This is a genomic window from Hymenobacter qilianensis, assembly GCF_014638675.1.
GTDB classification, from domain to species: domain Bacteria; phylum Bacteroidota; class Bacteroidia; order Cytophagales; family Hymenobacteraceae; genus Hymenobacter; species Hymenobacter qilianensis.
In genome coordinates this window covers 114321-345006 of the sequence record NZ_BMFN01000002.1, presented here as the reverse complement: position 1 = coordinate 345006, position 230686 = coordinate 114321, and the positions used below count along the sequence as shown (strand labels likewise).

Annotated in this window: 202 protein-coding genes (2 of these 202 only partly in view); 97 read left to right on the top strand and 105 right to left on the bottom strand. The window is 54.8% G+C overall.

Features of this window, described 5'->3' with window-relative positions; all coding sequences use genetic code 11:
- From IEW06_RS09385 to IEW06_RS09370, 4 genes are all read left to right on the top strand, one after another.
- On the top strand, positions 1-648 hold the 3' portion of the coding sequence (locus tag IEW06_RS09385; RefSeq protein ID WP_187732305.1) for a chemotaxis protein CheA. 987 nt of this gene lie to the left of the window's left edge; only the last 648 of its 1635 coding nucleotides appear in the window; its start codon lies beyond the left edge, outside the window; the stop codon is at positions 646-648.
- A gap of 63 nt (positions 649-711) precedes the next feature.
- Positions 712-1350, top strand: a complete 639-nt coding sequence (locus IEW06_RS09380) for a chemotaxis protein CheC (RefSeq protein WP_223284581.1) — start codon at positions 712-714, stop codon at positions 1348-1350.
- Between the two features lie 189 nt (positions 1351-1539).
- Entirely contained in the window at positions 1540-2649 is a 1110-nt protein-coding gene (locus tag IEW06_RS09375) for an agmatinase family protein (protein WP_188548165.1), read from the top strand.
- An 89-nt stretch (positions 2650-2738) separates the two neighbouring features.
- Complete coding sequence (locus tag IEW06_RS09370) at positions 2739-3074, top strand: phage holin family protein (RefSeq protein WP_187732304.1); 336 nt, start codon at positions 2739-2741, stop codon at positions 3072-3074.
- A gap of 68 nt (positions 3075-3142) precedes the next feature.
- On the opposite strand, the gene murA is transcribed toward IEW06_RS09370, so the two are convergent.
- The 3 genes from murA to IEW06_RS09355 form a co-directional block, all read right to left on the bottom strand.
- On the bottom strand, positions 3143-4447 hold the full coding sequence (murA, locus tag IEW06_RS09365; RefSeq protein ID WP_187732303.1) for a UDP-N-acetylglucosamine 1-carboxyvinyltransferase: 1305 nt from the start codon (positions 4445-4447) through the stop codon (positions 3143-3145).
- A 109-nt stretch (positions 4448-4556) separates the two neighbouring features.
- Entirely contained in the window at positions 4557-5264 is a 708-nt protein-coding gene (locus IEW06_RS09360; RefSeq protein WP_187732302.1) for a DUF4290 domain-containing protein, read from the bottom strand.
- Between the two features lie 68 nt (positions 5265-5332).
- On the bottom strand, positions 5333-7582 hold the full coding sequence (locus tag IEW06_RS09355) for an ATP-dependent helicase (protein WP_187732301.1): 2250 nt from the start codon (positions 7580-7582) through the stop codon (positions 5333-5335).
- A 192-nt stretch (positions 7583-7774) separates the two neighbouring features.
- Here IEW06_RS09355 and IEW06_RS09350 point away from each other — a divergent pair, with 192 nt between their 5' ends.
- Positions 7775-8344 (top strand): DUF3109 family protein, encoded by a 570-nt coding sequence (locus IEW06_RS09350; RefSeq protein WP_187732300.1) that lies wholly within the window; start codon positions 7775-7777, stop codon positions 8342-8344.
- 70 nt (positions 8345-8414) lie between these two features.
- On the opposite strand, the gene accC is transcribed toward IEW06_RS09350, so the two are convergent.
- The 10 genes from accC to IEW06_RS09300 form a co-directional block, all read right to left on the bottom strand.
- The gene (gene accC / locus IEW06_RS09345) at positions 8415-9758 is read right to left on the bottom strand and encodes an acetyl-CoA carboxylase biotin carboxylase subunit (protein WP_187732299.1); all 1344 of its coding nucleotides are present in this window, start codon (positions 9756-9758) and stop codon (positions 8415-8417) included.
- A gap of 130 nt (positions 9759-9888) precedes the next feature.
- Positions 9889-10386, bottom strand: a complete 498-nt coding sequence (gene accB / locus IEW06_RS09340) for an acetyl-CoA carboxylase biotin carboxyl carrier protein (RefSeq protein ID WP_187734347.1) — start codon at positions 10384-10386, stop codon at positions 9889-9891.
- Between the two features lie 22 nt (positions 10387-10408).
- Complete coding sequence (gene efp / locus IEW06_RS09335) at positions 10409-10972, bottom strand: elongation factor P (RefSeq protein ID WP_133273208.1); 564 nt, start codon at positions 10970-10972, stop codon at positions 10409-10411.
- Between the two features lie 161 nt (positions 10973-11133).
- Complete coding sequence (locus IEW06_RS09330; protein WP_187732298.1) at positions 11134-12138, bottom strand: beta-ketoacyl-ACP synthase III; 1005 nt, start codon at positions 12136-12138, stop codon at positions 11134-11136.
- Between the two features lie 55 nt (positions 12139-12193).
- Positions 12194-13135 carry a phosphate acyltransferase PlsX gene (plsX, locus tag IEW06_RS09325; RefSeq protein ID WP_187732297.1) on the bottom strand — a complete coding sequence of 314 codons (942 nt, stop codon included), beginning with the start codon at positions 13133-13135 and terminating at the stop codon, positions 12194-12196.
- A gap of 72 nt (positions 13136-13207) precedes the next feature.
- Positions 13208-13432, bottom strand: coding sequence for a 50S ribosomal protein L32 (rpmF, locus tag IEW06_RS09320; protein ID WP_187732296.1), 225 nt, complete (start codon positions 13430-13432; stop codon positions 13208-13210).
- Positions 13433-13492: 60 nt separating this feature from the next.
- Positions 13493-14020 (bottom strand): YceD family protein, encoded by a 528-nt coding sequence (locus IEW06_RS09315; RefSeq protein ID WP_187732295.1) that lies wholly within the window; start codon positions 14018-14020, stop codon positions 13493-13495.
- Between the two features lie 75 nt (positions 14021-14095).
- Positions 14096-14464: a helix-turn-helix domain-containing protein gene (locus IEW06_RS09310; RefSeq protein WP_187732294.1), complete on the bottom strand. Its 369-nt coding sequence runs from the start codon at positions 14462-14464 to the stop codon at positions 14096-14098.
- Positions 14465-14682: 218 nt separating this feature from the next.
- Positions 14683-15705, bottom strand: a complete 1023-nt coding sequence (gene pdxA, locus IEW06_RS09305) for a 4-hydroxythreonine-4-phosphate dehydrogenase PdxA (protein ID WP_187732293.1) — start codon at positions 15703-15705, stop codon at positions 14683-14685.
- 68 nt (positions 15706-15773) lie between these two features.
- A complete protein-coding gene (locus IEW06_RS09300) occupies positions 15774-17228 on the bottom strand; it encodes a leucyl aminopeptidase family protein (protein ID WP_188548164.1) in 1455 nt (484 codons plus the stop codon).
- 208 nt (positions 17229-17436) lie between these two features.
- On the opposite strand from IEW06_RS09300, the gene rsmA reads away from it, so the two are divergent.
- From rsmA to IEW06_RS09275, 5 genes are all read left to right on the top strand, one after another.
- On the top strand, positions 17437-18249 hold the full coding sequence (gene rsmA, locus IEW06_RS09295) for a 16S rRNA (adenine(1518)-N(6)/adenine(1519)-N(6))-dimethyltransferase RsmA (protein ID WP_187732292.1): 813 nt from the start codon (positions 17437-17439) through the stop codon (positions 18247-18249).
- A 102-nt stretch (positions 18250-18351) separates the two neighbouring features.
- Positions 18352-19308 carry an NAD(P)-dependent oxidoreductase gene (locus tag IEW06_RS09290; RefSeq protein ID WP_187732291.1) on the top strand — a complete coding sequence of 319 codons (957 nt, stop codon included), beginning with the start codon at positions 18352-18354 and terminating at the stop codon, positions 19306-19308.
- Positions 19309-19410: 102 nt separating this feature from the next.
- The gene (gene greA, locus IEW06_RS09285) at positions 19411-19884 is read left to right on the top strand and encodes a transcription elongation factor GreA (RefSeq protein ID WP_133273200.1); all 474 of its coding nucleotides are present in this window, start codon (positions 19411-19413) and stop codon (positions 19882-19884) included.
- 254 nt (positions 19885-20138) lie between these two features.
- Positions 20139-21035: a nuclease A inhibitor family protein gene (locus IEW06_RS20910; RefSeq protein WP_188548163.1), complete on the top strand. Its 897-nt coding sequence runs from the start codon at positions 20139-20141 to the stop codon at positions 21033-21035.
- 36 nt (positions 21036-21071) lie between these two features.
- Entirely contained in the window at positions 21072-22727 is a 1656-nt protein-coding gene (locus tag IEW06_RS09275) for a M28 family peptidase (protein WP_229743084.1), read from the top strand.
- A 50-nt stretch (positions 22728-22777) separates the two neighbouring features.
- On the opposite strand, the gene IEW06_RS09270 is transcribed toward IEW06_RS09275, so the two are convergent.
- Both IEW06_RS09270 and IEW06_RS09265 read right to left on the bottom strand, forming a co-directional pair.
- Entirely contained in the window at positions 22778-23935 is a 1158-nt protein-coding gene (locus tag IEW06_RS09270; protein WP_187732290.1) for an MFS transporter, read from the bottom strand.
- Positions 23936-24434: 499 nt separating this feature from the next.
- A complete protein-coding gene (locus tag IEW06_RS09265; protein WP_188548162.1) occupies positions 24435-25853 on the bottom strand; it encodes a DNA/RNA non-specific endonuclease in 1419 nt (472 codons plus the stop codon).
- 132 nt (positions 25854-25985) lie between these two features.
- Here IEW06_RS09265 and IEW06_RS09260 point away from each other — a divergent pair, with 132 nt between their 5' ends.
- From IEW06_RS09260 to IEW06_RS09250, 3 genes are all read left to right on the top strand, one after another.
- The gene (locus tag IEW06_RS09260; RefSeq protein WP_187732288.1) at positions 25986-26435 is read left to right on the top strand and encodes a hypothetical protein; all 450 of its coding nucleotides are present in this window, start codon (positions 25986-25988) and stop codon (positions 26433-26435) included.
- 136 nt (positions 26436-26571) lie between these two features.
- Entirely contained in the window at positions 26572-28359 is a 1788-nt protein-coding gene (locus IEW06_RS09255) for a DUF885 domain-containing protein (RefSeq protein WP_188548161.1), read from the top strand.
- A gap of 122 nt (positions 28360-28481) precedes the next feature.
- A complete protein-coding gene (locus IEW06_RS09250) occupies positions 28482-28838 on the top strand; it encodes a thioredoxin family protein (RefSeq protein WP_187732287.1) in 357 nt (118 codons plus the stop codon).
- Between the two features lie 103 nt (positions 28839-28941).
- Here IEW06_RS09250 and IEW06_RS09245 read toward each other — a convergent pair whose 3' ends face one another.
- Positions 28942-30342: an NAD-dependent succinate-semialdehyde dehydrogenase gene (locus IEW06_RS09245; protein WP_187732286.1), complete on the bottom strand. Its 1401-nt coding sequence runs from the start codon at positions 30340-30342 to the stop codon at positions 28942-28944.
- Positions 30343-30517: 175 nt separating this feature from the next.
- On the opposite strand from IEW06_RS09245, the gene IEW06_RS09240 reads away from it, so the two are divergent.
- The 7 genes from IEW06_RS09240 to IEW06_RS09210 all read left to right on the top strand — a co-directional run bounded on the left by IEW06_RS09240 (position 30518) and on the right by IEW06_RS09210 (position 35940).
- On the top strand, positions 30518-31141 hold the full coding sequence (locus IEW06_RS09240; RefSeq protein WP_187732285.1) for an RNA polymerase sigma factor: 624 nt from the start codon (positions 30518-30520) through the stop codon (positions 31139-31141).
- A 2-nt stretch (positions 31142-31143) separates the two neighbouring features.
- Entirely contained in the window at positions 31144-32022 is an 879-nt protein-coding gene (locus tag IEW06_RS09235) for an anti-sigma factor (protein WP_188548160.1), read from the top strand.
- A 220-nt stretch (positions 32023-32242) separates the two neighbouring features.
- Complete coding sequence (locus IEW06_RS09230) at positions 32243-32581, top strand: arsenosugar biosynthesis-associated peroxidase-like protein (RefSeq protein ID WP_187732283.1); 339 nt, start codon at positions 32243-32245, stop codon at positions 32579-32581.
- Positions 32582-32689: 108 nt separating this feature from the next.
- Positions 32690-33739 (top strand): arsenosugar biosynthesis radical SAM (seleno)protein ArsS, encoded by a 1050-nt coding sequence (gene arsS, locus IEW06_RS09225; protein ID WP_188548159.1) that lies wholly within the window; start codon positions 32690-32692, stop codon positions 33737-33739.
- Positions 33740-33780: 41 nt separating this feature from the next.
- A complete protein-coding gene (locus IEW06_RS09220; protein WP_187732282.1) occupies positions 33781-34323 on the top strand; it encodes a rhodanese-like domain-containing protein in 543 nt (180 codons plus the stop codon).
- A gap of 15 nt (positions 34324-34338) precedes the next feature.
- The gene (locus IEW06_RS09215) at positions 34339-34974 is read left to right on the top strand and encodes a TIGR04282 family arsenosugar biosynthesis glycosyltransferase (protein WP_188548158.1); all 636 of its coding nucleotides are present in this window, start codon (positions 34339-34341) and stop codon (positions 34972-34974) included.
- 57 nt (positions 34975-35031) lie between these two features.
- Positions 35032-35940 carry a hypothetical protein gene (locus tag IEW06_RS09210; RefSeq protein ID WP_187732281.1) on the top strand — a complete coding sequence of 303 codons (909 nt, stop codon included), beginning with the start codon at positions 35032-35034 and terminating at the stop codon, positions 35938-35940.
- A gap of 18 nt (positions 35941-35958) precedes the next feature.
- Here IEW06_RS09210 and IEW06_RS09205 read toward each other — a convergent pair whose 3' ends face one another.
- From IEW06_RS09205 to IEW06_RS09190, 4 genes are all read right to left on the bottom strand, one after another.
- Complete coding sequence (locus tag IEW06_RS09205) at positions 35959-36390, bottom strand: hypothetical protein (protein ID WP_188548157.1); 432 nt, start codon at positions 36388-36390, stop codon at positions 35959-35961.
- Positions 36391-36616: 226 nt separating this feature from the next.
- Positions 36617-37972 (bottom strand): MptA/MptB family glycosyltransferase, encoded by a 1356-nt coding sequence (locus tag IEW06_RS09200; protein ID WP_188548155.1) that lies wholly within the window; start codon positions 37970-37972, stop codon positions 36617-36619.
- A gap of 24 nt (positions 37973-37996) precedes the next feature.
- Entirely contained in the window at positions 37997-39460 is a 1464-nt protein-coding gene (locus tag IEW06_RS09195; protein WP_187732277.1) for a cellulose synthase family protein, read from the bottom strand.
- Positions 39461-39564: 104 nt separating this feature from the next.
- A complete protein-coding gene (locus tag IEW06_RS09190; RefSeq protein WP_188548154.1) occupies positions 39565-40275 on the bottom strand; it encodes a glycosyltransferase family 2 protein in 711 nt (236 codons plus the stop codon).
- A gap of 24 nt (positions 40276-40299) precedes the next feature.
- On the opposite strand from IEW06_RS09190, the gene IEW06_RS09185 reads away from it, so the two are divergent.
- Entirely contained in the window at positions 40300-40809 is a 510-nt protein-coding gene (locus IEW06_RS09185; protein ID WP_229743083.1) for a peroxiredoxin, read from the top strand.
- A gap of 22 nt (positions 40810-40831) precedes the next feature.
- Positions 40832-41815, top strand: a complete 984-nt coding sequence (locus IEW06_RS09180) for an alpha/beta fold hydrolase (protein WP_187732274.1) — start codon at positions 40832-40834, stop codon at positions 41813-41815.
- A gap of 194 nt (positions 41816-42009) precedes the next feature.
- Here IEW06_RS09180 and IEW06_RS09175 read toward each other — a convergent pair whose 3' ends face one another.
- The 3 genes from IEW06_RS09175 to IEW06_RS09165 form a co-directional block, all read right to left on the bottom strand.
- Positions 42010-43362, bottom strand: coding sequence for a 4Fe-4S binding protein (locus IEW06_RS09175; RefSeq protein ID WP_188548152.1), 1353 nt, complete (start codon positions 43360-43362; stop codon positions 42010-42012).
- 156 nt (positions 43363-43518) lie between these two features.
- Positions 43519-43752, bottom strand: coding sequence for a hypothetical protein (locus IEW06_RS09170; protein WP_188548150.1), 234 nt, complete (start codon positions 43750-43752; stop codon positions 43519-43521).
- An 86-nt stretch (positions 43753-43838) separates the two neighbouring features.
- On the bottom strand, positions 43839-45131 hold the full coding sequence (locus IEW06_RS09165; protein ID WP_188548147.1) for an NAD(P)/FAD-dependent oxidoreductase: 1293 nt from the start codon (positions 45129-45131) through the stop codon (positions 43839-43841).
- A gap of 247 nt (positions 45132-45378) precedes the next feature.
- Here IEW06_RS09165 and IEW06_RS09160 point away from each other — a divergent pair, with 247 nt between their 5' ends.
- The 3 genes from IEW06_RS09160 to IEW06_RS09150 all read left to right on the top strand — a co-directional run bounded on the left by IEW06_RS09160 (position 45379) and on the right by IEW06_RS09150 (position 47553).
- Positions 45379-46137, top strand: coding sequence for a DUF547 domain-containing protein (locus IEW06_RS09160; protein WP_187732273.1), 759 nt, complete (start codon positions 45379-45381; stop codon positions 46135-46137).
- 105 nt (positions 46138-46242) lie between these two features.
- The gene (locus tag IEW06_RS09155; protein ID WP_223284571.1) at positions 46243-46659 is read left to right on the top strand and encodes a hypothetical protein; all 417 of its coding nucleotides are present in this window, start codon (positions 46243-46245) and stop codon (positions 46657-46659) included.
- Between the two features lie 438 nt (positions 46660-47097).
- Entirely contained in the window at positions 47098-47553 is a 456-nt protein-coding gene (locus IEW06_RS09150; RefSeq protein ID WP_187732272.1) for a carboxypeptidase-like regulatory domain-containing protein, read from the top strand.
- A 70-nt stretch (positions 47554-47623) separates the two neighbouring features.
- Here the strand turns inward: IEW06_RS09150 and IEW06_RS09145 are convergent, their stop codons facing one another.
- Positions 47624-49096 carry an APC family permease gene (locus tag IEW06_RS09145; protein WP_187732271.1) on the bottom strand — a complete coding sequence of 491 codons (1473 nt, stop codon included), beginning with the start codon at positions 49094-49096 and terminating at the stop codon, positions 47624-47626.
- Positions 49097-49209: 113 nt separating this feature from the next.
- Positions 49210-50082: a hypothetical protein gene (locus tag IEW06_RS09140; RefSeq protein ID WP_187732270.1), complete on the bottom strand. Its 873-nt coding sequence runs from the start codon at positions 50080-50082 to the stop codon at positions 49210-49212.
- 191 nt (positions 50083-50273) lie between these two features.
- Between IEW06_RS09140 and IEW06_RS09135 the strand changes: the two genes are divergently transcribed.
- From IEW06_RS09135 to IEW06_RS09125, 3 genes are all read left to right on the top strand, one after another.
- On the top strand, positions 50274-51146 hold the full coding sequence (locus IEW06_RS09135; protein WP_187732269.1) for a hypothetical protein: 873 nt from the start codon (positions 50274-50276) through the stop codon (positions 51144-51146).
- 99 nt (positions 51147-51245) lie between these two features.
- On the top strand, positions 51246-53987 hold the full coding sequence (locus IEW06_RS09130; RefSeq protein ID WP_188548145.1) for a hypothetical protein: 2742 nt from the start codon (positions 51246-51248) through the stop codon (positions 53985-53987).
- Positions 53988-54172: 185 nt separating this feature from the next.
- A complete protein-coding gene (locus tag IEW06_RS09125) occupies positions 54173-55483 on the top strand; it encodes a tol-pal system protein YbgF (protein ID WP_187732266.1) in 1311 nt (436 codons plus the stop codon).
- Between the two features lie 78 nt (positions 55484-55561).
- Here IEW06_RS09125 and corA read toward each other — a convergent pair whose 3' ends face one another.
- A complete protein-coding gene (gene corA, locus IEW06_RS09120; RefSeq protein WP_187732265.1) occupies positions 55562-56755 on the bottom strand; it encodes a magnesium/cobalt transporter CorA in 1194 nt (397 codons plus the stop codon).
- 159 nt (positions 56756-56914) lie between these two features.
- Here corA and IEW06_RS09115 point away from each other — a divergent pair, with 159 nt between their 5' ends.
- From IEW06_RS09115 to IEW06_RS09105, 3 genes are all read left to right on the top strand, one after another.
- Complete coding sequence (locus tag IEW06_RS09115) at positions 56915-57934, top strand: hypothetical protein (protein ID WP_188548143.1); 1020 nt, start codon at positions 56915-56917, stop codon at positions 57932-57934.
- Positions 57935-58073: 139 nt separating this feature from the next.
- Entirely contained in the window at positions 58074-59387 is a 1314-nt protein-coding gene (locus IEW06_RS09110; protein ID WP_188548141.1) for an MATE family efflux transporter, read from the top strand.
- Complete coding sequence (locus IEW06_RS09105; protein WP_188548139.1) at positions 59380-60330, top strand: glycosyltransferase family 2 protein; 951 nt, start codon at positions 59380-59382, stop codon at positions 60328-60330. Before IEW06_RS09110 ends, IEW06_RS09105 begins: the two co-directional genes overlap by 8 nt.
- A 54-nt stretch (positions 60331-60384) precedes the next feature.
- Here the strand turns inward: IEW06_RS09105 and IEW06_RS09100 are convergent, their stop codons facing one another.
- Entirely contained in the window at positions 60385-62031 is a 1647-nt protein-coding gene (locus tag IEW06_RS09100; protein ID WP_188548137.1) for a glycosyltransferase family 39 protein, read from the bottom strand.
- 166 nt (positions 62032-62197) lie between these two features.
- On the opposite strand from IEW06_RS09100, the gene IEW06_RS09095 reads away from it, so the two are divergent.
- Positions 62198-63007, top strand: a complete 810-nt coding sequence (locus IEW06_RS09095) for a phytanoyl-CoA dioxygenase family protein (protein ID WP_187732254.1) — start codon at positions 62198-62200, stop codon at positions 63005-63007.
- Positions 63008-63424: 417 nt separating this feature from the next.
- Here IEW06_RS09095 and IEW06_RS09090 read toward each other — a convergent pair whose 3' ends face one another.
- Positions 63425-65122, bottom strand: a complete 1698-nt coding sequence (locus IEW06_RS09090) for an ArnT family glycosyltransferase (protein ID WP_229743082.1) — start codon at positions 65120-65122, stop codon at positions 63425-63427.
- Between the two features lie 68 nt (positions 65123-65190).
- Here IEW06_RS09090 and IEW06_RS09085 point away from each other — a divergent pair, with 68 nt between their 5' ends.
- Positions 65191-66873, top strand: a complete 1683-nt coding sequence (locus IEW06_RS09085) for a hypothetical protein (protein ID WP_188548132.1) — start codon at positions 65191-65193, stop codon at positions 66871-66873.
- 66 nt (positions 66874-66939) lie between these two features.
- On the top strand, positions 66940-67917 hold the full coding sequence (locus IEW06_RS09080; RefSeq protein WP_187732249.1) for an acyl-ACP desaturase: 978 nt from the start codon (positions 66940-66942) through the stop codon (positions 67915-67917).
- A 68-nt stretch (positions 67918-67985) separates the two neighbouring features.
- Here the strand turns inward: IEW06_RS09080 and IEW06_RS09075 are convergent, their stop codons facing one another.
- The 3 genes from IEW06_RS09075 to IEW06_RS09065 form a co-directional block, all read right to left on the bottom strand.
- Positions 67986-68843 (bottom strand): bifunctional transcriptional activator/DNA repair enzyme AdaA, encoded by an 858-nt coding sequence (locus IEW06_RS09075; RefSeq protein WP_187732248.1) that lies wholly within the window; start codon positions 68841-68843, stop codon positions 67986-67988.
- 137 nt (positions 68844-68980) lie between these two features.
- Positions 68981-69616, bottom strand: coding sequence for a hypothetical protein (locus IEW06_RS09070; protein ID WP_188548130.1), 636 nt, complete (start codon positions 69614-69616; stop codon positions 68981-68983).
- A 104-nt stretch (positions 69617-69720) separates the two neighbouring features.
- Entirely contained in the window at positions 69721-70002 is a 282-nt protein-coding gene (locus tag IEW06_RS09065) for a DUF427 domain-containing protein (RefSeq protein WP_187732246.1), read from the bottom strand.
- Positions 70003-70214: 212 nt separating this feature from the next.
- Between IEW06_RS09065 and IEW06_RS09060 the strand changes: the two genes are divergently transcribed.
- Both IEW06_RS09060 and IEW06_RS09055 read left to right on the top strand, forming a co-directional pair.
- Positions 70215-71318, top strand: coding sequence for a vWA domain-containing protein (locus IEW06_RS09060; RefSeq protein ID WP_187732245.1), 1104 nt, complete (start codon positions 70215-70217; stop codon positions 71316-71318).
- 96 nt (positions 71319-71414) lie between these two features.
- Positions 71415-72962, top strand: a complete 1548-nt coding sequence (locus IEW06_RS09055) for a sigma 54-interacting transcriptional regulator (RefSeq protein ID WP_187732244.1) — start codon at positions 71415-71417, stop codon at positions 72960-72962.
- Positions 72963-73045: 83 nt separating this feature from the next.
- Here IEW06_RS09055 and IEW06_RS09050 read toward each other — a convergent pair whose 3' ends face one another.
- The 5 genes from IEW06_RS09050 to IEW06_RS09030 form a co-directional block, all read right to left on the bottom strand.
- Entirely contained in the window at positions 73046-73237 is a 192-nt protein-coding gene (locus IEW06_RS09050; protein WP_187732243.1) for a hypothetical protein, read from the bottom strand.
- 237 nt (positions 73238-73474) lie between these two features.
- Positions 73475-74635, bottom strand: coding sequence for an esterase-like activity of phytase family protein (locus IEW06_RS09045; RefSeq protein WP_188548128.1), 1161 nt, complete (start codon positions 74633-74635; stop codon positions 73475-73477).
- 232 nt (positions 74636-74867) lie between these two features.
- Complete coding sequence (locus tag IEW06_RS09040) at positions 74868-76115, bottom strand: radical SAM protein (protein WP_188548125.1); 1248 nt, start codon at positions 76113-76115, stop codon at positions 74868-74870.
- 5 nt (positions 76116-76120) lie between these two features.
- The gene (locus IEW06_RS09035) at positions 76121-77797 is read right to left on the bottom strand and encodes a hypothetical protein (protein ID WP_188548123.1); all 1677 of its coding nucleotides are present in this window, start codon (positions 77795-77797) and stop codon (positions 76121-76123) included.
- A 293-nt stretch (positions 77798-78090) separates the two neighbouring features.
- Positions 78091-78549 carry a peptidylprolyl isomerase gene (locus IEW06_RS09030; RefSeq protein ID WP_187732238.1) on the bottom strand — a complete coding sequence of 153 codons (459 nt, stop codon included), beginning with the start codon at positions 78547-78549 and terminating at the stop codon, positions 78091-78093.
- Between the two features lie 216 nt (positions 78550-78765).
- Here IEW06_RS09030 and IEW06_RS09025 point away from each other — a divergent pair, with 216 nt between their 5' ends.
- On the top strand, positions 78766-79371 hold the full coding sequence (locus IEW06_RS09025; RefSeq protein WP_187732237.1) for a fasciclin domain-containing protein: 606 nt from the start codon (positions 78766-78768) through the stop codon (positions 79369-79371).
- 76 nt (positions 79372-79447) lie between these two features.
- Here the strand turns inward: IEW06_RS09025 and IEW06_RS09020 are convergent, their stop codons facing one another.
- From IEW06_RS09020 to IEW06_RS08990, 7 genes are all read right to left on the bottom strand, one after another.
- Positions 79448-80149: an SDR family oxidoreductase gene (locus tag IEW06_RS09020; RefSeq protein ID WP_187732236.1), complete on the bottom strand. Its 702-nt coding sequence runs from the start codon at positions 80147-80149 to the stop codon at positions 79448-79450.
- Positions 80150-80356: 207 nt separating this feature from the next.
- Positions 80357-81283, bottom strand: coding sequence for a ribosome small subunit-dependent GTPase A (rsgA, locus tag IEW06_RS09015; protein ID WP_187732235.1), 927 nt, complete (start codon positions 81281-81283; stop codon positions 80357-80359).
- Positions 81284-81304: 21 nt separating this feature from the next.
- On the bottom strand, positions 81305-82516 hold the full coding sequence (locus tag IEW06_RS09010) for a 3-deoxy-D-manno-octulosonic acid transferase (protein WP_229743081.1): 1212 nt from the start codon (positions 82514-82516) through the stop codon (positions 81305-81307).
- A gap of 247 nt (positions 82517-82763) precedes the next feature.
- The gene (locus IEW06_RS09005; RefSeq protein WP_188548118.1) at positions 82764-83405 is read right to left on the bottom strand and encodes a peroxiredoxin; all 642 of its coding nucleotides are present in this window, start codon (positions 83403-83405) and stop codon (positions 82764-82766) included.
- Between the two features lie 126 nt (positions 83406-83531).
- Positions 83532-84014 carry a Fur family transcriptional regulator gene (locus IEW06_RS09000; RefSeq protein WP_187732234.1) on the bottom strand — a complete coding sequence of 161 codons (483 nt, stop codon included), beginning with the start codon at positions 84012-84014 and terminating at the stop codon, positions 83532-83534.
- Positions 84015-84166: 152 nt separating this feature from the next.
- Positions 84167-84940 carry an enoyl-CoA hydratase-related protein gene (locus IEW06_RS08995; RefSeq protein WP_187732233.1) on the bottom strand — a complete coding sequence of 258 codons (774 nt, stop codon included), beginning with the start codon at positions 84938-84940 and terminating at the stop codon, positions 84167-84169.
- 28 nt (positions 84941-84968) lie between these two features.
- The gene (locus IEW06_RS08990) at positions 84969-86270 is read right to left on the bottom strand and encodes an aspartate kinase (protein WP_188548116.1); all 1302 of its coding nucleotides are present in this window, start codon (positions 86268-86270) and stop codon (positions 84969-84971) included.
- Positions 86271-86406: 136 nt separating this feature from the next.
- On the opposite strand from IEW06_RS08990, the gene fbp reads away from it, so the two are divergent.
- Positions 86407-87438, top strand: a complete 1032-nt coding sequence (fbp, locus tag IEW06_RS08985) for a class 1 fructose-bisphosphatase (RefSeq protein ID WP_187734343.1) — start codon at positions 86407-86409, stop codon at positions 87436-87438.
- A 77-nt stretch (positions 87439-87515) separates the two neighbouring features.
- Here fbp and IEW06_RS08980 read toward each other — a convergent pair whose 3' ends face one another.
- The 3 genes from IEW06_RS08980 to yihA form a co-directional block, all read right to left on the bottom strand.
- Positions 87516-88145: a DUF5606 family protein gene (locus IEW06_RS08980; RefSeq protein ID WP_188548113.1), complete on the bottom strand. Its 630-nt coding sequence runs from the start codon at positions 88143-88145 to the stop codon at positions 87516-87518.
- A gap of 29 nt (positions 88146-88174) precedes the next feature.
- The gene (locus IEW06_RS08975) at positions 88175-88594 is read right to left on the bottom strand and encodes a TonB family protein (protein WP_187732231.1); all 420 of its coding nucleotides are present in this window, start codon (positions 88592-88594) and stop codon (positions 88175-88177) included.
- Positions 88595-88655: 61 nt separating this feature from the next.
- Complete coding sequence (gene yihA / locus IEW06_RS08970; RefSeq protein WP_187734342.1) at positions 88656-89273, bottom strand: ribosome biogenesis GTP-binding protein YihA/YsxC; 618 nt, start codon at positions 89271-89273, stop codon at positions 88656-88658.
- 474 nt (positions 89274-89747) lie between these two features.
- On the opposite strand from yihA, the gene IEW06_RS08965 reads away from it, so the two are divergent.
- The 4 genes from IEW06_RS08965 (at position 89748) to IEW06_RS08950 (ending at position 94470) form a co-directional block, all read left to right on the top strand.
- Entirely contained in the window at positions 89748-92045 is a 2298-nt protein-coding gene (locus IEW06_RS08965; protein WP_229743080.1) for an OmpA family protein, read from the top strand.
- A gap of 131 nt (positions 92046-92176) precedes the next feature.
- Complete coding sequence (ubiE, locus tag IEW06_RS08960; RefSeq protein ID WP_188548111.1) at positions 92177-92902, top strand: bifunctional demethylmenaquinone methyltransferase/2-methoxy-6-polyprenyl-1,4-benzoquinol methylase UbiE; 726 nt, start codon at positions 92177-92179, stop codon at positions 92900-92902.
- Positions 92903-92928: 26 nt separating this feature from the next.
- Positions 92929-93630, top strand: a complete 702-nt coding sequence (gene porT, locus IEW06_RS08955) for a type IX secretion/gliding motility protein PorT/SprT (RefSeq protein WP_187732229.1) — start codon at positions 92929-92931, stop codon at positions 93628-93630.
- Positions 93631-93720: 90 nt separating this feature from the next.
- Entirely contained in the window at positions 93721-94470 is a 750-nt protein-coding gene (locus tag IEW06_RS08950; RefSeq protein ID WP_187732228.1) for an SDR family NAD(P)-dependent oxidoreductase, read from the top strand.
- A 75-nt stretch (positions 94471-94545) separates the two neighbouring features.
- Here IEW06_RS08950 and IEW06_RS08945 read toward each other — a convergent pair whose 3' ends face one another.
- Positions 94546-95223: a response regulator gene (locus tag IEW06_RS08945; protein ID WP_187732227.1), complete on the bottom strand. Its 678-nt coding sequence runs from the start codon at positions 95221-95223 to the stop codon at positions 94546-94548.
- A gap of 55 nt (positions 95224-95278) precedes the next feature.
- Positions 95279-97219 (bottom strand): sensor histidine kinase, encoded by a 1941-nt coding sequence (locus tag IEW06_RS08940; RefSeq protein ID WP_188548109.1) that lies wholly within the window; start codon positions 97217-97219, stop codon positions 95279-95281.
- Positions 97220-97477: 258 nt separating this feature from the next.
- On the opposite strand from IEW06_RS08940, the gene IEW06_RS08935 reads away from it, so the two are divergent.
- Entirely contained in the window at positions 97478-98983 is a 1506-nt protein-coding gene (locus IEW06_RS08935) for a DUF5723 family protein (protein WP_188548107.1), read from the top strand.
- An 8-nt stretch (positions 98984-98991) separates the two neighbouring features.
- On the opposite strand, the gene IEW06_RS08930 is transcribed toward IEW06_RS08935, so the two are convergent.
- Positions 98992-99642 (bottom strand): alpha/beta hydrolase, encoded by a 651-nt coding sequence (locus tag IEW06_RS08930; RefSeq protein ID WP_187732222.1) that lies wholly within the window; start codon positions 99640-99642, stop codon positions 98992-98994.
- A gap of 26 nt (positions 99643-99668) precedes the next feature.
- A complete protein-coding gene (gene cdd, locus IEW06_RS08925) occupies positions 99669-100169 on the bottom strand; it encodes a cytidine deaminase (protein ID WP_187732221.1) in 501 nt (166 codons plus the stop codon).
- Between the two features lie 267 nt (positions 100170-100436).
- Between cdd and IEW06_RS08920 the strand changes: the two genes are divergently transcribed.
- Positions 100437-101792 carry a saccharopine dehydrogenase family protein gene (locus IEW06_RS08920; protein WP_187732220.1) on the top strand — a complete coding sequence of 452 codons (1356 nt, stop codon included), beginning with the start codon at positions 100437-100439 and terminating at the stop codon, positions 101790-101792.
- A gap of 86 nt (positions 101793-101878) precedes the next feature.
- On the opposite strand, the gene IEW06_RS08915 is transcribed toward IEW06_RS08920, so the two are convergent.
- The 6 genes from IEW06_RS08915 to aroQ form a co-directional block, all read right to left on the bottom strand.
- The gene (locus tag IEW06_RS08915; RefSeq protein ID WP_223284568.1) at positions 101879-102601 is read right to left on the bottom strand and encodes a tRNA1(Val) (adenine(37)-N6)-methyltransferase; all 723 of its coding nucleotides are present in this window, start codon (positions 102599-102601) and stop codon (positions 101879-101881) included.
- Positions 102541-103707 (bottom strand): acyltransferase family protein, encoded by a 1167-nt coding sequence (locus tag IEW06_RS08910; RefSeq protein WP_187732219.1) that lies wholly within the window; start codon positions 103705-103707, stop codon positions 102541-102543. Before IEW06_RS08910 ends, IEW06_RS08915 begins: the two co-directional genes overlap by 61 nt.
- Before the next feature lie 63 nt (positions 103708-103770).
- On the bottom strand, positions 103771-104235 hold the full coding sequence (gene rnhA / locus IEW06_RS08905; RefSeq protein WP_187732218.1) for a ribonuclease HI: 465 nt from the start codon (positions 104233-104235) through the stop codon (positions 103771-103773).
- 100 nt (positions 104236-104335) lie between these two features.
- Positions 104336-104896 carry a MarC family protein gene (locus tag IEW06_RS08900; RefSeq protein WP_187732217.1) on the bottom strand — a complete coding sequence of 187 codons (561 nt, stop codon included), beginning with the start codon at positions 104894-104896 and terminating at the stop codon, positions 104336-104338.
- A 131-nt stretch (positions 104897-105027) separates the two neighbouring features.
- Positions 105028-106089, bottom strand: a complete 1062-nt coding sequence (locus tag IEW06_RS08895) for an aminotransferase class V-fold PLP-dependent enzyme (protein WP_188548105.1) — start codon at positions 106087-106089, stop codon at positions 105028-105030.
- A gap of 151 nt (positions 106090-106240) precedes the next feature.
- Positions 106241-106687: a type II 3-dehydroquinate dehydratase gene (gene aroQ / locus IEW06_RS08890; protein WP_187732216.1), complete on the bottom strand. Its 447-nt coding sequence runs from the start codon at positions 106685-106687 to the stop codon at positions 106241-106243.
- Between the two features lie 211 nt (positions 106688-106898).
- On the opposite strand from aroQ, the gene xerD reads away from it, so the two are divergent.
- From xerD to trhO, 7 genes are all read left to right on the top strand, one after another.
- Positions 106899-107786, top strand: a complete 888-nt coding sequence (gene xerD, locus IEW06_RS08885; RefSeq protein WP_188548103.1) for a site-specific tyrosine recombinase XerD — start codon at positions 106899-106901, stop codon at positions 107784-107786.
- A gap of 278 nt (positions 107787-108064) precedes the next feature.
- A complete protein-coding gene (locus IEW06_RS20705) occupies positions 108065-111001 on the top strand; it encodes an FtsK/SpoIIIE family DNA translocase (RefSeq protein WP_229743079.1) in 2937 nt (978 codons plus the stop codon).
- Between the two features lie 126 nt (positions 111002-111127).
- Positions 111128-111772, top strand: coding sequence for an outer membrane lipoprotein periplasmic chaperone LolA1 (gene lolA1 / locus IEW06_RS08875; protein WP_187732214.1), 645 nt, complete (start codon positions 111128-111130; stop codon positions 111770-111772).
- 180 nt (positions 111773-111952) lie between these two features.
- Complete coding sequence (locus IEW06_RS08870; protein WP_188548101.1) at positions 111953-113257, top strand: DUF2851 family protein; 1305 nt, start codon at positions 111953-111955, stop codon at positions 113255-113257.
- Positions 113254-114543, top strand: a complete 1290-nt coding sequence (locus IEW06_RS08865; protein ID WP_187732212.1) for a hypothetical protein — start codon at positions 113254-113256, stop codon at positions 114541-114543. The genes IEW06_RS08870 and IEW06_RS08865 overlap by 4 nt, the downstream gene beginning before the upstream one ends.
- Before the next feature lie 102 nt (positions 114544-114645).
- A complete protein-coding gene (locus IEW06_RS08860) occupies positions 114646-115278 on the top strand; it encodes a NeuD/PglB/VioB family sugar acetyltransferase (RefSeq protein WP_187732211.1) in 633 nt (210 codons plus the stop codon).
- Between the two features lie 105 nt (positions 115279-115383).
- On the top strand, positions 115384-116337 hold the full coding sequence (gene trhO, locus IEW06_RS08855; protein ID WP_187732210.1) for an oxygen-dependent tRNA uridine(34) hydroxylase TrhO: 954 nt from the start codon (positions 115384-115386) through the stop codon (positions 116335-116337).
- Between the two features lie 85 nt (positions 116338-116422).
- On the opposite strand, the gene IEW06_RS08850 is transcribed toward trhO, so the two are convergent.
- Positions 116423-117847: a Glu/Leu/Phe/Val family dehydrogenase gene (locus IEW06_RS08850; RefSeq protein WP_188548097.1), complete on the bottom strand. Its 1425-nt coding sequence runs from the start codon at positions 117845-117847 to the stop codon at positions 116423-116425.
- 162 nt (positions 117848-118009) lie between these two features.
- On the opposite strand from IEW06_RS08850, the gene IEW06_RS08845 reads away from it, so the two are divergent.
- Positions 118010-118882, top strand: coding sequence for a nucleoside phosphorylase (locus IEW06_RS08845; RefSeq protein ID WP_187732209.1), 873 nt, complete (start codon positions 118010-118012; stop codon positions 118880-118882).
- A 51-nt stretch (positions 118883-118933) separates the two neighbouring features.
- Here IEW06_RS08845 and IEW06_RS08840 read toward each other — a convergent pair whose 3' ends face one another.
- Together IEW06_RS08840 and IEW06_RS08835 are read right to left on the bottom strand one after the other, a co-directional pair.
- Positions 118934-119233, bottom strand: coding sequence for a hypothetical protein (locus tag IEW06_RS08840; protein WP_187732208.1), 300 nt, complete (start codon positions 119231-119233; stop codon positions 118934-118936).
- Positions 119234-119346: 113 nt separating this feature from the next.
- Positions 119347-120360: an acyl-CoA reductase gene (locus IEW06_RS08835; RefSeq protein ID WP_188548095.1), complete on the bottom strand. Its 1014-nt coding sequence runs from the start codon at positions 120358-120360 to the stop codon at positions 119347-119349.
- 241 nt (positions 120361-120601) lie between these two features.
- Between IEW06_RS08835 and IEW06_RS08830 the strand changes: the two genes are divergently transcribed.
- On the top strand, positions 120602-120952 hold the full coding sequence (locus IEW06_RS08830; RefSeq protein ID WP_187732207.1) for a 4Fe-4S dicluster domain-containing protein: 351 nt from the start codon (positions 120602-120604) through the stop codon (positions 120950-120952).
- A 92-nt stretch (positions 120953-121044) separates the two neighbouring features.
- Here IEW06_RS08830 and IEW06_RS08825 read toward each other — a convergent pair whose 3' ends face one another.
- Together IEW06_RS08825 and IEW06_RS08820 are read right to left on the bottom strand one after the other, a co-directional pair.
- Positions 121045-122289 carry an N-acetyl sugar amidotransferase gene (locus IEW06_RS08825; protein ID WP_187732206.1) on the bottom strand — a complete coding sequence of 415 codons (1245 nt, stop codon included), beginning with the start codon at positions 122287-122289 and terminating at the stop codon, positions 121045-121047.
- An 84-nt stretch (positions 122290-122373) separates the two neighbouring features.
- Positions 122374-123291, bottom strand: a complete 918-nt coding sequence (locus IEW06_RS08820; protein WP_187732205.1) for a carbon-nitrogen hydrolase family protein — start codon at positions 123289-123291, stop codon at positions 122374-122376.
- Between the two features lie 223 nt (positions 123292-123514).
- Between IEW06_RS08820 and IEW06_RS08815 the strand changes: the two genes are divergently transcribed.
- A complete protein-coding gene (locus IEW06_RS08815) occupies positions 123515-126145 on the top strand; it encodes a valine--tRNA ligase (RefSeq protein ID WP_187732204.1) in 2631 nt (876 codons plus the stop codon).
- A 154-nt stretch (positions 126146-126299) separates the two neighbouring features.
- Positions 126300-128429 (top strand): S9 family peptidase, encoded by a 2130-nt coding sequence (locus IEW06_RS08810; RefSeq protein WP_373285348.1) that lies wholly within the window; start codon positions 126300-126302, stop codon positions 128427-128429.
- 71 nt (positions 128430-128500) lie between these two features.
- On the opposite strand, the gene IEW06_RS08805 is transcribed toward IEW06_RS08810, so the two are convergent.
- From IEW06_RS08805 to IEW06_RS08795, 3 genes are all read right to left on the bottom strand, one after another.
- Positions 128501-128689 carry a hypothetical protein gene (locus IEW06_RS08805; protein WP_187732203.1) on the bottom strand — a complete coding sequence of 63 codons (189 nt, stop codon included), beginning with the start codon at positions 128687-128689 and terminating at the stop codon, positions 128501-128503.
- 90 nt (positions 128690-128779) lie between these two features.
- Complete coding sequence (locus IEW06_RS08800; RefSeq protein ID WP_187732202.1) at positions 128780-130219, bottom strand: dihydrolipoamide acetyltransferase family protein; 1440 nt, start codon at positions 130217-130219, stop codon at positions 128780-128782.
- A 218-nt stretch (positions 130220-130437) separates the two neighbouring features.
- Positions 130438-131688, bottom strand: a complete 1251-nt coding sequence (locus IEW06_RS08795) for a competence/damage-inducible protein A (protein WP_188548093.1) — start codon at positions 131686-131688, stop codon at positions 130438-130440.
- 102 nt (positions 131689-131790) lie between these two features.
- Here IEW06_RS08795 and IEW06_RS08790 point away from each other — a divergent pair, with 102 nt between their 5' ends.
- Positions 131791-132546: a DUF4197 domain-containing protein gene (locus IEW06_RS08790; RefSeq protein WP_187732201.1), complete on the top strand. Its 756-nt coding sequence runs from the start codon at positions 131791-131793 to the stop codon at positions 132544-132546.
- 65 nt (positions 132547-132611) lie between these two features.
- On the opposite strand, the gene IEW06_RS08785 is transcribed toward IEW06_RS08790, so the two are convergent.
- The 6 genes from IEW06_RS08785 to IEW06_RS08760 all read right to left on the bottom strand — a co-directional run bounded on the left by IEW06_RS08785 (position 132612) and on the right by IEW06_RS08760 (position 138749).
- A complete protein-coding gene (locus IEW06_RS08785) occupies positions 132612-132962 on the bottom strand; it encodes a hypothetical protein (protein WP_187732200.1) in 351 nt (116 codons plus the stop codon).
- Between the two features lie 315 nt (positions 132963-133277).
- Complete coding sequence (locus IEW06_RS08780; protein WP_187732199.1) at positions 133278-133910, bottom strand: ABC transporter ATP-binding protein; 633 nt, start codon at positions 133908-133910, stop codon at positions 133278-133280.
- A gap of 3 nt (positions 133911-133913) precedes the next feature.
- A complete protein-coding gene (gene lpxA / locus IEW06_RS08775) occupies positions 133914-134717 on the bottom strand; it encodes an acyl-ACP--UDP-N-acetylglucosamine O-acyltransferase (protein ID WP_187732198.1) in 804 nt (267 codons plus the stop codon).
- 137 nt (positions 134718-134854) lie between these two features.
- Positions 134855-136249 (bottom strand): bifunctional UDP-3-O-[3-hydroxymyristoyl] N-acetylglucosamine deacetylase/3-hydroxyacyl-ACP dehydratase, encoded by a 1395-nt coding sequence (locus IEW06_RS08770; RefSeq protein ID WP_187732197.1) that lies wholly within the window; start codon positions 136247-136249, stop codon positions 134855-134857.
- Positions 136250-136364: 115 nt separating this feature from the next.
- Positions 136365-137405 (bottom strand): UDP-3-O-(3-hydroxymyristoyl)glucosamine N-acyltransferase, encoded by a 1041-nt coding sequence (lpxD, locus tag IEW06_RS08765; RefSeq protein WP_188548091.1) that lies wholly within the window; start codon positions 137403-137405, stop codon positions 136365-136367.
- 111 nt (positions 137406-137516) lie between these two features.
- Positions 137517-138749 carry an HD domain-containing protein gene (locus IEW06_RS08760; protein ID WP_188548089.1) on the bottom strand — a complete coding sequence of 411 codons (1233 nt, stop codon included), beginning with the start codon at positions 138747-138749 and terminating at the stop codon, positions 137517-137519.
- Positions 138750-139131: 382 nt separating this feature from the next.
- Between IEW06_RS08760 and porX the strand changes: the two genes are divergently transcribed.
- The gene (gene porX, locus IEW06_RS08755; protein WP_187732196.1) at positions 139132-140700 is read left to right on the top strand and encodes a T9SS response regulator signal transducer PorX; all 1569 of its coding nucleotides are present in this window, start codon (positions 139132-139134) and stop codon (positions 140698-140700) included.
- A gap of 89 nt (positions 140701-140789) precedes the next feature.
- On the opposite strand, the gene IEW06_RS08750 is transcribed toward porX, so the two are convergent.
- The 5 genes from IEW06_RS08750 to IEW06_RS08730 form a co-directional block, all read right to left on the bottom strand.
- Positions 140790-142463, bottom strand: a complete 1674-nt coding sequence (locus IEW06_RS08750) for a glycosyltransferase family 39 protein (protein ID WP_188548086.1) — start codon at positions 142461-142463, stop codon at positions 140790-140792.
- A 31-nt stretch (positions 142464-142494) separates the two neighbouring features.
- Positions 142495-143535: a UbiA prenyltransferase family protein gene (locus tag IEW06_RS08745; protein ID WP_188548084.1), complete on the bottom strand. Its 1041-nt coding sequence runs from the start codon at positions 143533-143535 to the stop codon at positions 142495-142497.
- A gap of 12 nt (positions 143536-143547) precedes the next feature.
- A complete protein-coding gene (locus tag IEW06_RS08740; RefSeq protein ID WP_187732193.1) occupies positions 143548-144243 on the bottom strand; it encodes an HAD family hydrolase in 696 nt (231 codons plus the stop codon).
- Between the two features lie 305 nt (positions 144244-144548).
- Positions 144549-147011 carry a TonB-dependent receptor domain-containing protein gene (locus IEW06_RS08735; protein ID WP_188548079.1) on the bottom strand — a complete coding sequence of 821 codons (2463 nt, stop codon included), beginning with the start codon at positions 147009-147011 and terminating at the stop codon, positions 144549-144551.
- A 329-nt stretch (positions 147012-147340) separates the two neighbouring features.
- Entirely contained in the window at positions 147341-148597 is a 1257-nt protein-coding gene (locus IEW06_RS08730; protein ID WP_188548077.1) for a pyridoxal phosphate-dependent aminotransferase, read from the bottom strand.
- Positions 148598-148788: 191 nt separating this feature from the next.
- Between IEW06_RS08730 and IEW06_RS08725 the strand changes: the two genes are divergently transcribed.
- The 5 genes from IEW06_RS08725 to IEW06_RS08705 all read left to right on the top strand — a co-directional run bounded on the left by IEW06_RS08725 (position 148789) and on the right by IEW06_RS08705 (position 153209).
- Entirely contained in the window at positions 148789-150396 is a 1608-nt protein-coding gene (locus IEW06_RS08725) for an ArnT family glycosyltransferase (protein WP_188548075.1), read from the top strand.
- A 19-nt stretch (positions 150397-150415) separates the two neighbouring features.
- Entirely contained in the window at positions 150416-150856 is a 441-nt protein-coding gene (gene tsaE / locus IEW06_RS08720) for a tRNA (adenosine(37)-N6)-threonylcarbamoyltransferase complex ATPase subunit type 1 TsaE (protein ID WP_187732188.1), read from the top strand.
- 101 nt (positions 150857-150957) lie between these two features.
- Entirely contained in the window at positions 150958-152184 is a 1227-nt protein-coding gene (locus IEW06_RS08715; RefSeq protein ID WP_188548073.1) for an alanine dehydrogenase, read from the top strand.
- A gap of 179 nt (positions 152185-152363) precedes the next feature.
- The gene (locus IEW06_RS08710; RefSeq protein ID WP_187732187.1) at positions 152364-152852 is read left to right on the top strand and encodes a GNAT family N-acetyltransferase; all 489 of its coding nucleotides are present in this window, start codon (positions 152364-152366) and stop codon (positions 152850-152852) included.
- A gap of 54 nt (positions 152853-152906) precedes the next feature.
- Positions 152907-153209, top strand: a complete 303-nt coding sequence (locus IEW06_RS08705) for a GNAT family N-acetyltransferase (RefSeq protein WP_187732186.1) — start codon at positions 152907-152909, stop codon at positions 153207-153209.
- A 14-nt stretch (positions 153210-153223) separates the two neighbouring features.
- Here IEW06_RS08705 and IEW06_RS08700 read toward each other — a convergent pair whose 3' ends face one another.
- Complete coding sequence (locus tag IEW06_RS08700) at positions 153224-154141, bottom strand: flavin reductase family protein (RefSeq protein WP_188548071.1); 918 nt, start codon at positions 154139-154141, stop codon at positions 153224-153226.
- A gap of 65 nt (positions 154142-154206) precedes the next feature.
- On the opposite strand from IEW06_RS08700, the gene IEW06_RS08695 reads away from it, so the two are divergent.
- Positions 154207-154758 carry an RNA 2'-phosphotransferase gene (locus IEW06_RS08695; protein ID WP_187732184.1) on the top strand — a complete coding sequence of 184 codons (552 nt, stop codon included), beginning with the start codon at positions 154207-154209 and terminating at the stop codon, positions 154756-154758.
- 22 nt (positions 154759-154780) lie between these two features.
- On the opposite strand, the gene IEW06_RS08690 is transcribed toward IEW06_RS08695, so the two are convergent.
- Positions 154781-155338 (bottom strand): hypothetical protein, encoded by a 558-nt coding sequence (locus IEW06_RS08690; protein WP_187732183.1) that lies wholly within the window; start codon positions 155336-155338, stop codon positions 154781-154783.
- Between the two features lie 34 nt (positions 155339-155372).
- On the opposite strand from IEW06_RS08690, the gene IEW06_RS08685 reads away from it, so the two are divergent.
- The 9 genes from IEW06_RS08685 (at position 155373) to acs (ending at position 168039) form a co-directional block, all read left to right on the top strand.
- Positions 155373-156299 carry a M28 family peptidase gene (locus IEW06_RS08685; RefSeq protein WP_187732182.1) on the top strand — a complete coding sequence of 309 codons (927 nt, stop codon included), beginning with the start codon at positions 155373-155375 and terminating at the stop codon, positions 156297-156299.
- A 160-nt stretch (positions 156300-156459) separates the two neighbouring features.
- Complete coding sequence (locus tag IEW06_RS08680; RefSeq protein WP_187311425.1) at positions 156460-156882, top strand: IS1/IS1595 family N-terminal zinc-binding domain-containing protein; 423 nt, start codon at positions 156460-156462, stop codon at positions 156880-156882.
- A 134-nt stretch (positions 156883-157016) separates the two neighbouring features.
- Positions 157017-158522 carry a hypothetical protein gene (locus IEW06_RS08675; RefSeq protein ID WP_223284562.1) on the top strand — a complete coding sequence of 502 codons (1506 nt, stop codon included), beginning with the start codon at positions 157017-157019 and terminating at the stop codon, positions 158520-158522.
- Positions 158523-158617: 95 nt separating this feature from the next.
- Positions 158618-160111, top strand: a complete 1494-nt coding sequence (locus tag IEW06_RS08670) for an MFS transporter (RefSeq protein ID WP_187732181.1) — start codon at positions 158618-158620, stop codon at positions 160109-160111.
- Between the two features lie 205 nt (positions 160112-160316).
- Complete coding sequence (locus tag IEW06_RS08665; RefSeq protein ID WP_229743078.1) at positions 160317-160538, top strand: hypothetical protein; 222 nt, start codon at positions 160317-160319, stop codon at positions 160536-160538.
- Between the two features lie 146 nt (positions 160539-160684).
- Positions 160685-163483 (top strand): sensor histidine kinase, encoded by a 2799-nt coding sequence (locus IEW06_RS08660; RefSeq protein ID WP_188548069.1) that lies wholly within the window; start codon positions 160685-160687, stop codon positions 163481-163483.
- Positions 163484-163570: 87 nt separating this feature from the next.
- Complete coding sequence (locus IEW06_RS08655) at positions 163571-163954, top strand: response regulator transcription factor (protein ID WP_187732180.1); 384 nt, start codon at positions 163571-163573, stop codon at positions 163952-163954.
- Positions 163955-164148: 194 nt separating this feature from the next.
- Positions 164149-166083, top strand: coding sequence for a propionyl-CoA synthetase (locus IEW06_RS08650; protein WP_188548067.1), 1935 nt, complete (start codon positions 164149-164151; stop codon positions 166081-166083).
- Between the two features lie 45 nt (positions 166084-166128).
- Positions 166129-168039: an acetate--CoA ligase gene (acs, locus tag IEW06_RS08645; protein WP_187732179.1), complete on the top strand. Its 1911-nt coding sequence runs from the start codon at positions 166129-166131 to the stop codon at positions 168037-168039.
- An 82-nt stretch (positions 168040-168121) separates the two neighbouring features.
- Here acs and IEW06_RS08640 read toward each other — a convergent pair whose 3' ends face one another.
- From IEW06_RS08640 to fahA, 3 genes are all read right to left on the bottom strand, one after another.
- On the bottom strand, positions 168122-168682 hold the full coding sequence (locus tag IEW06_RS08640; protein ID WP_223284561.1) for a hypothetical protein: 561 nt from the start codon (positions 168680-168682) through the stop codon (positions 168122-168124).
- A 12-nt stretch (positions 168683-168694) separates the two neighbouring features.
- A complete protein-coding gene (locus IEW06_RS08635; RefSeq protein ID WP_187732178.1) occupies positions 168695-169849 on the bottom strand; it encodes a zinc-dependent alcohol dehydrogenase in 1155 nt (384 codons plus the stop codon).
- Positions 169850-170123: 274 nt separating this feature from the next.
- A complete protein-coding gene (gene fahA, locus IEW06_RS08630; RefSeq protein ID WP_187734337.1) occupies positions 170124-171404 on the bottom strand; it encodes a fumarylacetoacetase in 1281 nt (426 codons plus the stop codon).
- Positions 171405-172316: 912 nt separating this feature from the next.
- Here fahA and IEW06_RS08625 point away from each other — a divergent pair.
- Together IEW06_RS08625 and IEW06_RS20700 are read left to right on the top strand one after the other, a co-directional pair.
- On the top strand, positions 172317-173303 hold the full coding sequence (locus tag IEW06_RS08625) for a bestrophin family protein (RefSeq protein ID WP_187732177.1): 987 nt from the start codon (positions 172317-172319) through the stop codon (positions 173301-173303).
- A 304-nt stretch (positions 173304-173607) separates the two neighbouring features.
- Positions 173608-173952 carry a hypothetical protein gene (locus IEW06_RS20700; protein WP_229743077.1) on the top strand — a complete coding sequence of 115 codons (345 nt, stop codon included), beginning with the start codon at positions 173608-173610 and terminating at the stop codon, positions 173950-173952.
- 153 nt (positions 173953-174105) lie between these two features.
- Here the strand turns inward: IEW06_RS20700 and IEW06_RS08620 are convergent, their stop codons facing one another.
- The 3 genes from IEW06_RS08620 to IEW06_RS08610 all read right to left on the bottom strand — a co-directional run bounded on the left by IEW06_RS08620 (position 174106) and on the right by IEW06_RS08610 (position 176502).
- A complete protein-coding gene (locus IEW06_RS08620) occupies positions 174106-174441 on the bottom strand; it encodes a NifU family protein (RefSeq protein WP_188548065.1) in 336 nt (111 codons plus the stop codon).
- A 172-nt stretch (positions 174442-174613) separates the two neighbouring features.
- A complete protein-coding gene (locus tag IEW06_RS08615) occupies positions 174614-175717 on the bottom strand; it encodes an Mrp/NBP35 family ATP-binding protein (RefSeq protein ID WP_187732175.1) in 1104 nt (367 codons plus the stop codon).
- A 164-nt stretch (positions 175718-175881) separates the two neighbouring features.
- Positions 175882-176502 (bottom strand): hypothetical protein, encoded by a 621-nt coding sequence (locus tag IEW06_RS08610; RefSeq protein WP_187732174.1) that lies wholly within the window; start codon positions 176500-176502, stop codon positions 175882-175884.
- A gap of 193 nt (positions 176503-176695) precedes the next feature.
- Here IEW06_RS08610 and dnaG point away from each other — a divergent pair, with 193 nt between their 5' ends.
- Complete coding sequence (gene dnaG, locus IEW06_RS08605; protein WP_187732173.1) at positions 176696-178753, top strand: DNA primase; 2058 nt, start codon at positions 176696-176698, stop codon at positions 178751-178753.
- A 92-nt stretch (positions 178754-178845) separates the two neighbouring features.
- On the opposite strand, the gene IEW06_RS08600 is transcribed toward dnaG, so the two are convergent.
- Together IEW06_RS08600 and bfi1 are read right to left on the bottom strand one after the other, a co-directional pair.
- On the bottom strand, positions 178846-180306 hold the full coding sequence (locus IEW06_RS08600; protein ID WP_187732172.1) for an IS1182 family transposase: 1461 nt from the start codon (positions 180304-180306) through the stop codon (positions 178846-178848).
- Positions 180307-180417: 111 nt separating this feature from the next.
- Positions 180418-180813: a Bfi1 family immunity protein gene (bfi1, locus tag IEW06_RS21095; RefSeq protein ID WP_505693274.1), complete on the bottom strand. Its 396-nt coding sequence runs from the start codon at positions 180811-180813 to the stop codon at positions 180418-180420.
- A gap of 469 nt (positions 180814-181282) precedes the next feature.
- On the opposite strand from bfi1, the gene IEW06_RS08595 reads away from it, so the two are divergent.
- The 6 genes from IEW06_RS08595 (at position 181283) to IEW06_RS08570 (ending at position 188009) form a co-directional block, all read left to right on the top strand.
- Positions 181283-182302 carry a potassium channel family protein gene (locus tag IEW06_RS08595; RefSeq protein WP_223284560.1) on the top strand — a complete coding sequence of 340 codons (1020 nt, stop codon included), beginning with the start codon at positions 181283-181285 and terminating at the stop codon, positions 182300-182302.
- A gap of 81 nt (positions 182303-182383) precedes the next feature.
- On the top strand, positions 182384-183595 hold the full coding sequence (locus IEW06_RS08590) for a glycosyltransferase family 4 protein (protein ID WP_188548063.1): 1212 nt from the start codon (positions 182384-182386) through the stop codon (positions 183593-183595).
- Positions 183596-183606: 11 nt separating this feature from the next.
- Positions 183607-184779, top strand: a complete 1173-nt coding sequence (locus tag IEW06_RS08585; protein ID WP_188548060.1) for a glycosyltransferase — start codon at positions 183607-183609, stop codon at positions 184777-184779.
- Positions 184780-184885: 106 nt separating this feature from the next.
- Positions 184886-185701, top strand: a complete 816-nt coding sequence (gene proC / locus IEW06_RS08580; RefSeq protein WP_187732167.1) for a pyrroline-5-carboxylate reductase — start codon at positions 184886-184888, stop codon at positions 185699-185701.
- 200 nt (positions 185702-185901) lie between these two features.
- Positions 185902-187146 (top strand): bifunctional 3,4-dihydroxy-2-butanone-4-phosphate synthase/GTP cyclohydrolase II, encoded by a 1245-nt coding sequence (locus IEW06_RS08575; protein WP_187732166.1) that lies wholly within the window; start codon positions 185902-185904, stop codon positions 187144-187146.
- A gap of 44 nt (positions 187147-187190) precedes the next feature.
- Positions 187191-188009 (top strand): hypothetical protein, encoded by an 819-nt coding sequence (locus IEW06_RS08570; protein ID WP_187732165.1) that lies wholly within the window; start codon positions 187191-187193, stop codon positions 188007-188009.
- A gap of 299 nt (positions 188010-188308) precedes the next feature.
- On the opposite strand, the gene IEW06_RS08565 is transcribed toward IEW06_RS08570, so the two are convergent.
- The 6 genes from IEW06_RS08565 to IEW06_RS08540 form a co-directional block, all read right to left on the bottom strand.
- Complete coding sequence (locus IEW06_RS08565; protein ID WP_188548058.1) at positions 188309-189076, bottom strand: ABC transporter permease; 768 nt, start codon at positions 189074-189076, stop codon at positions 188309-188311.
- Positions 189077-189129: 53 nt separating this feature from the next.
- Entirely contained in the window at positions 189130-190026 is an 897-nt protein-coding gene (locus IEW06_RS08560; RefSeq protein WP_188548057.1) for an ABC transporter ATP-binding protein, read from the bottom strand.
- A 218-nt stretch (positions 190027-190244) separates the two neighbouring features.
- Positions 190245-191987 carry a M14 family metallopeptidase gene (locus IEW06_RS08555; RefSeq protein WP_187732162.1) on the bottom strand — a complete coding sequence of 581 codons (1743 nt, stop codon included), beginning with the start codon at positions 191985-191987 and terminating at the stop codon, positions 190245-190247.
- A gap of 267 nt (positions 191988-192254) precedes the next feature.
- Positions 192255-193958, bottom strand: a complete 1704-nt coding sequence (locus IEW06_RS08550; protein WP_187732161.1) for a DUF4394 domain-containing protein — start codon at positions 193956-193958, stop codon at positions 192255-192257.
- 241 nt (positions 193959-194199) lie between these two features.
- Complete coding sequence (locus IEW06_RS08545; protein ID WP_187732160.1) at positions 194200-194637, bottom strand: DoxX family protein; 438 nt, start codon at positions 194635-194637, stop codon at positions 194200-194202.
- Positions 194638-194751: 114 nt separating this feature from the next.
- Positions 194752-195453, bottom strand: a complete 702-nt coding sequence (locus IEW06_RS08540; protein WP_187732159.1) for a hypothetical protein — start codon at positions 195451-195453, stop codon at positions 194752-194754.
- A gap of 140 nt (positions 195454-195593) precedes the next feature.
- Here IEW06_RS08540 and surE point away from each other — a divergent pair, with 140 nt between their 5' ends.
- Positions 195594-196448 (top strand): 5'/3'-nucleotidase SurE, encoded by an 855-nt coding sequence (surE, locus tag IEW06_RS08535; RefSeq protein WP_187734335.1) that lies wholly within the window; start codon positions 195594-195596, stop codon positions 196446-196448.
- Between the two features lie 90 nt (positions 196449-196538).
- Here the strand turns inward: surE and IEW06_RS08530 are convergent, their stop codons facing one another.
- From IEW06_RS08530 to IEW06_RS08515, 4 genes are all read right to left on the bottom strand, one after another.
- Positions 196539-198224 carry a DUF4394 domain-containing protein gene (locus IEW06_RS08530; protein ID WP_188548055.1) on the bottom strand — a complete coding sequence of 562 codons (1686 nt, stop codon included), beginning with the start codon at positions 198222-198224 and terminating at the stop codon, positions 196539-196541.
- A gap of 228 nt (positions 198225-198452) precedes the next feature.
- On the bottom strand, positions 198453-200039 hold the full coding sequence (locus IEW06_RS08525) for a DUF4394 domain-containing protein (RefSeq protein WP_187732157.1): 1587 nt from the start codon (positions 200037-200039) through the stop codon (positions 198453-198455).
- Positions 200040-200401: 362 nt separating this feature from the next.
- Complete coding sequence (locus IEW06_RS08520; protein WP_188548053.1) at positions 200402-201967, bottom strand: ABC transporter permease/substrate-binding protein; 1566 nt, start codon at positions 201965-201967, stop codon at positions 200402-200404.
- The gene (locus tag IEW06_RS08515) at positions 201955-203046 is read right to left on the bottom strand and encodes an ABC transporter ATP-binding protein (protein WP_229743076.1); all 1092 of its coding nucleotides are present in this window, start codon (positions 203044-203046) and stop codon (positions 201955-201957) included. Before IEW06_RS08515 ends, IEW06_RS08520 begins: the two co-directional genes overlap by 13 nt.
- 154 nt (positions 203047-203200) lie before the next feature.
- On the opposite strand from IEW06_RS08515, the gene IEW06_RS08510 reads away from it, so the two are divergent.
- The 4 genes from IEW06_RS08510 (at position 203201) to IEW06_RS08495 (ending at position 207133) form a co-directional block, all read left to right on the top strand.
- A complete protein-coding gene (locus IEW06_RS08510) occupies positions 203201-204166 on the top strand; it encodes a DUF1028 domain-containing protein (RefSeq protein WP_223284558.1) in 966 nt (321 codons plus the stop codon).
- A gap of 53 nt (positions 204167-204219) precedes the next feature.
- Positions 204220-204777, top strand: coding sequence for a histidine phosphatase family protein (locus tag IEW06_RS08505; protein WP_188548051.1), 558 nt, complete (start codon positions 204220-204222; stop codon positions 204775-204777).
- Between the two features lie 181 nt (positions 204778-204958).
- On the top strand, positions 204959-206356 hold the full coding sequence (locus IEW06_RS08500) for a M20/M25/M40 family metallo-hydrolase (RefSeq protein WP_188548049.1): 1398 nt from the start codon (positions 204959-204961) through the stop codon (positions 206354-206356).
- A 231-nt stretch (positions 206357-206587) separates the two neighbouring features.
- Complete coding sequence (locus IEW06_RS08495; RefSeq protein WP_187732155.1) at positions 206588-207133, top strand: 2'-5' RNA ligase family protein; 546 nt, start codon at positions 206588-206590, stop codon at positions 207131-207133.
- Between the two features lie 259 nt (positions 207134-207392).
- On the opposite strand, the gene IEW06_RS08490 is transcribed toward IEW06_RS08495, so the two are convergent.
- Positions 207393-208199, bottom strand: coding sequence for an OmpA/MotB family protein (locus IEW06_RS08490; protein ID WP_187732154.1), 807 nt, complete (start codon positions 208197-208199; stop codon positions 207393-207395).
- Positions 208200-208434: 235 nt separating this feature from the next.
- On the opposite strand from IEW06_RS08490, the gene IEW06_RS08485 reads away from it, so the two are divergent.
- The 3 genes from IEW06_RS08485 to IEW06_RS08475 all read left to right on the top strand — a co-directional run bounded on the left by IEW06_RS08485 (position 208435) and on the right by IEW06_RS08475 (position 211718).
- Positions 208435-210234: a S8 family serine peptidase gene (locus IEW06_RS08485; protein ID WP_188548048.1), complete on the top strand. Its 1800-nt coding sequence runs from the start codon at positions 208435-208437 to the stop codon at positions 210232-210234.
- A complete protein-coding gene (locus IEW06_RS08480) occupies positions 210231-210962 on the top strand; it encodes a hypothetical protein (protein ID WP_188548046.1) in 732 nt (243 codons plus the stop codon). The genes IEW06_RS08485 and IEW06_RS08480 overlap by 4 nt, the downstream gene beginning before the upstream one ends.
- A gap of 156 nt (positions 210963-211118) precedes the next feature.
- Positions 211119-211718: a hypothetical protein gene (locus IEW06_RS08475; RefSeq protein ID WP_187732151.1), complete on the top strand. Its 600-nt coding sequence runs from the start codon at positions 211119-211121 to the stop codon at positions 211716-211718.
- An 89-nt stretch (positions 211719-211807) separates the two neighbouring features.
- Here the strand turns inward: IEW06_RS08475 and IEW06_RS08470 are convergent, their stop codons facing one another.
- A complete protein-coding gene (locus IEW06_RS08470) occupies positions 211808-213142 on the bottom strand; it encodes a M23 family metallopeptidase (protein ID WP_223284557.1) in 1335 nt (444 codons plus the stop codon).
- 283 nt (positions 213143-213425) lie between these two features.
- Between IEW06_RS08470 and IEW06_RS08465 the strand changes: the two genes are divergently transcribed.
- Together IEW06_RS08465 and IEW06_RS08460 are read left to right on the top strand one after the other, a co-directional pair.
- A complete protein-coding gene (locus tag IEW06_RS08465; RefSeq protein WP_188548044.1) occupies positions 213426-214283 on the top strand; it encodes a hydroxymethylglutaryl-CoA lyase in 858 nt (285 codons plus the stop codon).
- Between the two features lie 136 nt (positions 214284-214419).
- The gene (locus IEW06_RS08460) at positions 214420-215154 is read left to right on the top strand and encodes a (Fe-S)-binding protein (protein ID WP_187732149.1); all 735 of its coding nucleotides are present in this window, start codon (positions 214420-214422) and stop codon (positions 215152-215154) included.
- Between the two features lie 79 nt (positions 215155-215233).
- Here IEW06_RS08460 and dapA read toward each other — a convergent pair whose 3' ends face one another.
- Positions 215234-216124 (bottom strand): 4-hydroxy-tetrahydrodipicolinate synthase, encoded by an 891-nt coding sequence (gene dapA, locus IEW06_RS08455; protein ID WP_187732148.1) that lies wholly within the window; start codon positions 216122-216124, stop codon positions 215234-215236.
- Positions 216125-216250: 126 nt separating this feature from the next.
- Here dapA and IEW06_RS08450 point away from each other — a divergent pair, with 126 nt between their 5' ends.
- Complete coding sequence (locus IEW06_RS08450; RefSeq protein WP_187732147.1) at positions 216251-217159, top strand: polysaccharide deacetylase family protein; 909 nt, start codon at positions 216251-216253, stop codon at positions 217157-217159.
- Positions 217160-217269: 110 nt separating this feature from the next.
- Here IEW06_RS08450 and IEW06_RS08445 read toward each other — a convergent pair whose 3' ends face one another.
- Positions 217270-219654, bottom strand: coding sequence for a glycosyltransferase (locus IEW06_RS08445; protein WP_223284556.1), 2385 nt, complete (start codon positions 219652-219654; stop codon positions 217270-217272).
- A 517-nt stretch (positions 219655-220171) separates the two neighbouring features.
- Between IEW06_RS08445 and IEW06_RS08440 the strand changes: the two genes are divergently transcribed.
- A complete protein-coding gene (locus tag IEW06_RS08440) occupies positions 220172-221353 on the top strand; it encodes a glycoside hydrolase family 2 TIM barrel-domain containing protein (RefSeq protein ID WP_188548042.1) in 1182 nt (393 codons plus the stop codon).
- A gap of 86 nt (positions 221354-221439) precedes the next feature.
- Here the strand turns inward: IEW06_RS08440 and IEW06_RS08435 are convergent, their stop codons facing one another.
- The 4 genes from IEW06_RS08435 to IEW06_RS08420 all read right to left on the bottom strand — a co-directional run bounded on the left by IEW06_RS08435 (position 221440) and on the right by IEW06_RS08420 (position 225710).
- Positions 221440-221850: a rhodanese-like domain-containing protein gene (locus IEW06_RS08435; protein WP_187732143.1), complete on the bottom strand. Its 411-nt coding sequence runs from the start codon at positions 221848-221850 to the stop codon at positions 221440-221442.
- 173 nt (positions 221851-222023) lie between these two features.
- Positions 222024-224189, bottom strand: a complete 2166-nt coding sequence (gene ligA, locus IEW06_RS08430; RefSeq protein WP_187732142.1) for an NAD-dependent DNA ligase LigA — start codon at positions 224187-224189, stop codon at positions 222024-222026.
- Positions 224190-224346: 157 nt separating this feature from the next.
- Positions 224347-224880 (bottom strand): DUF4920 domain-containing protein, encoded by a 534-nt coding sequence (locus tag IEW06_RS08425; protein WP_223284555.1) that lies wholly within the window; start codon positions 224878-224880, stop codon positions 224347-224349.
- A 44-nt stretch (positions 224881-224924) separates the two neighbouring features.
- Positions 224925-225710: a TapB family protein gene (locus IEW06_RS08420; protein WP_187732141.1), complete on the bottom strand. Its 786-nt coding sequence runs from the start codon at positions 225708-225710 to the stop codon at positions 224925-224927.
- A gap of 212 nt (positions 225711-225922) precedes the next feature.
- On the opposite strand from IEW06_RS08420, the gene IEW06_RS08415 reads away from it, so the two are divergent.
- The 4 genes from IEW06_RS08415 (at position 225923) to IEW06_RS08400 (ending at position 227903) form a co-directional block, all read left to right on the top strand.
- Positions 225923-226174 (top strand): hypothetical protein, encoded by a 252-nt coding sequence (locus tag IEW06_RS08415; RefSeq protein WP_187732140.1) that lies wholly within the window; start codon positions 225923-225925, stop codon positions 226172-226174.
- Complete coding sequence (locus IEW06_RS08410) at positions 226167-226499, top strand: hypothetical protein (RefSeq protein ID WP_187732139.1); 333 nt, start codon at positions 226167-226169, stop codon at positions 226497-226499. The genes IEW06_RS08415 and IEW06_RS08410 overlap by 8 nt, the downstream gene beginning before the upstream one ends.
- Positions 226500-226502: 3 nt before the next feature.
- A complete protein-coding gene (locus tag IEW06_RS08405; protein WP_187732138.1) occupies positions 226503-227027 on the top strand; it encodes a GNAT family N-acetyltransferase in 525 nt (174 codons plus the stop codon).
- A 231-nt stretch (positions 227028-227258) separates the two neighbouring features.
- Positions 227259-227903 carry a cytochrome c oxidase subunit 3 gene (locus IEW06_RS08400; protein ID WP_188548040.1) on the top strand — a complete coding sequence of 215 codons (645 nt, stop codon included), beginning with the start codon at positions 227259-227261 and terminating at the stop codon, positions 227901-227903.
- Positions 227904-227982: 79 nt separating this feature from the next.
- Here IEW06_RS08400 and IEW06_RS08395 read toward each other — a convergent pair whose 3' ends face one another.
- Both IEW06_RS08395 and IEW06_RS08390 read right to left on the bottom strand, forming a co-directional pair.
- Positions 227983-228393 (bottom strand): TonB family protein, encoded by a 411-nt coding sequence (locus tag IEW06_RS08395; RefSeq protein WP_187732137.1) that lies wholly within the window; start codon positions 228391-228393, stop codon positions 227983-227985.
- Positions 228394-228476: 83 nt separating this feature from the next.
- On the bottom strand, positions 228477-230686 hold the 3' portion of the coding sequence (locus IEW06_RS08390; RefSeq protein ID WP_188548038.1) for a T9SS type B sorting domain-containing protein. It continues 34 nt past the right edge of the window; the window shows 2210 of its 2244 coding nt (coding positions 35-2244); its start codon lies off the right edge, out of view; its stop codon occupies positions 228477-228479.

The following is a 230686-nucleotide window of genomic DNA, read 5'->3' as shown; positions in this document are numbered from 1 at the left end:
GTAGCTGCCAACCTCGACGCGAATGCGGTGCGGGCGTTCCTGTTTGAGCCGGGCTTTTCTATGGCCAAGGAGGTAACGGAAATATCGGGTCGGGGCGTGGGCTTAGATGTGGTGAAGCTGGCTATTGACTCGCTTGGGGGGCAATTGCGGGTCGAGTCAGAGCTAGGCCAGGGTACTGTTTTTACCTTGGTGCTGCCTACGTCTATTGCTGTAAAAGGAGCCCTGCTGTTTGAGTTGGAGGAGCGTAGCTATGCTATTCCGCTCATGCACACCGATTCGGTTGTGGCTATGGAGCCTGAGGAGCTACACGTAGTAGGAGGGACGCTGATGGCACGTATTCAGGAGGAAAACGTACCGATAGTAAACCTGAAAACCCTGCTTCATAGCGGCGATGGGCCTTTACCAGCCGCCATTCATGAAGAGTTGGTGGGGCGGCAGCGCATCATCATTGTGGATTATAATAACCGTAAGCTGGGGTTGATTGTCGATCGTTTTTTGCGTCAGCAAGACATTGTAATCAAGCCCGTGAGTAAACCGTTGGATACCATTGACTTATTCGGGGGCGTGACGCTGCTGGGCAGTGGGCATGTATGCCTTGTGCTCGATGTACCAGCATTAACTCGACTATTCTTGGCCAAACGACCTTAAAACACGTATTGCAGATTTCGAAACTGCCTATAGTGGCTTTTTCGTACCAACTGACTGAATTGTATGGATTTGCACATGACGGAACTGGAGCGAGACATTATTCGGGAAATACTGAATATTGGCTTGGCTCGCGCCGCCGATTCTTTTGCTTCTATTGCCCAGGAAACCGTGTTACTGGAGGTTCCCAGCCTCGACTTGGTACCTGGAACCAGTGTTCTGGAGCGCGTAAAAGTGTACGAGAAGGACCACGTTGTAATTCAGTCCGATATCAAGGGTGAATTCAATGGCTCAACGCTGATGTTCTTCTCGGGGCAGCATGTGCAGCGCCTGTCGCGGGTATGCTTGCGTCTGACTAAGCCTGAGTCGGTGGAAATAGATGAGTTGCAGGAGTCGCTATTACTGGAAATCAGTAACATTATCACGGGTGCTCTGGTAACACAGCTGGCTAATATCCTGAAGGCCAATATTTACGGCGCGCCGCCTATTGCTCCCAAAGGCCACCTCGATTCTTCCCTAACCCGGTTGGTGACGCAAAATCCGTTATTTCAGCCTATGGTTTTCTCGGTTATCACACAGTTCTCCGACAAAAACAACTCGGTTGAATTGCCGTTGATGCTGTTCTTCGACCGTGAGACTTTCGTCAAAATTTTGGATATTATTCGTACTTACGACTTTCTCAACGGTCAGCAAGCCGCGCGTTAACCAGCCCTCTAAGGCACAAAAGCTGTCATTTTTGGTAGATATCAACTGTCGCGGATTACGAATCGCGGCTGGTTGAACCACCCAAAATGACGGCTTTTTTATTGCGCAGTTCCGCGCTGAGTTTATAAAATAATACCGCTTTTTTGTAGCGCCGTCTTGGCGCTTATTTCCTTCTTTAATTCGTTTGTCATGTCGAATTATCATTCATCAAATCTTGAAAAGAAACTGGCCTCGTTCGATCCCAATGCGTTGGGAGACACCGCGGGGGGCATTTTTGGGTTGCCTTTCACCGTTGAAGAGGCGCAGGTAATTGTGGTGCCGGTGCCTTGGGAAGTGACGGTTTCATATCGGGCAGGCACAGCACTGGGCCCAGCCGCTATCCGCGAAGCCTCCTTACAAGTCGACCTCTACGATCCGGACATTGCGGATGCCTGGCGCCTCGGCCTAGCAATGGAAGAGGAAGATGAGAGCTGGGCCGCCGAAAGCCGCGAGCTGCGCGAGCAGACTTCCGGCTACATTCGGTGGCTGGAAGATGGTCAGCCGGCCGAAAAAGCCCCCCAGCATGCTACGGCTACTAGTCAGGCTACTGTTCGGGGCAAAGCACTGCTGGAGTGGCTCAAGCAAAAAGCCGGTGCTCACCTCGATGCCGGCAAGGCGGTAGCGGTATTGGGTGGTGACCACAGCACGCCTTTGGGTTACATTCACGCACTGGCGGAGCGCCACGAAGAGTTCGGTATTCTGCAGATCGATGCGCATTGTGATTTGCGCCCGGCCTACGAAGGCTTCGAGTATTCGCACGCGTCCATCATGTACAATGCGCTGCAACTGCCCCAGGTAAAAAAGCTGGTGCAGGTAGGAATCCGTGATTTTTGCCAGCAGGAAGCAGAGCTGGCTGAGCGCAGCAATGGCCGCATTATCATGTTTCCAGAGCGCTTTCTGCGGGAAGAGCTGTATGGGGGCAAATCGTGGCGGAAGGAGTGCAAGAAAATTATCGCGCAGCTACCCCAGAAAGTATATATAAGCTTTGATATCGACGGCCTCGATCCAAAGCTTTGCCCCGGCACCGGCACACCCGTGCCTGGCGGTTTGGAGTTCGAGGAAGCGCTTTATCTCATTCGGATGGTAGTGCGCTCTGGTCGTGAAATTATTGGCTGCGACTTGAATGAAGTAGCCCCCGGCGACACCGATTGGAATGGTATTGTGGGCGCCCGCCTGCTGTATCAGCTCTGCAACTGGATGGCCGTATCGCAAGGGCGCATTGCTGCCCGCGACATGAAGAAAGTAGAAGACGAAGAATAGGTTCTCAACGATATTTGCTTTTTTGCGTACCGTAATCCGACCCACGGTTGTGGGTCGGATTTTCTTTGTTCACTTATCAAGCTTCCTCAATGGGATTTTTACTTAAATTCATTCTCACGGCAATCGTCACCTATGCCCTGGCTTACTTTCTGCCCGGTGCTCACCTCGATGGCTTCGGGGATGCGCTGTTGTTGGTGCTGGTGCTGGCCATACTGAATGCGGTACTGAAGCCAATTCTTAAAATCCTAGGTTTCCCCATCACGGTTCTTACGCTGGGCCTGTTTCTACTGGTTATCAATGCCGTGATTGTATTGCTGGCCGATTATGTATTGCCCGGCTTCAAACTCGATGGCTTCTTGGCAGCCCTGCTTTTCAGCATTGTATTATCGTTGGTAACGAGCGTCATCGATATGGTCATTGACTAGTATCCTACCCCATAAAAAAGCCCCCCAGACATCGTCTGGGGGGCTTTTTTATGACTTGTAAATCTGAATTACAGCCGTTTGATCTGCGCGCCGAGCGCGTTCAGTCGTTTATCAATAAACTGATAGCCACGATCAATCTGCTCAACGTTGTCAATTACGCTGCGCCCGTCGGCGGAGAGGGCCGCGATGAGCAGCGCCACTCCCGCCCGGATGTCGGGTGAGGTCATGCTGATGCCATGTAAGCGGTTGCGCTGATCAAGGCCAATCACAGTAGCGCGGTGCGGGTCGCAGAGAATGATTTGCGCACCCATGTCGATGAGCTTGTCAACAAAGAACAACCGCGACTCAAACATCTTCTGGTGAATGAGAACCGTGCCTTTTGCCTGCGTTGCCACCACCAAGATAATGCTGAGCAGATCGGGCGTGAGCCCCGGCCACGTATGATCCGACACGGTTAGGATGCTACCATCCAGGTAAGTGGCAATCTGGTAATGATCCTGGGCAGGAATAAAGATGTCATCGCCCCTAAACTCCAGCTGAATACCCATTTTGCGGAAGGTGTCCGGAATGAGACCAAGCTCCTGAATCTGCGCGTCTTTGATAGTGATTTCGGAGCCGGTCATGGCCGCCAGACCAATGAACGAGCCGATTTCAATCATGTCGGGCAGCATACGGTGCTCCGTGCCGCCCAGGCTTTCCACGCCTTCAATAGTGAGCAGGTTAGAGCCGATACCGTTGATTTTGGCTCCCATACGCACCAGCATTTTGCATAGCTGCTGTAAGTAAGGCTCACAGGCGGCATTGTAAATGGTGGTAATGCCTTCGGCCAACACGGCAGCCATTACAATATTAGCTGTGCCTGTTACCGAAGCTTCATCGAGGAGCATGTAAGTGCCCTGCAGCTTGCCTTCCGTACGAATACGGTAAAAGTCGTTGCCCTCGAGGGTCAATTTGCCCCCCAGCTTCTGCAAGCCCAGAAAGTGCGTATCCAGTGGCCGCCGCCCAATTTTGTCGCCGCCTGGTCTGGGCAGTTGGCATTGACCAAAGCGTGCTAGCATGGGCCCCAAAATCATAACGGAACCGCGTAGGGCGCGGCCCTGGGCTACAAATTCTTCTGAGTCGAGGTAGTCTAGGTTTACGCTGTCAGCCTGAAAAACGTAGGTGTCGGTGGAGAGCTTGCCCACTTTGACGCCCATATCACGCAGCAGCTCGATGAGCTTGTTTACATCGCGGATATCGGGAATGTTGCTAATCGTAACTGGCTCACTGGTAAGCAGTACGGCGCATAATATCTGGAGCGCTTCGTTTTTTGCCCCCTGGGGTATAATCTCGCCTTTGAGCGGGTGTCCGCCAATTACTTCAAAAGAGGCCATTAAAAAAGAAGTTAGAATTCAGGAGCTAGGAGTTAGAAGTGGCGGAGATAGAATGGTTATTTCCCAGATTCCAGCTCCTGACTTGTAACCCCTGGCTCCCTGATAAAAATTACTGGGGCGGTTGCTGTGGTTCCTGGCGCTTTTTGCCACCACGGCGCTGCTTGTCGCGCCGATTGCCGCCACTGCCACTGCGCCGTGGGTCACGGTCGGAGCGGTCGTTGCGGGGCTGGGGTACGATAAAGGGCGCGGGCCGGCCGTTGGTCGCAAACTCAAATAGGTTCTGAGCATCTACCTGAGCCGGATCGAGCTCCAATTTGCCCCCCGACAGCTCTTTCAAATGCTTGAGTATAGTAATGTCCTTCGCATTCTCCTTGCTGTAAGAGCGGTACAGAAACTTCATCGTCCGCCCGATGGCGATGGTCGCCTGCTCGCGCTCCGCCGGGTCTTCCAGCGTCAGTGCCTTTTCAATCATGGCTTCCACGCTGCGGCCGTAGGGCTTCAGCTTGGGCGATTTGCTAGGGTAGGGCACCCGCTTCGGCTGCTGGTGCAGCTGGGCAAGGCTGGTAAGTGGGAATGGGCTGTCTACGTCTAGGTCCTCATCGGCCATTTCGTAGAGATGATTCCATACTTTCTGCTGAGCGTCCGGCTGGTCGCGCAAATTGGCGTTCAGACGAAAGATGAGCTGTACTATCTGATGAGCCCGGCGCGTGCGCTCAGCCTTATCTTCGATAGTACGCAGGGTTTGCACAAGTTGGAAGGTGCTCTGGCCGTATTCGCGCTGGAGCAGCTCGTGCTTATGAGGGGAGGGAAGAGACATGAGAAAAGTTAAAAACTATAAGATCCAGCGCTCCGAAAAGTGCTGGGATGGGCACTGAGTCAAGCCAATTAGCTCAGCACTCGCAATTTGGCAAAACTCAGCAATAACGTCTTCTCACCCACCTCTTCAAATTGAATAATTGCCTTGGTAGAGCCGGCCTGCGTTTCGAGCTTACTCACCGTGCCGAAGCCAAATTTAGGATGTTCTACTCGCTGCCCGGTAGCCAGATTAGAAGTGTCGGAAGGCTGAAAATCGGCCGAAGGCTTGTAGCTGGACGCTACCGTCTTACGCGGAGCGGGCGGAATTAGGTTACTGCGCCGCTCCAAAACGTGCCCAAATGGCGACTCGCCACTGCCCGGACCAGATGAGAACTTGAAATCTACGAATTGCGGATCAATTTCATCCAGAAAACGGCTTTTCTCACAGCTTCGCAGGTTACCCCACTGGTAGCGCGACGTGGCATAGCTAAGCGTAAGCTTTTTTTCTGCCCGCGTGATAGCAACGTAGAAAAGGCGCCGTTCCTCTTCCAGATCGGCCCGCGAGGTAATCATCATCTGGGACGGAAACAGGTTTTCCTCCAACCCCACTATATATACGTTACGGAACTCCAGGCCCTTGGCTGAGTGAATCGTCATCAGCGTTACGGCCTCACCATCCTGCTGCGCGTCTTTGGTATCGGCGTCAGTAACGAGGGCAATATCCTGTAGAAAAGAAGCCAGCGACTTATCATCCCGCTCTGGGTCTTCCGTGTAAGCCTTTATACCATTCAGCAGTTCCTGAATGTTCTCGTAGCGCGAAAGGCCCTCAATGCTTTTGTCGGCATAGAGTTCCTCAATCATACCGGAGTTTTTTGCGATAAACTTTGCCGCTTCAAACGCATCTTCTTTGCCAGCAATTACGGCGTAGCTTTTAATCTGCTCCGCAAACTGCGTGATGGCACCCGAAAGCCGTGCCCCCAAAAAGGAGGTCGCATTGGCTACTACTTCCCACAGCGTGTGGTTGGTTTCCTCGGCCGTGTTGATGAGCTTGCTCACCGTCGTGTCGCCGATGCCGCGCTTGGGGTAGTTGATAACGCGGCGTAGCGCCTGCTCGTCGTTCGGGTTCACCGTGAGGCGCAAGTAGGCCACCAGGTCCTTGATTTCTTTCCGTTGGTAGAAAGAAAGGCCCCCCACAATCTTGTACTTGATATTCAGCTTGCGCAGGGCTTCTTCCATTGCCCGGCTTTGGGCATTGGTGCGGTAGAGAATCGCGAAATGATCGTACGACAAGTGTAGATTCATCTTGTCCTCGAAGATGGAGTTGGCAATCAGCTTGCCTTCCTCATTATCTGAGGCCGCCTTGAGCACTTCGATCAGCGTGCCTTCCTCGTTCTCCGAGAAAACGTCTTTGCGCAGCTGCGCTTTGTTGTTCTTAATGACCGAGTTAGCCGCTTTTACAATGTTCTTGGTAGAGCGGTAGTTCTGCTCTAGCTTGAACACTTCCAGTTCGGGGTAATCCTTCTCGAAGTTGAGAATATTGGTAATATCTGCCCCCCGGAAAGCATAAATGCTCTGCGCATCATCGCCGACCACGCAAATGTTCCGCTCCTTGGCCGCCAGCTTGCGCGTAATCAGGTACTGCGAGTAGTTCGTGTCCTGATACTCGTCCACCATCACGTACCGGAATATATTCTGGTACTTGTTCAGCGCCTCCGGATGGTCTTTAAACAGCACGTTGGTATTGAACAGCAAGTCGTCGAAGTCCATGGCGCCGGCTTTAAAGCACCGCGACTGATATTGCTGATAAATCACGCCGATTTTAGGGCGCAAAGCAGCTTCATCGTCCTGCCTGATGACCGGGTCGTTAAGGTACTGCTGCACCGAAATCAGCTTGTTTTTGGCCGATGAGATGCGCCCCAGCACCATACTAGGCTTATAGAGCTTGTCGTCGAGGTCCAGCTCCTTTACAATCTGCGATACCAGCGTTTTGGAATCCTGGGTGTCGTAGATGGTAAAGTGACGCGGAAAGCCAATTTTTTCGGCTTCGGAGCGCAGAATGCGGGCAAAAATGCTGTGGAAGGTGCCCATCCACACATTCTTCGCCTCCGGACCTACTACTTTTTCAATGCGGGCGCGCATTTCCTTGGCTGCCTTATTAGTAAAAGTCAGGGCCAGGATGTTGAACGGGTCGACGCCTTTCTCCAGCAAATGCGCGATACGATACGTCAGTACGCGCGTTTTGCCGGAACCAGCACCGGCTATAATCATGCAGGGGCCTTCCGTTTGGAGCACGGCAGCAGCCTGCGAAGGATTCAGTAAGGTATGATAATCTAATGCCATTCTTTCAAGTAAACCGGCTCGTTGGCGAAGGAACAAAGGTAAGGTTTTGCCCCCCAGGAAACCAGAAAGCACCTGTTCGGGGTTATCTTTGTCCATTCATTTCTCTCGGGACTTTATTTGTGGCTGGCATCATCGCTCCACCCGTTAGGTGGAGTCAAAAAAGCCCCCCAGAAGGTTCTGCCTCGCATTCCCATGATTATTATACAGAACACTGTCATCTCCGATGACGTTCGCGACAATTTCTTTGTTTGCAATCTGGAAGTTTGCAAAGGCGCGTGCTGCGTGGAAGGCGACCTCGGCGCTCCTCTAGAAGAAGCTGAGCTAGCCATTCTGGAAGCCGAATACGCCAGCATCAAGCCTTTTCTTACTGAAGCCGGCCAGCAGGCAATCGAGCAACAAGGCCTTTACATCAAAGATTGGGAAGGTGATTTCAGCACCACCACCATCAATGACCGAGAGTGCGCCTATGCCCTCTATGATGAGCGTGGCATACTGAAGTGTGGCATTGAACAGGCCTATCTGGCCGGCGCCACCAGCTTCAAAAAACCTGTCAGCTGCCATTTGTACCCCATTCGTATCAGCAAGTACGACGGGTTCGAAGCCCTGAACTACGATCGGTGGGGCATCTGCAATCCTGCCTGCTCCTTCGGTGCCGAGCTGGGGGTACGGGTATATCAGTTTCTGAAGGAGCCCCTAATTCGCAAGTATGGCGAAGAATGGTACGATGAATTGGTGCACGAAATAGAGCAGCCTAGCGCATAACATAACCAAGAAAAAGCCCCCCAGAATAGTTCTGGGGGGCTTTTTCTTGGTTATGAACTAGAAATTCTGGCTAAACAGTCGAAAAGTCAAACGTATCCAGAAACGCAGTTGTGAAGTTGCCGTCCTTAAAGCTTTGGTTGTCCATCAAAGCCAGGTGAAACGGAATGGTGGTTTTCACGCCTTCCACTACAAACTCACTTAAGGCGCGCTTCATTTTTACAATGCATTCTTCCCGCGTCTGAGCAGTGGTGATAAGCTTGGCTATCATCGAATCGTAGTTCGGCGGAATGGTGTAGCCAGCGTACACATGCGTATCAACCCTAACGCCGTGGCCGCCCGGAATATGCAGCGTTGTAATCTTGCCAGGAGCAGGGCGGAAGTTATTACGCGGGTCTTCCGCATTGATGCGGCATTCCATGGCATGCATCTTAGGCTCGTAGTTATTGCCCGAGATAGGCACGCCCGCTGCAACCTTAATCTGCTCTTTAATCAGGTCATAGTTGATGATTTCCTCCGTTACAGGGTGCTCTACCTGAATGCGGGTATTCATCTCCATGAAATAGAAATCGCGGTTTTTATCAACTAAAAACTCGATCGTCCCTACTCCCTCGTAGCGAATAGATTTGGCGCCGGCTACGGCAGCATTGCCCATTTTCTTGCGTAGGTCCTTGGTCATGAAAGGAGAGGGAGCTTCTTCCACGAGCTTCTGGTGGCGTCGCTGAATGCTGCAATCACGCTCAGAAAGGTGAGCGGCACGGCCAAATTGGTCCCCAACGATCTGGATTTCGATATGGCGCGGCTCTTCTACAAACTTCTCAAGGTAGATACCATCGTTACCGAAAGCTGCTTTGGCCTCCGTGCGGGCATCGTGCCAACCTTTCTCCAACTCTTCGTCGGTGCGGGCCACGCGCATGCCGCGTCCGCCGCCTCCGGCCGTAGCTTTCAGAATAACCGGATACTTGATTTTGTGCGCAATTTTCAGCGCATCCTGTAAGGAATCAAGTAGGCCTTCCGAACCAGGAATGGTTGGCACTCCGGCTTTTTTCATGGTCGCTTTAGCCGAAGCCTTGTCGCCCATGCTATTGATCATTTCAGGCGATGCACCAATGAATTTGATACCGTTTTCCTGGCAGATACGGGAAAATTCCGCGTTTTCCGACAGAAAGCCATAGCCAGGGTGAATGGCATCAGCGTTGGTGATTTCTGCCGCAGCAATCAAAGTTGGGATATTCAGATACGACTGGGCGCTGGCAGGAGGACCAATGCACACTGCCTCATCAGCAAAGCGTACGTGAAGGCTTTCCTTATCAGCAGTGGAGTATACGGCTACCGTTTTGATACCCATTTCCTTGCACGTGCGGATAATGCGCAAGGCAATTTCACCCCGGTTAGCAATCAGTATTTTTTTAAACATGATGGTTAAGGTCTGGGAGCAACTAGATTGGGAGCTTGATTGAAAAGGAAAGGTCTTGGTAGCTTAAGATATTTGTGCAAGTCATCCGACTCGCCAAAACCTAAGCTACCAAGACCTCAAGGCCCAAAAATTACATTGGCTCGATCAGGAATAGGGGCTGATCGTATTCTACCGGAGAGGAGTTCTCTACCAATGCCTTTACAATACGGCCTGAAGCTTCTGCCTCAATCTCATTGAACAGCTTCATGGCTTCAATAATACAAATGACCTGACCTTTTTCGACCATGTCACCCACGTTCACAAAAGCAGGTGAATCGGGGCTGTTGGAACGATAGAAAGTGCCGATCATAGGGGCTTTCAGCGCCTGATAATTAGCCTCAGAAGGCTCACTAGCAGTAGTAGCAGGCGTAGTGGTGATGGGTGCGGGTGAAGAAACAGGAGCAGCTACTGGGGCCGGCGCCTGAGGCGCAGCCGCCGGGGCGGGCACAGCCATCGATGTGCTGATTACCGGCTTATAGCTGGGGTCGCGCTGTACTGAGATCTTGAATTCCTCAGTTTCGATGTTGACTTTGTTCAAACCCGATTTGGCGATGAAATCGAGCAATTCCTGTAGTTCTTTGGCTTTCATAGCAGGCTGCTTCTGCGGCGACTTATTTAACTCTTTCGACATAGGAGTAGTCGCGGGTATCCACGCGAATTTTTTCGTCCTGATTGATGAACAATGGTACCTGGATACGGGCACCTGTTTCCACCGTTGCGGGCTTAAGCGTATTTGTGGCTGTATCACCTCGCAAACCAGGCTCGGTATACGTTACCACCAGTTCTACTGTCGTTGGCAATTCAGCGGTAAGCGGCTGCTCTGTTTCAGCGTGAAACAAAATCGTGACTTCCTGCCCATCCTTTAGCAAATCGGCGAAGGGCACCATTGCTTCAGGCAATGTTACCTGCTCAAAATCTTCCTTATTCATGAAGTTGAAGCCGTACTCATCCTTGTACAGGAATTGGTGAGGACGTTGCTCCACCCGAGCGGTTTCTACCTTCACACCTGCATTAAAGGTGTTATCAATTACACGCCCGGTTTTAATGTTGCGCAATTTAGTGCGTACAAAGGCTGGGCCCTTTCCAGGCTTCACGTGTTGAAACTCGGTAATAACGTGCAACTCGTTGTTGTAATTCAGGACGAGGCCGTTACGGAAGTCTGCGGTGGTGGCCATTTTTTAGATACTGGTTATTGATGGTTAAAAGCTGAATGTGTCGCTGGATTGCTTAGATAAAGCCGTAGGCAGAATCTACTCAATCGTTAACGTACTAAGCTCAGCATTTCCGAAAGTGCAAGTATAGAGTTTTTCTGCGTGCAGTTGACTAATCAGACTATTTACTGGATAGTCTTAGTATCGTATGCCCATTTGAGGTATAATGACCCCCAGGTGAATCCTCCACCGAATGCGGCAATAATAAGGTTATCGCCTTTATGTAATTGGCTCTCGTAATCGGCTAGGCAAAGAGGAATGGTACCGTTAGTGGTGTTGCCATAGCGATGAATGTTAAGCATCACCTTTTCGGGGCCGACACCCATCCGATGAGCTGTTGCGTCAATTATACGCTTGTTGGCTTGGTGCGGCACCAGCCAGGCTACATCATTGGCCGTGAGCTGATTGCGCTCCATTACTTGAGCAGCTACTTCAGCCATGTTTTTCACGGCAAATTTGAACACCGTTCCTCCCTCTTGGTATACGAAGTGTTCCCGGCCTGCAACAGTTTCTGCCGACGGAGGACGACGGCTGCCGCCTGCCTTTTGATGCAAGAATGGCTCACCGTTGCCGTCAGAGCAAAGCTTCTGATCGAGTAACCCCAAACCATCAGTATTAGGCTCTAAAAGAACTGCACCCGCACCATCGCCGAAAATAATGCAGGTAGAACGGTCGGTATAGTCAATGATGCTCGACATCTTGTCGGCACCTACGATGATCACCTTTTTATAAGTGCCAGTCTGAATAAACTGGGCACCCGTAGCTAGAGCAAACATAAAGCCCGAGCAGGCAGCCTGCATATCGTAGCTGAACGCGTTTTTGGTCCCTACAGCCGCTGAGATGATATTAGCGGTAGCAGGAAATACTAAATCGGGGGTAGTAGTAGCGCAGATAATTAGGTCAATATCCTCGGCTTTGGTGCCTGTCTTTGCTAGCAATTGCTCAACGGCTTTTATCCCCATAACGGAGGTGCCTTGTCCTTCGCCTTTCAGGATGTGCCGCTCCTGTATGCCTGTGCGACTTAGAATCCACTCGTCGGTAGTATCCACCAGGGTTTCAAGCTCCTTGTTGGTGAGTACGTAGTCGGGTACATAGGCACCCACTCCGGTGATAGCGGCAGTTATTTTCATCGAGAAAGACGGACGTAGGCGGCAAAAAAAGTCCGGCCAGAGCCGGACTTAGTCACTAGGACTTAAAGGTGCTCTTTATTTGGTCTGAAATACCAGACTCGGCCATTTTGTAACCCTGTAAGAGCATATTACAAATAGCCAGCGGCGTACTCACTCCGTGCCCAATGATGGCGTTGTCATTTATGCCCAAAATAGGACTGCCACCAAAAGCCTCATAATTGAAGTTGTCGAAGAAGGGGTCGTGCATCTTCTTCTCATTCAGAATCTCATAAATGGATTCTGCCATCTTCAAGACTACGTTGCCTGTGTAGCCGTCGCAGATGATTACGTCGGCTTTGGAGTTGAAAAGGTCGCGCCCTTCAATATTGCCGATAAACTGCACGTGCGGATTTACCTTCAATAATTGATAAGCAGCCTGCGTCAAGGCTGTGCCTTTGCCCTCTTCCTCGCCTAGGTTCATCAAACCCACTTTAGGGGCTTCAATACCTAACACATAGTGCGCATAGAGAGAGCCCAGTTCGCCAAATTGCTCGAGCATTTCTGGTTTACACTCCGCATTGGCTCCCACATCTAACAAAATGCCTTGCCCACCTGCTAGCTTCGGAACAAAGTTCGCAATGGCTGGCCGCAATACGCCGGGTACAGCTTTTACGCTGAACATAGCGCCTACGAGCATGGCACCTGTGCTACCGGCTGAGCAGAATGCATCTAACTCGCCGGCATGCAACATTCGATAACCCACGGCAATACTGGAATCCTGCTTCTGCTGGTAGGCTTTGGCAGGATGCTCACCCATTGCAATTACTTGCGTGGCCGGGATAAAGATGAGGTCGGCAGCGGCGGCGCCGTGCTGTTGGAGCAAAGGGCGCACGGCCTCTTCCTGGCCGATGAGCACAATCTGAGCCGCACCGTTTAGCTGTTGGGCAGCCATTACGGCGCCATCGACGGCAGCCTGGGGGGCAAAATCGCCCCCCATTGCGTCCAGGGCTATCTTCATGTACAGGAAATCAAGGGGAGTACGGAGTCGAAATGGCGGGCTGGCAGGCAGACGCTACCAGCAAAGCGAGGCTTATTCTTCGTCCTCGGTTGGGGCAGCGGCAGCGGCGATAGGAGCGAAGTCCTTTACTGCTACTTTACCGTGCAGATATAAGTCGCCATCTACTACATACGCTTTGTGACGCAAGTGAGTCTCGCCAGTAGTCTGGCAGATAGAAATAGCCTTGGGAGTCAGCTTATCGTGGGTGCGACGCTTGTCGCGGCGGGCTTTGGAGGTTCGGCGCTTAGGATGTGCCATGGTAAATTATGAAAGTTGAATGTGAACTTAAAAGGGAGAAAATCGAATTGACGAGTAATCTTAATTCAGATTGCGGAGCGCATCCCAACGTGGGTCGGAATCGTCTTCGTCCTCATCGTCGGCCTGTCGGGTCGTGAAAATTAGCTTGGCGTCAGCGTCCGGATTATCGTCGGGCTCGTTCTGAAAACGTGGATGCAGCTTCTTCATCGGAATAGCTAACCCGATGTAGTCGAACAAGTGCTGCGCAATTGGGAGAGTTTGAGTATCGGGCGTGATTTGCAGCACGTCGTCGTCCAACTCCAGGTATTGATCCCCGAAGCGTACGCGCAATTGGTGGCGCACATCAATAGGTTGATCAAAATCTTCCAGGCTCCGGTCGCAAATAAGGCGGACAGTGCCCTTGATGTGAAAGTCGAGCGTCAGCAGCAAATCTGTTTTGGTCAGCTCCACATCAGCATGAAGTTGACCATCCTGAATCAGCTGTTGATCAAACTGCTCGAAAAACGCTTTGCCCAGCTCGAACGCAAAATGATGCGTTTTATGGGCCAGTTTAGCAATAGCTATGTCGTATTGCGAGTCCTTCTTCACGGTTGAGATTTATAGCAGGGGGCAAAAGTAGGAAGATTTTGCCGTTTTTTAAAGCAGGGAAGCAGTATGGAGCAGCTAAGCGTTTTTCAGAATGAAATCGGAAGGGATGCCGAGTCGCTCGTACAGGCGTTTGGCCAGATCGAGTGAAACGCGGCGCTTGCCACTCAGAATCTGGGAGAGACGTCCGGCGGGCACTTCCAGTAGTTGCGCCAAATCTTTCTGCTTGAGGCGCATCTGCTGGCGTTTGAGCTCAATCATCTCAGCCAGTGAGGTTGGCAGATTAGGAATGGGAAGCAGTCCTAACTTGCTTTCATAGGTGTCGATACTCATGATCAACTCCCGAAACTCGGCTTCTAGTGCGGCGTTGCCCTCTACTCCAGCGGTTGCCAGCGCGTCAAGGCGACGCAGGGCAATGCGGTAGTCGGTAGGGGTTTGAAGAACCATGAAAACGAGATAAAAGCAAAACGGAACCGAACCGGCTCCGCTCATTCCTGCTACAAAATTACGGCTGAATTTTAAAAGAACAAATTATATTTCGTTTATAGAAAGAAAGTTTCGCTTTCGTGCCAAGCTTTTAGCAGTAAGGCTGAACAGCCTCAGTAAGATATTCTATATAAAAAAAGCCCCCCAGAGCAATGCTGGGGGGCTTTTAGTGTTATCTGCTAACGACGTTTCTCTACTACTAGGCCTTGCCGTTGGCGAACTAAGTCGCAGGCTAGATAAAGTGCTTCCCGGAACGAGGTTTCATCCGCTTTGAATGTGCCCGCCAATCCGTAGGCTGTGCCATGGTCGGGAGAAGTGCGCACTATGGGTAAGCCGGCCGTAAAGTTGACTCCCCGCTCGAAAGCTAGCGTTTTGAATGGAATCAAACCCTGATCGTGGTACAACGCTAGCGTCGCATCGAATTGGTGGTATTGGCGAGTACCGAAGTAGCCGTCGGCAGGGAAGGGGCCATAAACCAAATGGCCTTCTTCCAGTAATTGCTGAATGACGGGCGTCACGATATCAGCTTCTTCAGTGCCTAGCAAGCCTTTCTCCCCAGCATGCGGGTTCAGGCCCAATACAGCTACACGAGGCTTCTGAATTCCAAAATCCTGACGCAGAGAAGTCAGCAAAATCCGCAGCTTCTTGGTTAAAAGCTCCTTTGTTACTCTGCCTGAAACGTCTTTCAATGGAATGTGACCCGTGACGGTGGCCACGCGTAAATCTTCACTTACCAAGAACATCAGGCTCTCGGGAGCCCCGAAAAAGCTGGTTAGGAACTCAGTATGACCGGGGTAGCGGAAGTCGTCGGCCTGGGTGTTCTCCTTACTAATGGGTGCCGTTACGATGCCATCCAGCAACCCTTCTTTCAAGTCGCGGCAAGCGGCCAACAACGATTGCCGGGCGGCGGCACCGCTCGCTGCGCTGGGCTGACCAGGCGTGAGCACAAAGTCTTCGTCCCAACAGGTAACGGCGTTGGGCTTGCCGGTGGCAATGTCGGCGGCGGCACGTACCTGGCGGAAGGTTAACGGCTCGGTGTGCTCTTCCGTGGGGAAATCGTCGAATAGCACCGTGGCCGTGCCGTAAACTACCGGCGTGCAGTATTTAAGCAAGCGCACATCGCGCAGGGTTTTGTAAATGATTTCGGGTCCGATACCGGCAAGGTCGCCGACAGAAATGCCGAGGCGTGGCAATTGGGACATGGAGAGGAGCTAGCGAATGTAGAGGAGTGAACTCCTCACTTTAAGAAGAAAACAAAGAGCGTGGGGCATTAATACGTGCTTTTCAAAAAGTCATATAGCAGCCGCACGCTGGTGCCTGTGCCGCCTTTGCCACGGTAGCTGTCGGGGGCAGTGAGGAAGGCTGGGCCGGCAATGTCCAAGTGAATCCAGGGCGTGCCTTCGATGAAGCGCTCCAGGAATTTGCCCGCTGAGATGGCTCCTGCTTCAGCTTTGCCTAAGTTGTTGATGTCGGCAATATCGGACTTGATATGCTCGGCGTACTCTTCCCACAGCGGCAGCTCCACGATGCGCTCGTGCGTGCGGTTGCCCGCTTGCTTAAGCTGAAGCATGCGCTCATCGCCAGCGGTGCCCATCGCTACTAGGCCTTCTTTACCAACAGCGCGAGCCGCGGAGCCGGTAAGGGTGGCAATGTCGAAAACCAGCTCCGGCTCATATTTGCGGGCGAAGCTGAGGGCATCGGCCAAAATCAGACGGCCTTCCGCGTCGGTATTGAGAACTTCAACCGTGAGGCCGCTGTGCATTTCGAGTACGTCGCCGGGCACGAAGGCCAAGCCACCAGGCCGGTTGTCGGTGGCGGGCACCAGGCCGATTACGTGCAGGGGTATTTTATTTTTGGCCAGCGCATACAGCACGCCCGTTACGGCCGCGCCGCCCGCCATATCGCACTTCATCATGTCCATGGAGCTGGGCGTAGGCTTCAGGCTGAGTCCACCCGTGTCGAACACTACGCCCTTGCCTACCAGCACGTAAGGCTTCGCGTTTTTGGCCCCCTCCGGCTTGTACTCCATTATAGTGAAGGTCGGCGGCTCGGGGCTGCCCAGATTTACGGCAATCAGTCCGCCCATGCGCAGTGCTTCGATACGGGCAAGGTCCAGAATGTCGGTATGAAAACCGGCTTCTTCACCCGCCGCCGCCATGCGCTCCGCAAATTGAACGGCATTGAGGCGGTTGAGCGGCTCATTAACAAGGTCACGGGCCAAAGACACGCCTTGCAGTACGCCTACTAGTTCCTGAACCGTTTCGGCCTGAAGGTTGGTGCCCACCAGATTTACTTTGGTCAGGGGGGCATTTTGCCGTGATTTCTCGTCTGTTTTATAGCCCCCAAACTGATAAGCAGTCAGGTAGATACCTTCAGCCAGTGGTAGCGCACCCGTGCCATCGGTGGTCAGATCCTGAATGAAAAGCTCCCCAACTTTATCCGCTTTAAGCGAAGCATGCAGCTTGTGGCCAGCCTTGCGCAAGTCTTCCGCTTCCAGCTCAGGAGTGGCTTTGGAGGCGGCTACTATAAAGTAGTGCCGATGGGAGAAGTGATTGACAGTGATAAGCTTATTGTCGGCGGCGAGTTGCTCGTGCACATAGTTCCGGGCCGCCTCAGGCAGGTCGGTGAGGGCGCTGGGGGGCAAATCGCGAGTACCGGCGGGTAGCACGAAAACAGTATCGGCACCAGCGGGCACCGTGGAGGCGTACGTGAGTTGAAGGGCCATAAACAGCAGAAGGGCGGAAGTGAAGGTCAGAAGCCCACCGACAGGCGTATCTTTGGGCGCCGCAAGGTAAGCAGAAGGAAGGAGCTAGGAGTCAGAAGTCAGAAGTTAGGATTACCCAAATTCCTTCTTCTCATTTCTTTACTTTTTATGCTTAACTCTTTCTTCCGGCTCCTTGCTTCTAGCTTCTGACTCCTAGCTCCTTCCTTCTGTGGACCACGTTAGCCCCAAAAAACACCTCGGTCAACACTTCCTGGCCGACCCCAATATTGCCCGCAATATCGTGGACGCTTTGCGTTTGCCCGATGGAGTGGCTCACGTGCTCGAAATTGGCCCCGGCATGGGCGTACTCACCGGGAATCTGTTGCAGAACCCTGCCTACGAAACGAGTGTAGTGGAAATTGACCGGGAGTCGGTGGCTTATCTGGAACGCAATTTCCCCTCGCTTGGGGGGCGAATTATCTCCGCCGACTTTCTGCGGCAGGATCTGAGCCAGCTATTTCCGGGTAAGCCGCTGAGCATCATTGGCAATTTTCCTTATAACATATCTACCCAGATTTACTTTCAGGTGCTGGCTCACCGGCAGCAGGTGCGGGAGGTGGTGGGCATGTTGCAAAAGGAAGTGGCTGAGCGCATTGCTGAGCCGCCGGGCTCTAAAGCATATGGAATTCTGAGTGTGCTGGTGCAGGCGTTTTATACCGTGGAAATGCTGTTCGCGGTGCCGCCCCACGTGTTTGTGCCGCCGCCCAAAGTGCAGTCGGCCGTCATTCGGCTTACCCGCAACACCACCGAGCATCTGGATTGCGATGAGAAGCTGTTTTTCCGGGTAGTAAAGCAGGCCTTTCAGACCCGCCGCAAGACGTTACGCAATGCGTTAAAGCCATTCGGTTTGCCCCCAGAGGCCACTGCTGATCCTATTTTTGATAAGCGTGCTGAGCAGTTAGGTGTAGCTGAGTTTGTGGGCCTGACAAAGCTGGTAGAACAGCATCAGCAGAATGAGGCCCAAGCTGCGGAGGAAGCATAGCTGGCTTTAATATTTTTATTCAATGCTTATCACCTATAAGGTGGGTAGGTATTCGCTCGGTAGTAGGGAGTATATCCTGAAAACGGTAAAAACCACTCAATCATGTCTCTTTGTCTCGTCGTCGACGACCTGCATCCTTCGTGGCAAAGCCTGTTTCAGGCAGCCAACATCACCACTCATTATCGCCCTGACCTGACGGCTGCTGAAGTGCCCACGGCGTTGGCGGCGCATGCGTATGAGGGCTTAGTGGTGCGTAGCAAGGTGCGCGTGACGGCCGAACTCTTAACCCACGGACCAACGCTCCGCTATGTAGCCCGGGCCGGCGCCGGCGTAGATAATATAGATGAAGCGGCAATGCAGGCCGCTGGCGTTACGCTCCTGAACGCGCCTGAAGGCAACCGCGACGCGGTGGGTGAGTTCGCTTTGGGCCTGTTGCTAGCGCTCCTGCGCAATATTCCGCGGGCCGATCAGGAAGTGCGCCAAAGTATCTGGCAGCGCGAAGCCAACCGAGGCGAGGAGCTGGGGGGCAAAGTGGTCGGAATAATTGGCTACGGACATATGGGGCGAGCCTTTGCCCAGCGACTCGCCAGTTTTGGCTGCACGGTGCTCGCCTACGACCACACCCCGGCCTGCATACCTGATCATCACGCGACGCTGGTGACGCTGAATGAATTGCAGCAGCGAGCCGAAGTATTGAGTCTGCATATTCCGTATTCGGCCTCTAACCACCATTTTGTGAATGAGACGATGCTGCTGGGTTTTCGCAACCCCATTTGGCTGCTGAATACGGCCCGGGGCGAAGTGCTTGATCAGGCGGCTTTGGTGCGCGGCCTGCAAAGCGGGCAGGTGCGGGGAGCAGCCCTGGATGTACTCGAAAATGAGAAGCTTACTACGCTCACACCAGCCCAGCAGGCAACGTTCGATTTTCTGAAAAAAGCCCCCCAGGTTATCCTTTCGCCCCATATTGGCGGCTGGACGCACCAATCATACCAACGCATCAATGAAGTGCTGGTCCAAAAAATTGAAGCCTTTCTGCGGGGCGCGGCGCCGCTCAGCTAGCGTAAGTTGGGCAGGATTCGTATATTTGTCCTAAACCTGTTGGGGAGAACGGTTGGCTTTGCCGACCGTTCTTCTTGTTTTTTAGCTTACCATCCCACCGTCATGGCCACTGTTAATTATTACACCCCCGAAGGCCTGCAAAAGCTCAAGGACGAGCTCCAGGACCTGAAAATCCGCGGCCGGGCCGAGGCTGCCGAGCAACTGCGCGACGCCCGCGACAAAGGCGACCTGAGCGAGAATGCGGAGTACGACGCCGCCAAGGACGCGCAAGGTCACCTGGAACTGAAAATCTCCAAGCTTGAAGAAGTTATTGGCAATGCCCGCGTGATTGATGAATCGAACATCGATGCGAGCAAAGCTTTGATAATGAGCAAAGTCAAGCTTAAAAACATGAAGAACAACATGGTGCTCGACTACATTCTGGTAGCCGAGGAAGAAGCCAACCTCGCCGCCGGTAAGATCTCCGTGAAGTCGCCGATTGGCAAAGGCTTGCTGGGCTTGTCCGTGGGCGACGTAGCCGAAATTACGGTGCCCGCTGGTAAGCTGCAGTTTCAGATTCTGGAGATTTCGCGTTAAGCGCGTCGGCGCACTGCGCACTTGAGAATAAAAACAAAGAGGCGAGACTTGAACAGTCTCGCCTCTTTGCGTTCCAACTTATTTCTACCTTACCGAGCGGTGCAGCACTAAGTTGAGCTTTTGCAGAGACGCGCACTGGCGTCTCGTGGTTGAACGACCGGAACTGCGCCAGCTAAACAATCTCAGCAACGATCAGACGCGAATTCGCGTCTCTACAGCCAATTGCGCTTCAAACTCCTACAAAACCATTCGCTATGCCTTCTATCTTTTCCCGCATCGTTTCGGGCGAGCTGCCAGCCTACAAAGTTGCTGAAGACGCTGATCATCTGGCCTTTCTGGATATTACGCCTTTGGTAGAAGGCCATACCTTGGTTATTCCGAAGCGCGAGGTCGATTATATCTTCGATTTGCCCCCCGCCGAGCTGGCGGCCCTGCATCAGTTTGCCCAGCGCGTGGCGCAGGCCGTGCGCGAGGCCGTGCCGTGCAAGCGCATTGGGGTGGCGGTTATTGGCTTGGAAGTGCCGCACGCACATATCCACCTGATTCCGATGAATCGGGTGTCGGATATGAATTTTGCGAATCCGAAAATCAAAGTGGCCGAAGCGCGCATGAAGGAGCTGGCCGCCGCCATCAGCGCCAAATTGCCCCCCGAGGCAGAAGCAAGCGCACAAGGCCAGGCCACCGAGCCAGCGCCTGATTCTAAAGCAGCTCGGGAATCCAGCAAGGCAAAAATGCCCTCCAGCGACGATGCCCCGGCCTCCGACGCCGTTATGGACCAGCTGCAAACGATGACCAAAGGGCTGTTCTATATGAGCGAGTCGGATGCGCCGCTGGAAGCAGTGAGCTACGCCGCTCCCGAGGGTGAGCTCACCGACGCCGCCCTGCTGAGACTGCTTGGGCAGCCCGACGGCACCCCAGTAGAAACGAAGGAGCTAACGGTGTTTTTGCGCAACCATACTGCTGATAACGGCGTGCTTAACAATGTAGAGCTAGCCAACCGCTTTAAAGCCCTGCAGATGTTTATGAAGCAGGAGCTGCAGGAAACCAAAGTTTATCGCATTGGCAAAGGGCCACAGATTCAGACGTTTGCACTAGGAAAAACCGAAGAAGGCAAGCTGGCCGGCTTCAAAACCGTGCTGACAGAAACCTAGAGCGTAACTCCTTGCAATTGAACACCTTCCTGCCTGATGAAATACTGTGTTTCTCTGCTTAGCGCTTTCCTGCTGTTCAGCGAAAGTAGCTGGGCCCAATCGGCTACCGCGCCTCCAAAATCTGTTCAGAAAGCGCTGAGCAAGGTAAGCGCCGACAATTACAAGGCCCACGTGCAGTACCTGGCCGATGACAAGCTGCAAGGCCGGCTGCCGGGTACGCCGGGCTATCAGATGGCCGTTGAGTACGTTGTAGATCAGCTTAAAAAGGCAGGGGTAGAGCCCGCCGGCGACAATGGCAGCTTCACCCAGCAGGTGCAGCTGCGGCGCGCTTTCACTGAGCCCGATGCTGCCTTGCAGCTGCAAAACACAGCAGGTCAGGCCACTGCACTGAAAGCGGGCGAAGAATTCATCTTGTATCCTAACCCTGAAGTGCCCCGCACGAGCGTGACGGCAGCTCCACTGGTATTTGCTGGATATGGCATCAGCGCCCCAGGTCTGGGCTACGACGACTACGCCGGCCTCGATGTGAAGGGCAAAGTAGTGGTAGTGACCCGGGAGGAGCCAAAGCAGTTTCCGGCCGCCGTACGCCTTTACAATATAGATGTCTTAACCATTCTGCAAACGGCCGCCCGGCATGGGGCCGTGGGCGTGCTTTTGGCTTTCCCGAAGCCTTCCTCCAAGCTGCCAAACTTCAGTCGGGGCGTTGTGAGCGTGCTGGGGCCTGATGGTAAGGTAAGTGTATCGCGCAGCTACGCTGGGGGGCAAATTCAGGTGTTAGGCGCCGTAAACGCGGCCACTTTAAACCAGCTGTTTGCCGGTGCTGCTACTGATACGGCCACTGCCTTCGCAACGCTGCGTGCTGGTCGGGCGGCTTCTGCACCCTTACTGCCGCGCGTAAGTGCCACCCAATCATCGCGCTACCAGGATATAGCCAGCTTCAACGTAGTAGGCAAAATACTGGGCTCCGATCCTCAGCTTCGGGCTGAATACGTGGTGCACAGCGCCCACCTCGACCACATGGGAATTGCCGCTCCGGTGCTGGGCGACTCGCTCTACAACGGCGCCCACGACAATGCAACGGGCGTGGCTAGTCTATTGGAAATTGCCAGTGCCTACAAGAAGCTAAAGCAAAAACCCCGGCGCTCGATTCTCATCGTTGCCGTGACCGGGGAGGAAATGGGGCTGCTGGGCTCGGCGTATTTTGCCCAAAACCCGACCGTGCCCAAAGCGCAGCTGGTGGCCAACATCAACACCGATATGCCCACCATCATCGCTCCTTTATTATCGGTGGTGGCGCTGGGGGCGGAGAATTCCTCCTTGGCCGTGCCTGTAGCCACGGCCAGCCAGATGATGGGCCTGACGGTAGAAGACGACCCCGAACCCACTCAAAATCGCTTTATTCGCTCCGATCAATATAGCTTTGTGGCTCAGGGAATTCCGGCCCTTCATATCAAGTACGGGAATAAGACTGCCGACGGTAAAAATAACTTAAGCGAGCAGGTGCAGGTATGGCGGGCCAAGTATTACCACAAGCCCCAAGACGATATAAATGGGGTGTTCGACTTTGAAGCGGGCAAGAAGTACGCGCAGCTAAATTTCCTTATCGGCTACCAGATTGCCAACCAGGTCCAACGCCCCACCTGGAACCCCGGCAACTTCTTTGGCCAGGCAAAAAAAGCCCCCCAGCCATAGCTCAGGGCATCATGCAATAGCAGCACTGAATGCCCCGCCGCAACCTGGGGCTACAGCTTCGCTTTGGCTGCCAGAAGGGCGATGCACAGTCCCATTACCGCAATAATTGAAAAAGAGATCCGCAGACTGGTAGCGCCCGCAACCAGCCCGATAAGTGGCGGGCCGATTAAAAAACCCAGAAAACCCACCGTGGATACCGCCGCCAGCGCCACGCCCGGCGACATGACAGTGGAGCGTCCGGCTGCTCCGTACACCAGCGGCACCACCGACGAAACCCCAAACCCGACAAGCAGAAAGCCTACGATTGCCGGCCAGAGCTGCGGCACCAGCACCGCCAGCAACAGCCCGGAAGCTGTCAGCAGGCCGCTGAGCTGTAAGGTTCGGGCGCGGCCAAAGTGACTCGTGAAACGGTCGGCTACGAAGCGACCTGCGGCCATAGTGCTCATAAACGCAGTGTAGCCAGCACCTACCCACGCTTTCTCGGCCTGTACAACCTTCCGAAAATACACCCCGCTCCAATCGAACATGGCGCCTTCGCAGATCATACAGCAAAAGGCAATAAGACCCAGGATAAGTAAGGATTTATCGGGTAAAACAAATATTGGCTGGTCGGTGGACGCGCTATTGGCGTCGGCAGGCAATATGTAGCGACCGGCCACCAGCACGCCCGCTATGATAAGACCGGTGATTAAGCCGAAGTGCGGCAGTGGACTGATGCCATACCCGATCATAATAGTGCCTACGGCCGCGCCCACAAAGCCCGCCAAGCTCCAAAGGCCATGAAACGACGCCATAATAGAACGGCTGTAAAGCGCTTCTACACCTACTGCCTGCGTGTTAATGGCGATATTGAGCATGTTGGCTGCCAGCCCGAAGAACACAAGGCAGCTTACCAGCTGCAATGGATTGGCAGCAAGCCCCAGCGTAAGCAAGGTAAAAGCGTACAAAAACGCCCCTGCCAGCGCCACCCAGCGGCTGCCGTGCCGGGCCACCAACCACCCCGACAGCGGCAAGGACAGCATCAGGCCCACGGGTAGCGCCAGCAGCACTAGCCCGAGTTGGGTGTCAGAGAAGCCCATCTGTTGTTGAATAGTAGGTATGCGCGATGCCCAGCTCGCAAAGCATAAGCCCTGCAAAAAGAAAATTGCACTGACAGCCACCCGATGCACGTGCGGCGAAGTAGCTGGAACAGAAGTTTGAGTAAGCATAAGCAGTATGAGGATAGCTCTGGCGAACGAGCATTGAGACAAAAAAAGCCCATGACGCGCCGATGGACGCATGATGGGCAGGATAGTGGGTGAGAGAAAAGGGAGCGGAACGAACTAACTCAAGAGGTAGCTCGGGGCAAAAATACGGCGAAGATCTTTACAAGTTGCCAAGCAGAACAGTCGCTGGGGGCAATCTGGCTGTCACGAGGTAGCGTACGCAAATATGAATTAGGAGCGTGCCACTAAATAATCACCTACTCCGTCATGCAGAGCAGCGCGAAGCATCTTGCGAGCTGAGGTTGCCACACTAACTGTCATGCTGAGCTTGCCGAAGCATCTCTCCCGCTTCGTTGAGCACCGATTGGAATTAGTCACCAGTAGAGATGCTTCGACTCCGCTCAGCATGACGTTCTTGGTTAGTAGAGTAGCATTCCAACGAAACACGCGAGATGCTTCGCGGCGCTCTACATGACGGGCTTTGTAAGTATTTATTGCCTTACTACCGCGTTGGCCCCGTATCCACTCGCGCTTCCAGGCGGTCTTGCGCTTCCAGGGGAATGTTGCTCAGCAAATCAAGGCCGGTAGCTTCTTCAATAGCATCGACCGATACGCGGTAGCGGCTCCAGTCGGGGCTGACGCTCTGATCGTTGGGTGTGTCTATGGCCAGCACACGGGCCTGACCAGCCGCAATGCGCTGGAGGTCGTTGGTGCCTTCGGGCAGGACAACCAGCACCTTCCAGATGCGGGCGGGCACCGTGATGCGGCCCTGATCGATGGTAGTGGCGCGGCCGTTGAGTCCCGTGCCGCCCTTGCCGTAGTTACCCATGATAATGTAGACCTCATTACCGGCATCAACCAGCCGCCGCCCATACTCTTCCAGCCCCGACCAGGTGCGTTGGTTGTTATTAGCGGCCTGAGGTATCATATTGGTCATGAGGAAGGTAGCAGAGTTGTCGTCCAGGTCGGTAGTGCGGTCGGCGGAGGGGCAGTTATGGCCCCGGTCGAAGCCCGAGCCGAGGTAGCTGCCGGTGGAAACCTGGTAGAAGCCGCGGGGCAGGGCAGGGTCGGGGCGGAAGTCGTCCTGGCGGGGGGCGCTGCCCATCCAGGCCCGATTCAGATGCCAGCTTACCCAGTTCGGAATGCCCCGGCCGGCGTTGTAGCTCATGGCGTACTGGTGCTTGCTGAGCAGGTAATTGTTGGGTGTGCTCAGGCTGCTGGTAGCGCCGCTGGGGTTGCCGAGGGCCATATTGTCGTCGCGGCTGACCACGACGGCAGTGCGGGCCGGCGAGCTGGGCGCGGGCACAGAAGCAGGTGCCACTGCCGGCGTAGCAGCGCCGGCCGCCGTAAGCAAAGCAATATCATCGAGGTTGAGGCGGGTGTTGCCGCCATCTGTTTTGCGGATCTCCAGCCGCAATTTGCCCCCCGGACTTACCCCGAAGGTGCTCAGGGTGAGGCGCGGCCCGCTGGTACGTACCGCCGCGCCGGCCCGCTGGTACTGGCGGCCACCGTCCTGACTTATCCATAGCTCCCAAGTGCTGGGCGCGTCGTCGCCGTAGGTAGCGCTGCTGATGCGCACCGACTTGATGCCAGCGGGCGCGTCGAAGTTCATGCGCAGGCGGCCCCGACCCCGGAGACGCACGGCGCGGGTGCCGTTTTTGTGGTCGGTAGGCGCGGAGCCGATCATGGCATCGGTGAAGTGCCAGGAACCGGAAGGCAAAATTTCATCGGCCTCCGCATAAGCGCCTTTGCTGCCCGTCTCGAAGGTTTCGAGCAAGGCCGGCGTTGCCGACTGCACTGGTATGGCGGACGGCCCGCCTGGCCGCGTAGACGAAGGCGTTTCGGGTGTTTGCTGAGAACAGGCCAGCGGCGCCAGGGCCAGCAAGAAACCAGTAAATAGGAGAGAGGCGGGCAGACGCATGGCTGGGGGGCTTTTTAGAGTTACAACAATACAAATAAGCAGTGTAGGTTGCTGCCCGCGTGCGGTCGCAACGCGTCTCTACCGCACGCGGCAGATATGTTTACCTATTCAAATAATTCTATACTTTGAGCCATGAAGAAACTACTTTTCCTCGGCCTGTTTTGCTTATGCATGCAGATAGCACAGGCCCAGACTGCGCCCACTGCGGTGGCAGCCAGCGCGGCGGCCAGCAAAGACGACGATACGATGGTGCTGGCTCTGAGCGGCACGTCGGCAGAAAGCTGGCGGCGGCTGGCTCAGGTGCTGGTGCAGCGCGGCTACAGCATCGCCCACAGCGATAATTCCCTGTTTACGGTTACCACAAATGGGCTGTTTAAGCGCAGTATTGGAGTGTTGAGTGTGGCGGGCACCGTGGTAGGCGAGACGTTGCAGGTGCGCCTATACTGGGGCAGTGCTTCGGACACCGGCGGCGGGCAGCCCTTGCTTACCCGCCGCAAGCAAAGCGAGCGGTGGGTAGAGCTAGTAGCCATTGGGCAGGCATATGGCGGGCCCGTAAGCTACACGACTTCCGTACCTGACTAGAAAGGCAGCCCCTTCGTGCCAAAAAGCCCCCCGGGGCTGGTTATGCAAGAGAAGGTGGGCTAGTGGGCGAGGCTCTGCCAAAACCCTAGCATTACCCGCCCCTGACCATTACCTTGCTACCTAAACTGCCCTTTCTATGGTCTCAACTACTACCCTAAAATCATTGCTGGCCGTCAGTACGTTAGCGGCTGCCTCACTTCTCGGTAGCTGCGGTAGCTCCGATACTACTGCCACCGCCGACCCCGCCGCTGAAGTCAATGAAAGCTTTGAGCGCTATAAGAATCAGTTTATCGATTCGCTCTGGTACTACAATCCACGGCTAGCCTCGGCAAAGGGCAATCATCGGTATGATTCACTGTTAGTTATCCCGACGGCGGCGCGGCGGGAAGTAGAGGCTGCTGCCCAGACCCGGATGCGCAAGAGCCTGACGGGTTTCAAGGTCAATGATTTGTCGGCGAATAACCAGACCGATTATCATCTGCTGCTTAACTATCTGGATAAGTCGCGCTTTTATAGCGATACCCTGCGCAGCTGGTCCTGGGACCCTTCCAGCTATAACCTGGGCGCGTCGGTTGCCGAAATCCTGAACGGCCGCTACTATCCGCTGGATCGGCGGCTGCGGGCAATTTCCATTAAGATCGACCACGCCCCTGATTACTACGAGGCGGCCCAGACCAACATCGAGCGTCCGACCCGTGAGCACACCGAGCTGGCCATCTTGCAGAATGAGGGCGGGTTGCAGGTGTTTGGGCCAGCGTTGCAGGACTCCATCAAACGCTCCGGCTTGGATGCGCGCGAGAAGAAAGAGCTGCAAGACCGCATTGCCACCACGCGCCTGGTAATAGAGAACTACCTGAAGTTTTTGCGCGGCGAAGTGCTGGCGGGAGGCAAATTTCGGAGCTTCCGCCTGGGTAAAGAGCTGTTCGACCGCAAGTTTGCTCTGGATATTCAGTCGGCTTACTCCGCCGATCAAGTGTACCAGAAAGCGCAGGATAACCGGGCTTACCTGCTGCGTGATATGGGCCGCCGCGCGGCCCGTCTGTGGCCCAAGTACTTTGCCGGTCAGCCCATGCCCACCGATTCGGTAGCCATGATTCAGCGCGTAATCAGCCGCTTATCGGAAAAGCACGCAACGAAGGAGGGTTTCGTGGAGGCTGTGAAAGCTCAGATTCCAGTGTTGATAAAATTTGTCAACGATAAGAAGCTGCTCACCCAGGACCCGAGCAAGCCGCTGGTCGTGCGCGAAACGCCGCTCTACATGCGCGGTAGCGGCGCGGGCGCCAGCATTTCGGCCCCCGGCCCTTACGATAAGGCCGCCAATACCTACTACAACGTAGAACCGCTGGACAACCTTACGCCAGCTCAGGCCGAGAGCTATCTGCGTGAGTACAACGACTATACCCTCCAGATTTTGAACATCCACGAGGCTATTCCGGGCCATTATACCCAACTCGTATATGCCAACCGCTCGCCCTCGCTGGTAAAAGCCATTTTTGGCAACGGCGCGATGGTGGAAGGCTGGGCCGTGTATGCTGAGCGCATGATGCTGGAGAGCGGCTACGGCCAGAACAGCGACGAAATCTGGCTGATGTGGGACAAATGGAACATGCGCGTGACCCTCAATACCATCCTCGACCACGAGGTGCACGTAGGAAATATCTCCCGCGAAGCGGCTCTGAAAATGCTTCAGCGCGACGGATTTCAGGAAGAAAGCGAAACGACTAACAAGTGGCGTCGGGCCACGCTCTCGCAGGTGCAGCTCAGCAGCTACTTCAGCGGCTACACCGCCATCTATGATCTGCGCGAAGAGCTGAAAAAAGAGCTGGGGGGCAAATTTGACCTCAAATCCTTTAACGAGCAGTTTCTGAGCTATGGCAGCGCGCCCGTCAAGTACATTCGGGCCATGATGCTGAAGGCAGTTTAAGTACCTAAAGTATAGCTATGTAATAAGGAGGCCGCGCCAAATGGGAATCTTTTGGGCGGCTTTCTTGTCTGCGGGCCGTGCGGTTGAGTTTGGGGTTGTCTTTGTTTGTGTTGGCTGCTACTATGAAAGATTCTACCCCTTTGGGCGTTTTGGATACCGATGATGAAGGCTTGCGCCGCCTCATTCATGAGCATCTTAAAGTGTTCGTTAAGTTTACTTCGCCCAACTGTAAGATCTGTGAGCAGCTTGCGCCGCATCTTGTCCAATTTGCTGATCAGGAGGTGTTTGCGTCCATCCGCTTCCTGCGTCTGAACTCCGACGAAAATCCGGTGGCTCAAAAGATGATGAAGGAAAAGGTGGCCCCCTTCTTTGTTTCGTATTGCCAGGGCCTTTTGCTGGAGTGCGACACGCTGTATGTTGAAGAAGAAGTACGAAATATGCTCACCCGACTACGGCATTTCATCCCTCAAAAAGCCTAGAACGCCTAAGCTTATGCAAGTGCTGCTACCCCGACCTACACCATTGATTAATTATTAGGCACAGGTTAGATGACAGGTGAGAGGAGCATAAAAGCTGGGCTTGCTACTCTGTTTTCTTCCCGTCCCTCAGCGGAACATCGCCGCCAATCCAGATACTTTTCTGGTTGACAAACTCCCGGATTCCCAGGTACGACAGCTCTCGCCCGTAGCCCGACTTCTTGACGCCGCCAAAGGGCATCTCGGGCGAAGATTTTACCATCGAGTTCACAAAAACGGCCCCCGCCTCCACCCGGCGGGCCAGCGCTTCGCCCCGCTTCGCATCGTGGGTCCAGATGGCGCCACCGAGGCCAAACGGCGAATCGTTGGCCAGCCGGACAGCATCGTCGGCGTCGTGGGCTTCCAGAACAAGCGCCACGGGCCCAAACAATTCCTCGTGGTAGGCTCGCTGACCGGGCTTCACGCGGGAAAGAATCATGGGCCGAAACAGGGCATTCCCCGCCTCAGATTGCCCCCCATACAGCTCTACTTTTGCCCCCTGACGCACGGAGTCTTCTACTTGCTCCGTGAGCTCGTCGGCCAGATCGGGGCGGGCTAGCGGGCCGTATTGCGTGGCTTCATCCAGTGGGTCGCCGGTGCGAAAAGCCAGCAGATGAGTCTTTAATTGGTTGATAAACTCCTTGATGACAGGTTTTTCCACAATAAACCGCTTGGCCGCAATGCAGCTCTGGCCCGCGTTGATCATGCGGGCCTGGGCAGCTGTTTTGGCGGCCAGCTCCAGGTCGGCGTCGGCCAGCACGATAAAGGCGTCGGAGCCCCCCAGCTCCAGCACGGTCTTTTTGATGTGAGCGCCCGCAGTAGCGGCCACTTTCGAGCCGGCCAGCTCGCTGCCCGTCAGCGTAACCGCCTTCAGCCGATCATCAGCGATGAGCTTTTCTACGAGGTCGCTGCCAATCAGCAGGGTCCGGAAGGTGGCAGCAGGGAAGCCAGCATCGTGGAAAATGGCCTCCAGGGCCAGCGCGCACTGAGGTACGTTGGAGGCGTGCTTGAGCAAACCCACATTACCAGCCATCAGGGCCGGCGCCGCGAAGCGGACCACCTGCCAGAAAGGGAAGTTCCAGGGCATTACGGCCAGTACAACACCCAGGGGCTCGTGGGAAATAAAGCTGCGCTGGGCGGGCGTCTTTATCAGCTCATCCTGCAGAAATTCTTCCGCGTGGTCGGCGTAGTAGTCGCAGGTGAGGGCGCATTTCTCCACTTCTGCCCGACCATCGGCCACGGGCTTGCCCATTTCTATAGCCATCAGGCGGGCTAGCTCATCCTGACGCGCGCGGAGCAGGGCAGCGGCACGGTGCATACGCTCTGCGCGGTGCGCAAAGCTGGTAGTGCGCCAGGTAAGCGCTTCGCGGGCGGCCTGTGCCAGAATGCGTTCTGTTTTAGCCCAAGAGAATGCCCGGAAACGTCGCACAACGCGACCGGTATAAGGGTTGAAGGATTCGATAGCCATGCGGAAAGTAATAGGACGAGTAGTGATTGATAGGGTACGCAACCTGTAGGGAGTTGGTAAAGGCAAGAACAAAAATGTGGTTTTGTGGTATATCCACGGAAACCCGGCAGTGTACGTAAGCACAACAGCTATTTCAACTGTATCAGCCACGTCGATTTAGCGGAATACAAGCATTATGCTTTACTTTCGTACGGCGGCCGCCTCTATTTGTAGCAAGCCCCATATTCTTCAGTCCGTTCCAGTGTCAGTCAACCACCCAGAATCGTTAATACCTGCGCCCGAGGAATTGCTGGTGCAACGACTGCGCGACCGCGACGAGGCGGCTATGACGGTCTTTTACGATAAATACTCGGCCGCCCTATACGGGGTGATTCTCCGAATTGTCAAAAAAGAGGAAATAGCCGAAGATGTCTTGCAGGAAAGTTTAGTGAAGATATGGCACTCTTTTGCCTCCTACGATGCTTCTAAGGGGCGTTTGTTTACGTGGGTGGTGAACGTATGCCGGAATTTAGCTATTGACAAAATCCGGTCTCGACAGTACCGCGTAGGTAGTCGTACACAGCCGCTGGAGGACAGCGCCGCGGTGCGTCAGGCGGCCCCTACAGGGTTTCAGCCCGACCATATCGGCCTGCAGGAGATAACGAAGAAACTCAACCCTGAGCAGAAACAAGTTATTGACCTGCTGTACTTTGGCGGATTTACTCAAAGTGAAGTGGCAGACGAATTAAACCTGCCCCTTGGCACGGTAAAAACCCGTGCCCGGGCGGCTATTAAAGTACTCGCAAAATTGGTTCGGTAATCGTGGATATTCAGGAATATATCGAATCAGGCATCCTCGAACAGTACGCCCTTGGCGAGCTGAGCGAGGCAGAGCGTGCGGCAGTGGAAGCACAGGCCGCAGCGCACCCCGAAATTGCACAAGAGCTCGATCAGGTACAGCAGGCCCTCGGCTTTTATGCCCAGGCTCACGCCGAAACGCCCCCCGCCGCGATGCGTGAGCGGGTGTTATCGGGTTGGCAGGCAGCTATCCGGACGGAAGCTCAAAAAGCCCCCCAGAACAATTCTACAGCCGCGCCCGCTGCACCTGCCGAACCAGTGGTTCGGCAGATGACTCCTTTGGAGCCCGAAACGGTCACTACTGCCTCAGGATCTGCTTTTCGCTGGATGCTGGCAGCTTCGGTAGCGCTGTTGCTGGCCAGCGGCTTCGCTAACTTTGTGCTGTACACCCGCTGGCGCGACGCGGCCGCTGATCTGGCTATTGCCCGCACCGAGCAGAGCCGTACAGCATCCGTCATGCAGGCTTCGGAGCGGATGTTGGCGGTGCGTCAGCAGGAGTTGGAAGTACTACGCAGCGACGAATTCCGGACGGTGGCATTGGCGGGTACGGCTGCGGCTCCTTCGGCCAGTGCCCGGGTGCTGTACAACCCCAAAACCAAGGCTGTATACCTCGATGTTCGCAAATTGCCTGTGCCTCCTTCGGGCAAACAGTATCAGCTGTGGGCTTTGGACAACGGCAAGCCGGTTGATGCAGGCGTACTAGCCGCCGCTACCACGGCCGGCGACAGCCTTCAGCAAATGAAAGATATTGCCAGCGCGCAAGCGTTTGCCATGACGGTAGAGCCAGTGGGCGGCAGCGTCAATCCTACGCTCTCTACTCTGACCGTAATTGGCAATATTTAAGAAATAAGCCGGCTTGGCATGGCAGCCAAAAAGTAGTTAGAAGGACCTATTTACCGAAAGCAGAAATTCCTGCCTCGATAAGTAGGTCCTTCTTGATATAGTCGATTGGGGGGCTTTTTAGTTAGCTTGACTGACTAGTTTACAAACTCCGAAAATGCTGCCCCCATCATGCATTTAAATTGTTATTCGTACGCTTACACCTTCCGTTTCCCTCACAACCATGGAAAAATCAACGTATTATAACCCCGCCGACTTAGCCAAATTTGGAAACGTTGCGGATTGGCAGCCCGAAATGGGCGCTAAATTCTTCGACTATTATGGCGAAGTTTTCAAAGAAGGCGCTTTATCGGAGCGTGAAAAGGCTCTCATAGCTTTGGCCGTGGCTCACGCCGTGCAATGCCCTTATTGCATTGATGCGTATACTGTGGATTCGCTCCAGAAAGGCGCCGACGAAGCGCAAATGATGGAGGCTGTACATGTAGCGGTGGCCATCAAAGGCGGCGCTGCCTTGGTGCACAGCGTACAGATGATGAACAAAGCCAAAGAACTGTCTATGTAATTGAATGGTTAAATGGCTGGATGGCTACATGGCTGGTCGTTTTCGTTTGTCAGTTGAACAATCATCCATTTTAACCTTCAGCTATTTAAGTATTTATCTATTCAGCCCATGAAATCACTGCACGCCCAACACCACGCCCTTGCCGATACCAGCTACCAGCTTACGGTGCTGAGTGAGGCAGAAGCGGCGGGTGCCCGGCTGCCGGCCTTTGCTCACAAGCTGCGCGAATCGGGTCTGCTGCCGCTGCGCCCCACTGAGCTGGCCGTGATGCAGGTGAACGTGGGCAAGATGTGCAACCAGACCTGCCGCCATTGCCACGTAGACGCCGGCCCCGACCGCACTGAGATAATGACGCGCGCTACCATGCAGCTTTGCCTCGATGCGTTGGCTCAAACTACTATTCCGGTAGTTGACCTGACAGGTGGCGCGCCGGAAATGAACCCCGATTTTCGCTGGTTCGTGGAGCAGATTTCGGCCCTGGGGCGGCAGGCTATCGTGCGCTGCAACCTGACGATTATTGTAGCCAACCCGAAATACCACGATTTGCCTGAATTCTTCGCCCGCCACCGCGTGCGGGTAGTGTCGTCGTTGCCGCACTTTTCGGCGGCCCGCACCGATGCCCAACGGGGCGAGGGAGTTTTTGGGCGCTCTATCCGGGCCCTGCGAATGCTGAACGCGGTGGGCTACGGCGTAGAAGGGTCCGGCCTGCTGCTCGACTTAGTGTATAATCCGTCGGGGGCCTTTTTGCCGGGCAATCAGGCGGGGCTGGAGCGGGAGTTCAAGCAGCGCTTGCTGCGGGAGCATGAAGTGGTGTTTAATAACTTGTTGGCTATCACCAATCTACCGATAAGCCGTTTTATGGAATACCTGCTGGAAAGCGGCAACTACGAAAGCTATATGGAAAAGCTGGTGGCCGCTTACAACCCCGTGGCGGCGGCCAATGTGATGTGCCGCAGCACGCTTTCCATCGGTTGGGACGGGCAGCTTTACGACTGCGACTTCAACCAGCAGCTTGATCTGAACGTGGCCCAAAATGCCCCCCAGCACATCCGTTCTTTCAACGCCGCCGCCTTGCAAGACCGGGCTATTGTAATTAATCAGCACTGCTACGGCTGCACCGCGGGCGCTGGCTCCAGCTGTGGCGGCGCCACGGCGTAGGTGAGATGATGAGTAGCGAAACAGTAAGTAACAGGCGCTTTATGTGGCTCAAGTGGCAACGGGCGGTAGTGCTGATAGCAGCCTTCGGGCTGCTGACGCTCCCAGCCTGCGGGCAAAATACGTCCGCGCCGGAAACGGTGAGTCCGGCGTACCGGCAGATGCTCAGGACGCTGTACCGCGAAACGGTGCCTACCATTCAGGCTGCTGCCCTGGCCGATCTGCTGCAAGACAAGCCCAAAAAGGTCTTGCTGCTCGACACCCGCGCGCCCGCTGAATACAAGGTAAGCCACTTGACGGGTGCCCGGTTCGTTGATTTTTCTTCTTTTAAAAAGAACGATTTTAAGAGCTTCCCCCGAGATCAAACGGTGGTTGTGTACTGCTCCGTGGGCTACCGTAGCGAGCGGGTAGGCGAGCGACTTAAAAATCTGGGCTTCCGTGATGTACGCAACCTGTATGGGGGCATTTTTCAGTGGGTGAATGAAGGGCGGCCCGTGTACAATGCTGCTGGTCCTACACGCCAGATTCATCCGTATTCGGCGCTATGGAGCGTGTGGCTGCGGCAAGGCGAGCAGGTGTATCAATAACGTAAACTACCCGGCGTGGCCACCAATAACTCCCAAAAGCATCTGCTCATTTTTGCCCGGTTGCCGGCGTTGGGCCAGGTAAAAACCCGGCTGGCGCAAAGCATCGGCGACGAGGCGGCTTTGGCTGTATACCGTGAGCTGCTAGCCTGCACCCGCGCCGCCGCCGATGGCTTTGGGGGGCAAAAAACGGTGTGGTTAACTCAGTCCCCCAGTTTGCCCTTAACGCCAGAGGCGGTAGCTGCTGAATGGCCCGCATACAACTGGCAACCGCAGCCGCCCGGCGACTTGGGGGGCAAAATGCAGCACGCATTTACGCAGGCGTTTGCAGTTGGCGCCACCTCGGTCGTAATCATCGGGACGGATTGCCCTGGCCTTACCACGGCGCTGTTGAGCCAGGCTTTCGAACGGCTGGCTACGCACGATGTGGTGGTAGGCCCCGCGGCTGATGGTGGTTATTATCTGTTGGGAATGAATACTTTACATCCGGCCTTATTCCAGCAGAAAGCCTGGAGCACTGCCTCCGTCCTGCACGATACTCTGGCTGATGCGGCTCGCCTGGGCCTGCAAGTTGCCCGCCTCCCTACCATGCACGATGTCGATACCGCCGACGATCTGGCCGTGTGGCGCGCGGCAGAAAATCAAGCGAAGTAGACACTACAGTAGTGTTTCGCCGTACTAGCACCATTCTACTTGATTAAGCTGGTTCGTATGCACGCTGTCTGTCGTTTTTTAATTGGTTTGGGATTCGTGGCCTTAGGCAATGGTCTTAACGCCTGCTCCACTTCTGAGGAGGAAGTAGTATCGGGGAGGAAGAGCAGGCCAGTGCTGGATGATAATGCTGCTTTGCTCAAACTAGCGCCTCACTTCAATCAGCAGTGGGCAATGGCCAAATGGTGGGAAGATGGACTGGCCGAAGTGGCTACCTACGAGGCTGAGCGGGTAGTTTACGACAAAGTGCGTCGTTTCGAATACACGCTTATCACTGTAAAAGAGGAGTTTACGCCGCAGTTCAACGTGAAAACCGACACTCTTCAGCGGCCCGACCTGTTTCCGGTGATGAAGGTGAATCAGTTTTGCCGCATTGAAACCGACCAGTATCCTTATCACTACCTCACGTCTCTGTTTTTCCGGCGCGATGAGCCTATGGCCCTGCACAAGATGACGACCTCGTCACAGGAGTGGTGCGGCAACACATTCAAGGCCATCACGGACGAAGGGCTACACTATCTTCAAACCTATAATTCGTACTGGGATGGGCAGGGTAGTGGGGAGCGGCAGCTTCGGCGCGATGTGCTTTTTGAGGATGCACTGCCTTACACCCTGCGCAGCCTCCGCTTTACCCGCAAACCTAGCTTTCGAGTGACCGTCGCGGAGTTGCAGCAAACCAGCAAAGCCTCCCGGCCTAGCTACTACACTGCGCAGGTGAAGGTAGAAGATGGTTTGGCTGCTGACACTCCCGAGCCCGCGTGGCGGGTAACGGTAGCGCTGGCCGATAACAAGCAGAATGTGTATTGGTTTGCCAAGAAATACCCCAACGTTCTGCTGCGTCAAACTACCTGGGATGGCCGCAATCTGCGCCTCAAATCGGTGCGGCGCTATGCTTACTGGAAAGCTTAAGAAGTGCTGCGGTAAGTGCTATTTAATCAGGTTGTTAACTTGATGATGCCGTACGCTTTCACGGAGCCAGGTATAGGCTGAGGCAACGTCCTCAAAGCTGACAATCATCGGCTTGCTGATGCAGGAAAGGGCATCATCAATGACACTCCGGCTGAGATAATTGGGGGAGTACACCCAAGCCAGATAATGCAGGCCCGCGTCAGCGAGCGTCTGGAAAAATGCTTCGTCCAGCCACTGGGAAGCCTCCTGCCAAGGGCCCTCCAAATTGGAGTTGTCATTCAGCATCTTCTGGCATTTGGTGCGCCGCAGCCACTCTACCAGTTGTTGGCGACCCACCCAAATAGATGACTCGTTTTGCTCGCCTTTCCAATCCACGTAGAGCCACTGGTTACAATGGTCGTGGGCAATGCAGATTGAGGGCGTATCCAGCAGTATTTCTAAGCCTGGCATTAACAGATTATTCCGGGAGCTCTTTCCCTGGTGAGGTACGTGGAGTGCGTATTAATACTAGTAAACAGCAGCTTTTGATGGGATAAACCTAAGTGTTTAACGTAGTAATAAAAACCAATCGGATTAAAATAATCTAAAATTCACACATAATATTATCTTATATTAGTATTTAAATAATTATATATTAATTATACAAGTATATGATATACAAAGTATTGCATAGGAGTTAATTGGTTCGGATATGATGGGCATCTGTAACCCAACCCATCGGTTTAAGTAAGACTACTTCCCATACAAGTACTCCTATCACCAGCCCGTACTCCAAGCTTACCAGTAATAGGTTTTCGGAGTAAACAGGGGTTTGATAGGCGGCGTAAGAAAGCCAAACCATCCCCGACCAGACGATGCTGTAGCGGTAAGGCGTGAAGCAAGCGAAGGCAATCAGCGGCGTCAGATACCAGGGATGCACCGTTGTAGCCAGCAGATAGTAGAGCGTGAGCGCCAGCAAAAGCGTTTGGCCCAGCGAGGCTACTGTGGGCTGATGCTCACGCCAAGCCAACAGCAACAGGAGCAGGCCGGCGGTCAGGGCCAGGCCGGTACCGATGGTGGCTATCAGGTTGTAGCCTACCAGCCAGTAGCCTGCCGCTCGGAGCAAGTAGTAGAAGCTGGCGTTGAACTCGAAGGTATGAAAATACAGGTCGAGGCTGCGGCCGAAGTTGCTGAACAAATCAAGGGACATGAACGGCGTAAAAAAGCCCCCCACAACCAAGCTCAGCACGGCAGCATAGCCTAAAAAAGCCCCCCAACCCAGGCGCCGGATCAGAAATGGAAGCACCAGCAGCGGCAGCAGTTTGGTGGCCACTGCCAGCCCCAGCGCCCCTGCCGACCACACCCACCGGCCCCGCGTCAAGGCCCACCAAGCTGCCAGCAGCCCGCAGATGAGCAATGCTTCAAAATGGAGGTTGCCCGTCAGCTCTACAATAACCAGCGGATTGAGCACGTACCATAAAGCTCGGTGCTTGGGTTGGCCGAAAGCGCGTAATAGGCTCATTAACAGCAGAGCAGTAATGCATTCCGCGCCTAGTAGTACGGCCCGCAGTAAGACAATAAAGCCTCGTTCGCTGTGCGGAAAAAGCCAGGCGGCCACCCCAAACACGGCTTGGCAAACCGGTGGGTAAACTGAGAAATAATGAGGGGAGTTGAGCTTAGGATACAGATCGGTGAGTTGTTGCTGCAACTGCACGTTGCCGGTGGGAGCAGGGGGCGCCAGCAGGTCGGTGGGGCGGTGCAGATAAGGATTTTGCCCCCCAGCCACCAGCAGGCCGTCCCAGCGGAAGCGGTGATAGTCGTCGGAGAGGGCGGGGGTAGCAGGCAGCCACAGCAGCCGAAACAGCAGCCCTGCAACCAAGGCTGCCCGCAACGGCAACTGGCTGCGCACAAGCCAGAAATAGGCGGCAAATGCCACGGCTATCAGGCCGAGCAGCTGCCCGAAATTTGCCCGTGGCGTGGCATAGGCTACCCCCGCATATGCCGCCGAACTGAGCATGAGAGCAATGAGCTGACGAGTAAATGGGCGAGGCATTGCGTTAGCCTTGAGCAGATTAGCTTATTTGGAGTGACGGACTGAGTAATAAAAAACCAAGCCATAGCCGACCACCAAAAGCAGGTGGAACGGCAACAGGCCATAGTCGCCGATGTACAAGCCGGCTCCGATGCCGAATAGGAAGTACAGCATCAGCAGCCCTTCCAGCACCGTAAGGCCGTCGAAGCGGCCGGTGCGGTAGCGGCGGCCCTGCCAGGTGCCTTGCCGCCTGACCAAGCCCATTTTGGGAGTGCGGATAAAAGCCGAGCGACGACCCATCAGCCCCAGCAGCACTGCCCTTGAGTTGTGCAGAGCCAAGCCCATCGATACAGCCAGGAATAGCAGGAATTTACGCAAAAAAGCCCCCCAGCCCGCCGCCGGATTATCGTAGCGCCATGCCGTGTAATAATAGTATACCAACGGCAGCAGGGTAAGCAAAAACACGCTGGCCAGCTGGAATACGGGTTCGAGCTCCGGTAATTGCTGGCGCACAAATACCAGCGGTACGCTTAGCACCGACAGGATAAGGATGGACAGGAAAACGGTGCTGTTGAGCAGGTGAAAGGTGGCGTGCAGCTTGGTGGAGAAGGGAAGACTTGACTTTAGCACGCTGCCTAAATGCTTGCGGGCAGTTTCGGCGCCGCCCTTGGTCCAGCGAAACTGCTGCGACTTCAGCGCATCCATTGCGGCCGGCAGCTCGGCGGGCGCCACAACTTGAGGCAGATACACAAATTCCCAATTGCGCAACTGGGCGCGATAACTCAGGTCGAGGTCTTCGGTGAGCGTATCGCTGTGCCAGCCTCCCGAATCTTCGATGCAGCCCCGCCGCCACACGCCGCCCGTACCGTTGAAGTTGATAAAATGCCCCCCGGCCAGCCGCCCTACTTGCTCTACATAAAAGTGTGCATTCAGGGCAAAGGCTTGCAGTTCCGTAAGCAACGAATATTCCTCGTTGAGATGGGCCCAACGCGTTTGCACCACACCCACTGCTGCATTGGAAAAGTAAGGAACGGTACGCAGCAGGAAGTCGGGTTCGGGCACGAAATCAGCATCAAAAATAGCGACAAGCTCCGCATCTGTACAATTTAAGGCGTGCTTTAATGCGCCTGCTTTAAACCCTTCACGATCAGACCGTATAATATGATCAATATTAATGCCTTGCGCCCGGTGCCAGGCTATCCGGGTGGCGGCCAGCGCAACGGTTTCGTCGGTGGAATCGTCGAGTACTTGTATGTGCAGTTTATCGCGTGGATAGGCGAGGGCAGCTGCCGCATCAATGATCCGCTCTACCACATACAGCTCATTGTATACGGGCAGTTGCACCGTTACCAAAGGCCACTCAGCAGGCGGAGTAGGGGCCGGCGGTGCCGGGATGCGGTAGGCGCGCCGGGCCAGCCGCGTGAGCTGCAGCTGACTGAGGCTAAAGCCCAGAATAAACGTGAGACACAACCCATAAAGAGCCAGAAGAATAATTTCCAGCTCTTTCATGAATGCAGTAAAAGGGGCATGAGAGGGAGCATTGCAAAAACGGCCGTGGAAAGTGTGCCTTCTCCTTCAACCCGTTCCATGAAGCCTTGTTGGGTGCGGTTTGCCTACAAATACTTAAAAATCGTCCACAGGATCTTGTAGCCCGCGCCCACTGTGCCCGCCACCGTGCCCGATACCTTCGATTTGCCGATACGGCGGCGGTAACGCACAGGCACTTCGGTGGTGCGCAGTTTGAGCTTAGCGGCTTTAAGCTGCATCTCAACTGTCCAGCCGTAGGTTTTGTCCTGCATGTTCAGTCGCTTCAACGCCGAGGTCCGGATAGCCCGAAAAGGGCCCAGATCAGTGTAGCGAGCGCCGTAGAAGGAGTGCAGCAACGTGGTAGCCAGCCAATTGCCAAATATCTGCTGGGGTAGCATGGAGCCTTTTTCCCGTTTGCCCAAGGCCCGGGAGCCAATTACCATGTCGGCCTCGCCGCGCAGAATAGGCGCCAGCACCTGGGGCATATCCTTGGGAAAGTCGGAGTAGTCGCCGTCGAGAAACACGATGATTTCGGGCTGCTCCTCCGCGGGGCGTGCAAAGCAGTGGGCCATCCCCCGCAGGCAAGCGTAGCCGTAGCCCGCCCGACGCTCCAACAGCACCGTAGAGCCGGATGCCCGGGCTATGAGCCCCGTATCATCCGTGGAGTTGTTATCGACCACTATTATCTCCCGCACCAGATTCTTCGGAATCTCTAGGATAACGTGCGAAATAGAATGCACCTCGTTGTAGGCGGGAATAATAACATCGATAATGGGGGTGGGGGGCAAATCGGACATACACAGGAGGCGAGTTGCACAAAGATGCCGATTCTTTTTCGCGCTATCTTTCCTGCTCACTTATACGCGGCTCACATGCTTCAGATTGGCGACCAAGCTCCCGACTTTACCCTGCGCACTACCACCGGCGCCACCTTTCGCCTCGCCGAACAGCGCGGCCAGCGCGCCATTGTACTTTATTTCTACCCTAAAGACGATACGCCCGGCTGCACGGCCGAAGCCTGCTCTTTCCGCGACCAGTACGAAGATTTTCAGGACCTGGGAGCTGAAGTAATCGGCGTCAGCTCCGACAGTGAGGCTTCCCACCAGAAATTCACCCAGAAGCACCGGCTGCCATTCCCGTTGCTGGCTGATGAAGGTGGGAAAGTGCGGAAGCTCTATGAAGTGCCTCGCTCGCTACTCGGCATTCTGCCGGGCCGCGTTACGTTCGTAATTGACAAGCAGGGCGTAATTCAATACATCTTCAACTCCATGCAGCGCGCCACCGACCACGTATCGAAGGCCAAGGAAGTGCTGGCGGGACTAGCCAGGTAAAATCGAATTCAACAACTTCCTCATGAAAAAGCCTCTCCTGCTGCTGCTCCTGCTGCCGCTTCAGCTTTTGGCCCAAATACCCCCCAGCCTCAACGCTACCCTCGACGGCTACGAGTATCCATACCCCGTTAAAACGTTGGTGTTGAAGCTGGAAGGCCAGGCCGCGCGCATGGCCTACATGGACGTGGCACCCACGGCCCGCGCCAACGGCCGCACCGTGGTGTTGCTGCACGGTAAGAACTTCTTTGCCGCCTACTGGCGCGAAACTATCAAGGCGCTGGCCCAAGCTGGCTTTCGGGTGGTCGCGCCTGATCAGGTGGGCTTTGGCAAGTCAGATAAGCCGGCGCTCTACTATTCGTTTCATCAGCTGGCCCGCAATACCAAGCATCTGCTCGACACGCTGGGCGTGCGTAAAGCCGTAATTGTGGGCCATAGCATGGGCGGAATGCTGGCCACCCGCTTTGCCCTGCTTTACCCCGAAAACACGGAAAGGCTGGTATTGGAAAACCCCATTGGGCTGGAGGATTACCGCGTCGGCGTGCCTTTTCAATCGGTGGATCAGTCGCTGGCAACGGAGCTGAAAACCACGGAAGCGAGCATCCGCAAGTATCACGCAACCTATTACCCCAATGGCTACCCCGCAGCCCACGATGAATGGGTGCGGCCGCTGGCCGCCCAAACAACTCACCCCGATTTCCCGAAGGTTGCCCTGGCCAGCGCGCTTACCTATCAGATGATTTATCAGCAGCCAGTGGCTTACGAGTTCAAACGCGTAGCCGTGCCCACGCTGCTCATCATTGGTCAGCAAGACCGTACGGTAGTAGGCAAAGGCTTAGTGAAAGATCCGAAAGTGCTGGCTACCATGGGCCAGTATCCGGCACTAGGCAAGCGCACCGCTGAGCAGATCCGGGGGGCAAAATTGGTGGCCTTGGAGAGGGTAGGCCACATTCCGCATCTGGAGGTGCCCAAGGAGTTTCAGGCGGCGCTGTTGGCTTTTCTGAAGTAAAAGCCTGGAGTAAATTGAACGTCATGCAGAGCGGAGCGAAGCATCTCGCTCGCAGTCGTTGTAATGCTAATCCAACGTCAGCACGCGAGATGCTTCGCTCCGCTCTGCATGACGGACGGGAGAAGTCGATAAAGCAAAAGGCCTCAAGACTGAAATATCTTGAGGCCTTTTGCTGTGCTACAAGGTAGCAAGCCTTAACTCAGTATCCGCAGCGAATCGGCGTGAATGAGTTGCGATGCTTGATACCGACCCTCTCGGGGGGCATTTTCTAGGTTGAGTACACCGCGCGGGCAGGCCGTTGAGCACATGCCACAGCCCACGCAGGAGGCGCGGATGATGGGCTCACCGCGCTGAGCGTACTGCTTGACATCGATGCCCATTTCGCAGACGTTGGAGCAGTTGCCGCAGCTAATGCATTGGCCGCCGTTGGTGGTGATGCGGAAGCGGGAAAAGTGCTTTTGCAGCAATCCTAGGTAAGCTGCCATGGGGCAGCCAAACCGACACCACACCCTGTTTCCCATGATAGGGTAGAAGCCCACGCCCACCACGCCCGAAAACACGGCTCCAATGGCAAAACCGTAGAACTTGTTGAGGCTATTGCCAATTTCTCCTAGGAAGCTGCCATACAGTTGGTTTACCCATAACAGCACCGTAATCAGCACGATCAGGGCGAGGATGGGGTATACAAGGCGCACTTCCCAGCGCCAGGCAGCGCGGCTTTTGTCTGAGAGGTGGCGGTAAGGGTCGCCGGCAGTTTCGGCCAGGCCGCCGCAGCCGCATACCCACGAGCAATACCAGCGCTTACCGTAAAAGTAGGTTAGGATGGGCGTGGCAACCAACGACATAATTGCCCCCCAGAACACCATAAACACGCCCAGACCGCCATTCTTTACCAGATCAGCCACTCCGCCCGGAAACAGGTAGTCATACTTTAGTGGCCAGAAGTAAGAGAAGTAGAACTCGGGCTGTTGAAAAAATAACAGCAGGCCCGGCAACAAAAACGCGAAGCCCAGCTGGAAAAACATCACCGATAGCGTGCGAATGAGCTGGTAGCGGGAGTGGCGATATTTCCACAGGGCCCGGCCGCCCATAAGCAGCACGGCCAGCGTGTAGAAGGTGCCGTACAAAAACCACTGGTCAGCGGCGCGGTTGCGCAAGGCCTGGCTGAATGGGTCGAGGGTGCGGATCAGGTTTTCGAGGTACTGCGGAAACCAATACAGCAGAACATAGAAGCCCGTGAGCACCAGCCCCGTAACCCAGGCAATAGCCCCACGGCTGGTGCTGGCGCGCAGCCACAGATTGTTCTGCTTTACGCCCGCCTCACCTTGCCCGAATTTATACCAGGCCCAGGCAAGCGTACCGCCACTAATGAGCCCAAGCGCAACATACATGCTCAGGCGAGCCCGCTCCCCATCGTCGTCGAAGGCTGCGCCCAGCAAAGCCAGTAACCCCAGCGCCACGGCCGCCAGCGTAGCTTTCTCCTTCGCATCGGTCACTGGTAAAGGTGCCTGGGCAAGGGCAAAGGAGTGATCGGAAGTGACTTCCATAGAAGCAGAGGGATGCTAAAACCGTTATGATATTACAATCGTCATGCAGAACGCAGTGAAGCATCTCGCTCGCGGTAGCAGGATTACTAACCTAAATGCGTGAGCGAGATGCTTCACTGCGTTCTGCATGACCGCCTACTGACGGAATTTGCTGGATTAATGATGGTGATGATGGTGGCCTTCGTCGGGCTTGCCGAAAAGGTTTATGAGGGAGCCGATAATGTAAACGCCCGTCCAGCACAGATACAGCCAGTTAAAGCCTTCTGGCATTTGTTGGGGGGCAAAAAAGTGAAGTATCAGGTGGGCGCCAATGCTCATGATCAGGCCGGTGATGGCAATGAACTGGTAGCTGTTGAGGGCGCTGGGGCGATAGAGTTTGGAAAGATCCACGGAGAATAGTTGAATGAGAAATACCTGACAATCAGGTGAAGGTGCTAAGAACGATAAATCAAGCCGACGCACATTTAATTCAGTTATCACCGTTTTACGGCCAAAATTTCAGCAAACTGCCGTTGAATAGCTGGCTCATGGCGGCGGTAAAACTCGGGGTCAAAGTTGGCGGTTTTTAGCCGCCCGATAACCGTATGGATGGGCGTTTGGGTCTTAATCCAGTTCTCGCATACGGCCTGGCGTAAGCGCAGGCCCATCGCGTTAAATCCAACTACAGCATCATGGGCGTGGGGGGCAAAATTGATGCGTAGCGCACAGTTGCCTGTGGGATGCTGCCAGTAAAAGCTCTCTATGTCAGTTGGCGTGCGCGCTGGCACCTGCCCATACGTTTGGTATTCAAGGTTGAAGAACTTTGCCGAGTTAAACCACACGCCGCGCCGATAGGGAGTTGGCCGGCCGCAGATGGTGTGGGCTACGGTTTCGCCTTGCATACGCCCAGTGTACCAAAGCTGCTCAATGGGCACCTCGCCCGCGCCGGGCTGGCGGTGCTGAGCACAGTCGCCGGCGGCGTACACATCTGGGAGGTTCGTTTGCAGCAGTTCATTTACCAGAATTCCCCGATCGGTTTCTACTGTTGAGCTTTGGGCCAGACTTAAATTCGGCGTGACGCCGATGCCTAAGCCAACCCACTGACACGGTAATTCCTCGCCCTGGCTGGTCACAATGGCGCGCACGCGGCCGTCGGTATCGCCCAATATTTCGCGTAGCTCCGTGCGGTAGCGCACGTCCACGTCGTGCTGACGAAACTGCTTGTCAACTAGTTCAGCTTCTTCGGGGGGCAAAACGGAGCCCCAATAATGCTGGTCGCGTACGAGCACGGTGGCGGCTATGCGGCGGGTGTGCAGCATTTCGGCCAGCTCCACGCCAATTAGGCCGCCGCCAACTACCACGCCCCGGCTGATACCCTGCGTATCTCGCTCCATCTGGGCCAAATCGGGGAGGCCATAAAGGCCTTGCACACCTAGCAGATCCTGGCCGGGCCAACCAGCGCGCCGCGACACTGAGCCGGTGGCTAGCAGCAAATTGTCATAGGAAATGGTTTGGCCGGTGCTTAGCTGAACTTGATGCTGATCGGCATCAAGGGCCGTAGCCGTCCCATGTACCAACTCGAGCCGATTTTCTTTCCAAAACCAGTCCTCATAAGGCTTTATATCCTGATAGCGCAGGTGGCCCATGTACACGTACATCAGAGCCGTGCGCGAGTAGTGGTGCTCACTCTCATCCGACACGAGCGTGATGCGCGCTGCAGGCTGGAGGCGCCGCACGGTTTGGGCCGCCGTCACGCCCGTAATGCCGTTACCGATGATAACCAGGTGCATGGATGGGATTTAGATGTTGGGTATGAAGCGTCTTCTCTTGACTGATTGTTATATAGATAGACCGTCATGCTTCGCTTTGCTCTGCATGACCGCCTATAATGACCGACCTTTGAAAGCATAACATATCAAAAAAGCCCCCCGGCTGAGCGTAGCTCGCAACTTGCAGAGCACAACATTGGTTAGTGGTGTCAGGTTTGCAAATCCACGGCGGATCAGTTGGCCGTATTCCCCCTAAACCTACTCATTTATGCGTCCTTCTGGATTTCTGACCTTTCGGCCCTTGCGCCTGTTGACTTTGCTCACAGCTCTCTGGCTACCACTGGGGGGCATTTTGGCAGCCCCCATTGCGCCATCTTTCACCGCTGCCACGTCGGCTTTCCTGCAGAAATACGTGAATGCCGATGGCAACGTAAACTACGCCGCTATCAAAAAGCAGCCTGCCGTGCTGAATAGTCTGCTTCAAACCGTGCAAAGTTTCGACACGAAAACCATGTCGGCGGCCGAGCGCAAAGCATTTTATCTCAACGCTTACAACCTCGTTGTGATTGGAGCAGTAGTGGAGCGCTTTCCCATTGCGTCGGTGATGAAGGTTCAGGGCTTTTTCGATAAGCTGCCTTTTACCATTGCCGGCGAAAAAATGACGCTGAACGAGTTGGAAACCAATAAGCTGCGAAAGCCTTACAACGACCCGCGCATTCATTTTGCCTTGGTCTGCGCGGCTAAAGGCTGCCCCCGACTCAGCCGCGAAGCCTTTGCCGCTCCCACACTCGATGCCCAGCTGTCAGCTCAAACCAAGCGCGTGCTCACCGATCCTACGTTTATTCGGCTGAATGCAACGGCTAAAAAAGTCCAGGTTTCGGAAATCTTTAAATGGTACGCCGCCGATTTTAACGCCTCGGGGCAGCCCCTTATTCCTTACCTCAATCAGTACCGGGCCGCGCAGCCCATCCCGGCTACCTATGCCATTGACTATTATCCTTACGATTGGTCGCTGAATACTTTATAAAGACCGGAGTAGGTGCCACAACCGAAAGCATAGCCATATAACTGTGCGTTGCCATCAGCCGTAAGCAAAAGAAACTCAGGCATTCCACCCAGAAAACATACGACGATGATTTTAGATAAACTTTTCGGCGACGACGATAATAACGAGAACGGCGACATTACCGAAGGCAAAGGCGTTTCCAAAAACGAGGAGTTCGAGGCCCATAAAAAGGTTCAGCAAACGGAAAGCAACGGTAAAGAGGCCAATGACCCATCGGCGCAGCGCAACACGGGCGCCAATGGCTACACCCAGCGCAGCGACCAGAAAGACCAGCTCGAAAATCTGCACATTGGTGGCGACGAAACCACTCCTCAAGGTGGCAACGACCATAAAAATGCCGGCGAGCAAGCTCAAGGCCCTGGTTTTGAAGCCGAAGGTACCTATGAGCTAGATCACAAAGTGCGTTCGGGAGAACAGGAGTTTGGCGAGAAGAAAGCCAGCACTTCCGGCGAGCCACCTAAGGATGGTACTATCTCACAATAAATAGTACACAGCTTTAGCTCCAAAACCCCACGCTCCCGGCGTGGGGTTTTTTGTGTGCATTCCGCTGAGGTTCATCTTAGCGTTAGTACCGGTCCTATAATTACTTGCTGCTTGCGTGAGCCACTGGAAGTGTCAGCCGGGCTTTATAAAGCGCATGTCTTAGGCTGATGTGCATCTCTATAAGTGTAGCTATTGATGGTTAGTATAGCAATTGATAAATATTTATGGTTGAGCCTCGAAAAAAAATATTTCTTGAAAAAGTGCTTTAGCTGTGTTAAAACAGCCTTAATCATGATTGTGTTACTTATTATGACTAAATATTTATAAAAACATTGTTTGATATGTGACGATTCATATATATTTACAACATGAAACTTAGGAACAGGAGTAATCCCCCTAATCTTTCATCCGCCCCTCTCACTACCTATTGCCGCTACAATGACCTCACTCGTTACCCTTAAGGCTCTTAATAGGCCAATGCTGGCTCTGATGATAGCAGGCAGCTGTTTGCTTTCCAATTTTGCTCACGCAAACGATCCTACCGCGAAGGATAAGAAGGGGAAGGTTGCTACCCCGGCAGCTCCGGTAGTTACTGAAGCGGCTCCGGTTTCTGTTAGTTCTACCGCTGCTACAGTGGTGCTCACTGGCCGCATTCGCAACGAAGAAGGTCAGCCCTTGGCTGGTGCCACCGTTTATTTGCAAGGCAGTGCAGTAGCCGTTACCACCGATGAGCAAGGTATCTTCTCCTTGGAAGTGCCTGCCGCCGGTAAGAAAACACTTCGCTATGGCTACGGTGGCTACCAAGACCGCGACGTGGTAGTGAGCAGCAGCGCACCATTCACCATGAGCCTGCACCCCAGCAACGAAACTGCCAAGCAGCGCAAAGACCAATAATATACCAGCACCGCCCACAAAAAAGCCCCCCAGCTTCGTAGCTGGGGGGCTTTTTTACAAGCTATAACTCTTAAGCCTTCACTTTTGACTCAGGACGAGACGCGAACCGCTTGCCAAAGAAGAAGTACACCGGCACCCCCACAGCTACCAGCAGCAGTCCCAAGCCAGAGTCGCGCGCCGTCTCGGGCGAGACGAGCAGAATAACGCAGAAGGCAGAGGCCAGAATAACGTAGAGCAGCGGAATAACCGGATAGCCTAGCGCCTTGTAAGGGCGGGGCGCATCGGGGCGCGTGCGGCGCAGAATGAAGATGCCTATGATGGTGATTACATAAAACAGAATCACCGAAAACATCACATAGTTAAGCAGTTGCCCATAAGAGCCCGTCAGGCACAACCCGCAGGCCCACAGGCATTGGGCCCACAGCGCCACACCAGGCACACCGGCTTTGTTGAGCCGCGCCATTCGGGGAAAAAACAAGCCGTCTTTGGCCATAGCGTAGTAAGCGCGCGCCCCACTCAGGATGATGCTGTTGTTGGCGCCAAACGTGCTGATCATGATAAGCACAGCCATGACGTAGGCGCCGGCCCGACCCAAAATGCTCTCCGCCACGGCCGTAGCTACCAAATCGCCCTTCGTGTACATGATGCCGCGCCCCAGAATATCGGTAGCGTCGGGGCTGCCTTTCAAGGGAAGCACCAGCAGATATACCAGGTTGATAAGCAGGTACAAGCCCGTAACGATGGCCGTCCCAATAGCCATGCTGAGCACTATGGTGCGCTCGGGCCGCACGATTTCGTCGCCGGAGAAGCCGATGTTATTCCAGGCGTCGGAGCTAAACAACGAGCCAGTCATCGCCAACCCAATGGCGCCAACCAACCCCCAGACACTCAGGGGCACCGCCTCGCCCGTAGGGGAGAAGCTTGCTGCCTGCCACATATCACTAAAGTTGACGGCGAGGGCTTCCTGGTTGATACCCAGCGCCAAGCCAAACATAATCAGGAGGGCTAGCGCTACCAGCTTGGTAGTACCAAATATGTTCGAAATAAGCTTGCCGCCGCGCACGCCTTGCGCATTTACCCACGTCAGGCCCACAAGCATAAGCACCGCCAGTAACATAACGGTGTTAAGCTTGAAGCCAAGAATGGAGAACAGAATATGGTCCTCGCTAAACCACGGCACCAGCACGCCCACAAACCGCGCAAAAGCCACCGCCACCGCCGCTATTACACCGGTTTGGATAACCAGAAATAGCGACCAGCCATACAGAAAGGCCACCAGCTTATTGTAGGCTTCGCGCAGATAAACGTATTGCCCGCCCACCTTCGGAAACATGGAGGCCAGCTCGCCATAGCTTACCGCCCCGGCCAGGGTAATAAATCCCGTAACCAGCCACACGACCAGCAGCCAGCCGGGCGAACCTACTTTCCGCGAGATATCAGCGGAGACAATGAAAATACCAGAACCGATCATGCTGCCCGTCACAATCATGATGGCATCGAAGAGCGTAATGGCGCGTTGAAACTGACCTTGTTTTTCAGGCATGAGAGAGGGTAGAAGTAGATTCAGGGGCGGAAGATAGAAAAGAAAAGCCCTGTCCAGTTCAATACAATAGAGCTGGGGGGCAAATTATAGCCGAAAAGATATAAACGGGAGTCTTACACCTCCAGCTTCGGCAGGCGCCAGTGGCGCCCCATGAGCTTGAGCATGGTGCGCCGCCAGCGGGGCAGGTTGCGGTAAGCCAGCTCCTCCTGATGCAGGCGCGGAATATCGAGGCGGGTGGCGCGCTCGTACAGCTCATCGGGGCCGCAATGCTGGTACTTCTGAAAAAGCTGGGCCATGGTTGGCCTGATCGATTTCAGATTCCAGTAGTGTAGCACGTACGGCGCCGCCTCGGCAATGGCCCCGTCAACCTGAAACCGCATACTGAAAGCCAGTTGCTCCATAATGTGCCTGTTATAGCTGGAGTACAGGGCCTCCGCCAACTCGCGCACATCTGGTAGCGCCTTTACTGCGGGGCTGGGAAGACCAATTACCCCCGAGTTATACAGTTGCGTAGTAGCATGTATATGAAGCGAATAGCTGCCAATATGCCATTGATGCCTGTTTAGGCGACGGTAGATTTTGCGGCTGAGTTCATTGCCATCAGCCATTGTGCCTTCACAAATGTGCATAAACCGCTGACCCCTTCCGATGGCTTGAAAGACAGGTGCCGGATCGCGTATCCAAATAGTGTCGGTGTCCACAAACAATAGATTGCCAGCATAATGCGCCGCAGCGTGTTCCAGCACCGCAATTTTGAGCAAGTACACCCGGCTGCCGTACCATGCTTGCCATTGCTCGGGCGAAATAGCCGGATATTTAACATCTGTCCGCTCTCCCAGCACCTTCTGAAACTCCTCCGGCCGATCCGTATAAACGCAAATATTGGCTGGCGACTCTTGGGCTACTTTGTTGTAAGACAGAATGCTATAAAGGGCTTCACTGCAAATGTCGTTGTAGCCGTAGGCTAAATAAAGTAAAGAGTTCATCCGCTGTAAGCCATTTGGGGTTAATACCTTATTGCCGAGCTACACCTGTCAGCGTCATGGCATCAGCGCCGCATTGGCGTCTGGTCATCAGCCCTACTTCATTGCGATAGTTAAAAAGTAGCGCAAAAAGATCTTAAGTCAAAGGAAAGCCGATTCGGAGCTGAATTGGGCCAGAAATCATACATTACGCCATGCAACTCCTTTTTCTGGTATTTGGTAACAACCTGCAAAATCACTTTCAGGCTCACTTTTCCATCCTATCCTTTTTGCGGCAGAAGAACAGTGGGTTGGCTGGGATTACCGTCGTTACCGACGCCCCCGATTTCTATCTGCATCTGGCACAGCACATAACCGTGCACACGCTCGACGCCCATACTTTACAGGAGTGGCAGGGAGAGTACAGGTTTTTCTGGCGGGCCAAGATTAAGGCCCTGGAGTACGCCGTTCGTCAGCACCCCGAAGCACCGCTGCTCTACCTCGATACCGACACGTTTCTACACGGCTCGTTAGCTAAACTAAGGCAGGAGTTATCCGATGGAGTAGCTTTTATGCATGAAGCAGAAGGCCCTCTAGCCAGCCTGACCAGTAAAACGGAGCGCCGAATGTGGCAGCAGGTAAAAGATCGGAGCTTTGGCGGCGTCGCTATGCATGAGCAGCTCCTCATGTGGAATGCTGGCGTGGTTGGTATTCCTGCTTCCAAGAATCTGGAGGCCGTCGGGTTGGCGCTTCGCATTTGCGACGAGCTATGCGAGCAGCAGGTTACGCCCCGCCTGATAGAGCAGTTTGCCTTGTCAGTGGCTTTGGCCGAAACCTATACCCTTCGGGCGGCGCGCGCGCACCTGGGGCACTACTGGAGCACCAAAGACGACTGGAATGCGAGTATCAGCGCTTTTTTCCTTGAGTCTCACCTCAAAAAACGTACGGTAGAGGCCGAATTGGCTGCTATGAGCACCTTCGATTATCAGAATCTGCCTATTAAACAGAAGGTGCGGAACACGCAGCGGCGGTTAGAAAACCTGGTGCAGCGGCTGTTTCCGCCCCAGCAGGTGAATTATATTGAGTAGCGAGGTTATTCGTCATGTGCAGTTCATCTGCGTACAACCTTCCGGGGCGCTTAGCCGAATAGCTACCTTTGCCCCCTTGTCACGCACCCCGGCCACCTAATGTCGCAGAAGCTTCTGGTGTTTTTGGTAGGACTGCTGCTGGTTTCGGCTCTCGGCTCTTACCTGTATTACCGCCGTTCGGTGGCCAGCACCCCCGTAGATCCCTGGGCGCTGGTGCCCGACGATGCCGCGTTGGTTATTGCTACCCGCGACCATCCTACGCTGGTGCGCCATCTGAAGGAAACCCAAATTTGGGACAACCTGACTGGGGTCCGCTACTTTCAGCAGATCGAGGAAAACTCGGCCCTGATTGACAGTGTGGCTGGTAGCCCGAGCGTGGTGATGGGCTTTTTGGGTACTAAGCTGGTTCTTACCTCCTTGCATGTCACAGGGCCTACCACTTTCGACCTCCTGTTTCAAGTGCCTATTGGCACCGTGCGGGAATACCGGCAGCTACGGGGCCTGATAAACGGCTTGGGCCAGGATGCGCGCTACCGCGTAACCACGCGAGAGTATCGGGGCCAGCAGATTACGGATTTGCGGCTACGGGGTACAGGCCATGGAATTACGTTCCTTAATTACCGCAACCAACTCATTATGAGTACTAATGCGGGCCTGGTGGAAACGGTGGTAAGACGGCTGGAGCAACCAGAGCTGCCTTCAATTGCTGCCGATTTTAAGAATACCGACTACCTCCAGCATAAAGATGTGGATGCGATGCTGCTGCTTAACTACCGGCAGTTTCCGCGCTTTCTGGGGGTGTTCTTTCGCCCTGAGCTGCGGCCCAGCCTGGAAAGCATAACGGGCCTGGGCCACAATGGACTGCTGGGAATGAAGCTTGTGGGCAACAAGATTTTATTCAACGGCTTCACCAATCCCGAAACCACCCGCGATGCTTTGCACCAGCGCCTGCGTGGCCAATCTGCCCAGCGCCTGCGTATGGCCGACGTGCTGCCGCTGCGCACCGCCTTGCTGCTGCACCTCGGCTTGCAAGACATGACCAGGCTTCCGGTGGCGCGGCGGTCAGCCCCGGTCGATACGCTCGCGGACCGCACCGGCTCTCTGCTCGATAGCCTGACGGCGTCCTTCAGCCGGGAGGCCGCTTTGTGCTATCTGGGCTCGTCATCGCCCCGCCAGATTCCGGCTAAGCTCGCGCTGGTTTATTGCCCCGACCCGCTCCGCACGGCTACGTTACTGGGCCAGCTGCGCCGCCTCACCGGCACGAGTCCTTCCTTTGAGCGGGTGGGGCCTTACCGGATATATCAGGGCGGTGTGCCCGAATTGCCTAGCCGCCTTCTGGGGGGCTTTTTTACGGGCTTCGATGAGGCTCCCGTGATAGCGCAGGTCGGTGATTATCTGGCGTTTGGAAAAGATGTTGCCACGCTGCGCACCTGGCTGGATGATGTGGTTGGGAAGGCCACCTGGAGCAGCTCGCCCGCGCAGGTGGCCTTCCTGCAAGAAACTCAACCGCTGGCGCGCGTAAGCCTGATAATGGATACCCGGAATAGCTGGAACGTGCTGCTGCGGGCTTTGGTAGAGGAACGCCGGGCGGGCCTGCTGCGCAATGAGGCTTTGTTTAAGCGCTTTCCCCAGTTGGCATTGCAGTTTGTGCCTCCCACCAATGAAGCCGATGAAGATGCCCAATACTACACCCAGCTGCTGCTGCGGCATCCGGCGGTAGGTCCGGCCGTGGCCGGCCTGCAAGGTGCCAATGCTACGGGTGGCTTACTCACCTTCAAAACGCCCTTATCTAGCTCACCTACCTTGGTAATCATAAAAGGAGCTAGGATACCCGGCGTGCTCGTGCAGGATAGGGCGCAAGTGCTGCACTACATAACCCCCGATAATGTGGTGGCCTGGTCTGATACGCTGCCGGGGCCGGTGGTTGGGCCTGTCAGCCGATTGCCGGTGGGGGGCAATTCGGGCTATCTGCTGGCCACGCCCACTCAGTTGCACCTGCTCGACATGCAGGGGCGTTTGGCGCCAAACTTCCCCCTGAACCTGCCCGATACGGTGCGCGCCAGCTCGCTTACCGCTGGCCCAGCCATCGGAAAAACGCCCCCCGGCTTACTGGTTGGGGGCGGCGGCGGCAATCTGTTTTTATTTAATACCAACGGTCGAGTATTCCCAGGCTGGCAACCCAAGCGACTGGATTTCAACCTGGCCGCGCCACCTCATTATCTGGTTGTTGGCGGACGTACGGTAATTGTGGCACTGCTGGAGAATGGCTATGTGTATGCCTATAATCAGCAAGGTAATCTGTATCCCGGCTTTCCCCTTAGTGTGGGCTCCCGACTCAACACGGGCGCTTTCGTGGAGGCCGGCACTACTTTGGGCCGCACCCGCCTGACGGTTGTAAACCAGCACGGGGAGAGAATTACCTTTAACCTAAGTGGCGACGTGGTCAGCCGCAGCCGGGTAGCTACCTGGAGCCGTAGCTCAGTGTTTCGCCTCGTGCCTGACCAAGCCCGCCGCGGCTACGTGGTAGCACGGGAGGAGGGAGGCAGAGTAAGTATCTTCGATCCATCGGGCCGGCAGCTTTTAACGCAGAATTTTCTGACCTCGGGCCGCAAGCCTATACAATACTTTGACTTTGGCGCTGGCCGGCGCGTGGTTGTCATCACGGAGCCGGCTCCTCAGCGGGCCTACGTTTACGACGCTCAGGGACGCCTGGTAGGAGGGCAGCCATTTGTGAGTACCGCCCCTGAAGTTGGGCTGCACTACGAGGCCGTGACTGGTACCTACTACTTATTTCGTACAGTAGAGGCCGAGCTTCGACGCACCGATTTGAAAATGAATTAGCGCCTTTATCAGAACCGTACTTCGGCTTAGGTACATTAATTGCTTGCATTACCCCGTTATCCGACGAAGATAACGGGGTTTATTTTTTATTATAATAATCGAAGATAAACAGCCAAAAATGCCGTTTTAGCTTGCAAGTTTCTAACTTCAGGTAATAAAAGGAAAGAAGGCTCCAAAGTTGTACTATGTATAGAAAACTTTTACTCTTATTTTTTGGCTTATTTCCTTTATTAACGCTGGCGCAAACCTCTGACAGCGTGCCGGCAGTGCCCGTCATGCCCGGTGTGGAGGTAGCTGATGTAGAGGTGCTTCCCGGCGCGGTAGATACGAAAGGCTGGCTGCTGCTCGATCAGGATATTCAGACAGAGCTGGAGGGTGCAGTAGACAATCTGTACAATTTCAAATTCGATAAAGCAGAAAAGCAGTTTCGGTCGCTGCGGCGGCGCTACCCCGAGCATCCGATGCCGTATTTCCTGCTTGGCCTGAGTACCTGGTGGAAGATTTTGCCGACCAATATGCAGGAGAAAAAGTATGATAAGCTGCTGTATGCTTATATGGATACGGCCATTACCCATGCCGAGAAGCTGTACGAGGCCGATAATAAGAACTACGAAGCCTGCTTTTTTCTTTCTGCTGCCTACGGCTTCGATGCTCGCCTGAACGCCGAGCGGTCTAACTGGCGCAAAGCCACCGTGAGCAGCAAGCGCGCCCTCGACTATTTAGCTAAAAGTAAGGAAGCCAATGGCTTGAGCCCAGACTTCCTGCTGGGGGAGGCGCTTATGAATTATTACGCCGTCTGGATTTCGGAAAACTATCCGTTGCTGCGTCCCGTGTTGCTGTTTTTCCCCAAGGGCAACCAAAAGCTGGGCCTGCAACAGCTGCGTACCGTGGCCGATAATGGCTTTTATACCGGCATGGAAGCGAAATTCTTCCTGATGAAAATCCTGCTGAATGAGGAGGATAATCCTGCCCAATGCCTTCCTGTAGCGCGCTATCTGGCCACTACCTACCCCGATAACGGCTACTTTCAGCGCATATACGCCCTTACTTGCTTTCGGGAGCAGCAAAACCAGGAATGCGAGCGGGTAAGCCGCGATATTCTGATAAAGATCAACCGGGGAATGCCTGGCTATGAGGGCGTAAGCGGTAAATATGCCACCTATATGCTGGGTTCTCTAATGCAGCTGCGCTACAAAGACCAGGCGAAGGCCAAGGACTATTATGAGCGCTGCATCGTGTTTGCTGAAGCGGCTGGCGAAACCACGGTTGGATTCTATGTATATGCCAACCAAAATCTGGCGCAAATGGCCGCTGCCCAGCGCGATGTGAAAACGGCGCTTCGGTACTACAGTGTGGTGCGCGACAAGGCCGACCGCAAATCAGAATCGTATCGGGAGGCTACTGCTTATTACAAAAAGCACAAAAACAACCAGCTCAACTCTGGTAGCTCACCCGCGCCGCGTGCCCCATCTACTTCCCTGCAAACCCGGCGCTAATATCACCTACAAAAAAGCCCCCCAGACGTCCTTATTCAGGGTCTGGAGGGCTTTTTTGTGGGCGAATTAGCTAGCTGCTCAGCGGCTGGTGAGCCAGCCTTTCCGGTAGAAGTAGATAAGCTGGCCCATCACAATAATGGCCAGAACCCCCAGCAATACGGGGTAGCCCCAGGGTTCGTAGAGTTCCGGCATATTCAGGTGATTAATGCGGCCATCAGGTGCTTCGCGCTGAAAGTTCATACCATACAGGCCTACCACAAAGCTGAGGGGAATGAAGATGCTGCTGATGATGGTCAGTACTTTCATCACCTCGTTCATCCGGTTATTCTGGTCTGACATAAACAGCTCAACGAGGCTGCTCACAGATTCACGGTAGCTCTCGGCCAGGTCAAGGCTTTGAATGGCGTGGTCGTAGCAGTCGCGGAAAAACAGCTTGATATCATCAGGTATCACGTCGTCGGGCTGACGGAGAATTTCCGCGATTTTCTCGCGCTCAGGGTACACTAAGCGCCGGAATCGGATAATATCTTTCTTGACGTGCAGAATACGGTTGAGCAGGCGTCGGTCGCCCCGCCGCCCGGTCAGAATCCGGTGTTCGAGGGTTTCGATATAGTCGCCGATGGCGGCCATAGTCGGATAGTAATGATCGAGCACCACATCGGTGAGGGCGTAGGCGAGGTAGAGAGAAGAGCGACTTTTTATCTGGCTAAAGCCTGAACGCAGCCGGTTACGGACTGCTTCCAAACAGTCTTCGTAGTCTTCCTGAAAGCTGAGGATATAGTTCGGGCCTGTGAAGATGGAAAGCTGGTCGTCGTCAATTTCCAGGAGCGGCGTAAACTCCGTCATGCGCGACACCAGAAACAACCGCCCATCATCGAGGATATCCACTTTGGCCCGCTGATAATCGCTGAGCACATCCTCCATCAGAAGCGGGTGAATATCGAAATCGGCCATCAGACGCTGCAACAGGTCCAGGTCATTGTAGCCGCGTACATCAATCCAGTGCCTGAGGTGCTGATTGGCCTGAAAGTACTGCATCAGCTCATCATAGCTGCCGTACTCTTTTTCCAGAAAGAAATCGTTGGTATACGAAATCATGAACAGGCGCGGGGCCAAAGCGTCGGCGCGAATGGTGAGCGTGCCCGGCCGCTGGCCCACAGATTGCTCCTTGGCCTGCCGCGTCGCGTCGCGGTCAGCTACGCCATTAGGATGCTCCGTCTCGAGGCTGTCGGGCGCAGGGCTAGCGGTAGGTTGCGATGAAGTGGGTTCCATGCAGCAAAAGGAAAAATGGGGCGTTTGCGGTATCTAAGGTAAGAAGGGTTAGGGTCAGATGGACCTTAGCCTGCCGATGGATCAGTTTGGTTTCGTGGCAGCATTGTTTGGTAAGTAAGGAGAACCGCGCGGTTTTACTCGTAATTTCGCGGTCTGAATTTGACGTTTCCCTTAGTGAACTTTACCACAGGCGCTGCCCAACTGCTTGCTTTCTCTACAGCTGAAGCCCAGTACGTGGTGCGGTGTGGACAAGGAATAGAACCCGCGCTGCCGCTGGCGTTTGCGTCTTTTCTGTATATGCAGCCGGCTCATCTTGGCCTGCAAAGGTCAGCGGGCCGGTATCTGGCGTTTTACCTGGAGGACCATGCCCGCGCCCAGACCGTAGCCCAGTTGCATATTTTTATCGGTGCCGATACGAGTGCGCTGGCTTACAGCCCGTACCAGGCGCCGTTTGGGGGAATACAAATGGCCCCCAGTGTAACAGCGGCGGCCCTGAAGTCTTTTATGCTGGCAGTGCACGCAACGCTTGCGGAAGCAGGAGTGCAGAAGCTGCGCATACGCGCCTACCCCTTTGCCTACGACCCGGCCGGCAGCGCACTGATGACGCAGGTATTGAGTCAGCTAGGCTATAAGGTGACACTGGCTGAACTGAATAATCACTTGCCACTAGAGCAGGACTTTGAGACGCGGCTGCACCCATCGGAGCGGCGGCGCCTGGCCAAGTGTCGGCGCCACGGCTTTCACTTTGAGCAGGAACCGCTGTTTTTTCTGCCCAAAGCCTACGAGTTTCTGCGGCGCTGCCGCGAAGAAAAGGGCCAGCACCTGTCGCTTAGCGAGGAAAGGCTAACGGAGCTGTTTCGGGTGTTCCCCAACAACTACTTCCTGTTCTCAGTGCGCGACCCGATAGGTGAGTGGGCCGCAATTACGGTTGCCATTCAGGTAAACGAGCGGGTGCTGTACAACTTTTACCCCGCCAGCCCCCTGACTTACAATGCGTTTAGCCCGGTAGTGTTGCTCAATGAAGGATTGCACGCTTTTGGCCGGGCCAGCAACTTGTCTCTGCTCGATCTGGGTACTTCCACGCTTCCTACTGGCTTAAATCAGTCGCTATTGCAATTCAAGCGGCATCTGGGGGGCGTTTTGAGTTTGAAGCTGACCCTGGAGTGGAAGGCCGCATAGCTGCTTTGGCAGGTTTGCTGATTTCAGAAAATTAATAGGGGTTCAGCGGGTAATATTGCACCCAGCTAACTACCAGCGCTTCTGTCATTCTCCTTCAGTGAAGCTCACGCTTTGAGTTGAAACTGTAAAACCTTGATTCGTGCGTTCCAAAATGCCCCCCGGCGCTGTCCAAAATGCCCCCCAGTCTGAAGCCACGGTGCTTGGGCGGTTTTTGCGCCGCTCATTGGGCTCAACGCTGGGCATTGGAGCCCGAACGGGTGGAGCCTTGCTTCTGAATAAAATGCTGGCGCTGTATGGCGGCCCCGGCGGCCTTACGCTGCTGGCGCATTTTCAGAATCTGCTAGCGCTGTTTACTACACTGCCCAATGATGGAGTGCACGTGGGCGTGGTCAAATATCTGGCGCCCTTGCGCGCCGGCTCCGGCCGCTACCGGGCTTGGTTTGGGGCCGGCATTATTCTGAATATGGTGGGCCTGCTGCTGGGCGGTCTGGCGCTGGTGCTGGCACCGGGGCCCTTGGTGGGCGTATTCCGGCTGACTACTGGCTGGTTTCTGTGGTTTGTTAAAGGCATCAGTATGCTCTCGGCGCATGCCCTGCTCGGCTCCGTATTGCTGGCCGCCGGACGTCTGCGGGCCTATGTCTGGCTGACGGTGATGCTGAGTTTTCTGAGCGTAGGCGGAGTTGGGGGAGCCTTAGCACTTGGCTGGCGCATTGAGCAAGTACTGCTCACGTATCTGCTGGCGCAGGGCCTTACGCTGCTGCCGACGATGGCCGTGTGTTGGCGGGCGGGCCTTTTGCCGCGAATCCGGGGCAGAGTAAGCCACGCTGCCCTGCGGGGACTGAGCCGCTTTCTGCTGATGGCGGGTAGTTTGCTTTTGTTTGGAACGGCCGTGAATTTTGCCCTGCGCGAAGTATTGATTGCACGCTTCGGCCTCGCCCAAACCGACCTCTGGCAAGCCGTAACAAAGGTTTCAGACAACTATACGATGGTATTTACGGGCTTGATGAGCAGCGTGTACTATCCTCGGCTGGCTGCGCTTAGCACCCAGCCAACCGCCCAGCGGGCATATGTGCGAACGGTGGTATTGTTGTTAGCGCCGGTGTTGGCTGTAGGGCTGGGTTTGATTTATCTGCTGCGCGACTGGCTGCTGCCTTTGCTTTTCGACGAGCGTTTTGCGGCGGCCAGCTACCTTTTTGCCCCCCAGCTTCTGGGCGACTGGCTTAAATTCCTTACCTGGCTTTTGCTGTTTCTGCTGACGGCCAAAGCGCAGGTGGGACGCTACGTGGCGGTGCAGGCGGGTTCGGCGATGCTGTATGTGACGTTGTTGCAGGGGTTGTTGCCTGCCTATGGTTTGCTGGGTGTGCCACTGGCGCACGCGGCTCGTTTTGGGGTGCTGCTGCTACTCAGTGCGGTGTACTTTCGGGCTTATCTACGGCGCAGCAACGATGGATGAGAAAAACAAAAAAGCCCCCCAGGAGGCCTTAAGCAACTCCTGTCCGCTGGTAACAATTGTTGCGCTGTGTCATAACCACGCGCCTTTCCTGCGGGAAGCGCTGGATTCCATTCTGGCCCAGACATATCCCGCGCTCGAAGTTTTTCTGGTCGATAATGGCAGCACCGACGCCAGCCCCCAGATTCTGCGCGAGTACGCGGCCGCCCATCCCGCCTGGAAGCTCACGCTGCATGCCCAAAATCTGGGTTTGTGCGCCGGCTTCAATCAGGCATTCCGGCAGTCGAGGGGGGCTTTTTTGATTGATTTTGCCACCGATGATGTGCTGCTGCCCCAGCGCGTGGCGCAGCAGGTTGCGGCTTTTCAGCGTCTGCCCGCTCACTATGGCGTGGTGTATTCTGATGCGGAGCTGATCGATGAGCAGTCGCGCTTTATGCGCCACCATTTTCGGCGTACCTCGAAAGGGCTAAAGCCGCACCCGGCCTCGGGCGACGTATTTGCCGATGTGTTGGCGCGCTACTTTATCAGCACGCCCACCATGATGATGCGCCGCGCCACTCTCGACGAGCTGGGGGGCTACGATGAGACGCTCTATTATGAAGACTTTGATTTCTGGGTTCGGGCGGCTCGCAACTGGCATTTCTACTTTCTGGACGAAGTAACCACCCGCAAGCGCAAGCATCCTCAGGCCATGTCGCGCACCGCCTACTTACCCTCAGACCCCCATCTGGATTCCACTATCCAGACTTGCCGTAAGGCGCTGACTTTGTGCAAAAACCCGAAGGAAATGGCTGCCCTAGCGGTGCGCCTGCGCTGGGAAATGCGTCAAACGGTGCGCTGGGGCAATTATACGCACGCACTGGCCTTTTATGCGTTGTTGCGCCAAACGAATAAGTCGCACTTCCTCGATTGGCTACTGGCCAACTGGAGCCGCCTGCGATGCTAACTAGCGCTCATTGATATCAGCTATTAAAATTCATTTGGGAATACCGTCTTCTGTTTAATTCGGCAACAGATACAGCTCTACGCCATTGTTTTGGGAATGAAGCTTACGGCGCGGAAAACGAGCCAGCACTTGCTCAGCTGAAGCTGTTATTACCTGCGGAATCAGCTCATCGTTGCTGAGGACAGGCCTGTTAATCAGCAGCCAGATTGGCCGGCTCGGTACCTTGCGAAGCGTGTCGTAGGCCGCATAATGCTGGAAACGTAAGTTATCCGGCACCCGAAATCCATACATAATCTCGCACTTATGCAGCGAGAAGTTATCCATTAATACAACGCCCCCAGCGGCCCAGCGCAGCTCCTGCTGCATCAGTTGCTGCTGGGCAAAGTAGCCGGAGTTGCTGGGCTTAGCCATAAAGTAAGCAGGCCGAATGGCCATAATCAAGCCTACTACAGACAGCGTAGCGCCTGCAAAAAATGCGGTGTCCGGACCAAATCGCGCCATCTTTCTGCGTACGATGCCCACGGATAATAGTCCGGCAGCAAAGGCAAAAAAGCCCCCCAGCAGCCCGTACACGATACTGATACTACTTCGCAGCCATGCCGCACAGCCTAATAAGCCCAAGGCTAGTAGCCAGCCGCCACGGCCGGTGCGCGCAAAATACTCTACCCCAAAGCCCGCTGCCAAACACAGCGGCGGCAGGAGAGGAGTGAGCATGCGTGGCAGCAGAGAATTAGGATTGTAGTAGCTGAGCGAGGTGCTGCCCAGCCAGTAAAAGGCCAATGAGCTGCCCGCCAACGCCAGCCAAAAGCGAGCGTCGTTGCTTAATCGGTTGCTCTTGATTGCCGCTACCAATACCAGCAGCAACACTACTCCCAGCCCTGTACCTATAAGTAGTTGAAGCGGCATATAGGTAAGGCGAGCCACAATATCGCCAGTAGAAGTGTTGCTTACTCTCCGCACCTCATTAACCGATTCAATAACGTGAAAGCGATACAGCAAATCGTGGGCAGCTGCCTGATAAACAAATAAATAGGTGACGAGCAAGAATGCTCCGGTGCTTAGTGCGCCTAGCCAGAACTTACCGTGGCGGCGATGCCATAAATCTAGCAGCAGGAGGCTCAGGTAGAAAGGAAGGTAGTAGACGATGGTTTCCTTGCTCAGTGAGGCTGCGAAGTTCAGCAGGGCAAAACCCAGTCCCCACCAAACCGGGTGCGCCTGCGCGGGGCGGCGGCCATACAGGAGCGCTGCCGCACTGTCCGCCGCAAAGAACATCAGTACATTATCGGGGTAGAGATAGATGCTGAGGTTGAGCGTGAAGTAATGCAGCCCCAGCAGTAGCATAGCCGCGCTGGCCACTACCGGATGTTGCTGACGATAAAGCAGATAGAAAATCAGGCTAGTGCCGAACGTGCAGAGCAGGGGCCAGAAGGTAGTCGTAAATATTCCGACGCCCAGCAACTTATAAAACAGCGCTACCGGCCCAAAAACCATGAGACGCTGGTGGAGCGGGGTATAGTCAAGATGGCCCGGTTCGGGAGTCAGGTCAAAAGTGCCCGTTGCGAGCTGGTGGGCGTACCGAGCATAATTGTAGTCGTCGTAATCATAAAGGCCTTCGTGCGCAAAAATGAAGAAGGCGATAGTGAAGAGACCAACAAACGCAAGCGTAAAGTGGGGCAGTAAACGAAAGGCAGGTGCAGACACGGGGGCAAGTTATCCAATGTTGGTGCGTTAACATAGGACCGGCAGAAGAATGAAATTTTGCGCCTAACTACCGCTTTGCCCTAATTTGCGCGACCATTTGGCGCCGTTGCCCTGAACCATTGCAGTATTTGTAGCGCTAACCTGATATCAAACCTTCCCCATTATTATGAAAGCTAGCATCAACGCACGCGAGGTGACTTACCAGATTGAGGGCGAAAGTGGCCAAGCCGAAGATAAAGTGCTTCTGGCTGACAGCATCGACCTTACCCGTGGTAACTCGTGGTCCGGCGCCGGCTATATGGTGGTGGAGTTTCTGCCGGCTCCCGAGCAGCAGCAGTTGCAGGCAGGCCTAGAAGCCTTGGTGCGTGAGGCGCTGGCGGCGGTGGGCCTGCCCGTAGCTGCCGATTTTCCGGTTGCCGATTACCATAAGTTGATTGGTGATGACCAACAGCGGCATCTGGCAGTTGTAAACCTGACAAAGGAGTACACGATGGAGCGGCTGCCCGTGCCGGCGGCTCTCCTGGAAGCACGGGTGTCAGAGCTGTGCGGCCACCGGGTGCAAGCCTATAATCCATGGGATCAGATGCGCCTGTTTCATCTGCGCCTGGTAAGGCCCGGCCGCTCCGATAATAATCCGCTTCACAGGGATGTGTGGCTGCCTGATTATGATGATTGCCTTAATATCTACATGCCGGTGACCGGCAGCACCGCCGACTCATCACTAAGCTTGGTTCCGGGTAGCCATTGGTGGCCCGAAAACCGCGTGGAACGCACCCAAAACGGGGCTGTGTACAATGGCGTTACCTACACGGTTCCGGCTGTCAAACATACAGTTGAGCCCTTACAGCTTATTCGTCCCAATCCCGGTCCGTCGGAGGTGTTGCTCTTTTCGCCTTATCTGCTACACGGCGGGGCCGTAAATCTTAACGCTGATGCTACCCGATTGTCCTTGGAAATGCGATTTTGGTCTGTTTAGACGACGATCAGCCCCCTAGACATGAGTCTGTTTACCGGATTGGAAGCCAACGTGTAAGAGTTGTCGCTTAGGCCGATTTCTTAATTTAATCTTATAGCTGAGCCGGAGTAGAAGCGTACAGTACAAGCTTCGGTTGCCTTCAAATACTTGTATTTTTTATTTGTAATTGCCTATTATTCAGTTGCTCTATATGTCACAAATGGCCTCCATTTTTCCTTGTTAAGCAACTGCTTTATCGGGAAATTTGGATATAGATTAAATACCAGTGACACGCTTATGAAAACATCTATCTACTACCGTCGCCAAACTTACATGGTCACTTTGTTGCTGGCTGTAAGCTGTCTGCTGATGCTATTCACAAATTAGAACGGACTGAGTCCGTTGAAGCGTAAACGCAGACAGGCCTACAAAGCATTCTTATTCGCTTCTACCTAACGTAGTTACTGGCGGAGCGGCTGCCGTTTCGCCCAAATCAAGCTTATACAAACTGACTTTGCCCACTTCGGCTACCAGCTGCCGACCTGGATAGCAGGCCAATACCTCGGCCTCCGAATAGCGGATAAGCTTTCTCGTCAATTCATCGTTGGTAAGTGTGCTGCGGTTCAGGAGCAGCCACGCCTGTTGGCCCGGTATCAGGCGAACGGAATCGCGGGCGGCATAGCGGCGGAAATGAATGCCGGGGGGCTTTTTATGCCCGTAATAATAGTCATAGTTGTCCACCAGATAGTCGTCGACAAATACTACACCTTGCGCCGGTGGTTGTAAGTGTTTTTTAATCAGCTTGTTCTGCTCAAAGTGAGATGATACGCTTGGCTTGGTCATGAAGTAGGCCGGCCTGACCGCTGTAGTCCCGGCCACCACCAGCAAGAGTAGCGCTGCAAAGGCATAAGTGCCGGGCCGCCGCCAGCCGGCGTGAGCAGTCGGACTGGCCAGGATTGCCATTAAACCAAAGTACAAGCTCAATCCGCCGTAAATCAGGGAAACAGAGCTGCGCGCCCAGCCTGCGTAAGCCAGCAATGCCAGCGCCAGCCAGTCGGCTCCGCGCCCCGAGCGGCTAAAGTCACGAAGCCCGAAGCCTGCTGCCAAACATAGCGGCGGCAGCAGGGGAGTAGTCATGCGCGGCAGTAATGTGATGGGGTTGTACTGGGTAAGCGAGGTGCTGCCAAACCAATAGAAAGCCAGCGTAGAACCCGCCAGCGCCAGCCAATATTTGGCATCGGAATCGGGCCAGCGGCGTTGATTTAGCAAGGCTGCACAGGCAAATAGCAAGGCGCCCCCAAGCCCCGTACCGATGAAAAAATCGAGCGGGGCAGTGGTAAGACGATAAAACAACGCCCCCCGTTTGCCGAGAATATAATTGCCTTCTTTCAAGAACTCATTGGTGCGTTCAATCAGGTGGATGCGATACAGCGCGTCGTCGGTATATACCTGATAAACGGCCAGATAACCCAGCAGTAGCACGGTGCCTACAGTGAAGGCTGTCAGCCAAAACTGTCGGTTGCGCTGGCGCCACCCATCGAGTAAAAGCACGCCCACATAAAATGGCAGATAGTATACAATCGTCTCCTTGCTGAGCAAGGCCGCGAAGTTGAGTACAGCAAAAAAAGCCCCCCACAGGCCTCCCGCAACCTGTCCCTCACGCCTTCCGATAAGTAGCGCAGATGCACAGCATATACACCAGATCATCAGTATATTATCTGGGTACAGGTAATTTGTGAGATTAAGGGTAAAGTAATGCAGTCCCAGCAGCACCATGGCACCCGCCGCTACTATAGGTTCGCGCTTTCCATACAAAAGCCAAAGCACTAGTGCGCACCCCAGCGTAGCCAGCAGCGGCCACAGAGTAGTCGTAATAATGTTGATGCCAAAGGCTTTGTACAGCAGGGCAACGGGCCCAAAAATCACGGGCCTTTCGCGTAGCGGATCAACGAGCAAACCCTCAGGATCGGGCGCTAGATGGAAGGTGCCCGTGGCTAGCTGTTGGGCATAGCGGGAATAGTAATAATCGTCGAGAGCATATAAGCCTTCGTGCGTCAGGAAAAAGTAGGCAACGGTAAACAGCCCCACAAACAGGAGCGTGAGGAAAGCCAGACGAACGAACGGACGAGTATTCACGGCCGCAAGGTAGGCAGCGCCGCGCATGACCTGCTAACTTAACTCTCGGCGCTGCCTACCTTGCAGGCATGAACACCGCTACCGTGGGGGGCTTTTTTCGGGTACTACTGCTGCCGCTGCTCTTGCTGGCACTGTCCATTGGCGGGCTGGGCGCCTACTACGAAACCAACGACGACCTCATTATCACGCAGTTGCTGCGTGGTGTTACGGCGGCTGCTCCCGTCACGGATCTGCACCTTTATTTCCACGGCTTTGCCCCGATATTGGCTGCCTTATATGCGCAGTTTCCGGCAGTGCCGTGGTATGGTTTGTCGCTTTACGCTTTGCTCTACACGGCTCTGGTTTTGCTTTTCGCAGTGCTTAACCGGCTTCTGGCTGCTTGCCTGACAGCGTGGCAAATAACCTCACTCCTGATCCTCTTTTTTTGCTTGGTATTCATTGAGAATAGTCTGTGGTTCAACTACATGCGCGTGCCGTTGCTGCTCGCCGGAGCCGGGGGGCTTTTTGCCGCCCAGCGCAACCACCGAAGCGGGGCTATAGCAGTCGGAATACTGGCTTTTGGATTAGCCTGGCTGATCCGGCCCAGCGCGGCCGTGCTGGGACTGCTGGTAGCGGTGCCGGGTGGGGTGTGGCTGGGCCAGCGCCGGGGGGCCTACGTGCTGGCTGCGGCGTTGCTGGTGGCAGGAGTGGGGGGCATTTTTCTCACGCTTACTCGCTCGCCTGAAGCCACACGCTTTCGCGTTCTGGATGTGCTAAAGTCCAACCTCAACGACTTTCAACTCTACCAGCCGCAGCCAAAAACCGTTCACGATACGCTTGGTGTGCAGGCCGTTAGCCACTGGATTCTTAGCGACTCCGCTCTGGTAAACGAAGCTTTTTTCCAGCGAACCGTTCCCCAAAACACTGACTACTTTCTGCGTGAATCGGCGCCGGCTAAGCTGGCTACTCTAGGAAGGCTGGTTGTGCGCGACTACTTCCCACTGCTCCTGCTGAATGCGCTCATTTATGCGAGTCTGTTGCGCAGTCCCCCGACTCGCGGCCGGCTTGCTTTCTGGCTGACTCAGCTTGGCTTTGGCTTGCTGATCCTTGGCATAGGAGTAGCGCTAAAGCTGCCGCCGCGTCTGGGGCTGCCGCTTTTCACGCTGTTCACCCTTGGCAATGTCGCTTATTGGCTGCGACTAACCATTGCTGCGCGAGTGCCATTTCCACGTTTGGCGGTGAGCATATTGGTTGTAGCAACAGGAGTTTACGGCTACAAAACACTTCACAGAAAGCAGCTGCTGGCCGCTGAGCGCTTCCACCACGAAGCTTACCTCGCCGCGCTGAACCGCGCCACGGCTGGGGGGCAAATGCTGGTGACGGCGAACCTGGAAGTGGCGTATAAGTCCTTGTCTCCCTTCCAGGTATATGAACTGCCGGGGCGGCAGCTGCCGCTTACGGGTTGGGCCACGCTTCACCCTTCGTTGCCTAGGCTTCGGCAAAAGCTTACTGGTACACGCGACTTCAGCGCCAGCTTATATCGGTTGGCCAATAAGCCCGGTGTGCAGTGGGTTTTAGCCCCCGAAGTCGTACCGTTTCTGCACCGATATTCTCAGCATTCCGGCCCGTCAGAGAGGCTTGGCCTGACGTTCACTCTCCTCAATAGGATAACGGCGGACTCTACCCTGCCCCAGCTTTACGAAGTGCGGCCCAGAATTATAGAAAAGCCGCAAAAGCCAAAATTTTGTAATAGCCCTAGAATAGCTATATAACGTATTTGAGAAATGGGAATGCCTACATTTGGCTTTCCGATCCCTTTTACTTACTACCCCTACGTCATGCTCGCAACCGTAACCTCCCGCGGGGAGGTGCTTCAGCATCTGGAATCCTTCTTACGGGAAAATATGGGCACCTTCCTCAAAAAAGTGGAAGACAGCTGGCAGCCCTCCGATTTCCTGCCCGACTCCCGCCTCGATACGTTTTTTGACGAAGTAAAGCTCATGCGTGAGCGCGCCAAAGAACTCAGCTACGACCTGTTGGCTGTGCTTATTGGTGATACCATTACGGAAGAAGCTCTCCCCAATTATGAAGCCTGGTTTCACCAGCTCGACGACCTCAACCGCGACCCCAACAACGGCTGGGCCCAGTGGATTCGGGGCTGGACAGCGGAAGAAAACCGCCACGGTGACTTGCTGAACCGTTACCTGTACTTATCTGGCCGCGTAAACATGCGTGAGTTTGAGGTAAGCACGCAGTATCTGATTGCCGACGGCTTTGACCTCGGCACCGCCCACGATCCTTATCGGGCCTTTATTTATACAAGCTACCAGGAAGCTGCCACCAACCTCTCGCACCGCCGTGTAGGTACGCTGGCCCGCAAGGCTGGTGATGATCAGCTCTCCAAGCTTTGTGGTATGATTGCCGGCGACGAATCGCGCCACGCCCGTGTGTATCAGACGTTTGTCGATAAGATTTTCGAAGTTGACCCATCCGAAATGATGCTGGCCTTCGAGGATATGATGCGCAAAAAGATTGTGATGCCGGCCCACTACATGCGTGAGATGGGCGTGGATATGGGGAAAACCTTCGGCCATTTCACCGACGCCGCCCAACGCCTCGGTGTATACACCAGCCAGGACTACACCGACATTCTGGAAGGCCTCATCACTACTTGGAAAATCGACCAGATTACCGGCCTTAATGGTCAGGCAGAAAAGGCCCGCGAGTATATCATGGCGCTGCCCAACCGCCTGCGCCGCGTAGCCGACCGCATGCCCGTCCCGAAGCTGGAATACAAGTTTAAGTGGATTGAGTAATCCGTAAGCACTACTAAAAAAGCCCGCCAGGAATGTTTCTGGGGGGCTTTTTTGTGATAATAAGTTTCTTAATGAAACAGCCCCGGCGAGGCTATCAACGCATTCGGGTGAACCCTTGCTGCTTCCCAACCTACTAATGCCACTTTGCGAGTCGCGCCCCAGCGGTATTGGCCCAGTTCGCCGGTCTGTCGAATGACGCGGTGGCAAGGGATAAGGTAGCTGATAGGATTGTCGCCTACAGCCGTACCCACGGCCCGCACGGCTCGCTCGTGGCCGGCTACGCGGGCAAGTTGGGAGTAGGTGGTAAGCTGGCCTTCCGGAATATGCAATAGCGCAGCCCACACTTTGAACTGAAAAGGCGTGCCTTTCAGGTGCATTGTAAAGCGCTCAGTGGGAGAGAAGGCGCCGTTGAAAAACCGTGCTACCTGCTCGTGAACACCCGTTGCCTGAGCAGCAAGTGTGGCTTGAGGCCACTCCTGACGCAGCTCAGCTACCGCCGCCTCATCGGTTTCGGGGAATACCAGCTTACAGATGCCTTTGGAGGTAGTTGCTACCAAGTAGCGGCCGAAAGGACTGTCGCCGAAGCTGTAGTCGATATGCAGATCGGCGCCGCCCTGGCGGTATTCACCGGGTGTCATAGCCTCCAGATTTACAAATAAATCGTGGAGCCGGCCGGGACCTGATAGGCCGGTTTCGTAGGCTGCGTCGGCCACGGAAAGCTGCTGCCGCAACAGCGTTTTGGCATGGTCGAGGCTAAGATATTGCAGAAACTTCTTCGGCGACACGCCGGCCCACTCCTGAAACTTGCGCTGAAAGTGAAACGGGCTCCAGTGCGCCTGTCGGGCCATTTCCTCCAGGTCGGGCTGAGCCTGAAAGTGAGTGCGGGCGTAAGCAATGGCCGCCGCGATGCGTTCGTAATCCGTCATCGGAAAGTAGCTGAGATGGTAGCCAAATGTACTACCATGCCCGCGTCGCTGCCACCCGAAACTTGCGGTCTTTCCAACAAAAAGCCCCCCACAAGCCAGCTAATAGCTCGTGGGGGGCTTTTTCTGAAATTCAGAACTTACTGTGCTTGCGCGGGCGCATCATTGAAACCAGCCACCGACAGCGCCATGCCGGGTTCCATGGTGTAAGTAACCGTCCGAATGCCACCGGAAGGCGTACTGTTCGGGTCATCGGGGCGATATACGGGGAAGGAGCGTAGCAGCTGTCTGCCTTCCACCCGAAACTCATCATGACCCATATAGCCCGCAGCGGCCGGGCCGCTCAGCTCTGGTAGATTTAGGGGCCTATGGCCTTGATTCATAAACTCGTAGCCTACCAAACGGCTATAAGAGCCGCTGCCCGCTCCGGCCACGAAGACGAACAGCTCAGGATACTTATCGTCGTTGAGATTGGTGGCTACCGCGTCGCTTACTTGGCCCTCAATCGGAACGGACGTCTTAAACAACTCGCGGTTATCCTTGGCGGCGGTCAGGGAAAGCGTGCGACTAGTGCCGGTGCCGGTTGTTTGCACGCTAAAGCGATAGTCGTCTTGGGCAACTTCTTTCTGAAAACTGATAGGCACCGTGGCCTCCGCACTAGGTGCGGTCGGATTAGCGCCTTCAGTGGCCGTGCGCTGACTGTCACAGCCACTGCCTGCAACAGCTACTCCCACTAAAAAGCCCCCCAGAAGACCCTGAAAAGAATACTGCTTCATAACGAATTCCGTTGATGACGTAATCTGCCAGCCTATCTCGGCTAACCTCATTTCTCAAACGGTCGGAAGCGGTCCAGGTTGCGCTGGGGGGATTTTTTGGGTAGTTAGGGCTGCACCTGCACGCCTTTCCAGAACGCTACCCGACCCTCAATCTGCTTGGCGGCGTCTTTGGGCTCGGGATAATACCAAGCAGCGTCTTTGTTCAGCTCCCCGTTTACGCGCACGGAATAATAGCTGGCGCGGCCCTTCCAGGGGCAGGTAGTATGGGCGATGCTATCCTCAAAAAACTCGCGCTTAATCGAATCGGCGGGGAAATAGTGGTTATTCTCAACAACAACCGTATCGTTGCTTTCGGCCAGGACGGTATTATTCCAGATGGCTTTCATAGGAAGTGAAATTGAGTAGAGATAGATCTGAAGATGTTTTTACGGGCGTCGCACGCTGATTGTGACGCCATTGCAATACAAACAAGCGCCAGCGTTGTTCAACACGCAAATGTGCAGCGCGGGGTGTTTCGGCAAAGCTGTAACTTGCTTGTGGCGCATCGGATGAACATTGCCGCCCGCGCCGTTGTTCTTAAGCCTCAATCCCCCTTCCTATGGCTGCTGGTTTTCGCTTCCGGGACTTCGTGCCCGATGAATCGCCTGAAAAAGGCTTCGATTCTTTATTCAAGTTATTTATGCAACTGGTCACTATCACGTCTGGCGACGTGGCAGAGGCCCTTTCCTGGCTTTCCCAACTCGACAAGCAATATGGCCTAACCGACGGCGAGTACGGCATCGGCAACTTCATTGATGACCTGAAAACAAAGGGCTACATCGATGAAAACGAGCAGGAGAGGGGTGCTTTTAAGATTACGCCCAAAACCGAGCAGGGCATTCGGAAGTCGGCGCTGGAAGAGATTTTCGGCAAGCTTAAAAAGAGCAACACTGGCAATCACCGCACGCCCCACACCGGCCAGGGTGACGAGCAGAGCACCGATATGCGCGAGTTCCGCTTCGGCGACTCACTCGATCAGATTTCGATGACCGAGAGCATCCGCAACGCCCAGCTAAATCACGGTCTCACCGATGATTTTATGCTGGCTGAGGGCGACTTAGAAGTGCGCGAGAATGAGCATAAGTCGCAGACTAGTACAGTGCTCATGATCGATATCTCGCACTCCATGATTCTGTATGGTGAGGACCGCATCACGCCCGCCAAAAAGGTGGCGATGGCTTTAGCCGAGCTGGTAAAACAGAAGTATCCCAAAGACTTCCTCGACGTTATCGTGTTCGGTAACGACGCCTGGGAAATTAAAGTGAAGGATTTGCCTTACCTCGAAGTCGGCCCTTATCACACCAACACCGTAGCTGGCCTAGAGTTGGCCATGGATCTGCTGCGCAAGCGAAAAACGGCTAACAAGCAGATCTTTATGATAACGGACGGTAAGCCTACCTGCCTGAAAGAAGGCAACGGCTACTACAAAAACAGCTTCGGCCTCGACCGCAAAGTCGTAAACAAAACCCTGAACCTTGCTGCCGCTGCCCGCCGCCTGAAAATTCCGATTACCACCTTCATGATTGCTTCTGACCCGTATTTGCAGCAATTCGTGAACGAGTTCACAGAAGTGAACCAAGGCAAAGCGTACTTCAGTGGCTTGAAAGGCCTTGGTCACCTGATTTTCGAAGACTACAAGAAGAACCGTCGTAAGTCGCTGTAGAGCGCCCGAACAACAAGCTCCATTCCTGAGTTGAGGAGGGAGTTACCAATTCTTCTTGTATCATAATTTTTATTCTCGCAATATCTTCCCCCTTATATGGCTTACGCCCAGCTTTCTTCTCCAGAACTTCAACAAATTACTACCCTCGGTGCCCTAAAAAAATCCGGCTATAAGTCGCGCTCGGTTAAGCAAGAGCTGCGCGATAACTTGATTACCAAACTGCAAAGTAAGGAAGAGGTGTTTCCCGGCATTTTTGGCTACGAGGAAACTGTGATTCCAGACTTGCAGCGGGCAATTCTGAGCATGCATCACATCAATCTGCTGGGATTGCGTGGTCAGGCCAAAACCCGCATTGCCCGCCTGATGGTGGACCTGCTCGACGAGTATATTCCGGTGGTAGAAGGCTCAGAGCTGAACGACGACCCGTTGCAGCCCTTGTCCATTTTTGCTAAAAATCTGATTGCCGAGAGAGGCGATGATACGCCCGTATCGTGGATGCATCGCTCGGACCGCTACACCGAGAAGCTGGCGACGCCGGACGTATCGGTAGCTGACCTTATCGGCGACGCCGACCCGATTAAAGCAGCCACGCTGAAGCTGCCGTACTCCGATGAGCGCGTGATTCATTTTGGCTTGATTCCGCGCTCACACCGTGGCATTTTCGTCATCAACGAATTGCCCGACTTGCAGGCTCGGATTCAGGTATCGCTCTTCAATATTTTGCAGGAAGGCGACATCCAGATTCGCGGCTTCAAAGTGCGCCTGCCGCTGGATATTCAATTTGTGTTTACGGCCAACCCTGAGGACTACACCAATCGCGGTTCCATCGTGACGCCGCTCAAGGACCGTATTGACTCCCAGATTATTACGCACTATCCGAAGTCGATTGAAATCGGCAAGCGTATTACCCGCCAGGAAGCCCGTATTAAGCCCGCGCAAGAAGGCTTGGTGACTACCAACGAGTTGGTGCGCGACCTTGTTGAGCAGGTGGCCGTTGAAGCTCGTGGTTCTGAGTTCGTGGATGCCAAGAGTGGTGTATCGGCTCGCCTGACTATTGCCGCCTACGAAAGCCTGATAAGCGCAGCGGAGCGCCGGGCGCTGATTAACGGCGAGAAGAAAACCTACGTACGCATCGCCGACTTCATGGCGGCTGTGCCCGCCCTAACCGGCAAAGTGGAACTGGTGTACGAAGGCGAGCAGGAGGGAGCCGGCCTGGTGGCTGAAAAGCTGATGGGCAAAGCCATCCGTACGTACTTCCTGAACTACTTCCCCGATCCGGACAAGCAAAAGAAAAAGAAGACCATTCCGAACCCGTACAAAACGGTGCAGGACTGGTTTGGCAGCGGCAACACCGTCGATGTACTCAACGATTCAGCTGATAAGGAATATCGGAAGTCGCTGGATGAGGTGCCTGGCTTGCGTGATATTGTGGCATTCCTGCATCCTAATGAGGACAAAGACACGACCTATTTTCTGATGGAGTTCTGTCTGCACGGCCTGGCTGAGCACAGCCTGATTTCGCGCAACCGCGTAACGGCCGGCACGCAGTTCAAGGACCTGCTCAGCTCCATGTTCACCATGCCTAGCTTCGGCGGCGATGAAGACGAGGACGAGGAAGAAGAGAAGCCGCGCCGTCGTCGGTAAGTCTATTTTGTATCGACTACTAAGTAAAAAAGCCCCCCAGACGACGTCTGGGGGGCTTTTTTTATGAATGGAAGCTAATTGAGTTACATGTTACGGGCCTTGGCCTCGTTTTTCGCTGCCTTCAGGCGCAGCTTACGAGCCTCCAGCTCCTGCTTCTCGCTTTTGGCGCGCAGCTCCGCTTCGTTCGCGATACGCTCTTGCTCTTCTACTCGGCGCTCCATCTCCTGCACCTGTGGGTCGGAGGAAGTGCCGCCGCTGATTAAAGTGCAGCTCATAGCCAAGGGTAATGAAAGAAGTAGTATGCCTCGTTGTATGTTGGTTCTGAACATCATAGTATAGGTATTTTATGTACTACTATGCTTACGGGCTAGCTTTATAAATTGTTCATAATACGCTTGTTACAGCGTGCTGCAAGTCTGCTTTTTGTAACCAATGCACTTAGCACGGTTAACCAAAAAAGGCAGCCTATGTAGAACATAAGCTGCCTTTTCAGACGCAATTCCTGTTATCGGTTATGGTTTAACTTCAAAAGCGAGGAATTGAGAAATCTGGGCATTGCTAAAGTTGTCATCGGATACCATAATCAGGGAACGGTTGCCATTGGGCAGTTTCGGACCGAAAGTCATTCCTTCCAGATTGTCGATCCGACGGATGCCGGTGGACGCTACGTCGAGCAGCAGGCGCTTGCGCACGGGCCTGTAGTTCGTCCCTTGCAGAGAATTGAGGCCTGAGATATTGGTGGCACCGGCCAGCTCAACCTCGTAGATCTTCACCGAATAATCGGGCGTTGCGCCCACGGCAAACGACCTTTCCATCACCAGCAATTTCTTGTCCGAGAGGGTAAGTACTTCCACTATTCCATTGAGGCGGAATTGGTTGGAGGGGTTGGGCGCCTGGTGTACTGCATCGAGCTGGTAGGCGTACTGGGCGATGGGCTGACGGGTGGCTTTGTTGTACTGCACGATGCGAGTAGGCGAATTGGCTACGCCCACGTCGGCGCGGGGACCGTCTTCGTACAGCGGCTCTTCCTGAGCTGCAAATAGGTAGCGGCCATCGGCCGTAAGGTCGAAGCCCTCGAAGCTGCCATTGGAGCGGGTACCATTTTCGGTGGCCTGAATGCGGAACAACGATGGGATGCTAAAGTCGGTCACATAGGAGCCATCAAGGTTGGCCTCGCGCAGGAAAGGCTGATTGAGCGTAGGGGGCGTGAGAGTCACGTTACGAATGCCCTCACTCGACCAGATAATGCGCATCGTGGTAGGGTCGTAACGGATACCCTCCGGGTCAATGGCGTTGTTGCGGTCGGCGGCGAGGCTGGGGAAATTGGTGCCGTCGGGCCGCTTCAGCGTAGTAACGCTCGTGAACGTGACACTGGAGAATTGATTCTGGTTGAAATTGAGATTGGCCGTGTAATACCGAACGGGCTGTAGCGCGGAGGCATCGTCGCACATAATGTAGTAGGAGCCATTATCCGGGCGGTAATCGATGCTGGAAAAGCCCCCCAGCGTAGTGCCATTAAAGGTTTGGCCAAAGGGTACAATCTGCTCCCCGATAAAGCGGAGCGACGTAACCTGAATAGGCTTGTTGATGACAAACGGGTTGCCGCTATCTTCGTTGCAGGCTGCCAGAAAGGCAAGCGAGCAGCAAGCGGCTATGCGCGTAAGATGTTTCATAGAGGAGTTTGGTTTAGTGGGTGAAGAGTAAAGAACGGCATTAACCAGCTTAGGTCAGTTATGGAAACGTTACATTTTTTCTTGGTTTGCTTCAGTTGATTCAAAAGCTGGATTTAGCAGCTCCATACCCTTCATTACCACACGGGTAATGGCAGCCTTCCGACTTGTATGAGCAAAGAAAAAGCGGGCCTGCAACCGAGCAGGCCCGCTTTCGCACCATGAAAACGTCAGCTCACATGGTGGATGCCGGAAACTGATGACACCCGCTTTGCCTGACTACTTGCAGCGCGTCATCAAATGAGGCTGAAAGCGCGCTGCCCGACTTCTTCTGGCAAAAAGGGCAGGCGTGCATGTCGCCGTCGGTGTCTACGTAGAGGAAGCGGTCGGCGGCGCCGCTACAGCCCATGCGCCGCTGGTGGTAGCCGTAGTAGTGCACGATAGGCCAGCCGTGGTAGTCGCCGCTGTAGTTGAGCTTCAGGTAAAATTCGTCCAGCAGCGCTGTTTGGGCCGGGGTCAAATCAACTTCCTGCTGAGCATAATGCCCTATCGCCCGCGGCTCTAGCACATGAATAAACGTGACCCCCAGTTGCTTCGCCATCGTTGCGTATGCCATCAGGTTGGCGGCGGTGGTGAACGACTGAGTGGCGCACAGCGTCAGGGCGACTACCAATCCGGCTTCCTTGGCGTTAACCACCGCCTGAATGGCTAGCTCATACGCATCAGCTACCCCCCGAAACGCATTGTGCCGTGCGGGCTCATGATGATCGAGACTGATGGAAACGCCCGTCAGGCCGGCTTGCCTGAGGTGCTGTGCATTAGCGGAAGTGAAGTTGAAGCCGGAGGTGAATACCCAGAAGTCGGTGCCGGAGCTGGCCGTGCGCAGCACCTCCAGCATGTCGTTGATGCGCACCATGGGCTCGCCGCCGCTGAAAAAAATCTGGGTGACGCCGCGGGTTTGAAAGTTGGCTACCATCGTGCGCAAATCGGCCAAAGACAGCTTCTCCCGCTGATTCAAGGCATTCCACTCAAAGCAATGCTCGCAGGCCAGGGGGCATTTTTTGGTGATGGCCAGAAACACCATCTGCACGGCGTTCTGCGTGGGGCGGAAAGGCACCAAGCGGTTGAGCGTGGTGGCTATGTAGCTGTTGAAAGCGGCCGATGGCCAGCCGGGCTTCTGGAATTCCTGGTAGTAGCGCCCGGCCACGTAGGCTACCTTCTGCACCTGATACTCACCGTAGTACGTTGTGCGCAGTAGCTGCACCTGTTTAGCTGCCCGAAGTATTCGGGCTGGCGTTCGCAAATACTGAAACACCAACTTTTTTTCCGCCAGACTAATCACGCCATTCAGCAAAGCCCGCCTGAGCGACGACGCAACCACCGTGGGGGGCAAATTTGGCAAGTCAACGGAAAGCGGCGCTGTGGCGGCCGGCGCGGGAACGGCATCCAGGAAGTTCAGCTCAGGAATAAGGGTTGATTCCATGGTACTTACGGATTGACTAAGGCCAGATTCATTTCCTGCTGCGACTCCTGATACTTTTCCTTCGAGAACTCAATAAAGCGACCCGGTCGGCGGAAAGCGTAGAGCTGGGGCAGGTTGGGCATGCCCTCGTACTGACGAATGTGCTCATAATAGCCACGCGTGTGCAAAAAAGCGGTGCTGCGCTGGCCCGCCGCGGTTGGCGTGGCTCGATACGTAAGCGTGACCTCCGTGCCGGGCTGGAGCTGGCGCAGATAGTCGTCATCTACTTTGGACAGAACCTGGCGCTGGTCGCGGCCGATTTCGTCGCGGGCCGTCGTTGGGGGGCTTTTTTCCAGGCGCACGGGCTGGTTTGGCGTAAAATCGACGGCGGCATAGTCCAGCTCCCAGAACATGAAGCCCGTTTCTATTTTCACTTGCAGCGGCCTTGAAGCCAACCCAGCCGGCACTGTAAAGGGAATGACCAGGTCGCGGGAGGCGAGGGGGCCAACTGTGGGAATGTTGTCAATCAGCTCCCAGCCATGCGCGGTTCTGACAGAGATTTTGAGCGGAATGCCTTGGTCTAATGACCACTGATTCAGTTCTTCGGCGGGAACATCTTTCTGCGTGCGAGCCCATTCGTTGAACGCGCTTCCAAATTTCTTGGTGAACTCGCCGTAGAGATAATCCAGCCACAGCGAGTTCTGGGCGTGCAGCACCAGCTTGCCCGTTTTGGCTTGCGTAGGGTTATCGAAGCTAAGCACCACACTGTTTTGGGTGGCGCCCGGCGCTGCTTCGTTGAAGAGAAACACGTTGTGGTCGGTGGCGGCAAGCTGAGTCGTGTAGTTGACGCCGCGCATGGATATGGCTTTGGTTGGCGCTTGCGGCTGGGTTATAGTGTGCACATTGCCGGTCTTGTCCAGCAGCACTTGCACGTTTTCGGCGTGGTGCGCCACCCACAGCTCGGCTACATTGGTATACTGGCGCTCCCGCAGCTCATTCGTGATTTTGACCTGAAATTGCTCCCCAGTGGCCTGGATGTGGGGCAGCGGCATGTAGTCGTCGCGCTCCGATGGCGCAAAAATGGCCCCGCCGTACGCTTCTCCCACAAATTGATACTGCTCGCCATTGTGCGCGTACACAAACGGACAGGAGCTTTTAGTGAGCATGATAATAACTCCTATGAGGAGGAAAATGCCGACCCCGATGCCCGTTGCGCCAAGGATATAGGAGAGAGTGGTTTTGCCGGAATCTGCTTCCACCACATCCAGTCGGTTCATGGCCTTTAGTGGAATGCTGACTTGATCCGCTTCACCTGCCCGGAAGTCGGAGATATAAATGTGAACCAGATTAAATACCTGTTCTCTATCCCTCGATTTGTAGCGGGGTGAGGCATAGGACGTAGGCCCAACATATGGAGACAAGCTGGGCTCTACGTTTGCTTTTTTGCCAATAAGCTCCTCGCCATTGAGCTGCGGATTGTTGAGCTGCCAAACCGTGGCGCCCTGATGAATTAGAAAAATCTTGGATTCGGCCAGCCGGGTAACTGTCGTTGGGGTAATTTCCTCAGGCTTCGTACGGTAGTAGTTGCAACCCGAAACCAGGAGTAAGTGGGCGGCCAGCGCTAGCCAGCTCAGCGTGGTTGCTACCAGCCGTTGGCGAAACAGCCGCACAGCAGCAAACGCAGGAGTAGAGGGAGGAGCCATACAAGGGGAGTGAAGCGAAGAATCTGCTGGCATGCGCCGCTGAAATGCGAAGCGCTTATGCTCACCTCCAAGTAGGACATTGTAAACAGTCAAGTCAAACCAATTGTGGCGTTTATTCGACTTTGTATATGCTTTAATCGGTTCTTTAATGATATGTAAATCAACACATTGTAACGTTATAATCAGACTTCGTAATGTTTGATGCTGATGGGCGGTACAAACTAGAAGCTCACCAAAAAAAGCCCCCCAGACTCAGTCCGGGGGGCTTTTTTGTGTAGTTGTTTGACAGTTGGCTAAGCCTCAGTCACCACAATTTTTTGGATCTCGTCGTTGGCCTTGATCTGGTCAATAACGTCCAGACCTTCTACCACTTTGCCGAATACGGTATGCACGCGGTCGAGGTGAGCGGTGTTTTCACGCGAGTGCACGATGAAAAACTGCGAGCCACCGGTGTCTTTGCCAGCGTGGGCCATGCTCAGGATACCACGGTCGTGGTACTGGTTGTCGCCGGAGGTTTCGCACTTGATTTTGTAGCCGGGACCACCGGTTCCGGGCATGCCTTTAGCGCCCTCGCGGGTGTTAGGGTCGCCGCCTTGCACCACAAAATTGGGGATAACACGGTGAAATTTCAGGCCGTCGTAGAAGCCTTTCTGGGCGAGGTCGGTGAAGTTCTTGACAGTCTGTGGAGCATCTTTTTCAAAGAACTCGACCTTCATTACACCTTTATTGGTGTGAATCTCAGCAGTTTTCATGCGGGTAGAAAATAAATTTTTAAACACAAAGTGCAAGTCGACACTTATTAAGCTCAACTAAGCGGCGCAAAGGTAGCCAAAACATAGGGCGCGGGCGCCCACCGTTCAGCTTGCTGCGTAAGCTTAGCCATGATTACCTGTTAATCTGCTTTTTCGTTTCCTGCTTTACCACCTTACTTTCTTTTTTTCTTCAACCAAAACCCTGATCTGCTTCTTATGAAAAAGACCCTGAGAAACACCTCGTTTACGTTGCTTACCGCCACCGCCTTTGCTTTTGGCATGACGAGCTGTGGTGACAACAAAACCGCCGAGACGACCACTACCGAAACCACCGACATGGCCATGACCGATACCACGGCCATGGACCCGGCAATGGCAATGAACGACTCTTCGCGCATGGATACCTCGGGTAAAAACCTGGCGGAAAACGCCATGGCTGTGTCGCAGATAAGCACACTCACCACGGCCCTCAAGGCTGCTGGCCTCGATGACGAAGCCGCCAGCGCAGGCCCGTTCACTGTATTTGCTCCTACCAACGCTGCTTTCGAGGCTCTGCCCAAAGGCGCCCTCGATGGCCTTCTGAAGCCCGAAAGCAAAGAGAAGCTGTCGGGTATATTAACCTATCACGTAGTAAAAGGCCGCCTGATGGCCGCTGATCTGAAGGATGGCCAGCAGTTGACCACTATCCAGGGTGAAAAGCTGACCGTTAGCACGGCGGGCGGCAAAGTGACCGTAAATGGCGCCAATGTAGTACAAGCTGATGTGCTGTCTAACAACGGCGTAGCCCACGTTATTGACCAGGTATTGATGCCTACGAAGTAAGCTGGGTTACTGCTTATAGTGCAAAAAGCCCCCCAGACTGAGTCTGGGGGCTTTTTCTTTTTTCAAACACTGCTTTTTAGAAGGGGTTGGTAGCCCACACGTTCAACTCAGTGATAAAGCCGCGGTCGTCCATTTCGAGGGCTCCTTTAATAGCGGAAGCAATTTCTTCGCCGCGTAGCTTGTTTGGTTGCTCAGGTCGTTCCTGTCGCTCTTTGCTGCCAAAAGCGGTGGTCACTTCGCTCGGATTTACCAGTATGACGCGCACATTATACTTGCGCAGCTCGCTTTGCCAGCATTGCGTCATGCCACGCAGGGCAAACTTAGAGGCTACATAGATAGAGCCGCCCTCGTAGCCTTTAGTGGCGGCCGAGGAGCCAATATTGATGATCGTGCCGGACTTTTGCTCCATAAACAGCTTGGCAGCTTGCTGGGCCATCAGCGCGGCACCCACAATATTGGTATCGTGCACCCGCTGAAAATCTTCGGGCGTAATGTCAACCAGCTTTTTGCTCGTGCCCACGCCCGCGTTGTTGATCAGACAATCTAAGCGGCCGAACTCTGCCAGAAACTCCTCATAGGTGCGCTGCACATCGGCGGGCTTACTGACATCAGCCGTGATACCGAGGGCGCCTAACTCGGTGGCGGCGCGCTTCACGGTAGCTGCCGTACGACCGGTAATAGCCACTTTAGCGCCATGCTGAACTAACATTTTGGCGGTAGCGTAGCCGATGCCCAGCGTACCGCCGGTAATAAGAAAGGTGGAGTTTTGGAGCTGCATAAGTTCTGTTTATAACAAACTGATAGTGAGGTTGAAGTGCGGTAAAGACGCAATAGTTGGAGTCTCGTCGTTGCAGTCATTACGCAAATGAGCAAGGTGTAAGCTGTTCAACGACGAGACTCCAACTGTTGCGTCTCTACCGCGTTATACGGCTCTTAAGCAGCTCTACGTAAACTTTCGACGTTTACTTGTAGCTGGTTTGTTATACTAATGCCGGTTGTCCTGCCCGGCCAGCATACTCAAGTAGCTATCGTAGCGCGGCAGCGCGATACGGCCTTTGTCGACGGCTTCGCGCACAACGCATCCGGGCTCGTGCACATGCTGGCAGTTGTGGTAGCGGCACTGATTCAGCAAAGCGCGCATTTCGGGGAAGAAGTGCGCCAGCTGAGCCGGCGGAATATCAACCAGGCCAAGCTCTTTGATCCCCGGCGTATCGATCAGGTAAGTGCCCTCGCGCACTTCCAGCATCTCGGCAAACGTGGTAGTGTGCACGCCTTTATCCGAGAACTCACTGATCTCGGCTGTCTTAAGGTCCAAATCAGGCACCAGCGCATTGATAAGCGTACTTTTGCCCACGCCCGAATGACCTGACAGCAGTGTTACTTTGCCATCAAGCAGGGCATCGACCGCCTCCAGGCCTTCGCCCGTTTCGGCGGAGCAGCGCAAACTGGGGTAGCCCGTGCGCTGGTACATATTCGAAATCTGATCCTGATAGCCCGACAGATCGTCGTCGTAGAGGTCGGTTTTATTGAAGATGAGCGTTACCGGAATGCTATAAGCCTCGGCGGTTACCAGAAACCGGTCAATGAAGCCAAACGAGGTAGCCGGCGACACCAGCGTAACAACTAGTAAAGCTTGGTCGAGGTTGGCGGCTACAATGTGGGCATGCTCCGTTTTATGCACCGAGCGGCGAATGATGTAGTTGCGACGCGGCTCAATGTGATGAATCACGCCGGCGCCTTCCGTTTGCTCTTCTACCGTAAACTCAACCTGGTCGCCTACGGCCAAGGGGTTGCTTACTTTCAGGCCTTTCTGCTTGAATTTGCCACGCAGCCGACAGCGGTGCAGCACCCCAGTGCCATGCTCGCGCACCAGATACCACGAGCCGGTTGATTTGATAACGGTGCCAGTCATGTGGGAGTGCTTGATTACGAATTAATTAACAACAGCTACCACGTGCATTTTAGCTAGCGCTGCCATGATCTTGGCAGTAGCTCCAGCCTGCTGGTGCACATACTCCAGGCTCATATCCTGCACGCGCAGCCGAACCTCATTCTGGTGCCATAGCAGGCCAAACGCCGTTTTCAGTTCATCCGCCGTATGCACGGGAAAAGCGGCGCCCATCTCTACCAGATCCACGGCTTCCTGAAACTTGGTATAGGTAGGCCCGAAAAACAGGGGCAAGCCAAAGGCCGCCGCTTCCAGCGTATTGTGTAGCCCTTTGCCAAAAGCCCCCCCGATATAGGCGTAGGTGCCAAAACGGTAGAGCTGGCTCAGCAAACCTACGTTGTCCATGAGCAGCACGCGTGCTTGGGCTACGGTAGCCGGCGTGGCCGTGGAGTAGCGCGCCACGCGGCCGGGCAGCGTCGCTTCCACCAAAGCCAGATTGGATTCGGTGATTTCGTGGGGGGCAAATATGAAGCGCATCTCCTCCTGATACTGGCGCAGCAGGGGTGTGAGGGCCGGCAAATCTTCGGGCCAGTTGCTGCCTGCAATGAACACCGGCGCGCCATCGGCCACGAAAGCTTCCACTAAAGGCAGGGGCTTGGGCGAAGCCAGCGCCGTGCGCACCACCGTATCGAAGCGGGTATCGCCGGCCACGCTGGCCTGCCGGATTCCGATAGTGCGCAGCAGCTCAACCGACGCCTCATTCTGGGTGAAGATGTGCGTGAAACGGCTGATGATTTTGCGGAAAAAAGCCCCCCAGGGTTTGAAAAACACTTGTTGAGGCCGAAAAATAGCCGACACACATACCACCGGCACCCGACGGCGCTGAAGCTGGGTCAGGAAGTGATACCAGAACTCGTACTTCACGAACACGGCTAGCTGTGGGCGCACCGCGTCGAGAAAGGCACGGGCGTTGGCGGCGGTATCGAGGGGCAGATAGAACACATAATGCGCGCCGGGCCACGATTTGCGCACGTTGTAGCCGGATGGCGAGAAGAACGTGAGCACAATTTTGAAGTGCGGGTGCTCTTGCGCAAACGCCTCCATAAGTGGTCGGCCCTGCTCAAATTCGCCCAGGGAAGCGCAGTGAAACCATACCAAGGGCGCCGTTTCGCCCTTCAGCGTCTGCTGAATATGAGGCAGCAAACCACGCCGCCCGCTCAGCCATTGCTCCGCCTTGGGCACAAATGATGCGACCAAGCGCAACAGCAAGGCATAGGTTTGGAGAGCAAGATTATATAGAAAAAGCAATGAATTAGTTATCAATGATGAAGAGAAGTATACGCTAAGCTGCTCAGGGTCAGCTTCTGTGCACTGCCTTTGGCTTATGCAGCCATGGGCCGGCTGCTAAGCGGGGGCAAAATTACAGCCTTCTGGTTAGGCATTTGCAAAAAAGCTCCGACCAAGTGGTCAGAGCTCATGCTGGTTATTAATAAGTACCTTAAAATTATTGGGTGACGCCCTGTTTGCTAAGATGGTCAAATACGTCGATGCGGGTTGCAAACACACCTTCCTGGCCTTCTGTCCAGTTGGCCGGACATTGTTCGCCCTTCACCTCATAATACTGTAGGGCACTTACCATGCGCAAGGCCTCATCAATGTTGCGCCCCAGCGGGCCATCATTGACAAGCTGATGGCGCACAATACCATCTTTATCAATCAGGAAAAGAGCCCGATACGCGACGGGTGAGCCAATAAAGGTCATTTCGCCGGTTTCGTTGTAGTCGTAGTGGCCGCCGAGCACGTCGTAATTGGCGGCGATGGTTTTGGTAACATCGGCAACCAGCGGATACGCGACGCCCTCGATTCCACCGTTTACGCGTGGCGTTTTGAGCCAGGCAAAGTGCGAAAAGTGCGTATCGGTGGAGCAGCCCACCAATGCTACGCCCTTCGACTCAAACTCAGCCAGTTTGTCCTGAAAGGCAAGGAGCTCAGTAGGACAAACGAAGGTGAAGTCAGCGGGATAAAAGAAAAAGACAACATGCTTTTTGCCCAGATACCGATCAAGGGAAAACTCTTCTTCGAATTCACCATCAATAACGGCCGTAGCCTTGAAAGAGGGGGCACGCTTGCCAACTAAAACTGCCATGGAAATGCTATTAAACGGGTGAAATAGGGTGAACGTAAAAGACTGGTACGTTGCCTAAAGTCGCATTTCGTCCTAACGTGCAGCTTTGGCAGCTTTGCTATACGCTAAGTTGAAGCTGGGGGGCAATTATTGTTGCTCGTTTGTCGGATCGGCCCGCTCGCCGGTAATGTGCAGAGAGAAGGAGCGAGGCCGAAAGTTCTGAAAGCCACGGGCTTCCAGGAATTCCCGAATTAGCGCATCCAGCTGCGGGTCGCAGTAGTCAATTATTTCCTGCGTGTTCGAGCAATACAAGTGGTGATGGGTCGAGCAGTCGGCATCGTAGCGGCGGCAAGCACCTTCAGCCGTGGGCACACGCTTGCAAAGCCCCACTGTTACGAAGCTGTCCAGGGCCTTGTACACGGTGCCCAGCGACACGGTAGCATCATGGGTAAGCACCTGACGGTGTACCTGTTCCGCTGTTGGGTGGCCCTTCGCTACTACCACTCTTTCCAGAATGAGCAGACGCTGACGCGTAGCCCGCAGGCCCGCCTTGGTTAGCCGGTCGCGCAGCCATTGGCGGGTAGGAGCCGTTGGCAATGAAGCATCAGTGGGTTCAGTCGAAGTGCTCACAGAAAGAATGGGTTCTTCTTAAGTGTTGCCTTAATAAGGTATGCAAGGGCAATATTGTTCGCTGGGGGGCAAAAATGTGAGGCTGATCTACGGCTGTGTAAGGTTGCAAGTAAAGCAGCGCCAAATGTCAGTTCTACTTACTGTATGCGCTACTAGCGCCCCTTAAAATCGGCCGGACGCTTTTCCACGAAGGCAGCCATTCCTTCTTTCTGATCTTCGGAAGCAAACGTCATATAGAAGTTTTTGCGCTCAAAGTGCAGGCCTTCATCCAGATGCGTCTCAAACGCCCGATTCACCGACTCCTTGGCAAGGCGCGCCGCTACCGGCGACATCTGCGCAATGCTGGCCGCCAACCGAAACGCTTCTTCCAAGTATTGCCCCACTGGCACCACCCGATTTACAAGGCCGTGGCGCTCGGCTTCCAGGGCCGAAATCGGCTGGCCGGTAAGCACCATTTCCATGGCCCGCGCCTTACCCAATGCCCGGGTAAGCCGTTGCGTGCCGCCCGCGCCCGGCATTGTACCGATCCGGATTTCGGGCTGCCCAAACTGCGCCGTTTCCGAAGCCACAATCATGTCGCAGGTCATGGCCAGCTCGCAGCCGCCGCCCAATGCAAAGCCCGAAACGGCCGCAATCAGCGGCTTATGCGTCTTCCGAATCTGGTCCCAGGTACTGAACTGGTCGATGGTGAGCATATCAATGGCCGTACGCCCTGCCATCTGCTTGATGTCGGCGCCGGCCGCGAAGGCTCGCTCGCTGCCAGTTAGCACAATAACGCGGACGGTATCGTCGGCGCACAGCTCTTTCAGGGCAGCAGCTACTTCCTGCATAAGCTGCAAATTCAGGGCATTGAGCTCTTTCGGGCGATTAAGCTGAATGAGGGCTACTTGCGGACGTGCGGCAGGCGTTACGGTTATGAATTCCATGTGGGGGGTGGGATGGGTTGGGGTAAAGTTATTTTATGAATTCATTCAAACCTCCCCGCGAGACAAACTGGAAAGTAAGGCGGGTACGCTGTTCCAGCAGCAGCTCGCGGCCGGTAGTGAGGCGTTGGATGCTGGCCGGGTCGTAGTTTTTGATGGTGTATAGCTCCAGCTCCGTGTTGTAGTGAATGGTAAACTGGTCGCGCAGGCGATCCAGCAGCTTGTCGAGACGGTAAGCGGAAAAGTCGGTGCAGACGGAGAAGGAAATGGCCGAGTTCTGCATCAGGTTAATCTTGAGCCGCACCTGAGCCAAGGCACCAAAAATCACCTCCAGGTTTTCCTCCGAAATAAAGGTGAGATCTTTCGATTCGAAGGAAATGAGGCACTGATTGGTTTTGCGAATAAAAGCTGGTGCCAAAGCCGCGTGTCGGCAGTCGCCAATGCGGGTTCCTTCGGCCATAGGGTCCACAAACGACTTCACATACAGCGGAATATGCTGCACCGCCAGCGGCTTGATAGTTTTGGGGTGAATAACGGAGGCGCCGTAGTACGCCATTTCAATAGTCTCCTGGTAGCTGATTTCCGGGTAGCGCACTGTATCAGCAAAGATTTTGGGGTCGGCATTGAGCAGGCCGGCCACGTCTTTCCAGATTGTAACGGACTCCGCGTGCAGGCAATACGCAAAAATAGCGGCCGTGTAGTCGGAGCCCTCGCGGCCGAGTGTGGTGGTAGCGCCACTAGCCGTTCCGCCCAGAAAACCTTGCGTCACGACGGGGCCAGTTAGCAGGAGGCGGGGTACTTCATCACGAATATTATATTCGGTGGTGGGCCAATCGAGACGGCCTTCGCGCCAGGTGTGGTCGGTGCGAATTAGGGGCCGGCAATCAAGCCAGTGCGCCCCCAGCGCCTGCGCCACGATGCTGGTGGCCAGTAGCTCGCCATAGCTCACAATCTGGTCGTATTGCCGGTCGTAGTCGGCGGGAGTGAGGGTGGTGAGCTGGGCGCTGAGCTGGGTCAGAAGGGTTTCCAGCTGACTCGCCTCCGCGTCATCAGTGCCAATTTGCCCCCCAGACTCCTGCCGTAGCTCCGTTGCCACGTTTTGGTGGTACTCGCGCAATACGGCGAGCGGAGTGTCATAATCCTGACCGGAGTGTGCCAGATGAAATATTTCCTCCAGAGCATTAGTCGTTTTGCCCATCGCCGATACCACAATCAGTAAATGACCTTGGGGGGCATTTGCGCTCACAATGTGCGCCAGATTGCGAATGGCTTCGGCATCGCGCACCGAGGCGCCGCCAAATTTGTAAACCTGCAAACGATGCTTTTCCTGCATGGGCCAAAAGTACGTACTCGGCTTTAGTGATGCGAATTGTGCCCGAAAAGGTACAATTGCTGCAACTCAGCGCTTCGTAAACAATTCAAATCGCTTAGTTTTGTACACCAGACCCACGGTTATCTATCCCACCCACATGGATCATAATAAACTCGCACTTCCGGTCGGCGCCACCCTCGACCGCTTCATTATGCGCAAGCAGGAAGACTTTCCCTATGCTACCGGGGAGCTTTCTCAGCTACTGCGCGACATTGCCCTGGCAGCTAAAATCGTGAACCGCGAAATCAATCGTTCGGGCCTCATTGATATTGCCGGCGCTTACGGTAACCGCAACGTGCAGGGCGAAGATCAGCAGAAGCTGGACGTGATTGCCAATATTCGCTTTATCCGGGCCCTGCGCAATGGCGGCGAGGTGTGCACCATCGTGTCGGAAGAGGATGATGAGATGATCCAAACCGGGAATACGCAAGGCAAGTACATCGTGGCCATCGACCCGCTGGATGGCTCTTCCAACATTGATGTAAATGTATCCATCGGGACCATTTTCAGCATCTACCGGCGTATGTCGCCCACTGGCACCGATGGTACGGAGCAGGATTGCCTGCAGCCTGGCACCCACCAGGTAGCAGCCGGCTACGTTATTTATGGCTCCAGCACCATGCTTGTATATACGACAGGCAATGGGGTAAACGGCTTCACGTATGAGCCGTCGTTAGGTGAGTTTTTCCTCTCGCACCCCAACATCGTTTCGCCTAAAACGGGCACTATCTACTCTATTAATGAAGGTAGCTCCGATTCTTTCTCTGAAGGAGTCGCCGAGTTTGTGACGTACTGCAAGCAGAATAACTTCTCAGCCCGCTACATCGGCTCACTGGTGGCCGACTTTCATCGCAACTTGCTTAAAGGCGGTATCTATATCTATCCTGCCACCAAAAAAGCCCCCCAAGGCAAATTGCGCTTATTATATGAGTGTAACACGTTGGCCTTTATTGTAGAGCAGGCCGGGGGCAAAGCCAGCAATGGCCGCCAGCGCACCATGGAAATCGAGCCCAGCAACCTGCACGAGCGCTGCCCCTTGTTTATCGGCTCTACGGAGCTGGTCGAGATGGCCGAAGCTTTTTTGGCTAAAGAGCAAGCTTCAACCAATGTTGTAATCAGCTCTCACTAAGTACTGCTTTGCACATAAAAAAGCCCCCCAGGTTCTTTCTGGGGGGCTTTTTTATGTGCAAAAATCGTGGGGAATTGCTAAGCTTTTTTCTTAGCCTTCTTGGTCGGCTGCGTGTCATCGCCCGCTTCGGGGTTGGCTGGCTCATTCGATTCGCCTTTGGCCGGGATAATACCCGCCGTGCTCAGCGCCTCGTCAGATGCCGCTTCTTCCTGCTGAGTGCCAGCCGTGTCTGCACCTTTCGATTTGGCCTGGGGGGCTTTTTTTGCGGGCTTCTCTGCTTCCTCCGTAGTGGCAGCTTCTTCTGTTGCAGGCACCTGATAGTCGAGGCGGCTGCTTACGGCATGATACCACGATACCAGCTTCTTAATATCAGACATATACACGCGCTGGCGGTCATAGTCTGGAATAATACCTTCCATGAAAGCCGTCAGGTCGCGGTCGTCAGCCTTACTGGTGAGGGCCAGGCTATTGCCGTGCTGCTGATAAATCCGGTCGAATACTTCCGTCAGGGGCACCGTCTGGTCGTAATCTTGGGTGTAAATGGAAATCTCCTGTAGGAGCGAAACCTTGTTGCGGGCTGAGGCTACCGAGCGGGCCGCCTTCTCGTCGAGCGACTCTACAATAACGCCGTTGCGGGTTGGACGCACCAAGCGGTAAAGACCCGGCATTCCGCTTATGGCGGCAATTTCCTTCAGGTCGTAGGGCATAAAAAAACAGTTGGGATGAAAAAGAAAAGTTATTCGGTGTTGCCAGCCGGCTTGTTAGCCGACAAGCGAAATACGATGGGCAAGCTAGTCAGAATCGCGTAATCGGGCTTGTTGAACTTGAGCAGGCGCACCACGCGCAGGGCCTCTTCGCCGAGGCCGCCGCCCACGCCTTTTACCAGCTTAATACCGGTCATGGTACCATCTGTATTCAGTGTAAAGCTCACAATACAAGTGCCTTGAATACGATTGCGACGGGCTAGTACTGGGTAGTTGATCTGCTTGTCGATGAAGGCATACATGGCTTCCTGACCACCTTCGTAATACTCAGCTACCGGAATAGCTTTGCCTACGCTGGTTTGGGCGGCTGGTTTAGCGGCCGGAGTTTGAGCAAAGCTCGGAACTGCACCGAATAATAAAGCCAGCAAAAAAACAAATGAGATTTTTTTCATGAAAAAAACAGATAATTACGTCGAAAAATAATATTCTCATATTGGCAATTACGAGGCCAATTTAAGAATTATCAGGGGCTTGAGCCAGTTGCTTATTTATCTCATTAATAAAACCAAGCACCTCGTCGCGGCCCGTCATATCCTCCGCCGACGTGATAAAATGACGCGGAAGCTCGTCCCAGGTTTCGCTCAGCTTACGGGTATAATCGACCACATTCTGCTGGGTACGCGAGCCCGATTGCTTATCGGCTTTGGTGAACACGAGCACAAAAGGAACGCCTTCCTTACCCAGCATCTCAATAAACTCGATATCAGGGGCGAGGGGAGGATGACGTGAGTCGATGAGCACAAACACGCAGGTCAGATTCTCGCGCTGCCGCATGTAATAGCTGATCATCTTGCTCCAGGTGGCCCGCGCCGTCTTGCTCACCTTGGCGTAGCCGTAGCCCGGCAAATCGACCAGGTACCACTCATTATTAATAAGAAAGTGATTTATTAGCTGCGTTTTGCCAGGAGAGGAGGAGGTTTTAGCTAGTCCTTTCTGATTGGTAAGCATATTAATCAGCGAGGATTTGCCCACGTTCGAGCGCCCGATAAAAGCGTATTCGGGCAGGGTGGCAGGCGGGCATTGGTCTGCACGTGAGTTACTTGTGATAAATTTTGCTTCGCGGATCAGCATGGTTTTCTCTACTCGGGTGATGCTGCAAAGGTAAGTGAAAGCCATGGCCGCACCGCTCCGTAGATTTTTGCGCTACCCTCAGAGCAATATATTACAGGTTGTAGCAGGGTTGCTTTTTTATGAAATCCAAAATATTTAGACTATTGATTTAATGCGTTTTAAAGCCGTGACAGGAATTTTTTTAATTAAATTGTATAGGATGAAGGTCGTATTATAAAATTTCTATCTTTGCCGCCAAGTACCTGCTTTTTGGATAGAAATATGCTGGTTTAATGAAACTGTTATTTGCACTTTTTTAAACGCAATGTTTAAAATGTGCATAATGCCCTCTAACCTTACAACTACATTCAAGTATAAGGGCCCATTTGACCGGAGTCATCTCCTCATAAGTAAGTGCCCTTTGCTACGTCATACTTCCTGCACTCTTTAGTATTAAACCCCCCTTCAACAATGGATAACTTAGTCAGAAGTTTATTGAAAGCTTCTTGCGCCTTCGCTCTTGCCGCTGCTGTAGCTCAGCCCGCAATGGCTCAGGGCACCCGCAAGCAACTCAAGACTGCGAATAAGTTCTTTTCTCAAGAGAACTACCGAGCTTCTATTCCTTTTTACGAGCAGGTACTAGCCGCAGAGCCAAACAATGCGCTTGCTCTGTTTCGGGCTGGTGTTTCATACATGTCGTTTGACAAGGAAAAGGCAAGCGACTACATTTATAAGGCGCAGCGCCTGAAGCCAAAGGTTTCTAAAGACGTTGAGTACTGGTTGGGCCGCGTAGATCACCTTAACTATAACTTCGACGAGGCCATTACGCACTACCAGACGTACAACGCTACGCTGAAGCAAAAAGACACGCGCAAAGCGGAACTGGCTCAGCTGATTCAGCACAGCAAAAACGCGAAGGTTCAGTTCAGCACCCCAAAGGACATCTTTGTCAAGAACCTAGGACCTACAATCAACACGATTCACTCCGAGCACAGCCCAGTTATTTCGGCCGATGATAAAGTACTACTTTTCACTTCCCGGGGCGAAAATGTAACCGGTGCCAGTTCTGGCAATAGCAAAAAAGGCGGCAATCTAGCGTCCGACGGCGAATACTTCGAGGACATCTTTGAAGCGAAGCGCATCAGCGACGACGAGTGGGAAAAGCCACGCTCGCTCAGCGGTGTTCTTAATGGTAAAGGCCACGACGCATCCATTCAGGTGTACGACAACGACACCAAGATGCTGATGTATCGTCAGGATGAGAATGGTGACCTTTTTTATTCCGAGAAAGCAGGAGGCGACTGGACTCCTCCTAAGAAGCTGAATGGTAACATCAATACCAGCGCTTTCGAGTCGGACGCTTATATCACGCCAGATGGTCAGACGATGTATTTCTCTACGGGGAAATACTCTGAGGATGGTACCCTTGATATCTACGTGTCTACTCGTTCTGGCAATGGAGATTGGGGTAAGCCTAAGCCGGTAACGGGCATCAACACCAAGTATGATGATGACAGCCCTTACCTGAGCAAGGACGGTAAAACAATGTATTTCAGCTCACGTGGCCTGAACACCATGGGTGGCTACGATATTTTCAAATCTACCTACGACTCAATCGGTCGTAAGTGGGGCCGGCCCGAGAACATGGGCTATCCTATCAACACGCCTGACGATGATACATACTACCGTTTGAGCCCAGATGGCACGTATGCTTACTTGTCGAGCTACCGCATTGGCGGCTACGGCGAGAAGGATATCTACACCATCAACTACATCAAGAATGCCACTATTCGTGGTAAAGTGTTCAGCTTGCGCGACAGCACCATTATTCCAGGTGTAGAGCTGGTATTCAGTGGCGCTCAGGCTGACCAAACCGCTCTTAGCTACCGCGATGTAACGAAGCCCGGAACAGGTGATTATCAGGTAAGCGTCCTGTCAGGCCGCCCTTATCAGGTTGCTGTATCGGTAGATGGTAAGAACATCATCACCGAGGAGTTCCAAGTACCAGTAGCCATCAACGACTCTACTATCGTTGAGAAGAACTTCTACGTGCCTTACGTGGATAGCTCCAATGTTTATGCTTTCAAGAAGATCTTCTTCGAAACCGATAAGTACGCTCTGCGTCCTGAATCTATCACGGAGCTGGACCGAATTGCCAGCATCCTGAAGGCTAACCCTGGCGTAAATATTTCGGTGGAAGGCCACTGCGACTCGCGCAATACGGACGAGTACAACATGACCCTCGGCGACAACCGCTCGACGGCTGCTTACAAGTACTTGCTGCGTAAAGGCATCTCTGATGCTCGTCTCGTAACAGCCAGCTATGGTGAGCGTCGTCCGGCTGCTCCAAACGATTCACCTGAGAACATGCAACTTAACCGTCGGGTTGAGTTCCGCGTAATTCAGCGTGAAGGCGAGCCTGCTCCTGCCTTGAACACAGGTAACAGCACTACCACGACAGACGCAGGCACTACGCCAACCAATTCTCAGTCTGTAGTCCCAGCAACTGCTGCACCAGCTGCTCCGACGACAACTGATTCTACAGCTACTACTACGACTACCGACACTTCTGCTACTGCTGCTCCTATGGGGACTGCGTTGCCAGATGGTAAAGCAAAGGTTAAAACTGCTGACGGCACCACGATCAAGACGAAAGTGGATGACGAGAAGGTGAAAATTAAGACGGAGTCACCCAATGGCGAAGAGTCGAAAACCAAAGCCAAAAACGGCGAAATCGACTCGAAAGTGAAAGACGCTGATGGCAAAACTAAAGTGAAGACCGACAACGACTAATCGGCTTTCCAGTACCCCTAAAAACGGGTCGGGCATTACGCTCGACCCGTTTTTTTTCAACATAATGCCCCCCAGCGCGTTATGTTTGAGCAATTTTGCCCCCCTTCCTTCGTTGTTCGCCCCAGAGCCCTATGACCGTTGTACCCTATAAAGATGATGCTGCCGGCAAGAAGTCGCAGGTAGCCCAGATGTTTAACAGCATCGCTGGTAAGTATGACTTCCTGAATCACTTCCTGAGCGCTGGCACCGATATCTACTGGCGGCGCAAGGCCGTGAATCAGTTGAAAGAGTTGCGCCCGACGCGCATTCTGGATATTGCCACGGGAACGGCCGACTTTGCTATTGAGAGCCTGCGTCTGTCGCCGGAAACACAGGTGACCGGCGTTGATATCTCGGAGGGCATGCTGGAGGTGGGGCGGCGCAAACTGGTTGACAAGGGCCTATCGCACCGTATTCAGCTCGAGCTAGGCGATTCGGAAAGCCTGCCTTTTCCAGATAATCACTTCGATGCGGTGACGGCTTCGTTTGGAGTGCGTAATTTTGAAAACCTTAAGCAAGGGCTCGCTGAAATGCAGCGGGTATTGCGGCCGGGGGGCAAAATGGTGATTCTGGAGTTCTCCAAACCAACTGCCTTTCCGCTTAAGCAAGCGTATAATTTCTATTTTCGGCGCGTACTGCCCGTTTTTGGTAAGCTCATTTCCAAAGACCGCGCTGCCTACACGTACCTGCCCGAATCGGTGCAGGCTTTTCCCGATGGTCCTGACTTCCTGTCTATTTTAACGCAGGTTGGTTTCAAAAATCCCGCATGGCAACCCCTCACGTTCGGCATAAGCTCCATTTACACAGCTCAAAAATAATTTGTCTGGCTCTCGTCGGGTTCGTTTTGCTGCTGCTGCCACTAAGTGCAGAGGCGCAGCGAAAGACCCGCGCCAAAATTGGTAAAAGGGGAAATATTAAGTCTATCACGGTTGATAACCTAGCAGATTACGACAACCGGTGGTTTCACCCTGGCTTTTACGTTGCCCCCAATTTTTCGAGCTACAGCATTGAGCAGTCGCAAGCGTATGTAGGCAGCCAAGCAGTAACGGCCAACTCTATTATTAGCCCCGGCTTTTCGGTTGGTTTCGTGGGTGATATACGCTTGGCCAACCATTTCAACTTGCGTTTTACGCCGGGAGTGAGCTTCATCACGCGTCGTGTGGAGTTTAAGCCCTTGCTCACCAGCGATTCCATCCAGACCCAGGAAATAGGAACCACGCAGCTGGAATTCCCGCTTTTGTTGAAGTTTCACTCGGACCGGCGGCGCAATACGCGGGTGTATGTGGTGGGAGGCGTGAAGCCGAGCTTTAACGTGGGCAACCGCCGCAAAGACCCTGAGCGCAACCTGCTCCGCACCGATGATAGCGACATTGCCATTGAGTATGGTGTCGGGCTCGATTTGTTTTACCCGCTGTTTAAGTTTGCGCCTGAGCTGCGCTTCTCCCACGGTTTGACAAACCTATTTCAGCCCGGCGACAACGTGTACAGCCGTAGCCTACAAAGCATGCGTGCTCACACAGTTACTCTATATCTCACTTTTGAATAAATCAATAGTCCAAAAAGCCCCCCAGTGCCTGTTTTCGTGCTCTGGGGGGCTTTTTTCTTGTTTCGGACTTCCATATTAGTACAGCTTAACATGAAAACTGCTTTTATCACGGGTGCTTCTTCGGGAATTGGTCGTGCGACGGCCGTAGCGCTGGCACAGGCTGGTTTCCAGCTCGTTGTGACGGGGCGCCGCCGGGAACGGCTAGAGGAATTGGCGCAGCAGCTGGCACCTACTCCTGTGCACCTGCTGCTCTTTGATGTGCGCGACCGTGCGGCCACCGATGCAGCCGTGTCTAGTCTACCTTCTGATTTCCGGCAAATAGATGTGCTCGTCAATAATGCCGGGGGTGCTCATGGCTTGGCGCCCATTCAGGATGGCGACCCCGACGATTGGGATCAGATGCTGGACAGCAATGTGAAAGGCTTGCTCAACGTGAGTCAGGCTATTTTGCCCAGCATGGTACAGCGCAAGCAGGGCCATATTATCAATATTGGCTCGATTGCCGGGAGCGAAACCTACGCCAATGGCAATGTGTATTGTGCCTCCAAAGCGGCCGTGGCAGCGCTTTCTAAAGGCATGCGCCTTGATTTGCTGCCCCACCACATTCGAGTAGCCGAGGTCAATCCGGGGGCGGTAGAAACTGAGTTTTCGACAGTTCGCTTCAAGGGAGATACAGACCGCGCCAGCAGCGTATACAAAGGCTACGAGCCCCTGCGGCCCGAAGATGTGGCGGATGTCATTCAGTTTATGGTAACGCGCCCACCCCACGTAAACATCGCGGAAGTTTTGCTTTTGCCAGCAGCCCAGGCAGCCGCTACTACTATGCGCAAAGAGTTGTAAGCTTCTGATTACATGAAAAAAACTGATAAAAAGCCCCCCAGAATCAGCATGAAGCTCTGGGGGGCTTTTTTGGCTTTATAAGCCGTGGTCGATGGCAAACTGCACCAACGAAGCCAGGTTCTGTAGCTCCAACTTGTACATAATATTTCGTCGGTGCGTAGCCACGGTCAGCTCCGACAGCGAAAGCTGATCAGCGATGACGCGCGAGGTAAGGCCGGTGCGGATAAGCCGAACAATCTCCCGCTCCCGCTTCGAGAGGCGCTGGAGGCGCAGCGACGGCTCCGCTGTAGCGCCAACCGTCAGCAACGTAGCCTGCTGAAGCCGGGGCGGAAAGGCCAGCTCGCCCCGTTGGATGGCCCGGATAGCCGTCAGCAGTATCTCAGCGTCTGCCGATTTGGAAACGAAACCACGTGCACCGGCAGTGGCTATCCGGTCAATAAGCTCAGTGCCTGCCGCAGCTGTACTTAAGATTAATATCTTCAGCTGGGGCCATTGCTGCCGCAGCTGGGGCAATAAAGTAAGGCCATCGGGAGGAGGCAGGTGCAGGTCGAGCAGAAGTACATCAGCGGGTGGGGTAGCTGCGACTGACAGCCAGGCCAGTAGATCGGTTCCCGACCGGAGCTGGCCTACTACCATCAGGTCGGGCTGCTCATTCAGCAACAAGGTCAGGCTTTGCATCAGCATCTGGTGGTCATCGACGATGAGGAGTCGGCAAGGCAAAGGTGGTGCGTCAGCAGATAAAACTTGATTCATGCGTGCGGTGGTTACTCAGAAATCATTGTGATCTTATAAACGAGACTGACTTAACTCAACACGGTAGCCAAACCATAATGCTAGTGCCATTACTGGAGCTATCAATATGGACCTGACCGCCCAGATAGTCGGCGCGGGCGCGTACGCCCCGCAAACCAATGCCATTACTTGCAGCATTCGACTCAAAGCCTTTCCCATTGTCTTCCACCAGAACCTCCAGGGAAGTGGGGTGCCGGAGCAGCTGCACTTTTACTTCGGAGGCACGCGCATGGCGAACTGCGTTGTTAAGTAGCTCAGCAGCAATGCGATACGCCGACATTTGTAGGGGCTGTGGAATGGTGTCGAGGCTGGTATCACAATAGGTGCGCACCACAGGATTGCCATAGAGATTTAGCAGTTCACCTAAGTGCGCAACCGAGTCACTCAAACTACCCAGGCCGGGCTCGGCAGGGAGCAATGCATGACTTAGCGTGCGCACCTCATCGCGCAGGTGGCGCAATAGAAGCTCGGTTTGGCGAGCGGCGGCAGCGGCTTCCGGAAAAGCGGCCAGCGCATCCCGAATGGCCTGCCCTTGCCAGGCCATGTGTAAGGCCATCAGGTTTGGCCCCAGAGCGTCGTGGAGCTCACGGGCAAGGTGTTCACGCTCTTCTTCCTGGGCAGCTATCAGACGGGCGCTCATGTCATTACGTTCGCGCAGCTGCCGGATACGCAGCTTGGCATTTTGGCGTAGTGTGTGGCGAAAACGCCCTGTGAGCAGGAAGCTCAGAACCAACAACTCCAGAAATAGCCCCCAAGCCAGGGCATTGGGCTCAACCAGATGCAGGGTAGTAAGCCCGACGTGGTTTAGCCAGAATAGCACAAATCCTCCGAAGAAAAAGAAGTAGGTGAGGGAATAATAGATGGCCAGGCGGCGTCGGCGAGGCGACCGGAAAACGGCTATCAGCGCAACCCAGCAGTACGTAAAAATGGAAACCAGCAATACCTCTCGCCCCCCGTTGAGCAGCGTAAGCCCCAGCGTACCTTCCTGAGCGCGAGCAGCCGGATAAAGCAGCGTATAAGCCAGCACAAAGACAGCGGCCGTAACAACCAGGCCAGTGCCTACACGGTGGAGAACCGGCCAGCCGTTGCGCAGCCGCAGAAACAACTGAAGAATGCAAAGCCCACAGGCGGCCGCCAGCAGCATAAAGTTAAACTGACCAATAGACCACAGCAGGCGGTACACACTGCCCGGGAAAGTCAAGGCATCCAGCCCATCCTCCATCAGCAGAAAAATAGTGGTAAAAACCACATACGCTACATACCAGAGGTGAATTCGGTCGCGCAGGAAACCGAACAAAACCAGGTTGAACACGGCACTGCCCAAATAAAACCCGATAAGCCAAATCCAGCGCTTATAAAAGACATAGTTCACTTCCCAAGCCAAAAAGTCCTCCGTTGTTGTCACGTCGGTGGGCATGTAAAGGGCTCCCGCATGATGATCGATGCGCAGATAAAGCTCGGCGTATTCGCCGGCCGCCAGTGTGAAGGGCAGACATAAGGCTCGCGCAGGAAATATGCGCTCGGCGGCCGGAACCTGGGAGGACGCGGCGGCTATCCGCGTGAACTGCTCATCGCCGCCCCCCCGGTAATACAGCGTAGCGCTATCGGTATAGTTATACAGACTCCAGATAAAACGGGTGCGCTGCGGTAAAGTATTCACAACTGCCAACCGCAGCCAAAGCCGCTGATGCACAAAGCCTAAGTTGAGCGTCCGGTGCCATGGGCCTGCGGTAAAAGCACCAGACCGAAAGAGGCTGTCAGCATGAGCAGGCGTGGGCGGGGCCGAAAAAGGCTCCGTAATGTAGAGGTAGGTTTCGGAGAGGTGGATGCCATTTGACTCGCGCAGGTAGAGCGTGTCAGAAAGCTTGGGGGGCAAATCGGGACCAGCTTGCGTAGCTGTCGGTATCAGAACCAAGCTCACCCAAAGCAGCAAAAAAACACCTAGATAGCTGGGCATGGCCGGGGGTAAAAGTAGAAATAAGACACACTAACCAAAGCTGACTTATAACAGGAAAACCCGGGATAAGTCAACTGATCGGTGCCTCTAAGTATATCAGTTTAGGAATCAAAATAACCTCTTGAATAAATGCGATTTTAAATCAGAAATTACTTAAATGTAGGTATTTCATAAAATAGTGCAAGGCTGTAAGCTTGTAGTTCTATTGCCTAATAATGTAATCATCTGCTGATCAATCACTAAACCATATATGCCTACATGAGAAAATCGATACTATTCTATGTTTGTGGCTCGCTACTTGTAGCGCTACCCAACTATGATGCAATCGCCCAGCAAATGTTCAATCCTTCGCACAGCAACTTTGCTGGGCTAGGGGGCGCAATCTGGAACCCAGCTACCATCGCCGACAATCGCTACAGCGTGCAGCTAGAACTGCTGGCCGTTGATGGGCACGCCACCAATACCGCCTACCGCTACACCGGTCCTTGGAGTTTGAAGAGCCCCAGCGAAGATTTTGAGCTGGAAAGCCGCTACCTCCAGCAACGCACAGGCGACCGGCCTAACCTGGTAAGTGTAGGCGTGAACGCCCGTGGCCCGGGCCTGTTGCTTCGCTTAAATTCCAAGCACAGCATTGCGGTCAGCACGCGGGTTCGGGCTGCGCTTCAGGGCAATAACGTTTCGCAGGAACTGATTCGAAATGCGGTGGATGAATTCGAGAATGGCGGCCGCTTCACCGATAACAAGCTTAATCTCAACATGAATGCCTTTGCTGAATGGAACCTGACTTATGGGCGGGTTGTGTTCGACGAAGGCCCGCACTTTCTCAAAACGGGCATCACGGTAAAGCGTCTGATGGGCGCCGGATCAGCGTATTTGCAAGCCAAAAGCATGGATCTGGAAGTAGCTGCGCCAAATGCGGCGAGTGATACTACCGTGCGAATCCGAAACCTTGATGGCGCCTTTGGCTATTCCAATCCTCGGGCATTCGACGACCTTGATACGGAGGAGGGCGGGCGCTGGCTCAGAGGGCAGAATACGCCCGGCAGCGGCTGGGGGGCAGATATTGGCTTCGTCTATGAGTACCGGCCCGACGGTGACCGCTACCGTTATCGGGATGCGAAAGGAGCAGAAAAGGTAGACCACGGCCGCAACAAGTACCGCTATCGGTTGGCCGTAGCCATCACCGATATTGGCGGCATTCGCTACCGCGACCAAACTGTGGCTTACAACGAAATCAAAACGGCTAACCTGGGCGTGAGCAACGACGAGGTGAACGGCATCGACCTGGATAACTTCGATGAGCGCATCGAGCGGATTCTACGGGCGCAGGACCTGAGTAAAGACACCAAGTTTGTGGCGGGCCTGGCCACGGCGCTCAATGTGGACTTTGATTACCATGTGGGGGGCAAAATTTACGCTAACGCAGCCGTAAGCCAGAGCTTGCGTGGGCGCTATGCCATCGGGATGCGCCAGCTTTCCTACGCTGCCTTTACGCCCCGCCTCGAAACGCGCTGGCTGGAAATTGCCGCTCCGGTTTCGCTGGTAAACAACTATCAGATGCTGGCCTATGGCCTGATGCTACGGCTTGGCCCTCTGACCGTTGGCTCCAATAACCTGCAGGCGCTTTTCGAGAAAAGCAATCTATACGGGGCCAATGCTTATGCCGAGCTTTCGTTATTTACCTGGGCCAACAAACGGTATAAGACCCCAAAAAAGGCCAAAACCCCAACTCAGAAGGTGAAAACTACTCAGAAAACTAGCTAGGCGACCAGCTACATCAATTGCCGCAGTGTGGCGGCGTTAAGCTCATGCTTGCCTGTAAAACGCAGAATGATAGGCTCTACGCCCAGCCGAACCAGAAAGTCGCGCTGCTTTTGCAGGTCAGCTTCCTTGATAAATTCGTCTTGGTCGCCGCACACCAGCACTACGGGCAGGCGCTGCAATAAGTGGGTGGCCACCGCAAAATCTATATCGTCAGGGAAAGCGCCGGCCCACAAAATGAGCCGGTCTGGCCGAAACGTTGCGCGGGCCAGCCACCGGCTAACTGTTGCTGCGCCCTGCGAGAAGCCAAACACAGTGATAGCTACATCTGGGGGGCTTTTTTGCAGCAGCGTTTCGGCCAGGTGGTTTAAATACGTCACATAATCGTCAATCTCAGCTAGCCGGTCTTCCCGTGTCATCCAACTCGCCCCAATGCGGCCTCCATTGCCCTGCAAGTAAAAGCGGGACAGGCTTTCTGGGGCTATTATGACGGTGTCGTTGACTTCGGTGAGAACAGCAAAATGCCGGATAAAATAGGCGGCCAGCTGCCCGTAACCATGGCACACAAACCAAATGTACCGGGTGCGCTCGGTTAGCTCACCCAACTGATAATAGCGTGCGGTACGCGCTACCGTAAGCCGATGTTCCTGAGCTGAAGCCACCTCTGATAAGTAGAATGTTGCCGCAACTACTCCGTGCGTTGCCCCGGCAGATTTTCGGCCGAAAACTGGAACGGCAGCAAATCGGATAGGGTGCGGAAGCGGTAGATGGTGCCATCGGGGCCGGGCAGAAGCAGCGGAATCTGTTGGCCCTGGCGGTTTTCGTATTCGGTCATTACCTGGCGGCAAGCTCCGCACGGCATGGCCAGCATGAAGTCGCCCTGGGCCGGGCGCGCGGCCACGGCCATCGCAACAATGCGGCGTTCGGGCTGACTTACCGCCAAGCCGAATAAGGCCGTACGCTCTGCGCACAAACCCGATGGATACGCCGCGTTCTCCTGATTAGAGCCCTTAAAAACAGAGCCATCGTCGAGGAGCAGCGCGGCACCTACGTTAAAGTGGGAATAAGGGGCGTAAGCGTGATCAGTGGCGGCGCGGGCCGCGTGCCAGATGGTGGCTTCGGATGGAGTGAGCTCCGCTTCGGAGGCCAGTACATCCACAGTAATAGTCAGTTGTAACGGGTGAGCCATTGGCAGGTCTAAGGGAATGCAGCGTTCCATCACCAACCAAGCGGCCCCGGTAGGAGAAGGGGCGGTGAATGTAAGACATTTATCCTTTTACCAGTGTATCAACATCAAAACAATCAGAAATTTGCCCCCCAAGTCCCTATTTCATCCGTGGCTAAGCCCTAAGAGCATTTAGGTATCTGGTCATTCACAACGAGCGCAATGACTTGTTGACGGGCGGCGGATTAGCGGTAGAGTTCGTAGACTTGTGCATCACTACGCACCCTTCTCTTGAAAAATATCCTGCTGCTCGGGGCCGGGCGTTCGGCATCTTCTCTGATTAACTACCTGTTGCGCTATGCGCCCATTGAGGGCTGGCACCTTACCGTAGCCGATGTGCAGCCTGCGCATTTGGTGCCTATACTGGTAGCCCACACCGAATACGCCCGCGCCGTACCATTTGATATTCAGAATGATGCGCTGCTGGAGGAGCTGGTAACTTCCGCCGACGTGGTGATTTCCATGCTGCCCGCGGCGTTTCATCCGGTAGTAGCCCGCGCTTGCCTGCGCCACGGCCGTCATCTGGCTACTGCCAGCTACGCCACCGACGAAATTCGCGCCTTGGATGCTGAAGCGCAGGCCGCTGGCGTGACGCTGCTGATGGAATGCGGCCTTGATCCCGGCCTCGATCATATGTCGGCTATGCAGGCAATAGGAGCCATTCGGGCGCGTGGGGGGCAATTAGTGTCCTTCAAATCGTACTGCGGCGGTCTGCTTACGCCCGAGTCGGAGGGGAATAATCCGTGGCGGTACAAGTTTACCTGGAACCCGCGGAACGTGGTGCTGGCCGGACAAAGCACCGCCAAATACCTGGAAAATGGCCGACCCCACTTTATTCCGTATCAGCAGCTCTTTCGCCGCTTAGAGGTTCTGGACGTTCCCGGCTACGGGCAGTTTGAGGGCTACGCCAACCGCGATTCGCTCAGCTACCGCGCACCCTACGGCCTCGATACTATCCCTACCATTTTGCGCGGCACCCTGCGCCGGCCGGGCTATTGCGCTGCCTGGAACGCCCTGGTTCGCCTCGGCCTCACCGACGACACCGTGCATCTGGGCAACACGGCCGACTGGACGTGGCCGCAGCTTATTGCCGCCTATTTGCCTCCCGCCGCTGCCGTGGGGGGCAATCTGGCAACTCAATTGGCTGACTATTTAGGGTTGAATCCGGATGGAGAAGAAATGCGACTACTTAGCTGGCTCGGGCTGTTCAAGCACACGGCCGTTGGCCTGCCCAACGCCACACCGGCCCAGCTGCTGGAACATTTACTGACCGAAAAATGGCGCCTCCAGCCCGGCGACCACGACCTGATTGTGATGCAGCATCTTTTTGAGTTTATGCTGCACGGCAAACGGTACCGGCGCACATCCTCGCTGGTGGTGCCTGGCGACGATGCCACGCACACCGCCATGGCCAAAACGGTGGGGCTGCCGCTTGGTATGGTCGTGCGCCGCCTGGCCCGTGGTCTGGTACCACAGCATGGCGTGGTTATTCCAACTCACGCCGACCTCTACGAGCCTGTTCTAGCTGAATTGGAGGCTGACTACGGAATTCAGTTTCAGGAAGAAGAAAGCGAGTTATCGAATTAATAATCAGCGATTAAACCTCGATAACCACCCGAATTATATCGTTGATTATCAAGGTGCCATGCTTTATTGAGAACAGCGGGAGTAACTCAGAAAGCCAGATAAAAATCGCGTAGCAGAGCCTTAAATTCCGGAGAATAGGTCGCCTCAGCTTCGGTATATATGGCCAGGCTACAGTTTTCGGTGGCCTCCGGCGTGCGGGTAAAAGTGGTAATATGTCGGTTGGCGCGGCTGCCCAGTCGATGATGCACTTGAAGGCGGATGCTGGGAAAAAAGCCCCCCAGAGCCGCTATCTGTTCAAAATGGCGCATTTCTGGCGGGGGCAACAGCACCGTAAGCTGCCCGGCAGGAGTGAGGTATTGGGCAGTGAAAGCTATCAGCTCCTCGAAGGATAAAGTATCAGCGGCCGTATGGCGGGCGGTTGTTCGTGCCGCGTCGGGTGAGCGCAGGGAGTGGCGGAAAAAAGGTGGATTACAGATAATATAATCGAAGGGCGCTGGCTGGGTACTGGCAAATGCTGCCAAACTCAACCCGTGAACCTTTATTCGCTCCGACCAAGGACTAGCAGCCACATTTTCAACGGCTTGCACAGCAGCCGATTCATCTAGTTCAACAGCTTCTATCTGAACCGCTGGGTTGCGCTGGGCCGCCATTAAAGCAAGCAGACCAGTGCCCGTGCCGATATCCAAAAGGCGAGCAGACTCGGAAAGATTGGCCGCAGCACCGAGCACACAGGCATCGGTGCACACCTTCATCGCACACTGGCCTTGCTCAACGCGGAATTGCTTGAACTGGAAGTAGGGGTTGGCCACTCGTGACGAGAAGTAAGTGATTTGATTTTTTTATTCACCGGCTCTTCAAAGAAGTAATACAGAGCTATAGATAATGCTACCAATACCAAATAAATGGCTACAGCCCCTAGCGTAGATTCCTCATTGAAGTAAGGCGATAGCAGTTCATGAATAAGCCCCATATGAATAAGATAAAAGGCATAAGAGCTTTTTCCAAGTACAGATAATGCCTTTGTAGATAAAAATGTAGAAACGAGAGTTTTTTCCCGAAGCAGGCCCATAAATATGGTAGCTATGCACAAAGGAAAATAAAGATTGTTTACCGCAGTGCCAATAGGTGGACTCACGCCGAAATTGGCCCCATACGCCACTTTTATTTTCATCAGAGCAAATATTCCCAGCGAAAATAATAGGATACCGCCGTATGTTAAAAAAGAAAAATCATGTTTGGTTTTCACTTTTTTTAGTAACAACGCCAAACCAGCGCCAATAAAGAACTCGGAAAAGCGACCAAAGAAAGTCGTGTACGCTACGAAGGGTACATTTTCGAAGAAGGGTAGATGCAGAAAGTTAAAGGCTTTAACCAGCAAAAACCCCGTAGTAGGCAGTAAAATGATAGCTGATATCCAGACGGCCGCTTTATTAAATCTGCGACTATTCAGGGCTGCAAAAAAGAATATTGCGAAAAAATAAAAGCATTCTTCAACGGTTAGCGACCAAGCCTGTGGCAGACCAGTGAACATATACTCTAAAGATAAGCTCTTAAGAAGCGTGATGTTCAGGATAAGCGCATATAAATAATATCTGGTAAAGCCAGCATTATAAAAGGCAATAAAGAAAACGGGAAGGGTTAGAACTATATACAATGGATATATTCTTGCAAACCTATTAATAATGTATATTTTTATATTTTTGATTGATAATAGTTCTGTGGTAAAATATCTCTCCGTAATAAGAAAACCACTAAGCGTGAAGAAAATAGTTACCCCAACGTGAAATTCGTGAAATACCGATTTTAAAAACGAACTTTCAAATATTAATTCCCCTGGATTATAATGGTGTAAATAAACCATAAACGCAGCTACTGCTCTCACACCAGTTAATGAAGAATAGTAGGGAAGTCGCATGCTTTATTTGATTATACCAGCGGTATAACTATTTTTTGCGATTGATATACTGAATAATAAAAGCTAGCGCTTGGCCTCAATAAGCTCGTAGCCTTCATCCACGAGTAATTTGCCTTGCGTGGCACTGAACACCGCCAGGCGGTCGCAGCGCTCATTTTCGGGGTGGCCGTTGTGGCCGCGCACCCAGCGGAAGTGCACGGTGCGCTGCTTGTACACTTTTAGAAAACGCCGCCAGAGGTCTTCATTGGCTTTTTTGCCAAAATCAGGCTTCATAGCCCACCCGAATACCCAGCGCTTTTCAACGGCATCAACCACATATTTGGAGTCGGTGACTACGGTGATGGGTATTTCGGGACGCGTGACGGCCTCTAAACCTACGATGACCGCTAGTAGCTCCATGCGGTTGTTGGTAGTGAGCCGAAAGCCTTCAGTCAACTCTTTTTCGTGTTGGCCGAAGCGTAGAATGGCTCCATAGCCACCCGGACCGGGGTTTCCGCGGGATGATCCGTCAGTAAAAAGATATATCATTCTGACTTATTGAATGGCAACATATCCGAATTGTCGGTTGCTTGAACGCCCATCTATTTGATGGATGAGTAGGTAGCCTACAATTCGGATAATCAGTTACTTAAAAGTTGGCTTTAAACAGCTTAATGGCAATTGCCAGCAGAATCACGCCGAAAACGCGGCGTAGAATGTCTTCGCCTGCCTTGCCGAGTTTACGCTCAATCCAAGCGCTGCTTTTGAGCACAGCGTACACAAAGACCAGATTTAAAACGATGCCTACCAGTACGTTGGGCAAGGAGTAAGCCGCTCGTAGGGATAGTAGGGTGGTCATAGTGCCGGCCCCGACGATGAGGGGGAAAGCCAACGGTACAATGGAGCCCGAAGCAGCCAGCGGATCGTTGCGAAATAGCTCAATGCCCAAGATCATCTCCATACCAATCAGGAAGATGATAATGGCACCGGCTAAAGCAAATGATTGAAAGTCAACGCCAAATAAAGATAGAATGCTCTGGCCCAGAAACAGGAAAACCACCATCAGCGCCCCCGCTACCAGTGTGGCTTTCTCGGAGTGCACCTTGCCCTCACGCTGCCGAATCTGGATAATAATAGGGATGGAGCCCAAAATGTCGATAACAGCAAACAAGGTAAGCGTGACGGAGAGGATTTCTTTTAATGAAAACATATTGTTGGCACCAACCTGAAGGTTGCGAAACGAACCTTGGGTTTGATGAGCAAGTCAATTACAATGACGGCGCACAGAGAAATAATGCGGCGCGGATGGTGGCTAAGCTGGAGCTTGGTGCTAGGCTGTTGTTAGGCGAAGTCTTTGGCAAAAAACTGCACCAGCTTCTCATAGGCCGCATCCGGAATAGCTGGGAAGTTGGCGATACGCAGGCTGTTGGCTTTCCAAGTGCCGTAGCCATTGCCTAGCTGCATACCCTGTGCCAGGGCGCTGCGCTTTACCTCATCAATCAGGGCTGGGGGGCCTTGCAAGCCAATAACGGTAGTGGAGCGCGTTTCAGGGTTTTGCACGAGCGGGCTGAGCTGAGTAGCGCTATCAAAGAAGTCGTAGAGCTTGGTAGCGCGGTCTTGGAGGTGCTGGTGCACGGCTTTGATTGGCGCCCGGTCCTGAAGTACGCGGCTGAGCAAGTAGATGCCCAGCACATTGGGTGTGTAGTTGGTTTGCCAGTTGAGCATTTTCTCATACTGGGCCGTCAGGCTGTTGTAGTGAGCGCGCTCGTTGAGGTGGCGGAAGCGGGCTACAGCGCGGGGCGAAAGCACCATCAGAGCCAAGCCAGCGGGCAAGCCAAAAGCTTTCTGAACCGAAGCAAACCAGATATCTGCCTTAATATACTTCAGCTGAATGCCCCCCAGCGACGAGGTAGCATCGATGGCCAGCAAGGCGTTGCCGAGGCGGTTGAAAACGTTTAGGATAAAACCATCGCGAAGCTGGGTCGCGTTAGAGGTTTCATTCTGAGTAAGGCAAACTAAGTCGGTGTCGTCGTTGAAGGGGAGCGTGTGCACATTGGGCAGCTCATCGAGCCCAAAAGCTTGGCCAGTAGAGGCGGGGCGCAGGGCGCGGGCATAGTCGAGCCACTTTTCCCCGAAGGCGCCGCTGTACAAGTGAAAGCTTTTGGTGGGCGTCAGGCTTTGCGTTAGGACTTCCCAGCACTCAGTAGCCGAACTAAGGAAGAAAACGGTGTAGTCCTGCGGAATATTAAGCTTAGCCCGAAGATCGGTAACGGTTTGACGCATCAGGCCCGTGAAACGCTCGCCACGGTGCGGAGCCGATAGCCAGCCTTCATCGAAGGCATCGGTGAGGTATTGGCGCACGGCCGGATACACAGCCGATGGTCCAGGATTGAAAGTATACATTCAGTTGGTGATTGCTAGTGGAGAAGACAAAGGTAGTAGGAGCGGGGTTTGGCCGACACCTTTCTTGGGGAGACTAACGTTTACCTCGGCCTGATTCATGTCCATTATTTAGGCATGGGCACAAAAAAGCCCCCCAGCAACCATCATTGCTTTACACCTTGAATCCAACGCGCTTCGGCCGTAATCCTTCAAAATAATGCAGGGCCAGCCGGTAGCTATCGAGCTTGAAACCGGTGATGGTGCCAATGCAATGTTTGCCAAGCAAACTTTTCTGCCGAAACTCTTCGCGGGCTGCCAGGTTAGACAGATGTACCTCTACTACAGGCGTGTTGATAGCGGCTACGGCATCGGCCAAGGCAACGCTAGTATGCGTGTAGCCGCCGGCGTTGAGCACAATGCCATGATAAGTGAAGCCTACTTCATGTATCTTATCAATTAGCTCGCCCTCGTGGCTCGACTGAAAGTACTCCAGCTTGATGGCGGGAAATGCCTCGTGCAAATCAGGCAAAAAGTCTTCGAAGGAGCGATTACCATAAATGCCCGGTTCGCGGCGACCCAATAAGTTGAGGTTGGGGCCGTTGATGATGATGATTTTCATGAAGCAAGAGTGAAGCGAAAAGGTAAAGGTCGGGGAACGTTGCTAAAACTAGTGTTTTCTAGATCGCGCTAAAAAGTACTACTTGCTGCTGCAAATATTTTCTGACCTGAATATTCCCAAAGATTCCTAGAAAAAAGCCCCCCATTCGGCACGACTCTTGGATTCTTCCTCACACCTCTCGCTTCTAAATTTACTACTATTGAATTGGTCCATGAGCCTCAAACAATTTGAGGGCTATTTACAACTCGAAAAATCGTTATCAGGCAATAGTGTGGAGGCGTATGTGCGGGATGTAGGCAAGTTGCGGCAGTACCTCGAGATATCGAAGCTACCCGCAAACCCGGAGCAGGTAACGACCCGGATTCTGCGCGATTTTCTGGCTTGGTTGGGCGAATTGGGGCTTGGCGCTACTTCACAAGCCCGCACGCTTTCCGGTATTAAGGCCTTCTACAGCTTCCTGATTATGGAAGATATGTTGCTGATAGATCCGACCGATACCCTGGAAGCTCCCAAAATCGGCCGTAAGCTGCCTGATACGCTGGCGTATGAGGAAATAACACAATTGCTGGACGCCGTGGACGTGAGCACCAACGAAGGTACCCGCAACCGCGCCATCCTGGAAGTACTGTACTCGTCAGGCCTGCGCGTATCGGAGCTGACGGAGCTGCGGCTATCCAATTTGTATGCCGATCAGGGCTTTGTGCGCGTCACGGGCAAAGGCAACAAGGAACGCCTCGTGCCCATCGGCCGCGACGCGCTGAAGCACCTCAACATCTACCTCACCGGCATACGCTGCCACCTCGACATTGAGCGCGGCCACGAGGATATCGTGTTTTTGAATCGTCGGGGGGCAAAATTGTCGCGGGTGATGATCTTTAACATCATCAAAGCCTTGGCCGATAAAGCAGGTATTCGCAAAACGGTGAGTCCGCATACGTTCCGGCACAGCTTTGCCACGCATCTTATTGAAGGCGGCGCCGACCTGCGCGCCGTGCAGGAGATGCTGGGCCACGAAAGCATCACCACCACCGAAATCTACACCCACCTCGACCGGGATTATCTGAAGCAAGTTATTACTGAGTTTCACCCGCGCAGCTAGTCGCCGGTTTGGGCATCGTCGCCTTGGGGGAAGCTCATCCACACCTTCGCCCAAGGCGACGTGTTCGTTTTTGCAGGGAGCTTTTTGACCTGTAATGGTTTTGGAACCAGGTTATTTAAGCAATGGAGCGGTCTGGGGGGCAAATTTTCGGTTAGGACTGCGGGCGGGCAAGTGTATCTTTACGAAGCGTGAGGTGTTGGCTGCCGGGATAAATCGTTCCTGAGAGAAGCTACACTGCCGCCTTGTAAGTTCTACATATAGCCTTTCGGTGCGTAAGCATGGCAAAGAATACATATAAACAATCTGATACTCCGCCGGCCCGCGGCAACGAGCCACGTCCGGCCGCCCGCCCCGCCACTCGCCCGGCGCCCGCCCCAGAGCCCGCCCCGGCTCTCCGCGAAAACAGTCGCCGTGCTGAGGCCAACTCAAAACCAGCGGCAGCCAAGCCTGCTGCCAAAGCCCAGAAGCCTCCGCGCCAATGGCCCAAGCTGCCTTCGTTGGGGGGCATTTTTGGCTTTCTGCACGACCGTCGCTTTCAGTTGTTCCTCGGATTTTTCTTCCTATTGGGGTCTATTTACCTCACTATTGCGTTCGTGTCGTTCCTGTTTACGGGTCACGCCGATCAGAGCGTAGTAGGCAGCTTGGCCACCACGCCTGCCAAAGAAGCGGGGCAGGAATCGGGCAACTGGCTGGGCTTATTAGGGGCAATGGCCGCGCAGGTGCTCATTTATAAAGGCTTTGGTGTAGCCGCGTTTGCGGTCATTCCTATCGTCTTCTTTTTGGGGTATAAAATCGTGTTTCGACGCGCCGGCGTAGGCGTGTCGCTCAGCTACGTCATCGCGTTATGCCTGTTTTCGATGCTGTGGCTGAGCGCTTTGCTTGGCTATGTTGTGCTTACCCTCCAGACTCCCGACGCCGACCCAAACCTAGCGCACACCCTCGATTTTTTGAGCGGTGGCATTGGGTATGAAGTTGCCTCCTGGCTCGATAGCCTTATTGGTTGGGGCACGGTGCTACTGCTGGCTTTTCTGCTGATTTCCTTCGTTGTCTTCTTCTTTAATGTGACCAGCCTAAGCATGGGAACAGCCGCCGAAGATGAGGCAGACGCCACCAGCGCCAATGCTAGCGCTGATGGTCAGGATCTGTATGGCCGCACAGGTCTAGGCGTAAATCACGGTGCCGACCCCACTGCTTCGCTCGATGCCGAAGAAGCGGAAATTGCCCCCCAGATGACATTGCGTAGCACAAAGCCAGTCGTCAGGAGAGAGCCGGAAGAAGAAATTGCCCCCCAGTTCACTTCAACGATAGGGGAGGATGAAGACGACGAATTGGAAGCAGAAAGCCCAGCCCCTACGGGGTCGGTTGCTTCTCCAGCTTTCAGCATTACGGCTCCTGCCGGCGCGGCCCTGCCATTGTCTGTTGCGCCTAGCGTGGCTACAGCGGGGGCAGCAGCATTAGCTGCTTCGGCTGCGAGCATGAGCGGACCTAGCTTCTCGGTTGAAATGCCCGTTGATGCCGAAGCTGCTCCCGTAACCAGCCGTGTGCCCACGCCGCTTTCCTTGGCTGATTTAGCCGATGGGACTACTGCTGCACCCACTTCGCCGCCTTTAACCGTAGCACCAGCAACTCCCGCCGAAACGCCCCCCATGGCCATCACAGTGGCCGATGACGACGACTTCTTTGCCGAAGGCACAGAGAACTACGACCCCACGCTCGACCTTTCGCGCTATCAATATCCAACCTTGGAATTGCTCAACGACTATGGTGCCGCCAAAGCCCAGGTAAGCAAGGAGGAACTGGAGGACAACAAAGACCGCATCGTTGAAACCTTAGGCCATTATGGCATCAACATCGCGAGCATCAAAGCTACCATCGGCCCGACGGTGACACTGTATGAGATTGTGCCTGATGCGGGCGTGCGTATCTCCAAGATCAAAAGTCTGGAGGATGATATTGCGCTGAGTCTGGCCGCGTTAGGTATTCGTATCATCGCGCCTATTCCGGGTAAAGGAACCATCGGTATTGAGGTGCCGAATACCAAGAAGGAAATGGTGAGCATCCGGTCGGTGCTAAGCCACGAGAAGTTTCGCACCAGCGAAATGGACCTGCCCATTGCCTTCGGCCGAACTATTACCAATGAAGTATTTGTGGCCGATCTGGCCAAAATGCCCCATTTGCTCATGGCCGGTGCCACAGGTCAGGGTAAGTCAGTGGGCTTGAACGTGATTCTGGCTTCACTACTTTATAAGCGGCATCCTTCGCAGTTGAAGTTTGTGCTCGTTGACCCTAAAAAGGTGGAATTGAGCATCTTCAACAAAATCGAGCGTCATTTCCTAGCTAAGCTGCCCGACACTGAGGAAGCCATCATCACCGACACCAAAAAGGTGGTGAACACGCTCAACTCCTTGTGTATGGAGATGGATCGGCGCTACGACCTACTGAAGGATGCTGGCTGCCGCAATCTGAAGGAGTACAACCGCAAGTTTGTGGAGCGCCGTCTCAGCCCCAAAAAAGGCCACCGCTTCATGCCGTTCATTGTGCTGGTTATTGATGAACTGGCCGATCTTATGATGACGGCGGGAAAGGAAGTAGAAACGCCGATTGCCCGTTTGGCTCAATTGGCGCGCGCTATTGGTATTCACCTGATTGTGGCTACTCAACGCCCTTCCGTGAACGTGATTACGGGTATCATCAAGGCCAACTTTCCCTGCCGCATTTCCTTCAAAGTGACCTCCAAGATTGACTCCCGCACTATCCTGGATACGGGTGGCGCGGATCAGTTGGTAGGACAAGGGGACATGCTGTTTTCGGCCGGCTCCGACCTGATTCGGGTGCAGTGTGCCTTCATTGATACGCCCGAAGTAGATCGTCTTTGCGACTTCGTGGGCGAGCAACAAGGCTATCCAGAGGCTTATTTGTTGCCGGAAGTGGCCGGTGCCGAAGGTGATACGGGCGGTAACAGCGAGGACTTTGATCCTGCCTCCCGCGACAGCATGTTTGAGGAAGCCGCCCGCGTAATTGTGACACATCAGCAGGGTAGTACCTCGTTGCTCCAACGCCGTTTGAAGCTGGGTTATAACCGAGCCGGACGTTTGATTGACCAACTCGAACACGCCGGCGTCGTAGGACCTTTTGAGGGCAGCAAAGCGCGAGAGGTATTAATTCCGGATGAGTACAGTTTGGAGCAATTATTGAATAACCTGAACAAAACCTAGAAATAAGTGCTTAAGGCTGGAAACTATAGCATAAAAACGAAGAACTGTTACCTCTGTTCTTATAGCTACAAATAAAGTTTCTGGTTCTGAGCCACCACTTTGCAACAGCAATTTCTCTCCCCACAAATGAAAAAATTCCTCGCTCTGCTGACGTTATCGGTTACACTGGTTGCAGCCGCACCCGCGCAGCAGGACCCCAAAGCTGGTAAGATTCTCGACCAGATGAGTGCCAAGTACCAGGCAATGAAAGCGTTTAAAGCCACTTTTACCCAAACCCTCGAAAACGACGCGGCTAAGGTAAAAGAGAATATGACCGGCGATATTACGGTGAGTGGCCAAAAGTTTCGGCTGAAGTTGAGCGGTCAGGAGATCATCAACAACGGCCAGACCATGTGGACTTACATGAAGGACGAGAATGAGGTGAATATCTCTGATTATGAGCCTGAAGAGGGCGAGATTTCGCCGGCCCAGATTTATACGCTCTATAAAAAAGGCTACAAGTACTCTTATGTGCAGGAAGCCAAAGAAGCTGGTGAGGCCGTCGACATCATCGAATTGGCGCCCGAAGACAAGAATAATCAGGTTTTTAAGGTGCGCTTATCAGTGAGTAAGGCTGATAAGTCGTTGAAAAGCTGGAAGATGTTTAAAAAGAACGGCAGCCGCACAACCGTAACCATCCGCAAGTTCCAGCCTAATCCACCGGTTGATGCTACTACCTTCAACTTTGATAAAGCGAAGTACAAGGGCGTAAAGGTGATTGACCTGCGTTAATCCTTCGCTAATGAATTTCGGCCCGCTTTCACTTCTGGTGGAGGCGGGCCGTTTTTTTGGTGGATAAACGCAAATAAGTGCTTGGTTTTTGTATGCGGCCTTTGGCCGAAAAAGGAGTTGACAATTGCCTTTATTCTCACCAGCACGGCTACTTACTTATATTGGAACACCTTATCACTTATGAAAGAAGAGCTACTTCACTATGTCTGGCAGCACCAGTATTTTGATAAAGCAGATTTGTTGACGGACCAGGGCGAAAAGCTGATTGTTTTGCGCCCCGGCCACCACAATACGGATGCCGGACCTGACTTCCTGAATGCTCGTCTTCAGATTGGCGAAGTAGAGTGGAATGGTGCCGTTGAAATCCATTTGCGCGCTTCCGACTGGCAGCGTCATCAGCACCAGACAGACCCCAAATACGACCAGGTAGTATTGCACGTGGTGTATGCCGCCGACCAGCCCGTGCAGCGCACCAATGGCTCCGTTATTTCTTCCCTGACCTTGGCGCCGCGATTAACACCCGCACTGCTGACCACTTATGCCGCGCTGGGGGGCAATTTGGATGCCGTATCGGTGCCGTGTGCGCCGTTTTTGCCATTGGTGCCGGGCATTACGCGCACCATGATGCTCGGGCGGGCATTACTGGAAAGAATGGAGCAAAAAGCTGATTTGATAGAAGCTCAGAATAAACACTTAGGCGGCGACTGGGAGGCCACGACTTATCATGCGCTGGCCACCGCTTTCGGGTTTAAGAAAAATAGTGAGCCGCTGGCTCGTTTGGCTAAAGCCGTGCCGCTGAGCGTTCTGCGGCGCCACCGCCACGATTCGCTCCAGACGGAGGCGTTGCTTTTTGGGCAGGCCGGCCTCTTGCCCACTGCCCCCGATTTGCCCCCCAGTGATGCTTACCTGGCCGGTCTGTGCCGGGAATATGAGTTTCTGCGTCATAAATATGAGCTAGGTGCGCTGGCCTTGCCTGCCCATGCCTGGAACTTCCTGCGCCTGCGGCCCGCCAACTTTCCGACGGTACGTATCGCTCAGCTTGCGGCTTTGCTTCATGCCCGGCCGGCCCTGTTCGATGCGCTGCTCACGGCCGGTAGCGTGGCAGCGTTGGAGCAGTTTTTTCGGGTGGCGGTATCTCCCTATTGGCAAGCCCATTACCGGCCAGGCAGCCCCAGCAAAGTCGCTGCTCTGGGCCGGAGCAGCATTCATTTATTGATAATCAATGTGGTGGTGCCTCTGCGGGTAGCCTACGCTCGCCACGTAGGTCAGCCTGAGCTGGTGGAGCAAGCCGTGGCCTTGCTGGAGCAGTTGCCCGCTGAGCATAATCATCTGACGGCTCCTTATGAGGCTCTGCACTTTGAGCACCGCACCGCCGCCGATTCGCAAGGGCTGCTGGCTATGCACCACGGCTATTGCCAGCCCCGCCGCTGCCTAAAGTGCGCGGTTGGCAGCCGGATTCTGCAGCATAATTTGCCCCCTAGGTGAAAATTATTGTCGCTATAGGGTTGAATATACTTTTGGTAGTAGCGCTGGCCTACTGGCTGCGGCGGCAGGCGCGTGCTTCTGCGTTGGGTAAGGTGCTGCTGCCTGCCTTGGTGCTGAGGCTCTTGGCTGGCGCTGCTGCCTGCCTCGCGCTCACCAGCGACGCTGCATATTTTCAGTTCTGGGGTAAGCTGCTCAACGCCCAGCTGTGGGATAACCCCGGCGCTTGGCTACAGACTTTGCTGGGAGAGGAATTTCATGGCTACGGAGAGAAACTGATATTTCACGGCTTTTCAAACACCTTCTTCATCATCAAGCTCCTGTCAGTATTGAATCTAGGGTCGTTGGGGAATACGCTGCTGAATGGGGCTTACCTGAGTCTGTTTAGCTTTATCGGCAGCTGGCAGCTGGTGCGGGCTGTAGAAATAGCGTTGCCGCGGGTGCCGGCAGGTGCGGCAGCGGTGGCATGGCTGGCGTGGCCGTCGGTTGTGTATTGGTCGTCGGGCATTACGAAAGAGAGTTTGCTGGTGGGGAGCGGAGCCTGGCTTACCGCTTTGGTTGTAGGGTGGCTGTATGGCGGTCAGCCCGTTCGACCAGTAGGAATAGCGGGTGCTTTGCTGCTGGCTTGGTTGCACTTCAAGATGCGCTTTTTCTTTGCTGGTTTGCTATTGGGTGGGTTGGCTAGTCTTGTAGTAGTGCATACGCTGCAACAGTTTTTTGGCCGCGCCCGGCACTGGCTGGTGCAGCTGGCCATTATCCTGGTAGTGCTGGCAGGAGGGATGCGGGTGGCCGCTGAGGTAATTCCGGTTCTTCGCCTGAATAAATTCACGAACCAGCTCAGCCACAACTATAATCAGCTGGTTAGAGCATCGCGCACTCGCCCGCATATTGAGTACGATAACCTGAAGCCGACAGTAGAAAGCATCCTGAGCCATACGCCCAAGGCCATTGTAAGCACCATTACTCGCCCCTGGCTCGGGGAAGACAAGCAGCTGCTATACATCGTTGCCGGCCTCGAAAACCTGGCTTTACTGCTGCTGATTGGTGTAGCTTTGGTGGCGCTGGCCCGGCGCCGACCCGGTTATCTGCCGTTCGCATTGGTGGTTGTTTTGGTGCTGTACTGCCTGGCCTTGGCTGCCTTGTTGGGGCTGAGTACGCCTAACCTGGGAACCCTGAACCGCTACCGGGCGGTTTTGCTGCCGTATCTAGTGTTTCTGCTGCTTCAAAATGACTATGCGGCCCGCTGGCTTCCCCGATTTAGAACCGAGCTGCCGCCAGCTGCCCGATAGCAAGCCCGCCTGCTGACTATTGCGCAATACTTGGCCCCACTCGCGGCAGGGTGTATCTTTGTGGTTTAGAAAAAATCGCCCCTGGGGGCATTTTCGCTTCGCATGGAAAATCCAGTTATCATTTTGGGCGCTCAAAGTCTGGGCGCAACGGCACTAGATGCCTTTCAAAGCAACGACGTGGTTGTGTATTGTCTGCTCGACGACGATGCTAAGCTGCAGAATACCGAGCTAAACAACGTGCCCGTGATGGGCAACACAGACGACCGCGAGCTGCTTAAGCTTCTGGGCAAAAAGTGCGAGGTGTTTGTGGCCACCGAGGATACGGCCAGCCGCCGCAGCCTCACCAATATGCTCCGCGATGAGTACGAAGTAGTGCCCGTGAATGCTATTCATGCCCGCGCCAGCGTTTCGGAGCAGGCGTGGCTGGGTCATGGCAACCTCATCGGGGCCGGGGCCGTCGTATCGAGCAACAGCAAAATGGGCAACAGCTGCCTCATTGGGGCCAACGCCGTAATTGACGTGCAGGTAGAGCTGGGCGACTTTGTGCAGGTGGGCGCGGGCGCCATCGTCAATGCGGGTGCCGTGCTGGCCGAGCAGGCATTCATCGGACCTGGCGCTATCATCGTTGGGGGCGTTAAGATCGGGGCCAAAGCCCGCGTTGGCGCCGGCTCGGTGGTAGTGGCTGATGTTGCGGCCAACCAAACGGTGTTTGGCAACCCGGCCGCTAAGGTTTAATTAGTAATTAAGAATGACGAATTAATAATGGGAGAAACTCCCTGCCGGAAACGCAGCATTAATTCGTCATTCTTAATTCTTAATTACTAATTCTTAATTACTAACATGGATTACCGCGTTCTGCTTTACTACTGCTATTCACCGATTGAGAATCCGGAGGCGTTTCGTGAGGAGCATCATCGGCTGTGTCTGCGTTTGAAGCTGTTGGGTCGCATCATTGTGGCGTCTGAAGGCCTCAATGGCACGGTGTCAGGATTGGCGGCCGACTGCGAGGAGTATATGCAGATAGTAAAAGCTGATCCTCGCTTTGCGGCCTTGGAGTTTAAGGTTGACGAAGCTCCTGCGCATACCTTTCAGAAGCTGCACGTACGCGTGAAGCCTGAAATTGTGCACAGCAGCCTCCGTCATGTGCGGCCTCACGAGCGCACCGGCCAACACCTCTCGCCCCAGGAGTTTAAGGCGCTTAAAGACCGCGACGATGTGGTAGTAGTCGATGTGCGCTCCGACTACGAGTACAATGTGGGTCGTTTTAAGAACGCCGTTACCCTGGACATGGAAAACTTCCGCGACTTCCCTGAGCGGGTAGAGCGACTAAAGGAGTTTAAGGACAAGAAAATCCTGACCTACTGCACGGGCGGCGTGAAGTGCGAAAAAGCTAGCGCCTACTTATTGGAGCAGGGTTTCGAGAACGTGTACCAGCTGCACGGGGGCATTATCAAGTATGGTATTGAAGAAGGTGGCGAAGATTTCGAGGGCAAATGCTACGTTTTCGATAACCGCGTGGCCGTCGATGTGAACAGCGTTAATCCTACCATTATTTCCTACTGCCACCACTGCCAGGCCCCTTCCGACAGACTCGTCAACTGCGCCAATCCGCACTGCAACGCTCACTTAGCGCTCTGCGAAAACTGTGGCCAGGAACTCGAGGGTGCGTGTTCAACCACCTGCCAGGCCCACCCCGATAAGCGGGCCTACGACGGAACGGGCACTTATTTTAAGCTGAGCAACAACTACCGCCCGGAGCAAGGCCTGCTATCTTATCGGGCTCCCACGTTGTAACTCCTGCGTTTGTTTTTATCAAAAAAAGCCCCCCAGAACAGTTCTGGGGGGCTTTTTAATGGCTGTCTAGAAAAAGGTGCGCAGGTTATGGGAAAATACCCAACGACTGGTAGCTGACACCCACTTTCTCAATGGCGCTGTAGAAGGCGGCCGTGCGCAAATCTTCAATGCCTTTTATTTGGTGCATTACCTCTCTGATCTCATGGTAAGCCACAATCATGGTGTCTTCCAGGCCAGAGCGCACGAGGCTGGTTTCGTCGGCGCCCTGAATGATCAACTCCCTTTCCTGGGCACTGATGCTCTTGCCGGTGGTTTGTTCGATGGTGGATACCAAGCGACGCAGGGAGGCTTCTTCCGCCCGTTTGCCCATGCGGCCAAAGCGTACGTTCGAGAGATTCTTCAGCCACTCGAAGTAGGAAACCGTAACGCCCCCCGCATTCAGGTATAGGTCGGGCAGGATGACAACACCGCGCTCTATCAGAATCTTTTCAGCATCCTTCGTGGTAGGGCCATTGGCTCCTTCAGCAATTATCCGGGCTTTGATACGAGCGGCATTACCCGCGTGAATCTGGTTTTCTAAGGCAGCGGGCAACAATACATCACACTCATACTCCAGCAGTTGGCTGGCTTCGGCTACGTTCTGTGCGCCAGGGTAATTCAGGATGGAGCCGCTCTCGGTGCGGTGCTTGAACACGGCGGCTACATCGAGGCCATCGGCGTTAAAAATGCCCCCCTCACGCTCGGCAATTCCTGTGATGATGGCGCCTTCCAGCTCGCAGAAGTGAGCCGCGTGGTAGCCTACATTGCCCAGGCCTTGCACTATGATGCGTTTGCCGGCCATACCACTGGTCATCCCGAGTTTCTTGAGAAGCTCCCCGTCGGCCAATAGCTCGCGCAAGCCGAAGAAAACGCCCAGCCCAGTGGCTTCCGTCCGGCCGCGGATACCGCCCTGGCCTACGGGCTTGCCGGTTACGCAGCCCAGCGCGTTGGTGTCGCCGAATTTGAACGCCAGATACGTGTCGGCAATCCAGGCCATTTCGCGGCTGCCGGTGCCGTAGTCGGGGGCAGGCACGTCCATGCCCGGCCCGATGAGATTTTTCTTGATCAGTTCGCTGGCATAGCGGCGCGTTACGCGCTCCAGCGTTTCCACGGAGCTGGTACGCGGGTTGATTTTGACGCCCCCCTTCGCCCCACCAAAGGGAACATCGACGAGGGCGCATTTAAAGGTCATAAGCGTGGCCAAAGCCATCACTTCCTCCTCATCTACATACACACTGTAGCGAATACCGCCTTTGCTGGGCAGCTTGTGGTGGCTGTGCTGCACCCGTATTCCCTCAAAAACCTGTACATGCCCATCGACCTCAACCGGGAAATTAACCTTGTAAATGCTGTTGCAGGCCTTAATCTGGGAAAGAATGCCCGGATCGAGTTTGGAAAACTGCGCGGCCTGATCATAGAACTGCAGTACGCTATTATAAAAGTCTTTTCCCTGAATTTGGGTGTTGCTCATGGGATGGGGCGTTGGTGGATGTATCTTAATTCCAACGAGTGAAGTCCGGAATCAGTTGTATCTCAACCGGAAGAGGACGAGCCCGCAAACTATGCCTGGGCCGCTGCGTAACAGTATATCACTAATTTGCCGCTTCCGCGTCACTTTCAAATTCCTCTTCCTATGCCTATTCTCGACTCCGAACTCATCCTGAATCGCGACGGCAGCGTGTATCACCTCAACCTGCTGCCCGATCATATTTCCGAAACTATTATCACCGTTGGCGACCCTGACCGGGTGGCACTGGTAAGTCAGCACTTCGACTCCATTGAAACGCAGGTAAACAAGCGCGAGTTTGTGACTCATGTGGGCTATTACAAGGGCAAGCGGATAGCGGTAATTTCTACCGGTATCGGCACCGATAACATTGATATCGTGCTTAATGAACTGGATGCGCTGGTAAATATTGACTTCGTAACCCGCGAGCCGCGGCCTCTGGAAGAGCGCATCACGCTGCGTATTATTCGGGTAGGCACCAGCGGCGCATTGCAGCCTGATATTCCATTGGGCGCGCACCTCGTGACCGAGCACGGCGTGGGCCTCGATGCCCTGATGCAGTTTTATCCGCTGGTAGAAACCGGCCTGGAGGTGGAAGTCGGCGCGGGCATACAAAAGGCCTTGCAGCTTGATTATCGGCCGTACTGCGTGCGTGGCCACGATCTTATTCGGGAGCAGATTGGGGCCGGCATGCTGACTGGCAACACGCTCACCTGCCCTGGCTTTTATGGTCCGCAGGGCCGCGTCCTCCGCCTCGATCTGCGTCAGCCCGACCTGATTAAGCAGTTCCAGAACTTCCGGTACGAAAGCGCCGAAGGCGAATTTCGCCTGACAAACTTCGAGATGGAAACTGCCGGCTATTACGCGTTGGGTCGCATGCTGGGCCACGAAATCGTGTCGCTGAATGCGATTGTGGCGAACCGTGCTACCGGCGAATTTGCCACCAACGCCGAGCAAACCATGAGCGATTTGATTGCCAAAACGCTGGATCGTTGCTGATAACTATTAACCAAAAAAGCCCCCCGGAGCATCTCTGGGGGGCTTTTTTGGTTAGTAAAAATCGAAGTGCAGGATGGCTCGCAGCGGAATGGTAGCTCCTGCTTTTAGCGTGATGTATTCTTCGTGGGCAGCCCACACGGTGGTTTGTACCCGCTTGGTGACGCCGTCAGCAGTTTGAAAATAGATATCCAGCTTGCCTTGGTACCCATTACCTAAGGTGGCAGCGCGCTCAGCATCACGGCGGCGCTTGCGCTGAGCTTCCGTATCAGGAAGCACATCCTCGTGGGGGAAGATTTGGCCGGAAATCGTTTCTTTTTCGATTGTCACAACATCGGTAAAGTCAGCGTTCATGGCACAAAGCGGTTAGGTGTTCAACGTGCTCGTAAACCAGCAGAAACAGCACCGTAAGACGGCAAAACGATTCAGCTCAAGTAAGCGCCCCAGGGCCTATGCATCTGTTTTATTTACGTCAAAGCCGTTAAAAAAGCCATCGTATCCACGCCATCGGCGTAGTCGCTCACGCTGGGGCACTGGGCCTGGCCAAAGGCGAAACTGCCCGGAAAAAGCCCCCCAGCCGACACCAGGCACTGCGTCTGCTCGGCTACTTGCGCTAGTTGCTGCTGAAGGTCGGCCTCGTCGCGGTAGGTGCCGTAGTGCACTACCGAAATCGGCGACACGAGCTGGGCGCTTTCCGTGAGCAGCACAAAGCCGTTGTCTAAGTGGGGCACGCGGTTTACCAGCAGAATGCTTTTGTTGTAGTCGTAGTTGTTCTGATAGCGATTCTGCTCCAGCACGCGCTCCCAGGGCTGAAGATTATCGAGCAGCTTATCAAAGCGGTAGTCCTTCGGCACCAATAGCTTGGATACGTTGCGGCAGCCCAAGCCGTAGTACTGAAAGATGTCGGCACCCAATGCAGCCAGCTCCTCCGGGGTTTCCTGGCCGGTCAGAATGCCCAGGCTGGTGCGGTTGCGGCGAATGAGGTTGGGCTTATGGCGGAAATAATACTCAAAGTAGCGGCCCGTGTTGTCGGAGCCGGTGGCAATGAACGCGTCGGCGGCATTCAGGCGCTCCACGAAGGTGATGCGCTCAGCCATACGCGGCTCAATCCGCGTCAGCTCATCCACAATCCAATGCATCAGAAACTTGTCATCGGAGCTGGGTTTTGCCAACAGATTGTGCCCGCTGAGCACCACGCACAGCAAATCATGAAAGCCCACCAGCGGAATATTGCCTGCCATTACAACGCCCACGGCGCGCGGCGTAGGAGGCTCGGCGGGGTAGCGATTTGCCCAGGTCCGGAAGCTGTCTTCTTCCAGCAAACGCGCAATTCCGTCTAGGGCCGAGGCTACGTTGGGCGCATCGAACCACGAATTATTGTTGCGGGCCCGACTAAAGAGGTCGGCTTTTTCATCCTCGGTCAGGTGGCGGAGGCGCTGGCCAAGGGCAATGAAAGAGGCTAAACGTTCGGTATGATTCATTTTTCAGTGTTCTGATACGAGAAGAGGAGGAGTGGTACTACTACTACTACTTTGGCGGTATACTACCACTGCGGAGTAAGGCTTGGGGGCATTTTTTTATTAATCAACCCTCAAAGCTGAACATTCAAAATTAAAACAAGGTTAGTTTCTACTTTTGCTGGTCCTAACAAACTTTTGAGGGGCATCTTTGCGTAAGCGTAAATGTTCCATAACTAGTACCCAAACCAAGACGACTGCGGCTATGGCCATAATGATAACCGACGAGTGCATCAACTGTGGTGCCTGCGAACCTGAATGCCCCAACAACGCGATTTATGAAGGTGGTGCTCAGTGGCGCTGGGCCGATGGCACTTCTTTGAAGCAAGTGGAAGTGGATGGTGGAGCCGTAGTATCAGCCACGGCACCCCAAACCCCGGTTTCAGACGAATACTACTACATCGTGTCTGATAAGTGCACCGAGTGCGTGGGCTTCCACGAAGAGCCTCAGTGCGCCGCCGTGTGCCCCGTAGACTGCTGTGTGGACGACCCCGATCTGCGCGAAACTCAGGATGAGCTGCTCAAAAAGAAGGAGTGGCTTCATCTTACTGCTTAGAACGGGCTTGATATTTAAGATTCAGCTTAAAAAAGCCCCCCAGAAACATTCTGGGGGGCTTTTTTGGTTGGTTTATTTTCTAAATCAAGGGTTTAGGATCCGCAGTTGAAATACTTGTCATACGCCGACTCCGGAATCAGATTCAGCTGACTGAGCACTTTAATGGGCCAGCGCAGACGCCGAATAAGCGAATAGTTGTTGGGGTAGTCGCGGAATGTTTTGGGCGGCGCGGCTACAATCTGGTCGAACTCCGCGCGAGTGAGGCCCAGGCGCTTGATGCAGAGGTCAATCACGCGCGGGTCTTCGATGGAATTTATACGGGAGGTGCGCTCCAGCGCTTCTTCGCGCGTCATCTGGCCCGAGCGGATCAAGGCTGAGTAGTTGAAAAGCCGCCGGTCGATGTTGAACTTGGTGCGGTTGAGGTAATAGATAACGCTCTGGTACAGGTCGTCGAAGTAGTGCGCGCCCGGATTCACCCAGTCCAGCTCACGGGCAATCAGCTCGTCTACGTCGGCGCGCACATAGTCCACATGATACAGCAAGGTCACGGTCTTGATGCGGCGCACGAAGGCATAGTAGAACATCTCCTTCAGATCCAGATTAAAGCCCGGATCAGCCGGCGACCAGGGCCGCAGCGGCACTGTACCGAAGCGCTTGTGCACGGCCTTCAGGTAGCGGCCATCCAGATAGTTCCACGACAGGGGGCAAATTCCTTCCGTCCGAAAGCTCTGCCCAATCACCACGCGCTGAATGCCTTCTTTGGCGGCCACGCCGTAGAGCGCCGTAGCGATGCCTAGGTCAGTGCCTTCCTCCATATCGGGAGTGGAAGCTTTGAGAAAAGCAATTTTGAGGTCCTTGGACTCGCGCCAGTCGGAGGTGATGGTGCGCAGTTCCACGCCCAGCTTGCGGCAAGCCTTCACCATGTTTTCGCCTGCCACGGGGTTGCCGAAGCCATCATTGAAATGCACCGCCAGCGGGCGCAGCTTCAGCTTCGTGACGCAATACCAGAGCGTAAAGGAACTGTCGCGGCCGCCGCTTACGCCCAGCACGCAGTCGTACTTCTTGCCTTTGCCGGTGCGCTTGATGTCATCAGCCAGCTTTTGCACTTGCAGGCGGCCGGCTTCGCCCAGCGGAAAGGCGTGGTCCAGCTTATCGTGCAGGGCGCAGAAGCTGCACTCGCCGCGGTTATCAAACGCAATACCAGGCACGGTACTATCCATAATACACCGGGTGCAGCGCTGGGCGGGCGCTTTCAGCTGAAAAGCGGGCACAGTGGCAGCAGTTGGCTCAGTTGAGGTGATGGGAGCGCTGGAAGAAGGGGGAAGAGGAGCGGACAAGCGGCAAAGGAAAAGTGAACGACTATGAAATTTGAAGCTTTGCTTAGTAAGATTTATAACGTGAATAAAGAGATAGGCGTTATTTTAAAGCAACTTATCAAACTGATAGCCTTTGCGTTGGAGCATTTCGCCAATGGCCGTTCCCTGCTCCGGACGAACAGGGCGCGGCAAATCGGCCACTACCAAATCACCCGCAAACTCATTAAAAGTACCCTGGGCGCGTACGCCGCTCGCATCGACCGCTAACGAGCAGCCCACGCTTTTTTTGCCTTCATACGGCCCTCCCACAATATAGCCCACTGATGTGGTGCCCACCACCACCACATTGTACAGCCGCGCCAGAATGGAAAAGGGATTTACCCACTTTTCGCGGTACGGATCATCTTCTTCCGTCAGCGAATAATCGACGGTCCAGGAGGAAGGGGAGATAATAAACTCGGCGCCCATGCGAGCCAGCGTATGGCCGATGGGCAAGCCATCTAGGTAGTTGTCGGCGCAGATATTAACCCCGATTTTACCCAGAGGCGTGTCCACCACGTTCAGGGTCTGGCCTACTGCATAGAACGGTAATTCTACGGACAGCAAGTTGATCTTGTGATATTTAACTATAATTTCGCCTTCCGGATTTATCAGAATAGCGGCGTTGTAGTTGCGACCATTCAGACGCTCGGTCAGGCCCGCGCACACATAAATCTTATACTTGATTGCCTGTTGGCAAAGCAAGTCGCTGAAAGGTCCTGGAATGGGCTGAGCCTCGGTCAGGGCACTGGGATGCGTCCAGGCAAAGTCCAGCGTTTCGGGCAATAAAACCAACTCGCAGCCTTGTTGTGCCGCCTCACCGATCATGCGGGCGGCGCGCTCCAGGTTGCGTGCCGGCTCGCCGCCTTCTACCAGCAGCTGCCCCATCCCGATACGGACGGAGGCAGTGGGGGGCAAAATTACCGGCTCAGGCGTACTGAGGGCAGCTTTTGGTGCTTTTCGGAAAGAGAATAAAGCGGCCATGCCGATAGAAAAACGGTGAACGAAGCACTAAAAATAAAGCAAAAAACAAACTCGGCTTATCCTGGCAGATCGGTCAAGTCATTTTCGGCATCAAAGGTAGGATCAGAAGATAAGAATTGACATTCCTTTTCGGTTTAGCCAAACTGATGCTCTGGGGGGCATTTGCCCGGTTGAAATGCCTACTTTTGTCTTTGTTTAGAACTGAATTTGCCCCCCAGCGCCCATGTCCATCGCCAAAACCTATACTCCCGCCGACGTAGAAGCCAAATGGTACACACGTTGGCAGGAGCAGGGCTTCTTCAAAGCCAAGCCCAACCCGCGCAAGCCTGCCTACTCTGTAGTAATTCCGCCGCCCAACGTGACGGGCGTGCTGCACATGGGCCACATGCTCAACAATACCATTCAGGATGTGCTGGTGCGCCGGGCTCGCATGCAGGGCAAAGAGGCCTGCTGGGTGCCCGGCACCGACCACGCTTCCATTGCCACCGAAGCTAAAGTAGTAGCGCTGCTCAAGGAAAAAGGCATTGATAAGCGCGAACTGACCCGCGAGGAGTTTCTGGCCCACGCCTGGGAATGGAAGGAAAAGTACGGCGGCATCATCCTGGAGCAGCTCAAGAAGCTCGGCGCTTCCTGCGACTGGGACCGCACCCGCTTCACCATGGAGCCGGAGCTGACCGACGCCGTATTGCGCGTATTCGTGGACTTGTACCAGAAAGGCCAGATTTACCGCGGCATTCGCATGGTAAACTGGGACCCGCAGGGCCGGACCGCCATTTCCGATGAGGAAGTAATTGCCAAGGACACTCAGGCCAAAATGTACCATCTGCGCTACCCGGTAGTAGGGCAGGAGGGCCAGTTTTTGACCGTAGCTACCTCGCGGCCCGAGACCATTATGGCCGACGTAGCCGTGGCCGTAAACCCGAACGATGAGCGCTACAAGCACCTGCACGGCCAGCAAGTAAGCATTCCGTTGTTGGGCCGCGCCGTTCCGATTATTCTGGATGACTATGTAGCCATCGATTTCGGCACGGGCGCACTGAAAGTAACGCCAGCCCACGATTTGAACGACTATGAGCTGGGCGTAAAGCACAATCTGCCCGTAATTGACATTCTCAACGATGACGGCTCGCTGAATGAAAAGGCTGTGCTTTATGTGGGCCAGGACCGCTTTGCCGCCCGCAAGCAGATAGCCAAGGACTTGCAGGCTGCCGGCTTGCTCGACAAAATCGAGGAGTACGCCAGCGTGCTGCAAACGTCGGAGCGCACCGGGGCCGTGATTGAGCCGCGCCTGAGCATGCAGTGGTTCTGCAAAATGGACCAGATGGCCGAGAAGGCGCTGGCCGTAGTTGAGAACGATGAAATAAAGCTGCACCCGCCCAAGTTCAAGAACATGTACCGGGTGTGGATGGAGAACGTGCGCGACTGGTGCATCTCGCGGCAGCTGTGGTGGGGGCAGCGCATCCCGGCATATTACCTGCCTGATGGCTCCTTTGTAGTTGCTCTTTCTGCGGAAGAAGCTCTTGAAGCAGCACGTGAGAAGAGTGCTAACGCTGCTTTGACAATCAGTGATTTACGTCAGGATGAGGATGTGCTGGATACGTGGTTCTCGTCGTGGCTGTGGCCGATTTCGGTGTTCGATGGATTCAAGGATCCTGACAACCCCGACATCAACTATTTCTATCCCACCGACGACCTTGTAACGGCCCCCGAAATCCTGTTCTTCTGGGTGGCCCGCATGATTATGGCTGGTCTGGAGTATCGCAAAGAGGTGCCGTTCCGTAACGTGTACCTCACCGGCATCGTGCGCGACGACCAGGGCCGCAAGATGAGCAAGCAGCTCGGCAACTCGCCCGATCCGCTGGACCTGATTGCCCAGTACGGCGCCGATGGCGTGCGAACGGGTATGCTGTTCTCGTCGCCGGCTGGCAATGACTTACTCTTCGATATTCGCCTCGTGGAGCAGGGCCGCAACTTCACCAACAAGCTCTGGAATGCCTTCCGCCTGACTCAGGGCTGGGAAGTCAATCAGGAGCTGCCGTTTGCCAATGAAAAGGCCGTTGAGTGGTTCGCGGCTAAGCTGCAAAGCGCGCAGACGGAGCTGGATGAGCATTTCGCCAAGTTCCGCATGTCGGATGCGCTCATGACGGTGTACAAACTCGTGTGGGACGATTTCTGCTCGGTGTATCTGGAAATGATCAAGCCGGCTTACCAGGCGCCCATCGACCCGGCGACGCTGCGCCAGACCACGGCTTACCTCGAAACCTTGCTCAAACTTATGCACCCGTTCATGCCCTTCATTACCGAAGAAATTTGGCATGAGCTGGCCGAGCGCGGTGAGAAAGAGTACGTGTGCGTGGCCGCTTGGCCCAAGCCACAGCCAATGTCGAATGCTGCCGACATCCTCAGCCGCATGGATAAAGTGCTGGAGGTAGTAGCCGGCGTCCGCAACGTGCGCAATCAGAAAGGCATCGGCCCTAACAAGCCCCTGACGCTGGCGGCGAAAACGGATGAAACGGCATTGCTGCGCGACTATGACGGCGTAATTCGCAAGCTGGCAGCGCTCACCGACATCAGCTTCGTGGATGCTGCCCCAACGGGCTCTGTGAGCTTCGTGCTGGGTACAGGTGAGTTCTTCATTCCTCTGGAAGGCCACATTGATTTAGGGGCCGAGCGCGAGCGCCTGACCAAGGAAATCGAGTATGCCCGCGGCTTCCTGGAATCGGTGATGAAGAAGCTCAGCAACGAGAAATTCGTGCAAAATGCCAAGCCCGACGTGCTGGAGCGGGAGCGCCAAAAGCAAGCCGACGCAGAAGGCAAAATCACGGCGCTGGAGCAAAGCTTGGCCGCGCTGTAGAAACATGTTTTTATGAAAAAAGCCCCCCAGAGTGAACTTGGGGGGCTTTTTTGCGCATAAAAGTTTCCGGAGGGAAATAGCTGGCACTACAAGCAAGGCTGATTGATTTCAGTATCTTTAGCTTGTTCTAAACTCCAACTCAGCCTAACACTCTATGAATCATTCCTTACGCTGGCTGGCTGGCGCCTTTGCCCTGACGCTCGGCGTGGCGCAGGCCCAGACCCAGCCTACTACCTACTCCATGACCACTCCGCCTCTCGCGCCCATCAAGGCCAAGCAGCTCACTTCGCCCTTCGGTACCCGCACCGATAACTATTACTGGCTGAATGAGCGCGAAAACCCCGAAGTAATCAGCTACCTCAACGCCGAAAACGCTTATTTCGACAAGCAGATGGCGCCCGCCAAGGAGCTGGAAGACAAGCTCTTCAACGAGATTAAAGGGCGCATAAAAGAGCAGGACGAATCGGTGCCCTACCGCGACAACGGCTATTATTACTACACCCGCTACGAGGCGGGCAGCGAGTACCCGATTTACTGCCGCAAAAAAGGCGATATGAAGGCGCCGGAAGAAATCCTGCTCAATGCCAACGAGTTAGGTAAAGACAAAAGCTACTTTCAGATTGGTGGCTACGAGGTTAGTGACAACAACCTGGTCATGGCTTACGGCGCCGACACGGTGAGCCGCCGCCTGTACACCTTGCGCTTCAAGGATCTGAAAACGGGCAAGCTGTACCCCGAGAAAATCGTGAATACTAGTGGCAACGCCGTGTGGGCCACCGACAACAAAACGCTTTTCTACGCTAAAAAAGACCCCACCACGCTGCTGCCGTATCAGGTGTACCGGCACACGTTGGGCACCGACCCCAAGCAGGACGTGCTGGTGTACGAAGAAAAGGACAACACCTTCAACCTGGGCGTAGGCCGCACAAAGTCGAAGAAATACATCTTTATCGGCATGGGCAGCACCATGTCTTCGGAGCTGCGCTACATCGACGCCAGCAACCCCACGGCCGCACCCAAGGTATTTTTGGCTCGTGAGAGGGATCATCTGTACGACGTGGACCACCTGGGGGACAAATTCTATATCCGCTCGAATGCGGGCGCGCCCAACTATCGGCTGCTCGAAACGCCTGTGAGCAACACCGCCAAAACCGCTTGGAAGGAGATTATCCCGCACCGCAAAGACGTGTTTTTGGAGAACATGGAGCTGTTCAAGAACTTCCTGGTGCTGGGTGAGCGCAAGGAAGGTCTGCTGGGTCTGCGCGTGCGCCCCTGGAAAGGCGAGGAGCACTACCTCAACTTCGGCGAGCCCACGTACTCGGCCAGCATCAGCGTGAACCCCGAGTTTGACACGCCGGTGCTACGCTATTCCTACACCTCGCTCACCACGCCCAACTCCACGTACGACTACAACATGAACACTCGCCAGAAGACTTTGCTCAAGGAGCAGGCCGTGCTGGGGGGCTTTAACAAGGAAGATTACGTGACGGAGCGCGTGTACGCCACGGCCAAAGACGGCACCAAGATTCCGATTTCCATTGTCTATAAGAAGGGTTTTAAGAAAGACGGCAATGCGCCGGTGCTACAGTACGCGTATGGCTCCTACGGCATTATCTCCAACGCTACCTTCAGTGCTGCTCGTCTGAGCTTGCTGAATCGGGGCTTTGCCTACGCGCTCTGCCATATCCGGGGCGGACAGGAAATGGGTCGGCAGTGGTACGAGGATGGCAAACTGCTGAAGAAGAAAAACACCTTCACCGACTTCATCGACTGCTCTGAGTTTCTGATTCAGCAGAAGTTTACCTCGCCCGCCAAGCTGTTTGCCCAGGGCGGCAGCGCCGGCGGCCTGCTGATGGGCGCCGTCGTAAACATGAGCCCTCAGCTTTACAAAGGCGTGTTGGCGGGCGTACCGTTCGTTGACGTGGTGACCACGATGCTGGATGAAAGCATTCCGCTGACTACCGGCGAGTACGACGAGTGGGGCAACCCCAACAAGAAGGAGTACTACGACTATATGCTCTCGTACTCGCCCTACGACAACGTGAAGAAGCAGCCGTACCCCAATATGCTCGTTACTACCGGCTTGCACGATTCGCAGGTACAGTATTTCGAGCCTGCCAAGTGGGTTGCCAAGCTCCGCACTATGAAAACCGATAACAACCTGCTGCTCCTGCATACCGATATGGCCGCGGGCCACGGCGGTGCTTCCGGCCGCTTCAAGTCCATCCGCGACGTGGCCCGGCAGCAGGCGTTTATGCTGATGCTCCTCGGAATCAAGTCGTAAAATCTGTCCATAAAAAAGCCCCCCAGTCACTTGATTGGGGGGCTTTTTTTGTGTCTGGACTGGTAGGCAGTTTATTTAGCTTCGTCTGCTCGCTGCTTAGCCGTTAGTTGATTTTGCAACTGAAATGTCACCTTCTCACAGTCAGCGTATCGCTGCTCTGCTCGGCGCAGCGCCTCTTGCGCTGAGGTCAGCTGTAGGTACAGAAAGATGATAAGCCCCAAGGAAATCACGAGCGCAATAAGAAAAGAAATATTCTTCATAGTAGTCTGATTATGAAAAAGAAAAGCCCGTCCAGTAGACGGGCTTATTCAAGTGCAGCCGCGCCGCTATGCCAGCTATTGAGCGCTAAGTTAGATAACCGTATTCGGGTCAAATTGCTCCAGATAGTCTGCCACTTTGCGCACGAACATTCCGCCCAGCGAGCCATCAACCACGCGGTGGTCGTAGGAGTGGGACAGGAACATGAAGTGACGGATACCGATCAAATCGCCTTGGGGCGTTTCAATCACGGCCGGCTTCTTTTTGATAGCGCCCAGTGCCATGATGGCCACCTGCGGCTGCATGATAATGGGCGTGCCCATCACGTTGCCGAAAGATCCGACGTTGGATACGGTATAGGTGCCGCCTTCCAGGTCGCCTGGCGTCAGCTTGTTGATGCGGGCCCGGTTAGCCAGGTCATTGACCTTTTTGCTCAGCCCGTTCAGGTTGAGCTGGTCGGCATTGTGAATGACTGGCACAATGAGGTTGCCGGAAGGCAGCGCCACGGCCAGGCCGATGTTGATGTCGCGCTTCTTGATAATGTAGTCGCCATCCACCGACACGTTGATGTTGGGGAAGTCCTGAATAGCGCGGGCAATGGCCTGAATCAGGATAGGCGTGAATGTAAGGTTTTCGCCCTCCCGCTTCTTGTAGGCGTCCTTGTGCTTGTTGCGCCAGTTCACTAGCTCCGTCACGTCGGCTTCTACGAAGGACGTAACGTGGGGGGCAATTCGCTTGCTGTCCACCATGCGCTGGGCAATCATCTTGCGCATGCGGTCCATCTCGATCAGCTCCTGGTTGCCGCTCACCGATGGGGCGGGCTTGCTGGCCGGCGCGCTGCTGGCGGGCTTTGCTGCCTCGGCAGGCGCCGCTGGGGCCGAAGCCGCAGGCTGAGTTTGCACAGCTTGAGTGGCGGGCGCTGAGGCGGCCTGGGGGGCATTTTGGGCAGGCGCAGGAGCTGCTGCCCCGGTCGTCTGGCTCAACGACTTCTTGCCGCCCTCCACGTAGTCCAGAATATCCTTCTTGGTCACGCGGTTTTCCTTGCCAGTGCCGGGCAGATATTCAAGATCAGCCATCGAAATGCCTTCCTGCCGGGCAATGCTCAATACCAAGGGCGAATAGAAGCGGCCTTGCTGGGGCTGGGCTGCCGATTGGCTTGCCTGCGCTTCCTGGGGCTGGGGTACGTGCGGTACCTGCGCGGCAGTGTCCTGCCCATTGGTGGCTTCGGCCGCAGAAGCTGCCTGTGGCGCAGCGGGAGCCGCGGCCGGGGCCGAAGCGCTGGCGCTGTTTACATCGGTTTCAACGATGGCGATGGGGGCGCCCACGGCCACTACTTCGCCTTCCTGTACCAGTATTTCCTGCAAAACGCCGGCATGAATGGCCGGTACCTCGGTATCTACCTTATCAGTAGCTACTTCCAGTACTGATTCGTCCTGCTCAATTGCGTCGCCTACTTGTTTGAGCCATTTCAGGACGGTGCCTTCCATAATGCTTTCGCCCATTTTGGGCATCACCATTTCCACTCGTGCCATGCGGTTATTGGGGGTTGGGGTTATTGGGTGTTGAAGGTCAGAATACTTGCTTGGGGCGCCATAGTATGCGGGGTGGACGCCCACAAGCTGCATCAAAGGTAGGTGTTTTAGTGAGTAGCCGAAGCGTGGCGGGCTGCTCTGCTTAAGAAGGTAGCCACAGCCTGAAAAAGCAGCACCGTTTTATTAGAAAATTCAGCCTGACTCAAAAGCAACCTAACTTACTTCGGTAAGCTCTGCCGAAGCAGATTCAGGATGATGGTCGTCGTGTACTCAATGTTGAGCTGACGCCCCCGGTCGAAAGTGAACTGCTTACTGATGGTTTGGTGGGCATCGGCGTAGGCAATGCAGACGGTGCCTACGGGCTTTTCGGGAGTGCCGCCGCCGGGTCCAGCAATACCACTGGTGGCCAGCGCCACATCTACGCCGAGGTGCTTGCGCGCGCCTTCCGCCATCTCGCGCACGGTGGCTTCGCTCACCGCACCATGTGCAGCTAAGGTTTCGGTACTTACACCCAGTTGTTTGATTTTGATATCGTTATGATATGCCAAAATGCCCCCCAGAAAGTAACGCGAGCTGCCCGCCACACTGGTTAGCTTGTGGGCTAAGTAGCCCCCCGTGCAGCTTTCAGCCGTGCCTATAGTAAGGTTGCGCTCCCCGAGCAGTTGACCCACTGCAGCCTCCAACGTCACTTCCCCGACGGCAAAAATGTACTCGCCCACTAGCTCCTGAAGGATGGGCAAGTGCGCTTCTAATCGACCACGAAGGTCTGGGATTCCGTCGTCGGTGGCGGTGAGGCGGAGGCGCACGGCGCCCAGGTGGGGCAGGTACGCCAGCTTGAAGTTGGGGGGCAAACTGTCTTCCCAGTCCGAGATTTTCTCCGCCAGAAACGACTCGCCAATGCCCACCGTCTGAATAACCAGGTGCTCGATGGGGGCCGTATGAAAATGCTCTTTCAGCTTAGGCAGCACAATGTCCGTCATCATGCGCTTCATCTCAAACGGCACGCCTGGCATCGACACAAACACTACGTCGCGGTCCTCGAACCACATGCCCGGCGCCGTGCCCACGGCATTGCGAACAGGTGTGCAGGCGGCGGGCAGATAAGCCTGCTGTCGGTTTACTTCCAGCATCGGCCTATTAAAGCGGGCAAATATGCTTTCTACATCGCGCAGGGAAGGCTCGTGTAACACCAGCTCGGTGCGGAAATACTCGGTGAGAATATGCTTGGTTAGGTCGTCTTTGGTGGGGCCGAGACCACCGGTAATCAGCACTACGTCGGCCCGCTCGCGGGCGGCATCCAGGGCCAGCACGATTTCGGCGGCCCTATCCGACACGCTGGTGATCTGGCGCACTCGTATACCAAGCTTGCCTAGCTCCTGGCCCATAAAGGCCGAGTTGGTGTCCACAACCTGCCCATAAAGTAGCTCGTCGCCGATGGTAATGATTTCTGCATTAGGTACCTGCCGCATAAAGGGGAATAAGGAAGGAAAAAATAGGATGGTTTGGTCCGGTTTGTGCCTTAGCCAGTACGCCCGGCCCGTTGGGTCGTTACATTTAAGTTGCCCCGAGTTATGAAAAAGATCCGCTATTCACTCGTTTTAACTGCTCTGCTTGGTTTGCATGTGGCCGCTTCAGCGCAGGTTTTTCGCCTGCCCAAGCTGGGGGGCATTTTAACGACCCCTACTACTAAAACTCCCACGCAGGGCTCCACCGGTAGCATTACGCAGGATGAAGCGGCCCGCGGCCTCAAGGAAGCTTTAGTGCAAGGTATCAGCAAAGGGGCCGACCAGGCGTCGCAGCAGGATGGCTTCTACCTCAACAAGCTTATCCGCATTCCGTTTCCGCCCGATGCGCAGCGCGTAGCCAACACGCTGCGCAGCATCGGTTTAGGTTCGCAGGTCGACAAGTTTGAGCTGTCGTTGAACCGAGGCGCGGAGGATGCGGCCAAAAGCGCCAAGCCAATCTTTTTGGCCGCTATCAAAAGCTTGACTTTCAAAGACGTGTGGGGCATTCTAACGGGTGAGAAAGACGCGGCCACCAACTATCTGCGCCGCACCACTACCACCCAACTCACTACAGCCTTCAAACCAATCATTCAGCAGTCGTTGGATAAGGTGAACGCCACCCGCTACTACACCGACCTGACCACGCGCTACAACCGCATTCCGCTGGTGCAGCCCGTCAACACCGATCTGAATCAGTATGCTACTGACAAAGCCATTGGGGGGCTTTTTACCCTCATTGCGCAGGAAGAAGCCAACATTCGCGAAAATCCGATGGCTCGCGGCAGCGAACTGCTTAAGCGGGTATTTGGTAAGAAGTCTTAGCCTAAGTAATCACAAAAAAAGCCCCCCAGTATCTAGCTGGGGGGCTTTTTTGTGCATATGGTCGGTTAAAAATCGTCATCGTCGCTGCCACGACCACTGCGGCCGGAGCGGCTACTGCCGAAATCATCATCGTCGTCGGCAATATCGAAGTCGTCATCATCATCCAGGGAAGCAAAGCCGCTGCTGTCCGGGTCTTCGGCTGCTTCGGCGGCGGTGTATTCTTCCTCCGTCATGCTGGCCAAGTCCAATGCCTCGTCGTGGGAGGAACCCGTATCGCGCCACATCAGATAGTCGGCATATTTGGCGCTGAGGCGGTCTTCAGTGCTGCCGATACCAGCGCGGCCGCCACTTTTGGCGAAGTTATCCAGCTCGTCATCATCGAGCGAATCGTCGTCGAGGTCGTCGTATTGTCTCATGGCCGTGTGAGGGCAGGTAATGGGTGAAAGAAGAATACTTTAGGCAACTCTACTACCAAGGGGCAGTTGCGAAGATACGGTTCGAATGGTTTTCGCGTTGGAAATAAAGTCGTTTTTTAGCGAATCACTTGTGAGCATTCAGCTATAAACCTGCCCCATGAAGCGTTAGTCACTACGCTCCGATCAGCACAAATGGAAGAGCTTCAACGCTGAGAGAAAATTGCGTTACACTTACAATTTGGCGAAAATTAAGTTACCTAGCACACACCAGTCAAACATTCATTTTACACGAAAAGCGGGGGGCTTTTTTCCTTGTTAACGTGCTGCTGTAGCGCCAAAGCTGGTTACGTCCAGCTGCTCCTCACAGAACTCATACTCTTCCGCCACGTTGGAGCTCACCAGTACCAAGCGGCCGGCCACTGTAGCGCGCACATGTTCCTGATACCAGGCCACGCCAGCACGATCCAGATTGGTGGTGGGCTCGTCGAGAAGCAGGAGAGGAGCGGCGCTGTATAAAGCCAACCCTAGCTTGAGGCGCTGCTTCATACCCGAAGAAAAATCGCGCACAAGCTTATGACGAGACTTCTCCAGGTAGAGCAGCTCTATCAGTCCTTGCGTGCTAAGGCCCGGCCGAAGAGGCTTAAAACGGGTATGAAAAGCAAGCAGCTCACTCAGCGTCAGCTCCTCAATGAGCTCCAGATAGGGCGCGCAATAGGCCAGCTGGGTTGGTACATCTTCCACAGGTACAGGCTTGCCTTGCAAACTATAGGTAAGCGTGCCATCAGTAGGCAACAGCTGCCCGGAAAGAGTATTAAGTAGGGTGCTTTTGCCCGCGCCATTCGGCCCCAGAATGGCCGTGGCAGTACCAGGTCGGAAGGTGTGGGTCAGGTCCCGGAAAATCCAGTCGCGGTTAAAGCGCTTGCCCAGTCCAGTGGCCTGAATCTGCATAAACTAGTAGTCGGAACTGCCGTTGCTGCTCCGCGAATATCCTTTTATCACGCCCCGCCCGGAGTTACGCACGAAGTTCACCACTTCATCCCGCTCCGGTGAGGGTAATAGCTCCAGCTCTACTTTATCCAGGGCGTCGGCGTTATTGAGCTTGCTCAAAAACAGCAGGCGATAGATCTGCTGAATCTCGCTGATTTTCACATCGGAATAGCCCCGGCGGCGCAGACCAATTGAGTTGATACCGCTATACGTCAGGGGCTCGCGACCCGCCTTCACAAACGGCGGCACATCCTTGCGTACCAGAGAGCCACCCGAAATCATGGTGTGCGGTCCCACTTTCACAAACTGGTGCACCGCCGACATGCCACCTACAATGGCATAGTCGCCAATCTCTACGTGGCCGGCCAGCTGCACAGAGTTGGCTAGCACGCAGTTATCACCCACAATGCAGTCGTGCGCTACGTGTACATAAGCCATGAGCAGGCAATTGGCCCCCACCACCGTCCGCATCCGGTCTATAGTACCCCGGTTTACGGTTACGCACTCCCGAATCACGGTATTGTCGCCGATATGGGCCGTGGTTTTTTCGCCGGCAAACTTTAAATCCTGGGGCATCGCGGCAATAACAGCCCCCGGAAAAATCTTGCAGTTCTTGCCAATGCGGGCTCCCTGCATGATCGTTACATTGGGCCCAATCCAGGTGCCCTCGCCAATTTCTACGTCCTTATCAATAGTGGTAAACGGCTCTACCACTACGTTTTGCGCAATTTTAGCCTCCGGATGAATATAGGCGAGGGGTTGGTTCATTCTGATTCAATTAGTAATTAATAATTAGTAATTAAGAATTCACATTCATAATCAAGGAACCAAGGAAAGACACGCCGCACAACGCACAAAATGCCCCCCAGTCATTAATTACTAATTCTTAATTATTAATTAAAAAATCAGGCGTCTTTGCGGACGATGGCGGCGCTCATTTCGGCCTCCATTACCACTTTGCCATTCACAAAAGCCTTGCCGCTCATTTTGGCAATACCTCGCTTCACGGGAGCAAGGAGCTGGCATTTGAAGATGATAGTGTCACCGGGAACTACCCGCTTTCGGAAGCGACAATTCTCAATTCCCAGGAAGTAAGTCCAATAGTTCTCGGGGTCTTTCACGGTGTTCAATACCAGAATGCCGCCCGTCTGGGCCATGGCTTCAATCTGAATGACGCCGGGCATAACGGGGTTGCCGGGGAAGTGGCCCTGGAAAAACTGCTCATTCATCGTCACGTTTTTCACGCTTGTCACGGTAGTCGTGTCGAGGTGAATGATCTTGTCGATAAGCAGAAATGGGTAGCGGTGCGGCAGGGTGGCCGATATCTGATTGATATCCATTACCGGCTCACGGCCAGGATCATAGGTGGGAACCGGCGACGAATCCACCTCCATCATCTTTTTCTTGATCTTTTTGGCAAACGCCACATTGGCCGCGTGGCCCGGCCGCGCCGCCAGAATCTGACCTTTCAGCGGACGACCAACGAGGGCCAGATCTCCTACTAAGTCCAGCAGTTTATGGCGAGCGGGCTCGTTTTTGTAGCGCAGGTCTACATTATTTAGAATACCTTCTTTCTTAACCGCCACTTTGGGCTTGCCCAGCATTTCGGCCAAATCGTGCAACTCTTCCTCACTTACCACGCGGTCAACAACTACAATAGCGTTGCTGAGGTCGCCTCCTTTGATGAGGTTTTGCTTGTACAGCGCTTCCAGCTCGTGCAAAAAGCAGAAGGTACGCGAGGAGGCTATTTCGGTCGCGAAATGGGTAATATCGGTGAGAGTGGCGTGTTGGGAGCCGAGTACGGGGGAATTATAATCCACCATCACCGTCACGCGGTAGTCGTGCAGAGGCAGCACAGCCAGCTCTACGTGGCGGCCGTGGTCTACGTACCGAATGCTCTCCGGAATCTCGAAGTAGTTGCGCAAGGCATTTTGCTCCTCCAGGCCAGCTTCCTGCAAGGGTTTGATGAACTCATACGAGGAGCCATCCATGATGGGCGGCTCGGGGCCATCCAACTGAATTAGCACATTATCAATCTGCAGACCCACCAGCGCGGCCAGCGTGTGCTCCACGGTATTAACGCGGGCACCATTCTGCTCGATGGTAGTGCCGCGGGAAAGGTCCACTACGTTGTCAACGTCGGCATCTACAATGGGCTTGCCGGGCAAATCGATGCGCTGAAACTTATAGCCGTGGTCGACCGGTGCTGGGCAAAAGGTCATGGTGGCCTGTACGCCCGTGTGCAGGCCAATGCCGCTCACAGTAACCGGCGACTTGATAGTGTGTTGCTTGTCGTTCATCTTTCAGAAGTGAGAAGTGAGAAGCGAGCGGTGAGACAAAGAAAAGTGTAAAGCACCACTGCTTTTCTTTTCTCGCTTCTCACTTCTCGTATCTCACTTCTAAGGAAGGGCAAAGCTAAAGCTTTTCTGTTGCGCTTTTACTGCCTTCTAATGCGTCGAGGCGGCGCGCAAGGTCGGGCAGATGCCGGAAAATCGCGTTTGCCCGCAAACTATCGCGCAAGTTGAAAGCTGGGGAACCTTGCAGAAACTGGCCTTCCTCCTTTATCGATTTGCCCACGCCCGATTGCGCCGTGACCGTCGTGCGATTCGCCAGCGTCAGGTGGCCGGCCAGGCCGGCCTGGCCGGCCAACACGCAATAGTCGCCGATTTTGGTCGAGCCCGAAATACCCGTCTGAGCGGCCACTACGGTATGGCGGCCAATCTCCACATTGTGAGCAATTTGTACTAGGTTATCAATCTTGCTGCCTTCCCGGATGATGGTAGAGCCCATGGTAGCGCAGTCGATGGTGGTATTGGCGCCAATGCTGACATTGTCTTCCAGCACTACATTGCCGATTTGCGGAATGGCCCGGTAAGAGCCGTCGGGCTGGGGGGCAAATCCGAAGCCATCAGAGCCTATTACGGCGCCCGCGTGCACGGTGCAGCGCGCTCCGATAACGGTATCGGCATAAATTCGGGCCCCGGCGTAAATGATGCTGCCGTCGCCGATCTGGCACCGGTCGCCGATGGTAGCATGGGGAAAAATGAGCACGTCGCGGCCGATGGTGCAGCCTTCACCTATATACGAAAAAGCCCCCCGGAAGTGCCCTTCTCCAATAGTGGAGTTAGCCCCCAGAAAGGCGGGCTCCTCTACGCCGCGCCGACCCGTGCGCGTGGTCTGCTGATAAAACTCCAGCAAGCGGCTGAAGCACAAATACGGGTCATCGACGCGGATCAGGGCTGCCGCTACCGGTTGCCGCAGCGCCTGCTTCTTACTAATGATAATGGCGGAAGCACTTGTTGTATATAAGTGGGGCTCGTACTTGGCATTAGCCAGAAACGCCAAAGAGCCAGCCTGCGCTTCCTCAATCTTTGCCAGCCTGTCGATGCGCATTGACGCGTCGCCCTCGACAGTTCCACTCAGTACTTCGGCTATTTGGCCTACAGTAAATTCCATCGGGCAAAAGTAAATAAAATCAATTGGTGAATAGTCGTGATTAGCTCCAGGACAAAGTAGCTGTTGAATAACTGCACGCCTATTTGTACTGCTCCGAAGCTAGTGCCACCCTCACTGCGCTATTTCCTTCGGGTAGCAGATATAATGCTTCTCAACCCGTTGGCCCAGGGCGCGAATATTCGGCAAATCAGATGCTTCGGCCACATTTACCACCCGTCCCGACTTGGTTAAAACATCAATCGTATCCTTGCCGTCGGCGTCGTAGGCATTATTACTGATGCGGCCAGCAAGCATGAGCAGGCTGGCCTCGCTGGGGGGCAAATTGAAGTGTTCGGCAATCAACTCGACTACGCCTGCTTTCATTTCTTCCTCAAACGGTTCAGTCTGCAGGATTATTTTGAACAGGCGCCGGTCGAGCAGGCTGCGCGACATATAGCTCAGTACGCGGTCGGGGTGAGAGGCCCACATCTTTACCGCGCCCCAGATATCATGATCATCGAGCTGCACAAAGCGTTGCAGTATCGTATCGTCTTTCTCGAAGTCCAGTATCGTAACGGCGCTGGCCAGGAAGAAATGCAGGTCGGCACTGGCTGGCACATCGTGCCCGGTGCGTACCAGGTCGCGGGCCCGCTGCACAATCCGGATAATCATCTGCTCGGCGCTGGTCACCGTTTTGTGCAGATACACCTGCCAGTACATCAGCCGCCGACTTACCAGGAAATTCTCAACCGAGTAGATGGCCTTTTCTTCCAAAGCAAGGCGCTCATCTACTACGGTCAACATTTTGATAAGACGGTCAGCGCCCGGCCGGCCTTCTTGCACGCCGGTATAAAAGGAGTCGCGGTTGAGGTAGTCGAGCCGGTCCATATCCAGCTGGCTGCTCACCAGCTGATGAAAAAACGGCCGCGCGTAGCTCCCCTGAAAAATAGCAATGGCCTTATCCAAGGCGCCATTATGCTCGGCATTGAGGCGCTGCATCAGATAGAGCGACAACTGCTCGTGCGGCACCTCATCAAAAATAGCCGTTTCCAGCGCGTGGGAGAGGGGGCCGTGGCCCACATCGTGCAGCAGAATAGCCGCCAGCGCTGCCTGCCCTTCCGCCGCCGAAATCTGCACCCCCTTGTCTTTAAGGGTGCGCAGCGCCATGCTCATCAAATGCATAGCGCCCAGCGCATGATGAAAGCGCGTATGCAACGCCCCCGGATACACGAAGCCAGTGAGTCCTAATTGTTGAATGCGCCGCAGCCGTTGAAAATACGGGTGCTCTATTAAATCAAACAGGAGCTCGGTGGGCACTGTTACAAAGCCGTATACCGGGTCGTTGAATATCTTTTTCTTGTTCATTGGCAGTTACATTAAGCTCAAGCTTAATGAGTGGGAGCAGTCATTCGTAAAAGCGCTATCCGAGGTGCGCATAGTGGTAAGTGTTGAAAAAAGCCCCCCAGAACCCTGCGCAACGACCCGCGAACTACAACTTTGTGATACGGCTCGCGCAACCAGCCGGGGAACCAGAACGATCTTGTTATGCCTTACTTAACGGATGAGTTACTTACAAAAAATAGAGAAGTCTGAATTTTTCGGATCAAAATCTACTGATTGGCAGTAAAGCTACTGACGAAACTTTAGTTGCAGCGCGTTAGTGACTGCGGAGCTTTATGCTCCGGGCATACTCGCACTACTGCTTACCTGCCACTCTTATTCAAGCAACGTACCTCTAAACACCCTTATGCAACGATACAACATCCTTTGGGCCGACGACGAAATTGACCTGCTCAAGCCCCATATTCTCTTTCTCAAAGACCGCGGCTACGACGTTACGCCCGTTAACAGCGGCGCTGATGCCATTGAGCAAATAGCTGAGCAGAGCTTCGACATTGTGTTTCTCGACGAAAATATGCCCGGCCTCACTGGTTTAGAAACCCTTTCTGAAATCAAAGCGGCGCGCCCCACGGTGCCCGTTATTATGATTACCAAGAGTGAAGAAGAGCATATCATGGAAGAGGCTATCGGCTCCAAAATCGCCGATTATCTCATTAAGCCAGTCAACCCCAACCAGATTCTGCTCTCTGTAAAGAAAGTGCTGGATAACAAGCGCTTAGTAAGTGAGCGCACCAACACCGGCTACCAGCGCGATTTCCGCCAGCTCGGCATGCAGCTCGGCGACCGTCTCTCGCCCCAGGAGTGGGCCGACGTGTACAAAAAACTGGTGTACTGGGAGTTGGAGATCGACGAGACGGAAGGCAAGAGCATGGCCGATGTGTTCAATATGCAGAAGGACGAGGCCAACACCTACTTCTCCAAGTTCATTATGGAGAACTACGAAGAATGGGTGAATAAGGAAGTAGACGATGCGCCGCTTATGTCGCATGAGCTGTTTCAGAAGCGTGTGTTCCCGCTACTTAAAGAGACCGGTGACACGCCCGTTTACTTCGTACTCATTGACAACCTGCGCTACGATCAGTGGAAGATTCTGGAGCCCATTATTGCCGAAATGTTCACCGTGGACACGGAGGAGATGTACTACAGCATCCTGCCGACCACAACGGCCTATGCCCGGAATGCTATCTTCTCAGGCATGATGCCTGGTGAAATTCAGAAAAAGTATCCCAACCTGTGGGTGACCGACGACGACGATGAAGGCAAGAACCTGAATGAGGCCGAGTTTCTGGAAATCATGTTCCAGAAGGCTAACCAGAAGCAGAAGTTCAGCTACAACAAGGTGACGAATCTTCAGGCCGGCAAAGACTTGCTGAGCAAGATGAGCAACCTGCACAACAATCATAAGCTCAATGTCATCGTCTACAACTTTGTAGATATGCTCTCTCATGCCCGCACCGATATGGCCATGATTCGGGAGCTAGCCGGCGACGAGTCGGCTTACCGCTCGCTCACCCGGTCCTGGTTTCTGCATTCGCCCTTATACGAAATGCTCCAGCAGATAGCCGACAAGAAAGGCAAGCTCATCATCACCACCGACCACGGCACCATCCGCGTAAAGCGCCCCTTCAAAATTGTAGGCGACCGTAACACGAACACTAACCTGCGCTACAAGCACGGCAAAAACCTAGGCTTCACCGAGAAGGACGTATACGTAGTGCGCAAGCCGGAGCGCATTTTCCTGCCCCGCGAAAACGTGAGCACTGCCTACGTATTCACGTTAGGCGATTATTTTTTCGCCTACCCGAATAACTATAACTACTACGTAAATTACTACAAGGATACATTCCAGCACGGTGGTATATCGCTGGAGGAAATCATTATTCCTTTTGTAACGCTTAGCTCGAAAGGAGCTTAATTGCTTTAACCATAAAAAAAGCCAGACTATTATAGTCTGGCTTTTTTTATGGTTATGAAATGGTTTTAATTTAATATACACGCTATAGTCTAATCGTTAAGTTCATACAGAATGATGTGCTGATAGTACATAGTATAACGAGAAACTTTTCTCCCAAACCTACCTATTTCTTGTTCTACTGCTAACGGCGCAACGTATCCATTTCTGCTATACCAAGTAGGCTGGCCCAAATATTCCCCTATATCTGAGTCGTTGTTAGTATTATATATATACCAAAGTCTTTTCTTTCCTTTAAATTTTGCAAAGTCCGGCGAAAGATTGCGGAGGTAATCTTCTGGGCTAGTAGATATACTTTTTACATAACTACCCTTAATAGCGGTGTACTTTAATCCATATGCTTCTTTATAGTAGTCGTAGGCGTGGCGCATATTCCAGAAAACGTAAACAGCGTCGCCCTCTTTAAAATTTTCATTGATATGCATAATTCCTTCTCGCTCAGTTGAGTTAGAAAGCCTAAGAAGTGTATCTGGGTAGAAAAAATGGCGAGCCGAATTAGCCAAGGCGGGGCTTATTAATATGCATACAAGTAATAATGACGCTCGGTATTTCAATGAGAATAACTTCATTGATTTTTCTGCACCAAAAGCAATAAACAAGATTATTAACGGAGCTAAAAAAAGAATAAACCTATCGAAAATAGGGTAAAGCTTGAGTGCTGATGCAAGGAAGGTAATAAGGATAGGGAGAAAGAGTATAAAGAAGCTTATTCTAGCTGATCGAAATAACATAATCATTCCGAATACGAGAAAGATACCTGTTAGCCATCCTAGCTTAAGAAGGAATTTAACACTGAAGCTAGCTATATTATTATTAAGATGTAACAGTACACCAAGTGGGTGGTAAAGAACATTATATGGCTTTTTAAGAAACCACAGAGCCTGATCATAATTGGTTATATGTAGGGGCATAAAGGCATCGTAGGCTTTATCGAAGAAATCGATGAGCCAACCCGATTGGTGGTATTTGCCTAGGAAAAGCACATACAGTAAACCAAAGCTGAACAGCCAGAGGGAAAAGGGAATGAGATAAGTAAAGAACCGTTTCCAGTTGCGCTCAAAAATTGCCTTAAGGCTAAGAGCCGTGCCTATACCAGCCAGCACGAAGATGAGCGAGAACGAGAGCCACAATAAAAGCCCCCCAGCAAGGCCCCAGAGCAGTAGCGGATGCAAGCGAGTAGCATTGTGGTATCTGGTATATAGCAATAAGCCCAGAACTGTCGCTAAGAGCTCGGCGCTGTACTGCTTTGCTTCGACAGAATGATAAATCGTAGCCCATGATAAGGATAGCAAACCAACAGCAAGGACAACGCCCCACTCTTTTAAGTAAAAGCGAGCAACGGGAATAAAAGCGAACAGCGCACTAATACCGCATATCAGAGAAAAAAGCCGAAGCGCTTTTTCGCCTTTGCCGAAAAGCAGAACGCATAGCTTAACAGACCAGAGATAGACGATTGGTGCCTTTTGCTCATAAGCTAAGGGCTGAGTGGCTAACTCCCAGAAGTTAAGCTTGATTAAACTAATATTTAAGTAAAGCTCATCAATGAATAGAGACCGGTTATAAAAGAAATGAAATAGACGAAAGCCAATCCCGACGGCCAAGATTAAATACAACGCAAGGTGCTTGTAGTGAGCAGCCGTATAGCGGCGAGCCAGCGCAGATTTACGCACCCCTGAAGCAGGCGCGGCCAATGTGATAGGTGACATTAGACAAGACTAATAATTCAGCGAAGAAGACCTACCGGTTATTAAGATTATAATGATCCTGTAAAAGCTGATGTAGCCAGGGAATATCTACAAACATCAGAACCGTTAATAAAATACAGAATAATACAACATAGAGCATAAACCACTTGCGGGTATAAAGCTTTTCGGAACCCTGAACAGGCGAGTCATTTAGAAGGCCGATGCGTAGGTGCCAGGAAAATAAAAGCGCAAAGAAGGGAAAGCTAACAAGCAATTCGACTCTGTTTTTTACCAAAAAAATGCCTAGAAAAAATGCTGACGTAAGCGCATAAAAGAACATAGAAATCAGCAGGCTATGCTCAGTATAGTATTTAAATGATTTGCGGTAAAGGCCTGCTAATTCAGGGTTGTCGATGAGGCGATATTCGGCGAAGCGCTTGGTGGACATCAGGTATGCTCCACCCATCCAGTAAGCAACGATAATGCTGGAAGAAGGAAGAGCGTTAAAAAATGAAAAGGGATTCAAGTCATGCAGCGATAGCGCAGGAGCAACAATAAACCAACCAAGCACGAACCGAATGGGGTTGTTTACCGATTCAGATAAAACATCCAAATAAACTCGCTCTTTTGTGCGGATAGGGCGAACATTATACATGATGCCCATGAAAAGCAGGAACGCCGACACCACCATGAATGGAATCGAAATGAGGTATCCGAGGCTCAATCCCACAACGGCCAGCAGCAGCCATTCTAAGTATACAATTAGTGGATTGACTACTTTAACTACCGATGTTCTGGCCTTTTTTATTGGGTGGAACTTATCAAATTCAGCGTCAAGATATTCGTTGATAACGTAATTGGCCGAGGCAATAAGGCATGTGCTTATCAAGCCTATTATTACTTTATAAACTAGGCCTAAAGTGATCTGGGGGGCAAATACTATTAACGCAAAAAGTATTCCCGGCACCATGAAGATATTCTTCACCCAGTTATCAGGACGGGCTATGGTAATGTAATCTCTTATTCCAGCAGGAACTGCGCCTCTGCTTTCTGCAGTGGTATGCTCTGATGAAATAGTTAATGTGTTATTCATAAAGGTTGTTGCTTAGGCAGTAATAGGGGCGGTGAGAGTTTGTTCGAGCTGTTGATAAAAATCGAATGAATGGAAGGGCTTCTTATCCAAGATGAGATACGGCATGCCGGCTCTTATGGCACATTCCCCATCCATCTCTTGCCTATCGCCAATAAACAGGCATTGTTGAGGTTGTACTTGTAGCTTATCAGCAACGTAAAGCAGGCCAGCAGGGTCTGGTTTGAGCCGGTCTATCTCCGAATCGGTGGAGCTAACAATAAGGTCTGCTTCGAGACTCATTGCCAGCATCTTATCGTGTGCTTTATAATCGGAATAGATAGCAACCTTGATGCCTTTTCTTTTCAGTTCAGCAAAAAAGCTATGCGTACCAGGATATATACACTGTGCTAGGTATGGATTGGGAAAGGTGAATATCCATTGCTCGACTACTCGCCTGACCCTAGATGGAGAATAGCCTCCTTTCTCCGCACACCAGTCGTATTGTGCTTTATCCAAATTACCCCCGGTATATCCGGCATGCTTCTCGCGCTCAGCCCTGAATCGCTGCAGAATCATCAGATCTCTGGCTTTCCAGGGTCTCAGGGCATAATGTCGTAATAAGGCATACAGCATCTTTGTCCGAAGGCGTGACTGAGCATATAGAGTGCCATCTACATCGAAAATAACCAATTTGATAGCATCCCAATTAATCCTATTGTAACCACTCATATCAATACAATTCAAATATTTCATTCAAACATACTACGGTTCGAGTATATAATCTAAATAAATAACTATATTTTATGACTATTTCTGTATCCCAGAGTTATGATTATTCTGCATGATGTATAACTTTGTTAATAAAAATTTGGAGTGATTCTGGTACGCTCTTTAGAATCAGAAGGTTCTATAACGCCGTTTAGCCGATTAATAGCGTACAAATAGTAACGGCACTAGCCGGAATGAGAGTTAACCTCATTCCGGCTAGTGCCGCTAGTCTAAGAGTTATCGATTTGGCCTTCTGGTAAGTAGCGCTACTGAGCTCGTCGCTTTTCGTCTTCGGCTCCACTTTGGCGCCTGCGAATTGGAGCTAGCTTATCGTTGCCAAAGCGGTAGGTAAAGGAGAGCGTAGCAACCCGCGTATCCTGCCGATTAAAGAAAGTATCCTCAAAGTTGGCGTATGCATACGTAGAGCGGACATTGCTTGTATAAAGAATATCGGTTGCGTTCAGCTTCACCGACGCTTTATTAGCCCATAGCTGCTTTTGCAGGCCGATGGCTATCTGTCCGCGGGCCCGCAGGCGCTCATACCCATAGCGCTCAGGCGCCAGATACGTGCCACTTAGGTCGGCTTTCCACCCGTTACTGAATGTGAACGTGTTATTGCTGCTTACATTCACCGTGGCCCAGGTGCTGGGGGGCATTGTTTCGGCTACTTTCCCCTCAAAATGATTGTAGTATAGTAAGAGGTTGTTGTATACGCTCCACCATTTGGTTGGCTCCAGCGGAACCGTTAAAGTCAAGGCATAATACTGTAAAGTACGAAGGTTAATATCCCGGTTCACGACAAAGAAGCCGCCTTCGGATGCTGGTTGAACTACATTGATAATAGGTAGATCGGTGATGCTATAAGTTAGCGCCGCGCTGTACTTTTCTTTGAAAGTGTGAGTTAGCTCAATATTATAACTGGTTTCGGGCCGTAAATAGGGGTTGCCGGTGCGGTAGGAGGTGGCATCTACATAGGACCGAAACGGGTTGAGTTGATTGTAGGTGGGCCGGTTGATCCGGCGGCTGAGCGAGAGGCTTAGATCGTGCTTATCCGATAGCTTGCGCTGTACGCTGGCACTAGGGAAGAGCTGGAAATAGTTGCGGTCGAAGCCTTCGTTGCCAATTGCCTGCTGGCCCTCCACATTCGTTTGCTCACCTCGCAATCCAGCCGAAATAGTAAGCTTTGGCAGAGTGCGCGTCAGGGTTACGTAGGCCGCATTAATGTTCTCTTTATAGCGAAATTGGTTGCTGAAATTAAGGTTGGGCGTGCGTACTCCATCTATAATATCCTCGAATACCAGATCATTGTCGGACTCAATAAGTGTTGCTTTGAGGCCAGCTTCCAGCCGCGTAGCCTGGCGCAAATTGCGCGTATAGTCAGCCTTTACTGACTGAATGGTCAGGTGACCCTCCTGATCTCCATCCAGTATTACTGCCGATCGGCCGGGCTCGCTGAAGAAGGTCGTTAGCTCCTGATCAGCGTAGCGGTTAAAGCGGTCGTAGTCAATATCTACTGAGAGCGAAGGCGCTCCGCTGGAATCGGCGAATGAATGCCTGAAATTCAGGTTGCTCGTGATGCTTGGATTGTAGGGCCGCCGATTAATGGTGGAGCGGTAGGCGGGAAGTGACTGACCCTGAGCGTCAAACAACAGCGTCCGGTTGGTGGCAAAACCTGGAAAGCGGCTATCCAAGCCGCCTACTACAACTCCTATGACTGTCCGTTTGGTAATGGAATAATCGAGGCCGCCCCGCCAGGTATGCGACTGTAAATGGCTGCGGCCGTTATTGCGTTGGATGCTGCTGCTTTGAAGTACTCCTGCGTCGTAAAAGAAACGGTCAAACGTAAGTTTTTGGAAGTTTTCCCGATCAGTGTAAGCATAAGATCCGAAGGCATTGATCTTCTTTTGCCGATGGTTCAGGGTCAGACCCGTCGTGAATTTGCCGTACTGACCGCGGCCGTAAGCGGCATTAGCAGTACCGTTGGTGCCCTGCCGCTGATCTTTCTTCAGATTGATGGCAATAATACCGGCTCCACCTTGCGCATCGTACTTGGCAGGAGGGTTGGTAATGAGCTCGATACTGCTGAGCTGTTCGGCGGGCAACGCACGCAGATAGTCCGATAGCTCGGAGCCGGTCATGGGCTGGCGCTTGCCGTCAATCAACACTAACAGGCCCTGGCGGCCGCGCAGCGCCAAATTATCATTGCTGCCCACGGTTATGCCCGGTGCGCGCGTCAGCACATCCAGTGAAGTATTGCCTGATGCGAGCGTGGAGCCCTCCACATTCACTATTGTACGGTCGGCTAAGTGCTCATACAGAGGCTTTTGCTTTACGACAGTTACTTCCTTAAGCTGGGTAGCTGCGCTGGCTTGCAGGGCGATGTTGGCTAAATTTTGCCCCCCAGCGGTCAACTCGAAAGCCGGGCTCCAGTAAGGGGCGAAGCCAACCTGAGTGACGGAAACTAAAAAAGCCCCCCCCGCCAATTGTTCCAGCCGAAAGGCCCCCTGGACATCGCTGAATTCTGTTTTGACCGCCAATGAATCGGTAGCGCGGTGCAGGGTTACGTTGGCGAATTGTATGGGTACGCCTCCAACTGCGGTTTGCACCCGACCCGTAACGCTACTCAGACTAGGCTGGGTTTGGGCAAGGGCTGATTGCGAGGTCAGCAGAAGCAGTATCAGCAAATAACCTAGTCGGCCCATGGCCGAAGTAGGTAAAGCACTTTGCATAAAGACTATATAAGGGGGAGCGGAGCTAAATTGTTGGTTGACATAGATGTGGACAAAAGCGTAGGTCGAAAGATCATCAGGAGCAGGCGCTGTTGCGACGCCGCGGTGGAGAAGATGACGGGTCCTTACGCTGCCGGTTAAAACATGGGTAGCGCAAGGGTAGGAGTGGCGTAAGCAGAACAATAATCGGTTGCCTGTTACGCTTTCGCAAGCTCAACAGGCAACCAAAAATCTTGTCAATCTAAGGATTTGCAGAAGGATTTTAGAATCGGAGAAATAGTATGGTTGCTGAAAAGCGAATCTGTGCCTCCCAAACCGCTCTGTAATGACTATTTTAATCCTGTAAGTGCCGCCCGCAGTCGTGGCAATGCTGCCTCAATCGACTCCAGCGAAGCCCCACCTACCGAGAGGCGAAACCATGGCGAGGTGTCGGCGGTGCCAAAGGCGCTGAAGGGCACCAACGCTAAGCCAGCCTCGGCAATCAGATAAGAAGTCAGGTCGCGGGTGGTGGCCAATAGTTGACCGGACGGCGTGGTTTTTCCGAGCACATCGAGCCGCGCGGTCAGATAAATGGCCCCCGCCGGTGCAATGGCATCAACCGGATAGCCCGCATCTTTCAATTCCTGCAGTCCATTATACAACGTGTCGAGGCTGCGCTGAATTTTCTGCTTAAACGTTGCCGTGTAGGTGTCAACGGCTGTCGTGTTGGGCAAATAATGCGCGGTGGCTACCTGCTCAGCCTTCGGAGCCCACGCGCCCACGTGGCCCAGAATAGACTTCATTTTGTCGATTACGCCGCTTGGGCCAAAGGCATATCCTACCCGCACACCCGTGGCCGCCAGGCACTTAGAGATGCCATCAATATAAATCACGTAGTCGCGCAGCTCGGGTCGCAGATTTACGGGGTCGAAGTGCTGAGCGGTGCCGAAGGTGAGCATCCAATAAATCTGATCATACAGAATATATAGCGGCTTTTCGCTGGGCCCCCGGCGCTGGTTTTCGGCTATTACCAGGTCGCAGATAGCTTCCAGATCGGCGCGGGCAAAAACGGTTCCGGTTGGGTTGAGTGGCGAGCAAAGCGCCAAAAGCGTGGCACCGGGCAGGTGGGGGGCAATTTCGGCGGCCGTGGGCATAAAGTCGTGGGCCGGACTGGTTTCCACCATTACCGCTTCCGCGCTGGCTAAGTGGCAGTAGTGGTTATTATTCCATGATGGCACCGGAAACACCACTTTATCGCCGGGGTCGAGCAGCGCCAGATAGGTAGCGTAGATGAGCGGGCGGGAGCCGCCTGCCACCAGCACATCGGCCGGGGAGTAGGTGAGGCCCAGTCGCTGATGCACAAAATCGGCGGCGGCCGTGCGCAGGTCGGCTACGCCATTGGCCGGCGGGTAGTTGGTCTGGCCGGCTGCATACGCGTCGGTTATAGCATCGCGCAGTTCTTCGGGAATAGGAAAAATAGCGGGGTCGAAGTCGCCGATGGTCAGGTTGCAGATAGCTGCTCCCTTCTTGATCATCTCGCTTACCTCGTTGCCGATTTTTATGATTTCAGAGCCGATCAAGCTACCGGCCATCTTGGATACAGTCATGGGGGGCTTTTTTTTGCTTAAAGATAACAGCCGCTTGGTAGCCGGAAAGGTAAGCGTAGTCACGGAGCGCGTTGCGGTCAGCTTCCGAAAATAGCGCGGTAGCTAACCGTTGGCCCACAGGAATTGTTGAACTTGCGCCCGTTTCAGTCTGCTGGCCCGCGTCAGTGCTTGGTCTCACGTCTGCCTGTTGTATGCCCGATCCGCTTACCCTTTCGCCTCAGCCAGCCCAGCAAGTGCCGGCGCGCCGGGAGTATCTGCCGCCGTTGCTCACCATTCTATTGCTGGCGTTGGGCCTGCGGGTGCTGGCGGCTTTTTTCTCCAAGGGTTACGCTTTTCACGACGACCACTTCGACGTCATCAGCATCGCCCAAGATTGGGTGTACGGCCTCACCACCTGGCTGCATCAGCCTTTGCCGCCACGCCACAGCATGACCTATACAGGGCTGCACTACGGTCTTTTTTGGCTCCTCGACACAGTCGGCTTCACCAACCCCGACGCCAAAATGACCCTTGTACGCCTGCTGCACGGAGTTTATTCCTTGCTCACGGTGTATCTGGGCTACAAAATCACCGAGGAGCTGGCCGGCGAAACGTACGCCCGCCGGGCTGCGCTGCTGCTGGCGGTACTGTGGTTTATGCCGTTCATGAGCGTGCGCAATCTGGTTGAGATGGTGTGCATTCCGCCGTATCTGGGGGGCTTTTATGTGCTGGTGCGGTACCGCGACCGGCTTCAGGCACGCCATTTTCTACTGGCCGGCGCTTTGTTTGGGGTCTCGTTTCTGTTTCGCTACCACACGGCTTTATTTCTGATGGGCGCCGGCGCGGTGCTCTTATTTCGGCAGCAGTGGAAAGCTATTGCGTGGCTTGCGCTTGGCTTCATCGGCGTGGTTGGGCTGGTTCAAGGGACCATCGATGGAATTCTATTTGACTACCCGATGGATTCGCTGGTGGCTTATTTCCTTTTCAATTCGAAAGGCGCCTTCCAGTATAGCACTGGGCCTGTATACCGCTTTGCGCTCACGGTTCTGGGGTTTTTGGTGCCACCAATTAGCGCCTTTCTGGTGTTTGGCTACGCTCGCACCCGACGCTTGGCGCCGCTGCTTTTCTGGGGCGGCGTCATGTTTTTTGTCGCTCACTCCTTATTTCCCAACAAGCAGGAACGGTTTATTCTGCCTCTCTTCCCGTTGCTCATTATTCTGGGCGTGATAGGGTGGGAGCGGTACGTGGCCGGCGCTGCCTTCTGGCACCGACACCCACGATTGCTGGCGAATAGCTGGCGGTTATTTTGGGTCCTGAATGGAATTGTGACGCTGGCTTTAGCGCTAACCTACTCCAAAAAGAGCCGTGTTGAGCCTATGGTTTATTTGTCACAAAAGACTGATTTGCGCGGCATAGTGCTAGATTTTGGCCCCCACGGCACCAAAATGCCCCCCATATTTTATCTGGGACGAATGGGGGCTGAGGCTAGCGCCTTCATTCCCGATTCAAGTGGCGTGTGGCGTCGTTACCAGCAGCAGCGCCGCCTGCCCACCAACTTCGTGATGACCTACGCTCTCAACGACAAAACGCCGTTGCGGCGGCTGATTAGCGAGATGAATTACACACAGCGCCGGCCAACCTACCTGTTGCTGGTGGGCAACAAAGAAATTGACCGTCGCCTCGACCGTCTGCGCTTGTTGTTTCCGCACCTAAAACTAGAGCAGACTATCACGCCCTCGCCTTACGACCAGGTGCTGCATGCCCTCAACCCGCGCGTACACAAAGACGAGCACGTGCGGATTTATCAGATTCTGAAGTAGCGTACCAACGCCCTGCACTATGGCAATTCCTGAAACCGAAATAGCCGTTCCATCGCTCGCCGACTTGCCTGCCGCCGCCACGCAGCTCCGGGCGGCCCTCAGCGACCACAATATCATCTTGTTTGAGGGCGAAATGGGCGCGGGCAAAACCACGCTGATCAAGGCACTATGCGAAAACCTGGGCGTGCCGGCCTCCGAAGTCAGCAGCCCTACTTTTTCCTTGGTAAATGAATACCGCGATGCCCGCAACCAGCCCGTCTACCATTTCGATTTTTACCGCCTCGATAATTCGGCCGAAGCTTTAGCAATGGGTGCGCTTGAGTACTTCGATTCTGGCTATCTTTGCCTGATAGAATGGCCAAGCCGAGTATCCGACCTTTTGCCCTCGCGCCATCTACTCGTCACGCTCACGGTCACCGGCGAAGAAGCACGCGTTCTTCAGTTGAAAACGATGGGTTAAAAAGCAGAATTGAAGTAGAAACAAGCCTGTTTTTAAGTCAATTCTATTCTGTAAGCACACTTTAATTCATCGTCTTTAGGTCAACATTTTTACTTGCCATAATGCAGGAAGCAGTACCCCCGGGATTCGAGTCGCTGGCTACGAGCCGTGCCTATTTCACGCAGGAATCGATGCTGGCGGTGGAAACGCGCCGCCGTAAGCTGTTTATCGGGTTGCCCCGCGAATCGTCTCTACAGGAAAATCGTCTGGGTTTGACCCCCGAGGCCGTGAAGCACCTCATCAACGAAGGCCACGAAATCGTGCTGGAAAGCGGGGCCGGCGAGCCCAGCAAATACTCCGACCACGAGTTTTCGGAGGCGGGCGCTACCATCGCCTACTCGCAGAAGGAAGTGTACGAGGCCGACATCATCCTGAAAGTTGCCCCGCCCACCACCGACGAGATCAACCTGATGCGGGCGGGCCAAACCCTGATTTCGGCCCTGCAATTTGGCTCGCTCACCGGCGACTACATTGCTTCGCTCACCCGCAAAAAGATCAATGCCATTGCGTTTGAGCTAATCAAAGACCCCTCGGGCGCCCGGCCCGTAGTGCGCGCCATGAGCGAAATTGCGGGTTCTACGGTCATGCTTATCGCGGCTGAGTACCTCGCCCGCTCCAACGAAGGCAAGGGAATTATTCTGGGGGGCATTACGGGCGTGCCGCCTTCGCAGGTGGTCATTCTGGGAGCTGGCACCGTGGCTGAGTATGCCGCCCGCGCCGCCACTGGCCTGGGAGCGGAAGTAAAAGTGTTTGACAACCATATCTATAAGCTGCGCCGCCTGAAGCAAAACCTCGGTACCCAGTTGTATACCAGCACCTTGGATACCTATGTGCTGAATCAGCAAATCCGCCGCGCCGATGTGGTAATTGGGGCTCTGAACGTAGAAGAGGGCCGGATTCCATTTATGGTGCCCGAAAGCGTGGTGGCTACGATGGCGCCTGGTTCCGTTATTATCGACGTAAGCATCGACCAGGGCGGCTGCTTCGAGACCTCCGAGATGACCAGCCACAGCAAGCCCGTGTTCCGCAAGTACGACGTAGTGCATTATTGCGTGCCTAACGTGGCCTCCCGCGTGCCGCGCACCGCCACGGGCGCGCTAAGCAACATCTTCACGCCTATTCTTCAGGAAATCAGCCAGCATGGCGGCGTAAATGAAGTGTTGTTCGCCAATGAGCATTTCCGGGCGGGCGTCTACATCTATAAGGGCTCCCTGACGAATTCTGCCATTGCGAAGAAATTCAATATGCGCTATAAGGAATTGGGGCTAATGATTGCCGTGCGGAATTGACCACTCACAGTACTAAATTTTCTATCTTAAAAAGGCCATTTCTAACACGAAACGGCCTTTTTTGTGGCTGCATCTGTCGCATGCTTTTTAACGGAAATTAGCCTCCTTAAAAGTAGATGCAGCAAGTGTAAGCTTGCTCACATAAAACCGGATTGATCATCGCTAAACAGTCTCTTCCTATGGTATCCACTGACGCAAAACTCATTGCCCACCCGGTACTCGAATTCACCTCAGCCCAGGTAACCGATGCCATGAACCGCTCCTTTGAGGAATACATGGTGCCAATGGTATTCACGCCGGCCACCTTTGAGCGGCGTTTCCGGGGTGAGCATCTCGACGCCGAAGCCAGCAAACTCTGGTTTCGCGGGGAAGAGCTGATCGGAGTGGTATTTATTGCTCGGCGGGGCTGGACGAGCCGGGTGGCGGCAATGGGTGTGGTGCGGGAAGAGCGTGGCAAACAGTATGGCCATCAGATGCTGCAAGCGGCCATAGATGAGGCCATGGCGCGCCGCGACCGATCCATGCTGCTGGAGGTATTTGTAGCTAATGAGCGAGCCCGAAGGCTCTACGAACGGCTGGGCTTCCGCAATGAGCGCGAGCTGTTTCATTTCCGGCTTGTACCCACTCCAAAAAGCCCCCAGACAAGAGCCGGGAACTACAGGAGATAAACCCAGCCGAAGTAGCCCGACTGGTGATGCTGGAAGGCGCCGAACATCTCGTGGATGTACGCGCCCGAGACGCTGATGGGAGCCGCTGCGCCTTCTCGGGCTTTTCAGCTCGATGAAAAGGCCTATGTTATGCTGCGCCAGGATGCAGACCGCACGTTACTGCAGGCGGTGCTGGTGCGGCCCGAGCATCGGCGGCAGGGGCGAGGCCGTGAGCTACTGCACACCGTAGAAGCAGCTTTTCCGAAAAAACCGCTCGTGATTTCTATGCTGCCTACCGGGCCGCTGTATTCGTTTTTGCAGGCGATGCAGTGGGAACCCATGCCCTTGCCTTTGTTTGAGATGGTCCGGCCATTGTAGGCACCGGTTTCTATTCAGACAAGCATCAGCACCTTCCAGGCTTCAAGCAACCGGCCTTCTTCCAGAAGCTTCTTGCCCAGCAACTCCAGTTGCTGGCGTTGCTCCTGGGGGGCTTTTTCGTATTTGCTAAGCGTGTAGGCTACCATTGGGTCGTGGCGGTAGGCTTGTATTTCATCAGTGGTTGGTAGCGCAGTAGCTTCAATATTGCCCAGGCGGCCCAGGTTGTTGCCGGTTAGTATATCGGAGTTGCGGATATGCTCGGGCAGCTGGTCGATGCCGATGCCCATGTTGCGGTTGGGCTTGGGCACTTCAAACAGGCTGCTGCCCGAGGCCCGGCAGTACCAGTCGCCGCCGAGGCGGGCAATGGCGTCGAGCTTAAACGGGTCGATGCCGGTGCCGCTGGGCAGCACGATGTCCTCCCGAAAATGGGCCAGCACTACCCGACAAATGACCAGGTTACCGGCCCCGTTATTCTGCCCCAGCTCAATTACCTGCTCTACCACGCACTCGAAGGCCGCCGGCGCTTCCGCCACGCGCGGCGGCCGTACTTTCTGGCTGGGCAGCGCCGTAAAACCGGCTTTTACGAATTCATTCACGCCCTTTTCATACTCCGTGCTGGCCAGCGACATCTGCTCCACCATGGCGTAGTCGCAGATATGAATGACGACTTGCGGTACTTCCCGCACATTTTGCAAGGTGTGTTTCTGCGAGTTGTCGCGGACGCGGTTGGCGGGCGAAAACACCAGAATCGGCGGGTTGGAGCCGAAGCAGTTGAAGAAGCTGTAGGGGCTCAAATTCACGTTTCCTTCCGTATCTACAGTGCTGGCAAACGCCACCGGTCGCGGCGCCACCGCGCCTACCAAAAACGGGTGCAGCTCGGTGGGCTTTATCGTGGCCGGATCTATGGTGCGGAAGGAGGGAAGCGTGGACATGAAAGAATAATGGAGGACGATAAAAAAGCAATGGTAGCTTCGAGCTAGCAAACATAAACTACCTCATGCAGAATAAGGCCTTGAGCAAAACCCTGAGCTACGTGCTGCGCCATAAGCCCGAGGAATTTGGGCTCGCGCTGGACGCCCAAGGCTGGGTGAGCGTAGCCGAACTGCTTCGCGCGCTACAGAATCAGCGGCACGAAGTAACGCCAGAACAGCTAAACGAAGTAGTAGCCACCAACGACAAACAACGGTTCAGCTTATCCGCCGACGGCACGAAGATACGCGCCAATCAAGGCCATTCGGTAGCCGTTGATTTGGGCCTGACGCCAATAACGCCCCCCGAGCTGCTTTACCATGGCACGGCTACACGCTTTCTTGCTTCTATTCGAAAAGACGGACTAAGGAGCGGCAGTCGGCAACACGTTCATTTGTCTGCCGATGCAGTAACAGCCGAAGCTGTAGGACGCCGACATGGCAAACCCGTTGTACTTACCGTGCAAGCAAGCCGGCTACATAGAGCTGGGGGGCTTTTTTACCTCTCGGCGAATGGTGTTTGGCTGACGGAGGCGGTTCCTGCGGAATACCTGCAAGCGGAGGATTCATGCCGAATGTAAGGCCTCCCACATATTAGGCAGACTAATCATCATAGTGCCACTCACGGCTTCTGCTATCATAGCTAGCTTCTACCATGATGCCCGCATAGTACCGGAGTGAGTAATTCTGAACAGCTAAAGCGTCAGTTGAGTCGGGCTGGAGGTAGTAAGTAGTATAAACAAAGGGCCTTCCCTTCAATAATCCCATGGGTGTGGATGGAACCTTTTTCAACTGTCGCGGCACCAGTTGCTCCAGTGCCCCAGGATAGCGGCCGTGCTTCTTTTGGTAGATATTAACCTGTTGAATAATGGTGTCAGCGCGGCGATGGGTTAGGTGATCTTGCCAACTCCAAATCGGTATCATTATAAGGAAACTGAGAAGGGCCGCAACTGCCACTGAACGGATGATACTACGTGTCATCACGGATAAATGTGATACCCAGAACACTGGGATCATAAAGTATACAAAGAGCAAAAATGGTATGCTAAATAATTGTAACATCATTAATATCGGCTCACTGACTTCTGTGTGCAGACACAGCATGACTGCCAGAATTATACCTATACGCTGTAAGGCAGCTCGGCTAATAGATAACTTCACGACTTATAGAGTTTAGCTAATACTTGCGCAGTTTATGCATTTCCGATTATTCTTTCTAATTGCCCTGCTTAGCAACCTTTCGGCATACGCAACGGCTGCTCCAGCCACCGCCGACACCGCCCGTTTGCGGCAGCATATACAGGCCTTGGTTAATACGCCTGAGCCCCGCAACTACCTGCATCTTGCTTCCTTGAATCAGGCCGCGAGCTACATCGAGCGGGAGCTAACCGCCGCAGGTGCCCGCCTCAGCGACCAGCCTTACGAGATTGGGGGGCAAATCTACCGCAATATCATTGCCTCCTTCGGCCCCGAGAACGGGCCCCGCCTCATCGTGGGTGCCCACTACGACGTGTGCGGCGAGCAGCCCGGCGCCGACGATAATGGTTCGGGCGTGGCTGCCTTGCTGGAGCTGGCGCGGTTGCTGAGGCAACAGCAGGATATGAAGTATCGCATTGATCTGGTGGCGTATACCCTGGAAGAGCCGCCCTTTTTCCGGACCAAAAACATGGGCAGCTACATCCACGCCAAATCTCTGTATGACCAGAAGATCCCCGTGCGCGGCATGGTGGCACTCGAAACGCTCGGCTACTACGACGACCACAAAAACACGCAGGATTACCCCGTCAGCTTGCTGAGCTTAGTGTATGGTACCCGCGGCAACTACCTGACCGTGGCCCAGAAATTCGGGAATGGACGCTTCGGGCGGCAGTTTGCCCGGCATTGTCGGCAAGTGGCTGCTTTGCCTGTCAAGCGTTTCAAAGCGCCCGCCTTGCTGCCCGGTATCGACTTTTCCGACCATCTCAACTACTGGCAGTTTGGCTATTCTGCCGTGCTGGTTACTGACACCGCTTTCTACCGCAACAAGCACTACCACGAGCCCACCGATACCCTTGATCGGCTCGATCTGCGCCGCCTGAGCTTAGCAGTAGATGCGGTTTTGGCGGCGTTGTTAAGCTCGTGAGTCGAGGCAGGTATTCTTATGTGTTGCGCTGGTTATGAGAAACTTGTAGACTGCTGGCAGACAGTTATAAATAGATTGGTTTACTATGTAATTAGCTAATCTGATATATCTTTACTAAATAGATATAGCTTATACTTTTTCTGCCTGAGAAAAGCCCCCTATGACAAAGCCATCCTGCCCCAAATGCGATACCACAGAGGCTACAAAAAGTGGGGTTGTGGGCGGCAGGCAGCGTTATAAGTGCAAGAATTGTGGCTACCACTTCTCGGTAGCGAAGGTTGGGCGGGAAATCAATTCCTACTATGTAATCAAGGCGCTTCAATTGTACGTGGAGGGAGTTAGCTACCGCGAAATCGAGCGCCTGCTGGGCGTAAGCCACGTGAGCGTGATGAACTGGGTGAAAAAATACGGCGTAAAAGCCCCTCGCCAGACTGACTACCACCCTACGTATAAAATACTGAATCAGAAGGAGCTGGCGGAGTTTTTTCAGGACCCGCAGCAGCTGAAAGGAGCAGGGCTGGTAGTCACGGAGCTAGGCGATAAGTACATGATGATTCGTTGGGAACGGTTTAAAGGGGTATAGAGCTATAGCACTTAGCGGAAGTATAGCAAGGGTGTGCTTTCGCTGCGAGGATTTTCCTACTTGGTTGGGCCGAACCGGAGAATCGCTCTGGTTTCGGGTAGATGTTCCCACACTTCTTACCCATCCAAGACCCTATGCGAACCGCCCGTTACGCGTTGGCCATCAGTGCCTTATTGTCTGCCGCTGGAGCTTCAGCCCAGGTACAGCCCCCACCCGTTGGCGGACAACCCGCCCCGCCGCCAGCAGCGCCGGCCCCCGCTCCACCTACGCCCACGGCCACGGAGTCTGTGCCATACGGGGCGGGTATGAAAGTGCCCTTATCGCCCGATGGCTCTAAGTATCTGCGTTTTATCACCTGGCACCAGGTCTGGACGCGCTACACGGAGAATAATACCGGCACCTTGCGCGCGCCCAACAAGCCCCAGAGCGACCAGATTGATTTTGCCCTTCGCCGCTCCCGCTTTATCGTGCTGTCGCAGCTGAATCCGCGGTTTTTGGTTTACACCCACATCGGTATCAATAACCAAACAGCCGTGAGTGGCGGCGTGGCCCCGGCTACCGACGCCAAAAAGCCGCAGCTTTTTGTGCACGAGGCGGTAGTGGAGTACAAGGTGAACAAATACCTGAATCTGGGGGCCGGTATGCACTACCAGAACGGGCTTTCACGCATGACGCGCTCCAGTACCATCAATTACCTCACGCTGGACGCGCCGCTCACCAACTGGCCTACCATCGAAGCCATCGACCAGTTTGTGCGCGGTATCGGGGTGTACGGCAAGGGCCGGATTGGCAAGCTGGATTACGTGCTAAGCGTGAACGAGTCGTTCCTTACGAATCAGACGGGGGCGCTAAGTACCCCGTTGGGCTTGGGTACTACAGTAGGCACGGGCGCGACCGCCGTAAATACGGGTACCAATACCGCCCAGTATAATCCGCAGGGCACCGACCACGTCTACCAAGGCTATTTCAGCTACGAATTCCTGGATCAGGAGGCCAACCTTCTGCCCTTCAACGTGGGCACTTACCTGGGAACCAAGCGGGTATTCAACATTGGGGCAGGCTTCTTCTACAACAACGACGGCATGGTGTCGCGGCCCACGAGCAGCATCGTAAATGGCTCCCAGATTGCCGATCCCAACAACATTCAAACGACCAAAAGCGACATCGCGCTGTTCTCGGCCGATGTGTTTTTTGATACGCCCATCAACAAGGAAACCGGTACCGCCTTTACGCTCTATGGGGTTTATTACAACTATAATATGGGCCCCAACCACGTGCGGTTTATCGGAGCTTCCAACCCCGGCTACGGCACCGATGTTCGCCGTGGCAATGCCGTGCCCCACTCCGGTACCGGCAATGTAGGCTACCTCCAGGCCGGCTATCTGCTGCCCACAAATCTGCTGGGGCCGAAGCTGCGCGTGCAGCCATACGCTTCCCACTTGCTGGCCAACTACGAAGGGCTACGCCGCTCCAACGGTGAAACCAGAAACGTCAATATTTTCGATGCGGGGGCCAATTTCTACATCGACGGACACAACGCCAAATTCACGCTCAACTACCGCGCCCGGCCCGACTTCACGAACATCAACAACCTGAACTATCGGCCCGAAATCACGCTCCAAACCCAAGTATCCCTTTAATACGCTGGTGCAGCCGGCCGCTTTGACAGCGTGCGGATTCCCTCCAAACTCCATCGATACTTCCCTATACTCCACAACATAACCCCCCAATCAGCATGGAAAATACTGTTAATCCCGGCTACGGCGCTGTCGCGGATGCGCCTGTAGAGCACGATAATAACGCCGTATCGGAAAGTAAAATCTGGCAGGTTATTACGGCCTCCTCCGTTGGTACCGTCATCGAGTGGTACGACTTCTACATCTTCGGCTCTCTGGCGGCTATCATCGGGCCGGTGCTGTTTGGCACTACGGGCAAGATCGAGGACACCATTCTGGGTACGCTGGCCGTCTTTGGAGCGGGCTTCATCGTGCGGCCTTTCGGAGCAGTGTTCTTCGGTCGCATCGGTGATATGATTGGCCGCAAGTACACCTTTTTGCTTACGCTGCTGATCATGGGTGGTGCCACGTTCATCACCGGCCTCATTCCGAGCTATGACAAAATTGGTATTGCCGCGCCTATTATCGTAACGCTGCTGCGCTTGCTGCAAGGTTTGGCCCTGGGGGGCGAATATGGCGGTGCAACTACCTATGTGGCTGAACATTCGCCAGATAACCGTCGGGGTTACTTCACTTCCTTCATCCAGATTACGGCTACCGCTGGTCTGTTTTTGAGCATTCTGGTCATTATTATTACCCGTAAGAGCCTGGGCGAGGAAGCCTTCAAGGAGTGGGGCTGGCGCATCCCATTTCTCCTCTCCGGTGCCCTGGTAATTGCTTCCTACTATATCCGCCGTAAACTGCACGAGTCGCCTCTTTTTGCCAAAGCGAAGGCTGAAGGCAAAACCAGTAAGAGCCCATTGCGCGAGTCGTTCGTGAACCCTGTAAACCGCCGTTTGGTGCTTATTTCGCTGTTTGGCGCTACAATGGGCCAAGGCGTTGTATGGTACACTGGCCAGTTTTATGCCTATTCCTTCATGCAGAACGTGCTGAAGCTTGACCTCATCGACGCCAGTATTGTACTGTGCGCGGCCCTGCTGCTGGCTACTCCGTTCTTCGTGTATTTTGGCAGCTTATCGGACCGCATCGGCCGCAAGAAAATCATCATGATGGGGCTGCTGTGCGGGGCACTATTTACCATCCCCATTTTCTACGGCCTTAAAGCCTTCGCCGGCCCGCTAACAGAAGTGACTGCCGCTACCGTAGATGCCACCGGTAAAGCCGTACCTGCCGTGATGAAGTCGCTGAATCCCAACCTGATGGCCATGACTGCCCTGACCTTCTGCCTCGTCCTGTTTGTGACAATGGCCTACGGTCCGATTGCGGCTTACCTGGTAGAGCTGTTCCCTACCAAAGTGCGCTACACGTCGCTTTCCTTACCTTATCACATTGGTAATGGCGTGTTTGGTGGCTTTGTGCCTTTCATTGCTACGGCGCTTACCCTGTGGGCCGCTACCAAGCCCGAGGGCACTATATGGAAAGAATACAGCAGCTTTGCCGGCCTGATTTATCCGGTCAGCATTGCCCTGATCTGCTGGGTTATCGGGCAGGCGCTGATGAAAGACGTGCGCAACGTGCGCCTCATGGAGGAAGGCTCCGGCAGCACGCACTAAGAATTCGATAACAGGACGCCCAGCGCTGTTAACGTGTAAAAGTCCGTCGGGCCAGTGGCACGGCGGACTTTTTAGGTTGGGTGAGCAGACCTAACTAGTGTCTGGGGGGCATTTATCAGCGAATGCGTACATTCTACCCGCATCCTTTTGCCTGTCGAGTAGGGCTGCATTTACAGGGTTTCACTTCAAATGTTTCTGGTCGTTTATGGCTTCCATGTCGCCCCAAGAGCAGGCCGAACACCGCCGCGGGCAGCGTCTGCTGTTTCTAGGTTTGCTGTTTGCGGTGCTGCTCAATTACCCGTTGCTGGCCGTTTTCGATCATAATGGTCGGGTGGGGGGCATTCCGGTGCTCTACCTCTATGTGCTGCTGGCCTGGGTGGTACTGGTGATGCTCACGGGCTGGCTGGTGAGAACAATTAACAAGTAACATTCAGCATTTAACACTGGGATGCTCGCGAATGAGCGCGTTGTTGGGTTGCCTTGACAAGCTGGCTGCGCCTTACTCAGGCTTTACACCAATTCCCTTATTCCTGCTTCCAGTACAGCTGTTAACTATTAATTGATAACGGTTAAATGAACCAACTGCTCATCATCGGCTTTTCTTTCGGCTACCTGGCTTTGCTTTTCGGCGTGGCCTACGCGGCCGAGCGCCGTTCGGCAGAACGCCGTTCGCTGGTGAGCAACCCCTACGTGTACGCCCTGAGCATGGCCGTGTATTGCACCGCCTGGACGTACTACGGCAGCGTGGGCCACGCTGCCAGCCACGGGCTGGAGTTTGTAGTTATCTACCTGGGTCCCACATTATTGGCTCCGGCCTGGTGGCTGGTGCTGCGCAAAATCATTCGCATCTGCCGCTTGCAGCGCCTCACGTCCATCGCCGATTTTATATCGGCCCGCTATGGCAAAAGCGCTTCCTTGGGTGCCCTCGTCACGGTGGTGTGCGTGCTGGGAATCATTCCTTACATCTCTCTGCAAATCAAGGCTATAGCCGCCTCGTTTAATATCATGACTCGGGGAGCGGCGGCAACCTCCATTGTAGCTGCGGGCGGGGAGGCGACCAGCTCCGCCCTGTACACCACGGTAGCGCTGGCCTTTTTTACCATCATTTTTGGGGTCCGCTCGGTGGAAGCCACCGAGCGCCACGAAGGCATGGTGCTGGCCGTGGCCGTGGAGAGTTTGGTGAAGCTCATCGCCTTTCTAGGCGTGGGAATATTCGTCACGTTCGGGCTGTTTGATGGCTTCGGCGACGTGTTTGAGAAAGCGGCCGCCGAGCCGGCCCTGAGCCGCTTGTTTACGCTGGGCGGGGCGGGCACCAGCGCTACGCAGTGGCTCACGCTACTCATGCTCAGCGTGTCGGCCATACTGCTGCTGCCCCGGCAGTTTCAGGTGTCGGTGGTCGAAAACGTGAATGAGGACCATTTGCGCAAAGCCATGTGGCTGTTTCCGCTCTACCTCATCGTTATCAACCTGTTTGTGCTGCCCATTGCGTTCGGCGGCGTACTGCTCTACGGCGGCCGCGGCCTCGACGCCGATACGTTTGTGCTGGCCTTGCCCCTGAACGCGGGCCAGCGCTGGCTGGCCATGTTCACCTACCTGGGGGGCTTATCGGCGGCCAGCAGCATGATTATCGTCGAGACCATCGCCCTGAGCGTGATGATGAGCAACAACCTGCTCATGCCATTGCTGGTGCGCGTGCCCGCCGCCCGCTCCGAGGTGCGTACGCATTGGTTTGCTTACCTGAGTCAGGTGGCGCTGCAAAGCCGGCGGCTGGCCGTGATACTGGTGCTGCTGCTGGCCTATGGCTACTATATTTTTGTGGGCCATTTGCTGCCGCTGGTGAATATTGGGCTGGTGTCGTTTGCGGCGGTAGCGCAGTTTCTGCCCGTGGTGCTGGGAAGCCTGTACTGGAAAGGCGGCACCCATCAGGGCGCGACGGCGGGCATTCTGGGGGGCTTTCTTGTGTGGTTTTTCACCCTTGTCATGCCCACGATGGTAGGGCCGGGGCTGCTGCCCGAGAGCCTGCTGACCGAGGGCTTGTTCGGGCAAAGCTGGCTCCGGCCTTTCGCCTTGTTCGGCCTCACTGACCTGGATTATCTCTCGCACGGACTCTTCTGGAGCTGGTTTTTCAATGTGGGCCTCTACGTAGGGGTTTCGTTGGCGGGCCGGCCCACGGCCTTGGAAGAGCGCCAGGCCGATGTATTCGTGGACGTTTTCCGCTACCGCACCGTATTTGAAGGCCCCAGCGGCTGGCCCAGCTCGGCGGCTCCGCTGCCCGATCTGCGGGCTTTGCTCACCGGCTTTCTGGGAAAAAAACGAACCGCCCAGGCCCTGCACGCCTTCTCCGAGCGCTTCCCCGATGCCGACAACCAATTGGCTGACACAATTGCCCCCCAAGCCGATCCGCGCTTGGTAGCCTATGCCGAAAAGCTGCTGGCCGGTAGTATCGGCCCGGCCTCGGCGCGGCTGCTGCTGTCGTCGGCGGTGGGGGTGGAGGAAATCAGCTTCGATAATGTGGTGGGCATTCTGAAGGAGTCACAGCAGGTAATGGAAGCCAACCGCCAGCTTCAGAAACAGTCGCGCCAGTTGCAGCGCCTCACCGACGACCTGCGCGACGCCTACTCCCAGCTTCAGGAGCTGGACATGCGCAAGGATGAGTTTCTGTATACGGTCACGCACGAGCTGCGCACGCCGCTCACCAGCATTCGGGCTTTGTCGGAAATCCTGAGTGATAACCCGGAAATTGAGGAGGAAGAACGCCTGCGGTTCCTGCACACTATCACCCGCGAGTCGGAGCGCCTGAGCCGCCTGATTACGCTGGTGCTGGACCTGGAAAAGTACGAATCGGGCAAGGCCACGCTGGACTACGGCCCCGTGGATGTGGCCGAGATTATCAACGACGCCATCGAGTCGGTGGGCCAGCTGATGCGCGACAAGCACATCCGGCTCGATGTGGTGGTGCCGCCGAATCTGCCGCTGCTTTCTGGCGACCGCGACCGGCTGATGCAGGTGTTGGTCAATCTGCTGTCCAACGCCATCAAATCGTGCCGCGCCGATGGTGGGGGGCAAATTAGCGTGCTTACGGAAGTCGTGGGCGAAGCCTTGCGCATCAGCGTGCTCGACAACGGCAAGGGCATCGATCCGGCCTATCACGAGCTGATTTTCGATAAGTTTTTTCAGGCCAAAAACCAGACTACCCGCAAGCCCGAAGGCTCGGGCCTAGGCCTGGCCATAACCAAGAAAATTGTGGAGCTGCACGCCGGCCGGATCTGGGTGGAAAGCCGGCCCGACCAGGGTGCCCGCTTCTCTATTGAGCTGCCGGTTTCGGCGGGTAGCAATGCGCCGCAGCCAACCCCCACCGGCACCCAAACCTAAGATTAAGTAACCGCAAACTACATAAGCCCACGGTGCGGCCAGCCTCCGCTTTTACCTCGATTTCCGCTCCCGATCTGTCTTTTCTATATGAAACAGCCCCGAATCTTAATCGTTGATGATGAACCTAATATCGTGATGTCGTTGGAGTTTCTGATGCGCAAAAACGGCTACCACGTCAGCATCGCCCGCAATGGCACGGAGGCTCTGGAAGCCATCAACCAAACGGCTTTCGACATTATTCTGCTGGATATTATGATGCCCGATGTGGATGGCTACCAAGTGTGCCGCCACGTGCGCGCCCACCCCGATCGCCAAGGCACGAAAGTGATTTTCCTGAGCGCCAAAAGCAAGGAGGCCGACGTGCAAAAAGGCTACGAAGCCGGCGCTGACCTCTATATTCCCAAGCCCTTCAGCACGCGCCAACTGGTAAGCAAAGTGCAGGAAATGGTAGCTACCGCCGCCGCTGAGTAGGAAAATAGGTGTAAAAGAAATGTCATGCAGCAGCATATAACACCAGAACGTCATGCAGAGCGGAGCGAAGCATCTCGCGTGCTGATGTCTGAGTACTAATCCTGATAAACACGCGAGATGCTTCGCTCCGCTCTGCATGACGTTCTGGTTAGTAAGTTAATCCCACTCAATCGGAAGAGTAATAACTCACTCCCATGAAAAATGCCCCCCAACCGTCTGCTTACGCTGCTGCCCACGCGGCCAGCCTCGCCGACCCCGCCGCCTTCTGGGCCGCGCAGGCCCGGCAACTGACATGGTTCGATGAACCCCAGGAAATCCTGTCGCAGGACGAAAACGGCTTCTACCGGTGGTTTAAGGGCGGCATGCTCAACACCTGCTACCTCGCCCTCGATCATCATGTTGAAACAGGGCGCGGGCAGCAGGTGGCGTTGCTTTATGACTCGCCGGTGACCCAAACCAAGCGGCGCTACACGTATGAGCAGCTGCTGGAGCTTACGGCGCGCTTCGCCGGCGGGCTGCGCGATCTGGGCGTGGGCAAAGGAGATCGGGTCATTATTTATATGCCCAATGTACCGGAAGCGGTAGTCGCTATGCTGGCCTGCGCCCGTCTGGGGGCAGTGCACTCCGTGGTTTTTGGCGGATTTGCCCCCCACGAGCTGGCCATACGCATCGATCATGCCCAGCCAAAAGTTATCGTGTCGGCCTCGGGCGGAATCGAGATTGACAAGATTATTCCCTACAAACCTCTGCTCGACGAGGCTATTGCGCTGGCCACTCACAAGCCCGATTATACGGTGGTGCTCCAGCGCTCCTTCGTGCAAGCCGACATGCAATCTGGCCGCGACCTTGATTACCAGGAGCTGCTCACGGCCAAACCTCAGGCTTGCGTGCCCGTGCACGCCACCGACCCGCTTTACATCCTGTATACCTCCGGCACCACCGGCAAACCCAAAGGCGTAGTGCGCGACAACGGAGGCCACGCCGTGGCCCTCAAGTACAGCATGAGCGCGATTTACGGCCTGGCCCCCGGCGAAACTATGTTTACCGGCTCCGACATTGGCTGGGCCGTGGGCCACAGCTACATCGTGTATGGCCCATTGCTGCATGGCTGCACTACAATTCTGTTTGAAGGAAAACCCGTTCGCACGCCCGATGCCGGCACCTTTTGGCGTATAGCTGCTGAATACGGCGCCAGTGTGTTGTTCACAGCCCCAACCGCCATTCGGGCCATCAAAAAAGAAGATCCGGAGGGCAATTGGGCTAAACAGTACGACCTGAGCCGCCTGCGCTACCTTTTCCTGGCCGGAGAGCGCTGCGACCCCGCTACGTATGAATGGGCCGCGCACACGTTGGGCGTACCCGTGATTGACCATTGGTGGCAAACCGAATCGGGGTGGCCGATGCTGGCTACGTTAGTTGGCCTGACGGAAATGCCCCCCGCACGCGCCGGGAGCGCCGGCCACCCAGTGCCGGGCTACGATGTGCAGATTCTGGACGAGGCCGGCCACGAGGTGCCCGCTGGCACTACCGGGCTGGTCGCAGTGCGCCTGCCATTGCCTCCCGGCTGCCTGCCCACGCTCTGGCAGGATGATGAGCGGTTCCGCAAATCTTACCTGACGACGTTTCCAGGCTACTACCTCAGCGGCGATGGGGGCTTCCGCGATGCGGAAGGCTACCTTTTCATTATGGGCCGGGTAGATGACGTGATGAATGTGGCCGGCCACCGCCTCAGCACCGGCGAGATGGAAGAGCTATTGGCCGCCCATCCGGCCGTGGCCGAATGCGCCGTGCTAGGCATTGCCGACGAGCTGCGGGGCCAGCGGCCCATCGGCTTGGTTGTGCTGAAAGATGGCCAATCCATTGCGGAGGATGCCCTGGAGCAGGAATTGGTACAAGTAATTCGCTCGCAGATTGGTGCGGTTGCCTGCTTCCGGCAGGTGCTCGTAGTAAAGCGTCTGCCGAAAACCCGGTCGGGCAAAATCCTGCGTAAAACCATGCGTCAGCTTGCCGACGGCGACCAGTTCACCGTACCTTCCACCATCGACGACCCTCTTATCCTGGACGAGATTCGGGCCGGGCTGGAGCGGCGGGGGATAGGTGTGGCTTTTGAAAAAAATGAAGCAATGTAAGCCCTACTAGAACAATACTTCCAACCAAATAACACTCTCCCTACTATGCCCACTCAACATTCGCGCATCCGCACCTTCGAAGAATATACCGACGCCTACAAACGCAGCGTCGAGAACCCCGAGCAATTCTGGGCAGACGTGGCCGAGCCCTTCACCTGGCGCCGCAAGTGGGATACGGTGGTCAAAGCCGACCTAGTAGGGGGACACAATGAATGGTTTAGCGGCGCCAAGCTCAACATCACCGAAAACTGCCTCGACCGCCACCTAGCCACGCGCGGCAACAAGCTGGCGCTGATATGGGAGCCCAACGACCCCAAAACTCGCCAGATTCGGTACACCTACCGCGAGCTGCACCAGGAAGTATGCAGATTTGCCAACGTGCTGCACAATAACGGGGTGGAAAAAGGCGACCGGGTATGTATTTATATGCCCATGATTCCGCAGCTGGCTATTGCCGTGCTGGCCTGCGCCCGCATTGGGGCGGTGCACTCGGTGGTATTTGCTGGCTTTTCCGCCACCGCCATTGCCGACCGCGTGAACGACGCTCAGGCTACCACCGTGCTCACGTCCGATGGCCTCAACCGCGGCGCCCGCCAGATTCCGGTGAAGCGCGTGGTAGACGAGGCGCTCGAAACCTGCCCCAGCGTGCGCCGCGTGATTGTGGTTGAGCACCTGGGCTGGCCCGTGCACATGGAAGAAGGCCGTGATGTGTGGTACCACGAGGAAGCATTGGAAGCAGAAAAGTCCTGCCCGGCCGAGGAAATGGACGCCGAGGACATGCTTTTTATCCTCTATACCTCCGGCAGCACCGGCAAGCCCAAAGGCGTGGTGCATACCCAAGCCGGCTATATGGTGTGGGCTGACTACACGTTTCGCAATGTGTTTCAGGTGCAGGAAAACGACATATACTGGTGCACCGCTGATATTGGCTGGGTCACCGGACACAGCTACCTGCTCTATGGCCCGCTCTTGAGTGGCGCCAGCACGCTTATGTTTGAGGGCGTACCAACTTATCCTAGCGCGGGCCGCTTCTGGGAAGTAATTGACAAGCACGGCGTGAATATCTTCTACACGGCCCCAACCGCCATCCGGTCGCTGATGGCCACGCCCCTTGATAACGTGCTCAGCTACTCCCTCGATTCTCTCCGCATTCTGGGCACCGTGGGCGAGCCCATCAACGTGGAAGCCTGGGATTGGTACCATACCCACGTGGGCAAGGAGCGCTGTCCCATTGTGGATACATGGTGGCAAACCGAAACCGGCGGCATCATGATTTCGGCGCTGGGGAGCATTTCTCCACTCAAACCGGCCCACGCCGGCCAGCCCTTGCCCGGCGTGCAGCCCGTGCTGCTAACCCAGGAAGGAAAGGAAATTGAAGGCAACGAAGAGGAGGGCTATTTGGCCATTAAGTATCCGTGGCCGGGCATGATTCGCACCACCTACGGCGACCATGAGCGCTGCCGCCAAACCTATTTTGGCGCTTACCCCGGCTACTACTTCACCGGCGACGGCGCCCGCCGCGATAAGGACGGACTGTACCGCATCATCGGCCGCGTCGATGACGTGATCAACGTATCGGGCCACCGCTTTGGTACGGCCGAAATCGAGAATGCCATCAACGAAAACGCCTATGTGGTAGAGTCGGCGGTTGTGGGGTACCCGCACGATGTAAAAGGGCAGGGCATCTATGCCTTCGTTATTTGCGGCGAGCCCGTGAAGCCCAACCAACTGTCGCATGTAGAAGCCAGCATTATTGAAACCGTGGTGGCCGAAATCGGTAAAATTGCTAAGCCCGACAAGATTCAGATTGTGTCGGGCTTGCCCAAAACGCGCTCCGGCAAAATCATGCGCCGCATTCTGCGCAAAGTGGCGGAGGGCGAAATCAGCAACCTCGGCGACACCACCACCTTGCTCGACCCCGGCATCGTAGAAGAAATTATTGCCGGAAAGAAGTAATAATGCTTTAACTCAGGTTAGGTAACTCCATAAAAAAGCCCCCCAGAACTGCTCTGGGGGGCTTTTTTAGCAACTTGGAATTCTACAACGCGTGCGTTTCAGAATAACCGCGGTAGCCTTTCTTATACCCCTTGATCTTGCGTGAGCCCTTGTTCTTCTTGGAATCGGAACTCAGGAAAATCACCACACCCGCCGTAACCGCCGCAATGGCAGCCATCTTGGTCACGAAGGCGGTGCGGTTGTACTTCCACTCCACGGCATAGCCTTTTTCGGCAAAAATATTCGGGATTGTGCCCTTAGAGAAGTCTTCCAGGATGCCTTCCACCACGTTTACGCGGTCGGCAACCAGCAGGGGCAGCCAGTGGCGATATTCATTTTCGCTGTAGTTGAAGGCGAAGCGCCGGATCATGCCGCTCAGCCCACCGGGCGGCACGGTAGTTCCATAAACGGTCGTTACGCGGGGCCGCTCATTCGACTTCAGCACCTCCGTATCATCATGCTGCATCGGCGTGGGGTGCGAGTGGCTGTCAGGGTCCTGCGACACGTTCATCCGATTTCGCATGGGGTAGGTAGGGTCGTTCTTTGGGTCCGCATCTACACCCCAGCCTTTAATCTGCTTGTAATCCTTTATCGTATTTTCCATGATCAGTCGGCTTTACTTGTTAGCGGATGGGGGAATCATAACAGTCTTGATGCAATTATCCAGCTTCGCGGAGAACATACGGTAGCCGTCGGCTACTTCCTCCAGCGGAATGCGGTGGGTAATAATTGCTTTTGGGTTGAGCGTGCCGTTCATCACATGATCAATCAGGCGCGGCAGCAGGCGCTTCACTGAGGTCTGGTTGCCCCGCATGGTGAGGCCTTTGTTCATCATATTCCCGATGGGCACCAGGTTATCGGTGGGGCCGTACACGCCCACAACCGACACAACGCCGCCTTTCTTCGCGGAGTTGATAGCCCAGTGCAGCGCCGTGGCCGAACCAGCCTGAAGCAATCCTTTACGACCCGTAATGGTCTGCATAGGGTCGCCGGATGCTTCGGCCCCGACGGCGTCAATCACGCAGTCGGCACCCATCCAGTCGGTTATTTTCTTGATAAACAGCACCGGGTCGCCGATCTCATCGAAGTTATACACCTCGCAAGGGGCATAATCACGCACGAATTCTAAGCGGTAGTCAACATTATCGAGCACAATAACACGGCCGGCGCCAAACAGCCACGCACAGCGGGCCGCCATAATACCAACCGGGCCAGCACCAAATACCAGTACTGTATCGCCTTGCTGAATACCCGCCATTTCGGCTGCTTGGTAGCCGGTGGGCACTACGTCCGTGAGCAGCACAGCATCATCCGGGTCCATGCCGGCCGGAATAACCGTTGGGCCTACGTTGGCATAAGGTACGCGAGCATATTCTGCCTGGCCGCCATCAAAGCCGCCAGCCGTATGCGAGTAGCCAAAAATGGCCCCCACGGCCGTTGCCATGGTATTCGATTCGTGGCAGTTGCCAAACATGTTCTGCTTGCAGAAGTGACATTCGCCGCAAGCAATATTAAAGGGTACCAGTACTTGGTCGCCCACCTTAATCTTAGTTACATCGGGGCCAACTTCCTCCACTATCCCTACAAACTCGTGCCCGAAGGTCGAACCCACACGGGTGTCGGGTACGTTGCCGTTGTATAAGTGCAGGTCCGACCCACAGATACAGGTACGGGTTACCCGCACAATCGCATCCTGTGGATGCTTGATTTCGGGCATTGGTTTTTGAACGGCACGGACCCTTTTAGGGCCCCGGTATTCCATAGCTAGCATACGTTGGTGGTTTTGGAGAGTGGTAAATGGGGCGCTGGACCGCCAGGGTTTTTTCAGGAATTGTGCTTGCTGAAAAGTCCTATGTCGGCAGTAGATAGTACTGACCTCGCCGACTAAAGTTGCGCACGCTGGCTTCGCTAAGCGCAAATTCGGTTTTGTTTAATGAAGCCAGATAGCTGGCCGGCAACGCAAAACCCCGCTACGGCAGCCCGCAACGGGGTTTTACTGGGCCAAAGAATCTAAGTAACCCAAGTGGCGGTATCTAACCGTAGAATCAAATGATTGCTGGTAAAATCCTCCCGCTTACTTCCCCAAAACCCACGCGCACGCCGTCTTTCTCTGCGAAGCCACGCATCGTTACCGTGTCGCCATCCAGCAGAAACTTGCGCTCAGATCCATCGGCCAACGGCACCGGGCGAGTGCCCTTCCAGGCCAGTTCCAGCATCGAGCCCAGCGAGTCGGGCGTAGAGCCGCTGATGGTACCGCTGGCGTAGAGGTCGCCTACTTGCAGGTTGCAGCCGTTGCTCGTCTGGTGGGTGAGCTGCTGGGCCATGCTCCAGTACATATGCCGGAAGTTGGTTTGGCTCACCACCGTCTGGGGGGCATTTTCGGGCTGAATGGCTACTTCCAGATTAATGTCAAAGTTGTGCGCATCCAGCTGGCGCAGATACAGCAGCGGCTCCGGCTCCTGCACTGGGCCAGCCGTGCGGAAGGGCTCGAGCGCATCCAGCGTCACGACCCAGGGCGAAATGCTGCTGCCGAAGCTTTTGCCCAGAAATGGCCCCAGCGGTACGTATTCCCACGCCTGAATATCGCGGGCGCTCCAGTCGTTGAACAGCACCAAGCCAAAAATATGCTCTTCGGCGTACTGTATCGGCACCGGGGAGCCTAACTCCGTAGAGCGCCCACTTACAAAGGCTACCTCCAGCTCAAAGTCGAGCTGCTGCGAGGGCCCAAAAGTAGGTGCCTCCGCATCGGGAGCTTTGCGCTGCCCATTAGGCCGACGAATCGGCGTACCCGACACCACAATACTGCTGGCACGCCCATGATAACCAATCGGAATGTGGCGCCAGTTGGGCAGCAAGGCATTATTCGGGTCGCGGAACATGGTGCCCACGTTGGTCGCGTGCTCAATACTGGAGTAGAAATCGGTGTAGTTGTTGGGCTTCACGGGGCGCAGCATTTCCACCTCGCTCTGCCGTAGCAGACAGGCCCGCATCGCTTCTTCCTCGCGCAGAGCCGGATTGTCGTGGCGCAGCAATTCACTTACGCGCTGGCGCACAGCCCGCCAAGTAGGCCGCCCCATGGCAATGAACGCGTTCAACGACCGCCGCCGAAACACCTTCGGCTGAGCCGGCCCCAAGTCCAGATCTTCAAAAAAGCCATACTGACAAACTGCGTACAAATCCAGCACATACTCGCCGATGGCTACACCCAGGCGCGTACCTCGCTCCGGCGTTTCAAACACGCCAAACGGCAGATTCTGAATCGGGAAATCACTGGTGGGCGGAATATCAATCCAGGAGCGGAGGGTGGGGTCGTTGGGGTTGGCCATGGAGCGGATGCTTGGTAGGAGGAGGGGCAAAGGTAGAGCCACTCGCTGAAGGGCGTGCAACCTGAACTGAAGTTTAGGTGAAGCCAGTGAAACCGGCTACCTTGGGCTACACCTCCTACTGTTAAATACCGCTAAGGTTTTGGAAGGATTACCAGTTTCTATCATGCCATTGTAAGTATGACATCCGCTACTCCGTTTATTCTCTTTAGCGGAAATATAGATGTTGATTGAATTTAACACCAGACTAACAATAAGGAAAGTCAATGGAAAATATAATTTACCTTTTTCCTCTATTTTTTATTAGCATATGGATATTTGTTACCTGTATTATTTCCAAATTCGGTTGGAGTGATCTTGTCTTACACTATAAAGCAAATGATGAATTTGTTGGCAAGCGGATAGGATTGATTTCCGCTTCGATAAATAGCGCTAATTATAATAATTCACTTCTACTAAAGTATAACAGTGAGGGCATTTACCTAAAACCCATCTTTTTATTTCATTTGTTTCATGACCCAATACTTATTCCTTGGAAGGATATAAAGGAGGTGCGAGACAAGAAATTTATTTTTTTAACTTTAAAGAGTTGATTATTGGAGACCCTCTTGTTGCTGTAATAAAACTTAACGAAGCAACCTCTCCTAAGATAGAAAGGATATTTTATCACACTACTCAAAATAAAGACTTCAACTGCCGTGAGGTTAGCACCGCGTAACTCGTGACCAGCCATGCCGGGAGGCTGCCGCGCCAGAACTACCACGCCGCCCGGACTTTTCCAGGCGGAGCAGTTTCGGTTTGCCGCTGCTGCGGCAGTGGAGGTACAACCTCCACCTCAAGGCGAGTCACGAGCTACAAACTCGCGCCAGTGGAGGAATTTTAACAAGCGTTAGCTTAAGCCAAAATTGATAAAGGATGTACATAAAACGCTATTACAGTCTGTGGATGACAATTCGGTGGTCGCGAAAATCGCTGCTGTATGGGTTGCTTTATTCCGCAGCGATAATTATTGTGTATGAAACCACGCATATTCCCTTTGCCTTGCCTTGGCAGCCCATTTCGGTCATTGGCATTGCGGTGGCCTTTTTCCTGAGCTTTAAAAACAACAGTTCCTACGATCGAACCTGGGAGGCGAGAAAAATATGGGGGAAAATTATCAATGACAGCCGCACGTTCGCGACGGCCATCCTGACCATGCCGGGGCAAGAGATAAGCAATGAATGGAAGAAAACAACCATCCATCGTCACTTGGCCTGGCTGCTGGCTCTCAAGCATAATATGCGAAAAGGAAGAACCTGGGAGCACAATGAGGCTATTGAAAAGCTGGATTTTACGCCAAACTTCAGAAAGGAGTGCCAGGATGGAATGGAGCCTGAGATAGCGCCCTATTTATCGGCCGAGGAATTTAGCCAGCTCAAAAAGTACACGAACATTCCCAGCCAGATTTTGAAAAACCAAAGCCGCGAAATCGAGCGTTTATTTCACAGCGGGCAATTATCCGATTACAAGCATGTGTGGCTCCATACCCTCATAGGCAGTCTGTATGACGCGCAGGGGATGACGGAGCGCATTAAAAATTTTCCTTTCCCCCGGCAGTATGCCTCCACCGGGCTATGGATTATGTATATTTTTTGTGCGCTTATCCCTTTCGGGCTGCTTGACATATTTGAGCAATCACGCGCTTTACATTACTGGCTTACCATTCCTTTTTCCACGGTCATCATTTGGTTGTATTTTCTGGTGGACAGAATAGGCGACTACTCGGAAAACCCGTTTGAGGCGGCGTATAATGATGTGCCTATTTCTTCCATTGCCCGCACTATAGAAATTGATCTGCGGGAAATGTTGGATGAAGAAAATATACCTGCGCCTTATCCAGTAGAAAATGGCTTTCTGCTATAACCTCCCAACTGGGGCGAGTTTAACGTAGTGTAACTCGTGACCAGTCATGTTGGGAGTCTGCGCCTTCCCCGCTAGAACGACCACGCCGCACGAATTTCTCTAAGCGGCACGGTCAACGTTTGCCGCTGTTGCGGTAGTGGAGGTATAACTTCCACTTTGAAGTTAGGAACGAGCTACAAGCTCGCGCCAGTATTGTCAATAGAAATTAAAGACCATCGATAAATATGAGATTTTTAACTGAAAATAAATAAAAATGGGAATAATAATTCTGCCTTTTTTACTCGGGGGGCTGATAATCTCACTAATGGCTTTAATTGACACTTTTAAGCTTATTATGGATAAAGAAATTGCAATGAGGGAAATTGTGTTCGGACTCCTGATTACAGTCGTGATATTCGGATTTATCTCATTGTCCTACGTTATAGAAGGAAGAGCTTGGGGGTTGAGTCCTGCATTTAGACTTCCTATTTGTATGATTTTTATTCCTTTTGGAATTTACACTGTGGTCAAATCGAGTAATAATGCAAAGACTAAATATTTTTCGCGATTACTTCTAGTAAGTATAGGACTAAGCGGCGTATTGGGTTTAGTATTCAATGAAGTGTTTTTTGACCTAATTGACTATTTAGGAATTGAAAAGTACTATTAATAGATTAAAAAAATTGACATTATTCTCTGACTTTTCCTTGATTTGATTTAGCACAAAGTCTTAAACATAACCTTCCCAAATCCCCCAAACCACTACGCCCCGCTTCCGCCGAAATCGGCAGGAGCGGGGCGTGTTTAGTACAAGCAGTAAAACCTAAAACTGCGGCGTAGGGACGGGGGTGGGGGGCAAAGGGTGACCGGTTTGGCCGGCGGGCTGCTCTTCCATCGGTGTGGCGTTGGTCGCTTCCACCGACCGAATCTCGGGTACCGCTTTCTTCACCGATTCTTCCACGCCGGCTTTCAGCGTCATCGGCGACATGGGGCAGGTACCGCAGGCGCCGAGCAGCTCCAGTTGGAGCACCATATCGTCGGTGATGTTGAGCACGCGCACGTTGCCTCCGTCGGCGGCCAGGTAGGGACGAATAGTGTCCAGGGCCTGCTCGATGCGGGAGAGGAGCGGATGTTCTTCGACGGCAACAGAATGTGTCATGAATCGCAAATTAACGCTGATTTCTATGATTTCGCTGATTACGAATAATCCAGCAACGAGAAATCAGCGGAACAAAAGTAAGGTTTTTAGCTGGTTAAGAACCAACCAAAGACGGAGTTGGGAAGTTCGGCCGTAGCCTGAGTTAGGAGAGAAAACGGCCGAACTGCCTGCCTTAGCGGTTCATTTCGACAACCTGCGTGCGGGGCGTCACGGCGTTGCGGATAGAAATCTGGCGGGCAACTTCTTCGGCTACCTGCTCAAATACAGCTGCGGCGGGCGTGCCTTCCTGGGTAATAGCAGGCGTGCCCTGGTCGCCGGTTTCGCGGATGCTCTGCACCAGCGGAATCTGGCCCAACAGGGGTACTTCGTGCTTTTCAGCCAATTTTTGCCCCCCACCTTCGCCGAAGATGAAGTACTTGCTGTCGGGCAGCTCGGCGGGCGTAAACCACGCCATGTTCTCAATCACGCCCAGCACCGGCACGTTGATCTGGGGCTGGCGGAACATCTGCAAGCCCTTCTGCGCATCGGCCAGCGCTACTTTCTGGGGCGTGGTCACGATGAGGGCGCCTGTCACGGGCACGGTTTGAACCAGCGTCAGGTGAATGTCGGAGGTTCCGGGGGGCATATCGATGAGCAAGTAATCTAACTCACCCCAATCGACCTCCGAGATAAACTGCTTGAGCGCCGACGAAGCCATAGGGCCGCGCCACACAATAGCGTTATCACTGGGGGCCAAAAAACCAATGCTCATCAGCTTGACGCCGAACTTCTCAATGGGCAGAATAAGGTTTTTGCCTTCCGGCGTCTGGAATACGTGGGGGCGATGATCCTCCACGCCAAACATAGTGGGCATGCTCGGGCCGGAAATATCGGCGTCGATCAGGCCTACTTTGGCGCCGGTGCGGGCCAGGGCAATAGCCAGGTTGGCGGTTACGGTGCTTTTGCCCACGCCACCTTTGCCCGAGGCAATGGCGATGATATTTTTTACCCCGCTCAGAATAGCCGAGTTGGCCGCCCGCGCGGTCGTCACGCGGGAAGTGAGGTTCACATTTACCACCGCGTTTTTGTCGACCATGGTATGGATGGCGCGCACGCAGGCGTTGTGAATCAGCTCTTTAAGCGGGCAGGCGGGAGTAGTGAGAATGACGGAGAACGAGACGTTCAGGCCGTCGATGCGCACGTCCTCAATCATGTTGAGCGTCACCAGGTCTTTGCCTAGATCGGGCTCTTCCACGTAGCTGAGGGCACGCAGTACGTCTTCTTGGGTAATAGCCATAAGTTCAGGATTCAGGATGTAAAGATAACCCGGAAATCCTGGCTTGAGTTTAGGCAAGCGGATATTGATTGAAGTACCGCTGAGGTTTGGCCCGGCGCACGAGGGCTGCCAGCAAACCAAGCCGCGCGAGTTGCAATTGGTCGCCAAAAAAGCCCCCCATCCAGTTACTCCCAGATTATTGCCGGCGTAGTCTGCACCACTTCCTTGCCGCTTTCCAGACGGATGCGCAGCTCGAATTGCTGCTGAGCGTTGTCGCGGGGCTTGGGACTGATGCGCAGGCTGACGGGGCCACTTAAATCATCGCCCTTCCACCTGTTAATTGAATCAGGGAGTTGCACCACTGAAAATTCAAGCGTGTCACGCACGTTGCGGTGGTTGCGGCAGCGCGCAAACTGGTTGAGCGACTGCCCGGCGGCTATGCCATTGAAAAGGCCAGTACTGGTGAGCGTAACGTCTATTATCGGATCTTTCACGCCTTTGCTGCCGTAGTCTTCCACGCAAGAGAAGGCTAATGCCTGCTGCGTAAATAGAGGCCTCATGGGCGCGACAGCTACGTAATCATAGCGCAACCACATGCTGGCAAATAACTCTGGCGCGGCTGTGCGCGCCCCACTCGTAAGTGCTGGTACATTAAAGGGCGGCATGTTCGGATTGGGCTCTGATAAATCAAAACTAAACTCTCGCAAGAGAGCGTAGTCGGGTAAGTCACACTTGAAAAAGCAGCTGGTTGGCACCAGTCCTGTGAACACGAGCAGCAATAAACCGATAAATACCCTTCTGAACATATAGATATAGTAAAGACGCTTTAACCTCCAAAGCTCCTTTAAAAGTAAGCAAACTTTCTGGGGGGCAAATCTATACTTAACAGACTCTGGCCAAGGGTGAAACGGCGGCTGGCGGCAGCTATGATTGCCGGGTGAGAGCCCAAGCCGGCGCAGCGTATTACTTCCGGAACGGAGCAGTAGTATCTTTGCCTTCATGGCTCGCATTCCCAAAGAAACGATTGATCAAATTCTGCATATAGCCGACATCGTGGAGGTGGTCGGCGACTTTGTGAGCCTTAAGCGCAAGGGCCAGAATATGTGGGCCTGCTGTCCGTTTCATAACGAAAAGTCGCCCTCGTTTTCGGTGGCGCCGGCCAAGGGGCTCTACAAGTGCTTCGGCTGCGGCAAGGCCGGCGGCGTGGTGCAGTTCATCATGGATATTGAGGGCAGCAGCTACGTGGAGGCCCTCAAGTATCTGGCGAAAAAGTATGGGATTGAGATTCAGGAGGAAGAGAAAACACCGGAGCAGCAGCTTGTTCAGAACGAAAAAGACTCCCAATACATCATTTCCAACTGGGCCAAAGACCACTACCATAAGCTCCTGCTGGAGTCGGAGGAGGGCCAGAGCATCGGGCTGAGCTATTTGCGCCAGCGTGGCCTGAACCAGCAGACCATTCAGACCTTCGAGCTGGGCTACTCCCTTGATTTGTGGGACGACTTGCTGAAAGCGGCCGAAAAAGCCGGCTTTGAGCGGAAGTATCTGGAAAAAACGGGCCTCGCCGTCAAAAAAGAGGGCGAGCAGGGCCAGGACACCGGCCGGCGCTACGACCGGTTTCGGGGCCGCGTCATGTTCCCGATTCATAATGTAGCGGGCCGCACCATTGGCTTCGGAGCGCGCACGCTCAAGGCCAACGACAAGACGGCCAAGTATTTAAACTCGCCCGAGTCGGATATTTACCATAAGTCGGATGTGCTGTACGGCATGTACCAGGCGCGGCAGGCTATTCGGGCCGAGGAAACGTGCTATCTGGTGGAAGGCTACCTTGATGTGCTCAGTCTGCACCAGGGCGGCATCAAGAACGTGGTGGCCTCATCGGGTACCTCGCTCACCGAGAGCCAGATACGCCTTATTGCCCGCTACACCGATAACGTAACGGTGCTCTACGACGGCGACGCGGCCGGCATCCGGGCGTCCTTACGCGGCATCGACCTGATTCTGGAAGGCGGCCTGAACGTGCGCGTGGTGCTCTTCCCCGACGGCGACGACCCCGACAGCTACATCCGCAAAGTAGGCGACCAGCGCTTCCGCGAGCACCTCGAAAACCACAGCAAGGACTTCATCAGCTTCAAAACCGATCTCGTAGCCCGCGAAGCTGCCCAGGACCCGGTGAAGAAAGCCGAAGCCATCCGCGACGTGCTCCAGAGCATTGCCAAAGTGCCCGACCCGATTAAGCGGCAGGTGTTCTTGCAGCAGACCTCAGGCACGTTTGGCATTGATGAGCAGGTGCTTATCACGGAGTACAACAAGCTGGTGAAAGGCGCGGTGGGCAAAAATGGCCCCCAAGGTGCGGGCGCGGCAACTGCGGCGCCGGCTACTTCCTCGGCACCCCGAAACCAGTCGGCACCGACTAGCTTTCGCCCACTCTCGCTGGAGGAGGAAGCCGAGGCAGCCATGTACGGCGCCCCGCCCGACGCATTTGCCCCCCAGACGCTGGATGGAGGCCCGGCCGAGGAGCTGGAGCCCGTGCCCGACGTGCTGCAAGCCTGCGAGCGGGAAATTGTGCGCCTGATTCTGCTGTATGCGCCGCAGCAGTTGGCCAATGAGGTAAGCGTGGCCCAATACCTGTTTGGGCAGCTGGAAGAAAACGTGTTCCTCACGCCGATCTACGCCGATTTGCTGCACCTGTGCCGTACCGAGATGGAGCAGGGTCGCTGGCCCGACGTACGCACCCTCATTCAGCACGGTCGCGGCGATATTCGCCAACTGGTGAGTGACTTAGCTACTGAAAAGTACGAGCTGAGCCCCAACTGGACCACCCACCAAATTTACGTGCCCCGCGAAATTGACTTGCTTCAGCAAGCCTGCGACAACGCTGTGCTGCGCCTCAACAAATGCACCGTGCAGCGCGAACTGGCCACCCGCCTCGACGCCCTGCGCCAGCCCATGAACGAAGCTGACCTGATGGAAACCCTGCACGCTATCAAGCTACTCAAGCAGATGGACAACCAGCTGGGCGGCATGCTGGGCACGGTCATTCCGCGCAGCGGGTAGGCGAGTAGTTTACAAGGTTTATCGAGTTTTTGCTGATGCAGCGCGGGCTCTGGAGTATTACCGTTACTAATGACATTCTCCTTCTGAGTCATTTATTTATCATAATGGCCGTGGCTGTTGCAAAAGTAGAGCAGGAGCCAACGAAAGGGCGCAGGTGCTGGGAGCGCGATTCCCCACCCGCCGGGCTGGCAGGAGCTAGAGCGCAGACACTTCTTCAGGTTATAGGCCATGGCGGCCAGATACATGACTTTCGCGGCCCCGGCTTGGCCTTTCTTGCTGAGGTGGCGCAGGCCATAGTAAGTGATCAAGCTACCCAGGACCGGTTCGACGGTCGCGGAGCGAAGCCGCCGCATGCCTTTGCCGACTCGAGTGGCTAGGCGTTCCAACATGCGCTCGTAGTGGGCTTTGTAGGGCGTATGATGCAGCCGCTTCTCCTTGGCCTTTTTGCCCTTGCACTGCTCGGCTACCGGACAGATCTTGCACTCCCTGGCCTGGGCCATGTAACGTTTCTTCGGGTTACCCTGCGGATCGACAAAGATCTTATTAAACGGTAGTTGTTTGCCCTGACGGCAGGTATAGCTGTCTGTAGCGGCATCGTAGGTAAAGCCCGCGTGCTCGCTTTTATACCCGCCATGGGCCGGAATGTAGCCCGTCAGGCCCCGCACCTCCAACTGCTCGTAGTTCTCCCCCGAGCAATAGCCGGCATCGGCCACAACAATGGTCATTCCCCTCCCAAGGGTGTTCAACCGCTGCTGGGTCGCGTCGACCATGGCGAGCAGATAGCGGCTGTCGCGCCAGTCGGCTAGGTCGGCATGGATGTGGGTGATGACATGCTGCGCCGTATCGACGCTCACACTCGCCGTATAGGCTAAGATGCGGGGTTTACCCGACTTGAAAGCAATCCGTGCCTCGGGATCAGAAGGGCTGTAGTGCGTGAGATTGCTGACGAGTCGCCCCGGTTTGTTGGGCGCGGCTTTGAGGATCGCGGCGTGGAAGCGCTGGATATGCTTTAACCGGTCGGGCGTCGCCGTGATGCGCGGCGCTTGGCCCTCATCATCCCTGGTGGGGCCCGCCTGGGCCGCCCCGCGGGAACGCTTGGGCTGGAGGCGGCTCATCGAGGCATTGGCTTTGATGTAGGCCGAGTCCATGACTTGGGTATGGCCACTGACCAGGCCCTGCTGAATACACAAACCGACAATGTGGGTAAAGCAGGCTTCGAAAACCGATACGGGCAGGCGTTGCCGGGTCCGCGAGACGGTGCTATGCCAGGGCAGCGGCTGCGCCAGGTCATAGCCCAAAAAAGCGCGGATGCCTAGATGCAGTTGGGCCAGCTCCAGGAGCTTCCGATCCGAGGTGATATTTTCTAAGTGCCCGACCAGCAGCAGCTTGACGAACACCACGGGATCGAGCGAGGGCCGCCCGCCCGTGCTGTAAAAAGGGGCGAACAGGGGCCGCACGAAGCTGAAATCGACGGTCCGCAGCAGTTGCTGGTAGAAATGGCGCGCGGGCACCAACTTCATCAGCGAAGTCCGAATGGGGTGAAAGCCGAGCATACGCTACCAACCCCGCACACTCTCAGGAAGTTGACTTTTGCAACAGCCACAGACCTTATACGACCTTAAGGGTGTTTAGAAGGTTAGCCATAATTGACGCTTGATTCTAACCTATCTAAAAATCCAATCATGGTTTCTATAAAAAGCAGCTATAAACAGCAGCCAGACGGTCAGGGCGTAATAAACCAGAAAGACGAGTACTGCTGGGATCCGCCTACTAACTGGAAACCGGTCATACTTAGCAAGGATCTTTTCATACCTCTTATTCAGCAGGTAATAGGCTATCGTGCCCAGAACTATAACCGCTGAAAAGAGCCATTTATATTCCGGTCGGAACCAGGGACTGGCATCCCAATCTAGGAGGCGCTCCAGTACGAACGTCACGGAAAGCGCATTCATAAAGACGCACGTGGCCACGGGACTGCAGCCTCCTAGTGCGGGAACACCCGCCCAACTATTCGAGCGGATAGCCGCCTGGTAGCTGGTATAAAATAAGAAGCCGTACACCTAGTTAAATGGATTGAATAGTAAGTATCATTAGTCTTGTCCTATCGCCGTCTGGCTAGAAGGCGTCCACATAGGGCTGGTAGTAGTGAAAAATGACTTAGCCATTCACAATTTACCAACCAAAAAAGGACAGGCCTTCTCCTTTTTCTACCTTCTCGTCCTTGAATTTAACGAAGAAGAGTGCTCGCCTTACTTCCCTTGTTTATTCGCGGAAAATTCGCTTAACGTAATGCTAGTTATACCCAGCGTCTCAATTTAACAATAGTTGCAAACTCATTAAAGCCACACTCAAAAATAGAAAGCTACCAGTTTTATTCTTGCTGTAAGTCATCTGCTGGAACGAAAGCATACATACACTCTCCGCGTAGGTCGATACTGGAGAAGCCCAATTACGAACAACTACCGAAGGGCATCGGAAGCACTTGGTCGGCGGGGCGTTCTGTGTAGCTTTGCGGACTTATTATTGTGCATGTGGAAGCGTCTTAACCTGAACCGATTACTGTTCGCCTTGCTGCTGACAGTTATCAGCTTGGGTACCGGCATTATCGGCTTCATTGCCATCGAGGGGTATAGCTTGCTCGATGCCCTCTATATGACGATGATCACCGTATCAACGGTTGGTTATGGCGAAGTGCATCCCTTGTCATCGGCCGGGCGGCTATTTGTTTCGATTTACATATTCTTCAACCTGCTGGTTGTTGCCTACCTTTTGTCGGTGCTCACCACCTACATTTTCGAGGGTGGGTTGCTCAATGCCTTTGCTATGTTTCGTTCCGACCAGGAGATTAGTCATTTAGAAGGCCATGTAATTGTGTGTGGATTCGGCCGCAATGGGAGCAAGGCATATGATGAGTTGAGGGCCAGCGGTACGCAAGTAGTTATAATTGAGCTCGATGAAGTGCTACTTAAAACGGCTGCCGAAATTAGCAAAACAACCCTGCTATCCGTCTTAGGCGACGCTACCGACGACAATACGCTCCGCGCCGCTGGCGTAGACCGCGCTCGGGCTCTCATTACGGCCCTTCCCAAAGACACCGATAATGTATTTGTGGCTCTTACGGCCCGTGAACTGAACCCAAACATTCGCATTATTGCCCGGGCCAGTGCCAAAACCAGTGAGCGGAAGCTGTTGCGCGCCGGCGCCAACTCGGTCGTCATGCCTGATGAGATAGGGGGCTCGCATATGGCCAATCTTGTGATTCGCCCCGAAGTCATTCGGTTTCTGGACATGATTTCGGGCTTGGGGCCTAATAAGCTGCGTTTGGAAGAGCTGCGTCTGGAAGACCTTAAGCCAGAATGGCACGCCCGTAGCATCCGAGAGCTGGACATTTTTGCCCAGACGGGTGCTACGGTTATCGGGCTCAAACACCGCAATGACAAGATGGAAGTAAGCCCCAACCCCGACATCGTGCCCACGCTGGGTGATGTGCTGCTGGTTTTGGGTACAGATGAGCAGGTGTACGAGCTTATTCGCCTGTTTCGGGCCTAAGCCACCTGCCAGCTTGGCCGCCTGTGGGTTCTTTGTAGCTTTGCGACTTCTGATTAATATATAATTTTCATAATACTTCCTGTGCATATCCTGCAGCTTTGTCCGCGCGTGCCGTTTCCGCCTCATGATGGAGGCGCTATTGCCATGTACGACGTAGCTGCTGGCCTGGCCCGGGCCGGACATCAGGTAACGGTGCTGGCCGCCAACACGCCTAAGCACCAACAGTCTGCGGAAGTATTAAGCCACCTGCCCCGCGTGCGCCTGCTCACAGTACCCGTTGATACGCGTCTGAACCCCGTGAAAGCGCTGAAAAACCTATTTCTGGGCAACCTGCCTTACAATGTGGAGCGCTTTGTAAGCCAGCAGATGGTAGCGGAGCTAACACAGCTGCTCCGCACAGAACGCTTCGACGTGGTGCAGGTAGAAGGCACTTTTGTAGCCTGGTACGTGGATGTTATCCGGGCCGAAGCCCCCAACCTGCCGGTGGTGCTACGCGCTCATAATGTGGAGCATACCATCTGGAAGATGCTGGCTGAGCGGGAGCGCAATCCTATTAAAGCCGTGTATCTGCACCATTTGGCCAATGGGCTGAAGCGCTTCGAGGAAAAGTATCTGCCGCGCTTTAATGCCGTGGCCGCTATTACGGCTCCTGACCAGCGCCGCCTCCGGGCCATGGGCTGCCCTGAGCCGGTTGTGTTCGTGCCGGCCGGCGTAGATTTGAGTCGGTTTCAGATTGATTCCGCGATTCAGCCCAAACCCAAAACCCTGTTTATGATTGGCTCGCTGAACTGGCTGCCCAATCTGGAAGGGTTCGACTGGTTTCTGACCAATGTGTGGCCCTACGTGCACGAGCGAATGCCGGAGCTGGAGCTACATATTGCCGGCAAGGATACACCCGAGCGCATCATGCGGCTAAAGGGCGGCAACGTGTTTGTGCATGGCTTTGTGGAGTCGGCAGCGGAGTTTATGCAGCGCTACGAAATCATGATTGTGCCCTTGCTGAGCGGCGGCGGCATGCGCATCAAGATTATTGAGGGCATGGCGTTGGCGAAGTGTATAATCAGTACCGGCCTGGGTTCTGAAGGTATCAGCGTGCGCAACGACCACGATATTGTGCTCTGTGATGAGCCCAGCGAGTGGATCAACCGTATCGAGAGCTATTACAAGGGCGAGCTGAATCAGGTCAAAATTGGGCAGGCCGCCCGCCAAACCATCCTGAGCACGTATGATAATCTTCAGGTAGTAAACCACTTTGTAGACTTGTATCGCAGCTTGGCTGCCTCCGGCGTCTAAATTTGCCCCCCATGAAGCTGCTCGTCCTGCTGTCCCGGTTTCCCTACCCGCTTGACAAGGGCGACAAGCTGCGTGCCTTCCACCAGCTCCGCTACCTGGCTCAGCGCCATGAGATTTGCCTGTTTGCCCTCACCGATGAGCCCGCATCGGCGTCGGCGCTGGCAGCCGTAACGCCGCTTTGCGCCGGTGGGCTGCACGTTCACCACCTGCGCCGGCCTCGCATCGGTCTGAACATGACCCGCGCCCTGGCCAGTGGGCTGCCATTGCAGGTGGGCTACTTTCACAATGCTGCCGCCCAGCGCCACCTCAATCAGCTAATCACCCAGTTTCAGCCCGACCACGCCTACTGCCAGCTGATACGTATGGCCGAATACCTGCGCCCCCACACGCAGCGCCTGCCCTGCACCCTCGATTATATGGATGTGTTTTCGGCTGGTATGCTGCGCCGGGCCGAAAAAGCCCCCCAGTGGCAGCGGCCGGTGTTTCAGCTTGAAGCCCAGCGCTTGCGTACCTACGAGGCGGCGGCGTTTGAGTGGTTTCGCCATCACACCATCATTTCCGACCAAGACCGCCAACTCATCGACCACCCACGGCGGGCCGAGATTGAGGTGGTGCTGAACGGAATCGATACCAGCTATTTTCGGCCCGTGCAAAGCAAAAAAGAATACGAGATTCTGTTTTGCGGCAACATGAACTACCATCCGAACGTGGATGCTGCCGTGTTTTTGGCCGAGGAAATTCTGCCCCTCGTTCGCCAAAGCCACCCGAAAGCTCGCCTGCTGATTGCGGGCACCACCCCAGCGGCGCGGGTGCAGGCACTGGCCTCACTGGCCGTTACGGTCAGCGGCTGGCTCTCCGACATTCGGGAGGCGTATGCGGCGGCCGGCGTTTTTGTGGCGCCCATGCGCGTGGGCACGGGCCTGCAAAACAAACTGCTCGAAGCTATGGCCATGCGCTTGCCCTGCGTGACTACGCCGCTGGCAAACAATGCCTTACGCGGTACGGTAGGAGAGCATTTGCTGGTTGGTCAAACGGCGGCGGAGCTGGCCGCGCACATCAGCGACCTGCTCACGAAGACCGAACGGGCAAAAGTATTGGCTCAACGGGGCCTGGAGTTCGTGCGCGACAACTATAACTGGGCCACGGCTACCAGCCGATTGGAGCGCCTGTTGGAAAAGCGCTAGGATAAGCACATCGCATTCCTGAATTTAGTTGTAACAGCAACGGGGACTGCCGGCAAAGTTGCTGATTGGCATGACGCCAGAATAAGCTTCTAATCACTTCAACCTCATGAACACGAACTTACGCATTGCCATTCTGGGCTGCGGCAACATGGGGCAGGCTTTTGCAAAAGCGTTTCTGCAATACAACCTCGTGGCCCGCACCGATATGCTCCTGCTGGGCCGCGACGACGCGCATTGCGCGCGCCTGAATGCCACCCAACTGGGGATGCCAACTGCCTTGCTGTCGGCCGAAGTGGGCAGCTACGATGTGGTAATGGTAGCGGTGAAGCCCCAGGATTTTGGTCGGGTAGCCGATGGGCTGCGTCAGGTGCTGCAACCCGAGCAGGTGGTAGTATCCATCATGGCCGGCATCCCGATTGCGCGCTTGCAGCGGGAGCTGAATCACCGGCAGGTGCTGCGAGCCATGCCCAATACGCCGGCCTTGCTGGGAATGGGAATTACGGGGTTTTCGGCCTCTGCCGAGGTAAGCCGCAGCCGGTTGCATCAGGTCGAAAACCTGCTCAACGCCACGGGTCGCTCTATTTTTATGGAAGATGAGAGCTTGCTCGATGCCGTTACGGCCGTGAGTGGCAGCGGGCCAGCCTACTTCTACTATATCGTGCAGGCCATGATGCGGGCCGGGCAGGAAATGGGTTTCTCAGAATCGGTGGCGGGGCTGCTGGTGAAGCAGACCATGCTGGGGGCCTTTCATTTGCTGAACAACTCCGACCAAAGCATCGACCAGCTTATTGCCAACGTGGCCTCCAAAGGCGGGACTACGGAGGCGGCGCTGCGCACGTTCCGGGCGGGCCACCTGGCCGAAACGCTGGTGGATGGCATAAAGGCAGCGCAACAGCGTGCCACTGAGCTGGCAAAAGAATAAACCAGCATAAGTGAGTGAACGCGCAGCTTTCCTCCTTACCCAGGAGGAGCGTTGCTCGTTCGCCCATTTCCTCCCGGAGCCCCATAACTTCAAGCCCCGTAACTTCGTGCTGCCGTTGGCGGTTATTACACCAGCTTTGCCGATGGTTTCTCTGAAAAGCCGACCGCCGCAACATCCTTTAAACTGCATCACCTACGTTCATGCTTAATTCAATAGAAGACGCCATTGCCGATATCCGCGCCGGCAAAGTAGTTATCGTGGTCGACGACGAAGACCGCGAAAACGAAGGCGACTTTATCTGTGCTGCCCGCTGCGCCACGCCCGAAATCGTAAATTTTATGGCCACCCACGGCCGCGGCCTGGTGTGCGCGCCCCTTACCGAAGACCGCTGCGAGGAGCTGGGTCTGGAGCTGATGGTCGGGCGCAATACGGCCCTGCACGCTACGCCTTTTACCGTATCGGTTGACTTGCTCACCCACGGCGTCACGACGGGTATTTCCGCTTCTGACCGCTCCAAGACCATTCTGGCCCTGATTGACCCCACTACCAAGCCGGAAGAGCTAGGTAAGCCGGGGCATATTTTTCCGCTTAAGGCCCGCAAAGAAGGCGTATTGCGCCGCGCCGGACACACGGAGGCGGCGGTAGACTTAGCGCGTCTGGCGGGGTTTGAGCCGGCTGGGGTGCTGGTGGAGATTCTGAAGGAAGATGGCGAAATGGCCCGTCTGCCCGATTTGGAGGAAGTGGCTCGGCGCTGGGATCTGAAGCTGATTTCGGTGCAGGATCTGATCAAGTATCGATTGGCCAAGGAAAGCCTGATTACCCGCGATATCACCGTCAAATTACCCACTCAGTGGGGCGATTTCGACCTGTATGCCTTTACTCAGCGCTCCAACGGGGCTCATCACCTGGCTTTGGTAAAAGGCGACTTAGCCGGCGCGGAGCCACCGCTGGTACGGGTGCATTCTTCCTGCGTAACCGGCGATATTTTCGGCTCGTGCCGCTGCGACTGTGGCCCTCAATTGCACCACGCCATGGAGCAGATCGACAAGGCCGGCCGTGGCGTAGTAGTGTATATGAATCAGGAAGGTCGTGGAATTGGGCTGCTCAATAAACTGCGCGCCTACAAGCTACAGGAGCAGGGGCGCGATACGGTGGAAGCCAACGTGGAACTGGGTTTTGGCATGGATGAGCGCGACTACGGCGTAGGCGCCTCCATTCTGCGTGACCTGGGAATCAGCAAGATGCGCCTGCTGACTAATAACCCGCGCAAGCGTACCGGCCTGATGGGATACGGACTGGAAATTGTAGAAACCGTAGCCATCGAAATTGAACCCAACCAACACAACCAGAGTTATTTGACTACTAAGCGCGATAAGCTCGGTCATATGATTCTGAGTAAGCCGCACCCCGGTAAAACGACGGTAGAAGCCGAAAAAGAATTATAGCCTGAAGGCCGAAAAACGCGTTTTTTGGCTATATTACTCTGGCTATGAAAATCCTGCGTTCCGTTTTGAGTGCCGGCGCGGCCGCCCTGGTGCTTAGCTTGCTTCCGACTTCGGCTGCCCTGGCGCAGCGCAGCAATTTCGTGCAGGAGTTTGCGGGCAGCACCATTCTGCTGGCCAACGGCGATACGCTGGAAGGGCCGCTTGTGCTGCACCGCAACGAGGACGTGGTGCGCATGACCATGCCCAATAATACCATAAATACGCTTTCGGCGGTGGCGGTGCAGAGCTTTGCGGTGAAAGGCGAGCAGTTTGACCGGCGCCGCGACGCTTATTACTACGACGACTTTTATGATGCGCGCCGGGGCTACTACTACGGTAGTCCCGCGTTCTTCAACGGGCCCTTGCCCAAGCGTCGGGAGCGGCCCGATACGAGCCTGGTTCGCGTATTCCGGACCTACCGCTGGAACCGCGACAACGATTACAGCGACTACAAATCGCCGGCGTTTTTTGAGCAGCTGAGCAGCGGGCCCACAGTGTTGCTGCGCCGCGAAGCTCTTATCGAGCGGCCTGTGTATGCCGCTGGTCCTTATGGTTATGGGGGCGGCTTTGGTGGGTATCCGGCTGGGCCTTCGCGCTATGCGGGCTCGTACTCGGAGATAAAGGACAATTTCTACCTGGGTACACCAACAGGCAATATTATTCCGCTGCGCAATCCGAAGAAGGATCTGTTGGCCGCCTTCCCGCAGCAGGCCCGGCAGATCGAGAAGTACGCGAAGCAGAACAACCTGAACTTCACTATTGCCCGCGAGTTGGCCTTCATCGTGAATTATGCTAATTCGCTGACGGAGGAAAAGCAGCCTTAGTCGTACGGTTTCAATAGTCAGCATTAAAAAAGCCCCCCAGACGAGTGTCCTCACCCCCCGACCCCCTCTCCCAAAAAGAGGGGGAGCCTCACGCTCGGCCTACGCCGTACCTGGAGCGAGAGCGGAAGGTGCGGTTACTGAGTATAATGTTTAGAAGGTATAAAAAAGCCCCCCAGAAAATATCTGGGGGGCTTTTTTATGCTAATCTGAGCCTATAGAACTAGTAGCCATACCTGAAGCGGAAGTGGAAGGTGCGGCGGGGGCCTCACTCCCCCGCCAGGAGTCTTAATGAGCAAAATCTACAAGTCCCGATAGCGCACCAGTAGGTAGCTCAGCAGCCAGAATACACCAGCGTAAGCCAGCGTCAGCGGGAGAGCTTGGGTGGCGGTGAGGGCGCTGGTGGGGCCGGTCATGGTTTCGAGGATGGCCTGCGACGGGTTGGGCGTGAGGCTGGAAAATACTTTGGTGGGGAAATAGCGGTCAATCTGGTCGTCGACGGGAAGCCGCAGCAGGGGCTCAATTACCCAGGAATACAGCAGGAAAAGCAGAATGGCTGGTCCGCTCTTGCGAATCAGGAAGCCAAACAGGGCAGCCAGACTGAGGTAGCCCAGGGCCTGCACGCCGTAGCGAAGCAGGGCGTCGAACAGGCCTTCTGCGGGGGAAGTACTGGACTCGCCGGCATGCGTAAGCCCGAAGTAAAGCCCGACCAACAGCACTACAAGCATCCCAAACAGCGTAAGCAGGCCCGATACAGCCAGTTTTCCCTGAATCAGTCCGGCCGGCGATAAGCCATCGATGAGCTGTTGGCGGAAGGTGCGAAACTGGAATTCGTCGGTGATGAGAATGACGAGCAGAATGCCCAGCAGCAGATGAAAATAGCTGGCGACGTATGCCAGCTTGGTCCACAAGCCCGGAAATGCATACAGGGTGTTGCCTACGGTCTGGCCATTGATGGTTATGTTGCCGCCCACCGACACGAAGAAAGCCAGCAGACCTACAAAGAGCGCCAGCACAATCCAGACCGTGCGGTAGGGCAGGAGCTTGCGGAGTTCAGTACGTACGAGCATGGGGCAATAGTAAGAAAATGAGGCTGTTGAGAAAGAAATAAGGAGGATAGGCGCTATTTAGTGAGCTCCAGAAACTGCGTTTCGAGGCTGCGGTGCCTGATTTCCAGACTATTGAGCACCAAGCCTTGCAGGAAAAGAGCCTGGTTCAGCTCGGCGGGCTGATAGCCAGTGCCCAGCACTGCGCTGAACGCGCCGCCCGGCTCGGGCCGTACATCGGTGACCCAGGAAAAGCCCCCCAGCGCCTCCAGTAGCGCCGCCGGCGCAGCATTTGGCGCCAGACGCAACACAACTCGGTCGGCAACGGCCAGTATGTCGCTGACGGGCCCCGCTGCCCGCAGCTCGCCACGCTGAAGCACGGCCACGTGGGTACAAACCTTCTCAATCTCATCAAGCAGATGACTGGCCAGAATGATCGTCTTTCCTTCGGCCGCTAAGCGCAACACCAAAGCACGCACTTCGGCAATGCCCTGAGGGTCAAGGCCATTGGTGGGCTCATCCAGCACCAGAACCTCCGGGCGACCCAGTAGGGTAGAAGCCAGCGCCAGCCGTTGTTTCATGCCCAGGGAGAAGCCCCGAAACGCATCGTGCTGGCGGGCCGCCAGGCCCGTTATTTCTAGCGCTTCCGCGATGGTGGCGGGGTCGGCACCCTTCACCTCGGCGGCAATCTGGAGGTTTTGGCGGGCGGAGAGGTAAGGGAAAAAGTTGGGAGTTTCCAGCAAAGCCCCCACCCGACGCTTGCTGGCACTTGAAATTTGCCCCCCAAACCAGCGTACGGTGCCCCCCGATGGTTGCAGCACCCCCAGCGCAATGCCGAGTGTGGTAGTTTTTCCGCTGCCATTCGGCCCCAACAGCCCGTATACGCTGCCTGCCTCCACCGTGAGGTTCAGGCCCTTAAGCGCCTGCGTACTGCCATAGTTTTTGGAGAGGTTCTCAATTTCAAGGATGGGCATGTATGGGTATTAGAATGGTGGTAAAAGGCTTAAAACTTTACTGAAAGCTCCGTTGAACATTTACAATTTTCATGCAGAGCATGTGGCGCATCAAGCCAGGGACGAAGCATCTCGCGTGCGGACGAGAGGTTAGTAATCCTACTACCGCGAGCGAGGTGCTTCGGCTTCGCCTCTGCATGACAATTGTGGAATTGTATACCACATTAGAGATAAATGCCTTATTCTACCGGCAATTTGCCCCCCAGCCAGCGGGCTACGGGGTAGCGCTGGTATGATTTCTCATAATGCGGAGAGCGGCGGTAGATGAAGTCGAGCTGGGCGCTGGCGCTTTTGGCAAAAGTCGGATCTTCTTTCCTGCGGGCTTCGAGCTGCTGGCGCAGTTGCGGGTCGCGGCGGAGTAGCTCGGCGGCTAGGTCTTCGAATACATAGTCGGAAAAGTGCTCTTTCTGCTGCAGAATGCTGTCGAAAAAGCCCCAGTTAAAGAATGAGTCCGTAGCCTGAGGCTCCAGGGTTTCGACAAGGTAGCGCGCCGCCGCCTGATCAACTACGGCCACATAATCGCCCTTTCGGAAGGCTAACGCTTGCTGCTCAGGACGCAGCTTCACCTGTGAGTGCAAGTAATGGCCTTCGTAGGGCCGCGGCGAGGTTTTGTAGTCTTCCACGTAGTACACTTCTGTTGTGAGAGTGGTGTCGCGGCGAAGGCGCTGAAGCTGCACACCACTCAGGCGCAGACGTTCCAGCACTTCGCCCCAGGCCTGCGGAATAAGGTAGGCAACGGGGCGGTGCACGGTGGTAGTGGGGCGGTAGGTATGGTAGTAGTTGACGGGCCGCGTAAAAGGCGCTTTGCGGTCGTAGTACAGGCGCGGCTGCCCGCTTACTTCGCTGGTTTTGGTGCGGCCTTCGTAGCCCCGGAAGCTGAACTTATCTACCTGCATCGTGTCGAGCTGCCAAGTAAGAGGGAAGTCGGTTTGGGTGCGCGTTTGCTGATCGGCGGTGGTGCGGGCCTGCTTAATCTGGGCTGCATCCTGGTGCACCGTACGAATCAGAAGATCCAGAAAATCGTAGGTGACGCGCACGCGGGGGGCAAATTCCTTGAGCATATGCGTCTCCGTTACAAAGCCCAGCGTATTGAATAATGTCGTGTAGCCGGTGGAGTAGCGCGGCGTTTCCAGGAAGCCGCGTAGGCCGCTTTCGGGCGTGCGGCCCTCAAAGTCGACGTAGGGCGTGAGGGGCCATTTCTTCTTTTCCATACCCGCGTACAAAGCCGGCAGTAGCCGCTGCTGCATGTACTGGCTCATGGCCGGATGCAGCTTGTCGCGCTGGGTATCGATCAGGGTCATCGTGTACTGATAATCAGCACCATTTGAGGTGTGCGTATCAACAAATACTTCCGGTTGCCAGCGCTGGAAAAGCTGGGCAAAGCTGCGGGCATTTCGCGAGTCCTGCTTGATGTAGTCGCGGTTCAGATCGAGGTTGCGGGCGTTGCCGCGGAAGCCATATTCCTGGGGGCCATTTTGGTTGGCGCGCGTAGTGCTGTTGCGGTTCAGGGCGCCATCTACATTGTAAATGGGAATAAGTACTAATGTTACATTTTCAAGTTGGCGCCTCAGCTCCTTCTTCTGCACGTAGTCGCGCACGAGCATCATGCTGGCGTCGATGCCTTCGGGCTCGCCGGGGTGAATGCCGTTTTGGATAAAGACCACGCGCCGGTTTTTGGCCCGCACCGAAGCCGGGTCCGCGTCACCATCCAGCGACACGACTACCTCGTGCAAAGGCTGCCCAATATCGGTGGTGCCGGCCTCACGCAAGGTGATTTCGGGGTAGGCCGCGTCGAGCCGTTTGTAGTAGTCGATGCACTCGGTGTGGGTGGCGGTGGTATTGCCGTTGCCTTTCTCGAAGGGTGTGCGCCAGTCGGTAGGTGCGGTGAAAAGCAGGGAGGCAGAGAGGAGAAATGCGAGCATGCAGCAGCGAAGAATTTTCTGCAATCAACGCTAAAAAAAGAAAACCCCAACGCTGACAATACTAGAGGCGGTTGGCATTGAGTTATTCTACCTTTCCTTTATATGCGCGTCAGCTACAAAACAGGATACCTAAACAGTGAGCAGAGTCGTCGGTTGATAGAGTTTGCGACACGGCTCAGCAGATCGTTAAAAGCGAAACAGGCCTGACTCATGAGCCAGGCCTGTATTTAGAGGTTCAATGGGGCAATAGAGCTAAGCGTGGAAAGCTTAGAAACCTAGGCCTATAGTAAAACCACCCAGTTGGTAATCCCCTAATGCGCGGAGAAAGTCATAGTCGCCGACAGAGGTAGCTACTCCCGTAGACAGTTTAATGGTGTAAAGCCCACTTGGACCTGGCCGCGAGACATTAAAAACACCGGATGGGGTATGCATTAGATAAGTCGTATTGCTAAGCCCGCCTATGTCAAGATGAGTATCGCCCCCTACATCAATACCTAGTCTACCAATATCGGTCAACCTGCCTGTGTTAGGCGGATTCTGCTGATACAGCCTGTCCGTTAGGTAGTCAACAACATACAGGTTAGTGGCATTTGTACCTGTGAAATTATTGTCGTAGGCTGCTGCGATTATGTAAGTTGGGATGACAGAAGAAGGTATATCTCGGGTAACAGCTCCCGTGACTGGGTTCACCCGCAAATTGTCTCTATTAGTATTTACCATACGTATGGCATCAATTAATGGGTCAAAATCAAACCCTGCTGCTCCACCAAGCAAATTTGTGCTCAATCTGGCTATGAAGGTTGCGGCTCCAGTAGCTGGATTAATCGTGTATAGCCAATTGTTGATCCGACCAAAGGCGTAAAGCTGCCCTGTACTCGGCCTGAAGTCTAAACCTTCTAAAATCTCCTGGTTGAGTAGGCCAGTAATGGGCTTATTAATAAATGTAGTAGGATCGGTTGGGTTGAAAATTAATAGCTGTTGTGGACAGCCGCTGGCCGAGCATACGTTTGCAGTGGCGTAGGCAATAGGCTGCGTCCGAATGGCTAGCCCCGTGTAACCCAGGCTGGCACTATACTGAGCCAAAGGCCGCGCTGTACCTGTAGTAAGATCAACGGTGAACAACGTTGGCTGGCCATTAACTGCATATAATCCTAATGCAGCACCAGACTTAGCATCAATATCGAACCCGCCATCGCCGGCAATATTAAGGTTGAGCGCTCCCACCGGAGCTACAGTACCATTATTAGGTGGGTTTACTAAGTAGAGCTGCTTGTCGAGCGAGTTGATGGCGTACAGTGCAGTCGTAGAAACCCCATTCGTATTATTTGTGTACGCTACTCCTGTTAGGATGGCACCGTTAGAAGCGCCATTAATAGCTCCATCGGTGGCATCAACGGCGCCCGTTTCGGGGTTCAGCCGTAGATTCTGTCCAGTGGACGATACTACTCGAATGCGGTCGACGGTAGGATTAAAATCAAAGCCTGCTATGCCTCCAACTACCGCAGGCGAGAAGGCTTGGGTACCTATGACGCGGGCACTTCCCGTAATTTGATTGATCACATACAGACGGCTATTACTGCCTAAGCCATAGAGCTGGCCCGTGGCGGGGCGGAAATCAATGGCCAATATTCGCTCTCCGCCCTGGAGGCCAGTAATAGCCACGGAGGCAGTGCGGGTGGCCGCATCCTTGGTGGAATAAGCATCCAGCTGCGTCCCACCGGACAAAACATAAAATGGGATATCCAGCCCTAAGCTAGGAAAGGTGGGTGGAGGCGTAGGGTTAGGTTTGGGGAAATACTGCTCTAGGATGTCTTCGCAGCTACTCAGCGACGATAATAACAGAGCAGCCACGCCCCATTTGGCGAGTAAAGAGGGTTTTAGCATAGAAACGGGATGATAGGATGGAAAGAAGAAATAATTGAACGCAGAGGCTTTCCGCCTTACGTCGTTTACTTTAGTTCTGTTCTTCAAAATTGAAGTAGTAGATAAATAATTATTAGTATAATAATATTTTCAAATTAAATATCAGATTTACAGCGTTTTATAAATTAATTATAGCAGAAGGATCAGTTGAAATAGAACATATGCTCACCCTGATAGAGATGAGCCTGGAATAGGAGATAACAAGCTTTTAGAAAAGCTGATACATGAAAAAGCCCCCCAGATTATGATATGGGGGGCTTTTTCATGTATTAAGTGATGCTGTAGCCGTTTATTGATACAGCCGGCGCGGACCCGGAAACAGCAGTTTATCGAGGCTATACCGGCCGGGCCCGATGAACAGCAGCCCTAAAAACACGAATGCCGACTCAACTGCGTGGGAATAGCCGCCAAAACCATCGCCTTTGCTTATGTGCATAATGGCGGCCATAATCATGGTGATGAGCAAGGCCACGCACGTGATTCGAAAGAACAGTCCTACGGCTAATAATTGCCCCCCAACAGCCTCCGCTACGGCGGCCAGCAGGCCCCAGGCAGTAGGAGCAAAATCAAGACCGACCAGCTTCATCACGCTACCTACTTCGGTCCAGGCGGCCTGACCACCCATCAGCTTCGGATAGCCATGAATGGTGAACATCATACCCAGACCCACGCGCAGTATCAACAACCCAAAATCACGCGTACGATAGGTGTTTTCGAACAGAAGCATAGGCAATAGATAGATGATAGAACCGTGAGTGGTTGTGGGCTGCTAAACCCTTAGGTAGCTCGACATTGCCAAAGTACAGGAAATATAGCGTAATGCAATTGCACTCTTCCCGCCCTACCTCGACACCAATACCCCGATAATGCGCGTGGCCGTAGGCACGTCAGTAGGGCTCAACTGCCCAGAGCCCTTGGCGGGCAGAGATTGCTCATCCAGAACCCATGACATATTTACCGCGTCGGATACGGCTACCAGGCCCGCATCGGTTTTCTCGATGGTGGTGATGCCGTACTGCTGGCGGGCGGCACCGTAGGGCGAGCCTACGCCAATGCCATCGGCGGTGCGGTACTGCGGGTCGGTCACGCGGATGCGCCAGATACGGAAGCCATCCTGCTCATCGCCAGCCATTTCCAGCATGATGGGCGGCGCGGTGAGCTGCTGCGCATCGGTTACCTCATACACGGGGTACGTAATGCCCTCGACGGTACGCGTGGACTTGCGGCGGCGGCTGGCCGGAATCAGGCGCAGAACAGCCTGCTCGCTGGTATTAAGGCGCAGGCGCCCGACGCGGTCGGAGCTGATCAAATGCAGAGAGTCGGGGGTAGTGGGGTTGGTCGCCGATACGGGTTTCTCGGGGGTGCCCGGTGGCGGTGGCGACGAAGCCGATGGGGCAGATGCTGTAGGTGGGGGCGAAGATTGAAATGGCTGTTCGCCACCCGAAGCCACGGAGGTTTGAGTCGGGGAGGAGTCGCAGGCGCTAACGGCAGTCAGGGCCAGTAGCAATGCTGCGGCCCGGGCAGAAGCAGAGAAGTTGAACATAGTACCGATGCCATACGGTAGCGGTGCGCTCGTCGTTGACTTAAAAGCAGTCGGAGAATGGCTTCCGGGGCGTATGCCGCCGGGCTTGCCTACCTTTGCGGCTCGGTTACTCACTTTAAATTCTGTTTCCTGTGGCTGCTATACCTTCCAAACCCCTGATTCTGATTTCCAACGACGATGGCATTACGGCCCCCGGCATCGCTACGCTCGTGCGCGTCATGCGCCGCATCGGCGAAGTGGTGGTGGTGGCTCCCAACTCGCCCCAGTCGGGCATGGGCCATGCCATTACCATCGGCCACCCGCTACGGCTCGATGCCAGCACCATTTTCGAGGGCATTGAAGCCTACGAGTGCTCTGGTACGCCCGCCGATTGCGTGAAGCTGGCCAAGCATCATGTGCTCAAAGACCGTCAGCCTGATTTGGTGGTGTCGGGCATCAACCACGGCTCCAACTCCTCGGTAAACGTGCTGTACTCGGGCACCATGTCGGCGGCTATTGAGGCGGCCATTGAAGGGCTGCCCGCCATCGGCTTTTCCCTGTGCGACTACGGCCACTCCGCCGACTTTTCGCACACTGAAGAATGGGTGGAGCACGTCACGCGTCAGGCGCTGGAGCATGGCATTCCGGCCGGCACGGCCCTGAACGTGAATATTCCTAAAAAGTCAGATACGCCTATTCTGGGGGCCCGCTTGTGCCGTCAGGCGCGCGCGAAGTGGCAGGAAGAGTTCGATCTGCGCCACGACCCGCACCAGCGCCCGTACTACTGGCTGATCGGCAGCTTCGTGAACCTCGATGAGGGCGACGAAACCGACGAGTGGGCGCTGGCGCACAACTTCGTGTCCATCGTGCCCTGCCAGTTCGACCTCACCGCCCGCGCCGGCCTCACGCAGATGCGGCAGGGCTGGGAAATGCAATTGCCCGGCCAACCCGCGCCCACCAGTATTCCGGCCGCTCACCCCGTGGAGTCGGAAGATTATGGCGTAGTGAATCCGTAAGGTTAAAGAATATTTGCAAAAAAGCCCCCCAGAACATTTCTAGGGGGCTTTTTTGCTTCTGCTTCGATTTAGGAGGGTAAAGTGGGGAGGTTAAAATCCTAACCCCACCGCTAAGGCAGTGATACTGGGGCCACCATTGACAGTCAGCTGGCGAGCCAATGTGGTGCTACCGGTTGCAAGGTTGATTCTTGCAATTCCATAGTCCGTGGTAGTGCCCAGAGAAGCGATGCCGTAGGCGGTATTGGTGGTGCCCGCGATATCAAAGGTCACCATCTGAACTGTCGCCGTAGGGAATGCGATGGGGAATCCGCTTACGTCCAGGGTGCCAACTTCTGATAAGGTGCCTGAATTCGGCGGATTAAGCAGATACAGCTTTCGGGCTGTGGTGCTTGTTTCTGAGCCTAAGGCATACAGGCTGGTGCTCGGGGCCGGCACGAGGCTATTTGTGTAGGCTATTGCCCGAACCGTTGTGGAGGCCAGATTGATGAGGCTTTCAACAGTAGCGGCGCCGGTTGTGGGATTTACCCGAAGGTTTTGACCCGTAGGGCTCACAATGCGGATTTCATCTGTAACAGGATTAAAATCAAACGCATGCGTGAGCCCGAAGACCCCAAAATCCAGAGGGATGCTTATATCGGCCACGCGGGTCGCCTCGGCCGTAGCCGAATTGATCGTATATAGTCGGGTGCTGGCCGGAAAGTCGCTGCCGTCTACGAAGGGGCCACCGTTGCCTAATACTAGCGCGTAGAGCTGTCCCGTGGCTGGTCGGAAGTCCATGCCCAGAACAGCCTCATTGCGAGCCAGTCCCAAAAAGGATTTGGTTACCCGAGCCGCCGGATCGGACGTATCCGTTGGGTCGAAAATATGTAGCACGTTCGACGTTGATCGGCCCCCAATGGTAATGCTACCAACCGCATAGGCTACGGGCCGGGTAGGAATGGCAAGGCCGCTGTAGTTCAGGCTGGCCGCGTACTGAGCCAAGGAGCGAGCAGCTCCCGTCGCTAAGTTGACAGTAAAAAGCGTAGGCTTGCCTTGCACGGAATACAAGCCCAGGGCGGTTCCGGTTTTGGCGTCAATATCAAAGCCGCCGTCACCGGCAACGTTCAGATTCAGAGCGCCCACGGGCGTAACGGTGCCGTCGTTGGGTGGATTAACGAGGTAGAGCTGCTGGCTCTGCGGATTGATGGCGTACAGGGCGGTAGTCTCAGCCCCCGCGACGTTATTGGTGTAGGCGGCCCCGGTAATCATTGCGCCTGCCGCCCCATTGATAGCACCATCGGTGGCGGCCACCGTGCCTGTTTCGGGGTGCAGACGCAGGTTTTGGCCGGTGGAAGTGACGAGGCGAATCCGGTCCACGGTGGGGTTGAAGTCGAAGGCCACCAAATTGCCCCCCAGCGCGGGCGTGAAGGCACCGGTGCCAACCGTTCGAGCGACCCCCGTGTTCTGGTTAATCACGTAGAGGCGGCTGGCGCTGCTCACCCCGTAGAGCTGGCCCGTAGCGGGCCGGAAGTCGATAGCTAAAATCCGCTCCCCGCCTTGCAGGCCGGTAATGGCCACGGAGCCCGTACGCGTTGCGGCATCTTTCGTGGAATAGGCATCGAGCCGCGTGCCGCCGGACAAAGCATAGAACGGAATATCTATTCCTAGCGATGGAAAGGTGGGGGGCGTGGGGTTGGGCTTCGGGAAATACTGCTCCAGGATGTCTTCGCAGCTCGTGAGCGAGGCCAGGAGCAAAGCAGCCACGCCCCACTTGGCGAGGAAAGAGGATTTAAACATAGAAACAGGAGTTTTAGATTTAACTAATAAAATATATGATTAAATATAAAATTTTGCGTCAATAATGACTACTGCAAGCTGATTTGATTTCCAGTTTTTCAACGAGGCGCATAGTGCAGCCTGTTGAACTTCTGCCAGTAGCCTTGCTTATTACTAACATATTTACTTACTGCAAAAAAGCCCCCCAGAGGTTGTCTGGTGGGCTTTTTTGCAACAAGTTAATAAGCCTTAGAAACCTAAGCCAACAGCAAATGCCGTGGGATTTCCGCCCGCGTTAAAGCTCTCGGTGGACGAGGTAAGCGCTCCCGTCGTTACATTGATGGTAGAGACTCGGGTAGGTGAGCCACCACCATTACCCGTGAACAGATAACCTGTGTTGGTGCTACCGCCAATATCAAAGTTTGCTACGTTGGCAATGCCAGTGTTGCCTACTTCCACTAAGGTGCCGTCATTGGGCGGGCTCTGCCGATATAGTTTACCATTGCCATCAAGAACGTATAAATTCGTCGCCGTCGCCCCCGCGAAGCTATTATCATAGCCCGCCGCCAGAATTCTAGGCGTACCCGGATTGATACGGCCATCCGCGATAGTCACACCGTCCGTGGGGTTTACCCGCAGGTTCTGGCCCGACTCGCTCACAATGCGAATGCGGTCAGCGACGGGGTTAAAGTCAAACCCAATTCCATTTGATACGCCTACGGGCCCGCTTTCTAGAGGAATACTGAGGGTAGCTACCTTCGTGGCCGCAGCCGTGGCGAGGTTAAGAATGTAAAGCTCGCTGGTGTTGGTTAGGGCATAAAGCTGGCCCGTGGCTGGTCGGAAATCCATGCCAGTAATTCCCTCGTCTTCCTTCAGGCCTGTAACGCTCTTCGTTACAGCAGTTGACGGATTGGTAGGGTCGAATATAAACAGGTCGTTCAGTGTTCCCCCTCTTATGCCCCGTGCCAGATTCAACGCATAGGCTACTGGCCGGGTTGGAATGGCGAGGCCTGTGTAAGCTGCGGTGTTGTCGTACTTTACCAGCGTTTTTGTGCTGCCGGTGGCTAGGTCAACCGTGAAAAGGGTGGGCTTGCCATTCACATCATACAGGGCCAGGGCCGTGCCTGTTTTAGCATCAATATCGAAGCCCCCGTTGCCGCTGATATCGAGCTTCAGGTCGCCGACGGCTACCAGCGTACCGTTGTTGGGCGGGTCCTGCCGATACAGCGTATTCGTGGCTGGGTCGAGGTCGTAGAGCACGGTGGCGCTGGCACCGGCTACGCTGTTCGTGTAAGCTGCGCCGGTGATGCCAGCGCCGGGTACCCCATTAATGCCGCCATCGACGATAGTGCCGGCTGCGGTTTCGGGATTGAGGCGCAGGTTTTGGCCCGTGCTGGTCACCACACGAATGCGGTCAACGGTCGGGTTGAAGTCGAAGGCCACCATATCGCCTTCCAAGGCGGGCGTAATAGGGCCGCTGCCGATAGCACGGGCCGCGCCGGTGGCGAGGTTGATGACGTACAGACGACTGGTGCTGCCGATGCCATATAGCTGGCCCGTGGCGGGGCGGAAGTCAATACCCAGCAGTTTTTCGCCGGCTTGCAAACCCGTAATCGAGGTTGAGGCAGAGCTGCGAGCAGGGTTCTTGGTGGAAAACAGATCAAGCTTCACCCCACCCGATAAGGCATAAAAAGGGATATCCTGACTGGGAACGGGATTGTCGTCGCCATTGCCATTCTTGGGGAAGTACTGCTCCAGCACATCCTCGCAGCTGGTAAGCGAGGCTAAAGCAAGGGCAAACGCACTAAACTTGACGAGGTAAGACGGTTTTCTCATTTCCGTGGGACTTTGGTATAAAAGGATGAAAGACTAGTATTTGATTAAGGTTAGCTACGGTTTGCCAGCTCTACCGGATTGCTTTATCTGAGATTCCGCCACGATTTAATTCTGGGTTAATTCTTTAGGACAAAAATGCAGACGGTAGTTGTTTGTATCGATCTGATTGACAGGTTATTGATCTGATAATAGCTGAAGCCTGTCTGTTGAGCATAGTCAATGGGATGGAGCCCGTTCCGGACTCGGAATTCTTGCGGACCTGATTGAGTGAATCGTTGGTTGCCCGAACGAATTTCCACGGCTTCTAAGAGTCAAAAAGCCCTCAATAATTGCTCTGGGGGGCATTTATTTCGTAGTTTGAATTATCTGCGCAGATAAGCTCCCAGCTCCGATACGGAGGCTATTTGCAGCTGTTCGGCCTGCTGCTGGCGCATGAGCAGGGCATAGGTATTGTTGAAGCCCAAAGGGCTTAGCCATTCCAGACCGTAGCGCTGCCGAAAACGCGCTTGCACGTAGTCGAACACCGCGCGCGGATTGCCCCCCAGCGAATCGACGGTGGCGGGAGGAGGCTGGAGCAGCACCAGCAGGCCCGTACCCGTGTACTCCGGATACAGATCGATGTCGCCGGAGCGCAGGGCCTCGAAGCAAATGCTGGTGCCGCCCAGGCCGGTTTTGGTGACGACATCCAGGTTGGTGTAGCCCCGAATGAGGGCCGCGTACAGCTCGGCCAGAATATACTGCTCGGCGAAAATCTTGGAGCCCAGCGTAATAGTTCCACCAGTAGCAGGTTGCGGTGCGCGCCACAGGCCCAGGCGGCGCAGAAAGTCGTGGGCCACGGCGCGGGGCGTTTCGTGGCGGTAGTCTACGCGGTAGTTCAGCTCCGTCATCACCGAGTCGTTGATGCGGCCGGCGAGCTTTTCCAGCACCGGGCGCAGCTCGGGGTGGGCCGCCAGCACCGCCTGGCGCACCACGGGCGCGGCAAAGTAGGGCGGAAAAGCCCCCCGGTCGTCGCGCAGCACGCGCAAATCATACGCCTTGATGCGGCCGTCGGTGGAGTACCCGTCAATTACATCCACGTCGCGGTGGCGGGCGGCTTCGTAGACCAAGGCGGGCGACAGAATCACGCTGGGCAGGGGCCGCAGCCCATATTTCGTTTGCAGACCCGGCAGCCCATCGGCCCGGCCCACAAACTCAGGGCTGAAGCCGGCCAGCAGCTTGCCCGTGGCGCGGGGCAGCAGATACAAGCCCGCCAGCAAAGGCAACAGCACTAGCAAAAAGCCCCCCACGCGTGTGAGGCGGCGGGCGCTGAGGCGTTGGAGCCTGGCCAGTGCCGCATCGAAGGCCAGGGCCAGCGCAGCGGCCGGGATGGCGCCAGCCAGAATCATAGCCGGATTATTTAAGGCAATTCCGCCGAAAATGAACTCGCCTAAGCCACCCGCCGCAATGTAAGCGGCTAGCGTAGCCACGCCCACATTGATGACAGTAGCCGTCCGAATGCCCGCAAACAGCACCGGCAAAGCCAGCGGCAATTCGACCCGGCGCAGCACCTGCCCATCGGTAAGACCTAAGCCCCGAGCCGCCTCCACTACGGCCGGACTCACGCCCTGTACACCCGCCAACGTGTTGCGCACAATGGGTAATAAAGAGTACAGAAACAACGCAAAAATGGCCGGCTGCGGCCCGATGCCCAGCACCGGAATCAGGAAGCCGAGCAGGGCAATGCTGGGGATAGTTTGAAGTATGCCGGTGAAACCCAGCACGGCAGGCGCAAGCCGCGGCCGACGCGTGAGCAGCAGCCCCAGCGGCACGCCCACCAGCACCGCCAGCAGGAGGGAAGCTGCCGTCAGGCCGATGTGTTGCAGGGTTTGATGGCCGAGCTTCCCGGCCTGATTTTGCCAGAAAGCCAGCAGTTCAGTCAGGACTTCCATGCGGTTTCGGCTTGGTGAATGGCTTGGGCAAAAGCGGCCATTAGCTCCGGCAAAGTGACCCGGCGCTGGGGGGCATTTTCATCCGATTCGGTGATGATAACGTGGCGTATGGAGTCATTTGCTGGCTGCTGATCGGTAGGTGCAGCAGCTGCTAGCGGCTCTGTCAGTATCTCGAATGTATCTTGAACTGTATGATTAAGTGATATGGTTTTAACAATTGATAATGAGCTAGTTGTTTCATGTGAGTTTAGCTTGTCTAATGAAGCCGATAAAGTGCTGGGGGGCAAAAATGGGAGTAGCTCACGGAGGCGCAACGTGTGCAGTTGTAGAGCTAGCCGCTCGGCGGCGAAGAAGTCGCGGACGAAGTCATTGGCCGGCCGAAACAGCAGTTCGTGCGGCGTGCCTAATTGCTGAATTTGCCCTCCGTTGAGCAGGGCAATACGGTCGGCCAGCTCGAAGGCTTCGGTCACGTCGTGGGTTACCAGCACCATCGTTTTCGTGCGCAATTCTTCCAGCTCCCGAAACTTCCGCCGGATGCCGGCCCGCGTCACCGGGTCGAGGGCGCCGAAGGGTTCATCGAGGAGCATGATGGGCGGGTCGGCGGCCAGGGCGCGGGCTAGTCCCACGCGTTGCTGCTGCCCGCCGCTGAGCTGGTGCGGATACTGGTGAGCAAAGCGCTTGGGGGGCAAATGCAGGCGCGTGAGCAAGGCGTTGGTGCGCTCCGCAATTGCCGTCGGCGCATGTCCCAGCAGGCGCGGCACCACCCCCACATTTTCGGCCACGGTGTAGTGCGGCAGCAGGCCCACTTGCTGAATCACGTAGCCAATGCCGCGCCGCAATACTTCCGGCTGCTGCCGGCCCACCACCACACCGTTGATTTCCACCGTGCCGGAGGTCGGCTCGATGAGGCGATTCAGCATTTTGAGCAACGTAGTTTTGCCGCACCCGCTCGGACCCAGCAGCACCAGGGTTTCGCCCAGCGCCAGCTCAAACGACACATTTTGCACCGCCACATGGCCGGGGTAGTGCTTACTCAGGTCGCGGACGCGGATAACGGGCGGGGCAGGGGCGATGCTCAAAGGGAAGAGAGTAAGGCAGTTATTGGGAAGGGGCGCTAACAACAAAGTGCCCGTGAAAACACCCTGAGTCGGAAACGGCTGTATCTTGAACCGCGAACCATCCAAAACTACTTTTTTTATGCTCCTCAGACACACAGTTTTACTAGTACTGCCTATGCTGCTCAGTCTGTTGCCCAACGCTTCCGCTCAGGTATATTCGGCCACCGAGCCGCTGGCCCACACGTTTTCCATCGTGGCCCGCGACCCCAAAACGGGCGAAATGGCCGTGGCTGTGCAAAGCCACTGGTTTTCGGTGGGCACGTCGGTAAGCTGGGGCGAGGCCGGGGTAGGCGTGGTTGCTACGCAGTCGTTTACCAATAAGTCCTTCGGAATGCGGGGCTTGGCTTTGATGAAAAGCGGCAAAACTGCCCAGCAAACCCTCGACGAGCTGCTCAGCACCGATGAAGGCAAGGCCGTGCGCCAGGTAGCCATTCTGGATGCGAAAGGCAATGTGGCCGCTCATACCGGCGAGAAATGCGTGGATTACGCGGGCCATATCACCGGCAAAGAGTTTTCGGTGCAGGCCAATATGATGCTCAGCGAGAAGGTGTGGCCGGCCATGGCCAAAGCATTTGAGCAAAGCGCTAATCTGCCCCTGGCTGAGCGCGTGATGGCGGCGCTAAATGCGGCTCAAGCCGTAGGTGGTGACATTCGGGGCAAGCAGTCGGCGGCCCTGCTGGTGGTGCGTGGCCAAGCTACCAATGCTCCGTGGGAGGATAGGCTAATTGATTTGCGCGTTGATGATAACCCAGCCCCATTGAAAGAGCTGGACCGCCTGCTGCGCCTGCACCGTGCCTATAACCATATGAATGCCGGCGACTTAGCCGTAGAGAAAAACGACATGGCCGGCGCCATGCGCGAATACCAAACCGCTGAGAAGATGTTTCCGGAGAACCTAGAAATGCGCTACTGGCATGCCATCACGCTCGCCAACAATAAGCAAGTACCTGCCGCTCTGAAGCTGCTTCAGCCCATTTTCAAGCAGGAGCCCGACTGGCGCACGCTCACGGCTCGTTTGCCCAAAGTAGGGCTGCTCACCGTGACCGAGGCTGAGCTAAAGCAGATTATGGCGCTCAAATAATGCAACCTGGCGCTTAGCTCGGCGTTATTGCCTCACACTTTCCTCCATTCTCTATGCGCTTTTTACACCTGATTCCCTCCTTGGCTTTGCTGTTAAGTGCGGTCGTCGGCTGCTCGTCGGAGCGACCAACTGCATCTGGTTCTACTGCTGAAAAGCTCCCCGGCGCGGCCGTAACCACGATTTATGTAGTGCGCCACGCCGAAAAAGAAACTGATCCGGCCCTCACCGATCCGCCCCTGACGCCTACCGGTGAGCAGCGGGCACTCACGCTGCGCGACACCCTGGGCAGCCGCAATATCGAGACGCTCTACGTGACGAATACCGTTCGTAGCCGTGCTACGGCCGCTCCATTGGCTACCGCCTTGCAGCGTACGCCCCAAGTCTATGATAAGCCCGCCGACCTGGCCGCGCGCATCCTGCAGGAGCAGAAGGGCAAAACGGTACTGGTTGTGGGCCACTCGAATACGCTGCTGCCTTTGGTTTCGGCGCTGGGGGCCAAATCGGAGATTACCACGGTTGAGGATGGTGAGTATGATTATCTATTCGAAGTAAAAGTGCCCCCCACAGGCGAAGCAACGGTGGTTACGCACCGATTCGGGGCAGAGCATTAGAATCTTTCATTCAGTGGGCGATTCATGCCTGCCAGCTAGAAAAATTACAACAGCAAGAAAGCCCGATCATTCGATGACCGGGCTTTCTTGCTGTGTAGCCGAGTGCGTGGTTGCAACCCATGTAGCGTTTCCTTGTACTTTAGCTACTCAGACTGCTTTTATCTCCTCATTTTTGCTTTTTATGCCCTCTTTCGTTTCTCGCTACCCGCTGCTTGCGGGCGTTGCTTCCCTATTGCTGACTACGCCCACGCTGGCCCAAAAAGCCCCCCAAACCGATTCTTTGAATATTCGCCGCATTTATGACGAGGCCCTGTTGCGGGGGCAGAGCTACGAAAACCTGCGCCACCTCACCGGCCAAATTGGTGGACGGTTGGCTGGCTCGCCCCAGGCCCAACAGGCAGTAGACTGGAGCAAAGTGACGATGGAAAAGCTGGGCCTCGACCGCGTATACTTGCAGGAAGTAATAGTGCCGCACTGGGTGCGCGGGGCGAAGGAAAAAGGGCAGATTAAGGCCGCAAAAGGCAAAGGAGTAGATGTACCGGTTTGCGCGCTGGGTGGCTCGGTGGGCACCAATGGCAAGTTGCGCGCTCAGGTAGTGGAGGTGCAGAGTCTGGATGAATTGGCGGCTATGCCGGAAGAGAAAGTGAAGGGCAAGTTTGTGTTCTTCAACCGTCCCATGAACCCTACTTATATTGAAACCGGCAAGGCCTACGGAGAAGCCGGTGACCAGCGCCGCGCCGGTGCCTCTGCCGCCGCCAAGCGCGGGGCTGTGGGCGCCTTGGTCCGTTCGCTTAGTCTAGCCCACGACGACTTCCCCCACACGGGCACCATGCGCTACGAAGACAATGTGGCTAAAGTGCCCGCCGCTGCTCTCAGCACCAACGGCGCCGACCGCCTCAGTCAATTGCTTAAAGCCGACAAAAACCTAACCTTTGAGCTTGAAATGGCTTGCCAGACGTTGCCCGACGTGAAATCGTACAACGTAATTGGCGAGATTAAAGGCTCTAAGTACCCCGACGAAATTATCACCGTTGGCGGCCACCTCGACTCTTGGGACATGGGCCAAGGTGCCCACGATGATGGCACGGGCTGCGTGCAAAGCATGGAAGTGCTGCGGCTGCTGAAAGCTACTGGCCTGAAGCCGGAGCGCACCGTGCGCGCCGTCATGTTTATGAATGAAGAGAACGGCAACCGGGGCGGTATAAAGTACGCTGAGTTGGCTAAAGCGGCTAACGAGAAGCACTTAGCGGCCATGGAATCAGATGGTGGCGGCTTTACGCCCCGTGGCTTTGCCCTGGAAACGACAAACCCGGAGACCGTGACCCGGATGCAGCAGTGGCGCTCGTTATTTGTCCCCTACGGCAGCGGCGAGTTCGTGGTCGGTCACGGCGGCACCGATATTGGCCCCCTGAAAGACCAGGCAAAAGTGCTCATCGGCTACGACTGCGACTCCCAGCGCTACTTCGATATTCACCACACCGCCGCCGATACTTTCGACAAAGTAAACCGCCGCGAGCTGGAGCTTGGCGGCGCGAGCATGGCCGCGCTGGTGTATTTGCTAAGCAAATACGGTTTGTAGAGAAGCGTATTCGCGTCACAATCGTCGCAGGCGTTGTGTAGCCTGTGTTCCGCCCGTCTGTCATGCTGAGGCCCGAAGGACCTTCTGCCAGAAGAACGATTTGTTCCACTGGCAGAAGGTCCTTCGGGCCTCAGCATGACAACTGGGTGGTATACAACAATCATTTTACGACTAAAAGCAAATCTGCCTTTAGAGCTTCATCGGTAGTATGGCCACATACGTAAGGGAAATATGGACCCGCTATACCTTGTCGCCATTTTGCCCCCCGAGCCGATTTCTTCCGAGGTCTGGGCGATGAAGCAGGAGGTGCACACGCTGACGGGCAGCCGCAATGCAGTGCGTTTGCCGGCGCACATCACGCTCATTCCGCCGTGGCGGCAAGCGGCGGAAGTGGAGGCGGCACTGCGCATAGAGCTGCGTGATTTTGCCGCCCTAGAGGAGCCGTTCAGCGTAGGCTTAAATGGTTTCGATTGGTTTGGTAACCGCACCTTGTTTGTGCGCGTGACGGAGGCTGCGGCCTTGCAGGCTTTCCACGCAGACCTAACTGGTTGGTGTGCGGCGCGTCTGGCAGATATCCCGCTTGAAACGCGGCCTTTTACTCCGCATATGACCCTGGCCACCCGCGATTTGCCCCCCAGCCAGGTGTCGGCGTTGCGTCAGCTTTTTCAGGCCCGTTCCTATGCCGCATCCTTCTTTGCGAGCAGCCTGCAGCTCTTTCGCCACGACGGCCAGCACTGGCTGGCAATTGAAGAATTTACTTTGAAACTACAGGTTTAACATGTTGGCTTGAATTTGTTTATAATGAATAATTTATGATTGCAATTTAAGACTGTATAAATGATCATCAAACGGCAAGCACTCGTCTGAATAAATACACAAATGGCTCAAAAAGAAACGGCTGCCTCGCTTGGGGCAGCCGTTTCTTTTTGAGCCATTTGTGTTGTTAATCTTCTATAAAAAACGACCGATAAGACTAGCTTCAGTCATCTTAATATTCCATGCAGCGAGCAGGCTGAACAACGAGCAAACAGGCGACTTAGTTAGCTTCCAAAATCTGGAAAAGCTCATCGAGCTTGGGCGTCAGGATAATCTCGGTGCGACGGTTTTGGGCCTTCTCTGCGGGTGTGGCATTGGCTGTGATGGGGAGATATTGGGCCCGACCCGACGGTGTGACCTGAGCAGGAGTGAGGCCGGCCGTGGTCAGGATGCGGGTGATTTCGGTGGCGCGCAGCACGCTCAAATCCCAGTTGTCTTTCATGCCGGCCGTGCCACGGGCAATGGGCACATTGTCGGTATGGCCTTCCACCAATACGTTCACATCCTGGTTGCCTTTGAGGGCAGTGGCGAGCTTCTTCAGCGCCTCCTGACCTTTCGGATCAACAACAGTGGAGCCTGACTTAAACAACAGCTGCTCGGAAAGCGAAACGTACACTTTGCCGTTCTTCACGTTCACCGTCAGATCATTGGCATTGAAGCCCAGCAGCGCGTCGCCCACCTTTTGGCGCAGGGCCTTTACGGCCGCTTCCTTCTGATCGAGCACGCGCTGCAGCTCGGCGATTCGCTGCTCGCGGTCCTGCAACTGCTCCTTAGTGGTGCCCAGATTCTCATTCAACTGGTTGACTTCCTGATTTTTGCTCAACAGGTTGGAGCGCAAAGCTTCCTCCGTTTGAGCTTTCTCCTGTTCCAGCGCCGATTTTTGGGCTTGCAATTGTTCGCGGGAGCTGAGCAGCTCCGCGTTTTGCTGCTGCAGGGCTGCTATTTCTTTCTTATTGCAGCCGCCGAGCATAAGGGTGCCGGCGCTCCAAAGTGCCACTAGGGCGGTTCGGGAAAGAGTAGAGTTCATAAAAAAGGATTTAAGAAGAAAGTAAAGACCAGCATAAGCTCAGAACAGGCATTTACGGTAACCCTTGAGCTTGCTGGGTTGAAGGTAGCGGGAAATCTTTTTCGCGCTACCTTCAGCGCAAAGCGTTGTACTGGTTTCGTTTGGAAAAGTAAAAAAGCCCCCCAGACAGCACGCACCATTCGCTACTATCGTATCTTCGTGGTTGCTTCAGCTACCTATTTTACGGCCGCATCACTTGCGTATTCATTTTTCCTTCGTGCGGGCTTTTTTTCTGCTTCTCAGTTTGGGGCTGAGTGGGGTTTGCCATGTTGCCTACGCTGCCCCGCCCTCTACGGGCCGCTACTGGGTGGTTCTGCGCGATAAAGCCGGCGTCCGCTTTAACCCAGCCACCTATTTTGCCCCCCAGGCCCTGGCTCGCCGCCAACGCCAGCAGCTGCCCCTCCTCGACAGCACCGATTTTCCCGTGCGCCCCGACTACCTGCGTCAAGTGCAGGCTGGGGTTGATTCAGTTGCGTTTGTAAGTCGCTGGTTTAATGCTGTTTCCTGCCGCGCAACGCCGGCCCAGGCAGCCGCTTTGCGCCGCCTGCCGTGTGTGCGAAGCATAGAAAGATGCCCCGATGCGCCTATGCTTCCCGCCGCCCAACCTGGAGCGCCGGAGCGTGGTACGCCGGAAGTATCAGCCGCTGATCATCAGCTGGCATTCAGCCAAACGGCCAGCCTTGGTGCGGCCGACTTCCGCAGGGCCAAGCTCGACGGTCGGGGGCTGCGCATTGCTATCTTCGATGTAGGCTTTTCTGGGGCCGACCAGCACGCGGCGTTCCAGCATTTACGCACTGGTAAGCGTATTCTGGCGACCTATGATTTTCTAAAAAAACTGCCGTATGTGTACGCGGGCGGCAGCCACGGCACGGAGGTGCTCTCGTGTATAGCCGGCATTTTGCCCGACGGCACGGCACTGGGTCTGGCCCCCGAAGCCGAATTTTTGCTGGCTCGCACCGAGCAGCTGCACCGCGAGCAATTCGCTGAGGAAGAAGCATGGCTTGCTGCCGCCGAGTGGGCTGACCGCCAAGGAGTGGATATTATCAATTCCTCGTTGGGCTACACTAGCCGCCGCTACTTCCCTGAGCAGATGAATGGCCGCAATAGCCTCGTGGCCCGCGCGGCAGCCATGGCCGTACGCAAGGGAATATTGGTGGTAAACGCGGCCGGAAACGACGGTCTCGACCCGGAGTGGCGCACCATCGGCACGCCTGCCGATGGTGACTCCGTGCTGGCTGTGGGTGGCCTCGATCCTGACAACTACCTGCATATCGGCTTCAGCAGCTATGGCCCGACGGCTGATCGACGCCTGAAGCCTAATGTAACAGCCTACGGAACGGTGCTGGCGGCCGCGCCGGGCGGCTATGTGCGCACCCAGGGTACGTCATTTGCGAGTCCGTTGATGGCGGGTTTTGCAGCTTGCGCGTGGCAGCAAAACCGCAATCTGACGGCCATGCAGCTCTTCGAAAAACTTCAGGCCTCGGCCAACTTATATCCTTACTACGACTATGCTCACGGATATGGGATGCCCCGCGCTTCCTGGTTCACGGCAGATGGCCCGAAAAAGCCCCCCACGGCCGCAACCTTCGACTTTGTAGCGCAGGCAGATAGTATGCTGGCCGTGATTATCCGGCCGGGTGTTGGGCAGGTGGCCGCACGGGCTTTGCCGCTGTATTCTGATTCCGTGGATGTAAAGGCGCCATCCATCAGCAAAGATAAGCTAGCCGCAGTGCCGGCCGTCGGCCGCGAAGAGTTGGCTCCGCCCGTATCCGACGGCGCCGAAAAAAGCCCCCCGGCCGGTGCCACGCCTGCTTTGCCCGACCCACCCAGCTACCTGTACTGGCACGTATCCGACCGCCGCGGGGTGCTGCGCACGTACGAGGTGCTGGACGTGAAACAGCGTGCAGTGCTGCAAATACCTCTGCGCAACCTGCACGCCGGCGACACGGTGCAGGTGCATTATCGGGGGTTCACTTCTACTTATTCCGCCCAATGAAGCTTCTGCGCTTGCTGACGGTCGCGGCCTGCGCGACTATGTGGCTCAAGGGCATACCTGCTGTTCAGGCCCAAAGTGTGCTGTTGCGCGGCAATGTGGCCGCCGATACGCTCCGCTCCAACACGGGCCCCAATCGGACTTTCTTCATTCATTTCTACCTGGGCTATGCGGCCGTGGCCGGCAAATTTGACGGTCCCGGCGCTGAGTTGCGCTATGGTCGATCAGGGGAGGTGTTTGTAGGAATGCGGCAGAAATATCGGTTGTCGCAGACGGCGGCAGTCGGCCTCGATTTGCGCTATGCTCGCCTAGTGTATCATCTGGCCCAGAATGACCAGAAATTTTTGCCTACCCCTGATCAGCACAAACGCGAAACCATTGCCCTGCCTCAGGCTCAGGTCGAAGTATATGGCCGCCTGAACATTGGTCGGCGCGGTAATGTGGTGGGCCGCTACCTCGACCTGACGGGCTGGGGCGGCTGGATTATCAGCTCGGCGCATCACTACGTCGACAAACCCGGCACTAACGGCGCTGGGCTAATAGAGGTAACGGAGCGTAAACTAAACTATATAAACCGTTGGTCGTACGGGGTGGGGGCTCGGCTGGGTTCGGGCCGCTACGCTGTGGTTGCTCGCTACCGGCTCGCCGATAGCTTTAAGGATCTGGCTGATGCGCCGCGTTACCCGGAGTTCCCACGGCTGGTGGTAGGTCTGGAGTTAGGGCTGTTCTAATGAAATATCCATATTCTAAGATAAATCCAGCTTTTTTTATGTTTAAATCGCTTTAAAATGCTTCCTTTGGTACAAATTTAGCTGTGAAAGCTGGTCACTATATGTTTCAAATCCGTAGTGTCGTCGAACTACTCCTGCATACTTCCTTAGCCTATAATGAAAAAACTTTTTCTCTCTGCCGCAGTGGCTACTTTACTGTTTCAAGCGTCGTGTATCACGACTGAGCGCGAAACAGCTACTTCTAAAAGCGACGGTAAAATCTTTACCCCAACGCCTCCCAATCAGCGCGCCCGCCTCACTGAGCGCAGCATTCTGAATACCGTTCGGGCCAGCCATAACTTCACCAGCAATAAGGAGAAGGACAGCTTCGTGCTTTTGTTGCAGGGGCCAAAAATCCTGAACGCACAGGCTCGTTTTATCATCATTAATGCCACCGGCGATACCATCCGCAATGAGGTAATGCCCGCCACGGCGCTCCTCAGCGACCGGGATTTGGAAAACCCCAGCGCGGCCACGGTGCGCGATAAAGAAATAGCTATTTTGAAGGCTATGAACACCTTTTTTAGCAACGATCGGTTCACGCAGCCCGCTATTCCGCGCAACGCCGACCAGCCCGAAGATGTAGAGCCGCAAGTCTGGGCCGCCATTCAGGGCGACAACAAGGCCGTGGGCTTCGACTATATCGGGGCGGGTGGCCGCGAGCGCCGTATTGCGTATGCCAAGGAATTGCAGCGCGCGGTAGTAGTTGCCCAGTAAAAGTTTAAAAGGAATAAACAGCAGTCATAAAAAAGCCCCCCAGAGATATTCTAGGGGGCTTTTTAGTGTTTAAAAGAGTGATGGTTATTTTAACCTGCTTTAGCGGCCCAGCCTACCACACCTGCCGCGCTGCGCACCAGCTGATACCCACCTACTTCGCCCAAAACGGCCACGCTGCTGCGGGCGGGCAGAGTATCAAAAGGCACGACACCGGCTTGAGGCAGCTTTACCAAATCGGTGGCGGCGGCCAGCAGCTCCTGGCGCAGCGGTTCTGCCGCAGCCGACACTACTGAACGGACGGCGATGTAGCCAATTTGCCCCCCAGGATGCTCCACGCGGTAATAATCTGCCTGGCTGCCTACTACCAGCAGCGGCGTGTCGCGCACCAGACTTGCCACGGTGGTTGCGCCCTTCGCAGCGGGGCTTAAGCGCAGGTCGGCACGCTTCTCCCGCACGCGCACCCATTGGCCCAGGCGCTCAGCGCTGGTGCGAGGAGCCGGCGGCAATGCATCGGCGCGGCGCACAAAAGGAAAAGGATCAACGGCCCCGCGCCCGCCCCTATAAATGCCGAAATGTAGATGGGGAGGTGTAGTACGAGCGTTGCCGGTATTGCCCACTAAGCCCAGCGTATCCCCAATCTGCACCGTCTGACCAGCTTGCACAAGCTGTTGGTCGAGGTGGGCGTAGTAGATGTGCTGGCCATGCTTGGTATCGGCCAGCCAGACCACTTTGCCGCCTCTGGGCGTTTCGTTTACCCGAGTAATAAGGCCCGGCGCAACTGCTACTACGGGCGTACCACGCTTGGCAAAAATATCGATGCCTTCGTGGCGCCGGGCGCCGGCGTCGCGGTCTACGCCCCAGAAGCTACCCACGGCCACGTCGTTTTTGCCCTGCACTGGGAATGCCAGCGACGGCTCGCGCTGAATGCGAAGGGTGTAGCGCCCGGTGCGCAACAGCTCAGGCTGCACCCGCAATAAGTGCTGGCGGTCGTCCTCGGCCACGTAGCTAAAGGTAGCTGCGGCCGTATCGGCGGAGGTGATGAGGCGGGGAGGAGTGTTGTCGGGGCTAAGCTCGAAGGCATCGAGGAAGACGCGCACATCGGCGCCGGCATCCAGGGTCAGGCTGATGCGCACGGTTTCGCCTTCGCGCACGGCATAGCGGTAAGCGGCCGCCCGGGCCTGGTCGGCGCGAAAAAAACCGGTTTCCTGGAAGGGAAGTGTTACCACCAGCGAATCGCGCAGGGCACGGTCGGCGGCGGCGAGCCAGTCACGGCCCAGTGCCGTTTGGTCGAGGCCACTCTGGCGAAGTCGGCGCGCGTAGGTTTCGTGGGGAGTGGTTTTCTGAAAGATGGCCTGCAACGTTTGCTGCTTGCTACAGGCAGAAAGCAACACTAGAAAGCACAACAGATAAAACGGCGTGCGCATGGAGCGTAATAGCAGCGGACTAGGTTAGATGTACGAGTTGCATAGACAACCCCGGAGCCCGCCGAGTGGTTCGGTAGTGTGCCTGGCACCCTAAACCACAGCCTGACGTGACAATGATGTTGGGATGGCCACCTTTTTCCATTCAGGCTGGCAACTAATTGACCTTAGTCAGACTTATCAGCTAAGGCGTGGGCAGGGATTTTTCGTACCAATCCCGCCGATTTCCTTCTACTTTTGTTTCCTGCCCACCCCAGGCTACCCACCCAATTCTGCTCTTTCCTTTATGAAGCTTATAGAATGCCCGCGTGATGCCATGCAGGGCTTGCCAGAGTTTATTTCCACCTCGGCCAAAATCGCTTATCTCAATACTCTGCTTCGCGTCGGTTTCGATACCCTGGATTTTGGAAGTTTTGTGTCGGCGAAAGCAATTCCCCAGCTCCGCGATACGGAAGAAGTGCTGGCCGGTCTCGATTTGAGCAACACCCGCACCAAGCTGCTGGCTATCGTAGCCAACCTGCGCGGTGCCGAAACGGCTGCGGCCTATTCTCAGATTCAGTACATCGGCTTCCCGTTGTCGGTGTCCGAAACGTTTCAGCGGCGCAACACTAACAAGACTATTGCGGAAGCCATGACGGAGCTGGCCGAGATGCATAATGTATGCGAAAAAGCCGGTAAAACGCTCGTAACCTACCTTTCGATGGGTTTTGGTAATCCGTACGGTGACCCCTGGAGCCCGGTAGTGGTAGCCGATTTCACCCAGCAGCTGGCCGATATGGGCGTGCGTATCGTGGCCCTTTCCGATACCATCGGCGCTTCCACGCCCGCTACCATCACGCCCTTATTTGGCGAGCTGATTCCGGCCTTCCCCCAAATTGAGTTTGGCGCCCACCTGCACACGGCACCGGTATACTGGCGCGAGAAAGTAGACGCTGCCTACCGCGCTGGCTGCCGCCGATTCGATGGGGCCATTGGCGGCGTAGGCGGCTGCCCGATGGCCACCGATAAGCTCACCGGCAACATGCCCACCGAAAAACTGGTAGCCTACTTTGACGAGACTGGCGTAGATTTGGGCCTTGATCGGGACGCTTTCCGGATTGCTCAGGCAGCGGCCGGGGAAGTCTTTGGTTTCGGTAAAAAGTAACTTAAACGGAGCGTTTTGAGGTCAAAACTTGCTTTAACCGGCGTTTTTGCTCTATAAAAAGCCCCCCAGCGCCATGTCAGCTCGCTGAGCGAAGCGCCGACCGTTTTCCTCCTCGATTTGCGCTTCATTCTTCGCTATGCCCATCGTCGATTTATTCATTCCTTGCTTCGTAGACCAGCTTTTTCCCCAGACCGCCATGAACATGGTGAAGGTGCTGGAAGCCGTGGGCTGCGAGGTGCACTATAATGCCAACCAAACCTGCTGCGGGCAGCCGGCTTACAACGCCGGCTACAAGTCCGAAAGCTGCGAGGTGGCCACCAAGTTTCTGGACGATTTTCCGGCTGGGGGGCAAAATCGGTATATCGTGAGTCCGTCGGCGTCGTGCGTGGGCATGGTGCGCAACGCTTACGCCGAGCTGTTTGAAGGCTCCGCCGACCAGGCCCGCTACCACGGGGTGCAGCGGCGCATTTTTGAAATGACAGAGTTTTTGGTGGATGTGCTGGGTATCAAGTCCATACCGGGCGCCAAGCTGCCCGGCCAATACACCTACCACGATTCCTGCTCGGCCCTGCGGGAATGTGGTATTAAAGCCGCGCCACGCATGTTGCTCGATGCCGTGCAGGGCCTGGAGCGCCTGGAAATGGACGAAAGCGAAACCTGCTGCGGCTTCGGCGGTACGTTTGCCGTGAAGTTTGAAGCCATTTCGGTAGCCATGGCCGAGCAAAAGGTAGAAAATGCCCTGGCCACTGGTGCGCGCTACATCGTAAGCACCGATACAAGCTGCCTTATGCACCTGGATGCCTACATTCGGCGGGAAAAAAAGCCCATCCAAACCCTGCACGTAGCCGATGTGCTGGCGAGCGGCTGGTAACTGATTTTTACATTTAATTTCATAAAAAAGCCCCCCAGACCAAGTCTGGGGGCTTTTTTATTGCTGCACTGATGGTTCCTTAAATTAATTGCCGCACCCGTTCCGTCAGGCTCTCCGAAGCCGGGACGAGAGGCAGGCGTACGGCATCGGAGCAAACACCTAGCGCCGCGAGGGCCGCTTTTACGCCTACCGGGTTGCTTTCTTCATACATTAAGGGATTCAGATCCAGAAAGCCGAACAGCAGCTCACTGGCTTCGGCAAAATTGCCTTCCAGCGCGGCCCGCGTCATGCGGCTCATGCGGTCGGGGAAGGCATTGCCCAGCACACTGATAACGCCCTCGGCGCCGAAGGAAATCATCGGCACAGTCAGCATATCGTCGCCGCTGATGAGCAGGAAGCCGGCGGGCCGACCGGCGGCAATGGCCATGCACTGCTCCAGGTTGCCGCTGGCTTCTTTGATGCCGATAATATTGGGGTGCTGAGCAAGGCGCAGGGTCGTGGCGGCCGTCATATTGGAGCTGGTGCGACCGGGCACGTTGTACAGGATAATAGGCAGGGGAGAGGCATCGGCCAGGCGCTCATAATGGGCCACGATACCGGCCTGGGAAGGCTTGTTGTAGGCAGGACTGGCCGAGAGAATTGCCATTACGCCCGTCAGGTCGGTGGTGCGCAGTAGGTTTTCAACGCCGGCCGTATCGTTGCCGCCAATGCCATACACGAGTGGTACCCGACCAGCCACTTGCTCCCGCACAACGCGCAGAATATCAGCGCGCTCCGATGCCGTCACGGTCGGCGACTCGGCCGTTGTGCCATTGATAACCAAGTATTCAACGCCGCCATCTACCACGAAATCGACCAGGCGACGCAGGGCCTCCACATCCACGGCATGGTCGGGGGCGGAGGTAAAAGGAGTAATTAAAGCGACCCCCGTGCCGCGCAGGGCAGAAAGGTGAGAATCTTGTTGGTCCATGCGGGAATAAGCCGTTGTTTTGTAATTGGAATAGTTGCGTGAAGGTAAGTGACTACCGTCAAATGCTTTATTATGCCCTTTTCTTTCGTCTAAAATATCGGTTTCCTTTTCCAGCTTACACCCCGAATGAAGCTTACCCGTACCCCCATTTTAGTGGCTGGCATTCTGGCCACCACACTTACCCTGTCTGGCTGCGAAACCAAATCGGCTGCTGCTTCAGAATCGAAGGAACAGGCTGCTGCCGATACTGTTGCGACTGCCCCAGCCGCCGCTGCGCCAGCCAATCCGAACGCACCGGCTCCCGATCCGACGACCATTCCGGCGAATAAAATTGCCACCGCTGCCGAGATTCTGGCTCGTCCGCAGGTACCCATCCTTTGCTACCACCAGGTCCGCGACTGGAAGCCGAAGGACTCCAAGAATGCCAAGGATTACATCGTGCCGGTGGCTCAGTTTCGCGACCAGATGAAGATGCTGGCCGACAGCGGCTACCACACCATCCTGCCCGATCAGCTGTATGCTTACCTGACCACCGGCGCCCCGCTGCCCTCCAAGCCCGTCATGCTCACCTTCGACGATACCGACCTGGATCAGTTCACGGTGGCCAAGCCGGAGCTGGACAAGTACGGTTTCAAGGGCGTTTTCTTTATCATGACCGTCTCGCTGGGCCGCCCGCGCTACATGAGCAAGGCGCAGGTAAAAGAGCTTTCCGACCAGGGGCACGTCATCGGCTCGCACACCTGGGACCATCACAACGTGAAAAAGTATCAGGGTGAGGATTGGGTAACGCAGATTGAGAAACCCACCAAGACGCTGGAGGAAATAACGGGCAAGAAGATCAACTACTTCGCTTATCCCTTTGGCCTGTGGAATCCGGAGGCCATTCCGGAATTGAAAAAGCGCGGTTTTGTGAGCGCCTTTGTGCTGGCTGAGAAGCGCGACCAGCAGGACCCGTTGTTTACTATTCGTCGCATTATTGCCAGCGGCTATTGGTCGCCCCGGACGCTGCACAACAGCATGAAGAACAGCTTTTAGTAGGCTGGATTCTTGTAAAAAAAGCCCCCCAGAAGTAACCTGGGGGGCTTTTTTATGGGCTAATGCTGCGTTTTGTAATGTCTATAACCGCCTTTCCTACAGTTAGTTAATTAACTCTTAATTGGAATAAAGGCGCTCAGCTTCAATGAATCAGGGCGACTGGTATGGGAAAGCGAACCAAAAAGAAGGGCTTTTATTTCCAGGAAGGTACTGGTTAAGTGCTCGGACTGTGCCTGCAGGGACTGACTCGGTTGTAAAGGAGCCAGCAGCATAATAGGCATGCTGGTCAGTTCGGCTCGCTCAGCGAGCTGCAAGCGTAGGGAACGGTACTTTCGCAGTGATTTAGCCATTGCATCCGGCCCCGATGTCATACAATCGGCCGCAACCCAATCGAGGTAAGTGGCACCGGGAAAATACGCGGCAATCGAATCGGAAGAGGGAGGCGTCCAGACCCAAACCGCGCTGGTATCGCCAGAGGCTCTGAAGTTAGTAACTAAGCGTTGCCAAGTACGACGATACGCCGTAGGATTACTAGCTTTAATAATGGGCCGAAGCATCACAGGCTTATTATTATCCCGAATAGCGGCTACCGCCTGCTTCCAGTTAGTATCGTTAAAGGAGCCGTTTCGGACTTCCCAGCTTAGTACCAGGATATTACCTTGTGTATCTGCTTTCTGGAGAGCTTCCGCCGATATCTGCGGAGCTAATGCCGGGGGCAGGCGTATTTCCTGAATCGGTGAAGCTAAATCGGCTCCTGCACGAGAAGGCAAGGAAGTGGAAGCTGACCACATGGATGCTGAGGAAGTCGCAGCGTAGCCCATGCGTACTTCGCCTACACCCGAACGCGTCCAGATAAGGTCGGGGGAAGGAGCAGTGCTATCCAGCCACAAACCAACTCCCAGGCTAATAAAAGAGTGGGCAGTGAACACAAAGAAGGCGATGTAGACGGCGGCTGTCCGAAAGCGGGGGAAAAGCTCACCGTCTCGCCCGGTAATGAGCTGCTGGCTTTTAGCCACAAGCCAACGAGCGGGACTAAACGAGTTTGCAAAGCGCAGCAAACCCTTGAGGAGATTATGCTGAGCCATTAGCACCGAAACTCCCAGAATAGCAGCGTTGCTCATGGCCAGCGCCATCATGAGCAGCGCGTAAGGTGTTTGTATCAGGTAATGCCCATAACGCGCGGCTGCTACGCAGACAACAGCCATCAACAGATTGGGAAGGCTAAGCAGCCACTCATTTCCGGCGTGGCCATCTTTGGGGGTGGGGATGTAAGGAACGCGTATTCTGAGCAGCGTATAGAGAAGGCCCAGGCAATAAATCCACCAGGTACCTATTCGCAAAAAGCCCCCCGTCAGATGCAGTCCGGCCTCATGGGGTTCCCGTAGCCAGCGTTGCGCATTGTACCGAATCAGCATGGAAATAGCCACGATGGGCGTCATGTGCAGCACAAACTGGGGGAGCGACAAATGCCACGGGAACTCAGCAAGTGACAGTGCCAGAATCGGAACCAACAGATCGATGAGGGCCACCACACCGGAGAAGAAATACAGAGGCAGCGTGAGATAGTGCAGACGCTGCCGCCAGGTAAAGCGCGAGAAAAGCGTTGGATACACCCGGAAAAGCAGCTCGAAACTACCTCGGGCCCATTTCAATTGCTGCGCATAGTAGGCTGCTAATGAAGCTGGCACCAGGCCCCGGCTCACAATCACAGGCGCGTACACCGACTTCCAGCCCTGCGCGTGCAAGCGCATAGCCGTATGCATATCTTCCGTGAGGCCAGCCGCGTGCCCACCGATGCTGTCCAGGGCCGTGCGTCGGAAGGTACAGTTGGCCCCAATGGCCTGGGCCGTATTGTAAGAATTCATGCCCATCATCAGCGGGCCATAGAAGTGGTAAGTTTGCTCGGCCGCGCCGCGGGCAATCAGGCTTTCCTCTTGGTTTCCATAAGCCTGTACAACCTGCACATAACCCACTGTGGGGTCAGCGAAGTAATCCACCACTCTATCCAGAAAGTCAGGGGTGGGCTCGTGGTCGGGGTCCAATACTACACATAGCTCGCCCGTCGCCTGGCGGAGCGCATTGTTGATGTTGCCGGCCTTGGCGTTTATTTTTTGCGTACGGGTAACGTGAACTATCCCTAACTCCTGACAGATCTGGCGCAGATACGGATCATCGCCCTCGTCGCAGAGGTAGCTGGTGTGGGGGTAGCGAATGGCCTGCATGGCCCGCAGCGTACGCTCAATCATATCCAGCGGCTCGCCGGGGCAGGCCGTAGTAAGCACATCAACCGTGTACTGGTGGTTTGTGCGCGCCGGCAGAATTGGCTTGCTGACTTGCACGTAGTGGTACCACTCGTGCAGCATGCGCAGTAGCTTGAAGCCCAAGGAAACGGTGAGCAGCCAGAACAAAAGCGGATAGCCAATATGGTCAGAGTCGGCAAACCACCACAGGAAGTGGCCTGTCAGGAGTACCCCGATCAGAACTAAAATGCGCATTTGTCGCACCCCCTGCACAAAGTTGTATTTAACTTTGTGTTCCTCTGAAACAGGCACGTGCTTTGGCATCAAAGGCTTTGCTGGTATAAGTGTAGTGCGGGTGATATCTGGGGGCATCGAAAATTAACTCTTGGAAAGGCCAGTCATTTGAATTCAGCCTCTGATCAAGCTCAATATTGGTACGATAAATCCAAGTACTGTTTGATGTTTTTGGATAAAATTAATTGAAATTGCGTCCTGCTCCTTTACTTACGCTGACTCCTTTTTGTTATAAAAAGTCAGATTACAAATAGCTTCCGATAACATGCCTCTCAACAATCGTTCTTATTATTTTTTATGGTTGAGCTGCATATGTATCATGCTTTTTAGCTGTCATTCAGATGGTAACAAAGCAGATGCTTTAACTCAGGTACCGACAGGAGTACTACCCGTACAGATAAAAAAGACGGCAACGGGCTACCAGCTATTGCGAGGTGGTGAGCCTTACTTTATCAAAGGAGTAGCCGGGTTACAACAATTGGACCGTGTAAAGGAGCTGGGGGGCAATTCTATTCGCCTCTACACGACTAACTACGCTGACGCTATTATGGACAAGGCCCAGGAGCAGGGCCTGACGGTAATGCTGGGATTGTGGATGAAACCTGAGTATGAAGATTTTGACTATTATGACCGTAAGGCAGTGGCGTTGCAGAACGACGAGATTCGCCGACAAGTTCTCCGGTTTCGCAACCATCCCGCCTTATTAATGTGGAATGTGGGGAATGAGTTGGACAACCATACCAATAACCCGCGAGCATTCCAGATTCTGAACGACGTGGTAAAGATGATCCATGAGTTGGATCCTTATCATCCCGTCACGACTACGATGACCAGTAGTCTGCATATGGTAACGGCTGTGGAGCGCTTTTGCCCCGATCTGGATGTGCTGACGGTGAACGTATTCAGTCAGTTGGGTCACATCCGCTCTCACCTAGTTGGGAACGGCTGGTCAGGACCCTACATTGTCGGTGAGTTTGGGGCGCGAGGCTGGTGGACAGGCGAAGCCCCCAAAACCAAATGGAGGGCGCCCATGGACCAAAGCAGCGACAGGAAAGCTGAGTACATCCGAACCCGATACGAGAAAACAATGGTAGGTGACAAAGACCATTGTCTGGGCGGATACGTCCTGTACTGGGGGCAGCGGTTTGAGCAGACGTCCATGTGGTTTAGCTTATTCACGCAGGGCGGCGAAAAGACTGCCATAGTGGACATGATTCACTATTTGTGGACGGGCAAATCGTTGCCGAACAAGGCTCCGGGCCTGAGGTCATTTCGGCTGAATGGTAAAACGCAGTTGCGAAGCACTTTCCTGCGAGCAGATAGCACTTACGAGGCCAGCGTTGTTGCATCCGACCCCGAAGGCGACTTGTTGGCTATAGCGTGGGAAGTAGTGCCCGATGTCAATGAGAATTTTATTCTCCCCCAACATCGTACGGCTCGCGAAGCTTTGCCGGGCGCCATCATTAAGTCTGAGGGTACACGGGCGCTGGTGAAAGCGCCGGCCAAAAAGGGGGCGTACCGATTGTTGGTAACAGCAAATGACGGGAAAGGCAGTGTAGCAACACATAGCTACCCTTTTTATGTCGGAAAGCTCACAGCGGCGGATATAAAGAATATTTCGCAGGGTAACTTCAAGAAAAAAGCCCCCGGAGTACACTAGGGGCTTGTTTTTAAAATATACATACGAATTCTAGGTGGCTGGTTAGACTCATCGCAAGCACTTCACCTTCAAGCGCCGGATCAGCATTATTCGGTTTTCAAGCCGCCAGCCTGCAAGGTTTTGAAGGCGCCTGCGTTCACCACTTTTGGAAAACCTTTTGCCTTCATAAGCTTGCTGGCCTGCCCACTCCGGTTGCCGGAAGCGCAATAAAGGATGTACGTTTTGGTAGTATCAAGCTGCGCTATCTGCTGAGCAAAATCAGGGGCCCGAAAATCGACGTTTTTAGCACCCCGCACATGGCCTGTCGCGTACTCGGCAGGTGTGCGAACGTCCAGTACCACCACGTTGGGCTGCTTGATAAGCTTGGCTGCCGTAGCTACATCTACTGCTCCCACTGCTGGCGCGGAAACCTGCTGGGGGGCTTTTTGGGCCGAAGCAACAGGAACCAGAACAGTGATAGCGCAAAGCAGGCCAAAGCCCCGAAAAAGGGTTTTCATAACAGGAAGTCAAAAAGGAGAAGAAAAGTGGCCAGCGGCTCACTCCGGCTCGACCGGGCCGCCTTGTATAACTGTGGGCTAGGGTGGGAAGGTCCTGGCCCCGGGTGGAAGGCCAATGTGACCCACAGTATAGAAGGCGGCCCGGGAGCCGGCTGGGTGCGTGAGCGCAAGCGCTAAAACAACGAACCCTGTTGACCTGCTCCGCCGCCCGTCGCCGGTGAAGGCGTAGCAGGGGCGGGATAAGTCGGCGGCTCCACCGGCTCATTGTCCGGCGGGGTTACGGGCAAAGATACAAAAATGTCTGGCTCCGCAATCGTTTCCGGAGTCGGTAACATGGCTATTAAATCGTTTTCATTGATGATTGGTACTTTTAACTCTATTGCCTTTTCGCGCTTGGCCGGGCCCATTTTGTCGCCGGCCACTAGGTAGCTGAGCTTTTTGCTGATTGACCCCGTCACTTTGCCACCATGCTGTTCTATTAGCTGCTGCAACTCATCACGACTATGGTCTTCGAAAACTCCGGATAGCACGAAGGTCGAGCCCGCAAGGCGGTCGCTAACGGCCTTAGGTGCTTCACCAGTCAGGGCCATCTGAACACCTGCGGCATGCAGGCGGGTAACGATTTGGCGATTAAAATCATCCTGAAACCACGCTGCTGCCGACTCCGCAATCACGCCGCCAACTTCCGGTACGGCCGCCAGCTCGGAGGCCGATGCGGCTGCCAGAGCATCAATGTTTCGGTAATGAGTGGCTAGTTTATCGGCCACAGTTTCGCCCACGTAGCGAATGCCCAGCCCAAATAGCACCCGATCAAAGGGAACCTGCTTGCTGGCTTCAATACCAGCCAGCAAGTTCTGGATAGACTTTTCGCCCAAGCGCTCCAGGTTCACCAACTCATCGCGGCGCTGCGGCAAGTCGTATATGTCGGCGGGAGTAATGACAAGACCCAAGTCGAAAAAGCGGCCCACGGTTTCGGCTCCTAGGCCGTCGATATTCAGGGCTTTGCGCGATACATAGTGCTCCAGGCGGGCCTTTAGCTGCGGCGGGCAGCCGCGCTCATTCGGACAACGATAATGGGCCTCACCGGCGGGGCGGATAAGGGGCGTGTTGCAGGCCGGACAAGTGGCCGGAAAGCTGATAGGCTGGCTGTCAGTGGGGCGGGCGGTGAGGTCTACCCCGGTTATTTTGGGTATGATTTCACCGCCTTTTTCCACGAATACCATGTCGCCGAGGCGTAAGTCGAGGGCGGCAATCTGATTGGCATTGTGCACGGAGGCGCGTTTAACTACAGTGCCGGCCAGCGGAACGGGGTCTAGATGGGCTACGGGCGTCACGGCGCCGGTGCGGCCTACGTTGTACTGCACTTCCCGCAGACGGGTACGGGCGGCCTCAGCAGGGTATTTATACGCAATGGCCCAACGTGGGCTCTTGGCCGTGTAGCCCAGCACTTCCTGCTGCCGAAAATTATCGACCTTGATTACAATGCCATCGGTAGCAACGGGTAGGGTAAAGCGCTTTTTCTCCCACTCATGTATGAAGTCGAGCACTTCATGAATAGAATGACACCGCCGCCAGCTATCCGACACGGGCAAGCCCCAGCTTTGCAAGGCTTCGAGCGAAGCGCTGTGTGTCGGAAAAGCCCCCCGGTTCGGACTGAGAAATCCGTAGGAAAAAAAACGCAGGCGACGGGCCGCTACCAAGGCCGAATCTTGCAGTTTGAGGGCGCCGCTACAGGCGTTGCGCGGGTTGGCTAGTAGTGCTTCCCCATTTTGCTCACGCTCCTTATTTAGCTCCTCAAATACATTCAGGGGCATAAATACTTCCCCACGGGCTTCAAACTCGGCCGGCTGATTAGCGGCGGGACGTAGGTGGAGCGGCAGATTTTTGATGGTACGCACATTGTTGGTGACCACGTCGCCACGGGTGCCGTCGCCACGCGTTACGCCCTGGGTAAGCTGGCCATCGGTATAAGTCAGGCTCATGGCCACACCGTCGAACTTCAGCTCGCAGACGTAGTCGAACTCGTCGCCGCCCAAGCCGCGGCGCACCCGCTCATCGAACTCGCGCAGGTCGGCCTCCGAGTAGGTGTTGCCGAGCGAGAGCATAGGGTAGCGGTGCAGGGCCGTTGGAAACTGCTTGGTAATGGTGCCGCCAACACGCTGAGTAGGCGAGTTGGGTAGCGCGAACTCCGGGTGCTGCTGCTCCAGGCGCTGCAATTCGGCCAGCAGACGGTCGAATTCCGGGTCCGGAACTTCAGAAATATCCTTCTGATAATACTGGTAATTGAGGTGGTGGAGGCGCTCAGTGAGGTCCTTTATCTGGTCTTGTATGGCAGTCATGGAACGTAGTGCGTTGGCTTTGCAAGCTACGGATTTGAGCAGATGCCGTTTCTTCTTGTGCGATTGTTGCTTGTGAATTTGAACAGGGTCCAAAGAAAAAGCGGAACGGAGTCGTATGGCTACAACTCAGTTCCGCTTTTTTCTTAGCTACTAAAATCTAAAGGCTTTTTTCCATAACCAATACGCCATCGGCCTCAAAATTAAGCTGTTGCTCGGGCTTGGTGATAGCCGCAACTTCCTTCTCTGATTTGCCCGCATCGGTGGCGTAGTGGCGCAAATCACTAACGGGAACGGTTTCGCGGTGGGCCCAGCCGTTGATGACGACGGTTTTGCCGCTGATGTCTTTCGGGACAAAAAAACCGTAATCCTTGAAGCGGACGCGCATTTGTTTGCCGTCGGCAATAGCCATCGTCATCCAGCAGCCTTTCGCCTGACACACCTCCGTAGCCTTGCCAACCAGCTTTACCTGCGCCGAATCTTTGGTGCCCAGCAACTGGGTAAGCTGAGCGACGGGCACTGCATTGGCGGCTGTGATTGGCGCCCCGTATGTCTTGCCACCCTCAACTGCGGCACTAGGGGGCATTTTCTCGGTGGCAGCCGGGGTCGAAGTAGCGGTGGCGTCGGAAGAAGGAGAAGACTGACAAGCGGCCAATAGTATCAGGCTGGCTACCAGCAAAAAAGGCTTAGACATGACGGTTTAGGTTAAAGGTCAGAAACAGCTCCCGAAGGTAGTGCTTACGGCTGATTGCCGGGGTTGCGAGCGGTGAGAAGCCGTGTTTCGGCCAGCTTACCGTTCTTGTTGTAAACCTCCGTTTTGACGATGCCCACGGCCGGCGAGTAATAATCAATCACGCGGGTGCGGGTGCGCATCACCATGTCCTCGCGGGGCGCTACGCTGGCCTCACGCTCCGACTCTACTTTGTAGCACTGAAAGGTGCCAGCCGGCGTGACCAGCGTAGCCGGACCACTGACGATCCGGCGGCGGCGCACGGTGGTATTTACCTGGGCAATATCGACGGCGGAGCTGCTCACCTGCACCGAAACCCCGCCGTTGGGCAGCATGGAGCCTACGGTGGGCTCATTGGGCCACGCCAGTCCTACGGGCGCGTAGGCAAGGCGACGGTCGCGGAAGGAAGACATATTCTTGAATTCTATCTCACTCATGCCGTCGGTGAAGGTAGTATCCTGGCGGCAGCCGTAAGTCAGATCCTGAATGCGGACCAGGCGGTTTTTACCGTCATACAAGCCGCTTTTAACCAAGGCCGTGTTGGTCGTGATGGTTTCCTTTTTGTTGGTCTGGCTTCCCAGGCTTACCACGCGCTGCCGAATGGTGCCGGCAGGCTTGCCGCGGTCATCGGTGATGGAATACACCAGCTCCATGTAACTATCAAGACCAAACGGGTGCGTGCAGTCGAGAGAGGTAGAAACAACCGGTGCGGGGAGCGAATCCTGGGCCTGGGTAGTGAGGCTCAACAGAACCAGGGCGCATGCGCTAAGCAGAGAGCAATAGGATTGGGGCATGAGAGTAAGGTTTTTGGCAGCAAATGCGGCTACGGCTGAGCTTCCATACGCTATATGGAATATAGTAGATAATAGCCGAATGCACAAAATTGCGTTTGCCCCTGGCAGGTGGTAGCTTTCGAACCCAATACAAAACCGTGCCTCACCTCGCACGTTTAGCAACTTGGCCCCTGTAGGGAGCCGTATCTCTCATTTCTATTCCGCCCCAACTTATGGCTGACTCTTCCTCACAAAACGCCCCAAACTGGGCCGATACCGCTGCTTCGTTGCTCTCCAAGCTTTCTGGCGGTGTGGAGCTATCCTGCGCCTTCGACCAGATAGAATTGCAAGTGCCCAACGCGCAGAACCCCGCCGCACCCGCCGCTACCTGGCGCCTGAATGGCTCTTTGCGCATTCGTACCCGCGGCGAAAACCCCGGCAGCGGCCAACAATTGCCCCCCAGCAACCCTTCCAGCCTTGGTTAAGGGCCTAGAAATAGACGCACGCCTGGTCATCTCCTACAACGACGACCACGTGCAGGTGGCGGGAACGGGCAATTACCTCATTGTCAACTTCCCGAGTCAGCGCGTGCTCGACGCGGCCACGAGCGGTCCGCCCGGCCCCAAGAAGCCCAAGCCGCCCGGCTTCGACCCGCTGCAGCAGCTCCACAATCTGGCGCGCACGCTGGGCCTGGTGCTGGAGCTGCGGGTGGCCGGCAAAACCCACGTTACGTTTGGCGTTGGCGGCGCCCCCAAAATCCACTTCAACGCTGTTCTCGGCAAAATCGGGTCATTCTTCCGCGGAAACTGATTTATGCCGGAACTACTGATACGTTCTGCCGTCGCTGCTGATGCGGCCGCCATTCAGGCTCTCTACCTCGCGGTAGCGGAGCAGGGTGGCGGCCTGGCGCGGCAGCCCGCCGAAATAACGGTCGAGTACGTGCATACTTTTCTGACGCGCAGCCTGGCTACGGGAGTGGCCTTGGTAGTGGAGCGGCCTAATGGCGCCGGTCTGGCGGGTGAAATCCATGCCTGCTCCAGCGGCTTGCAGATCTTTGCGCACGTGCTGGGCGAGCTGACAGTGGCCGTGCACCCGCAGCATCAGGGGCAGCATCTCGGGCACCGATTGTTCAGTGCCTTATTATCTATCATTCAGCAGAAATATCCCCACGTTCGGCGCGTAGAGCTGCTGGTGCGCGAAAGCAACGGGCGCGCCATTGCGCTCTACGAAAAGCTCGGCTTTCAGCGGGAAGGACGTTTGTTGGGGCGCGTTTCCGTCACGTCAGGGCAGTATGAGGCCGATATTCCCATGGCCTGGCACGCTCCGTTGTTTGGGTAACAGGCTTCAGCAAGGGGTAAGGCCGATGGGGGAGAGGCCGCGCGGCCTACGGGCAAAGCCTAACTGCTTAGAGGCGAGTATGCCGGCACAAAAATTAGCACTAAAAAAGCCTGGTCGGCGGCGGCTGATTTGCGTATCTTGGATAAACCAAGTTGCGGCTTCAGACCCACTTTTTCGGAACTAAAGGCCGCCGGATTGGTTTGCCCAAGCACACGCTGCCACCTCCAGCTAATGAATTCTGACAAAGACTCTAGAAATAAAGTGGGCGCGGGCCAGCCAGCATCCACACTTTCCCGCATGGAGCGTATGCCACCCATGCAGATGCTGCTGTATCTGAGCATGATAGCCAGCACAGTGCTGTTTGTGGTACTTGCTGTGGCCTATGCCCAAACGCGCTTTAATAGCGCCATGCCGCAGGGCATTCACCCGTTTCCGCGCTACTTCTCCATCAGCACTATCGTGTTGCTGGTCAGCAGCTACACCATTAGCCAAGCCCGCCGGCTCTACCAGCAGGACGATGTGGCAATGCTCACCCGCTGCCTAGGCGCTACGCTCTTGCTGGCAGCCATTTTTGTGGGTTTGCAGGGTTTAGGGTGGCGCGAGCTAATTGCGCAGGGCGTTTTCTTCAATGGTGAGGCCAGCGGCACGTACGTATATCTGCTGTCGGCGCTGCACATTCTGCACTTGCTGGGGGGCGTTTTGTTTCTGATGATTCTGTTTCTGCGCACCGCCCACGCCGCCCGCGACGGCGTGCGAACCTTGGTATTCATCCGCAACCCGTACCGCCGCCGCCAGATTCAGATGCTGGGTTTCTACTGGCACTTTCTGGATGGCTTATGGATAGCGCTGTTTGCCCTGTTCCTGTTTTTGTATTAGGCTCGATTTAAAACATAAAAAAAGCCCCCCAGAAACTTTCTGGGGGGCTTTTTTTATGTTTAAGTCTGCTGACGACCGGCTATTGCTTAGTGACTTCCGAGCCGGGAGCCGGAAAAACAACCGGCAGCAGCATGCTCATGCCGGGCGGAAACACATTGAGCAGGTGCGGCGGCATCGTTTTAATCACGCGGATGGCCTCGGCGTCACAGCTGGGCTCCAGCGACTTGGCGATGCTGGGATTGATAATCCGGCCGGCATCGTCGCGCTCGAAGCGTACGTGCACCGTGCCTGCAACTCCCTTCGCACGAGCCTGCTCCGGGTAGCGGGTATTTTCAGCCATGTACTTCCGCAAGCCATCAAAGGGAGTGGGCTTGCGGACTGATGCCGCGGCCTGGGCTGGGGCGGCTTTCGGGCTGGTTTGGGCCAAACTGGGAACGGTAGCGGCTAAAAGCAAGGCCAGCAGGAAGCCAGCGTTCTTGGTAAAAATCATATCGAAGCGAAGAGAAGACGGGTGGAGCTGTGCAAAAGTAATGCTAGAGTAGCACAGCACCACCGCTACCGCCCCCGCCGAGGCTATCGCGCAATCGTAACGTTGCCTTTGTAGCGCCGCTTATCGGTATACACGATCAGGTAGTAGTAGGCGCCGGCCGGCATATTGCTGCCGTCCCAGCGGAAGTTGCGGCTGGTGGAAGTGTACACCTGCTTGCCCCAGCGGTTAAAGATTTTGATGTCAGAGAACTCGGCGTTGCAGAAGTTGGGGGGCAAATCGCGCAGTTCGAAGAAGTCGTTGGTGCCGTCGGTGTTGGGCGTGAAGATGTTGGGGGGCAAAAAGGTGAGCGTATCCGCGCTTGCCACCTCGAAGCGCACCGTTCTTTGTTGGCCCACGGGCACGCAAGTGGCTTCCCGTAGCTGAAACGTAACCTCCAAAGGGGTCGCCAGCGTGGTCTGGTCGCAGTTGGGTTCCCACCGGAAAATGCCCGTAGCCCGCCCCGCGCCATTGGTCGGCACGAAGCTCATGCCCGCCGCTGCCAGATCGAAGTTATTGCCCGCCGCCGTCAGGGTAAGCTGGTCGGTATCAGCGTCAAGGCCTTCCAGCGTCGCCTCAAAAAAGCCCCCCAGCACCCGCCGAATGACGATTGGCTCCGCGCTGAGCGCGGCCGGAAAATCGGAGGTGAGCGTGGGCGGCCGGTTGTTGTATTCCACCTGTACCGGTATCACTATGGTAGTTGCCTGCCGCTCGGCGCAGGGCGAGCCTGTGGCGACCAGCTCAAACTCGAAAAGCCGCTGGTTGGTAGTAGGGCAGGGCACGCGCCAGCTAAAGCGGCCTTGTACCTGATTGCCACTTATCCCCTGAGTAAGTTGGGCGCCCACGGCGGCCGCCTGAAATCCGCGCCCGGCCAAGGTGAGCGTAATCGGGTCGTTCTCAGGGTCCGTGACGGCTACATCGAACGTAACCAGGTCGCCGGGGCGGGCGCGCAGGGGAAGCGGGTTGGCGGTAGTGGTGATGCGCGGCGCACCATTGGGCACCGGCGCGGACGTAAACGCTACCCGCACCGTATCGCGCTTTGGTAGGGCACAGCCATCATCAGCCACAATAACATCCACGAAAAACACTTTGCCCTTTGTGTCCAGGCAGGCCGGAAAACACAGCTGCGACACCAGCGTATCGGGCGCGCCGGGGGCACGAACCAGGCCTTGCGTAATGCTCGCGAAAGTGGGTAGGGGGCCGGTAAAGTTTACCGGGTTCAACGATAAAGTCAGGCGAGAAGTAGGGTTGGGGTCAGTGAAGCGCAGGCGGACGCAACGGTCAGCGTTGGGCTGCAGGCGTAGCGTGTCGCGGCTGGGTTGGTAGGCGCGTGGGGCATTGGGCATGAGCACCACCATTTCGGGCGGGATATTGCTGGGACAGTTGAGCACTTTCAACTGAAAATCGCGCCGCACTTCCCCAATCTTCTCGCCCTTGCGGTACTCGGAGCACTTTATTCCAAACACGAATAGCCCAATTTGGGTAGGCCGCACTTCCAGCCGGCCTGTAAAGCGCCCGATAGAAAGCGTGGGCGCGCCCGGAATCTGGTTGAGAGTGCCGAGGCCGGGGTTCCAGTTGATGGAGGAATACGGGGCGGGCGCGGCCACTACAGGCTTGGGGTCGGCGGGGTCGGAGCTGCCGTTGAGCGGCGTTACTAGCTCATACACCAGCGAGTCTTTGTCGGCGTCCTGGCCGCTGAAGTTGTAGTAGAACAAGTCGCCGCGGCAGGCATAGTCGCTTAGCGGGGGGAAAATGCGGGGCGTAGAATTGACAAACGGCTGCCCGTTGCGCACCACGGCCGGAAACTCCAGATAGAAAGTTTGACCCGCATTGCCAGGCAGCACAATATTGTTGATGCCGTTGTTGCGGCAGCAGCGCTCCACCACCGCATAGTAGCCGCCAGCGCTGTTATAGATGCTGGCTGGCAGCTCCACCAGGCGGCTATACACCAGGCTGCGGGTGACCAACGAAGGCTGCGTACAGGCTGGGTTGGTGTAGGCCACAAACGTGTTGGTAGAAAGCGGCAGCACTACATTTTGCAGGCGGCGGTTCGAGCCTTTCTCAAAGATGCTGACCGTCAGATCCTGGTCCAGGGCGCCGGGGTTGCCATTCAGCGCATCAAAGTACAGGTTCAGCGTGATGCGGTACGTGCTGCCCGACTGGTACTGCAAATCCAGTTCGCCGCCTACGATATGAGTAGCCGCCGCTTGTTGGGCCAAAAAGCTGCAAACCAGAAGCAGCAGCAACCGCAGTCGGT

Bases quoted from the DNA above. Each gene is read 5' to 3' on its own strand.
- IEW06_RS08505 (WP_188548051.1), top strand. From the start codon at position 204,220: ATGCGCTTTTTACACCTGATTCCCTCCTTGGCTTTGCTGTTAAGTGCG.
- IEW06_RS09150 (WP_187732272.1), top strand. From the start codon at position 47,098: ATGACCTCACTCGTTACCCTTAAGGCTCTTAATAGGCCAATGCTGGCT.
- IEW06_RS08935 (WP_188548107.1), top strand. From the start codon at position 97,478: ATGAGAAAATCGATACTATTCTATGTTTGTGGCTCGCTACTTGTAGCG.
- IEW06_RS08540 (WP_187732159.1), bottom strand. From the start codon at position 195,453: ATGTTCAACTTCTCTGCTTCTGCCCGGGCCGCAGCATTGCTACTGGCC.
- IEW06_RS08940 (WP_188548109.1), bottom strand. From the start codon at position 97,219: ATGCCCAGCTATCTAGGTGTTTTTTTGCTGCTTTGGGTGAGCTTGGTT.
- IEW06_RS08475 (WP_187732151.1), top strand. From the start codon at position 211,119: ATGAAAAAACTTTTTCTCTCTGCCGCAGTGGCTACTTTACTGTTTCAA.
- IEW06_RS09040 (WP_188548125.1), bottom strand. From the start codon at position 76,115: ATGGAATCAACCCTTATTCCTGAGCTGAACTTCCTGGATGCCGTTCCC.
- IEW06_RS08675 (WP_223284562.1), top strand. From the start codon at position 157,017: ATGCGAACCGCCCGTTACGCGTTGGCCATCAGTGCCTTATTGTCTGCC.
- IEW06_RS09025 (WP_187732237.1), top strand. From the start codon at position 78,766: ATGAAAAAGACCCTGAGAAACACCTCGTTTACGTTGCTTACCGCCACC.
- efp (WP_133273208.1), bottom strand. From the start codon at position 10,972: ATGGCCACCACCGCAGACTTCCGTAACGGCCTCGTCCTGAATTACAAC.
- aroQ (WP_187732216.1), bottom strand. From the start codon at position 106,687: ATGAAAATCATCATCATCAACGGCCCCAACCTCAACTTATTGGGTCGC.
- IEW06_RS09265 (WP_188548162.1), bottom strand. From the start codon at position 25,853: ATGCGTCTGCCCGCCTCTCTCCTATTTACTGGTTTCTTGCTGGCCCTG.
- IEW06_RS08470 (WP_223284557.1), bottom strand. From the start codon at position 213,142: ATGCGCACGCCGTTTTATCTGTTGTGCTTTCTAGTGTTGCTTTCTGCC.
- IEW06_RS09175 (WP_188548152.1), bottom strand. From the start codon at position 43,362: ATGGAAGTCACTTCCGATCACTCCTTTGCCCTTGCCCAGGCACCTTTA.
- IEW06_RS08750 (WP_188548086.1), bottom strand. From the start codon at position 142,463: ATGTCACCTATCACATTGGCCGCGCCTGCTTCAGGGGTGCGTAAATCT.
- IEW06_RS09085 (WP_188548132.1), top strand. From the start codon at position 65,191: ATGAACACCGCTACCGTGGGGGGCTTTTTTCGGGTACTACTGCTGCCG.
- IEW06_RS08655 (WP_187732180.1), top strand. From the start codon at position 163,571: ATGAAACAGCCCCGAATCTTAATCGTTGATGATGAACCTAATATCGTG.
- IEW06_RS08860 (WP_187732211.1), top strand. From the start codon at position 114,646: ATGGAAAATCCAGTTATCATTTTGGGCGCTCAAAGTCTGGGCGCAACG.
- rsgA (WP_187732235.1), bottom strand. From the start codon at position 81,283: ATGACTGGCACCGTTATCAAATCAACCGGCTCGTGGTATCTGGTGCGC.
- IEW06_RS09245 (WP_187732286.1), bottom strand. From the start codon at position 30,342: ATGGCTATCGAATCCTTCAACCCTTATACCGGTCGCGTTGTGCGACGT.
- IEW06_RS09065 (WP_187732246.1), bottom strand. From the start codon at position 70,002: ATGAAAGCCATCTGGAATAATACCGTCCTGGCCGAAAGCAACGATACG.
- accB (WP_187734347.1), bottom strand. From the start codon at position 10,386: ATGAAAGCCAAAGAACTACAGGAATTGCTCGATTTCATCGCCAAATCG.
- IEW06_RS08800 (WP_187732202.1), bottom strand. From the start codon at position 130,219: ATGGCACGAGTGGAAATGGTGATGCCCAAAATGGGCGAAAGCATTATG.
- IEW06_RS08415 (WP_187732140.1), top strand. From the start codon at position 225,923: ATGGCTGACTCTTCCTCACAAAACGCCCCAAACTGGGCCGATACCGCT.
- IEW06_RS20705 (WP_229743079.1), top strand. From the start codon at position 108,065: ATGGCAAAGAATACATATAAACAATCTGATACTCCGCCGGCCCGCGGC.
- IEW06_RS09130 (WP_188548145.1), top strand. From the start codon at position 51,246: ATGTCGCAGAAGCTTCTGGTGTTTTTGGTAGGACTGCTGCTGGTTTCG.
- IEW06_RS08805 (WP_187732203.1), bottom strand. From the start codon at position 128,689: ATGAAGAATATTTCTTTTCTTATTGCGCTCGTGATTTCCTTGGGGCTT.
- IEW06_RS08980 (WP_188548113.1), bottom strand. From the start codon at position 88,145: ATGCCCTACGACCTGAAGGAAATTGCCGCCATAAGCGGAATGCCGGGT.
- IEW06_RS09005 (WP_188548118.1), bottom strand. From the start codon at position 83,405: ATGGCAGTTTTAGTTGGCAAGCGTGCCCCCTCTTTCAAGGCTACGGCC.
- IEW06_RS08575 (WP_187732166.1), top strand. From the start codon at position 185,902: ATGCTTAATTCAATAGAAGACGCCATTGCCGATATCCGCGCCGGCAAA.
- murA (WP_187732303.1), bottom strand. From the start codon at position 4,447: ATGGCCTCTTTTGAAGTAATTGGCGGACACCCGCTCAAAGGCGAGATT.
- IEW06_RS08480 (WP_188548046.1), top strand. From the start codon at position 210,231: ATGAAGCTTCTGCGCTTGCTGACGGTCGCGGCCTGCGCGACTATGTGG.
- IEW06_RS08490 (WP_187732154.1), bottom strand. From the start codon at position 208,199: ATGAACTCTACTCTTTCCCGAACCGCCCTAGTGGCACTTTGGAGCGCC.
- IEW06_RS08510 (WP_223284558.1), top strand. From the start codon at position 203,201: ATGCTGCTCAGTCTGTTGCCCAACGCTTCCGCTCAGGTATATTCGGCC.
- IEW06_RS09230 (WP_187732283.1), top strand. From the start codon at position 32,243: ATGGAAAAATCAACGTATTATAACCCCGCCGACTTAGCCAAATTTGGA.
- IEW06_RS09210 (WP_187732281.1), top strand. From the start codon at position 35,032: ATGCACGCTGTCTGTCGTTTTTTAATTGGTTTGGGATTCGTGGCCTTA.
- IEW06_RS08900 (WP_187732217.1), bottom strand. From the start codon at position 104,896: ATGTTTTCATTAAAAGAAATCCTCTCCGTCACGCTTACCTTGTTTGCT.
- IEW06_RS08810 (WP_373285348.1), top strand. From the start codon at position 126,300: ATGAATCATTCCTTACGCTGGCTGGCTGGCGCCTTTGCCCTGACGCTC.
- IEW06_RS08530 (WP_188548055.1), bottom strand. From the start codon at position 198,224: ATGTTTAAATCCTCTTTCCTCGCCAAGTGGGGCGTGGCTGCTTTGCTC.
- IEW06_RS09180 (WP_187732274.1), top strand. From the start codon at position 40,832: ATGAAAAAGCCTCTCCTGCTGCTGCTCCTGCTGCCGCTTCAGCTTTTG.
- IEW06_RS09140 (WP_187732270.1), bottom strand. From the start codon at position 50,082: ATGAACTCTTTACTTTATTTAGCCTACGGCTACAACGACATTTGCAGT.
- IEW06_RS08695 (WP_187732184.1), top strand. From the start codon at position 154,207: ATGCAGAATAAGGCCTTGAGCAAAACCCTGAGCTACGTGCTGCGCCAT.
- rpmF (WP_187732296.1), bottom strand. From the start codon at position 13,432: ATGGCACATCCTAAGCGCCGAACCTCCAAAGCCCGCCGCGACAAGCGT.
- IEW06_RS08815 (WP_187732204.1), top strand. From the start codon at position 123,515: ATGTCCATCGCCAAAACCTATACTCCCGCCGACGTAGAAGCCAAATGG.
- IEW06_RS08600 (WP_187732172.1), bottom strand. From the start codon at position 180,306: ATGCTCGGCTTTCACCCCATTCGGACTTCGCTGATGAAGTTGGTGCCC.
- IEW06_RS08895 (WP_188548105.1), bottom strand. From the start codon at position 106,089: ATGTATACTTTCAATCCTGGACCATCGGCTGTGTATCCGGCCGTGCGC.
- IEW06_RS08650 (WP_188548067.1), top strand. From the start codon at position 164,149: ATGAAAAATGCCCCCCAACCGTCTGCTTACGCTGCTGCCCACGCGGCC.
- IEW06_RS08820 (WP_187732205.1), bottom strand. From the start codon at position 123,291: ATGGCCGCTTTATTCTCTTTCCGAAAAGCACCAAAAGCTGCCCTCAGT.
- IEW06_RS09220 (WP_187732282.1), top strand. From the start codon at position 33,781: ATGTGGCTCAAGTGGCAACGGGCGGTAGTGCTGATAGCAGCCTTCGGG.
- IEW06_RS09330 (WP_187732298.1), bottom strand. From the start codon at position 12,138: ATGAAAATAACTGCCGCTATCACCGGAGTGGGTGCCTATGTACCCGAC.
- IEW06_RS08395 (WP_187732137.1), bottom strand. From the start codon at position 228,393: ATGATTTTTACCAAGAACGCTGGCTTCCTGCTGGCCTTGCTTTTAGCC.
- pdxA (WP_187732293.1), bottom strand. From the start codon at position 15,705: ATGTCCCAATTGCCACGCCTCGGCATTTCTGTCGGCGACCTTGCCGGT.
- porX (WP_187732196.1), top strand. From the start codon at position 139,132: ATGCAACGATACAACATCCTTTGGGCCGACGACGAAATTGACCTGCTC.
- IEW06_RS08795 (WP_188548093.1), bottom strand. From the start codon at position 131,688: ATGCGGCAGGTACCTAATGCAGAAATCATTACCATCGGCGACGAGCTA.
- IEW06_RS09020 (WP_187732236.1), bottom strand. From the start codon at position 80,149: ATGCAGCTCCAAAACTCCACCTTTCTTATTACCGGCGGTACGCTGGGC.
- IEW06_RS08465 (WP_188548044.1), top strand. From the start codon at position 213,426: ATGAAGCTTATAGAATGCCCGCGTGATGCCATGCAGGGCTTGCCAGAG.
- IEW06_RS09145 (WP_187732271.1), bottom strand. From the start codon at position 49,096: ATGCCTGAAAAACAAGGTCAGTTTCAACGCGCCATTACGCTCTTCGAT.
- IEW06_RS08835 (WP_188548095.1), bottom strand. From the start codon at position 120,360: ATGAATCATACCGAACGTTTAGCCTCTTTCATTGCCCTTGGCCAGCGC.
- IEW06_RS08995 (WP_187732233.1), bottom strand. From the start codon at position 84,940: ATGGAATTCATAACCGTAACGCCTGCCGCACGTCCGCAAGTAGCCCTC.
- IEW06_RS09190 (WP_188548154.1), bottom strand. From the start codon at position 40,275: ATGTCCGATTTGCCCCCCACCCCCATTATCGATGTTATTATTCCCGCC.
- IEW06_RS09260 (WP_187732288.1), top strand. From the start codon at position 25,986: ATGAAGAAACTACTTTTCCTCGGCCTGTTTTGCTTATGCATGCAGATA.
- IEW06_RS09375 (WP_188548165.1), top strand. From the start codon at position 1,540: ATGTCGAATTATCATTCATCAAATCTTGAAAAGAAACTGGCCTCGTTC.
- ubiE (WP_188548111.1), top strand. From the start codon at position 92,177: ATGACCGTTGTACCCTATAAAGATGATGCTGCCGGCAAGAAGTCGCAG.
- IEW06_RS08715 (WP_188548073.1), top strand. From the start codon at position 150,958: ATGCAGGAAGCAGTACCCCCGGGATTCGAGTCGCTGGCTACGAGCCGT.
- IEW06_RS08595 (WP_223284560.1), top strand. From the start codon at position 181,283: ATGTGGAAGCGTCTTAACCTGAACCGATTACTGTTCGCCTTGCTGCTG.
- IEW06_RS08450 (WP_187732147.1), top strand. From the start codon at position 216,251: ATGAAGCTTACCCGTACCCCCATTTTAGTGGCTGGCATTCTGGCCACC.
- IEW06_RS08565 (WP_188548058.1), bottom strand. From the start codon at position 189,076: ATGCTCGTACGTACTGAACTCCGCAAGCTCCTGCCCTACCGCACGGTC.
- IEW06_RS09200 (WP_188548155.1), bottom strand. From the start codon at position 37,972: ATGCCTCGCCCATTTACTCGTCAGCTCATTGCTCTCATGCTCAGTTCG.
- dapA (WP_187732148.1), bottom strand. From the start codon at position 216,124: ATGGACCAACAAGATTCTCACCTTTCTGCCCTGCGCGGCACGGGGGTC.
- IEW06_RS09250 (WP_187732287.1), top strand. From the start codon at position 28,482: ATGAAAGATTCTACCCCTTTGGGCGTTTTGGATACCGATGATGAAGGC.
- IEW06_RS08615 (WP_187732175.1), bottom strand. From the start codon at position 175,717: ATGGCTATTACCCAAGAAGACGTACTGCGTGCCCTCAGCTACGTGGAA.
- IEW06_RS08610 (WP_187732174.1), bottom strand. From the start codon at position 176,502: ATGTTCAGAAGGGTATTTATCGGTTTATTGCTGCTCGTGTTCACAGGA.
- IEW06_RS08665 (WP_229743078.1), top strand. From the start codon at position 160,317: ATGGCTTCCATGTCGCCCCAAGAGCAGGCCGAACACCGCCGCGGGCAG.
- IEW06_RS08725 (WP_188548075.1), top strand. From the start codon at position 148,789: ATGCCCGATCCGCTTACCCTTTCGCCTCAGCCAGCCCAGCAAGTGCCG.
- IEW06_RS09160 (WP_187732273.1), top strand. From the start codon at position 45,379: ATGCGTCCTTCTGGATTTCTGACCTTTCGGCCCTTGCGCCTGTTGACT.
- IEW06_RS08420 (WP_187732141.1), bottom strand. From the start codon at position 225,710: ATGCCCCAATCCTATTGCTCTCTGCTTAGCGCATGCGCCCTGGTTCTG.
- IEW06_RS08770 (WP_187732197.1), bottom strand. From the start codon at position 136,249: ATGAACGACAAGCAACACACTATCAAGTCGCCGGTTACTGTGAGCGGC.
- IEW06_RS08870 (WP_188548101.1), top strand. From the start codon at position 111,953: ATGAAAGAAGAGCTACTTCACTATGTCTGGCAGCACCAGTATTTTGAT.
- IEW06_RS09165 (WP_188548147.1), bottom strand. From the start codon at position 45,131: ATGCACCTGGTTATCATCGGTAACGGCATTACGGGCGTGACGGCGGCC.
- cdd (WP_187732221.1), bottom strand. From the start codon at position 100,169: ATGGCTCACCCGTTACAACTGACTATTACTGTGGATGTACTGGCCTCC.
- IEW06_RS09380 (WP_223284581.1), top strand. From the start codon at position 712: ATGGATTTGCACATGACGGAACTGGAGCGAGACATTATTCGGGAAATA.
- acs (WP_187732179.1), top strand. From the start codon at position 166,129: ATGCCCACTCAACATTCGCGCATCCGCACCTTCGAAGAATATACCGAC.
- IEW06_RS09050 (WP_187732243.1), bottom strand. From the start codon at position 73,237: ATGAGCTGCACTTTAATCAGCGGCGGCACTTCCTCCGACCCACAGGTG.
- proC (WP_187732167.1), top strand. From the start codon at position 184,886: ATGAACACGAACTTACGCATTGCCATTCTGGGCTGCGGCAACATGGGG.
- IEW06_RS08710 (WP_187732187.1), top strand. From the start codon at position 152,364: ATGGTATCCACTGACGCAAAACTCATTGCCCACCCGGTACTCGAATTC.
- IEW06_RS09370 (WP_187732304.1), top strand. From the start codon at position 2,739: ATGGGATTTTTACTTAAATTCATTCTCACGGCAATCGTCACCTATGCC.
- IEW06_RS08950 (WP_187732228.1), top strand. From the start codon at position 93,721: ATGAAAACTGCTTTTATCACGGGTGCTTCTTCGGGAATTGGTCGTGCG.
- IEW06_RS08445 (WP_223284556.1), bottom strand. From the start codon at position 219,654: ATGCGCATTTTAGTTCTGATCGGGGTACTCCTGACAGGCCACTTCCTG.
- IEW06_RS08975 (WP_187732231.1), bottom strand. From the start codon at position 88,594: ATGAAAAAAATCTCATTTGTTTTTTTGCTGGCTTTATTATTCGGTGCA.
- IEW06_RS08660 (WP_188548069.1), top strand. From the start codon at position 160,685: ATGAACCAACTGCTCATCATCGGCTTTTCTTTCGGCTACCTGGCTTTG.
- IEW06_RS08525 (WP_187732157.1), bottom strand. From the start codon at position 200,039: ATGAGAAAACCGTCTTACCTCGTCAAGTTTAGTGCGTTTGCCCTTGCT.
- IEW06_RS08625 (WP_187732177.1), top strand. From the start codon at position 172,317: ATGTACATAAAACGCTATTACAGTCTGTGGATGACAATTCGGTGGTCG.
- IEW06_RS08945 (WP_187732227.1), bottom strand. From the start codon at position 95,223: ATGAATCAAGTTTTATCTGCTGACGCACCACCTTTGCCTTGCCGACTC.
- IEW06_RS08785 (WP_187732200.1), bottom strand. From the start codon at position 132,962: ATGAGACAATACGACGACCTCGACGACGATTCGCTCGATGATGACGAG.
- IEW06_RS09125 (WP_187732266.1), top strand. From the start codon at position 54,173: ATGTATAGAAAACTTTTACTCTTATTTTTTGGCTTATTTCCTTTATTA.
- IEW06_RS08635 (WP_187732178.1), bottom strand. From the start codon at position 169,849: ATGCTAGCTATGGAATACCGGGGCCCTAAAAGGGTCCGTGCCGTTCAA.
- lolA1 (WP_187732214.1), top strand. From the start codon at position 111,128: ATGAAAAAATTCCTCGCTCTGCTGACGTTATCGGTTACACTGGTTGCA.
- IEW06_RS08830 (WP_187732207.1), top strand. From the start codon at position 120,602: ATGGCCATAATGATAACCGACGAGTGCATCAACTGTGGTGCCTGCGAA.
- fahA (WP_187734337.1), bottom strand. From the start codon at position 171,404: ATGGCCAACCCCAACGACCCCACCCTCCGCTCCTGGATTGATATTCCG.
- tsaE (WP_187732188.1), top strand. From the start codon at position 150,416: ATGGCAATTCCTGAAACCGAAATAGCCGTTCCATCGCTCGCCGACTTG.
- corA (WP_187732265.1), bottom strand. From the start codon at position 56,755: ATGGAACCCACTTCATCGCAACCTACCGCTAGCCCTGCGCCCGACAGC.
- dnaG (WP_187732173.1), top strand. From the start codon at position 176,696: ATGGCTCGCATTCCCAAAGAAACGATTGATCAAATTCTGCATATAGCC.
- IEW06_RS08520 (WP_188548053.1), bottom strand. From the start codon at position 201,967: ATGGAAGTCCTGACTGAACTGCTGGCTTTCTGGCAAAATCAGGCCGGG.
- IEW06_RS09310 (WP_187732294.1), bottom strand. From the start codon at position 14,464: ATGGTTCTTCAAACCCCTACCGACTACCGCATTGCCCTGCGTCGCCTT.
- IEW06_RS08560 (WP_188548057.1), bottom strand. From the start codon at position 190,026: ATGCCCATCCTTGAAATTGAGAACCTCTCCAAAAACTATGGCAGTACG.
- IEW06_RS09255 (WP_188548161.1), top strand. From the start codon at position 26,572: ATGGTCTCAACTACTACCCTAAAATCATTGCTGGCCGTCAGTACGTTA.
- IEW06_RS08400 (WP_188548040.1), top strand. From the start codon at position 227,259: ATGAATTCTGACAAAGACTCTAGAAATAAAGTGGGCGCGGGCCAGCCA.
- lpxA (WP_187732198.1), bottom strand. From the start codon at position 134,717: ATGAACCAACCCCTCGCCTATATTCATCCGGAGGCTAAAATTGCGCAA.
- IEW06_RS08845 (WP_187732209.1), top strand. From the start codon at position 118,010: ATGCCTATTCTCGACTCCGAACTCATCCTGAATCGCGACGGCAGCGTG.
- IEW06_RS08745 (WP_188548084.1), bottom strand. From the start codon at position 143,535: ATGAATAACACATTAACTATTTCATCAGAGCATACCACTGCAGAAAGC.
- IEW06_RS09105 (WP_188548139.1), top strand. From the start codon at position 59,380: ATGGATGAGAAAAACAAAAAAGCCCCCCAGGAGGCCTTAAGCAACTCC.
- ligA (WP_187732142.1), bottom strand. From the start codon at position 224,189: ATGACTGCCATACAAGACCAGATAAAGGACCTCACTGAGCGCCTCCAC.
- IEW06_RS08910 (WP_187732219.1), bottom strand. From the start codon at position 103,707: ATGCGACTTCCCTACTATTCTTCATTAACTGGTGTGAGAGCAGTAGCT.
- IEW06_RS09035 (WP_188548123.1), bottom strand. From the start codon at position 77,797: ATGGCTCCTCCCTCTACTCCTGCGTTTGCTGCTGTGCGGCTGTTTCGC.
- IEW06_RS09240 (WP_187732285.1), top strand. From the start codon at position 30,518: ATGCTTTACTTTCGTACGGCGGCCGCCTCTATTTGTAGCAAGCCCCAT.
- IEW06_RS08620 (WP_188548065.1), bottom strand. From the start codon at position 174,441: ATGACACATTCTGTTGCCGTCGAAGAACATCCGCTCCTCTCCCGCATC.
- IEW06_RS09360 (WP_187732302.1), bottom strand. From the start codon at position 5,264: ATGTCTCTTCCCTCCCCTCATAAGCACGAGCTGCTCCAGCGCGAATAC.
- IEW06_RS08435 (WP_187732143.1), bottom strand. From the start codon at position 221,850: ATGAAAACCCTTTTTCGGGGCTTTGGCCTGCTTTGCGCTATCACTGTT.
- IEW06_RS08680 (WP_187311425.1), top strand. From the start codon at position 156,460: ATGACAAAGCCATCCTGCCCCAAATGCGATACCACAGAGGCTACAAAA.
- IEW06_RS09135 (WP_187732269.1), top strand. From the start codon at position 50,274: ATGCAACTCCTTTTTCTGGTATTTGGTAACAACCTGCAAAATCACTTT.
- IEW06_RS08570 (WP_187732165.1), top strand. From the start codon at position 187,191: ATGAAAATCCTGCGTTCCGTTTTGAGTGCCGGCGCGGCCGCCCTGGTG.
- IEW06_RS08850 (WP_188548097.1), bottom strand. From the start codon at position 117,847: ATGAGCAACACCCAAATTCAGGGAAAAGACTTTTATAATAGCGTACTG.
- IEW06_RS08405 (WP_187732138.1), top strand. From the start codon at position 226,503: ATGCCGGAACTACTGATACGTTCTGCCGTCGCTGCTGATGCGGCCGCC.
- IEW06_RS09055 (WP_187732244.1), top strand. From the start codon at position 71,415: ATGGCTTACGCCCAGCTTTCTTCTCCAGAACTTCAACAAATTACTACC.
- IEW06_RS09155 (WP_223284571.1), top strand. From the start codon at position 46,243: ATGATTTTAGATAAACTTTTCGGCGACGACGATAATAACGAGAACGGC.
- IEW06_RS09205 (WP_188548157.1), bottom strand. From the start codon at position 36,390: ATGCCAGGCTTAGAAATACTGCTGGATACGCCCTCAATCTGCATTGCC.
- IEW06_RS09030 (WP_187732238.1), bottom strand. From the start codon at position 78,549: ATGAAAACTGCTGAGATTCACACCAATAAAGGTGTAATGAAGGTCGAG.
- IEW06_RS08495 (WP_187732155.1), top strand. From the start codon at position 206,588: ATGGACCCGCTATACCTTGTCGCCATTTTGCCCCCCGAGCCGATTTCT.
- arsS (WP_188548159.1), top strand. From the start codon at position 32,690: ATGAAATCACTGCACGCCCAACACCACGCCCTTGCCGATACCAGCTAC.
- IEW06_RS08735 (WP_188548079.1), bottom strand. From the start codon at position 147,011: ATGCAAAGTGCTTTACCTACTTCGGCCATGGGCCGACTAGGTTATTTG.
- IEW06_RS08840 (WP_187732208.1), bottom strand. From the start codon at position 119,233: ATGAACGCTGACTTTACCGATGTTGTGACAATCGAAAAAGAAACGATT.
- IEW06_RS08705 (WP_187732186.1), top strand. From the start codon at position 152,907: ATGTACGCGCCCGAGACGCTGATGGGAGCCGCTGCGCCTTCTCGGGCT.
- IEW06_RS08500 (WP_188548049.1), top strand. From the start codon at position 204,959: ATGCCCTCTTTCGTTTCTCGCTACCCGCTGCTTGCGGGCGTTGCTTCC.
- IEW06_RS08740 (WP_187732193.1), bottom strand. From the start codon at position 144,243: ATGAGTGGTTACAATAGGATTAATTGGGATGCTATCAAATTGGTTATT.
- IEW06_RS09075 (WP_187732248.1), bottom strand. From the start codon at position 68,843: ATGACGGATTACGAACGCATCGCGGCGGCCATTGCTTACGCCCGCACT.
- IEW06_RS09195 (WP_187732277.1), bottom strand. From the start codon at position 39,460: ATGAAAGAGCTGGAAATTATTCTTCTGGCTCTTTATGGGTTGTGTCTC.
- IEW06_RS09080 (WP_187732249.1), top strand. From the start codon at position 66,940: ATGCTCGCAACCGTAACCTCCCGCGGGGAGGTGCTTCAGCATCTGGAA.
- trhO (WP_187732210.1), top strand. From the start codon at position 115,384: ATGGATTACCGCGTTCTGCTTTACTACTGCTATTCACCGATTGAGAAT.
- lpxD (WP_188548091.1), bottom strand. From the start codon at position 137,405: ATGGAATTTACTGTAGGCCAAATAGCCGAAGTACTGAGTGGAACTGTC.
- xerD (WP_188548103.1), top strand. From the start codon at position 106,899: ATGAGCCTCAAACAATTTGAGGGCTATTTACAACTCGAAAAATCGTTA.
- IEW06_RS08670 (WP_187732181.1), top strand. From the start codon at position 158,618: ATGGAAAATACTGTTAATCCCGGCTACGGCGCTGTCGCGGATGCGCCT.
- IEW06_RS09070 (WP_188548130.1), bottom strand. From the start codon at position 69,616: ATGAAGCAGTATTCTTTTCAGGGTCTTCTGGGGGGCTTTTTAGTGGGA.
- IEW06_RS08555 (WP_187732162.1), bottom strand. From the start codon at position 191,987: ATGCTCGCATTTCTCCTCTCTGCCTCCCTGCTTTTCACCGCACCTACC.
- IEW06_RS08585 (WP_188548060.1), top strand. From the start codon at position 183,607: ATGAAGCTGCTCGTCCTGCTGTCCCGGTTTCCCTACCCGCTTGACAAG.
- IEW06_RS09045 (WP_188548128.1), bottom strand. From the start codon at position 74,635: ATGAAACATCTTACGCGCATAGCCGCTTGCTGCTCGCTTGCCTTTCTG.
- IEW06_RS09300 (WP_188548164.1), bottom strand. From the start codon at position 17,228: ATGGCCCTTCAACTCACGTACGCCTCCACGGTGCCCGCTGGTGCCGAT.
- IEW06_RS09060 (WP_187732245.1), top strand. From the start codon at position 70,215: ATGGCTGCTGGTTTTCGCTTCCGGGACTTCGTGCCCGATGAATCGCCT.
- plsX (WP_187732297.1), bottom strand. From the start codon at position 13,135: ATGAAGATAGCCCTGGACGCAATGGGGGGCGATTTTGCCCCCCAGGCT.
- IEW06_RS08990 (WP_188548116.1), bottom strand. From the start codon at position 86,270: ATGCAGGAAAAGCATCGTTTGCAGGTTTACAAATTTGGCGGCGCCTCG.
- IEW06_RS08760 (WP_188548089.1), bottom strand. From the start codon at position 138,749: ATGAACAAGAAAAAGATATTCAACGACCCGGTATACGGCTTTGTAACA.
- IEW06_RS09290 (WP_187732291.1), top strand. From the start codon at position 18,352: ATGTCTCTTTGTCTCGTCGTCGACGACCTGCATCCTTCGTGGCAAAGC.
- IEW06_RS09095 (WP_187732254.1), top strand. From the start codon at position 62,198: ATGAAAGCTAGCATCAACGCACGCGAGGTGACTTACCAGATTGAGGGC.
- IEW06_RS08425 (WP_223284555.1), bottom strand. From the start codon at position 224,880: ATGTCTAAGCCTTTTTTGCTGGTAGCCAGCCTGATACTATTGGCCGCT.
- IEW06_RS08780 (WP_187732199.1), bottom strand. From the start codon at position 133,910: ATGCAGATTCAGGCCACTGGACTGGGCAAGCGCTTTAACCGCGACTGG.
- IEW06_RS09350 (WP_187732300.1), top strand. From the start codon at position 7,775: ATGATTATTATACAGAACACTGTCATCTCCGATGACGTTCGCGACAAT.
- accC (WP_187732299.1), bottom strand. From the start codon at position 9,758: ATGTTTAAAAAAATACTGATTGCTAACCGGGGTGAAATTGCCTTGCGC.
- fbp (WP_187734343.1), top strand. From the start codon at position 86,407: ATGGATCATAATAAACTCGCACTTCCGGTCGGCGCCACCCTCGACCGC.
- IEW06_RS20910 (WP_188548163.1), top strand. From the start codon at position 20,139: ATGCCTTCTATCTTTTCCCGCATCGTTTCGGGCGAGCTGCCAGCCTAC.
- IEW06_RS09270 (WP_187732290.1), bottom strand. From the start codon at position 23,935: ATGCTTACTCAAACTTCTGTTCCAGCTACTTCGCCGCACGTGCATCGG.
- yihA (WP_187734342.1), bottom strand. From the start codon at position 89,273: ATGCTGATCCGCGAAGCAAAATTTATCACAAGTAACTCACGTGCAGAC.
- IEW06_RS08700 (WP_188548071.1), bottom strand. From the start codon at position 154,141: ATGTCCACGCTTCCCTCCTTCCGCACCATAGATCCGGCCACGATAAAG.
- IEW06_RS08460 (WP_187732149.1), top strand. From the start codon at position 214,420: ATGCCCATCGTCGATTTATTCATTCCTTGCTTCGTAGACCAGCTTTTT.
- IEW06_RS08685 (WP_187732182.1), top strand. From the start codon at position 155,373: ATGCATTTCCGATTATTCTTTCTAATTGCCCTGCTTAGCAACCTTTCG.
- IEW06_RS08640 (WP_223284561.1), bottom strand. From the start codon at position 168,682: ATGGAAAATACGATAAAGGATTACAAGCAGATTAAAGGCTGGGGTGTA.
- IEW06_RS09185 (WP_229743083.1), top strand. From the start codon at position 40,300: ATGCCGATTCTTTTTCGCGCTATCTTTCCTGCTCACTTATACGCGGCT.
- greA (WP_133273200.1), top strand. From the start codon at position 19,411: ATGGCCACTGTTAATTATTACACCCCCGAAGGCCTGCAAAAGCTCAAG.
- IEW06_RS09355 (WP_187732301.1), bottom strand. From the start codon at position 7,582: ATGGCATTAGATTATCATACCTTACTGAATCCTTCGCAGGCTGCTGCC.
- IEW06_RS08730 (WP_188548077.1), bottom strand. From the start codon at position 148,597: ATGACTGTATCCAAGATGGCCGGTAGCTTGATCGGCTCTGAAATCATA.
- IEW06_RS09275 (WP_229743084.1), top strand. From the start codon at position 21,072: ATGAAATACTGTGTTTCTCTGCTTAGCGCTTTCCTGCTGTTCAGCGAA.
- rnhA (WP_187732218.1), bottom strand. From the start codon at position 104,235: ATGATATATCTTTTTACTGACGGATCATCCCGCGGAAACCCCGGTCCG.
- IEW06_RS08545 (WP_187732160.1), bottom strand. From the start codon at position 194,637: ATGCTTCTGTTCGAAAACACCTATCGTACGCGTGATTTTGGGTTGTTG.
- IEW06_RS20700 (WP_229743077.1), top strand. From the start codon at position 173,608: ATGGCTTTAATTGACACTTTTAAGCTTATTATGGATAAAGAAATTGCA.
- IEW06_RS08790 (WP_187732201.1), top strand. From the start codon at position 131,791: ATGAAAAAGATCCGCTATTCACTCGTTTTAACTGCTCTGCTTGGTTTG.